219 protein-coding genes, 3 tRNA genes, 1 pseudogene and 1 riboswitch (2 of these 224 running past the window's edge) are annotated in these 227,961 nt (G+C 69.0%); of the genes and pseudogenes, 61 read left to right on the top strand and 162 right to left on the bottom strand.

Features of this window, described 5'->3' with window-relative positions:
- The 4 genes from IFR14_RS07530 to galU form a co-directional block, all read right to left on the bottom strand.
- On the bottom strand, positions 1-260 hold the 5' portion of the coding sequence (locus IFR14_RS07530) for a hypothetical protein (RefSeq protein ID WP_191940706.1). It extends 403 nt beyond the left edge of the window; 260 of the gene's 663 nt are visible here — the first part of the coding sequence; its start codon is at positions 258-260; its stop codon lies beyond the left edge, outside the window.
- A 98-nt stretch (positions 261-358) separates the two neighbouring features.
- On the bottom strand, positions 359-1,384 hold the full coding sequence (locus IFR14_RS07525) for a hypothetical protein (protein ID WP_191940705.1): 1,026 nt from the start codon (positions 1,382-1,384) through the stop codon (positions 359-361).
- Between the two features lie 84 nt (positions 1,385-1,468).
- Positions 1,469-2,122 carry a GNAT family N-acetyltransferase gene (locus IFR14_RS07520; RefSeq protein WP_191940704.1) on the bottom strand — a complete coding sequence of 218 codons (654 nt, stop codon included), beginning with the start codon at positions 2,120-2,122 and terminating at the stop codon, positions 1,469-1,471.
- Positions 2,123-2,257: 135 nt separating this feature from the next.
- Positions 2,258-3,151 (bottom strand): UTP--glucose-1-phosphate uridylyltransferase GalU, encoded by an 894-nt coding sequence (gene galU, locus IFR14_RS07515; protein ID WP_191940703.1) that lies wholly within the window; start codon positions 3,149-3,151, stop codon positions 2,258-2,260.
- A gap of 153 nt (positions 3,152-3,304) precedes the next feature.
- Here galU and IFR14_RS07510 point away from each other — a divergent pair, with 153 nt between their 5' ends.
- From IFR14_RS07510 to mscL, 3 genes are read left to right on the top strand one after another with little or no spacing between them, the layout of a single operon-like run.
- Positions 3,305-3,904 (top strand): 5-formyltetrahydrofolate cyclo-ligase, encoded by a 600-nt coding sequence (locus tag IFR14_RS07510; protein WP_191940702.1) that lies wholly within the window; start codon positions 3,305-3,307, stop codon positions 3,902-3,904.
- A 32-nt stretch (positions 3,905-3,936) separates the two neighbouring features.
- On the top strand, positions 3,937-4,278 hold the full coding sequence (locus IFR14_RS07505; RefSeq protein ID WP_124768910.1) for an FmdB family zinc ribbon protein: 342 nt from the start codon (positions 3,937-3,939) through the stop codon (positions 4,276-4,278).
- Positions 4,279-4,329: 51 nt separating this feature from the next.
- Entirely contained in the window at positions 4,330-4,776 is a 447-nt protein-coding gene (gene mscL / locus IFR14_RS07500) for a large conductance mechanosensitive channel protein MscL (protein WP_175116206.1), read from the top strand.
- Between the two features lie 36 nt (positions 4,777-4,812).
- On the opposite strand, the gene IFR14_RS07495 is transcribed toward mscL, so the two are convergent.
- The 3 genes from IFR14_RS07495 to IFR14_RS07485 all read right to left on the bottom strand — a co-directional run bounded on the left by IFR14_RS07495 (position 4,813) and on the right by IFR14_RS07485 (position 10,096).
- Positions 4,813-5,028 carry a hypothetical protein gene (locus IFR14_RS07495; protein WP_191940701.1) on the bottom strand — a complete coding sequence of 72 codons (216 nt, stop codon included), beginning with the start codon at positions 5,026-5,028 and terminating at the stop codon, positions 4,813-4,815.
- 16 nt (positions 5,029-5,044) lie between these two features.
- Positions 5,045-8,782, bottom strand: coding sequence for an AAA family ATPase (locus IFR14_RS07490; RefSeq protein WP_191940700.1), 3,738 nt, complete (start codon positions 8,780-8,782; stop codon positions 5,045-5,047).
- 99 nt (positions 8,783-8,881) lie between these two features.
- Positions 8,882-10,096, bottom strand: a complete 1,215-nt coding sequence (locus IFR14_RS07485; protein ID WP_191940699.1) for an ROK family transcriptional regulator — start codon at positions 10,094-10,096, stop codon at positions 8,882-8,884.
- A gap of 116 nt (positions 10,097-10,212) precedes the next feature.
- Here IFR14_RS07485 and IFR14_RS07480 point away from each other — a divergent pair, with 116 nt between their 5' ends.
- The gene (locus tag IFR14_RS07480; RefSeq protein WP_124768905.1) at positions 10,213-11,415 is read left to right on the top strand and encodes a glycosyltransferase family 4 protein; all 1,203 of its coding nucleotides are present in this window, start codon (positions 10,213-10,215) and stop codon (positions 11,413-11,415) included.
- Here IFR14_RS07480 and IFR14_RS07475 read toward each other — a convergent pair.
- A complete protein-coding gene (locus IFR14_RS07475) occupies positions 11,378-12,412 on the bottom strand; it encodes a Gfo/Idh/MocA family protein (protein WP_124768904.1) in 1,035 nt (344 codons plus the stop codon). The genes IFR14_RS07480 and IFR14_RS07475 overlap by 38 nt on opposite strands.
- A 164-nt stretch (positions 12,413-12,576) precedes the next feature.
- Between IFR14_RS07475 and IFR14_RS21370 the strand changes: the two genes are divergently transcribed.
- Entirely contained in the window at positions 12,577-13,074 is a 498-nt protein-coding gene (locus IFR14_RS21370) for a LysM peptidoglycan-binding domain-containing protein (protein WP_159878082.1), read from the top strand.
- A gap of 19 nt (positions 13,075-13,093) precedes the next feature.
- On the opposite strand, the gene IFR14_RS07465 is transcribed toward IFR14_RS21370, so the two are convergent.
- Entirely contained in the window at positions 13,094-14,518 is a 1,425-nt protein-coding gene (locus tag IFR14_RS07465; protein ID WP_124768902.1) for a CitMHS family transporter, read from the bottom strand.
- Positions 14,519-14,746: 228 nt separating this feature from the next.
- On the opposite strand from IFR14_RS07465, the gene IFR14_RS07460 reads away from it, so the two are divergent.
- Both IFR14_RS07460 and IFR14_RS07455 read left to right on the top strand, forming a co-directional pair.
- Positions 14,747-16,486 carry a sensor histidine kinase gene (locus IFR14_RS07460; protein WP_124768901.1) on the top strand — a complete coding sequence of 580 codons (1,740 nt, stop codon included), beginning with the start codon at positions 14,747-14,749 and terminating at the stop codon, positions 16,484-16,486.
- On the top strand, positions 16,486-17,157 hold the full coding sequence (locus tag IFR14_RS07455; protein WP_191940698.1) for a response regulator: 672 nt from the start codon (positions 16,486-16,488) through the stop codon (positions 17,155-17,157). Before IFR14_RS07460 ends, IFR14_RS07455 begins: the two co-directional genes overlap by 1 nt.
- Before the next feature lie 216 nt (positions 17,158-17,373).
- On the opposite strand, the gene IFR14_RS07450 is transcribed toward IFR14_RS07455, so the two are convergent.
- The 6 genes from IFR14_RS07450 to IFR14_RS07425 all read right to left on the bottom strand — a co-directional run bounded on the left by IFR14_RS07450 (position 17,374) and on the right by IFR14_RS07425 (position 22,274).
- A complete protein-coding gene (locus IFR14_RS07450) occupies positions 17,374-18,027 on the bottom strand; it encodes a ScbR family autoregulator-binding transcription factor (RefSeq protein WP_079705384.1) in 654 nt (217 codons plus the stop codon).
- A 182-nt stretch (positions 18,028-18,209) separates the two neighbouring features.
- Complete coding sequence (locus tag IFR14_RS07445; protein WP_079705383.1) at positions 18,210-19,052, bottom strand: LysR family transcriptional regulator; 843 nt, start codon at positions 19,050-19,052, stop codon at positions 18,210-18,212.
- Between the two features lie 78 nt (positions 19,053-19,130).
- Positions 19,131-19,202 (bottom strand) — tRNA-Arg (locus tag IFR14_RS07440).
- 25 nt (positions 19,203-19,227) lie between these two features.
- Entirely contained in the window at positions 19,228-19,725 is a 498-nt protein-coding gene (locus IFR14_RS07435; RefSeq protein WP_079001921.1) for an HNH endonuclease, read from the bottom strand.
- A 428-nt stretch (positions 19,726-20,153) separates the two neighbouring features.
- Positions 20,154-21,323, bottom strand: coding sequence for a CHAP domain-containing protein (locus IFR14_RS07430; protein WP_191940697.1), 1,170 nt, complete (start codon positions 21,321-21,323; stop codon positions 20,154-20,156).
- A 249-nt stretch (positions 21,324-21,572) separates the two neighbouring features.
- Positions 21,573-22,274, bottom strand: a complete 702-nt coding sequence (locus IFR14_RS07425) for a metal-dependent transcriptional regulator (protein ID WP_191940696.1) — start codon at positions 22,272-22,274, stop codon at positions 21,573-21,575.
- Between the two features lie 144 nt (positions 22,275-22,418).
- On the opposite strand from IFR14_RS07425, the gene serC reads away from it, so the two are divergent.
- A complete protein-coding gene (gene serC / locus IFR14_RS07420) occupies positions 22,419-23,531 on the top strand; it encodes a phosphoserine transaminase (protein WP_191940695.1) in 1,113 nt (370 codons plus the stop codon).
- Positions 23,532-23,617: 86 nt separating this feature from the next.
- Here serC and IFR14_RS07415 read toward each other — a convergent pair whose 3' ends face one another.
- Both IFR14_RS07415 and IFR14_RS07410 read right to left on the bottom strand, forming a co-directional pair.
- Positions 23,618-24,304, bottom strand: coding sequence for a DUF3027 domain-containing protein (locus IFR14_RS07415; RefSeq protein WP_124768897.1), 687 nt, complete (start codon positions 24,302-24,304; stop codon positions 23,618-23,620).
- Positions 24,297-24,680: a cold-shock protein gene (locus IFR14_RS07410; protein ID WP_079705376.1), complete on the bottom strand. Its 384-nt coding sequence runs from the start codon at positions 24,678-24,680 to the stop codon at positions 24,297-24,299. The genes IFR14_RS07415 and IFR14_RS07410 overlap by 8 nt, the downstream gene beginning before the upstream one ends.
- A 136-nt stretch (positions 24,681-24,816) precedes the next feature.
- Between IFR14_RS07410 and IFR14_RS07405 the strand changes: the two genes are divergently transcribed.
- The 6 genes from IFR14_RS07405 (at position 24,817) to IFR14_RS07380 (ending at position 31,482) form a co-directional block, all read left to right on the top strand.
- A complete protein-coding gene (locus tag IFR14_RS07405; RefSeq protein ID WP_124768896.1) occupies positions 24,817-25,092 on the top strand; it encodes a multidrug ABC transporter ATPase in 276 nt (91 codons plus the stop codon).
- A gap of 5 nt (positions 25,093-25,097) precedes the next feature.
- On the top strand, positions 25,098-26,933 hold the full coding sequence (locus IFR14_RS07400; RefSeq protein WP_124768895.1) for a helicase-associated domain-containing protein: 1,836 nt from the start codon (positions 25,098-25,100) through the stop codon (positions 26,931-26,933).
- A 50-nt stretch (positions 26,934-26,983) separates the two neighbouring features.
- Positions 26,984-28,627 carry a DNA repair helicase XPB gene (locus IFR14_RS07395; protein ID WP_085510338.1) on the top strand — a complete coding sequence of 548 codons (1,644 nt, stop codon included), beginning with the start codon at positions 26,984-26,986 and terminating at the stop codon, positions 28,625-28,627.
- A gap of 46 nt (positions 28,628-28,673) precedes the next feature.
- A complete protein-coding gene (locus IFR14_RS07390) occupies positions 28,674-29,363 on the top strand; it encodes a response regulator transcription factor (protein ID WP_056007716.1) in 690 nt (229 codons plus the stop codon).
- A 10-nt stretch (positions 29,364-29,373) separates the two neighbouring features.
- Entirely contained in the window at positions 29,374-31,038 is a 1,665-nt protein-coding gene (locus tag IFR14_RS07385; protein ID WP_124768893.1) for a sensor histidine kinase, read from the top strand.
- Positions 31,039-31,191: 153 nt separating this feature from the next.
- The gene (locus tag IFR14_RS07380) at positions 31,192-31,482 is read left to right on the top strand and encodes a WXG100 family type VII secretion target (RefSeq protein WP_064296564.1); all 291 of its coding nucleotides are present in this window, start codon (positions 31,192-31,194) and stop codon (positions 31,480-31,482) included.
- A gap of 34 nt (positions 31,483-31,516) precedes the next feature.
- Here the strand turns inward: IFR14_RS07380 and IFR14_RS07375 are convergent, their stop codons facing one another.
- The 5 genes from IFR14_RS07375 to IFR14_RS07355 all read right to left on the bottom strand — a co-directional run bounded on the left by IFR14_RS07375 (position 31,517) and on the right by IFR14_RS07355 (position 35,399).
- Positions 31,517-31,678, bottom strand: a complete 162-nt coding sequence (locus IFR14_RS07375) for a hypothetical protein (RefSeq protein WP_161578545.1) — start codon at positions 31,676-31,678, stop codon at positions 31,517-31,519.
- Between the two features lie 511 nt (positions 31,679-32,189).
- Positions 32,190-33,809: a chaperonin GroEL gene (gene groL, locus IFR14_RS07370; protein ID WP_064296567.1), complete on the bottom strand. Its 1,620-nt coding sequence runs from the start codon at positions 33,807-33,809 to the stop codon at positions 32,190-32,192.
- A 204-nt stretch (positions 33,810-34,013) separates the two neighbouring features.
- Complete coding sequence (locus IFR14_RS07365) at positions 34,014-34,217, bottom strand: cold-shock protein (RefSeq protein WP_079705369.1); 204 nt, start codon at positions 34,215-34,217, stop codon at positions 34,014-34,016.
- Positions 34,218-34,502: 285 nt separating this feature from the next.
- Positions 34,503-35,075, bottom strand: coding sequence for a LytR C-terminal domain-containing protein (locus tag IFR14_RS07360; RefSeq protein WP_191940694.1), 573 nt, complete (start codon positions 35,073-35,075; stop codon positions 34,503-34,505).
- A gap of 21 nt (positions 35,076-35,096) precedes the next feature.
- Positions 35,097-35,399, bottom strand: coding sequence for a DUF3263 domain-containing protein (locus tag IFR14_RS07355; protein ID WP_086474690.1), 303 nt, complete (start codon positions 35,397-35,399; stop codon positions 35,097-35,099).
- A gap of 223 nt (positions 35,400-35,622) precedes the next feature.
- Between IFR14_RS07355 and msrB the strand changes: the two genes are divergently transcribed.
- On the top strand, positions 35,623-36,042 hold the full coding sequence (gene msrB / locus IFR14_RS07350; protein WP_085510334.1) for a peptide-methionine (R)-S-oxide reductase MsrB: 420 nt from the start codon (positions 35,623-35,625) through the stop codon (positions 36,040-36,042).
- Complete coding sequence (locus IFR14_RS07345; RefSeq protein WP_085510333.1) at positions 36,039-36,587, top strand: nitroreductase family protein; 549 nt, start codon at positions 36,039-36,041, stop codon at positions 36,585-36,587. The genes msrB and IFR14_RS07345 overlap by 4 nt, the downstream gene beginning before the upstream one ends.
- A 34-nt stretch (positions 36,588-36,621) precedes the next feature.
- Here the strand turns inward: IFR14_RS07345 and IFR14_RS07340 are convergent, their stop codons facing one another.
- The 3 genes from IFR14_RS07340 to IFR14_RS07330 form a co-directional block, all read right to left on the bottom strand.
- Entirely contained in the window at positions 36,622-37,578 is a 957-nt protein-coding gene (locus IFR14_RS07340) for a DMT family transporter (RefSeq protein WP_342365661.1), read from the bottom strand.
- Between the two features lie 60 nt (positions 37,579-37,638).
- Positions 37,639-37,714 (bottom strand) — tRNA-Thr (locus tag IFR14_RS07335).
- Positions 37,715-37,760: 46 nt separating this feature from the next.
- Positions 37,761-38,729 carry a DsbA family protein gene (locus IFR14_RS07330; RefSeq protein WP_191940693.1) on the bottom strand — a complete coding sequence of 323 codons (969 nt, stop codon included), beginning with the start codon at positions 38,727-38,729 and terminating at the stop codon, positions 37,761-37,763.
- Between the two features lie 256 nt (positions 38,730-38,985).
- Between IFR14_RS07330 and IFR14_RS07325 the strand changes: the two genes are divergently transcribed.
- Positions 38,986-40,095: an ABC transporter ATP-binding protein gene (locus tag IFR14_RS07325; protein WP_079705359.1), complete on the top strand. Its 1,110-nt coding sequence runs from the start codon at positions 38,986-38,988 to the stop codon at positions 40,093-40,095.
- A 104-nt stretch (positions 40,096-40,199) separates the two neighbouring features.
- On the top strand, positions 40,200-41,480 hold the full coding sequence (locus IFR14_RS07320; RefSeq protein ID WP_064296363.1) for a DUF4032 domain-containing protein: 1,281 nt from the start codon (positions 40,200-40,202) through the stop codon (positions 41,478-41,480).
- A 95-nt stretch (positions 41,481-41,575) separates the two neighbouring features.
- Here the strand turns inward: IFR14_RS07320 and rlmB are convergent, their stop codons facing one another.
- Positions 41,576-42,586: a 23S rRNA (guanosine(2251)-2'-O)-methyltransferase RlmB gene (gene rlmB / locus IFR14_RS07315; protein WP_064296364.1), complete on the bottom strand. Its 1,011-nt coding sequence runs from the start codon at positions 42,584-42,586 to the stop codon at positions 41,576-41,578.
- A complete protein-coding gene (gene cysS, locus IFR14_RS07310) occupies positions 42,576-44,030 on the bottom strand; it encodes a cysteine--tRNA ligase (protein WP_191940692.1) in 1,455 nt (484 codons plus the stop codon). Before cysS ends, rlmB begins: the two co-directional genes overlap by 11 nt.
- A gap of 40 nt (positions 44,031-44,070) precedes the next feature.
- Between cysS and IFR14_RS07305 the strand changes: the two genes are divergently transcribed.
- Positions 44,071-45,183 (top strand): winged helix DNA-binding domain-containing protein, encoded by a 1,113-nt coding sequence (locus IFR14_RS07305; RefSeq protein ID WP_191940691.1) that lies wholly within the window; start codon positions 44,071-44,073, stop codon positions 45,181-45,183.
- 11 nt (positions 45,184-45,194) lie between these two features.
- On the opposite strand, the gene ispD is transcribed toward IFR14_RS07305, so the two are convergent.
- A complete protein-coding gene (gene ispD / locus IFR14_RS07300) occupies positions 45,195-46,445 on the bottom strand; it encodes a 2-C-methyl-D-erythritol 4-phosphate cytidylyltransferase (protein ID WP_191940690.1) in 1,251 nt (416 codons plus the stop codon).
- Between the two features lie 46 nt (positions 46,446-46,491).
- Complete coding sequence (locus IFR14_RS07295; protein WP_137242096.1) at positions 46,492-46,974, bottom strand: CarD family transcriptional regulator; 483 nt, start codon at positions 46,972-46,974, stop codon at positions 46,492-46,494.
- 211 nt (positions 46,975-47,185) lie between these two features.
- Here IFR14_RS07295 and IFR14_RS07290 point away from each other — a divergent pair, with 211 nt between their 5' ends.
- Complete coding sequence (locus IFR14_RS07290; protein WP_191940689.1) at positions 47,186-47,719, top strand: hypothetical protein; 534 nt, start codon at positions 47,186-47,188, stop codon at positions 47,717-47,719.
- 75 nt (positions 47,720-47,794) lie between these two features.
- On the opposite strand, the gene IFR14_RS07285 is transcribed toward IFR14_RS07290, so the two are convergent.
- Positions 47,795-48,478 carry a response regulator gene (locus tag IFR14_RS07285; RefSeq protein ID WP_191940688.1) on the bottom strand — a complete coding sequence of 228 codons (684 nt, stop codon included), beginning with the start codon at positions 48,476-48,478 and terminating at the stop codon, positions 47,795-47,797.
- Positions 48,475-49,641: a sensor histidine kinase gene (locus IFR14_RS07280; RefSeq protein WP_137242097.1), complete on the bottom strand. Its 1,167-nt coding sequence runs from the start codon at positions 49,639-49,641 to the stop codon at positions 48,475-48,477. Before IFR14_RS07280 ends, IFR14_RS07285 begins: the two co-directional genes overlap by 4 nt.
- A 166-nt stretch (positions 49,642-49,807) precedes the next feature.
- Here IFR14_RS07280 and phoU point away from each other — a divergent pair, with 166 nt between their 5' ends.
- Entirely contained in the window at positions 49,808-50,476 is a 669-nt protein-coding gene (gene phoU / locus IFR14_RS07275) for a phosphate signaling complex protein PhoU (RefSeq protein WP_064296372.1), read from the top strand.
- A 76-nt stretch (positions 50,477-50,552) separates the two neighbouring features.
- Here phoU and IFR14_RS07270 read toward each other — a convergent pair whose 3' ends face one another.
- The 3 genes from IFR14_RS07270 to IFR14_RS07260 form a co-directional block, all read right to left on the bottom strand.
- Complete coding sequence (locus tag IFR14_RS07270) at positions 50,553-51,983, bottom strand: chaplin family protein (protein ID WP_191940687.1); 1,431 nt, start codon at positions 51,981-51,983, stop codon at positions 50,553-50,555.
- Positions 51,984-52,093: 110 nt separating this feature from the next.
- Entirely contained in the window at positions 52,094-52,960 is an 867-nt protein-coding gene (locus tag IFR14_RS07265) for a hypothetical protein (protein ID WP_191940686.1), read from the bottom strand.
- Between the two features lie 162 nt (positions 52,961-53,122).
- Complete coding sequence (locus IFR14_RS07260) at positions 53,123-53,872, bottom strand: phosphoglyceromutase (protein ID WP_121289753.1); 750 nt, start codon at positions 53,870-53,872, stop codon at positions 53,123-53,125.
- A gap of 71 nt (positions 53,873-53,943) precedes the next feature.
- On the opposite strand from IFR14_RS07260, the gene IFR14_RS07255 reads away from it, so the two are divergent.
- Positions 53,944-54,768, top strand: coding sequence for a class I SAM-dependent methyltransferase (locus tag IFR14_RS07255; protein ID WP_191940685.1), 825 nt, complete (start codon positions 53,944-53,946; stop codon positions 54,766-54,768).
- A 19-nt stretch (positions 54,769-54,787) separates the two neighbouring features.
- On the opposite strand, the gene IFR14_RS07250 is transcribed toward IFR14_RS07255, so the two are convergent.
- The 4 genes from IFR14_RS07250 to IFR14_RS07235 all read right to left on the bottom strand — a co-directional run bounded on the left by IFR14_RS07250 (position 54,788) and on the right by IFR14_RS07235 (position 58,214).
- Positions 54,788-55,912, bottom strand: a complete 1,125-nt coding sequence (locus tag IFR14_RS07250; protein ID WP_191940684.1) for an FUSC family protein — start codon at positions 55,910-55,912, stop codon at positions 54,788-54,790.
- 5 nt (positions 55,913-55,917) lie between these two features.
- Positions 55,918-57,060, bottom strand: coding sequence for a CAF17-like 4Fe-4S cluster assembly/insertion protein YgfZ (ygfZ, locus tag IFR14_RS07245; protein WP_191941269.1), 1,143 nt, complete (start codon positions 57,058-57,060; stop codon positions 55,918-55,920).
- Positions 57,061-57,085: 25 nt separating this feature from the next.
- Positions 57,086-57,790: an FABP family protein gene (locus IFR14_RS07240; RefSeq protein ID WP_191940683.1), complete on the bottom strand. Its 705-nt coding sequence runs from the start codon at positions 57,788-57,790 to the stop codon at positions 57,086-57,088.
- A 133-nt stretch (positions 57,791-57,923) separates the two neighbouring features.
- Positions 57,924-58,214: a hypothetical protein gene (locus tag IFR14_RS07235; RefSeq protein ID WP_064296602.1), complete on the bottom strand. Its 291-nt coding sequence runs from the start codon at positions 58,212-58,214 to the stop codon at positions 57,924-57,926.
- Between the two features lie 110 nt (positions 58,215-58,324).
- Here IFR14_RS07235 and IFR14_RS07230 point away from each other — a divergent pair, with 110 nt between their 5' ends.
- The 8 genes from IFR14_RS07230 to pstB all read left to right on the top strand — a co-directional run bounded on the left by IFR14_RS07230 (position 58,325) and on the right by pstB (position 67,435).
- Positions 58,325-59,014 carry a response regulator transcription factor gene (locus IFR14_RS07230; RefSeq protein WP_175116223.1) on the top strand — a complete coding sequence of 230 codons (690 nt, stop codon included), beginning with the start codon at positions 58,325-58,327 and terminating at the stop codon, positions 59,012-59,014.
- Entirely contained in the window at positions 58,986-59,891 is a 906-nt protein-coding gene (gene mshD, locus IFR14_RS07225; protein ID WP_191940682.1) for a mycothiol synthase, read from the top strand. The genes IFR14_RS07230 and mshD overlap by 29 nt, the downstream gene beginning before the upstream one ends.
- Positions 59,892-59,981: 90 nt before the next feature.
- A complete protein-coding gene (locus IFR14_RS07220; RefSeq protein WP_079705346.1) occupies positions 59,982-62,177 on the top strand; it encodes an RNA degradosome polyphosphate kinase in 2,196 nt (731 codons plus the stop codon).
- A gap of 52 nt (positions 62,178-62,229) precedes the next feature.
- Entirely contained in the window at positions 62,230-63,168 is a 939-nt protein-coding gene (locus tag IFR14_RS07215; protein WP_191940681.1) for an NUDIX hydrolase, read from the top strand.
- A 200-nt stretch (positions 63,169-63,368) separates the two neighbouring features.
- Positions 63,369-64,460 (top strand): phosphate ABC transporter substrate-binding protein PstS, encoded by a 1,092-nt coding sequence (gene pstS / locus IFR14_RS07210; RefSeq protein WP_342365660.1) that lies wholly within the window; start codon positions 63,369-63,371, stop codon positions 64,458-64,460.
- A gap of 130 nt (positions 64,461-64,590) precedes the next feature.
- Entirely contained in the window at positions 64,591-65,535 is a 945-nt protein-coding gene (gene pstC / locus IFR14_RS07205; protein WP_064296608.1) for a phosphate ABC transporter permease subunit PstC, read from the top strand.
- Positions 65,535-66,635, top strand: coding sequence for a phosphate ABC transporter permease PstA (gene pstA / locus IFR14_RS07200; protein ID WP_137242105.1), 1,101 nt, complete (start codon positions 65,535-65,537; stop codon positions 66,633-66,635). The genes pstC and pstA overlap by 1 nt, the downstream gene beginning before the upstream one ends.
- 20 nt (positions 66,636-66,655) lie before the next feature.
- On the top strand, positions 66,656-67,435 hold the full coding sequence (pstB, locus tag IFR14_RS07195) for a phosphate ABC transporter ATP-binding protein PstB (protein ID WP_056007815.1): 780 nt from the start codon (positions 66,656-66,658) through the stop codon (positions 67,433-67,435).
- Between the two features lie 121 nt (positions 67,436-67,556).
- Here the strand turns inward: pstB and IFR14_RS07190 are convergent, their stop codons facing one another.
- The 3 genes from IFR14_RS07190 to IFR14_RS07180 all read right to left on the bottom strand — a co-directional run bounded on the left by IFR14_RS07190 (position 67,557) and on the right by IFR14_RS07180 (position 69,970).
- On the bottom strand, positions 67,557-68,405 hold the full coding sequence (locus IFR14_RS07190; RefSeq protein WP_191940679.1) for an anti-sigma factor: 849 nt from the start codon (positions 68,403-68,405) through the stop codon (positions 67,557-67,559).
- Entirely contained in the window at positions 68,402-68,992 is a 591-nt protein-coding gene (gene sigK, locus IFR14_RS07185) for an ECF RNA polymerase sigma factor SigK (RefSeq protein WP_229940357.1), read from the bottom strand. The genes IFR14_RS07190 and sigK overlap by 4 nt, the downstream gene beginning before the upstream one ends.
- Positions 68,993-69,340: 348 nt before the next feature.
- On the bottom strand, positions 69,341-69,970 hold the full coding sequence (locus IFR14_RS07180) for a DNA-directed RNA polymerase subunit beta (RefSeq protein ID WP_191940678.1): 630 nt from the start codon (positions 69,968-69,970) through the stop codon (positions 69,341-69,343).
- A 130-nt stretch (positions 69,971-70,100) separates the two neighbouring features.
- On the opposite strand from IFR14_RS07180, the gene IFR14_RS07175 reads away from it, so the two are divergent.
- Positions 70,101-70,176 (top strand) — tRNA-Lys (locus IFR14_RS07175).
- A 70-nt stretch (positions 70,177-70,246) separates the two neighbouring features.
- Here IFR14_RS07175 and IFR14_RS07170 read toward each other — a convergent pair.
- From IFR14_RS07170 to IFR14_RS07160, 3 genes are all read right to left on the bottom strand, one after another.
- Entirely contained in the window at positions 70,247-70,939 is a 693-nt protein-coding gene (locus IFR14_RS07170; protein WP_137242107.1) for a ScbR family autoregulator-binding transcription factor, read from the bottom strand.
- A 301-nt stretch (positions 70,940-71,240) separates the two neighbouring features.
- A complete protein-coding gene (locus tag IFR14_RS07165) occupies positions 71,241-72,044 on the bottom strand; it encodes a hypothetical protein (RefSeq protein WP_191940677.1) in 804 nt (267 codons plus the stop codon).
- A 4-nt stretch (positions 72,045-72,048) separates the two neighbouring features.
- The gene (locus tag IFR14_RS07160) at positions 72,049-72,660 is read right to left on the bottom strand and encodes a TetR/AcrR family transcriptional regulator (protein WP_137242109.1); all 612 of its coding nucleotides are present in this window, start codon (positions 72,658-72,660) and stop codon (positions 72,049-72,051) included.
- A 106-nt stretch (positions 72,661-72,766) separates the two neighbouring features.
- Here IFR14_RS07160 and IFR14_RS07155 point away from each other — a divergent pair, with 106 nt between their 5' ends.
- A complete protein-coding gene (locus IFR14_RS07155; protein WP_249406898.1) occupies positions 72,767-74,263 on the top strand; it encodes an MFS transporter in 1,497 nt (498 codons plus the stop codon).
- Positions 74,264-74,344: 81 nt separating this feature from the next.
- Here IFR14_RS07155 and IFR14_RS07150 read toward each other — a convergent pair whose 3' ends face one another.
- A complete protein-coding gene (locus IFR14_RS07150; RefSeq protein ID WP_137242111.1) occupies positions 74,345-74,701 on the bottom strand; it encodes a DUF2200 domain-containing protein in 357 nt (118 codons plus the stop codon).
- 117 nt (positions 74,702-74,818) lie between these two features.
- On the opposite strand from IFR14_RS07150, the gene IFR14_RS07145 reads away from it, so the two are divergent.
- On the top strand, positions 74,819-74,959 hold the full coding sequence (locus IFR14_RS07145; RefSeq protein ID WP_191940675.1) for a hypothetical protein: 141 nt from the start codon (positions 74,819-74,821) through the stop codon (positions 74,957-74,959).
- 30 nt (positions 74,960-74,989) lie between these two features.
- Entirely contained in the window at positions 74,990-75,910 is a 921-nt protein-coding gene (locus IFR14_RS07140; protein WP_191940674.1) for a CPBP family glutamic-type intramembrane protease, read from the top strand.
- Here the strand turns inward: IFR14_RS07140 and IFR14_RS07135 are convergent.
- Both IFR14_RS07135 and IFR14_RS07130 read right to left on the bottom strand, forming a co-directional pair.
- Positions 75,852-76,367: a YbaK/EbsC family protein gene (locus IFR14_RS07135; RefSeq protein WP_191940673.1), complete on the bottom strand. Its 516-nt coding sequence runs from the start codon at positions 76,365-76,367 to the stop codon at positions 75,852-75,854. The two genes, IFR14_RS07140 and IFR14_RS07135, sit on opposite strands and share 59 nt — an antisense overlap.
- Before the next feature lie 67 nt (positions 76,368-76,434).
- Positions 76,435-77,247, bottom strand: a complete 813-nt coding sequence (locus IFR14_RS07130; RefSeq protein ID WP_191940672.1) for a DeoR/GlpR family DNA-binding transcription regulator — start codon at positions 77,245-77,247, stop codon at positions 76,435-76,437.
- 83 nt (positions 77,248-77,330) lie between these two features.
- Between IFR14_RS07130 and galT the strand changes: the two genes are divergently transcribed.
- The 3 genes from galT to IFR14_RS07115 all read left to right on the top strand — a co-directional run bounded on the left by galT (position 77,331) and on the right by IFR14_RS07115 (position 80,682).
- Positions 77,331-78,482 carry a galactose-1-phosphate uridylyltransferase gene (galT, locus tag IFR14_RS07125; protein ID WP_191940671.1) on the top strand — a complete coding sequence of 384 codons (1,152 nt, stop codon included), beginning with the start codon at positions 77,331-77,333 and terminating at the stop codon, positions 78,480-78,482.
- Positions 78,479-79,639, top strand: coding sequence for a galactokinase (gene galK / locus IFR14_RS07120; RefSeq protein WP_191940670.1), 1,161 nt, complete (start codon positions 78,479-78,481; stop codon positions 79,637-79,639). The genes galT and galK overlap by 4 nt, the downstream gene beginning before the upstream one ends.
- 302 nt (positions 79,640-79,941) lie before the next feature.
- A complete protein-coding gene (locus IFR14_RS07115; protein ID WP_191940669.1) occupies positions 79,942-80,682 on the top strand; it encodes an endonuclease domain-containing protein in 741 nt (246 codons plus the stop codon).
- 46 nt (positions 80,683-80,728) lie between these two features.
- Here IFR14_RS07115 and IFR14_RS07110 read toward each other — a convergent pair whose 3' ends face one another.
- Positions 80,729-81,601 (bottom strand): bifunctional methylenetetrahydrofolate dehydrogenase/methenyltetrahydrofolate cyclohydrolase, encoded by an 873-nt coding sequence (locus IFR14_RS07110; RefSeq protein WP_071259424.1) that lies wholly within the window; start codon positions 81,599-81,601, stop codon positions 80,729-80,731.
- 11 nt (positions 81,602-81,612) lie between these two features.
- A complete protein-coding gene (gene glyA / locus IFR14_RS07105; protein WP_064296623.1) occupies positions 81,613-82,884 on the bottom strand; it encodes a serine hydroxymethyltransferase in 1,272 nt (423 codons plus the stop codon).
- Between the two features lie 42 nt (positions 82,885-82,926).
- Positions 82,927-83,045, bottom strand: a riboswitch (ZMP/ZTP riboswitch).
- Between the two features lie 158 nt (positions 83,046-83,203).
- Here glyA and IFR14_RS07100 point away from each other — a divergent pair.
- Together IFR14_RS07100 and IFR14_RS07095 are read left to right on the top strand one after the other, a co-directional pair.
- Positions 83,204-84,706 (top strand): family 20 glycosylhydrolase, encoded by a 1,503-nt coding sequence (locus IFR14_RS07100; protein WP_191940668.1) that lies wholly within the window; start codon positions 83,204-83,206, stop codon positions 84,704-84,706.
- Positions 84,707-85,110: 404 nt separating this feature from the next.
- Positions 85,111-87,339, top strand: a complete 2,229-nt coding sequence (locus tag IFR14_RS07095) for a sigma-70 family RNA polymerase sigma factor (RefSeq protein ID WP_191940667.1) — start codon at positions 85,111-85,113, stop codon at positions 87,337-87,339.
- A 39-nt stretch (positions 87,340-87,378) separates the two neighbouring features.
- On the opposite strand, the gene IFR14_RS07090 is transcribed toward IFR14_RS07095, so the two are convergent.
- Entirely contained in the window at positions 87,379-88,605 is a 1,227-nt protein-coding gene (locus tag IFR14_RS07090; protein ID WP_191940666.1) for an MFS transporter, read from the bottom strand.
- Positions 88,606-88,789: 184 nt separating this feature from the next.
- Here IFR14_RS07090 and IFR14_RS07085 point away from each other — a divergent pair, with 184 nt between their 5' ends.
- From IFR14_RS07085 to IFR14_RS07065, 5 genes are read left to right on the top strand one after another with little or no spacing between them, the layout of a single operon-like run.
- The gene (locus IFR14_RS07085) at positions 88,790-89,182 is read left to right on the top strand and encodes a MerR family transcriptional regulator (protein ID WP_191940665.1); all 393 of its coding nucleotides are present in this window, start codon (positions 88,790-88,792) and stop codon (positions 89,180-89,182) included.
- A 27-nt stretch (positions 89,183-89,209) separates the two neighbouring features.
- Entirely contained in the window at positions 89,210-90,106 is an 897-nt protein-coding gene (gene purU, locus IFR14_RS07080; RefSeq protein WP_370582583.1) for a formyltetrahydrofolate deformylase, read from the top strand.
- 40 nt (positions 90,107-90,146) lie between these two features.
- Positions 90,147-90,503 (top strand): YrdB family protein, encoded by a 357-nt coding sequence (locus tag IFR14_RS07075; protein WP_342365659.1) that lies wholly within the window; start codon positions 90,147-90,149, stop codon positions 90,501-90,503.
- On the top strand, positions 90,500-91,654 hold the full coding sequence (gene nagA / locus IFR14_RS07070) for an N-acetylglucosamine-6-phosphate deacetylase (protein ID WP_191940663.1): 1,155 nt from the start codon (positions 90,500-90,502) through the stop codon (positions 91,652-91,654). Before IFR14_RS07075 ends, nagA begins: the two co-directional genes overlap by 4 nt.
- Entirely contained in the window at positions 91,651-93,012 is a 1,362-nt protein-coding gene (locus IFR14_RS07065) for an FAD-binding oxidoreductase (protein ID WP_191940662.1), read from the top strand. The genes nagA and IFR14_RS07065 overlap by 4 nt, the downstream gene beginning before the upstream one ends.
- 132 nt (positions 93,013-93,144) lie before the next feature.
- On the opposite strand, the gene IFR14_RS07060 is transcribed toward IFR14_RS07065, so the two are convergent.
- The 6 genes from IFR14_RS07060 to IFR14_RS07035 form a co-directional block, all read right to left on the bottom strand.
- Positions 93,145-94,299 carry a mannitol-1-phosphate 5-dehydrogenase gene (locus IFR14_RS07060; RefSeq protein WP_191940661.1) on the bottom strand — a complete coding sequence of 385 codons (1,155 nt, stop codon included), beginning with the start codon at positions 94,297-94,299 and terminating at the stop codon, positions 93,145-93,147.
- Entirely contained in the window at positions 94,299-94,733 is a 435-nt protein-coding gene (locus tag IFR14_RS07055) for a PTS sugar transporter subunit IIA (RefSeq protein ID WP_064296632.1), read from the bottom strand. Before IFR14_RS07055 ends, IFR14_RS07060 begins: the two co-directional genes overlap by 1 nt.
- A gap of 118 nt (positions 94,734-94,851) precedes the next feature.
- Entirely contained in the window at positions 94,852-96,438 is a 1,587-nt protein-coding gene (locus IFR14_RS07050; RefSeq protein WP_079705307.1) for a PTS mannitol transporter subunit IICB, read from the bottom strand.
- Complete coding sequence (gene ptsP, locus IFR14_RS07045) at positions 96,435-98,114, bottom strand: phosphoenolpyruvate--protein phosphotransferase (protein ID WP_191940660.1); 1,680 nt, start codon at positions 98,112-98,114, stop codon at positions 96,435-96,437. The genes IFR14_RS07050 and ptsP overlap by 4 nt, the downstream gene beginning before the upstream one ends.
- 4 nt (positions 98,115-98,118) lie before the next feature.
- Entirely contained in the window at positions 98,119-98,394 is a 276-nt protein-coding gene (locus tag IFR14_RS07040) for an HPr family phosphocarrier protein (RefSeq protein WP_064296634.1), read from the bottom strand.
- Positions 98,395-98,398: 4 nt separating this feature from the next.
- Complete coding sequence (locus IFR14_RS07035) at positions 98,399-98,722, bottom strand: PTS sugar transporter subunit IIB (protein ID WP_124768857.1); 324 nt, start codon at positions 98,720-98,722, stop codon at positions 98,399-98,401.
- Between the two features lie 187 nt (positions 98,723-98,909).
- Here IFR14_RS07035 and IFR14_RS07030 point away from each other — a divergent pair, with 187 nt between their 5' ends.
- On the top strand, positions 98,910-100,832 hold the full coding sequence (locus IFR14_RS07030) for a BglG family transcription antiterminator (protein ID WP_342365658.1): 1,923 nt from the start codon (positions 98,910-98,912) through the stop codon (positions 100,830-100,832).
- Positions 100,833-100,891: 59 nt separating this feature from the next.
- Here the strand turns inward: IFR14_RS07030 and IFR14_RS07025 are convergent, their stop codons facing one another.
- Positions 100,892-101,464, bottom strand: coding sequence for a helix-turn-helix domain-containing protein (locus IFR14_RS07025; protein WP_191940659.1), 573 nt, complete (start codon positions 101,462-101,464; stop codon positions 100,892-100,894).
- Between the two features lie 66 nt (positions 101,465-101,530).
- On the opposite strand from IFR14_RS07025, the gene IFR14_RS07020 reads away from it, so the two are divergent.
- Positions 101,531-102,220 (top strand): AzlC family ABC transporter permease, encoded by a 690-nt coding sequence (locus tag IFR14_RS07020; protein ID WP_191940658.1) that lies wholly within the window; start codon positions 101,531-101,533, stop codon positions 102,218-102,220.
- Complete coding sequence (locus IFR14_RS07015; protein WP_191940657.1) at positions 102,217-102,540, top strand: AzlD domain-containing protein; 324 nt, start codon at positions 102,217-102,219, stop codon at positions 102,538-102,540. The genes IFR14_RS07020 and IFR14_RS07015 overlap by 4 nt, the downstream gene beginning before the upstream one ends.
- A gap of 4 nt (positions 102,541-102,544) precedes the next feature.
- Here the strand turns inward: IFR14_RS07015 and IFR14_RS07010 are convergent, their stop codons facing one another.
- Complete coding sequence (locus tag IFR14_RS07010) at positions 102,545-103,324, bottom strand: glucosamine-6-phosphate deaminase (protein ID WP_191940656.1); 780 nt, start codon at positions 103,322-103,324, stop codon at positions 102,545-102,547.
- Positions 103,317-104,228, bottom strand: coding sequence for an ROK family protein (locus tag IFR14_RS07005; RefSeq protein ID WP_191940655.1), 912 nt, complete (start codon positions 104,226-104,228; stop codon positions 103,317-103,319). The genes IFR14_RS07010 and IFR14_RS07005 overlap by 8 nt, the downstream gene beginning before the upstream one ends.
- A 259-nt stretch (positions 104,229-104,487) precedes the next feature.
- Here IFR14_RS07005 and IFR14_RS07000 point away from each other — a divergent pair, with 259 nt between their 5' ends.
- A complete protein-coding gene (locus IFR14_RS07000) occupies positions 104,488-104,901 on the top strand; it encodes a hypothetical protein (protein ID WP_191940654.1) in 414 nt (137 codons plus the stop codon).
- A 68-nt stretch (positions 104,902-104,969) separates the two neighbouring features.
- On the opposite strand, the gene IFR14_RS06995 is transcribed toward IFR14_RS07000, so the two are convergent.
- The 4 genes from IFR14_RS06995 to IFR14_RS06980 form a co-directional block, all read right to left on the bottom strand.
- Positions 104,970-105,794: a carbohydrate ABC transporter permease gene (locus tag IFR14_RS06995; protein ID WP_228498429.1), complete on the bottom strand. Its 825-nt coding sequence runs from the start codon at positions 105,792-105,794 to the stop codon at positions 104,970-104,972.
- 89 nt (positions 105,795-105,883) lie between these two features.
- Entirely contained in the window at positions 105,884-106,837 is a 954-nt protein-coding gene (locus IFR14_RS06990; protein WP_369821904.1) for a carbohydrate ABC transporter permease, read from the bottom strand.
- Positions 106,834-108,171, bottom strand: coding sequence for an ABC transporter substrate-binding protein (locus IFR14_RS06985; RefSeq protein WP_191940652.1), 1,338 nt, complete (start codon positions 108,169-108,171; stop codon positions 106,834-106,836). The genes IFR14_RS06990 and IFR14_RS06985 overlap by 4 nt, the downstream gene beginning before the upstream one ends.
- 149 nt (positions 108,172-108,320) lie before the next feature.
- Entirely contained in the window at positions 108,321-109,535 is a 1,215-nt protein-coding gene (locus tag IFR14_RS06980; RefSeq protein ID WP_191940651.1) for an NADP-dependent isocitrate dehydrogenase, read from the bottom strand.
- Between the two features lie 281 nt (positions 109,536-109,816).
- Here IFR14_RS06980 and IFR14_RS06975 point away from each other — a divergent pair, with 281 nt between their 5' ends.
- Positions 109,817-110,269: a GNAT family N-acetyltransferase gene (locus tag IFR14_RS06975; RefSeq protein WP_191940650.1), complete on the top strand. Its 453-nt coding sequence runs from the start codon at positions 109,817-109,819 to the stop codon at positions 110,267-110,269.
- 4 nt (positions 110,270-110,273) lie between these two features.
- Positions 110,274-110,594, top strand: a complete 321-nt coding sequence (locus IFR14_RS06970) for an MGMT family protein (protein WP_194644151.1) — start codon at positions 110,274-110,276, stop codon at positions 110,592-110,594.
- A gap of 16 nt (positions 110,595-110,610) precedes the next feature.
- Here IFR14_RS06970 and IFR14_RS06965 read toward each other — a convergent pair whose 3' ends face one another.
- From IFR14_RS06965 to sucC, 12 genes are all read right to left on the bottom strand, one after another.
- Positions 110,611-112,389 carry a sensor histidine kinase gene (locus IFR14_RS06965; protein ID WP_191940648.1) on the bottom strand — a complete coding sequence of 593 codons (1,779 nt, stop codon included), beginning with the start codon at positions 112,387-112,389 and terminating at the stop codon, positions 110,611-110,613.
- The gene (locus tag IFR14_RS06960; protein WP_123539688.1) at positions 112,382-113,059 is read right to left on the bottom strand and encodes a LuxR C-terminal-related transcriptional regulator; all 678 of its coding nucleotides are present in this window, start codon (positions 113,057-113,059) and stop codon (positions 112,382-112,384) included. Before IFR14_RS06960 ends, IFR14_RS06965 begins: the two co-directional genes overlap by 8 nt.
- Before the next feature lie 94 nt (positions 113,060-113,153).
- A complete protein-coding gene (locus IFR14_RS06955; RefSeq protein ID WP_191940647.1) occupies positions 113,154-114,974 on the bottom strand; it encodes an ABC transporter transmembrane domain-containing protein in 1,821 nt (606 codons plus the stop codon).
- Positions 114,971-116,803 carry an ABC transporter ATP-binding protein gene (locus IFR14_RS06950; protein ID WP_137242134.1) on the bottom strand — a complete coding sequence of 611 codons (1,833 nt, stop codon included), beginning with the start codon at positions 116,801-116,803 and terminating at the stop codon, positions 114,971-114,973. The genes IFR14_RS06955 and IFR14_RS06950 overlap by 4 nt, the downstream gene beginning before the upstream one ends.
- 159 nt (positions 116,804-116,962) lie before the next feature.
- Positions 116,963-117,088 carry a hypothetical protein gene (locus IFR14_RS21170; RefSeq protein ID WP_274598597.1) on the bottom strand — a complete coding sequence of 42 codons (126 nt, stop codon included), beginning with the start codon at positions 117,086-117,088 and terminating at the stop codon, positions 116,963-116,965.
- Positions 117,089-117,268: 180 nt separating this feature from the next.
- On the bottom strand, positions 117,269-117,583 hold the full coding sequence (locus IFR14_RS06945; RefSeq protein WP_124770137.1) for a hypothetical protein: 315 nt from the start codon (positions 117,581-117,583) through the stop codon (positions 117,269-117,271).
- A gap of 88 nt (positions 117,584-117,671) precedes the next feature.
- Positions 117,672-118,883, bottom strand: a complete 1,212-nt coding sequence (ddaH, locus tag IFR14_RS06940; protein ID WP_191940646.1) for a dimethylargininase — start codon at positions 118,881-118,883, stop codon at positions 117,672-117,674.
- A gap of 108 nt (positions 118,884-118,991) precedes the next feature.
- On the bottom strand, positions 118,992-120,599 hold the full coding sequence (purH, locus tag IFR14_RS06935) for a bifunctional phosphoribosylaminoimidazolecarboxamide formyltransferase/IMP cyclohydrolase (RefSeq protein ID WP_191940645.1): 1,608 nt from the start codon (positions 120,597-120,599) through the stop codon (positions 118,992-118,994).
- Entirely contained in the window at positions 120,596-121,222 is a 627-nt protein-coding gene (gene purN, locus IFR14_RS06930; RefSeq protein WP_191940644.1) for a phosphoribosylglycinamide formyltransferase, read from the bottom strand. The genes purH and purN overlap by 4 nt, the downstream gene beginning before the upstream one ends.
- A 9-nt stretch (positions 121,223-121,231) precedes the next feature.
- Positions 121,232-122,509: a cell division protein PerM gene (locus IFR14_RS06925; RefSeq protein WP_137242138.1), complete on the bottom strand. Its 1,278-nt coding sequence runs from the start codon at positions 122,507-122,509 to the stop codon at positions 121,232-121,234.
- Positions 122,510-122,634: 125 nt separating this feature from the next.
- Positions 122,635-123,525: a succinate--CoA ligase subunit alpha gene (gene sucD / locus IFR14_RS06920; protein WP_064296653.1), complete on the bottom strand. Its 891-nt coding sequence runs from the start codon at positions 123,523-123,525 to the stop codon at positions 122,635-122,637.
- A 14-nt stretch (positions 123,526-123,539) separates the two neighbouring features.
- Positions 123,540-124,703: an ADP-forming succinate--CoA ligase subunit beta gene (gene sucC / locus IFR14_RS06915; protein ID WP_124768842.1), complete on the bottom strand. Its 1,164-nt coding sequence runs from the start codon at positions 124,701-124,703 to the stop codon at positions 123,540-123,542.
- A gap of 160 nt (positions 124,704-124,863) precedes the next feature.
- Between sucC and IFR14_RS06910 the strand changes: the two genes are divergently transcribed.
- Both IFR14_RS06910 and IFR14_RS06905 read left to right on the top strand, forming a co-directional pair.
- Positions 124,864-125,664, top strand: a complete 801-nt coding sequence (locus IFR14_RS06910) for an oxygenase MpaB family protein (RefSeq protein ID WP_137242139.1) — start codon at positions 124,864-124,866, stop codon at positions 125,662-125,664.
- Positions 125,665-125,768: 104 nt separating this feature from the next.
- Positions 125,769-127,343 (top strand): hypothetical protein, encoded by a 1,575-nt coding sequence (locus IFR14_RS06905; protein WP_191940643.1) that lies wholly within the window; start codon positions 125,769-125,771, stop codon positions 127,341-127,343.
- Here IFR14_RS06905 and IFR14_RS06900 read toward each other — a convergent pair.
- The 3 genes from IFR14_RS06900 to IFR14_RS06890 form a co-directional block, all read right to left on the bottom strand.
- Positions 127,270-128,259 (bottom strand): SseB family protein, encoded by a 990-nt coding sequence (locus IFR14_RS06900; protein ID WP_191940642.1) that lies wholly within the window; start codon positions 128,257-128,259, stop codon positions 127,270-127,272. The two genes, IFR14_RS06905 and IFR14_RS06900, sit on opposite strands and share 74 nt — an antisense overlap.
- A gap of 73 nt (positions 128,260-128,332) precedes the next feature.
- On the bottom strand, positions 128,333-130,801 hold the full coding sequence (locus IFR14_RS06895; protein ID WP_191940641.1) for an ATP-dependent helicase: 2,469 nt from the start codon (positions 130,799-130,801) through the stop codon (positions 128,333-128,335).
- Positions 130,802-130,814: 13 nt separating this feature from the next.
- Positions 130,815-131,894: a glycerophosphodiester phosphodiesterase family protein gene (locus IFR14_RS06890; protein WP_191941268.1), complete on the bottom strand. Its 1,080-nt coding sequence runs from the start codon at positions 131,892-131,894 to the stop codon at positions 130,815-130,817.
- Between the two features lie 193 nt (positions 131,895-132,087).
- Between IFR14_RS06890 and IFR14_RS06885 the strand changes: the two genes are divergently transcribed.
- Positions 132,088-132,945: a Bax inhibitor-1/YccA family protein gene (locus IFR14_RS06885; RefSeq protein ID WP_064296659.1), complete on the top strand. Its 858-nt coding sequence runs from the start codon at positions 132,088-132,090 to the stop codon at positions 132,943-132,945.
- Positions 132,946-133,126: 181 nt separating this feature from the next.
- Here the strand turns inward: IFR14_RS06885 and guaA are convergent, their stop codons facing one another.
- The 7 genes from guaA to IFR14_RS06850 form a co-directional block, all read right to left on the bottom strand.
- Positions 133,127-134,731: a glutamine-hydrolyzing GMP synthase gene (guaA, locus tag IFR14_RS06880; RefSeq protein ID WP_137242143.1), complete on the bottom strand. Its 1,605-nt coding sequence runs from the start codon at positions 134,729-134,731 to the stop codon at positions 133,127-133,129.
- Complete coding sequence (locus IFR14_RS06875) at positions 134,728-135,171, bottom strand: DUF3817 domain-containing protein (protein WP_056778703.1); 444 nt, start codon at positions 135,169-135,171, stop codon at positions 134,728-134,730. The genes guaA and IFR14_RS06875 overlap by 4 nt, the downstream gene beginning before the upstream one ends.
- Positions 135,172-135,208: 37 nt before the next feature.
- Positions 135,209-135,985: an SURF1 family protein gene (locus IFR14_RS06870; protein ID WP_137242144.1), complete on the bottom strand. Its 777-nt coding sequence runs from the start codon at positions 135,983-135,985 to the stop codon at positions 135,209-135,211.
- A gap of 64 nt (positions 135,986-136,049) precedes the next feature.
- Positions 136,050-137,426, bottom strand: coding sequence for a cation:proton antiporter (locus tag IFR14_RS06865; RefSeq protein ID WP_191940640.1), 1,377 nt, complete (start codon positions 137,424-137,426; stop codon positions 136,050-136,052).
- A gap of 2 nt (positions 137,427-137,428) precedes the next feature.
- Positions 137,429-137,956 carry a cation:proton antiporter regulatory subunit gene (locus tag IFR14_RS06860; protein WP_056008027.1) on the bottom strand — a complete coding sequence of 176 codons (528 nt, stop codon included), beginning with the start codon at positions 137,954-137,956 and terminating at the stop codon, positions 137,429-137,431.
- A gap of 109 nt (positions 137,957-138,065) precedes the next feature.
- The gene (locus IFR14_RS06855) at positions 138,066-139,799 is read right to left on the bottom strand and encodes a glycerol-3-phosphate dehydrogenase/oxidase (RefSeq protein WP_191940639.1); all 1,734 of its coding nucleotides are present in this window, start codon (positions 139,797-139,799) and stop codon (positions 138,066-138,068) included.
- A gap of 140 nt (positions 139,800-139,939) precedes the next feature.
- Positions 139,940-141,058, bottom strand: coding sequence for a GuaB3 family IMP dehydrogenase-related protein (locus IFR14_RS06850; protein WP_064296664.1), 1,119 nt, complete (start codon positions 141,056-141,058; stop codon positions 139,940-139,942).
- Positions 141,059-141,273: 215 nt separating this feature from the next.
- Here IFR14_RS06850 and IFR14_RS06845 point away from each other — a divergent pair, with 215 nt between their 5' ends.
- Entirely contained in the window at positions 141,274-141,435 is a 162-nt protein-coding gene (locus IFR14_RS06845) for a hypothetical protein (protein WP_161578548.1), read from the top strand.
- Between the two features lie 62 nt (positions 141,436-141,497).
- Here the strand turns inward: IFR14_RS06845 and guaB are convergent, their stop codons facing one another.
- A complete protein-coding gene (guaB, locus tag IFR14_RS06840) occupies positions 141,498-143,000 on the bottom strand; it encodes an IMP dehydrogenase (protein ID WP_079705279.1) in 1,503 nt (500 codons plus the stop codon).
- Positions 143,001-143,315: 315 nt separating this feature from the next.
- On the opposite strand from guaB, the gene IFR14_RS06835 reads away from it, so the two are divergent.
- From IFR14_RS06835 to IFR14_RS06815, 5 genes are all read left to right on the top strand, one after another.
- The gene (locus IFR14_RS06835) at positions 143,316-144,533 is read left to right on the top strand and encodes a branched-chain amino acid ABC transporter permease (protein WP_191941267.1); all 1,218 of its coding nucleotides are present in this window, start codon (positions 143,316-143,318) and stop codon (positions 144,531-144,533) included.
- Positions 144,534-144,543: 10 nt separating this feature from the next.
- Positions 144,544-145,524 (top strand): branched-chain amino acid ABC transporter permease, encoded by a 981-nt coding sequence (locus IFR14_RS06830; protein WP_086474449.1) that lies wholly within the window; start codon positions 144,544-144,546, stop codon positions 145,522-145,524.
- The gene (locus IFR14_RS06825; RefSeq protein WP_064296668.1) at positions 145,514-146,485 is read left to right on the top strand and encodes an ABC transporter ATP-binding protein; all 972 of its coding nucleotides are present in this window, start codon (positions 145,514-145,516) and stop codon (positions 146,483-146,485) included. The genes IFR14_RS06830 and IFR14_RS06825 overlap by 11 nt, the downstream gene beginning before the upstream one ends.
- Positions 146,482-147,258 carry an ABC transporter ATP-binding protein gene (locus tag IFR14_RS06820; RefSeq protein ID WP_064296669.1) on the top strand — a complete coding sequence of 259 codons (777 nt, stop codon included), beginning with the start codon at positions 146,482-146,484 and terminating at the stop codon, positions 147,256-147,258. The genes IFR14_RS06825 and IFR14_RS06820 overlap by 4 nt, the downstream gene beginning before the upstream one ends.
- A 477-nt stretch (positions 147,259-147,735) precedes the next feature.
- On the top strand, positions 147,736-148,680 hold the full coding sequence (locus tag IFR14_RS06815) for a hypothetical protein (protein ID WP_191940638.1): 945 nt from the start codon (positions 147,736-147,738) through the stop codon (positions 148,678-148,680).
- 234 nt (positions 148,681-148,914) lie between these two features.
- Here the strand turns inward: IFR14_RS06815 and IFR14_RS06810 are convergent, their stop codons facing one another.
- The 3 genes from IFR14_RS06810 to groES all read right to left on the bottom strand — a co-directional run bounded on the left by IFR14_RS06810 (position 148,915) and on the right by groES (position 151,810).
- On the bottom strand, positions 148,915-150,192 hold the full coding sequence (locus tag IFR14_RS06810; RefSeq protein WP_079001731.1) for an ABC transporter substrate-binding protein: 1,278 nt from the start codon (positions 150,190-150,192) through the stop codon (positions 148,915-148,917).
- Between the two features lie 187 nt (positions 150,193-150,379).
- Positions 150,380-151,318, bottom strand: coding sequence for an EamA family transporter RarD (gene rarD, locus IFR14_RS06805; protein WP_191941266.1), 939 nt, complete (start codon positions 151,316-151,318; stop codon positions 150,380-150,382).
- A gap of 195 nt (positions 151,319-151,513) precedes the next feature.
- Positions 151,514-151,810: a co-chaperone GroES gene (gene groES / locus IFR14_RS06800; protein ID WP_056008047.1), complete on the bottom strand. Its 297-nt coding sequence runs from the start codon at positions 151,808-151,810 to the stop codon at positions 151,514-151,516.
- Positions 151,811-151,968: 158 nt separating this feature from the next.
- Between groES and IFR14_RS06795 the strand changes: the two genes are divergently transcribed.
- Positions 151,969-153,174 (top strand): class I SAM-dependent methyltransferase, encoded by a 1,206-nt coding sequence (locus IFR14_RS06795; RefSeq protein ID WP_191940637.1) that lies wholly within the window; start codon positions 151,969-151,971, stop codon positions 153,172-153,174.
- Positions 153,175-153,212: 38 nt separating this feature from the next.
- Here IFR14_RS06795 and IFR14_RS06790 read toward each other — a convergent pair whose 3' ends face one another.
- The 71 genes and pseudogenes from IFR14_RS06790 to IFR14_RS06440 form a co-directional block, all read right to left on the bottom strand.
- Complete coding sequence (locus tag IFR14_RS06790; RefSeq protein WP_191940636.1) at positions 153,213-153,962, bottom strand: DUF4190 domain-containing protein; 750 nt, start codon at positions 153,960-153,962, stop codon at positions 153,213-153,215.
- A 94-nt stretch (positions 153,963-154,056) separates the two neighbouring features.
- Positions 154,057-155,115, bottom strand: coding sequence for a tRNA (adenosine(37)-N6)-threonylcarbamoyltransferase complex transferase subunit TsaD (tsaD, locus tag IFR14_RS06785; protein ID WP_191940635.1), 1,059 nt, complete (start codon positions 155,113-155,115; stop codon positions 154,057-154,059).
- On the bottom strand, positions 155,112-155,648 hold the full coding sequence (rimI, locus tag IFR14_RS20830) for a ribosomal protein S18-alanine N-acetyltransferase (protein WP_342365657.1): 537 nt from the start codon (positions 155,646-155,648) through the stop codon (positions 155,112-155,114). Before rimI ends, tsaD begins: the two co-directional genes overlap by 4 nt.
- Positions 155,645-156,274: a tRNA (adenosine(37)-N6)-threonylcarbamoyltransferase complex dimerization subunit type 1 TsaB gene (gene tsaB, locus IFR14_RS06775; protein ID WP_191940634.1), complete on the bottom strand. Its 630-nt coding sequence runs from the start codon at positions 156,272-156,274 to the stop codon at positions 155,645-155,647. The genes rimI and tsaB overlap by 4 nt, the downstream gene beginning before the upstream one ends.
- A 10-nt stretch (positions 156,275-156,284) precedes the next feature.
- Positions 156,285-156,785, bottom strand: coding sequence for a tRNA (adenosine(37)-N6)-threonylcarbamoyltransferase complex ATPase subunit type 1 TsaE (gene tsaE, locus IFR14_RS06770; protein WP_124768828.1), 501 nt, complete (start codon positions 156,783-156,785; stop codon positions 156,285-156,287).
- Entirely contained in the window at positions 156,782-157,942 is a 1,161-nt protein-coding gene (gene alr / locus IFR14_RS06765; RefSeq protein ID WP_191940633.1) for an alanine racemase, read from the bottom strand. Before alr ends, tsaE begins: the two co-directional genes overlap by 4 nt.
- Positions 157,939-158,295: a holo-ACP synthase gene (locus tag IFR14_RS06760; RefSeq protein ID WP_064296680.1), complete on the bottom strand. Its 357-nt coding sequence runs from the start codon at positions 158,293-158,295 to the stop codon at positions 157,939-157,941. Before IFR14_RS06760 ends, alr begins: the two co-directional genes overlap by 4 nt.
- Before the next feature lie 74 nt (positions 158,296-158,369).
- On the bottom strand, positions 158,370-160,217 hold the full coding sequence (gene glmS / locus IFR14_RS06755) for a glutamine--fructose-6-phosphate transaminase (isomerizing) (protein ID WP_191940632.1): 1,848 nt from the start codon (positions 160,215-160,217) through the stop codon (positions 158,370-158,372).
- A 126-nt stretch (positions 160,218-160,343) separates the two neighbouring features.
- The gene (coaA, locus tag IFR14_RS06750) at positions 160,344-161,297 is read right to left on the bottom strand and encodes a type I pantothenate kinase (RefSeq protein WP_064296681.1); all 954 of its coding nucleotides are present in this window, start codon (positions 161,295-161,297) and stop codon (positions 160,344-160,346) included.
- Between the two features lie 46 nt (positions 161,298-161,343).
- Positions 161,344-162,705, bottom strand: coding sequence for a phosphoglucosamine mutase (gene glmM / locus IFR14_RS06745; protein ID WP_191940631.1), 1,362 nt, complete (start codon positions 162,703-162,705; stop codon positions 161,344-161,346).
- 25 nt (positions 162,706-162,730) lie between these two features.
- Positions 162,731-163,216: a 30S ribosomal protein S9 gene (gene rpsI, locus IFR14_RS06740; protein WP_064296683.1), complete on the bottom strand. Its 486-nt coding sequence runs from the start codon at positions 163,214-163,216 to the stop codon at positions 162,731-162,733.
- A 28-nt stretch (positions 163,217-163,244) separates the two neighbouring features.
- On the bottom strand, positions 163,245-163,691 hold the full coding sequence (gene rplM, locus IFR14_RS06735; protein WP_071259493.1) for a 50S ribosomal protein L13: 447 nt from the start codon (positions 163,689-163,691) through the stop codon (positions 163,245-163,247).
- A 176-nt stretch (positions 163,692-163,867) separates the two neighbouring features.
- Complete coding sequence (gene truA / locus IFR14_RS06730; RefSeq protein WP_342365655.1) at positions 163,868-164,812, bottom strand: tRNA pseudouridine(38-40) synthase TruA; 945 nt, start codon at positions 164,810-164,812, stop codon at positions 163,868-163,870.
- Positions 164,802-165,815, bottom strand: coding sequence for a GNAT family N-acetyltransferase (locus IFR14_RS06725; RefSeq protein WP_191940630.1), 1,014 nt, complete (start codon positions 165,813-165,815; stop codon positions 164,802-164,804). The genes truA and IFR14_RS06725 overlap by 11 nt, the downstream gene beginning before the upstream one ends.
- A 94-nt stretch (positions 165,816-165,909) precedes the next feature.
- Positions 165,910-166,467 carry a 50S ribosomal protein L17 gene (rplQ, locus tag IFR14_RS06720; RefSeq protein WP_191940629.1) on the bottom strand — a complete coding sequence of 186 codons (558 nt, stop codon included), beginning with the start codon at positions 166,465-166,467 and terminating at the stop codon, positions 165,910-165,912.
- Between the two features lie 44 nt (positions 166,468-166,511).
- A complete protein-coding gene (locus tag IFR14_RS06715; RefSeq protein ID WP_056008091.1) occupies positions 166,512-167,504 on the bottom strand; it encodes a DNA-directed RNA polymerase subunit alpha in 993 nt (330 codons plus the stop codon).
- Between the two features lie 157 nt (positions 167,505-167,661).
- Positions 167,662-168,060, bottom strand: a complete 399-nt coding sequence (gene rpsK, locus IFR14_RS06710; protein ID WP_056008094.1) for a 30S ribosomal protein S11 — start codon at positions 168,058-168,060, stop codon at positions 167,662-167,664.
- Between the two features lie 41 nt (positions 168,061-168,101).
- A complete protein-coding gene (gene rpsM, locus IFR14_RS06705) occupies positions 168,102-168,476 on the bottom strand; it encodes a 30S ribosomal protein S13 (protein ID WP_064296688.1) in 375 nt (124 codons plus the stop codon).
- A gap of 162 nt (positions 168,477-168,638) precedes the next feature.
- Positions 168,639-168,752: a 50S ribosomal protein L36 gene (gene rpmJ, locus IFR14_RS06700; RefSeq protein WP_021759549.1), complete on the bottom strand. Its 114-nt coding sequence runs from the start codon at positions 168,750-168,752 to the stop codon at positions 168,639-168,641.
- Between the two features lie 80 nt (positions 168,753-168,832).
- Positions 168,833-169,054 carry a translation initiation factor IF-1 gene (infA, locus tag IFR14_RS06695; protein ID WP_017885304.1) on the bottom strand — a complete coding sequence of 74 codons (222 nt, stop codon included), beginning with the start codon at positions 169,052-169,054 and terminating at the stop codon, positions 168,833-168,835.
- Between the two features lie 149 nt (positions 169,055-169,203).
- Positions 169,204-170,088 carry an aminodeoxychorismate lyase gene (locus IFR14_RS06690; protein WP_194718750.1) on the bottom strand — a complete coding sequence of 295 codons (885 nt, stop codon included), beginning with the start codon at positions 170,086-170,088 and terminating at the stop codon, positions 169,204-169,206.
- A gap of 57 nt (positions 170,089-170,145) precedes the next feature.
- A complete protein-coding gene (gene map / locus IFR14_RS06685; protein WP_191940628.1) occupies positions 170,146-170,985 on the bottom strand; it encodes a type I methionyl aminopeptidase in 840 nt (279 codons plus the stop codon).
- A gap of 21 nt (positions 170,986-171,006) precedes the next feature.
- Complete coding sequence (locus IFR14_RS06680; protein ID WP_086474464.1) at positions 171,007-171,615, bottom strand: adenylate kinase; 609 nt, start codon at positions 171,613-171,615, stop codon at positions 171,007-171,009.
- Positions 171,612-172,940, bottom strand: coding sequence for a preprotein translocase subunit SecY (gene secY / locus IFR14_RS06675; RefSeq protein ID WP_085510249.1), 1,329 nt, complete (start codon positions 172,938-172,940; stop codon positions 171,612-171,614). Before secY ends, IFR14_RS06680 begins: the two co-directional genes overlap by 4 nt.
- A gap of 93 nt (positions 172,941-173,033) precedes the next feature.
- Positions 173,034-173,630, bottom strand: coding sequence for a 50S ribosomal protein L15 (rplO, locus tag IFR14_RS06670; protein WP_079705265.1), 597 nt, complete (start codon positions 173,628-173,630; stop codon positions 173,034-173,036).
- On the bottom strand, positions 173,630-173,812 hold the full coding sequence (gene rpmD / locus IFR14_RS06665) for a 50S ribosomal protein L30 (RefSeq protein ID WP_079001710.1): 183 nt from the start codon (positions 173,810-173,812) through the stop codon (positions 173,630-173,632). Before rpmD ends, rplO begins: the two co-directional genes overlap by 1 nt.
- Positions 173,812-174,480, bottom strand: a complete 669-nt coding sequence (gene rpsE / locus IFR14_RS21165; RefSeq protein WP_229939737.1) for a 30S ribosomal protein S5 — start codon at positions 174,478-174,480, stop codon at positions 173,812-173,814. The genes rpmD and rpsE overlap by 1 nt, the downstream gene beginning before the upstream one ends.
- A gap of 38 nt (positions 174,481-174,518) precedes the next feature.
- Positions 174,519-174,878 (bottom strand): 50S ribosomal protein L18, encoded by a 360-nt coding sequence (gene rplR / locus IFR14_RS06655; protein ID WP_064296693.1) that lies wholly within the window; start codon positions 174,876-174,878, stop codon positions 174,519-174,521.
- A gap of 2 nt (positions 174,879-174,880) precedes the next feature.
- A complete protein-coding gene (gene rplF, locus IFR14_RS06650; RefSeq protein ID WP_064296694.1) occupies positions 174,881-175,417 on the bottom strand; it encodes a 50S ribosomal protein L6 in 537 nt (178 codons plus the stop codon).
- Positions 175,418-175,423: 6 nt separating this feature from the next.
- Positions 175,424-175,822: a 30S ribosomal protein S8 gene (gene rpsH / locus IFR14_RS06645; RefSeq protein WP_064296695.1), complete on the bottom strand. Its 399-nt coding sequence runs from the start codon at positions 175,820-175,822 to the stop codon at positions 175,424-175,426.
- A 145-nt stretch (positions 175,823-175,967) separates the two neighbouring features.
- Entirely contained in the window at positions 175,968-176,552 is a 585-nt protein-coding gene (gene rplE, locus IFR14_RS06640; RefSeq protein ID WP_056008119.1) for a 50S ribosomal protein L5, read from the bottom strand.
- Positions 176,552-176,911 carry a 50S ribosomal protein L24 gene (rplX, locus tag IFR14_RS06635; protein ID WP_056008121.1) on the bottom strand — a complete coding sequence of 120 codons (360 nt, stop codon included), beginning with the start codon at positions 176,909-176,911 and terminating at the stop codon, positions 176,552-176,554. Before rplX ends, rplE begins: the two co-directional genes overlap by 1 nt.
- A gap of 3 nt (positions 176,912-176,914) precedes the next feature.
- Complete coding sequence (gene rplN, locus IFR14_RS06630) at positions 176,915-177,283, bottom strand: 50S ribosomal protein L14 (RefSeq protein ID WP_064296696.1); 369 nt, start codon at positions 177,281-177,283, stop codon at positions 176,915-176,917.
- Positions 177,284-177,314: 31 nt separating this feature from the next.
- Positions 177,315-177,635 (bottom strand): 30S ribosomal protein S17, encoded by a 321-nt coding sequence (gene rpsQ / locus IFR14_RS06625; RefSeq protein WP_056008125.1) that lies wholly within the window; start codon positions 177,633-177,635, stop codon positions 177,315-177,317.
- Between the two features lie 2 nt (positions 177,636-177,637).
- The gene (rpmC, locus tag IFR14_RS21160; RefSeq protein WP_079705264.1) at positions 177,638-177,973 is read right to left on the bottom strand and encodes a 50S ribosomal protein L29; all 336 of its coding nucleotides are present in this window, start codon (positions 177,971-177,973) and stop codon (positions 177,638-177,640) included.
- Entirely contained in the window at positions 177,973-178,392 is a 420-nt protein-coding gene (gene rplP, locus IFR14_RS06615) for a 50S ribosomal protein L16 (RefSeq protein WP_056008131.1), read from the bottom strand. The genes rpmC and rplP overlap by 1 nt, the downstream gene beginning before the upstream one ends.
- 2 nt (positions 178,393-178,394) lie before the next feature.
- Positions 178,395-179,183, bottom strand: coding sequence for a 30S ribosomal protein S3 (rpsC, locus tag IFR14_RS06610; RefSeq protein WP_064296699.1), 789 nt, complete (start codon positions 179,181-179,183; stop codon positions 178,395-178,397).
- A complete protein-coding gene (gene rplV / locus IFR14_RS06605; protein ID WP_056008137.1) occupies positions 179,183-179,575 on the bottom strand; it encodes a 50S ribosomal protein L22 in 393 nt (130 codons plus the stop codon). The genes rpsC and rplV overlap by 1 nt, the downstream gene beginning before the upstream one ends.
- Before the next feature lie 26 nt (positions 179,576-179,601).
- On the bottom strand, positions 179,602-179,883 hold the full coding sequence (rpsS, locus tag IFR14_RS06600; RefSeq protein WP_064296700.1) for a 30S ribosomal protein S19: 282 nt from the start codon (positions 179,881-179,883) through the stop codon (positions 179,602-179,604).
- A gap of 12 nt (positions 179,884-179,895) precedes the next feature.
- Complete coding sequence (gene rplB, locus IFR14_RS06595; protein ID WP_064296701.1) at positions 179,896-180,735, bottom strand: 50S ribosomal protein L2; 840 nt, start codon at positions 180,733-180,735, stop codon at positions 179,896-179,898.
- Between the two features lie 28 nt (positions 180,736-180,763).
- Complete coding sequence (rplW, locus tag IFR14_RS06590) at positions 180,764-181,063, bottom strand: 50S ribosomal protein L23 (protein WP_056008147.1); 300 nt, start codon at positions 181,061-181,063, stop codon at positions 180,764-180,766.
- Positions 181,060-181,725 carry a 50S ribosomal protein L4 gene (gene rplD, locus IFR14_RS06585; RefSeq protein ID WP_079705263.1) on the bottom strand — a complete coding sequence of 222 codons (666 nt, stop codon included), beginning with the start codon at positions 181,723-181,725 and terminating at the stop codon, positions 181,060-181,062. The genes rplW and rplD overlap by 4 nt, the downstream gene beginning before the upstream one ends.
- Before the next feature lie 4 nt (positions 181,726-181,729).
- Positions 181,730-182,383 carry a 50S ribosomal protein L3 gene (gene rplC, locus IFR14_RS06580; protein WP_056008154.1) on the bottom strand — a complete coding sequence of 218 codons (654 nt, stop codon included), beginning with the start codon at positions 182,381-182,383 and terminating at the stop codon, positions 181,730-181,732.
- Between the two features lie 24 nt (positions 182,384-182,407).
- Positions 182,408-182,716: a 30S ribosomal protein S10 gene (rpsJ, locus tag IFR14_RS06575; RefSeq protein WP_005050520.1), complete on the bottom strand. Its 309-nt coding sequence runs from the start codon at positions 182,714-182,716 to the stop codon at positions 182,408-182,410.
- 469 nt (positions 182,717-183,185) lie between these two features.
- A complete protein-coding gene (locus tag IFR14_RS06570; protein WP_191940627.1) occupies positions 183,186-185,000 on the bottom strand; it encodes a DUF4012 domain-containing protein in 1,815 nt (604 codons plus the stop codon).
- A gap of 175 nt (positions 185,001-185,175) precedes the next feature.
- Positions 185,176-186,366 carry an elongation factor Tu gene (gene tuf / locus IFR14_RS06565; RefSeq protein WP_064296705.1) on the bottom strand — a complete coding sequence of 397 codons (1,191 nt, stop codon included), beginning with the start codon at positions 186,364-186,366 and terminating at the stop codon, positions 185,176-185,178.
- 141 nt (positions 186,367-186,507) lie between these two features.
- Complete coding sequence (fusA, locus tag IFR14_RS06560; protein ID WP_064296706.1) at positions 186,508-188,622, bottom strand: elongation factor G; 2,115 nt, start codon at positions 188,620-188,622, stop codon at positions 186,508-186,510.
- Positions 188,623-188,709: 87 nt separating this feature from the next.
- Positions 188,710-189,180: a 30S ribosomal protein S7 gene (gene rpsG, locus IFR14_RS06555; RefSeq protein WP_064296707.1), complete on the bottom strand. Its 471-nt coding sequence runs from the start codon at positions 189,178-189,180 to the stop codon at positions 188,710-188,712.
- Positions 189,180-189,554, bottom strand: a complete 375-nt coding sequence (gene rpsL / locus IFR14_RS06550; protein ID WP_056008169.1) for a 30S ribosomal protein S12 — start codon at positions 189,552-189,554, stop codon at positions 189,180-189,182. Before rpsL ends, rpsG begins: the two co-directional genes overlap by 1 nt.
- A 347-nt stretch (positions 189,555-189,901) precedes the next feature.
- On the bottom strand, positions 189,902-191,347 hold the full coding sequence (locus IFR14_RS06545; protein WP_137242160.1) for a hypothetical protein: 1,446 nt from the start codon (positions 191,345-191,347) through the stop codon (positions 189,902-189,904).
- Between the two features lie 120 nt (positions 191,348-191,467).
- Positions 191,468-192,109 (bottom strand): spermidine/putrescine ABC transporter substrate-binding protein, encoded by a 642-nt coding sequence (locus tag IFR14_RS06540; RefSeq protein ID WP_137242161.1) that lies wholly within the window; start codon positions 192,107-192,109, stop codon positions 191,468-191,470.
- A 37-nt stretch (positions 192,110-192,146) separates the two neighbouring features.
- Entirely contained in the window at positions 192,147-194,600 is a 2,454-nt protein-coding gene (locus IFR14_RS21365; RefSeq protein ID WP_191940626.1) for a transglutaminase domain-containing protein, read from the bottom strand.
- On the bottom strand, positions 194,597-195,976 hold the full coding sequence (locus IFR14_RS06530) for a DUF58 domain-containing protein (RefSeq protein WP_191940625.1): 1,380 nt from the start codon (positions 195,974-195,976) through the stop codon (positions 194,597-194,599). The genes IFR14_RS21365 and IFR14_RS06530 overlap by 4 nt, the downstream gene beginning before the upstream one ends.
- Positions 195,973-196,941, bottom strand: coding sequence for an AAA family ATPase (locus IFR14_RS06525; protein ID WP_191940624.1), 969 nt, complete (start codon positions 196,939-196,941; stop codon positions 195,973-195,975). The genes IFR14_RS06530 and IFR14_RS06525 overlap by 4 nt, the downstream gene beginning before the upstream one ends.
- Positions 196,942-196,991: 50 nt before the next feature.
- Entirely contained in the window at positions 196,992-202,250 is a 5,259-nt protein-coding gene (locus IFR14_RS06520; RefSeq protein ID WP_191940623.1) for an Ig-like domain-containing protein, read from the bottom strand.
- Between the two features lie 120 nt (positions 202,251-202,370).
- Complete coding sequence (locus IFR14_RS06515) at positions 202,371-203,129, bottom strand: hypothetical protein (RefSeq protein ID WP_191940622.1); 759 nt, start codon at positions 203,127-203,129, stop codon at positions 202,371-202,373.
- 39 nt (positions 203,130-203,168) lie between these two features.
- Complete coding sequence (locus IFR14_RS06510; protein ID WP_191940621.1) at positions 203,169-204,812, bottom strand: protein kinase domain-containing protein; 1,644 nt, start codon at positions 204,810-204,812, stop codon at positions 203,169-203,171.
- A 1-nt stretch (position 204,813) separates the two neighbouring features.
- On the bottom strand, positions 204,814-206,172 hold the full coding sequence (locus IFR14_RS06505) for an FHA domain-containing protein (RefSeq protein ID WP_191940620.1): 1,359 nt from the start codon (positions 206,170-206,172) through the stop codon (positions 204,814-204,816).
- 10 nt (positions 206,173-206,182) lie between these two features.
- Positions 206,183-207,004 (bottom strand): PP2C family protein-serine/threonine phosphatase, encoded by an 822-nt coding sequence (locus IFR14_RS06500; RefSeq protein WP_137242168.1) that lies wholly within the window; start codon positions 207,002-207,004, stop codon positions 206,183-206,185.
- A complete protein-coding gene (locus IFR14_RS06495; RefSeq protein WP_191940619.1) occupies positions 207,001-207,513 on the bottom strand; it encodes a hypothetical protein in 513 nt (170 codons plus the stop codon). The genes IFR14_RS06500 and IFR14_RS06495 overlap by 4 nt, the downstream gene beginning before the upstream one ends.
- A gap of 61 nt (positions 207,514-207,574) precedes the next feature.
- On the bottom strand, positions 207,575-209,224 hold the full coding sequence (locus tag IFR14_RS06490; RefSeq protein ID WP_191940618.1) for a hypothetical protein: 1,650 nt from the start codon (positions 209,222-209,224) through the stop codon (positions 207,575-207,577).
- Positions 209,221-210,165 carry a hypothetical protein gene (locus tag IFR14_RS06485; protein ID WP_191940617.1) on the bottom strand — a complete coding sequence of 315 codons (945 nt, stop codon included), beginning with the start codon at positions 210,163-210,165 and terminating at the stop codon, positions 209,221-209,223. Before IFR14_RS06485 ends, IFR14_RS06490 begins: the two co-directional genes overlap by 4 nt.
- A pseudogene (locus tag IFR14_RS06480) lies at positions 210,165-210,662 on the bottom strand (hypothetical protein); the annotation flags it as partial. The pseudogene IFR14_RS06480 and the gene IFR14_RS06485, both read right to left, overlap by 1 nt.
- Before the next feature lie 119 nt (positions 210,663-210,781).
- Positions 210,782-211,078 (bottom strand): WXG100 family type VII secretion target, encoded by a 297-nt coding sequence (locus IFR14_RS06475; protein ID WP_056008215.1) that lies wholly within the window; start codon positions 211,076-211,078, stop codon positions 210,782-210,784.
- 121 nt (positions 211,079-211,199) lie between these two features.
- Positions 211,200-215,720, bottom strand: coding sequence for an FtsK/SpoIIIE domain-containing protein (locus IFR14_RS06470; RefSeq protein ID WP_191940616.1), 4,521 nt, complete (start codon positions 215,718-215,720; stop codon positions 211,200-211,202).
- Positions 215,721-215,826: 106 nt separating this feature from the next.
- On the bottom strand, positions 215,827-216,261 hold the full coding sequence (locus tag IFR14_RS06465; RefSeq protein WP_137242174.1) for a hypothetical protein: 435 nt from the start codon (positions 216,259-216,261) through the stop codon (positions 215,827-215,829).
- Between the two features lie 194 nt (positions 216,262-216,455).
- Positions 216,456-218,720, bottom strand: a complete 2,265-nt coding sequence (locus IFR14_RS06460; protein WP_191940615.1) for a hypothetical protein — start codon at positions 218,718-218,720, stop codon at positions 216,456-216,458.
- Positions 218,720-218,995, bottom strand: a complete 276-nt coding sequence (locus IFR14_RS06455; protein WP_191940614.1) for a hypothetical protein — start codon at positions 218,993-218,995, stop codon at positions 218,720-218,722. Before IFR14_RS06455 ends, IFR14_RS06460 begins: the two co-directional genes overlap by 1 nt.
- Before the next feature lie 135 nt (positions 218,996-219,130).
- Positions 219,131-220,453: an FHA domain-containing protein gene (locus tag IFR14_RS06450; protein ID WP_191940613.1), complete on the bottom strand. Its 1,323-nt coding sequence runs from the start codon at positions 220,451-220,453 to the stop codon at positions 219,131-219,133.
- A gap of 126 nt (positions 220,454-220,579) precedes the next feature.
- Complete coding sequence (locus IFR14_RS06445) at positions 220,580-221,068, bottom strand: DUF6121 family protein (RefSeq protein ID WP_191940612.1); 489 nt, start codon at positions 221,066-221,068, stop codon at positions 220,580-220,582.
- Positions 221,069-221,070: 2 nt separating this feature from the next.
- Positions 221,071-222,105, bottom strand: a complete 1,035-nt coding sequence (locus IFR14_RS06440; protein WP_191940611.1) for a hypothetical protein — start codon at positions 222,103-222,105, stop codon at positions 221,071-221,073.
- 262 nt (positions 222,106-222,367) lie between these two features.
- On the opposite strand from IFR14_RS06440, the gene IFR14_RS06435 reads away from it, so the two are divergent.
- Complete coding sequence (locus IFR14_RS06435; RefSeq protein WP_191940610.1) at positions 222,368-223,363, top strand: amidase domain-containing protein; 996 nt, start codon at positions 222,368-222,370, stop codon at positions 223,361-223,363.
- Between the two features lie 110 nt (positions 223,364-223,473).
- Here IFR14_RS06435 and IFR14_RS06430 read toward each other — a convergent pair whose 3' ends face one another.
- Together IFR14_RS06430 and IFR14_RS06425 are read right to left on the bottom strand one after the other, a co-directional pair.
- Positions 223,474-224,244, bottom strand: a complete 771-nt coding sequence (locus IFR14_RS06430) for a hypothetical protein (protein ID WP_191940609.1) — start codon at positions 224,242-224,244, stop codon at positions 223,474-223,476.
- 171 nt (positions 224,245-224,415) lie between these two features.
- On the bottom strand, positions 224,416-227,961 hold the 3' portion of the coding sequence (locus IFR14_RS06425; protein ID WP_079001673.1) for a DNA-directed RNA polymerase subunit beta'. The gene runs 336 nt beyond the window's last position; only the last 3,546 of its 3,882 coding nucleotides appear in the window; the start codon falls outside the window, past its right edge — the gene reads right to left on this strand; its stop codon occupies positions 224,416-224,418.

The following is a 227,961-nucleotide window of genomic DNA, read 5'->3' as shown; positions in this document are numbered from 1 at the left end:
TCCTCCTGCTCGTCAGCCATGCGACCCAGCTCGCGCCGGACCGCCGCCTGCGTCGCCTCGGCGTCGTAGGACGCGCCGTCGCGGAGTGCTCGCTCGATGATCCAGTTCGTGACCTCGACCACGGTCCAGGACCGCGCGATGAGGAGGCCCTCCTCGACCGCGTGCTCGACCGGCGGCGGAGCCACCTCAGGGGGCGCGACGTAGGGCTTCATCGGCTTCCGCCGGCTCTTCCGCCACACGCCCATGGTCACCTTTCGCATTCCAGGGCGTCGACGAGAACCGAGCGACGAACCCCCTCGACGAGTCTATCCGTCGCCGGTGACCGGTTCATGAACGACCGGACGGGCGCGGTCGGGGCTCAGCCCGCGGCGCGGCGACGCTGCAGCAGGGTCGAGCCGCCGGCGGCGATCTCGCCCTCGTCGATGACGCCCATCGAGGCGAAACGACTCGGCGCCGGCTGCGCCTCGACGCGCTCGGGCTGCGGAGCGGCGACGGGCTCCGGACGACGGACGATCGTCGGCACGACCGGCGCGAGACGCTCGGCGCGAGAGGCGATGGCCTCCTGCATGGCCGCCTGGCGCAGGCGATCGTAGGCGTCGGCCTTCGCCAGCTCGGCGGCAGCCGAGGAGCCCTCGGAGAGGTGGAGCGGCTTCGGGATGGACGTCGGGGTCCACGTCTGCGCCTGCGATGCCGCCTTGACGGGCTCGTTGTACTCGAAGAGCGCCGACTCGACGCGCCTGGTCGTGACCGCGACCGCCGGTACCGGCGCGACGGCGCGGTGGGCGATGCGCGACATGCGGGAGAGCGCAGAGAGCGCGAGCAGCCCGACGACCGTGGACGAGATACCGAGGACGAGACCGCCACCCGCGAGGAACGCGGTCACGCCGGAGCAGAACCCGATGATGGAGGCGACCAACACGGTGGTCGCGAGCAGCCTGGAGCGACGACGGCTCCGCGCGAGCTTCGCCGCTCGGGCGTTGCGCTGCACGGCACGGGCGGCGGCAGCGGCAGCACGACGAGCGTCCTCCGCGGCACGGGCGGCGGCTTCGGCCTGCACAGCCCTGGCCTCCTCCTCGCGGCGGATGCGATCAGCTTCGGCGAGTTCGACGCGGGCCGCAGCCTCAGCCGTCGCCTTCGTCCTGGCCTCGAGCTGCTTGAGGAGCTTGCGCTGCGCGGCGACCTCACGCGACGTCGCCTCGAGCCGCACGGCCTCCGGGACCTCAGCCGTCTCGGCGAGCACACGGAGCGTCTGCTGCAACCGGATCGCGTTGCGCTCGCTGGCGGAGAACTGGCTGTCGCGCACCCACGACGGCACCAGGTACACCAGCCACAGCATCGCTGCGACCAGAATGATCACCCCACCGCTCAGGAATCCGCCGTCCATGTCCCTGACCGTAGCGGGTGCAACGACCGGAGACGGGCAGTCGTCGGGTGTGTCCCCGGATAGAGGGGGAAAACGGCTACCGGGTCAGCGGGTGGGGAAGGGTGCCGCGGCCGCGAGACGGTCGGCCTCGGGGATCACGCACGCGTCCTTCGGGACCTGTCCATCCAACCACCGGTTCAGGACGCCGCCCGGGACCTCTTCACGGACGAGGCCGAAACAGAAGTGGTCGCGCCAGTCGCCGTCGATGTGGATGAAGCGGCGTCGCAGTCCCTCGTACCGGAACCCGAGCTTCTCGACGACCCGCAGGCTCGGAGCGTTCTCGGGCCGGATGCAGATCTCCAGACGATGGAGCTGCAGGGCGGTGAAGCAGTGGTCGGTGGCCAGGGCAGTCGCGATCGGTGTGGCACCGAGACCCGCGAACCGCTGGGAGACCCAGTAGCCGATCGACGCCGAGGCCAACGAACCGTAGGTGATGCCGGAGACGTTGAGCTGGCCGGCGAACTCACCATCGACCTCGACGACGAACGGGAGGCCGGCACCCGAGCGCGCGTGGTTCTGCAACGACCGGATCGCCGCACGGCTGTCGGCCGGGACCGGGCCGTAGGGGCTCGTCGCCTCCCAGCGGCGCAACCAGGCACGGTTCTCCGCGAGCTCGCGCTCGAGCGGCCTCGCGTCACGGACCTTGATCGGCCGGATGCTCACTCGCCCACTGCTCAGAACGGGTACGACCTGCGCCACCGTGCCACCCCTCTCGCGTTCTGTGGTGAGCCTAATGGAGCGCTCACCGATGCACCGACACCGTGGTGCCGACAGCACCGCGCCCCGAGATCCGCTGCTGCGGACCCGGGGCGCGTCGTGTGTCGTCCGATGGACTCAGTCGAGGTCCCCGGCGAAGCCCTTGAGCCACGGACGGAGCTCGGGACCGAGGTCCTCGCGGTCGACCGCGAGCTGCACGATCGCCTTGATGTAGTCGAGGCGGTCGCCCGTGTCGTAGCGACGGCCACGGAAGATGACGCCGTAGACGCCGCCCGTGCCTTCGACGTCTGCGGCCATCTCCTGGAGTGCGTCGGTCAGCTGGATCTCGCCACCCTTGCCCGGCTCGGTGCGCTCGAGGATCTCGAACACCTCGGGCTTCAGCACGTAGCGGCCGATGATGGCGAGGTTGGACGGGGCGTCCTCCTTCGCAGGCTTCTCGACGAGGCCGGTCACCCGCACGACGTCGGCGTCGTCGGTGGCCTCGACGGCTGCTGCACCGTACATGTGGATCGAATCGGGGTCGACCTCCATGAGAGCGATGATCGTCGCGTTCCGCTTGTCCTGCTCGTCGAGCATGCGCTCGAGGAGGACGTCGCGGGCGTCGATCAGGTCGTCGCCGAGGAGCACGGCGAAGGGCTCGTGGCCGACGTGGCGCTTGGCCCGCAGGACGGCGTGGCCGAGGCCCTTCGGGTCTCCCTGGCGCAGGAAGTGGATGTCGGCGAGCTCACTCGACTCGTTGACCTTCTCGAGGCGCTGGGTGTCGCCCTTCTTCGCGAGGTTGAGCTCGAGCTCGGTCACGCGGTCGAAGTGGTTGGCGAGGGCGTTCTTGTTGCGGCCGATGATCATGAGCACATCGGCGAGCCCGGCGCTGACGGCCTCCTCGACGACGTACTGGATGGCCGGCTTGTCGACGACAGGGAGCATCTCCTTCGGCAGGGCCTTCGTCGCCGGAAGGAACCGGGTGCCGAGACCTGCTGCGGGGATGACTGCTTTGGTAACACGAGTGGTCATGAGGGAAAACCTATCGTGTGGAGTCGGGGAAGTCGCCGAATACCCCCTCGAACGAGGGTGAAATCCCCTGAACCCCTGGACGAGGCGGCGGATGTCGGGTAAGACGTCGGGCAACGAGCCGGGCGCGACGACGAGCCGTTTAGAATGGGTCGCATGACGAGCCCCGCCGAACACGAGAAACGAGCGCTGCGCGCCGAGCTCCGTGAGCGGCGGGAGCTGCTCACCTCCCTGGAGAAGGAGCGCTCGACCACCGGCCTGACGGACAACCTCCGAGCCCTCGTCTCCCGCTTCGGCGCGAGCTCCATCGCCTGCTACCTCTCCTCCCCGAGCGAGCCCGACACCCGTCCCTTCCTCCAGTGGGCGCAGGAGGCGGGCATCCGCATCCTGTTCCCCATCACCCGCACCGACGGGCTCCTCGACTGGACGATCGGCGAAGCGGGCATCGAGACGGTGGGATTCGCCGGTACCCCCGAGGTCGTGGGTACCACCCTCGGTCCCATCGCGATCAACGACGTCGACCTCATCCTCGTCCCCGCGGCCGCCGTCGACGCCCACGGCATGCGCATGGGCTGGGGTCGCGGGTACTTCGACAAGACGCTCGGCTCGATGGAGCGCTGCCCACCCGTCTACGCCGTGCTGTACGACACCGAGATCCTCGACGAGGTCCCGAGCGAGATCCACGACGAACCCGTCGGCGGTGCCGTGACCCCGAGCCGCATCCTCGACTTCGACCAGGTCAGACTGCGCCGCTGAGCGCGCCGACCCACCACATCCCAGGAGACCCCGTGCCCACCTACGCCTACCGCTGCACCGAGTGCGGCAACGCTTTCGACGTCCAGCAGTCCTTCACCGACGACTCCCTCACCGAGTGCCCGGCGTGCTCCGGCAAGCTGCGCAAGCTGTTCAGCGCGGTCGGTGTCACGTTCAACGGCTCCGGCTTCTACCGCACGGACTCCCGCGCCGGTGCCGGCAAGGGCTCGAGCTCCATCCCGGCCTCCTCGAAGTCCTCGGAGGGGTCGTCGAGCTCGTCCTCCTCGGACACCAAGGGCGGATCCTCCTCCTCGGGCGGCTCCTCCAGCTCCGGCTCCAGCGCCACACCGGCCTCCGCCGGGAGCGCCACGTCCTGAGCCGGTAGCGTAGCCAGGGTCCTGCCCATCCCCGATCCTCAGGGAGACCCCATGCTCAAAGGCTTCAAGGAGTTCATCCTCCGCGGCAACGTGATCGACCTGGCCGTGGCCGTCGTGATCGGGGCCGCGTTCACCGCCATCGTCAACTCGCTCGTCGAGAACATCTTCAACCCGCTGCTCGGAGCACTCTTCAAGGCGGAGAGCCTGAAGGAAGCCTTCGTCGTCTCCATCCCGACCCTCGATGGGAAGACGGCCGATCTGCAGTTCGGTGCGTTCCTCGGCGCGGCGATCCAGTTCGTGCTCGTCGCCGCCGTCGTCTACTTCGTCATCGTCCTGCCGATGAACCACTTCAAGCGCATCACGACGAAGCCGACCGTCGCCGACGAGCCGGCAGCACCGAGCGAGCTGTCGCTCCTCACCGAGATCCGCGACGTCCTGAAGACGGGCACGAGCGCTCCGCTGCCGCCCGCACGCGACGACACGACCGACGGCCGCTAGTCCGGCTCGTCCAGCAGCACCGACGTCCCGTCCCGCTCACCAGTGGGGCGGGACGTTGCGTTGCAGCTCGTCGTCGTTGCCACCGCCGCCCGCGGGCTTGGCGGTGCCACCCCAGGCGGCGTCAGTGTCCTCCGCCGCCTTGACGGGATCGGCCGGCAGCCGCGGCGCGGGATCCGTCCCGGGAGCACCGGGCCGGATCGCCCGCCTCGATCCTCGGGGACGGACGATCCGTGGCTCCTGATCGTCCTGCATGATCAGTGTCCGACCATCAGTGGCGTGGGACCTGCACGGCGATCGGCGCGGTGTCGAGGTGCTCGGTCGTGTTCAGCCCGAGCACACCGGCCACGCGCTGCGCGACCGCCTCGGCGTCGGCGAAGAGGTCGAAGCTGTGCACGCGGACGTAGTGCCAGCCGAGGCGGCGCAGGACGTCGGGACGGAGCCGCAGCGACTCCCGGAGGCTCGCGTCACCCAGTTCCTCGTCGCACTCGACGACGACGGCTCGGCCACCCCACGAGGCGACCAGGGCGAGCTTGCCGCGGTAGCCCATGTCGACCCGCATCCCGAGCGTCTCCAGGCGCGTCGCGAGGTCGACGAGCATCGGCTCGGCCTCGTGCGTCGCCTGATCCTCGGAGGCGCGTCGCGACGTGTCCGTGAGGATGCGTGCGAGCGCGAGGATGCCGTGCTGGATCCGGTTCTGGTCGAGGTCCTCGGGGCGGACACACGAGACGATCACCATGGACCGCCGTGCGCGCGTCATGCCGACCGCGAGCAGCCGGTCGCCGCCGGGCTGACCCAGCGCGCCGAAGTCGGACAGGACCCGTCCGTGCGGCGTGAGGCCGTACCCGATCGAGAAGATGACGCGGTCGCGGCTCTCGGCCACGGACTGCTCGAGCGTCAGGACGGTGAACGGTTCCGCCCGCTCGCGCAGGAGGAAGTCGGAGAGGTCGGCACGACGGGAGAACGCTGCGAGGACCGCCTGCTGGACCCGGACCGCGTGCTTGTCGCTCGCGGTCACGACCATCAGGGATTCCTTCGGACGGTTCGAGGCGTGCTCGAGGACGAGTTCCACCACTCGTTCGACCTCGACGTCGACACTCTCCACCGCTCCGGTGACCGGGTCGGGCATGCCGAGCCCGCCGGGCACGTAATCGAGGCTCAGGCTGCCGTGGCCCAGGAACGAACCCGCCCACGGCAGGGAGTCGATCTGGCCACCGTAGAACCGCTCGTTGACGAGTTCTGCGAGGTCTTCGCCTCCCGCGCGGTAGGAGCGCGTGAGCATGAGGGTCGGCAGGACGGAGCTCAGCTGTTCGAGCGCCGACTCACGGTGCAGTTCGGCGATGTCGGCGTGCTGCTCGGGGGTCGCCTCCTGATCCGTCAGACGGATCTCGAAGGGCGACGGACTCTGCGTGACGGGGTCACCGAAGGCGACGACCTGACGCGCACGACGGATGGCGTCCACGTTCTCGGCGAGGAGCGTCGCCCCCGCGTCGACGAGGAAGACGGCGTCGAAGGACGCGCTCTCGGGGATGCGCGGCACCTCGTACGGCGAGACGAGCCATACCGGCGCGAGGACACGGGACAACGTGGGGGCCGCCTGCTCGAGCTCGGCCGCTCGGAGCGGTCGATCGCGCTTGAGGAGCGAACGGAGCGCCATGCCCTCGGTGGCGTGGTCGACGAGACCGATCTTCCAGGTGTCGGCCAGCAGCGAGGCGAGGAGCTGCCCGGAGGCGGAGGCGTGCGCCTCGTCCACCAGCCGGAAGTCGGACTCCAGACGTTCGACGACGCTCGTGTTCGCGCCGAGCAGACCGCGGTCCTCGGTGAGCACGAGTTCGAGCATCGACTGCCACCAGGCGAGTTCGAGCTCGTCGGCGAGGCGCGTCCGCGGCACGTGTCGCTGTGAGAGGTCGATGATGAGCTCGCCGAGACCCTGCTCGCGCAGGCCGGCGAGGATCGCGGTGCGCTCCTGGAGGTTGTGGAGGACCTCGGACTCGGCGGCGAGCTCGGAGATCGTGCGGACGAGACTCGGGATCGCGAGGCGTCCGAGGCGGTCGGGAGTGTCGGCGATACCGAGCGGCTGGTCGACCAGCTCGAGCTTCGCGGCGACCGTCTGGTACGCCTGCTCGACGTCCGCGATGCCGAGCGGCACCTCGGGCGGCGCGCCGGTCGTCACGTAGCGCTGCCACAGGGTGCGCTGCTGCTGGATCCGACGGAGGGCGGCGTTCATGTCGGGCACGTGTGCGCCGGGCCGCAGGTACTCCTTGGCCAGGGCCTTGAGTCGCCGGCGGCTCGCCGACGACATCGCGGCGGAGTCCTTCCGCGGGCTCGTCGCGACGATGAGGTCGGCAAGCGACCGGTCGAAGACGTCGGGCTGGAAGCGGTCGAGCGTCTCGCGGATGTCCGCGAGGAGTCGCAGGTAGATGCCCAGCTCGTCGATGGACTCGAACGGCCGCATCTGCGTCTGCCCGATGAGCCCGTACGCGCGCTCCAGGAGCTGCGGCAGGTCCTTACGGTGCAGGCGCTTGGCGAGGTCGTGGGTCTCCTGGGCTTCCGCGGTCGTGTCGAACGACGCGCCGTACCAGGGCGAGTCGCCCGGACCGTAGCGGAACTCGCCGAGGGCGGCCGCGCCTTCGAGCGCCTCCGCCGCGCGGGAGCGGCCTGCGGCGAGCCCGACGAGCGTCTGGCGGTCGAGCCGGACCAGGGTTCCCGGAGGGTGCGGCAGCTTGGAGAGCTTCGAGAGTGCTTCGAGCGCTTCGATGACCGAGACCCGCAGGTCCGGGTCCTTCGCCTGCAGCGAGGTGCGGTAGTCGATGAGGACCCGACGCAGCCGGACGAGTGCGTCGTCGACCTCGCCGACCTGCGGCGGGATCGCGCGCTCGTTGCGTGTGATCGCCTGGATGAGGTCGCGGCGGAGGGTCGACGGCGACGCGCACAGACCGGGCAGACCGACCTTGGTCAGGCGGTGGCGGATGCCCTCGAGCGTGGAGCGGCGGGGGCTGACGACGAGGACGCGCTTGTGCTGCGACGCGAGCACGCCGATCGCGTTCACGATGGTCTGCGTGCCGCCCGTGCCCGGAAGCGTCGTGACGACGAGCGAGTTGCCGGCACCGATCTGCGCGATGACGTTCTCCTGCTCGACGTCCGCGTCGAGCAGGAGGGTGTCGGTCGACGGCGGGCGGTCATCCTGGCCCGGCGCGTCGACGGGCGTGAAGCTGCTGCGCACGAGGCCGACCGCACCGTCGTCGCCGGCGACGGCGTCGAGGATCGGGTGGTCGAGCTTGGCAGCGTCGTCGAGCAGGGAGTGACCGACGGCGGCGAACGAGGAGACGAGCAGACGCGGCTGGACGGTGAACCACTCGAGCCCGGCGGCGAGCGAGCGGAGGCGGTCGATGACGGGCTGCGGCTTGAAGACCCCGCCCGATTCACTCAGCGCGACGAACTCGTCGGGATCGAGGACGATGCCGAACTGCTCGCGGAGGGCGCGGACGAGCTCCGGGTTCGCGGTCGTGGCGCCGCGCAGCTTGACCTCGTAGTCGCGACCGTACCGGCGGATGGCCAGCGGCCGGAGCAGGACCGGCGCGCTGAAGTCCTCACCCTGATGCGTCCACTGGGCGAGGCCGACGGCGAGGTGGACGGCGTCGATGCCACGGACGGTGGAGAGCTCGATGCCCTTCGTCGTGATGCGGTCGGCGGCGCGCTTCGCACCGCGGAGCGCGATCTCGTCGCGGATGAGGTTCGACAGCAGCGTCGATTTGCCCGAGATGAACTGCGGCAGACCACCGGGATGCGTCGAGCTGAGCTCCACCCGGGTCGTCGGGGCGTCCACGAAGTGGAGCAGCGGCGATGGGCCGCCGACCGTGCTGAGCTGCTGACGCCAGGCGTGCAGCGCCGTGTCGACCACGCCTGCCGATGCCGCCACGGGACCCTCGCGGAGTTGCGCCTCCGCTGCTTCCCGTTCGACTCCGGACGTCACGTCGCCGTCATCCCGTCTCTTCTCTAGCCGCCACACACTTGCACCATACGTGCCCGGTAGTGGAAACACCGGGAAGCGGTGCGGTTTTTCGCCGAGTCCGCCGAGGAAATGTGCGACGCGCGCGTCGTCCGAGGGTCAGGAGACGCCGAGGAGGCCGGAGAGCACCATCACCGCGGTGCCGCGCAGGACGATGTCGGCGCCCTGCTCGCTCATCCGGATCTGCACGCCGCCGTGGAACTCGGTCATCGTGCGCGCCCGCACGGTCTCGATCGCCGCGTCGAGGAGCACGCCGGCGAGCAACTCCTCCGGGCCGCTCACCACGATCTCCGACAGGTTCAGCGCACCGACGATCGCGGCGAGCGAGACACCGAGGCGCTCCCCTGCCGCGCGCAGGATCTCCTCGCGACACTGCTCGACCTCCGCGGCGGGAAGATCGCTCGCCTCGGCCGCCGCGAGGAGCTCGCGCAGGTGCGGCACGGCCAGCCAGGCCTCGAGACACCCCCGCTTCCCGCAGGCGCACAGCGGCCCGCCGTCGGTGCCGACGACCACGTGGCCGATCTCACCGGCGGCGAACCGGCTCCCGAAGAGCGGATGGCCGCCCACGAGCAGCCCTGCCCCGACGCCGTTCCCGACGCTCACGAGCATGAGGTCGCCGTCCGCCCCGCCGAAGCTGTACTCCGCGAGCACCGCGGCGTTGGCGTCGTTCGCGACGAGGACCGGCACCTGGGCGACCTGCTCGATCGCCCCCTGGAGGTCGACGTCGGTCCAGCCGAGGTTCGGGGCGCTGCGGACCGTGCCGGTCATGTCGACGACGCCGGGCGAACCGACCCCGATGCCCAGCACCTCGACCGTCGCCTCCTCGACGAGGTCTGCGGCGAGCGCGACGGCCTTCGCGATCGCGTCCGTCCCCGTGGCGCCGTCGAGCGGTACCTCGAGCATCGTCACGACCTCGCCGTCGAGGGTCAGCACAGCACCTCTGAACACCTCGGTGTCGGAGAGGTCGAGGCCGACGATCTGGAACTCGTCGCGGTTGATGTCGATGAGCGTGGCGGGCTTGCCCGGGCGAGAGGTCTCGCGGAGGCCGACCTCGACGATGAGGTTGTCCGCGATGAGCGAGGCGACGAGGTCGGAGATGCTCACCCGGGTCAGGCCGGTGGCGCGGGCGATGTCGGCCCGACTCATGGCACCGCTGGCGAAGAGGGTCTGGAGGACGAGCGCCCGGTTGTGACCACGGGCGTGCTCCGGCAGGACCTTCGCGTTCGGCCGCAGCCGCCGCGCCGGGGTGTACGAGAAGGATTCGATCCGCTCCGACGCGATCCCGCCGCCGCTTCCGAATCCACCAGCACTCATGCGATAAGTAAAGCAGGCTGCGCCTCATCGTGCGGCACCGCGATGTCACCCGATGGTCACCGACACGTCGCCCGCCGGGCACCGCTGCGACCCGTACGACGCGGAGCATCATGGGTGTGAGGATCGCAATCGTGACCGAGTCGTTCCTGCCGCAGATGAACGGCGTCACCCACTCCCTGCTCCGCATCATGGAGCACTTCGCGGACCGAGGGGACGAGGTGCTCGTCATCGCCCCCGGCGCCGGAGCCTTGACGCCACGGCTCCACGAGGGCTTCCGGGTGGACGGCGTCCCGTCGATCCCGCTCCCCCGCTACCGGAACGTGCGGGTCGCCGCCGGCGGAGTCGGCCGGATCACCGAGCTCCTCCGCGGCTTCCGCCCCGACGTGGTGCACCTGGCCTCGCCGTTCGTCCTCGGCTGGCGCGGTGTCCAGGCCGCCGAGCGCCTAGGCGTCCCGACCGTCGCCGTGTACCAGACCGACATCCCGGCCTACGCCGGACGGTACGGGTTCCCAGTCGCCGAAGCGTTGCTGTGGCAGCACGTCGAGCGCCTCCACGGCCGGTCGACGCTCACGCTCGCGCCGTCACGGCAGTCGATCGCTCAGCTGGAGGCGCACGCCATCCCGCGGGTCCGCCTGTGGGTGCGCGGCGTCGACGCCGTGCGGTTCTCCCCGGAGCGGCGCAGCGAAGCCTGGCGTCGTTCCGTCGCTCCCGGCGGCGAACGGATCGTGGGCTACGTCGGTCGGCTCGCGGCCGAGAAGCAGGTCGAGGACCTCGCGGTGCTCGGTGGGCTCCCGGGCGTCAAGCTCGTCATCGTCGGCGAGGGGCCACTGCGTGCCTCACTCGAACAGCGGCTGCCGAACGCGGTCTTCACCGGATTCCTGGGCGGCGAGGACCTGGCGGTCGCGATGGCGGGACTGGACGTGTTCGTCCACCCCGGCGAGTCGGAGACCTTCTGCCAGACCATCCAGGAGGCGATGGCCTCTGGCGTACCCGTCGTCGCGACCGGTCGAGGTGGGCCGGTCGACCTCGTGGACTCCAGCCGCACCGGGTGGCTCTACGAACCCGGCAGGCTCGACCAGCTGCGCGGGTTCGTGCAGGACCTCGTGGGCGACGAGGTGAAGCGGGCGGCGTTCGGTGCCGCGGCTCGGGCAGGCGTCCTGCCGCGCAGCTGGAAGAGCGTCAGCAGCGCGCTGATCGGGCACTACAGTGACGCCATCGAGATGCACGAGGGCGCTCGGGCACGACGGAGCGGTCTCGACCCGCGTGTTCAGATGCCTCGGGTCACTCGCCCGGGTACCGGACGCCGATCTGGCGCCTGACCTCATCGAGGGTCTCCATGATCGCGACCGTCTCGGCGAGCGGCATGATGTCACCGGAGAGGCGGCCCTCGGAGGCGAGCCGTTCGAGCTCCCACGCCTGGAAGTGCATGCCGCGGCCGTCCACCTCGGAACGGTAGGTCTCGACGACCTCGCCGTCGGTGCCGAACACTCGGAAGGTCGTCGCCGTGTACCAGACGCGGTCGAACTCGATCCAGCCGTCGGTCCCGACGATGGCCGCGCGGTTCGGGCCGACGGTGTTGCTCGCCGACAGGGTGTTCGCCACCTGGCCGTCCGCGTAGCCGAAGAGGGTCGCGACCTGCATGTCCGCCCCCGTGTCGCGGAGCGCGGCCGTGGCCTGGATCGTCGTCGGGGTCCCGAAGACGGACGACGCGAAGGAGACCGGGTACACGCCGAGGTCGAGCAGCGCGCCGCCGCCCAGCTCGAGGTTGTTCATGCGGTGCTCCGGGTCGTCCGAGAGCAGCTGAGTGTGATCGGCGACGAGGCTGCGCGGCTGCCCGATGACGCCGTCGGCAAGCAGCTCGCGGAGCCGGACCATGTGCGGGAGGAACCGGGTCCACATCGCCTCGAGGACGACCAGACCGCGCTCCGCGGCGAGCGCCACGACCGCCTGCGCCTCGGCGGCGTTGAGGGTGAAGGGCTTCTCGATGAGGACATGCTTCCCGGCGTCGAGCGCCAGCACCGCCTGCTCAGCGTGGAACGGGTGCGGGGTCGCGATGTAGATCACGTCGACCTCGGGGTCGGCGGCGAGCGCCTCGTACCCCACGTGGACGTTCGGGATGTCGAACTCGGCGGCGAACGCGGCTGCGGTCTCGGCGGATCGCGAGGCGACGGCCCGGACGTCGAAGCCGTGCCGTCGGAGGTCGGCGGTGAAGCTCTTCGCGACGCCGGCGGGGCCGAGGATGCCCCATCGCAAGCCGGTGGACGGGCCTGCCGTTGGGGTTCCCGTTCCGGTCCGGTCGATGTCCTGCTCCGTCATGGCTCTCCTTCGATGCGCGTTCCAGCAGCCTACTGGAGGGCCTCCGGCGCTCGGGATTTCGGGGGTAGCCCTGCTCGGACTCGCGGCGCCTCGCCGTAGGCTGAGGGTTCGACCGAGCCCCGCCGACCGCGCTGAGGGCCCGGTCCATCCTGGGGGGATGCGTTGTGGGGCCGAAGGAATCGACCGGACGTCGACGTGCGCTGTCGCACGTCCGGACCCTCGCGATCGGTGTCGTCGGTCTCCTCGCCCTCAGCGGCTGCGTCTCGGAGCCGGCCCCGCCTCCGGTGACGGTCGTCGTCACCCAGCAGCCGGACCCGTCGCCCTCGGTCGCCCCGGTGCCCACCTCCACTGCGCGCGACGCGCTGCCTCCTGAACCGGCGCCGATCGTGCCGAACGCGCCGGCGGAACCGGCGGAACCGATTCCGGAGGGCCCCGCGTTCGACCTCGGGCCGAGGGACGGTGCGCTCGGCCCGGTCGTCTCGGACGCCGATGGCAATCCGATCAGTTACACGGTGGTCGCCGGCGACGTGTTCTTCGACATCGCGCAGCGCTTCGACCTGCCGCAGCAGCAGTTGCTCCGCATGAACCCGTCGATCCCCGGCTTCGGACTCGACATCTACATCGGCGACATCGTCAACCTCGACTGGACGACCACGCGTTGAGCCTCGGCGCCCGCCGGTGTCAGCCGAACGGGATGGTGCCTACGAGCACGCCGACGACGAGCATCACGAGCGAGACGATCGCGGCGCGCCACAGGACCTTCTTGTGGTGGTCGCCGAGGTTCACGCTGGCGAGCGAGACGAGCAGGAGGATGGCCGGCACGAGCGGGCTCTGCAGGTGGACCGGCTGACCGGTGATCGACGCCCGCGCCATCTCGACCGGCTCGATGCCGAAGGTCGAGGCGCTCTCGGCCAGCACCGGCAGGATGCCGAAGTAGAACGCGTCGTTGCTCATGAAGAACGTCATCGGGATGCTGAGCACCCCGGTGATGACCGCGAGGAACGGACCGAGCTCCGTCGGGATGATGTCGACGATCCAATCGGCCATCGCGGTGACCATGCCGGTCCCGTTGAGGACGCCGATCAGCACACCGGCCGCGAGCACCATCGAGACGACGCCGACGATGCTCGGGGCGTGGGCGACGATCTCCTTGGACTGCTGCGCGAGCCGCGGGAAGTTCACCAGGAGGGCGATGGCGGTGCCGACCATGAACACGTAGGGCAACGGCACGAGGTCGAGCACGAGCAGCGTCATGACCGCGACCGTGAGCACGAGGTTGACCCAGATGAGTCGCGGGCGCAGGGTGTCGCGCTCGGGGTCGAGCATCGTGTCGGCCATGGCCGTGTCGTCAGGGCGGACGAGGGTCGCGAGGCGCCCACGGGCACTGGTCGAGAAGGTCGTCGACATGCCGCCGGTGAGCGGGTGGTCGGCGGGCCCGGAACCCGAACCCGGTGCGGCGACGCCGGAGGCGCCGTCGCCGAGGAGGTCGACGCCCGCGAGGCGCTTGCGCTCCCCCAGTCCCAGGAACCAGGCGAAGGCGAACACGAGGACGAGGCCGGCGGCGAGCGACGGCAGCATCGGGACGAAGATCTCGGTCGGCGAGACGCCCAGGGCCGAGGCGGCTCGAACGGTCGGCCCACCCCACGGGACGATGTTGAGCGTGCCGTTCGCGAGCCCGGCGACGCAGGTGAGGACGACCGGGTTCATGCCGAGCCGCAGGTAGATCGGCAGCATCGCGGCGGTCGTCACGATGAAGGTCGTCGACCCGTCGCCGTCGAGTGACACCGCGCCCGCCAGGAGCGCCGTACCGACGACGATCTTCGCCGGGTCATTGCCCAGCGCACGGACGATGAACCGGACGAGCGGGTCGAAGAGCCCGACGTCGATCATGATCCCGAAGTACATGATCGCGAACATCAACAGGGCGGCGGTCGGAGCGAGGCTGCCGATCGCCTCGATGACCATGTCGCCGAGCCCGAGTCCGGCCCCGGCGAACAGCCCGAAGACCGTGGGGACGATGATGAGCGCCACCATCGGGGTGAGGCGCTTCGTCATGATCAGCACCATGAAGGTGAGGATCATCGCGAATCCGAGAATGACCAGCATGTCGACTCCTTCGTCTGCGTGCACCGCGGTGTGCACGACGGGACGCGGCGCGGCGACACGGGCGATGGACCGAGCGCGGCGGGCGTTCCCGGAACCGTACGGGAGCGGCACGGAGCTGTCTCGCTTGTGGGCGTTCGGCTCGGATCTGCGGGTTACACCACCTTCTGCGCATTCTGCTCATCACGCGGTCGACGCCGCCCATCGCCCCGGCGACGTACGATCGGAGCCATGATCGGCGACGAAGCGGAGCGGCCAGGTCGACGACGGGGCGGGCGCTCCAGCTTCGCGGCGCAGGTGCTCGTGCTGCAGCTGGTCGTCGTCATCGCGGTCGTCGCCGTGTGCACGGGCGTGTTCGCCTGGATGAGCAGCGAGCGCCTCGTGCAGGAGGCCCAGTCCACCGCCCTCGCGATCGCCCAGAGTGTCGCGAGCGATCCCGACGTCCGCACCGCCGTGACGCTCGAGGCACGTACCCCGGGGACGCCGACGGCGGCCGACCTCCGGACCGGCCCCCTGCAGGAGCTCGGCCGTGAGGTCGGCGCACGGACCGGGGCGCTCTTCGTGGTCATCACCGACGAGCGCGGGATCCGTCTGGCGCACCCCGACCCCGACCAGCTCGGGCTCCGGGTGAGCACCAGCGCGGAAGCGGCCTTGGCCGGTACGGAGTCGGTCTCGTGGGAGACCGGCACCCTCGGCCCGTCTGCGCGCGCCAAGGTGCCCGTCTTCGCCGCCGAGTCCTCCGACACCGGTGGGGCCGTGGTCTCGTCCGGCGCCGGCGAGGTCGTCGGCGAGATCAGCGTCGGGTTCGCCCCGCAGCGCGTGTTCGCCGACGTCGTGGGCGAGACCATGCTGGTCGCGGGCGCAGCGCTCCTCGCGCTGACGATCGGTCTGGTCGCTTCGATGCTCATCCGGCGCCGGCTGCGGCGGCTGACCCTCGGCCTCGGACCGGAGGAACTCGCCGCGCTCGTGCAGAACCAGGCTGCGGTCCTCGGCGGGGTCGGCGAAGGCGTCCTCGGTGTCTCGCCGGACGGCGTCGTGACGGTGTGCACCGATCAGGCGGCCAGGCTCCTCGACATCGGGTCGGTCGTCGGGCGCCGGTTCGACGACCTCGACCTGCCCGATCCACTGGTGGACCTCGTCGTGGACGACGCCGCATCGCCGACCTCGGCCCAGCTCGTCGTCGGGTCCCGCGTCCTGTTCGTCGACGTCCGGCCCGTGTCCCGGGACGGCGTCGACCTCGGGCGGGTGGTCGTCGTCCGCGACCGTACCGACGTCGAGGCGCTCACCCGGCGGCTCGACGCGGTCGCGACGATGACGACCGCCCTCCGCGCGCAGCGGCACGAGTTCGCGAACCGGTTGCACGCGATCTCCGGACTCCTCGAGACCGGGCAGGACGCCGAGGCCCGCGACTATCTCGCCAACGTGCTCGACCATGGACCGCTGAAGTACCCGGTGCAACACGCGGACCGACTCACCGAGCCCTACCTCCAGGCCTTCCTCGGCGCGAAGGGCGTCGAAGCTGCGGAACGCGGGGTGCTCGTGACCATCGGCTCCGAGACCCTCGTCACCGGCTCCCTGTGCGATCCTGAGGACGTGACCACCGTCCTCGGCAACCTGCTCGACAATGCGGTGAACGCGGCCGTCGCGGGCCGGGTCCGACCGGCCTGGGTGGAGGTCGAGGTCCTCGACCACGGCACCGAGCTGCACTGCTCCGTGATGGACTCGGGCGACGGCGTCGTGGCGACCGGCCAGGACGACGCTCCACCCGCCTCCCCGACCAGCGACCACGGCGATCTGGACGACGTCCACGGCCACGGGTTCGGTCTGCCCCTCTCACGCGACATCGCCCGTCGTCGAGGAGGGGACGTCTGGTTGGCGTCTCCCGGCGTCCGCGGCGAACACGGAGCGGTCTTCTGCGCGCGGCTCCCCGGGACGGTCGTACCGGCGCCGTCCATGGCGGGAGACGGATGATGGCGGCCGATCTCACCGTGCTGGTCGTCGACGACGACTTCCACGTCGCCCGCCTGCACTGCCGGATCGTCGACGAGGTCGACGGGTTCCGGGCGCTCAGTCCTGTCGGGTCTGCTGCCGAGGCCGCACGGAGCATCGCCGCCGAGCCGCCCGACCTCGTGCTCCTCGACGGCTACCTTCCCGATCGGAACGGGCTCGAGCTCCTCGTGGACCTCCCGATCGACACCATCGTCGTCTCCGCAGCGTCGGACGGTGCGTCCGTGCGCAGAGCGCTTCGTGCGGGAGCCCTCGGGTATCTGGTGAAGCCGTTCGCGCCGCAGGTGCTCCAGGACCGGCTCGCCGCCTACGCCCGCTTCCGCAACGTCCTCGACGAGGCGGTGAACGCCGACCAGGAGAGGATCGAGCGCGCCCTGCGCATCCTGCACTCCGGCGACGCCGGGGCGACGACCCGGTCGAGATCCGCGACGGAGACAGCAGTCCTCGAAGCGGTGTCGGAGGCGGACGGAGAGCGCTCGGCCGCCGAAGTGGCCGAGCTGGTCGGCGTCTCACGCGCGACGGCGCAACGGTATCTCTCCGCGCTGGCCGCCCGAGGGCTCCTGACGACGCAGCTGCGGTACGGGACCGCCGGGCGTCCAGAGCACCGGTACGCGCCGCCAGGCGTCGGCCGCTGAGGCGTCCACACGCCGTCGGCTGGGCGATCCCCCCACGACATCGCCCAGCCCGGCACGTGAACCAACTCTTCACCGATGGAACGCGGAATGCCCCCGCACGCCGTGATCCATCCGTCGTCGCACGACGATCAGCAAAGTGAGTTAATCACCCGATTCAGTTTAGGGTGACCTCACGGCGCATGCGTCAGGGCTACCCCCTAACGTGCACCCGACCGCTCAGGCGTCCTGCGCGTCGAAGGCGGCGTCGAGGACGGCGAGCACCTCGGCCTGGCGATCCGCGACGATGACCGCTGCGATGAGGATCCGCCACATGGTGTCGACCGCGTTGAGGAGGTCGGTCCGGCCGGCCAGCAGGTTCGAGATGAGCTGCGTCCCGGTGAAGAACGCGACGAAGGACCTCGCCAGTTCCGCCGGCTCGAGCGGAGACTGCAGCTCACCGAGCTCGATCGAGGCCTGCACCCGCTCCTCGACGCTCGCTATCCACTGCTCGTGGAACGCGGTCGTCGGAGCCTGGATGACGCCCTGCTCGAGGGACAGCCGCAGGCCGGCGCGCGTGATGGGGTCGGTGAGCAGTTGCTCGGTGATGAGGCGGGAGGCCTGGACCAGCCCACCGAACGGCGAGGGCGCGGTGGTCGGCGCGGTCAACGCAGCGATCGAGCGCGTGCTCTGCTCGTTGATGACGGCGATCGCCAGTTCCTCTTTCGAGGGGAAGTAGAAGTAGAGCGAGCCCTGCGTCGTCCCCGCCTCGCGGGCGATGTCCGACAGGCTCGCCTGTCCGTAGCCGACCCGGTCGAACATGCGGGCGGCACCTTCGACGACGGTCTGGCGTCGTTCATGACCTCGTTGCTGCTGTGGTCGTCGTTCGGGCATGTGCGTTTCCTGCTTCTGTCATCCCCCGATTCAGGGATAAGCGTACCCACTCCGAGCTGAGAAGACGGTGTCGAACGCGGCAGAAATTCGGAACAAGTCGACCGACTTGATCGCGAGAAGATCCCGGTCGGGTCGCAAAAGGGCGCATCGAGGGTGTCATCACCGACCGCGACCGAGCGGACTCACTCGCGTCGGGTGACCAGGGCGAACCGTTCGCGGAGCTCAGGTGCGTCGGCGAACGGTCGCCAGCACAGGCCGTCGTCCTCCCGCATCGCAGCTACCGGACGGAGGGCGACGAGTCGCTCACCGAAGCGCAGGGCGTCGAGGAACAGGGTGTCGTTCCCCGCGTCGATCGTCAGCGAGCGCGGGTACCAGCCGCGCGCCGCGAGCGCGCCGGCCAACCAGGCCGAGTACGCCGGGTCCTTGCCGGGCTCGGGACGGAGCAGCTCCTGGTCGGCGAGATCGGACCACTCGATGACGTCCTTCGCCGACAGCGGGTGCGCGGCGCGCATGACGACGCCGAGCGGCAGCGCAGCGATCTCCTCTGCGGCGAGCTCGTCCGGCAGCTCCATCGGCAGACGCACGATGGTGGCGTCGAGACGACCGGTGGTGACGAGGTGCAGCTGCTCGACCGGTTCGATCGCGACGGCGACCGCCGGGACGTCGATGCGGCGACCGGCCTCGGAGACGACCGCGTCCCACGTCGTCGGCGGACGGCCGACCCGGATGTGCCGAGCCGGTGACGCGGGATCCATGTCGGCGACGACGTCGATGAAGGTGCGGACCTTCAACAGGAAGCGCTGCCCCTCACGCGTCGGGCGGTACTCCTCCCCCAGGACGCTGAACAGCTCGACCCCGAGCGCGGCCTCGAGCCGCCGCAGCTGCTGCGCGAGACTCGGCTGTGCGACCCCGAGCAGGTTCGCCGCGGCACCGAGCGTCCGAGCATCCGCGACGACCACGGCCGACCGCAGCTGACGAAGGGTGATGGCGTCGCGTTCGAGTTGGCGGTGGAGGTCGTGCGTCATGCTTCGAGCCTACGGCGTGCTCGCAGCCCTACCCGACAGGCGAAGCCGTGCTCGCCTGGACGACCGTACCTCCGACAGTGCCCCTGGAGGGACTCGAACCCCCAACCCTTTCCTTAGGACGGAACTGCTCTTCCATTGAGCTACAGAGGCTGACCCGACGAGTTTAGCCGGTCGCTCAGGCGGCGGGCGCCAGGTACTGCTCCCAGTCGGGCTCCGAGCGCTCGACGCCCCGCACCATCCACTGCGAGCCGTGCGGCGTCCCCGGTGAGACCCGGAGGCTCCAGTTCATCTCCATCGGCGTACGGTCGCCCTTCACGTTGTTGCAGCGCAGGCAGCAGGCCACGAGGTTCTCCCAGCTGTCCACACCCCCGCGCGAGCGCGGCTGCACGTGGTCGATCGTCGTCGCCGCCTTCCCGCAGTAGGCGCAGCGGTGGCCGTCGCGGCGCAGCACCCCGCGGCGGGTCACGGGCACCCGGCGGGCGTTCGGGATCCGGACGTATCTGGTGAGCAGGATGACCGACGGCCGATCGAACGATCCGCTCGTCGCCACCACGGGATGCGAGGAGTCGATCTCGACGACGGTCGCCTTGTGATGCATCACGAGCACGAGGGCCCGCTTGAACGAGACGATCGCGAGCGGCTCGTAGCCCGCGTTCAACACCAGTGTGCGCATGCACGTTCCCTTCCGAAGGGCCACGACGGCTGCCGTGACCGGTCGACGATCACCACCTGCAGCGTCCGTGACGCGCCGGATCGAGTCGTCTCCGGGGAACAAAAAAGGGCACTGTCATGACGACAGCACCCTCTTGACCCACGGCGGAGCCGCGGCACGCTTGGCTGGAATGCCGCAGCACGTAGAGGCCGCGACCATTCGCGACCACGTGGCGACGTATAGCGTGCATCAGCTCCTGAACCTCTCCGAGTTGCAGAGCACCAGATTAACCCACACCGACCGGATTTCCGCACGTTGCAGGAGAATTCCCCTCCGCGCCACCTCGGCTTCGACCGGCGGACACCGCATGGTCGCGAACGGTGACCCCGCATCGACGACGAATCGCGTCCCTCCGACGGAGGGACGCGATCCAGGTCGAGCGGGTCGGATCAGCCGACGCCCGGCGGGTAGAGGTAGAGCGCCACGGCACTCGCGGCGATGGTGCGCGTGTTGTAGCTGTGACGCGCGGACCCCCAGTTGTACTCCTCCAGGGTGACCGTCCCGTCGGCGTTGACCGACTGCACGTAGGCGACGTGGTTGTAGTTGAACCAGGCGACGGAGCCGGCGATGGCGTTGGTCCCCTTGTTGTACTGCCACGAGTCCGCCCAGCCGTAGGCACTGCTCGGCGGCAGGCCGTTGCCCCAGGTGAAGGCCCAGTTCCCGCTCGGCGTGCCCGCGTCGCGGTTGAGTCGCCAGGCGACGAAGTCCACGCACTCACGGTAGTAGTAGCGCAGTGGCGAGAGCCCGCCGCCCTCGTCGTCGGTCGCCTGGTCGAACCAGGGGTAGTCGTCGCCGGCCTGGCGTGCGCCGACGGTGATCGAGTAGGTGGCGTTGCTGGCAGCTGCCGCGGCGTCGAGCTGCCGCTGGCGCTCGGCGAGCTCGTCCGGCGTCGTCGCACTGTAGAGATCGCGAGAGATCGGCGCGTCGGCCACCTTGTCGGAAGCGACGACGCTCTGGGCGCCGGAGGTCTTCAACTGCTCCGAGGCGGACGTCCCGTACGTGGTCTGCGCGCTGCTGCTCGCCGCATACGCCGGGAGGGCGACGGTGGCGACCAGTGCCGGCACGAGGAAGGCCATGGTGGCGACGCCGCGGACGGATCCGGGTCGGGCTCCGGACGGCTTCGGCTTGCGCACGGCGACCGTCGACGCGGTCGGCTTGACCGGGGGCTTGCTGCGGGCGACGTGGTCCGCGCCGGTGCGGAGCGGAGCGACGGTCGCGAACGAGGTGTCGGTGGCGGACGTCACGGTGAAGGATTGGGGGGTCGTCGGCTCCGGCGCGGCGGGCTTCGTCAGCGGCCGCTCGTCGAGACGGACCTCGCCGGTCGTGACGGCGGCGTCGGCCTCCTCGACCACGGCATCGTCGAGGATGATCTCGGGGTGCTCGACGGGTGCGTCCGGAGCGACGTCGGCGACGAGCGCGTCGTCGGTTGCCGACTGGGACGGGGTGGTCGGCTCCGCCTGCTTCGCGGCCTGCTCCTGGATTCGGAGCTGCTTCCGGGTGAGGGGGACGTTCGGGGTCGTCTCGGCCTGTTCGGGGCCGCTCTCGCCAGCTGCAGTCAAGTGGATTCCTCCGGCACCCCGCATGAGCGACGACGATCGCGGTGTGGCGATCGGCATGGCGCAGCCCCATCCGACGATTGATGTCGGTTCGTGTGGCCGAGGGACGGGCTAGGGGGTGCCTCGGTCGTCTTCCTGGGGCCAGATCATGGCCTTCAGGACGAGTGACAGCCTACGGGTTACCCCTCAGAAAGTCACGTTTCGATCACGGGAAAACGGGCACATGAGGGAATCCTCATACACGTCTCATGCTCACGCGGCAGGGGTCTCCACGAAGATGTGCGTCGCGAGCTCGTTGGGCAGCTCGAGGCCGCCCTCGACACCGTCGATGGTGACGAGCACGTAGCCGCCCGCTGCCGCGAAGGTTCCCGAGCGACCCGGCATGACGCCGGCCAGCTTCAGCTGCAGGAGGAGTTCGGGGTCGACCTGCGCCGGTTCGCCGAGACGTCGGACCGTCGCCGTGACCGGCTCGGAGCGTCCTTCGACGAGGCCGACGATGTTGATGACGCCCTGCGAGAAGGCGACGGCGGGGCTGTCGCCGAACTCGTCGAGTCCGGGGATCGGGGTGCCATACGGCGACTCGGTGGGGTGGTTGAGCATGTCGAGCAGCTTGCGCTCGACCTGCTCACTCATGACGTGTTCCCAGCGACAGGCTTCCTCGTGGACGAACTCCCACTCGAGCCCGATGACGTCGCTCAGGAGGCGCTCAGCCAGGCGGTGCTTCCGCATGACGTGGACCGCCTTGCGTCGGCCCGGTTCGGTGAGCTCGAGGTGCCGGTCGCCCGACACGACGACGAGTCCGTCGCGCTCCATCCGACCGACCGTCTGCGAGACCGTCGGTCCGGAGTGCCCGAGGCGCTCGGAGATCCGCGCACGAAGCGGGATGATGTTCTCCTCCTCGAGCTCCAGAATGGTGCGGAGATACATCTCTGTGGTGTCAATCAAATCGGTCATCGACGCCCTCCCTGCCCGATTGCACGTTCCCGGTAAGCCTAGTGCGCGGCGGCGACGTTCCCGCGCCAAGCCACTCCGCCCCGCGTGGACGCATCCGGGCGCCGTGGCACGACGCCATCAGGCCCTCGCCTCTAGAATCGCCGTATGCCGGAGATCACGATTCCCACGTCCCTTCTGCCCGCCGATGGTCGATTCGGCTGCGGCCCCTCCAAGATCCGACCTGAGCAGATCGCAGCGCTCTCCGAGGCCGGCCTGTCCCTCCTCGGCACCTCCCACCGTCAGGCTCCCGTCAAGCAGCTCGTCGGCCGCGTGCGCGCCGGCCTGGCCGACTTGTTCCGCGCCCCCGAGGGCTACGAGATCATCGTCGGCAACGGCGGCTCGACCGCGTTCTGGGACGCGGCCGCCTTCGGCCTCATCGAGCAGCGCAGCCAGCACCTCGTCTTCGGCGAGTTCGGCGGCAAGTTCGCCAAGGCGGCGGGCGCCCCGTGGCTCACCGCTCCGGACGTCCGTGAGGTGCCGGGTGGATCCCGCATCGATCCCGAGCTGGTCGAGGGCGTCGACGTGTACGCCTGGCCGCACAACGAGACCTCGACCGGCGTCATGGCCCCGGTGCGACGCGTGTCCGGCGACACCGGCGCCCTCACGGTGATCGACGCGACGAGCGCCGCCGGTGGTGTGGACTTCGACGCGAGCCAGGCGGACGTCTACTACTTCGCACCGCAGAAGAACTTCGCATCCGACGGCGGCCTGTGGTTCGCGCTCTGCTCCCCCGCGGCGATCGAGCGCATCGAACGGATCGCGGCGAGCGGCCGCTACATCCCGGAGTTCCTGAGCCTGAAGAACGCGGTCGACAACTCCCGACTCGAGCAGACGCTCAACACTCCCGCGTTGTCGACGCTCGTGCTCCTCGAGGAGCAGATCTCGTGGATCAACGGCAACGGCGGCCTCGCCTGGGCATCGGCACGGACCGCCGAGTCCTCCGGCGCCCTGTACGAGTGGGCCGAGCGCACCTCCTACACGACGCCGTTCGTGACGAACCCCGACCACCGCTCGCAGGTCGTCGTCACGATCGACTTCGACGACGCCATCGACGCCGCGCTGGTCGCGAAGACCCTGCGGGCGAACGGCATCGTCGACACCGAGCCCTACCGCAAGCTCGGCCGCAACCAGCTGCGCGTCGCGACCTTCACGGCGATCGACCCCGCAGACGTCCGTCAGCTCATCGCGAGCATCGAACACGTCGTCGGGGCGCTCTGATCCGTCTCCCCCGCTGAACGCCGAACGGGCGGTCGAACCTTCTCGAGGTTCGGCCGCCCGTTCGTCTGTCTCGCGGTGTGCGAGTGCTACTCGTCCTCGAACCGGTCGTCGTCCTCGTCGGAGTCCTCGTCCTCGTCCGAGTCGTCCTCGTCCTCGTCCGAGTCGTCGTCATCCGAGTCGTCCGACGCCGCATCGACGTCGTCCTCGTCGTACTCGAGTTCGATGCCGTCGCGGTCGCGGTCGCGGGGGTCCCCGGACAGCGCGACATCGTCGTCGTCGAACTCGTCGGAGTCGTCCGCGTCGTCGAGCGCGTCGTCAGCCGCAGCCGCAGCCGCTGCCTCCTGCGCGGCGCGGTAGTCCGCGAGGCGTTCCGACCACGGCACCCACTGCGGAGCCAGCAACGCGCCGTCGCCGGGCATCAGCTCCGTCTCGAGCACGTTCGGCGCAGCGTCGTCTGCGGTCCGCGAGAGCGTCACCGTCCAGAACCATCCGGGGTAGCCCGCCATGGTGTTCGCGAACAGCAGCGAGACGACGTGATCATCGACCACGACGTGCCCGGCCGGCTCACCGACCGTGCTCGCGGGCGTGATCTCCTGCAGCGCTTCGCGCGCGAGCTCCACGGCGGCGATCAGGGTCTCGTCCGGCACGGGTGCCGGGGTCGACTCGCCATCGGTGCCGTCGTCCGAGCGATGCTCGTCCGACTCGGCTCGTGTGTCCGTCTCGGCCGTGACGTCGCGATCCTCGACGGGCGTCTCCTGATCGGCGTCAGGCATCCAGCTCGTCCGCGACCTTGCGCAGCACGGCAGCGATCTTCGTGCTGTGACTGCTGTTCGGGTACTTGCCGCGGCGCAGGTCGCCGCCGATGCCGTCGAGGAGCTTCACGAGGTCCTCGACGATGATCGCCATGTCGTCGGCCGGCTTGCGCTTCAGCTTGACGAGGCTGGGCGGAGCCTCGAGGACGCGCACGGACAGCGCCTGGGCGCCGCGCTTGCCGTCGGCGATGCCGAACTCGAGCCGCGTCCCCGGCTTCACGCCGGCCGTGCCCGCAGGCAGTGCGGAAGCGTGCAGGAAGACCTCCTGGCCGTCATCAGAGCTGATGAAGCCGAAGCCCTTCTCCTCGTCGTAGAACTTGACCTTGCCGGTGGGCATGGGAACCTCGCTGTGTGTCGTGCGCAGAAAATGCAGCGCCGTGCGGTGATCGCGCAGGAAGCGCGATCGAGAGGACCATCGGTCCTCGGCCCCCAGCCTATTCGGTGCAGCAGCCGCGTGCCTCTATCCTGGGAGCGTGACTGATGAGCAGACGCCGAGCATCTCGCGGCCCGAACGGATCCTGGCCTACATGGTCGTGACGATCGTCGCCGTGTCGATCGCCGCATTCGTCGCGGTGATGGTCGGCACCGCCACCGGCCTCGAGCAGGGCGACTTCGCCGTCGGCGTCTGGCCGGTCGTGACGATCCTGCCGCTCGTCGGACTCCCGATCGCCTTCCTGATGCTGATCACGCTCATCATCGTGGGTGCCGTACGACGGTCCCGCGAGTCCCGCGGTCAGTCGCCGCGCTGACGACCATGGGCGAGGCCTTCGCGATCGCGCGCCGCCTCCGGGAGCTCCCGGACGACGCGCTCCGCCGGCTGACTCCCGACCGCAGGGCCTCCTCAGCCCGCATCGCGGACTTCTTCGACTTCGCCGAGGCCCTGTTGGACGATGCGAGCGTCGCCCGCCGGATGGCACTGCTCGACCGGGACACCCTTGCAGTGCTCGCCGCCGCGCTGGACGGGACCGAGCGCCACTCGCTCGCGACCGCGCTCGGACGCGAGCAGTCGGAGGTGGATGCCGCCCTGGAGCGGCTGGAGCGGGACATCCTCGTGCTGGACGACGGAGCCGGTCCGATCAGGCCGGTGAGCGCGGTGGCCGCGGTGTTCGAGGAGTGGACGGCGAGCGGCAGACCAGGCCGAGCAGAACTCCGACTTCCGGCGGCGGCGCCGACGTCCCACGCGACCCGCCCCTCGCCCGACACGGACGCCCTCGCGAGCGAGCGAGCGGCCGGCGCGGTCGGCATCGTCGGCGAGAGCCTCCATGAACTCGACCGCGAGCCCGCACGCCTGCTCGGCCGTGGAGCCCCGTCCATGCCGGACCTCAAACGGCTCGCAGCCGCGGCGGCGAGCACGCCCGACCAGATCGAGCTCGCCCTGTCCGTGGCGTCGGCTGCCGGGCTCACGGACGCGATCGGCTCCGCCATCCGCCTGAGCGAGGTCGGCGAGGCCTGGCTGGCGTCGGCCACCGCGGAACGCTGGCTCCGTCTCGCGACAGCCTGGCGCGACGCGATCCCGGCCACGATCCGCGATCGCATCCTGACGGCGTACCGGCGCGGTTCCGTCGACCTGGTCGAAGAGCTCAGCTGGTGGTACCCGTTGGCGGAGGATGCCGTCGTGGCGCCGACGCGGGCGGTCGACGCGGTCGCCGAGCTGCTCGGGATCACCGTCGACGGCGCGACCAGCGGATTCGGACGACTCCTCGTCGACGACCACGCGGCCGACGCGGCCTCGACGCTCGCGTCCATGCTCCCCGCCGAGGTGTCGCAGGTCGTCCTCCAGGACGACCTGACGGTCATTGCGCTCGGTCCCCCGACGGCGGAACTCGACGTGCGACTCCGGGCCCTCGCGGAGCCGGAGGGGCGCGCTCAGGCGTCGAGGTACCGCATCACGACCGCGAGCGTCACCCGGGCCCTCGCCGACGGAGACACGGCCGAGGACCTGCTCGCGTACCTCGAGTCGATCTCCCTGACCGGCGTCCCTCAACCCCTGCGGTACCTCGTGTCCGAGGCCGCTTCCCGATTCGGCCTCGTCCGCGTCGGGACGATCCGCGCGTCGGCCGACGCCTCGGCCGACCCTGGACGCAGCAGCTACATCCGCTCCGAGGACGCCGGCCTGATCGCGGCGATCTCGGTCGACCAGAGCCTCGTGGCCCTCGGTCTCCGTCCGAGCGACGAGCACCGGCTCACCAGCCGGATCGAGGCGGCGACGGTCTACTGGGCGCTCCACGACGCGCGCTACCCGGTGGTCGCGGAGGACGACGGCGGCGCACCGCTCCGGATCCGCCGGCAGCCGGTCATGCGCACCAACCTCTCCGCTCCGGCCGCCTCGACGGAACCGGATCTGGTGTCGCGGCTCCGCGCCGACGACAGCGGCGACACGAGCAGCGCATGGTTGGCCAAGCAACTGGAGATCGCCGTCCGCGACCACACGCCGGTCACCGTGCAGCTGCAGCACGGCGAGCGCCGATCCACGTTCACGATCGAACCGGTGAGCCTTGCCGGCGGTCGCCTGCGCGGTCTGGACCGGTCGGCCGACGTCGAACGCACCCTGCCGCTCGCGATGATCACCGAGGTCCGGATCGCCGGCTGAGCGCTCGCTCAGGGGGTTGCGCACCGGATCCGCCGGTAGACTCGACCGTTATGTCTGATGGACCACTGATCGTCCAAAGCGACCGCACCGTGCTGCTCGAGGTCGCCCACCCGCTCGCCGAGGACGCCCGCCACGATCTCTCGGTGTTCGCCGAGCTCGAACGCGCGCCGGAGCACATCCACACCTACCGGATCACCCGTCTCGGACTCTGGAACGCACGGGCCGCCGGGCACGATGCCGACCAGATGATCGAGACGCTGGAGCGGTACTCGAAGTTCTCCATCCCCGCGTCCGTGACGATCGACATGCGCGAGACCGTCAACCGCTACGGCCGGCTCGTGATCGAACGCTCCGAGGAGGGCGAGCTCGTCCTCCGCTCCACGGACCTCCCGATCCTGACCGAGGTGGCCGGCGCCAAGCGGATCGCGCCCCTCCTCATCGGGCACCCGACGCCGGACACCTTCCTCGTCGAGCCGTGGGCACGCGGTGCGCTCAAGCAGGAACTCGTGAAGCTGGGCTGGCCCGCCGAGGACCTCGCCGGGTACACCGCCGGCACGCCGCACCAGATCGACCTGGTCGAGGACGGCTGGCACCTCCGCGACTATCAGCAGCAGGCGGTCGACAACTTCTTCTCCGGCGGTTCCGGCGTCGTGGTGCTCCCCTGTGGTGCGGGCAAGACCCTGGTCGGCGCCGGGGCGATGGCGACGGCGTCCACCAACACCCTGATCCTCGTCACGAACACGGTGTCGGCACGGCAGTGGCGCGACGAGCTGTTGAAGCGCACCTCCCTCACCGCCGAGGAGATCGGCGAGTACTCGGGGCAGGTGAAGGAGGTCAAGCCGGTCACGATCGCGACCTACCAGATCCTCACGGCCAAGCGGAAGGGCGAGTACGCCCACCTCGCGCTGCTCGACGCCATGGACTGGGGCCTCGTGGTCTACGACGAGGTGCACCTGCTCCCGGCACCCGTCTTCAAGCTCACCGCCGAGCTGCAGGCGCGGCGTCGCCTCGGCCTGACGGCGACGCTCATCCGGGAGGACGGCCGCGAGGGCGACGTCTTCTCGCTCATCGGCCCGAAGCGGTTCGACGCCCCGTGGAAGGAGATCGAGGCGCAGGGCTTCATCTCCCCCGCCGCGTGCTTCGAGGTGCGCGTCGACCTGCCCCAGGCGGACCGACTCACCTACGCCGCATCCGCCGACGACGAGCGATACCGCCTCGCGGCGACCGCCCCGGCGAAGCTCGACGTCGTCCGGCAGCTCGTCGAACGGCACCGTGGCGAGCAGATCCTCGTCATCGGGCAGTACCTCGATCAGATCGAGGAGCTGGCAGAGACGCTCGGTGCCCCGCAGTTGACGGGCGCAACGCCGGTCGACGAGCGCGAACGGCTCTATCAGGCCTTCCGCGACGGCACCGAGCAGGTGCTCGTCGTCTCGAAGGTCGCGAACTTCTCGGTCGACCTGCCCGAAGCGACCGTCGCCATCCAGGTGTCGGGATCGTTCGGTTCACGACAGGAGGAGGCGCAGCGTCTCGGCCGCCTGTTGCGCCCGAAGTCCACGGGACTCACCGCGAGCTTCTACACGCTGGTGTCGCGCGACACGGTCGATCAGGAGTTCGCGCAGAACCGCCAACGCTTCCTCGCCGAACAGGGCTACAGCTACACGATCCTCGACGCCCACGCCCTGCAGACCGCGTGAAACAGGCTCTCAGAAAAGTCTCAAGAAACGTGCAGATAATGGTGTCATGACCGGACCCCGCATCCTCATCGTCGACGACGAACCGAACATCCGCGACCTCCTCACCACCAGCCTGCGATTCGCCGGCTTCGCCGTCCGTGCCGTGGGCAACGGCGCAGCCGCCATCTCAGCGGTCCTCGAGGAGGAGCCCGACCTCATCATCCTCGACGTGATGCTGCCGGACATGAACGGCTTCGGCGTCACCAAGCGCCTCCGCAGCGCCGGCTACACGGCGCCCATCCTCTTCCTCACCGCGAAGGACGACACCGAGGACAAGATCACGGGCCTCACGGTCGGCGGCGACGACTACGTCACCAAGCCGTTCAGCCTCGACGAGATCGTGGCACGCATCAAGGCCATCCTTCGCCGGACCATGCAGGCCGACGAGGATGCAGTGATCCGCACCGGCGAGCTGACGATGGACCAGGACACCCACGAGGTCCTCGTCGGCGACACCCCGATCGACCTCAGCCCGACCGAGTTCAAGCTCCTCCGCTACCTCATGCTCAACCCGAACCGTGTCCTGTCGAAGGCCCAGATCCTCGACCACGTCTGGGAGTACGACTTCAACGGCGACGCCGGCATCGTCGAGAGCTACATCTCCTACCTGCGCAGGAAGCTCGACCAGTTCTCCAGCGAGCCGCTCATCCAGACCAAGCGCGGATTCGGCTACATGCTCAAGGCCGGAAAGGCGTAGCCCCCACCCGATGGCCGATTCCCTGTCCACCTGGTGGAGCAGCGTCTCACTCCGGACGAAGATCACCGGGGTGACGGTGCTCGTCCTCGCCTTCGGCCTGCTCGTCGCGGGCATGGGGACGACCCCGCTCCTCAAAGAGGTCCTCACCCAGCAGGCGAACGACAGTCTGGTCACTGCCGCCAAGGGCAAGATCGTCGGTGAGATCTCCGAGGACGGACAACTCCAGCTCGACGCCCCCTCGACGCTGTTCGTCGCCGTGTACGACACGAACGGCGAACTCCGCGCCTCGTCCGGGTGGGACGACAGCATCGCTCCCGAACACCCGGCGCACCTCAGCGCGAACGACGTCGCCGCGAGCGGGACCCAGATCTACACGACCACCAACGCGAGTGGCACGATCGTGTACCACGCGGTCTCCGTCCCGGTCACCCTCGACGGGTTCCGCACGGGAGCGGCATGGGTCGCCATCTCGATGCAGGGCACCGACAACACCATCGCGACCTACCTCACGATCTTCTTCGTCCTCGGCGTGCTCATCATCGTGGTCGGAGCGCTCCTCACCCGGTGGCTGGTGACCGGCACGTTCGAACCGCTCCGCCAGGTGGAACGGACGGCCGCCGCATTCGCCGACGGTGACTTCAGCCAGCGACTCGCCGGCTCGACACCGAACACCGAGGTGGGGCGACTCAGCCGATCACTCAACACGATGCTGGCTCGCATCGACCGCGCGTACTCGGATCGCGGGAAGACCATCGAGCAGATGCGGAACTTCGTCGGGGATGCGAGCCACGAGCTCCGCACCCCGCTCGTCTCCGTGCGCGGCTACGCCGAGCTCTACCGGATGGGTGCCCTCCAGACGCCGCAGGACGTGGCACAGGCCATGGAGCGCATCGAGAAGGAGGCCATCCGCATGGGTGCGCTCGTCGAGGACCTCCTCCAGCTCGCCCGCCTCGATGAGACGCGACCACTGAATGTCGCCCCCGTCGACCTGCTCCCGATCGCGCGCGACGCCGCGCTCGACACCACCGCCCAGGCCCCCGGGCGCACGGTCCAGGTGGTCCGCGACGAACGCATGGCGCGAGCCGTCGACGACGATGCCTCCGAGACCACCGGCGAGTCCCCGGCCACTGCCGACGCACCAGCCCAGACGAACTCGACCGGGCCGATCTTCGGCGCGACGTTCAACCGCTTCCGGCGTCGGCCGAAGCCGTCCGGCGACGCCACCACGCCCGACACGAAGCCCATCGCCGAACCACTGACCCTGGCCGTGCCGCCGATCGTCCTCGGCGAGGAGAACAAGATCCGGCAGGTCGTCACGAACCTCATCGGAAACGCCCTGCGCTTCACGCCCGCCGACAGCCCGATCGAGCTCGCGGTCGGCACGGACGCCCGTGCCGGGACCGCCAGTATCGCCATCGTCGACCACGGCGAGGGTATCCCGCCACAGATCCGCGAGAAGATCTTCCAGCGCTTCTGGCGTGCCGACAGTTCGCGGACCCGCGAGACGGGCGGCAGCGGCCTCGGACTAGCCATCGTCGCCTCCATCGTCGCGGCGCACGGTGGCACGGTCGACGTGACCGAGACCCCCGGCGGCGGCGCGACGTTCCGCGTCATCCTGCCGCTCGCACCGTCAGCGGCCACGAGCCCCATCGTCATCGCGGGCCCTCCGGCCTGACCCGCCGGCGGGCTGGCTCGACCCTCCTCCACAGGCTCCGGTCTGCTCCGGAGTGCGCGCCCGAGTCCTTCCTGGCCGGTTCCGGCCGGTGGCGAGCACCTACCGTCTCGGTAGCGGCGATGACAGGCATCGCCCGGACGAACGGAGTTCCCGATGGCCACTTTCCAGGTCGACAGCGACGCGGTCGAGCGCGCTTCCACGGCGGCACGCGTCACGATCGAGCAGATCCAGAACGAGGTAGCCCGCCTGCACACGCAGCTGGCGGCACTCGACGGCCAATGGACCGGCGCTGCAGCGGCCGCGTTCCACGGTGTCGTCGAGCGCTGGAGGGGCACCCAGCGTCAGGTCGAGGAGAACCTCGGCGAGATCAGCCGAGCGCTCGCCGTCGCGGGCACGCAGTACGCCGAGATCGAGCGGGCGAACGCGAGCATGTTCAGCGGGTGACGCTCCGGCGGCGGCTGGAACGACTCGATCGACGTCAGGCCGCCGCCATGGCCGTCGCCAGCGCGATGACCCGCTCCGTGGCCGTGAGCGACCCGTCTCCCAGCATCGACGCTCCACCGACCGTGATCGTGACCCAGGTTCCGCGGAGGTTCATCTCGAGCTCAGCCCGATCGGTGATCGTCGGACTGACGCGCACGAACGCGCTATCGCCCGTCGATCTCGACGACCGAGACGCCGGGGGCAGTTCGCGCGAGCGTCAGCGAGTCCGCAAACGCGGGTCCAGCGCCGCGGAGCGTGTCGATCGATCCGGTTCGTCCGGACTCCGCGCCGGCGAAGCCGCACGTCTGGCCCCCAGCGACGAGCACCGCACCGTAGGAGACGTTGCTGGACCGATAGCTGAAGCCCGGTTCCCAGCTGGGCGAAGTGAGATCAAGGGTGGACTCGAGCGTTTCGGCGGATACGACTTCGGCACACGTACTCGGCCAGTCAGAACGTTCCGGCGAGAGCGAGTCGTGTCATGGTTCGGGCTGAGAGACGCACTGGCCCCGTCCTGCGGGCGTCCAGTCACGGCTTCACAACGTTTCGTCCGAACATGCCGCGAGGCACATACACGCTCCAGAGCCCCCCCCCCCCCCCCCCAGCGATGCAGGCGAAACGACGCAGGGCGCCTCCCGAAGGAGACGCCCTGCGCAGGTGTTGCTGCGGACTTAGAAGTCCATGCCACCGGTCGGGTCGCCGGCCGGAGCCGGGTTCTTCTCCGGCTTGTCGGCGACGACGGCCTCGGTGGTGAGGAACAGACCGGCGATCGACGCTGCGTTGAGCAGCGCGGAGCGCGTGACCTTCACCGGGTCGTTGATGCCCGCAGCGAGCATGTCGACGTACTCACCGGTCGCGGCGTTGAGGCCGTGTCCGACGGGCAGGTTGCGGACCTTGTCGGCGACGACGCCAGGCTCGAGGCCCGCGTTGAGCGCGATCTGCTTGAGCGGAGCGTCGATGGCGACCTTGACGATGTTCGCACCGGTCGCCTCGTCACCGACGAGCTCGAGCTTCTCGAACGCGGTCTTGCCAGCCTGGATCAGGGCGACGCCACCACCGGCGACGATGCCCTCTTCGACGGCAGCCTTCGCGTTGCGAACGGCGTCCTCGATGCGGTGCTTGCGCTCCTTGAGCTCGACCTCGGTCGCTGCACCGGCCTTGATGACCGCAACACCGCCCGCGAGCTTGGCGAGACGCTCCTGGAGCTTCTCGCGGTCGTAGTCGCTGTCGGTGTTGTCGATCTCCTTGCGGATCTGCGAGACACGACCGGCGATGGCGTCGGCGTCGCCGGCACCCTCGACGATGGTGGTCTCATCCTTGGTGATGACGACCTTGCGAGCACGGCCGAGCAGGTCGAGGGTAACGGTCTCGAGCTTGAGGCCGACCTCCTCGGAGATGACCTGGCCACCGGTGAGGATGGCGATGTCCTGCAGCTGAGCCTTGCGGCGGTCGCCGAAGCCCGGAGCCTTGACGGCGACGGACTTGAAGATGCCACGGATCTTGTTGACGACGAGCGTCGCGAGAGCTTCGCCGTCGACGTCCTCAGCGATGATGAGGAGCTGCTTGCCCGACTGGATGACCTGGTCGACGATCGGCAGGAGGTCCTTGATCGCGGAGATCTTCTGGTTGGCGATGAGGATGTAGGGGTCCTCGAACACCGCTTCCTGGCGGTCGGGGTCTGTCACGAAGTACTGCGACAGGTAGCCCTTGTCGAAGCGCATGCCCTCGGTGAGCTCGAGCTCGGTGCCGAAGGTGTTCGACTCCTCAACGGTGACGACGCCCTCCTTGCCGACCTTGTCGATCGCCTCGGCGATGATCTCGCCGATGGTGGTGTCGCCGGCGGAGATGGAAGCGGTCGCAGCGATCTCCTCCTTGGTCTCCACCTCCTTGGCGTTGGCGATGAGCTCGACCGTGACGGCCTCGACGGCCTTCTCGATGCCGCGCTTGAGGCTGATGGGGTCGGCGCCTGCGGCGACGTTGCGGAGGCCCTCGCGGACGAGCGCCTGTGCCAGCACGGTCGCCGTGGTGGTGCCGTCGCCGGCGACGTCGTCGGTCTTCTTGGCGACCTCCTTGACGAGCTCCGCGCCGATCTTCTCGTACGGGTCGTCGAGTTCGATCTCCTTGGCGATGGACACGCCGTCGTTGGTGATCGTGGGGGCGCCCCACTTCTTCTCGAGGACAACGTTGCGACCGCGCGGCCCAAGGGTGACCTTGACCGTGTCAGCAAGAATGTTCAGTCCACGCTCGAGGCCGCGACGGGCCTCCTCGTCGAAAGCAATGATCTTAGCCATGTGTGTTTTTCGTCCCTCCCGGACGTCATGAACGTTGTTAGCACTCAATGAGTACGAGTGCTAAGTCGATTCTGGCACTCAGGGGGTGGGAGTGCAAGTGAGCACCGGCGCCCTGAGCGAACTCCCGGGAACAGCCCCGGAACGACGAACGACGCCGCCCACCGAAGTGGACGGCGTCGCAGGAATCGCGTACCTGATCAGCGGCTACGCCAGGCGCACACCCTCGGCCTGAGGCCCCTTTGCTCCAGTGCCGACCTCGAAGACGACCGCCTGGCCCTCTTCCAAGGACTTGTAGCCGCTCATGTCGATCGCCGAGTAGTGGACGAAGACATCCTGTCCACCGTCGTCGACCGTGATGAAGCCGAAGCCCTTCTCAGCGTTGAACCACTTGACGGTTCCGTTCGCCATTTCATACTCCCATTGCTGCGTGCTCGCAGGCATCGACTGTTGCCGAACCCGGACCTGCCATCCGGGATCGGGACCCCGGTGACCACCCTGCGCCGAAGTGGACCCGGGGGCGAGTCGAGACGGGACGGGATGAGCGGCCAGTTCCAGATACTAATCCGGAGCACCGCGCGGATTCACCCCGAAATCGACAAACGGGGCGGAGTGATACGACAACTCAACATGGAGGAAACACTCCGGAAACACGGCGTGCCGGCGACCCGAGCGATCGACCCGCTCCAGCCGCGCTCAGGCGGCAGGCTGGTAGTCCGCGCCGACCACGACGACGATGCGGAGGACCGGCGCCTCGCCCTCCTCGACGGGGATCGCGTACGTGTCCGTGATCTGGATCGGGATGCCGCCGAGCGCGTTCGCGATGGCGCGGGCGACGCCCTCCTGCGACGGATCCTGGTAGTAGACGCCGCTCGTCGTGACGTCCTCCGTGCTGGCGTCGCTCGTCCCGATCTGCTGCGTGAAGCCGGCAGCCGCGATCGCTGCCGCCGCCGATGCGGCGAGGCCGGCGGTGGGTGTGCCGTTCAGGACGAGGATGCTGGCCGCGGGGTCGACGACGGGGGCAGCCTCGGTCGGGGTGGGGGTCGGCGTGAGCGTGGCGCTCGGGCTCTGCGAGCCGCCGAAGAAGTCGATCCGGTCGTTCAACCCGAACAGGGCGAAGGTGCCGACCCCCACGAGTACGAGCGTGGCGACCACGGCGACGAGGAAGGCGATCCAGCCGCGTCCCTTGGGAGCAGGGGCACGGTGCGCGCCGACGCGCTTGAGGTCGGGGACCTCGTCGAAGCGGTCGGGCGGGAAGGATTCAGCCATGGTGTGGTCTCCGAGAGCTGCTCAGCCGTCGGTGCGGGGAGCCGAGGCTCCTCGCGCCGAGAGTCGGGCGTCGCGGGTGCGCTGCAGCCGCTTGATCAGCATGGGGTCGTGGGCGAGGGCGGACGGCGAGTCGATGAGCGCGCCGAGCAGTTGGTAGTACCGGGCCGGGGACAGGGCGAAGCGGTCGCGGATGGCGGCCTCCTTGGCCCCGACGTGCTGCATCCAGTGGGACTCGAACTCGAGGATCTCGAGCTCGCGCTGGTCGAGGCCTCCCGTCGGCGTCGACGCGTCGTCATCGGCAGGCGTGCGCGACGCTGGCTGCATGCTCATCTCCTGCCGATCGGTGCCGATGCGGCGACCGTGGAGTCATGCTCCGGTCCGCCGTCGTCCAAGTCTATTCAGCCGATGCCCGCCGGGCCGCATCCACCCCGGCGAGGGCCGACGTTCACCGGGAAGGATCAGGCTCGGTGCAGTGTTATGGAATACGTCGGGAGCCGCATGCACGAGGCAGCCCCGCACGTAGGATGACCGAGACGAATGGAGCAGCATGACGTACGACGTGTCGAAGACCGATGAGCAGTGGCGCGAGGAACTCACGCCGGAGCAGTATCAGGTCCTCCGCGGAGCGGCGACCGAGCGGGCCTGGACCGGTGAGCTCCTCGACGAGTCGCGCGCGGGCCTCTACACCTGTGCCGCCTGCAACGCCGAACTCTTCAAGAGTGGTACCAAGTTCGATTCCGGCTGTGGATGGCCGAGCTTCTACGAGTCCGTGAACCCCGAGGCGGTGCAGCTCATCGAGGACCGCACCCTCGGCATGGTGCGTACCGAGGTCCGGTGCGCCAACTGCGGCTCGCACCTCGGCCACGTGTTCGACGACGGCTTCGGGACGCCCACCGGCGACCGCTACTGCATGAACTCGATCGCGCTCAACTTCGCCGCGGCCGACACCGCCGAGCCGACGGAGTGACCGAACCGGTCGAGCGTCCAGTCCTCGCCGCCGTCGCCGGGCGCCGTTCGTGGTCCAAGGTCACCGACGTCGCTCCGAGTGACGCGGAACTCCTCGAGGTCCTCGGGGCGGCCGGTCGAGTGGCCGACCACAGTGCCCTGCGTCCGTGGCGGGTCATCACCCTCCGCGGCGACGACCGGGTGAAGCTCGGCCGGGCGCTCGCGAAGGCGGAGGGCGACTCGAAGCCCTCGACGAAGCCGCTCCGCGCGCCCCTGTTGCTCGCGGTCGTCGTCAGCGTGAAGAAGTCGAAGGTGCCCGCCTGGGAGCAGGAGGCGGTCGCGGCCGGAGTGGCCCACATGGTCAGCCTCCTGCTCGACGACGCCGGGTGGGGCGTGTTCTGGCGCACGGGCGGCGCCACTCGCGCCAAAGCGGTCCGGAAGGCACACGGTCTGAAGAAGGGCGAGGAGCTCCTCGGCTGGTTGTACGTCGGAGGGAAGCCGGGTAACGCTCGCACAGGGCGCCGCAAGACGATCAACGCGAAGGCGCACCTCAGCTCCATGCCCTGAGGACGGAGTCGCTCACGGCATCCGACGGCTCGACTCAGTCGGCGGTTGACGATGCCGTGGGGCGACGCCTGAACCGCGCCGATGCGATCGCCACGGCGGCGAACGCGAGGAGTGTCCCGATGACCGTCGCGACATGCACGCCGCCGTCGTCGGTGGGCAGGAGCAGGTCGAGGGCGAGCGCACTCAGGGTCTGACCGGCCACCGTGCCGAGGCCGAGGATGAGCACGCCCGTGTGCTGCACGAGGAACGCCGCCACGGCGATGAACACGCATCCGATCGGGCCGCCGAGGTAGAGCCACCACTCCCCCGGGAGCGGTCCGGGCGGCGCCACGATGACCGCGTGGAGCACGGCGGCGATGACCAGCACGACCGTTCCCACGATGAAGTTGATGAACGTGGCGGCGAGCGTGCTCTGCGCCCGCATCTTGACCCGTCCGTTGACCGCCTGCTGCCAGCCGATCCCGATGCCGGCGAGGAGCGGGAGGACGAGCAGTCCGAGTGGGATGCTCCCGCCGAGCTCGCCCGAGACCGCGACGCCGACTGCGACGAGGGCGACGACCGCCCCGAGGACGCGCTGGACGCTGAACCCGACGACACCTCCCGGGCCGAAACCGATCCGGTCGAGCACGAGTCCGCTCGCCGTCTGGCCGGCGACGACCGCGACCGTGAAGAGGGCGACGCCGAGCGTGGCGGCGGTGAGCCCCTGCGAGAGCACGAGGAACGCGCCGGCACACCCACCGAGCACCGTCCACCAGGGCATCTCCCTGCGTCGGACGGCACCGGCCACCGTGGAGAGACCGCGACGACCGGTACGGGACAGCGCCAGTCCGACGGTGAGGATGATCAACCCGCCGCCGAACGAGATCGCAGCTGCGGTGAACCCATCGCCGAGTCGCGCGCCGAGCTCGCCGTTCAACCGGGCCTGCACCGCGATGAAGGCACCGCTGACGACGGCGATGAGGAGCGCGAGCGGCGCTGGGACACGGGTCACGGGAGGGTTCCTTCCAATGAGGAACCGCCCACTCAGCAGGCTGAGCGGGCGGTTCTCGGCTGGAGCCGACGACGGGACTTGAACCCGTAACCTACGCTTTACAAGAGCGTTGCGCTACCAATTGCGCCACGTCGGCCGACAGGGGCTGGCCCCGGTCCCGTCCATCCTACGATGACGGCGGATCAGCCGTTGGTCACGGGCGACTCGCTGGCACCCGGCGTCGGCGTTCCGGTGGAGTAGCTCTCGCTCGAGACGGCGAGGACGAAGGCCGCGAACTGCTCGGCATCGGTGAGCGAACCCGTGTACTGCTTGCCGTTCACCAGGATGGTCGGCGTCCCCTCGACCTTGGCGACGTCGGTGCCGGGCAGCGGGCCGCTGCGCGCACGGTCGGTCGAGTCCTTCACCCACGACTTGTAGGTGCCGTCGTCGATGCAGGCGTTGATCTTCTTCTCGCCGCCGGAGATGACGCCCTTGGCGATCGACTTCAGCTCGGCGTCGGTCAGGCCCTCGGTGTTCTCCTTGGGCTGGTTCTCGAACAGTGCGGTGTTGAAGGAGAAGAAGTCGTTCGGCGAGTACTCCGCGACGCAGGCGGCCGCGTTCGAAGCGCGCAGCGAGTACTGCGTCCCGAGCGACAAGTTGCTCAGCGTTGCGAGGGGGTGCACCGTGTACGTCGCGGCGCCGGCCTCGAGCCAGCCCTTGACCTGCTCCGCGTTCGTGGTCTCGAACTGACCGCAGTAGGGGCAGAGGAAGTCCTGGTAGACGGAGATCTCGACGCCGTCGGCGGCGGGGGTCTCGGTGGCTGCCGGCGTCTCAGCCGGGGCGGGCTCCGCGGGGGCGGCCGGATCGGTCGCGCTCGGCGTCGGCGTGGACGCACTGGCCGGGGCTCCGACCAGCTGCAAGCCGGCGGAGACGGTGAAGCCGTCGTTCTTCGCCGCGGTCGGGACCGGTCCGGCGGGCTTGATCGACGTCACGATGATGACCGCCACCACCGCCACGATCGCGAGCGCACCGAGCACGATGCCGCCCTGAAGCAGCACCCGGTTGCGGCGGTCGCGGCGCTTCTGCTGCTCGCGCAGCACCCGCGCCTTCTCGCGTGCCGCGTCGCGTCGTTCGTTCTTGGTCGGTCGGTTCTGCGATCCAGCGCCAGACATTGATCCTCGTTTCGGGGGGCTCGCGCTGCGGAGACGAGGCAGCGCCAAACAGAGTAATCGTAGACCTGCCGCCTGAGAGAGGCCCAAACCAGGCCGGGAGCCGGCTGTGCGTCCACCGAGAGATCCGCTGGTCGCTGGACCTTCCATTCACAGGTGGTCGTGGCATACTGGAACGGCGAACCGGCCATCGATGACGGGTTCGCGTCCATTCACAACGGATCGTCCGGCACGTACCTGCCGGTGAAGGAGAACAACCATGGCGTCTGTGACGTTCGACAACGCAACCCGTTTCTACCCGGGTGGCACCCGCCCCGCGGTCGACAAGCTGAACCTCGAGGTCGCCGACGGCGAATTCCTCGTCCTCGTCGGCCCGTCCGGCTGCGGCAAGTCCACCTCCCTCCGCATGCTCGCGGGCCTCGAAGAGGTCAACGACGGCCACATCTTCATCGGCGACCGCGACGTCACCGACGTGCCGCCGAAGGACCGCGACATCGCGATGGTGTTCCAGAACTACGCGCTCTACCCGCACATGACCGTCGCCGAGAACATGGGCTTCGCGCTCAAGATCGCCGGTGTCGGCAAGGAAGAGCGTGCCACCCGCGTGCTCGAAGCCGCCAAGCTCCTCGACCTCGAGGACTACCTGACCCGCAAGCCGAAGGCGCTCTCCGGTGGTCAGCGTCAGCGCGTCGCGATGGGTCGAGCCATCGTCCGTCAGCCCCAGGTCTTCCTCATGGACGAGCCGCTGTCGAACCTCGACGCCAAGCTCCGCGTCCAGACCCGCACCCAGATCGCGTCGCTGCAGCGTCGTCTCGGCGTCACCACCGTCTACGTCACCCACGACCAGACCGAGGCGCTCACCATGGGCGACCGCATCGCGGTCCTCAAGGACGGCATCCTGCAGCAGGTCGGCACCCCGCGCGACCTCTACGAGAAGCCGAACAACGTCTTCGTCGCCGGCTTCATCGGCAGCCCGGCCATGAACCTGTTCGAGGGTGAGATCGCCGACGGCGGCATCAAGCTCGGCGGCTTCATCATCCCGGTCGAGCGCGAGATCACCGATGCCGCACCGTCGAAGAACGTCACGGTCGGCGTGCGCCCCGAGGACATCACCGTGTCCAGCAACTCGGGCTCCGGCATCGAGGTGACCGTCGACCTCGTCGAGGAGCTCGGCGCCGACGGCTACCTGTACGGCCACACCGACGTCTCCGGCAAGCGCACCGACATCGTCGCCCGCGTCGACGGTCGCAACCACGCACACATCGGCGACACGGTGTTCCTCGCGCCGACGCCGCACCACGTGCACGCGTTCGACTCGGCATCGGGTGAGCGTCTGGGCAACAAGCCGGTCGTGTCCTCCTCGATCTAGTTTCCCGCCGACGATGGTCGAGCGGTCGGTCTCCGATCGCTCGGCCATCGTCGTTTTCGCATGTCCAGTCTCAGCACGACGATCCCCGAGGAGCGCTCCGCACCATGTCCGGCGCATTGAACATCACCGCTGCCACCGTCGACCCGGCGCTGCTCGACCTCCCCTGGGAGCTCCCCCTCGAGAACTGGCCGAATGAGGCCATCGCCTCGCTCCCGAAGGGCATCTCGCGCCACCTGGTCCGGTTCGCGAACCTGTCCGGCTACGTCATCGCCGTCAAGGAGACGACCGCGGAGATGGCGAAGGGCGAGTACGACATGCTGCGCACGCTGCAGCGCCTCGACATCCCCTGCGTCGACCCGCTCGCGGTCATCACGAACCGGAGCGACCGCAAGGGCCGCGAGCTGCCGAGCGTGCTCGTGACGCGGCACCTGAAGTTCTCACTCCCCTACCGTGCACTCTTCCAGGGCACCCTCCGGCCCGACACCGCGACCCGCCTCGTCGACGCGCTTGCCGTCCTCCTCGTCCGTCTGCACATCGTCGGCTTCTTCTGGGGCGACGTGTCGCTGTCGAACACGCTCTTCCGGCGCGACGCGGGCGCCTTCGCGGCCTATCTCGTCGACGCCGAGACGGGCAAGCTCTACGAGGGCGGCCTGTCGAACGGGCAGCGTGAGAACGACCTCGAGATCGCCCGGGTGAACATCGCCGGCGAGCTCCTCGATCTCGAGGCCGGCGGACGCGCGGACGCCGAACTCGACCCCGTCACCGTGAGCAACGGCATCGTCGCCGCCTACCGGTCCCTCTGGAAGGAGCTCACGGGCTCCGAGTCGTTCGACGCGTCCGAGCGCTGGCGCATCACCGAGCGCGTCCACCGCCTGAACGAACTCGGCTTCGACATCGAGGAACTCGCGATCAAGACGACCGACGAGGGCTCGACCGTGCGGATCCAGCCGAAGGTCGTCGACGCCGGGCATCACCAACGCCGACTCCTGCGGCTCACCGGCCTCGACGCCGGCGAGAACCAGGCGAGGCGACTGCTCAACGACCTCGACGCCTACTCGGCCTCGTTCGGGAAGGACGGGTTCGACGAGGAGATGGCGGCGCACGAATGGCTCATCCGCGTGTTCGAGCCGGTGGTGAAGGCGATCCCGCGCGAACTCCGCGGCAAGCTCGAGCCCGCCGAGATCTTCCACCAGCTCCTGGAACATCGCTGGTTCCTCGCGCAGAACGAGGGTCGCGACATCCCTCTGGCGGAAGCCGTGGGTTCCTACGTGAACACCGTCCTGCGGCACCGCCGCGACGAGGCGACCATGATCGTGCCGCCGACCGAGGCGATCAGCATCCCCGCCGCCATGACCGGACCGGTCGACTGGCGAGACCTGGTCTGATCGGGTCCGTCACTTCGGCTGACGACAGACAGGCCCTCGGAACGGAGATCCGTTCCGAGGGCCTGTCTCGTTCGTGCGGCGCGTCCGCCGGTCGCCTACTCGGCGTTACGGCGGCGCGCGATCTCGTACAGCGTCACGCTGGCCGCGATCCCGGCGTTGAGCGATTCAGTCGAGGCCGAGATCGGGATCGACACGACCGCGTCGCAGGTCTCGGTGACGAGGCGCGACAGGCCCTTGCCCTCGCTGCCGACGACCACGAGGATCGGCTGGTCGGCGAGTTCGAGCCCGGGAAGGGAGACGTCGCCGTCGCCATCGAGACCGATGACGAAGACGCCGCGCTCCTTGAACGCCTTGAGCGTCTGGGTGAGGTTGGCTGCCATCGCGACCGGCGTCCGAGCCGCCGCTCCTGCCGAAGTCTTCCACGCGGAGGCGGTGAGGCCCACGCTCCGGCGCTGCGGCAGGATCACTCCGTGACCGCCGAAGGCTGCGGTCGACCGGATGATCGCGCCCAGGTTCCGGGGGTCGGTGATGCCGTCGAGGGCGATGAACAACGGGTTCTCGCCACGGGCGATGACCTGGTCGAGCAACTCCATGGGGTGCGCGTACTCGTAGGGCGGCACCTTGATGGCGAGGCCCTGGTGCACACCGTCGAACCCGGCCATGCGGTCGAGCTCCGGACGCATGACCTCGAGCACCGGGATCCCGCGTCGGGTGGCGATGCTGAGCGCCTCCTTCACCCGGTCGTCCATCTCGATGCGGGTCGCGACGTACAGCGTGGTGGCCGGGATCTTCGCGCGGAGCGCTTCGAGGACGGAGTTGCGGCCGGTGACGACCTCGGACTCGTCGCTCGACTTCTGCTTGGTCCGGCCGTTCGTGGACGGGCGTCCGTTCTGGCCGGCCGCCTGCCTTGGCTTGCCGGTGCCGCCGGAAGCCGCGTAGCGCTCCTGCGCGGCCTTCCGCTTGCCGGCGGGGTGCCAGGCGCGGTCCTCGGCCTTGGGCGTCGGTCCACGACCCTCGAGCGCCTTGCGGCCGAGGCCACCGGTGCCCTTGGTGGGACCCTTCTTCGCTTTCTTCGGCCCGGTCGGGCGGGAAGGCTTACTTGCCACTGATACTCCAATGTGCTCCGGACGGGGTGTCTTCGATGGTGATCCCAGCCGCTGTGAGTTCGTCGCGGATCCGGTCGGCCGCTGCGAAGTCCTTGGCGACCCTGGCGTCCGCGCGATCGACGAGCAGACGCTCGACGAGTGCGGACAGGGATCGGTGAGTGACGGGGTCGGTGCCCGACGACCACGAGGGGTCGGTCGGGTCGATGCCGAGCACCCGGGTCATGTCGAGGACGGCGACCGCACGCTCGCGGGCTGTCGCCAGGTCGTCGCCGCCATCGAGGGCGGCGTTGCCGACGCGCACGGCGTCATGCAACACGGCGAGCGCGCGGGGGATGTTCAGGTCGTCGTCCATCGCCTCGACGAAGGCGGCCGGAAGCGTCGCTCGACTGGCGGCCGTGCCCGTCTCGGTGAGCAGGTCGGCGCGGGCGGCGCGATCGAGGAAGCCCTCGATTCGTCCGAGTGCGGCTTCGGCCTCGGCGAGTGCGCCCGGATGGAATTCAAGCGTCGATCGGTACTGCGCTGCACCGAGGTAGTACCGGACGACGAGCGGCCGGGCTGCTGCCAGGAGGTCGGCGGCGTAGACGGAGTTGCCGAGGGACTTCGACATCTTCTGCCCGCCCGTGACGGCGACCAGCCCGTTGTGCAGCCAGTACCGCGCGAAGGGGTCGCCGGCTGCGCTCGACTGGGCGAGCTCGTTCTCGTGGTGGGGGAACCGGAGGTCGAGTCCGCCGCCGTGGATGTCGAACTCCTCACCGAGGTACTTGGTCGACATCGCCGAGCACTCGATGTGCCAGCCGGGCCGTCCCTCGCCCCACGGAGACATCCAACTCGCCGAGCGCGGCTCCCCAGGCTTGGTGCCCTTCCAGAGCGCGAAATCGCGGGGATCCCGCTTGCCGCGCGGGTCGGCGTCGGTCGCGGCCTCCATGTGCTCGGCGCTCTGCCGGGTGAGTTCGCCGTAGCGGCTCCATGAGGCGGTGTCGAAGTAGACGTCGCCGGAGTCGTCGGGAGCCGGGTACGCGTGCCCGGCGTCGATGAGCCGCTCGATGAGCTCTTGCATCTCGGGGATGCTCGCCGTCGCGCGGGGCTCGTAGCTCGGGGGCAGGATACCCAGGGCACCGTAGGCGGCGGTGAACTCGAGTTCGTACCGGTAGGCGAGCGCCCACCACTCCTCGCCGGGCTGGGCGAACCCGCCCTCGACGCCGGCGGCGGCATTCGCGAGGATCTTGTCGTCGATGTCGGTGACATTGCGGACGAGTGTGACGCGGACCCCGGAGGCCGTCAGCCAGCGACGCAGCTGGTCGTAGACGAGCGCGCTGCGCAGGTGTCCGATGTGCGGAGAGGACTGCACGGTCGGTCCGCAGACGTACAGCCCCGCCTCGGCTTCGCGGAGCGGCACGAAGTCCCGGAGGGACTGCGTTTTCGAATCGTAGAGTCGGAGGGCCACGAGACCAGACTAGCCGCCGTCGTCCGGGCATGATGGTCCCATGACCACGGGACGCGACGACCAGCAGGTTCTCCGCGCGCGACTCGCGGCCCAGCTCCTCGACGGAGCCGATCACCGCTCCCCCACGGGTGTCGTCTCGCGGCTGCTCGCGATCCAGGCCCAAGACCTCGCTTCGTCGCTGTGGGCGGTCGGCGTCAGGTCGACCGGCACCACGATGGACGAGGTGCTCGCGGCGCTCGAGGACGGCTCGATAGTCCGGTCCTGGCCGATGCGCGGCACCCTGCATCTCGTCGCCGCAGAGGACCTCGGGTGGCTGCTCGGACTCGGTGTCCCGCGGGTCCGCTCGACGATCGCGGCCAGACACCGTCAACTCGAGCTCGACGCTGAGACCTTCTCGCGCTCCCGCGCGCTCACCGAGGGACTGCTCAGCGGGCATCGGCGCGTGACGAGGGATGAGCTGTTGACGGCCCACACCGACGCCGGGATCCCGATCGACGGTCAACGAGGCTCACACCTCATCATGGAACTCGCGATGTCGGGTGTGGTCTGCTGGGGACCTCCCGCCGGGAGACAGCAGGCACTCGTCCTGACTGAGGAGTGGATCCGTGCACCGCGGGTGCTCGAGGCGGACGAGGCGCTCGGCGAGTTCATCGTCCGCTATCTCACCGGCCACGGCCCGTCGACGATCGCCGACCTCACGTGGTGGTCGAAGCTCACCGTCGCCCAGGCGAAACGCGGCGTCGAGGTGGCCGCCGGTCGGCTGTTCTCCGAATCGCGCGACGGGGTCACCCGCTGGTCGACCGCCGAGGGCATCGAACCGCCATCTGCTCCACGACCACCGCGGGTGCTCGCGCTTCCCGGATTCGACGAGCTGCTCCTCGGCTACCGCGACCGCGAGCTGACGCTCCCGGCGGCGTTCGCGGACCGCATCGTGCCCGGCGCGAACGGCATCTTCCTCCCGATGATCGCCGTCGACGGGCGCGTCGTCGGCACCTGGCGCCGACGGACGAGTGCGACCGGCGTCGTCGTCACCCCGACGCCGTTCCAACCGCTGTCGCAGCGGGTGCAGGCCGGGTTCCGACGAGCCGCTGGTGAATACGGCCGGTTCCTCGGACTCAGTGCGTCGGTCGACGAGGCGACGTCCACCGACTGAGGGTCGAACCGTCAGCGGCGCTCGATGAGGGCGGTGGCGATGGCTGCGACACCCTCGCCACGGCCGGTGAACCCGAGCGCATCGGTGGTCGTCGCCGCGATACTGACCGGCCCGTGGACCAGCGCGCTCAGCACGCCCTCGGCCTCCGTCCGACGTGGCGCGAACCGAGGGCGGTTGCCGACGAGCTGCACCGCGACGTTGACGACGACGAAGCCCGCGGCGTGCAGCCGTTCGACAGCTGCTCGCAGGAAGACCTCGCCGCTCGCCCCGGCGAAGCGGGGGTCGTCGGTTCCGAACATGGAGCCGATGTCGCCGAGGCCGGCAGCGGACAGCAGGGCGTCGACGATGGCATGGGCGACCGCATCCCCGTCGCTGTGTCCGGCCAGCGGCCGTTCCCCCGGCCACCTGAGGCCGGCGAGGCTCAGCTCGCCGTCGTCGGCGAAGGCGTGGACGTCGATGCCGATGCCGGTCCTGATCGAGGAGGTCGGCCGTGCGCCCACCTCCTGCTGCTGATCCCGGTCCCGGTCCGCCAGGAGTCGCTCCGCACGCTGGGCGTCCCACGGGGTCGTGATCTTGAATGCCGCCTCCGACCCGTCGACGGTGAGGACGGGGTGTCCGGCGTCCGCGTAGAGTGCCGCGTCGTCGGTGGCCGCCGCGAGGCGGTCCTCGGCGACGCGAAAGGCCGCGACGAGGGCATCACGCGGGAACGCCTGCGGTGTCTGGACGGCTCTGAGGGCGGCCCGATCCACGGTCTGCTCGACGAGGGCGCTCGCATCGACCCGTTTGATCGTGTCGGTCACCGGAAGCCCCGGTACGACCCCCCACCCCGTCCGCGCGGCGGCGTCGATCACCCGTTCGAACTGTTCGGTCGGGGTGAGTGCCCGTGCGGCGTCGTGGACGAGTACCGTCCGCACTCCCGGCCACAGGGCGGCGAGTCCGGCGAGGACGGAGGACTGTCTCGTGTCGCCTCCGACGACGACGCGGAGGTGGTCGGCCGCCTTCCCCGCGGCGCGACGACCGATCGTCTCCGCCTCACCGACGCGATCGGCGGGGACGACGACGACGACCTGGACCGCGTCCCGCAGGCGGAAGACCGGGGCGAGCGCGTGTTCGAGCACGGTACTGCCGGCGAGCGACACGAACGCCTTGGGGATCCCGGCACCGAGGCGCGTCCCACTACCCGCCGCCACGATGATCACGCCGACCGCCGGGCCGTCCAGGGATGGATCGGCGATAGCACCCGGTTCGTCGATGGCAGTCATGCCACGAGCCTACTTCTCGGGCGACACGTCCGAACGAACGCTCGGCTCAGGAGGCGAGGACCTCGTCGAGGACCGACGACGCCCGCTCCTCGTCGGTCTGCTCCGCCAGCGCCAGTTCGGAGACCAGGATCTGGCGAGCCTTCGCGAGCATCCGCTTCTCTCCAGCGGAGAGGCCTCGGTCCTGGTCGCGACGCCACAGGTCGCGGACCACCTCGGAGACCTTGATGACGTCGCCCGAGGCCAGCTTCTCGAGGTTCGCCTTGTAGCGGCGGGACCAGTTCGTCGGCTCCTCGGTGAACGGCGCACGGAGCACGTCGAACACGCGGTCGACGCCCTCGCGCCCGATGACGTCGCGTACCCCGACCAGGTCGACGTTCTCAGCCGGGACCTCGATCACGAGGTCGCCCTGGGTGACGCGGAGCTTCAGGTAGAGCTTCTCCTCGCCCTTGATGATCCGGGTCTTCACCTCGGTGATGGTCGCGGCGCCATGGTGCGGGTAGACGACGGTCTCGCCAACTTCGAAGATCATGGGTCTCGGTCCCTTCAGCGTCTCCCAGAATACCACGGCACCCCTGATCAGAGCCGGGTACCGGGTGCCCAGCGAACCGGGTGGTGCACCGACCGATCACGGGTCCACGACCCGGCCACACCCCTTCGCAGCCGTGGGCTAGACTCGAATCCAGATCCCGGGACACCTGTCACTCGTCTGCGCCCGGGGCCACCACATCTTGGAGGGTTCTGTGAAGGCGCGTCTCATCGCTTCCATCGTCGTCGCGGGTGCTGTCGCACTCGGCATGAGCGGTTGCAACCTCATCGCGCCGCAGGCGACCCTGAAGCAGTACGACGCCTCGGACGGCGTCGGTGTCACCGTCGGCTCGGTGGCTGTCCGGAACGCCATCGTCGTCTCCGACGACGGCGAGACCGGCAACCTCGTCTTCAGCGTCGCGAACCGCGACGACCGCGCCCACACGGTGCTGATCGAGATCGAGGGCAAGGACGAGCAGTTCCAGGTCCTCGCGGAGCCCGGCCTGACGACGTTCGACGGCTCGGGAGCGAACGACCCGCTGCGCATCGAGTCCCTCGGTGTCCAGCCTGGAGCCATCCTGGACGTCTTCTTCCAGTACGGCGACGAGACGGGCGCCACGGCGAGCGTCCCGGTCCTCACCGGCCAGCTGCTCGAGTACTCCACGCTCGTCCCGACGCCGCTGCCGACGGATGAGCCCACCGAGACGCCGACGCCGCTCGCGACGCCCACCACGGAGCCGACCGAATAACGCTCCGTCGCCCCACACGACCGAACGCCCCGCACCTCTTCGGAGGTGCGGGGCGTTCGTCCGTCTGGACCTGCGTCAGGCCTCGAAGCGGTAGCCGAGCCCACGCACGGTGACGAGCATCACCGGTTCCGAGGGGTTCGCCTCGATCCGGGAACGGATGCGTTTGATGTGGACGTCGAGCGTCTTGGTGTCGCCGTAGTAGTCGCTCCCCCACACCCGGTCGATCAGCTGACCACGGGTCAGAACCCGTCCGGCGTTCCGCAGGAGCAGCTCGAGCAGCTCGTACTCCTTGAGCGGCATCGGGATCGGCGCCCCGTTGACCTCGACGACATGGCGCTCGGTGTCCATCAGGACCGTGCCGGCCTCGAGCAGCACCTCCTCCTGCGCCTGGTCCGCCTCGACACGGCGTCGCAGCACCGCCCTGATCCGCGCGAGGAGCTCGCGGGTCGAGTAGGGCTTCGTGACGTAGTCGTCGGCGCCCAGCTCGAGCCCGACGACGATGTCGACCTCGGAGTCCTTCGCGGTGAGCATGATGATCGGTGTGCTCGAGACCGCGCGGATCTGACGGCAGACCTCCGTCCCGGGGATGCCGGGGAGCATGAGGTCGAGCAACACGAGGTCCGCGCCGCGAGCCGTGAAGGCCTGAACCGCCGAGGGACCGTCCTCCGCCACCTCGACCTCGTACCCCTCCCGTTCGAGCAGATAGCTCAATGGTTCGCTGAGGGACGCTTCGTCTTCGACGAGCAGGATGCGGGTCACGGGGTACTCCTTGCCGTGCCGGTGGAGAGGTCCTCCGGCGGGGTCGTTGCTCTGGGGAGGCGGATGGTGAACGTCGAGCCACGGCCCAGCTGCGACCAGACCTTCACTTCGCCGCCGTGGTTCTGGACGGTGTGCTTGACGATGCTGAGGCCGAGTCCGGTGCCGCCCGTGTGGCGGGACCGCGCCTGGTCGACGCGGAAGAACCGTTCGAAGACCCGGTCGCGGTCCTCTTCGGCGATCCCGACGCCCTGATCGGTGACGGCGATCTCGACGACGTCGTCGACCGCCCGGACGCCGACACCCACGTGCGCGCCGGTGGGCGAGTAGTGGATGGCGTTCGAGATGAGGTTGTGCACGGCGACGACGAGCATCGCCTCGTCACCGTACACCTCGAGGTTCTTGCCGCCTTTGAGGGAGAGCCCCACCCCGGTCGCCTCGGCCGGCACGCGGTTCTGATCCACCGCCGCGGCGATGACCCGATCGAGGCGGACGAGTTCCGGCTGGTGGAGGGCGTCGGCCGCCTGCAACCGCGAGAGGTCGATGATCTCGGCGGTCATCCGGGTGAGTCGCTGTGACTCGGTCGCGAGCCGGCTGGCGAACCGCTTCACCCGTTCCGGGTCGTCGGCCGCCGTGTCGAGTGCTTCCGAGAGGAGCCCGATGGCGCCGATCGGCGTCTTCAACTCGTGGCTGATGTTCGCGATGAAGTCCCTGCGGACCTCGTCGAGGCGACGCGCCTCGGTGTGGTCCTCGGCCAGGAGGAGGATGAAGCGAGAGCCGAGCGGCGCTGCCCGCACGCGCAGATGCCGGGTGGCCTCACCGAAGCGCCCGAGCGCGAGTTCCAGATCGCTCGTGACGGCCTCGCCGGTGCGTCGGACCTCGAGCGCGAGGTCGATGAACTCCTGGTTGTCGAGCACGCGGTCGCGCACCAGCCCGAGCGCGAACGCCCCCGGGGAGGCCTTCAGCACGTTGTTGGACGGGTCGACGACGATGCCCGCGCTGTCGAGGGCTTCGAGCACCTGGTCGACCCCGTCGGGCACGACCGGGTTGACGACCGTCGCGGCGCGCTCTCCGCGGCGGAAGGCGAGCGAGGTGAGGGCGACGAAACCGCCCCCGACGATGAGGCCGAGTGCCAGGGCGATCAGCACCAACCACATGGTGTCCATGGGTACTACGTTACTCAGTCCGCCGAACGCCGAACTCGCGAATACCCCGCCACTTCGACGACTGTTCACGCTTGGGGCCCCAACTGTTAACCTTGGTTCGGCATCATCGGCGGAGCGGGCATCTGCCTGCCCACCGCCAGGTCACGGAAGGACGGCACCCAGAGCCATGCGCGAGGTATTCCAGCAGTCACTGCGAGAGGTCCAGGATCGCCTGGTCGAGATCGCCGAACTCGTCACGATCTCCATCGAGAAGGCGACGCAGTCCTTCGGCAACTCGGACGTCGCGGTCGCTGAAGAGGTCATCGCCAACGACAACCGCATCGACCAGCTCGCGATCGAACTCGACGAGCTCGCCATCGACATCCTCGCCCGTCAGCAGCCGGTCGCGCGCGACCTGCGCATCGTCGTGAGCGCGCTGCGGATCAGCGCGTCGCTCGAGCGCATGGGCGACATGGCCGAGCACATCGCCCAGCTGTCGCGGTACCGCTTCCCCGACAAGGCCGTGCCGAAGGGCCTGCGGACCACCTTCGCCGAGATGGGTCGACTCGACGTCTCGATCGCCCGCAAACTGACGGAACTGCTGCGCACCCAGGACCCGCGCATCGCCGACGAGATCCGCAACGACGACGACGACGTCGACGAGCTGCACGCCAGCGTCTTCGAGAAGGTCCTCGGCGACACCTGGAAGGGTGAGCCCGTCGCGACCGTCGACGCCACCCTCGCTTCCCGGTACCACGAGCGCTTCGCCGACCACGCCGTCTCGATCGCCAAGAAGGTCCAGTACCTCGCGACCGGCGACTGGATCCCCGAGGCGACCACGCCGGTGCACCACTGACCAGCTGATCCCGGACACCCCGACGAGCGGTGTCGACCCGAGACCGGGTCGGCACCGCTCGTCCGTTCGTGCGGGACTAGCTCATCCGACGACGGGTGATCGCGCCGCCTGCCAGGAGCAGGAGGCCGAGGACCGTTGCGAGGCCGGCGAGCGGCAGGAGCTGACCCGCGACGCTGCCGGTGTCGGCGAGCGTCGGCTCAGCTGAACGCGCGGCCGAGGCCGTCGTGTTCGAGCCGGTCGAGGACGCCGCCGTCGCGGTGGTGATCACCGTGGCGGGGACCGTCGGCACGACGGGGGTCACCGGGGTGGTGGGGTCCGTCGGGTCGGTCGGGTCGGTCGGGTCGGTCGGGTCCGTCGGGTCGACCGGGGTGGTGGGATCGGTCGTCCCGGGACCACCGGTCTCGCTATCCCCGATCACGGAGATCGCGTTGCCGCCGATCGTGACCGGCAGCTCCAGGCCGAGGTCGATCTGGTTCCCACCGCCGAGGCTGTCGTCACCGCCGGTGGTCGACGTGCCGCCGCCGGACGATGCCGGAGCCGAGGCCGAGGTGCCCGTCGACTCGGAGTCGCCGATCACGCTGACGGCGTTGCCGACCACGGAGATCGGGAGCCCGACGTCGCCGAGGACCTGGTTGCCACCGGCGACACTGTCGTCACCGGTCGTCGTCGACGGCGCTGCCGGAACAGCCGCACCACCCGACGTGGCAGGTGCACTCGCCTGCTCACTGCTCGAATCACCGAACAGCGAGATGGCGTTCCCACCGACCGTGACCGGAACGGTCACCACCGGCGACACCTGGTTCCCACCGGCGACACTGTCGTCACCGGTCGTCGTCGCCGACGCCGCCGGAACAGCCGCACCACCCGACGTGGCAGACGCACCCGCCTGCTCACTGCTCGAATCACCGAACAGCGAGATGGCGTTCCCACCGACCGTGACCGGAACGGTCACCACCGGCGACACCTGGTTCCCACCGGCGACACTGTCGTCACCGGACGTCGTCGCCTCGTCGGCGACCGGCGAGGCGGACTCCCCCGCCACCGGTCCGGACGTCGAACCCGACTGCTCGGCATCGCCGATGATCGAGATCGCGTTGTCCTCGACCGTCACCGGGATGGAGACGGGCAACTGGACCTGGTTCCCACCCGCGACACTGTCGTCACCACTGGTGGTGGCGGCCGGCGCGGGCTCGGGTACCGGTGCGGGCTCCGGCGCAGGTGCCGGCTCCGGTGCTGGTGCCGGCTCAGGCGCGGGTGCCGGCTCAGGTGCGGGTGCCGGCTCAGGCGCCGGTACCGCCTCCGGTGCGGACGTCGCCGTTGAATCGCCGACGACGCTCACCGCGGTGTCGACGATCTCGACGGGGGCCTCGAGGACCACGTCGACGAGGGTTCCGCCGAGGATGCTGTCGTCCCCGGACGTGTCGGCGTTGGCCGCCGTAGCGCCGAGGAACGTGAGTCCCGCGACGAACAGGCCACAGTAGAGGCCTTTCTTGACATACGAATTCATGATTCCTGCTCCTTGCAGAGTGACTGATGTGCTCCCGTGGTCGGGAGGCTTCGGACCGTTGAACCGCCCAGGGGGCGGGTCTCCGCCGCGAACGGCAGAGTGGTCCGGGGTCAGTCAGGAGAGGTATCGGAGGGGAACGTGGGTGAAGCCGGGAGGTCTTCGTCTCGCGCGGGTCCGCGACGGTCGTCACCGGGCGCAGGGAGGATGACGGAGATCGACTGTTCGGCCGCTGCGGGACCGCCGACGGCACCACCGGAGCCGGAGGACCCGGAGCCGCTCGGCGTGACGGCCCAGCGACCGTCGGCGTCCGGCAGCAGCGGAAGGTTCGCAGGGGTGGCGGGGAGGCTGGACGATCCGACGACGGCGGCGGGCACGGCCGTGGTGAACGACGTGTCCTCGCGATCCTGGCCGCCCGACACGATCGTCGAGTCATCCTGCTGGACGGACGGCGGTCCGAGGACCGTCGTCGGGAGAATCGCGCCGACGGCGGTCGGGTCAGTGGCCGACACGTCCTCTGCCGGGCCCTGCGGAAGCGCTGGGACGACCGGATCGATGATCGGCGTACTGGGGACCGGGACCGCGGCGACGACGTCGGCGACGCCGGTCAACGTCTGGTCGACCGTTTGCACGACCGGATCGACGATCGCGGCGACGGGTGCTGCGCCGACGGTCTCCTCGACCACGTCGTTCACCACCGGTACCGCAGCGACGGTCTCGTCGACGACGTCGACCACCGGTTCGAGCACGGTGGTGTCGACGACGTCGACGACCTCGGCGACAGCATTGACGGGCTGTTCGAGCGAGCCGACGACCTCGGTCACCGCGCCCAAGAGCGACGGATCGGTGGCACCGTCGTCAGCATGCGCGGAGGAAGGCGACCCGAAGAGGGCTATCGCCGTGAACGCCGCGGCGGCGAAGCCACCGAGCGCCAGGGCGCGCCACAGGGGGAAACGGGTGCCGTCGGTCGACTGCTCCATGCGTATCCCCCCAATCGGGTTACAGTGCAGTCACTGTACGCCCAACCCCGAGGCGGTTCAACCCCTTTTTTGCAACATGGAAAACCCCGGCCAGGAGCACTTTCGGCGACGATGTCGCCAAGCCGCACTCCCGACCGGGGTGGTGGTTTGGTGGGGTTTCCGCTACTTCTTCCCCTGCGCCGCAACGGCGGCGGCGCCTGCTGCTGCGGCCTCGGGATCGAGGTACCGAGCCGGTGCGATCGGGCGGAAGTCCGCGTCGAGCTCGTAGACGAGCGGGATGCCGGTGGGGATGTTCAGCTCGGCGATCTCGTCGTCCGAGATGTCGTCGAGGTGCTTCACGAGTGCGCGGAGCGAGTTGCCGTGCGCCGTCACGAGGACGGTCTTGCCGGCAGCCAGGTCGACCGTGATGTCGGACTCCCAGTAGGGCAGCATCCGGTCGATGACGTCCTTCAGGCACTCGGTGCGGGGCAGTTCGCCGTCGATCCCGACATACCGGGGGTCATCGGCCTGCGACCACTCGTCGTCATCGGCGATCGGCGGCGGCGGCACGTCGAAGGAACGACGCCAGGTCTGGAACTGCTCCGGACCGTACTCGGCGAGCGTCTGCGCCTTGTCCTTGCCCTGCAGCGCGCCGTAGTGACGCTCGTTGAGGCGCCAGCTGCGCTTGACCGGGATCCACATGCGGTCGGCGGTCTCGAGGGCGAGGTTCGCCGTCTGGATCGCGCGGGAGAGCACCGAAGTGTACAGCACGTCCGGGGTGATGCCGGAGTCGGCGAGCAGCTCGCCCGCACGCTTGGCCTCGGTGACGCCGAGTTCGCTGAGTCGGACGTCGACCCAACCGGTGAACAGGTTCTTCTGATTCCAGTCGCTGTTGCCGTGGCGCAGCAGGACGAGGGTGTAAGTCTCAGGCATGTCCCCAGCATACCGACGGCGCATGACCGCGAGGTGGACGATGACCCCGCACCGTGAGGGAGAATGGGTCCATGCCCGTCGGATCGATCACCCGCGGGACGACGGGTACGAACCGGCTCCGGCGGGTGGACCGCTGGATCGCGACCCACCCCTCGCTCAGACGGACGACGAACCCGCTGGTGGTGGACCTCGGCTACGGCGCGAGCGGCGTCACAGCGTTGGAACTGCACGACCGGCTGCTCGCCGTCCGACCCGACGTACGGGTCATCGGATTCGAGATCGAGCCGGGGCGCGTCCGCACCGCTCACGCGCAGCTGCAGCAGGTGCGAGCGGGCACGACCCAGTTCACGCCGACGGCCGCCGTCTCCTTCGCGCGCGGCGGGTTCGAGGTGCCGACCGGTGACGACCGTCCCGCGGTGATCCGGGCGTTCAACGTGCTCCGGCAGTACGACGAAGCCGAGGTCACGGGGGCCTGGCGTCTCATGGCGTCGCGGCTGCAGCCCGGCGGTGTGCTCGTCGAAGGGACGTGCGACGAGATCGGACGGGTGTCCAGCTGGATCGCCGTCGACGACCAGGGGCGTGCGGAGTCGTTCTCGATCAGTCTGCGGCTCGCCGACCTCGAGCTGCCGTCCATCGTGGCCGAACGACTGCCGAAGGCGCTGATCCACCACAACGTGCCGGGCGAACGTGTCCACGCGCTCATGACGGACCTCGACCGCGCGTGGCGGGTGCATGCACCCCTGGCGGTCTACAGCCCGGTCCAGCGCTGGTCGGCGACCGTCCGGACACTTCGCGACAACGGGTGGCCTGTGCTGGCCGGTCGCAGCCGCTGGCGCCTCGGCGAGCTGACGCTGCCGTGGTCGGCTGTCGCCCCAAATCCCTCCTCGACGGACTGAGTGTCGGGGATCGCTCCCGTCAGAGCGAGGGCAGCGCCGCCTGCGCCTCCGGCGTCGGCAGACCCGTGGCCGTGAGCAGGTCGACGAGGTACGGCCGGAGCACGAGCACGAGCGCCTGCTCGGAGACCGAGGCGTCGGGGAGGACGGCCACCGGCTCGAGGTGCTTCGCGATCTCCAGCAGGGACTGCCTCGCGACCGGCTGCTGGGCGATGTCGCCGATCGACTGCGACAGGATGCCGAGTGCGACGGAGGTCCGCGCGAGCAGGTCCGCGAGCTCGGGGCGGCTCGTGGCATCGCGCGACACGTAGTCGATGCGCCGGGCGATCACCCGGAGGTTGCGGGTCGCGAGGTCCATGCCGTCGAGCATGGTCCGCTGCCGTTCGAGGTCGAACACCGCCTTGCGGAGGAACGGCGAGATGCGCGCGATGGCGAGCCCTGAGTCGAGGGTTCCGCGCCACGCGTCCAGGGCCGGCTGGGTGGCCCTCGCCCGTGCGAGCGCGCGGTCCGCCTCCTCGAGGTCGCCGAGACGGAGGGCGGCGACGAGCGAGGCGAGGGTCCGGACGTGTTCGTCGATGAGCCGCTGGCCGTCCCGGCGAGCGCTCCGGCGCGGGTCGCGCGGGATGAGCGCGGTCGCGAGCAGGGCGAAGACCCCGCCGATCAGTCCGTCGAACGTACGCACGAACGGGCCGCCGTCAGGCACCGGCAGGAGCATGACGAGGACGGACTGCACCGCCGCCGCGATCGCGAACGACGCCGCCGGCGACAGGAACCGGGCGACGAGCAATGTGAGCACGAGCGCGACCGCGAGTTGCCACGTCCCCTGACCGAAGCCGAGGAGCAGGATCTCGGCCAGCGCGATTCCGACGCTCATCCCGACGGCCGTCTCGAGGACCCGGATCGGGCGGGCGTCGCGAACGAACCCGAGACTCGAGATCGTCACGGTCAAGGCGAGGAGTGGCACGGCGTGCCCGAGCACGTAGTGGGAGAACGCGTACGCGCCGATCGCCGTGGCGCTGACCTGCAGCACCGCCGGCACGGATCCGACGAGACGATGCCAGGCGTCGCCGAGTGCGATGCGGCGACGAACCGCGGCGGTCCATCGGTCGACCCGTACGCCCGGGTCCGAGGCGTCGTCCTTCCCCACCGGGGTCAGCGCCGGACGGCGCCGAGTCGCGGCAGCCGCGGCACGTTCGCCGTGGCCCCGGCATCCGCCGGCACGACGATCTCCTGCGACGCCGCGACATCGATGCCGTCGGCCTCCACCGTCAGCACGGCCGCCGGATCCGCGGAGCGCTTGACGATCGCCAACGCCACCGGGCCCAACTCGTGGTGGATCGCGCTCGAGGTGATGCGTCCGACGGGTTTCCGGGTCGTGTCGTCGCCGTCGCCGACGAGCACCACGTTCGAACCGGCCGGCGGCAGGACCGCGTCGGAGCCGTCGAGGAGGAGCATGACGAGGCGACGCGGCGGGTGCCCGAGGTTGTGCACCTTGGCGACCGTCTCCTGACCGCGATAGCAGCCCTTGTTCAAGTGGACTGCCGAGCGCAGCCAGTCGAGCTCGTGCGGGATGCTCCGCTCGTCGACCTCGGACTGCAACCGCGGGCGCCAGGCGGCGATCCGCAGGGCCTCGGCGGCCAGCGAACCCGCGGCGGAGAATGTGCCCGCACGGACCTGCTGCACGAGCGACTCGAGCTGCTCGCGCACGACGATCGTCTCGGTCCATGTCCACGCTGCACCCGGGTGCTCACCCGTCGCGTATTGATGCCCGCCGACCGCGACCTCGGACCACGGATCGTGCCAGACGAGCGGCACGCCGTTCGGCTCGGCGGCCTCGACCGCGAGACCCGCCGCCGCACCGATCACGGCGTACTGCTCGGTCGCGATGGCCACCTCGACGCGCAGCATGAACCGCATCCGGTCGAGCCAGGCGTGGAGGGGCTCAGCATCGTCGGCCTCGGTGACGAGCCACGTGGTCGTGCCGTCGTCGAGCAGCTTGACCGCGTGCTCGATTCGGCCGCTCTGGTCGAGGAAGAGGGTCTCCGTCGAGGTGCCGGCGGACAGCGAGCGCAGCTCCTGGCTCGTGATGGAGTTGAGCCAGCTCAGCCGATCGGGGCCGGTGACCGTCACGATGCCACGGTTCGACAGGTCGACGATCGCCTTGCCGCTGGCGATGAGGCGCTGCTCGATGTTCGGGCTGCCGTAATGGGAGGGGACGCCGTGGTCGACGGCGTCCGCCTGTTCGACGGCACCCGGCAGCGTGAGGAAGGGCGAGCCCGGAATCGCGTCCGGCATGACCGCTCCGTTGGGAATGGTCACGTCAGTCGGCTTTGGCCAGGCGCGCCGAGGCGTGCGTCCGGAGGTCCTGTCCCAGGGCGGCGATGTCCCAGGCCCAGAGCAGGTGGTTCTCGACGAGACCGTACAGGCGGGTCGCGGCGGCGTACTCCTTGGCTCCAGCGGTCCGGACGACGGCGTCGGTCGCGAGGTCGATCCGCGGGCCGTCGATCTGGCCGAGGTAGAGCTCGCTCACACCGTTCGGGTGGACGATCGAGACCTGCAGGGGGAAGGCGCCGGTCGACGTACGCAGGGCCTCGACCGACTGCGCGGTGCCGAACGGGCGGGGGCCCTGCCCTGGGAGCATGCCCGGGCCGGGGTCGCCCTCGATCAGCGGGCGTTCGAGGCGCCAGTAGCCCGTCTCGGTGACGAGCGGCTCGGGCACACCGGACTCGTCCGCCGAGGCTCCGTCAGGCGCGACGTCCGCAGCGGCGTCGTCCGACAGTGCGTCCTCGTCCGTTGACAAGGCCCCCTCGGCCTCGCGCGGGGGCTGCTCGGGCAGGAGCCAGGTGTAGGAGTTGTAGTTCAAGTACGGCAGGCCGTCGTGGCTGAAGCTCACGCGCTGACCGAACTCGCGGGTCACGGTCTCGTCGCCGACCTGGTAGTCGATGACGCCGGTGCCCTCCCAGACGCCGATGAGCCACGACAGCGGGACCAGTTCGCTCGGCAGGCCGCTCGGGATCTCGATCATCGAGGGACCCGGACTAGCGCTGACCGCGGTACAGGTTCTTCAGCACGACCACCGCGGTGAACGCGATGGCGAGGCTGGCGAGGACGAGCAAGCCGATGAAGAAGATTTCGAGAGCGAGCAGCATGGGGAAAGTCTACCCCGAGGCCAGGGCGATGAGGCCATACACGGCACCGCCGATGGCGAGGATGAGGACGGCGCCGGTGACGCTCGTCGACATCCGATCGACGAATCCCACCTTCTGTCGCGTCAACAGCTGTGCCGAGAACGCGGCCAGCGTGCAGAGGCCGAGCGTGGCCGACAGCCCGAAGAAGGTCTCCCCCGGGCTCCAGAGCAGGCCGGACACGACGACGCCGACGAGCGCGAGCGCCCAGATGGAGACGACGCTGATCCAGCGCAGCCGGGGGGAGAGAGTGGTTTCGCTCACGGACCCATTGTCACAGAGCGGACGCCATCGGACCACCAGGCGGAGCCCGGTGCGACGTGGGGTGCGGTCGTTCGCCTAATATGGTTCCAAACTCAGTCGGGAGGATGCGCGTGGCGCAAATTTTGGTCTTGACCTCCATGGTCGGCACCGAGGTCCTCCCATCCCTCGGGCTCTTGAGCCACCGCACCCGGCAGATCCCCGCCGACCCCGCACAACTCGTGAACGCTCCGAGTTCGGACCTCGTCCTCGTCGACGCCCGCCAGGATCTCGCGAGTGCCAAGTCGCTCTGCAAGATCCTCGGTGCGTCCGGGCTGTCGGTCCCGCTCCTCCTCATCCTGACCGAGGGCGGCCTCACGGCCGTCAGCGCCGACTGGGGCGTGAACGACGTCATCCTCGAATCCGCCGGGCCGGCCGAGGTCGACGCGCGGATCCGGCTCGCCATCGGTCGCGCCTCGCAGGAGCACTCGGCGAGCAAGATCCAGGCGTCGGGCGTCGTCATCGACGAGGCCAGCTACTCCGCGAAGGTCCACGGCAAGCCGCTCGACCTCACCTTCAAGGAGTTCGAACTGCTCCGCTTCTTCGCGACCCACCCCTCCCGGGTGTTCACGCGCGAGCAGTTGCTGAGCGAGGTGTGGGGCTACGACTACTTCGGTGGCACGCGAACCGTCGACGTCCACGTCCGCCGGTTGCGCGCCAAGCTCGGCGACCTCGAGCAGCTCATCGGCACCGTGCGCAACGTCGGCTACCGCTTCAACGTCTACGAGGACGATCATGCCCCGGCTGACGCTGTCGGTTCGTAACGTCGACGACGCCCGCACCCGGGATGCGCTCGAGCGCGTCGTGCGCACGGCGTTGCTCGTCGACGGCCAGCCGCCGTTCAGCGACCAGTCGCTCATCGACGTCGCCTCCGGCGCCCGGACGCTGATCCTCGCCGTCGAACCACAGGACCCGCCGGTCGACCCCGACGACTTCGCCGTCGTGGGTGCGGCCATCCTCGGCCATGGCGAGCTCGAGTTCGTCGTCGAGCCCGAGTGGCGGGGTCACGGCTACGGTCGCGCCGCACTGCGCGGCGTCCTCGCCAACTGTCCCCCACAGGTGCGCATCTGGGCACACGGCGACCACCCCGCCTCCCGGGTGCTCGCACAGGAGTTCGGCTTCTCGCCGATCAGGACGCTGCTGCAGCTCCGCCTGACCAAGGCACCGGCGAGCCGCACGCGACCGGCCACCGCCGGGCACGCTGATGTCACGGTCGGCACGTTCCGGCCGGGAGTCGACGAGCAGGAGTGGCTCGAGGTCAACGCGCTCGCCTTCGCCGACCACCCCGAGCAGGGACGCATGACCCTCGACGATCTCCGCGCTCGAGAGGCCGAGTCCTGGTTCGACGCCGACGACTTCCTGCTCGCACGAGGCTCCGACGGCGACCTCCTCGGGTTCATCTGGTTGAAGGTCGAGGACACGGTCGGCGAGGTGTACGCGGTCGGCGTGCACCCTGCGGCCAGCGGCCGAGGGCTCGGGCGACTCCTGATGGAGGCCGGCCTGGCCCGCCTGCGGGATCGACGGGTGGAGGCGGTCACGCTCTACGTCGAAGCCGACAACCTCCCCGCGGTGTCGCTGTACCGCTCGCTCGGATTCACCGACCACACCATCGACGTGCAGTACGCGAGAACCGACGCCTGATCCCCTCCACGGCGGTGTGGCGCTGCGGCATTTACACAGTGTTCACCGCAGTCGTCGCGACCACCCCCGCCACGGTGTCATGATGAAGGCATGCCAGCAGACCCAACCGTGCTCGATGTCGGCCTCGATGGAGACGAAGAGGACTTCGACCCCGCGTTCGAACGGAACGATCCCGCGCTGCCCGAACACCGCTACCTCGACCGCGAACTCAGCTGGCTCGCCTTCAACCAGCGTGTGCTCGAGCTCGCCGAAGACCCGGCGCTGCCCGTCCTCGAACGCGCCAACTTCCTCGCGATCTTCGCCTCGAACCTCGACGAGTTCTTCATGGTGCGGGTCGCCGGCCTGAAGCGCCGCATCCTCACGGGCCTGGCGGTCCCGACGAACGTCGGCAACGCGCCGGCCGACGTCCTGTCCGAGATCTCGCAGCAGGCGCACGTCCTGCAGGAACGGCACGCCCGCGCCTGGCACGACCTCGTCCGTCCCGACCTCGCCGAACGCGGCGTCACGGTCGTCACCTGGGATTCACTCGACGCAGCCGACCGCGAGTACCTCAGCGAGTACTTCAGCAACCAGGTCTTCCCGGTGCTCATGCCGCTCGCGGTGGACCCAGCCCACCCGTTCCCCTACATCTCCGGCCTGTCGTTGAACCTCGCGGTCCGAGTGCGGAACACCCGCACCGGGCGCGAGGAGTTCGCCCGGCTCAAGGTCCCGCAGATGATGCCGCGCTTCGTCCGCGTCGGTCCGGCGGAGCGCCGTTCCGCGTCGCTGGACACCGCTCCAAGCGTGCGCTACATCGCCCTCGAGGAGGTCATCGCCAACCACCTCGGCCACCTCTTCCCCGGCATGGAGATCGTCGACCACCACGTCTTCCGCGTCACGCGCAACGAGGACATGGTGATCGAGGAGGACGAGACCGAGAACCTCATCCAGGCCCTCGAGAAGGAGCTGCTGCGTCGTCGGTTCGGGCCGCCCATCCGGCTCGAGATCACCGACGACATGGACGATGTCACCCTCGGACTCCTCGTCCGCGAACTCGACATCACCGAGCAGGAGGTCTACCGTCTGCCCTCGCCGCTCGACCTCGGCGGACTCTTCAGCCTCGCCGGTATCGACCGCCCGGACCTCCAGTACCCGAAGCGCGTCCCGACCACGGCGCTGCAGTTCCAGCCGGACGAGCCCAACGGCAAGCCCGACCTCTTCCGGTCGATCGCCCGTGAGGACGTCCTGGTCCACCACCCGTACGAGTCCTTCGCCACGAGCGTGCAGGCGTTCATCGAGCAGGCCGCCGCCGACCCGCACGTGCTCGCGATCAAGCAGACCCTGTACCGGACCTCGGGCGACAGCCCCATCGTCGAAGCACTCATCGACGCGGCGGAGGCCGGCAAGCAGGTCCTCGCGCTGGTCGAGATCAAGGCCCGGTTCGACGAGCAGAACAACATCTCCTGGGCCAGGAAGCTCGAGAAGGCCGGCGTCCACGTCGTCTACGGGCTCGTCGGGCTGAAGACGCACTGCAAGCTCGCGCTCGTCGTACGGCAGGAACGCGGCGTCCTGCGCCACTACAGCCACATCGGCACGGGCAACTACAACCCGAAGACGAGCCGCATCTACGAGGACCTCGGTCTGTTCACGGCCGACGACCAGGTCGGCAAAGACCTCACCCGCCTCTTCAACGAGCTGTCCGGGTACGCGATCGAGAAGAAGTTCAAGCGACTCCTGGTCGCGCCGCGACACCTGCGCAAGGGCCTCCTCAAGCACATCGAGCAGGAGCGCACGAACGCCGAGGAGGGCAAGCCCTCGGGGATCCGCATCAAGGTCAACTCGATGGTGGACGAGTCGATCATCGACGCGCTCTACCGGGCCAGCCAGGCGGGGGTCCCGGTCGACCTGTGGGTTCGCGGGATCTGCGCGCTGAAGCCCGGCCAGCCGGGGATGAGCGAGACGATCCGCGTGCGCTCCATCCTCGGGCGGTACCTCGAGCACTCGCGCATCTTCTCGTTCCACAACGACGGCGACCCGCACGTGTTCATCGGCAGCGCCGACATGATGCACCGCAACCTCGACCGCCGCGTCGAGGCGCTCGTCAGGCTCACCGACCCGAAGCACCTCGAGGCGACCGCCGCGATGTTCGAGCAGGCCCTCGACGAGCAGACGTCGTCGTGGTGGCTCGACGCCGACGGTGTCTGGACGCGCCACGCGGTCGACGCTGACGGACGACCGCTCACGGATCTGCAAGACTCCCTCATGCTCGAGACCGCGGCCCGCCGCCGGCCGAGGAACCGTCGCTGACGACTTCGCACCGCGACCCACCCGAGCACCACGACACGACGAGGCAGTGACTATGACGACGACGGCAATCTACGCAGCCGGTGCCGTGTGCTGGCGTCTCATCGACGGCAAGGTCCACCTCCTCGTCATCCACCGCACGGTGTACGGCGACGTCACGATCCCCAAGGGCAAGGTCGATCCCGGAGAGACGCTCGCGCAGACGGCCGTGCGGGAGATCAAGGAGGAAACCGGCCTGAGTGTCCACCTCGGTGTGCCGCTCGGTGTCTCCACGTACCCCTTGTCGAGCGGTCGCGAGAAGATCGTCCACTACTGGTCGGCCGAGGTCACCGACCAGGCCGTCCGCGAGAGCACGTTCATCCCGAACGGCGAGGTCGCAGCGCTGGAGTGGGTCACCATCAAACGGGCACGGAGCTACCTCAGCTACGAGCGCGACGTGGAGATCCTCGACGCCTTCGCCGCGCTGGTCGACGAAGGCGTCACAGCCACCTTCGCCCTCATCGCGATGCGCCACGGGAAAGCCATGTCCCCCTCCGAATGGTCGGGCGAGGACGCGACCAGGCCGCTGGCGCCGCGCGGCGTCAAGCAGGCCGCGGGGAACGTCCCGACCCTGCTGGCCTTCGGCCCTCGCAAGATCGTGACGAGCACGGCCGTGCGCTGCGTCAGCACCGTCAGTCCGATCGCCGCGGCCGCGGGCATCGAGCCGAAACGCTCCGACCTCATCAGCCAGGACGCCTACGAGCGGGGCGAATCGGATGTCCGCCGGGTCGTCGGCCGCCGCGTCCGGGCGCTCAAGACGGCGATCCTCTGCAGCCACGGGCCGGTCCTCCCCGAGATCCTGCACGAGATCGCGCTCGCCACCGGGTCCACCCGAGGCTCCTACCTCGGCAGCGCCGCCGCACTCGAGACCGGGGCGTTCTCCATCGTGCACCTCTCCCGGACGAATCCGAGCTCCGGCATCATCGCGATCGAGACGCACGAACCCCGCGTCTGACCCGTCCGTGCGCCCCCCCCCCCCCCTGAACAGGGGCCGTTCGTGGTGCATTCGCGGCGTCGCCACGTCGGCCGCCATGAAGCCGTCGATATCCGTTCACCCGTTGTTTACCATCACGGGGGATGCTCGTCATGCCGCGTGGTTAGCGTCACTGACGAGCCAGCACCGGCTCGCACCCACACCAATGAATGGACACCCCTGTGAAGTTCTCACGTTTCGGCCGCGTCGCGGTCGTAGCAGCAGTCGCAGCCGTCGCACTGACCTCCTGCGCGGCCAACGAAGGCGGCGCCACCGCCACGAGCGCAGCCGCCAGCGACCTCAAGGGCAGCCTCGCCGGTAGCGGCGCGTCGTCGCAGGGCAGCGCCCAGGAAGCCTGGGTCGCCGCCTTCCAGACGTCGAACCCGGACGTCACCATCAACTACTCCCCCGACGGCTCCGGCGCCGGCCGCAAGGCGTTCATCGCCGGCGGTGTGCAGTTCGCCGGTTCCGACTCGGCGCTGTCCGACGAGGAACTCACGAGCACCTTCGCCGCATGCGCAGCGGACACCAAGGCGATCGACCTCCCGGTCTACATCTCCCCCATCGCGGTCATCTTCAACATCGAGGGCGTCGACGAGCTCAACCTCGACGCCTCGACCATCGCGAAGATCTTCGCGGGTCAGATCACCAGCTGGGACGACCCGGCGATCGTCGCACTGAACCCCGACGCGAAGCTCCCCTCCACGGCCATCACCGCCGTCCACCGCTCCGACGACTCGGGTACGACGAAGAACTTCGCCGACTACCTGGGCAAGAACGCACCCGACGTGTGGACCGCTGAGCCGGCCGACACCTTCCCGTTCCAGTCGGGTGAGGGCGCCAAGGGCACCTCCGGTGTCGTCGACACCGTCAAGGGAGGCACCGGCACCATCGGCTACGCCGACGCATCGAAGGCCGGCGACCTCGGTGTCGCGAAGATCAAGGTCGGCGAGGAGTTCGTCGAGTACAGCGCCGAGGGTGCTGCCGCCGTCGTCGAGGGCTCGCCGCTCGTCGAAGGCCGCGAGGCGAACGACATCGCCATCAAGCTCGACCGCGAGACCACGGACGCGACCCACTACCCGATCGTGCTCGTGAGCTACCTCATCGCCTGCCAGGAGTACGCCGACCCGAAGGTCGCCGACCTCGTCAAGGCCTACGCCGGCTACATCGCCAGCGACGCCGGCCAGGAAGAGGCTGCGAAGTCGGCCGGTGCTGCGCCGCTCTCCGCCGACCTCGCCAAGAAGGTCCAGGACGCGATCGCGACCATCAAGTAGTCCAACGGTCGAGCGTGCCGGGTCCTGCCCGGCACGCTCGACCTGCGTCACCAGCATCCGCAGTACCCGCAGTACCCGCTCCCCGAGCCTGTCGAGGGGCACCACCATCGCATCGAGAGAACGGGAACCAATGGCTGTCGAGGCCCTAGCTGCGAGACCCAAAGCCAAGCAACGAGTCGGCGACCGCGTCTTCTCGACGCTCTCCCTCGTCTCGGGATCACTCATCCTCGTCATTCTGGCGGCGGTCGCGATCTTCCTCATCGTCCAGGCGTTCCCCGCCCTCACGGCCGACTCGTCGTCGTTCACGGGTGCCCCGACGAGCTTCTGGGCCTACGTCGGCCCCTTCGTCTTCGGAACCATCTGGGCGGCCATCCTCGCCCTCGCGATCGCCGTGCCGCTCTCGCTCGGGATCGCCCTCTTCATCACGCACTACGCGCCGCGTCGCCTCGCGGTCGCCCTCGGCTACGTCATCGACCTCCTGGCCGCCGTGCCGTCGGTGGTCTACGGCCTCTGGGGCGCGCTCGTGCTCGCGCCGTTCGTCCAGCCCTTCTTCGCCTGGCTGTCCGAGAACCTCGGATGGATCCCGCTCTTCGGTGGCACGGTGTCCGGCACCGGTCGCACGATCCTCACTGTCGCCCTCGTGCTCGCGGTCATGATCATCCCGATCATCACCGCCATCTCCCGGGAGATCTTCCTCCAGACCCCGAAGCTCCACGAGGAGGCCGCACTCGCGCTCGGCGCGACGCGCTGGGAGATGATCCAGATGGCGGTCCTGCCGTTCGGCCGTCCCGGCATCGTGTCCGCCTCCATGCTGGGCCTCGGACGAGCACTCGGCGAGACGATGGCTGTGGCCCTCGTCCTCTCCCCCGCCGCCGTCTACTCGTTCTTCCTGCTCACCTCGAGCAACCCGAACACCATCGCGGCGAACATCGCCCTGAACTTCCCCGAGTCCTTCGGCATCGACGTGAACAAGCTCATCGCCACCGGCCTGATCCTGTTCATCATCACCTTCGTGGTGAACTTCATCGCCAGACTCATCGTCAACCGTCGTAAAGAATTCTCGGGAGCGAACTGATGACCGCCACGACCGACCGCCGTCAGGCGTCCATCGCCACGCCGTTCTCCAACTCGCTCACCGCGGGCAAGCTGCCGAAGTTCGCACCGCTCACGATCCTCGCGGGCAGCCTCATCGTCAGCGGTGTCATCTTCCTGCTGCTGCAGCAGTCGACCGCCGACAAGAGCTACAACGTCCCCGGGGCCGTCGTGCTCGGCGCCGCACTTTACGCGGTCACCGTGTACGTCGCGTCACTCATGGTCGAGGGTCGCCGGAAGGCCAAGGACCGCCTGCTCACCACCCTGGTGACCGCGGCCTTCGTCATCGCGCTCCTGCCGCTCGTCTCGGTCGCCATCACGGTGATCTCGGCCGGCGCCGCCCGGTTCGACCTCAACTACTTCTCGCTGTCGATGCGGAACGTCGTCGGTGAGGGCGGTGGCGCACTGCACGCCATCACCGGCACGCTGCTCATCACACTGGCCACGTCGGTCATCTCGATCCCGATCGGCATCCTGACCGCCATCTACCTCGTCGAGTACGGCCGTGGACGGCTGGCACAGGGCATCACCTTCCTGGTCGACGTCATGACCGGCATCCCGTCGATCGTCGCCGGCCTGTTCGCGTTCGCCCTCCTCGCGATCTTCTTCGGCCCGGGCGTCCGGCTCGGCATCGGCGGTGCCATCGCGCTGTCGCTGCTCATGATCCCCGTCGTCGTGCGGTCGAGCGAGGAGATGCTGAAGCTCGTTCCGAACGAACTGCGCGAGGCCTCGTACGCGCTCGGTGTGCCGAAGTGGCTGACCATCCTCAAGATCGTCCTCCCGACCTCGATCGCCGGCATCATCACCGGCGTGACGCTCGCCGTCGCCCGCGTCATCGGTGAGACCGCGCCCCTCCTGATCATCGCCGGCTTCACCCAGAGCATGAACTACAACCTCTTCGACGGCCCGATGATGACCCTCCCGGTCTTCGTGTACACCCAGTACGCGAACCAGGGCACCGACGGGGCCTCCTACGTGGACCGCGCCTGGACCGGCGCGCTCGTCCTCATCCTCATCGTCATGGCGCTGAACCTCATCGCCCGACTCATCGCCAAGATCTTCGCCCCCAAGTTCGGCCGCTAGGCCGCGAGCAAAGGAACCCCGTGTCCAAGAGCATCGAAGTCAACGACCTCAACGTCTTCTACGGCAGCTTCATGGCTGTCGAGGGCGTCTCCCTCCAGATCCAGCCCCGCACGGTCACCGCGTTCATCGGCCCCTCCGGCTGCGGGAAGTCGACCTTCCTCCGCACCCTGAACCGCATGCACGAGGTCATCCCCGGCGCACGAGTCGAGGGCGAGGTCCTGATCGACGGCAACAACCTCTACGGCCCGGGCGTCGACCCGGTCCTCGTCCGCCGTCAGGTCGGCATGGTCTTCCAGCGCCCGAACCCGTTCCCGACGATGAGCATCAAGGAGAACGTCCTCGCGGGCGTCAAGCTCAACAACCGGAAGATGTCGAAGTCCGACCAGGACGCGCTCGTCGAGCGTTCGCTCCAGGGCGCCAACCTCTGGAACGAGGTGAAGGACCGCCTCGACAAGCCGGGCTCCGGTCTCTCCGGTGGTCAGCAGCAGCGTCTCTGCATCGCCCGCGCCATCGCCGTCTCCCCCGACGTCGTGCTGATGGACGAGCCGTGCTCGGCCCTCGACCCGATCTCCACGCTCGCCATCGAAGACCTCATCGAGGAACTCAAGCAGGAGTACACGATCGTGATCGTGACGCACAACATGCAGCAGGCGAGCCGCGTCAGCGACAAGACCGCGTTCTTCAACATCGCGGGCACCGGCAAGCCGGGCAAGCTCATCGAGTACGACGACACCACGACGATGTTCTCGAAGCCGTCCGTCCAGGCGACCGAGGACTACGTCTCGGGTCGCTTCGGTTGATCTGACGCCGGCATCACGACAGCCCCACCCGGGATTCCCGGGCGGGGCTGTCGTCGTCTGCAGCAGGTCGGTGAGTCTGTCGAAGTCCGCGCTTCGACAGGCTCAGGACGGAGGGAACGGACTACGCCGTCTCGATGACCATGATCGGGTCGGTGGTGGGCTGCTTGGAGCCGCCCTGCGGCTCGACCGTCACGCCGACCTTGTCGCCTGCGCTCATGGCGCCGTCGAGGACCCGCCAGGTGGTGCCGTTCGCTGCGGAGAAGGTGCCGGCCGAGACCGGGCCTCCCTCGCCGATGTACCAGAGTTCGTAGACCTTGTCTGACGGCAGTGAGCCGAGTCCGTCGACGAGCAGGGCGGACTTGCCGAGCTCGCCCGACCAGACGAGGGTCGCCGTCGCATCGTCCATGGACACCTTGGCGCGCTGGACGTCGGATGCCGCGTTGATCTCCGCGAGCGCGACCGTCTGCGTGAGGGATCCGCCACCGAAGGTGTTCGCGAGTCCGACACCGCCGAAGATGAGGCCGACCGCTGCTGCGGCGCCGACGACCATGCCGACGGCACTGCGACGCCACCGTGAGGCGGCCTTGCGCTCCGCCGCACCGACCACCGGGGTGGTGGCTGCTGCGGGGGCCGGCGTGGCGATCGGTGTCGACACCGGCGCCTCATCGACGTCTGGAACCGCGGTCGGAAGCGCCTGCACCTCGGCGACAGGAGCGTCGACGGGGGCGTCAGCGGGCAGCTGCGGCAAGTTCTGGATCGCAGCCATGAGCGAGTTCTTGAGCGCTGCCGACGGCTGCACGGGAGGTGCTGCGAGGTCGAGCATGGCGACGGTCTCCTCGAATTCCGCCGCTTCCTCGCGGACGGACTCGTGTTCGGCGCGCAGGCGGTTGAACCGCTCCTGCTCGCGCGGGGTCAGGGTGTGCAGCGCGTTTCCGGCTGCCAGGTCTGTTGCATCGTCTCGCTCGGTCATGTACGCACCCCCAACTCGTCTCGAAGTCTGATCATTCCGTCTCGCAACCTGGTCTTCACCGTACCGATGGGCACGCCGAGCAGGTTCGAGATCTCGCTGTGACTGTAGCCGCCGTAGTAAGCGAGCGAAACAGCTTCGCGTTGCAGCTCGCTCAACCGGACGAAGGCCCGCTTGACGCGTTCGTGCTCGATCCGGATCTCGACCGTCTCCTGCACGTTGTCGACACGCTCGTCGAAGTCGCGGATGCCGATCTTGAGATCGCGGTCACGTCCGGCCTGTGAGGCCCGCACGCGGTCGATCGCACGACGGTGGGCCATGGTGAGCACCCAGGTCGTGGCCGTACCCTTGCCCGCCTCGAACTTCTGGGCGTTCTGCCAGACCTCGAGGAACACCTCCTGGGTGACCTCTTCGGACTGCGCGTGGTCGACGAGCACCCGCTTAACGAGTCCGAGGACCCGCGGCGCGATGTGGTCGTACAGCTCGCTGAATGCGACCTGGTCGCCGCCGGCCACGCGGATGAGGAGCGCGTCGAGCACGTTCGCCAAAGATACCTGCGGTGCAGCGTCGGCTTCCGGTCCCGTGGTCACAAGTCTTAGCTTCTCACGGACACCGGCCGTTTGCGCGACGCCCACCCGAGGTCGGGTCTGCGTGTACAGTGCGGCGGTCATACACGGAGTTCGGTGCCGACCCGGGATCCGATTGGAGGAATCGACCGGATTCGCCACCCCAGTTCCGGTGTCATCACGGAACAGGCGGCAGGAGGGCGAAGACCTCCGGAGAAAATAAGTGCCAGGCCGCAGAAACGCCTCTCGGCGCAAGGCCGCTCGAAGCGGCGATTTTTGGAGCCCGGGGTTACTGCGGCCCGGCTTGAACAGTGTAGCAAGGGAACACCTGTGGACATTCCCAGGTCGAGGGCCTTGACCAGCGCGCCCGGATCAGTCGAGGGAGTCGGTGCGCCACAATCGGGCGCAGCCGGCGAGCTCCTCGGCGATGGTGCTGAACCGTGCGGCCTTCGTGGTGAGTCTCGCGGCGTCTGCGGGGTCGACCGCATCCCGGTCGTCCGCGAGGGAGGTGCAGCCGACCGCGTTGATCCGGCAGAAGGACGCCGCCCGCTCGAGGGCGATCGCGAAGTCGCCGGTGTACAGCCCACGGAGGATCTGGTCGGCGAGGACGATGATCTCCTCCGGCCCGGTCGGCTCGGCCGCGCCGGCGATCACGGGGTCGACGGTGGTGATGAGCTCGGTGCCCCGCTGGAAGCTGAAGCTCGTCCCCACCGGGTCCTGCCGGATGAGCAGGCGCAGCAGGTAGATGCGCCAGAGGGCTCCTGGGAGACTCCGCGGGCTGGCGTGCGACCAGAGTTCGGCGATGGCGTCGATCCCGTGCTCGTCCGTGTACGTCACGAGGCGGTCGACCACGGCAGGGTCCGGGTCCGCCCGCACCCGGGTGAGGAGTGCGACGGCCGTCTCGTGCGTGATCCTCGACACGGCCTCGGGGTCGAGACCGCCCTGGATCGCTTCGAGCATCGACGGCGGCAGCTTCGTCGGACGATGGAATCCCTCGGTCATGCCTGCTCCTCCCTGCGACGCGCTTCGCGCACCCGACAACGGTACTCGCCCCGTTGGGCGATACTCCCCCTGTGGCCCCGACCTGCGCGTCAACGGGTGCCGTCGAAATCTCGTAGAGTAGAGCGCGTATGGGCCTGTAGCTCAGTTGGCAGAGCATCGGACTTTTAATCCGCGGGTCGTGGGTTCGAGCCCCACCGGGCCCACCACAGACGCGGTACTCGAACGCGTCACATCGGGATAGACGGTCGTCGCCCGCCCATCCCCCGGCGTGGGTCGCTACATCGACGTGGCAGGTCGTGTCGGGCGCACATCGCCCGCAGCGCCGAATGCGTCCTCCCGGACCCGCGTCGCCTCGGCCCACTGCGCCGCGGGGACGATGGCGTCGATCGCGAGCCGCCACATGCGGTCCACCGACGCTCCGATGTCCGAGCGCCCGACCGTCGCCTGGGCGGTGAGCTGGACACCGGTGAAGAATCCGATCAGCGTGCGGGCCAGCTCCGGTGCCGACATCGAACTCTCCAGGTCCCCGGCCTGCAGCGCCACGTCGAGCTGAGCGGCCGTCCCCGAGATCCAGTCCTCGTAGAACGCGCCGGCCGGTTGGCTCAGCGAACCCTCATCGAGCGTGAGTCTGATCCCGGCACGGACCACCGGGTCGTTCTCGAGTTGATCGACGATGGCGCGCGAAACCCGGATGAGCCGCTCGAGGACCCCGTCATACTGTTCCGACACCCGTTCCATCAGGGGCATCGACCGGTCGTGCTGCTCGTGGATGACCGCGAGGGCGATCTGCTCCTTCGACTTGAAGTGGAAGTACATGGACCCCTGCGAGATCCCAGACGCTTCCGCGATCATCGACAGACTCGCGTTCCCGTAGCCGATGCGGTCGAAGACGGTCGCGGCACCCTCGACGATCGCGTCCTGCGTCACCTGTCCGCGTTCCTGCGTGGGCGTTCGTCGCGTCCCCGGCATCCTGGCCTCCTCGGGCAGCCTGTGTTCCGGCTCCGATCCATCGGCGCCGTATCCGTCGACCGTGGCCGGTCGGGGCCTCAGCCTAGAGGCTCGGAGCTCGCACAGCCGACCTCTTTTTGATAACTGGTACGAACGACTTATTCGTGACACACTGGTGGAGGTGATGCCGCCGCAGTCCACGCCTCAGTGGACTGTGTATTCGCGACGGGGGTTTGCGACGCTCACCGCCTCGACCGGTGGGTCACGCAGGGATCGGGGGATCCAGCACTGCGTGATCCACCCGGTCACACACGCGCCGTGATCAGCGCGCGAGCAGCTCCGGGAGGCCGGCCACCGTCGCTTCGTCCGCAAGGCTCGCGTCGACCGAGACGAACGACAGGACCGTGACGGGGACGCCGAGACGCGCGGCTGCCTCCAGTTTGTGGTGGCCGTCGAGCACGAAGTGCACGAGACCCGTGTGGGCGTCAGCGCTGTCGAACGGCTGCGTCCGGTCCAGCACGGAGACCGCGAGCACGGTCGCCGCTCCCCCGGCCCGAAGCCGCTCCTCGTACGAGGCCACGCGCTCGCGGTCGTTCCAACCGGGCGGCACCATCGGCACCAGGAACTCGAAGAGGGTCTCGTGATCGCCGGTCGTCCGGGTCGGGCCGCGGTAGTAGCCGGTCGCCGGGTCCTCCGGCGCACCCAGCGTGGGGTCGATGCCGCGGTGCGCGACCTGTTCCCGCGAGAAGTAGTCGTGATCGTCACCCGGAGCGACCAGAACGGGCTCGATGGACATCAGGAGCGGCAGATAGGTCCCCTCGGGCAGGATCGTCGACACGAGGTCGCGTAACGAAGGATCGTCGATCGCGGGCACGCCCTCGTCCAGGTGATCGTGCAGTGCGTCTGCGGCGAGCGCCCGAGCACCCTCGTCCAGACGACGGAACAGCAGCGCGCAGCTTCCGCACGGGAAGCTCAACTCGAACGCCTCCGCGCCATCGACGATGAGGTGGCGCCCACCGGGCTCGCGGAAACCAGTGAAGCGCAGTGGGGCGTCCGGTGTCCCGAGGTGGACCGGTGCCGCGCGATCGAGCAGCCCGGTTCGAGATCGGGCGGGTCCGTCGGTCATCGAGCTACTTCCGGACGGCCGGGATGATGACGCCGTCGATCACCGAGATGAGGAAGTCACGTGTCACCGGCTCCCGCAGCATGAGGACGCGATAGCTCACCATCGCCTGGCTGATCAGCGCAAGGGTCTCCACATCGGCGTCCGCGCGGATCTCTCCGCGGTCGATCGCGCGCTGCAACAGGAAGCGGTTGACGGCCATGCGCGGCTCCACGATCGCCGCATGGATGGACTCGGTGAGCTCCGGGGCATCCGAGATCATCGACATCACGCCGGCGAACACGCGCATCTTGCGCTCGCCCTCGGCGATGGACGGCGCCTTGATCATCGCCACGAGGTCGCCGCGGAGTGAGCCGGTGTCGGGCAGCTTCGAGAAGTCGGGATCGATCTGCTTCATGCAGGCGACCGCGTCGATCACGAGTTCGGACTTCGACGCCCATCGGCGGTAGAGCGTCGCCTTGCCGGCCTTCGCCCGCGCGGCGACCATGTCGACCGTCATCCCGGCGTAGCCCGTGTCAGCGAGGACGTCGAGCGCCGCCTCCAGAATCTCCGCGTCGCGGGAGTGGTCACGCTTGCGTCCGAGCTTCGGGGCGTCGATCGGAGTCTCGAGCTGCGTCATCGCGGCCCACCTCCCTTTCGTCTCCCGGAACAGCATAGTTCAGGAACTTCATAGTTCTGGAACTGTTTGGTTTCGAAACTCTTCGGTTCCGTATATGCTCCTGCTCATGACTTCGAACAGTACTGCCGGAACCCCGGCCGTCTCCTCACGCCGCTGGTGGACGCTCGTCACCGTCGGCCTCGCCCAGCTCATGGTCGTGCTCGACGCCACCGTCGTGAACATCGCGATGCCCGCCGCCCAGGCAGACCTCGGATTCTCCGACGGCGACCGCCAGTGGATCGTCACCGCCTACTCGCTCGCCTTCGGCAGCCTGCTGCTCCTCGGCGGACGCCTGTCCGACCTCATGGGCCGGAAGCGGGCCTTCATCATCGGGCTCGTCGGGTTCGCGATCGCCTCGGCCCTCGGAGGCGCCGCGGACTCGTTCGGCACCCTCGTCGCCGCGCGGGCACTCCAGGGCGTCTTCGCCGCCCTCCTCGCACCGACCGCGCTCGCGATGCTCACGACCACCTTCACGATCCCGAAGGAGCGCGCCCGCGCGTTCGGCGTCTTCGGCGCGATCGCCGGCGCAGGTGGCGCGGTCGGTCTCCTCCTCGGTGGATTCCTCACCGAGCAGTTCGACTGGCGCTGGAACCTGTACATCAACGTCGTGATCGCCGTGGTCGCCATCGTCGGGGCGGTCCTCTTCATCACCACCCCGAAGACGACCAGCCCCCGCCCCAAGCTCGACGTTCCGGGCACCATCCTCGTCTCGGGTGCGTTGTTCAGCCTCGTCTACGGCTTCGCCAATGCCGAGACCGACGGCTGGGACTCACCGCTCAGCTGGGCCTTCCTGGCCGCGGCAGCCGTGCTCCTCGTCGTGTTCGTCCTCTGGCAGCGTCGGGCGGCACATCCGCTCCTCCCGTTGTCGATCGTCCTCGACCGCAACCGCGGTGCCGCGTTCATCTCGGTCATGATCGCCGGAGCCGGGATGTTCGGCATCTTCCTCTTCGTCACGTACTACCTGCAGGCCTCGCTCGGCTACTCACCGCAGCAGACGGGCTTCGCCTTCCTCCCGATGATCGCGATGCTCGTACTCGCCGCACAGCTGGGGACCAACCTCCTCGTCCCGCGGTTCGGGCCGAAGGTCATGGTGCCGTTCGGCATGACGCTCGGGGCGATCGGCATGCTCCTCCTCACCCGACTCGACCTCGACAGTTCCTATGTCGGCAACGTCATGCCGGCGCTCATGGTGCTCGGCTTCGCGATGGGATCGATCATGCCCGCCTCGATGCAGACCGCGACGCTCGGTGTCGACCGGGCGTTCGCCGGGGTCGCCTCGGCGACGGTCAACACGAGCCAGCAGGTCGGCGGGTCGATCGGTGTGGCGCTGCTCAACACCCTCGCGGCGAGCGCCGCCACGGCCTACGTGACCGACAACGCGCCGCCCACCCCCGAGGTGCTGGCGCAGGCTGCGATCCAGAGCTACCAGACCGCCTACTTCTGGGGTGCCGGGTTCTTCGCGGTCGGCGCCGTGACGGCGGCACTGCTGTTCCGCCGACGCAACCAGGGACTCGCTCTGCACCACGCCCCGGAGGCGTCAGCGGAACCGGTGCTCGCGCACTGATCCCACCGGGTTCCGAGCACACGGCCGTCGCGCACTCGCGCGGCGGCCGTCTGCGTCAACGGAGGGCCACGCGGTCGGCGGTCAGGCGGAGGCGCGGAGGATCGAGGTCATCTTCTTCCCCTTCGCGACCTCGTCCACGAGCTTGTCGAGCTGACGGACGCGCTGCATGAGGGGATCCTCGATCTCCTCGACGCGGATGCCGCAGATGAGGCCCGTGATGAGCGACGCGTTGGGGTGCATCGCCGGCGCTTCGGCGAAGAAGGTCTCGAAGTCGGTACCGTCGGCGAGCACCCGTTCGATCGCTGCGTCGTCGTATCCCGTGAGCCAGGTGATGACCTGGTCCACCTCGTCCTTCGTGTGGCCCTTCCGCTCCGCCTTCGCGACGTAGAGCGGGTACACGCTGGCGAAGCTCGTCGTGAAGATGCGATGTCCGGCCATACCGGTCAGTCTCCCACCGTCGAGCGCTCGGGACCAGGCCGATCACGGGCCATCCGTCGCTCGTCGTCCATCGCTCGGGGGACGCGTCCTGCCGCGACGGCTGCCTACCCTGGCAGCATGACGAATCCTGGACAGCACCCGCAGACGCCTTCGCCATCACCCTCGACGATGCCGGCCTCGACGCCCGTCGATCCGGCCGTGCCCCAGCCGCAGCTCGCGACGTACGACCACGCCCTCCGCGCCGCACCGGCCTGGTAGCGTGGCGCACTCGCGCTCCTCCTGCTCGTCGTGGGGTTCCTGATCCTCTCGATCGCGCTCGGCGGCATCGCGCTCATCGTGGACGTGGCCACCGGGGCGCACACGCTCGACTACGTCGCGAACGGCCTCATGACCCTGACGCCGGTGACGATGCTCGCGAACAACCTGTCGCTCGCCGCGCTCATCCCGGTGTCGATGCTCATCCAGTGGGCGATCTTCGGCGTCCGTCCACGGTGGCTGTCCTCGGTGGAGGGGCGCTTCCGTTGGTGCTGGCTCGGGCGCCTTGCGCTCATCATCGTCCCGGTGTGGATCGTGTACGTCGGCGCGTCCGTCCTGCTCTCCCCGCTCGAGCCCATCGTCGTCGACGGCACCATGATCGCGATGCTCGCCGTCGTGATCCTCACGACGCCACTGCAGTCGGCCGGTGAGGAGTACGGGGCGCGCGGCCTCATCCAGCGTTCTGTCGGATCCTGGTTCAGTCGACCGATGACCGCGTTCCTCGTCGGCACGGTCGTCTCCGGCGCGGTCTTCGCCTCGGTGCACTTCGCCGGCGACCCCTGGCTCATCGCCTACTACTTCGTGTTCGGCGCCTCGATGTCCTTCGCCGCCCGCGGGACCGGTGGTCTCGAGGCGCCGGTGCTCATCCATGCGACGAACAACGTCCTGCTCCTCGTCCCCACGGCCCTCATGTCGCAGACCGACCAGGTCTTCGAGCGAGGCGAGGGCGCCGGCGGACCGTTCATGCTCATCCCGATGGCGCTCTGCGTCGCCGCAGCCGTCGTGAGCACCTGGTGGGGGCGCAGGAACGGCGTGACCGCGACGGCTCCGCTGCCGCCGAGCCGGGTGACGAAGCAGCAGGGGACGCCGCCGGCCGCCATGGCCGCTCCGGTGGCTACGCCGACGCAGCTGCCGGCGACCCCGCAGGATCCGTCGGCGGCTCCACCGCGATGACCTGCCCGCCGGTCACTCGCACGAGCTCCTCGAAGGTCGTCGGGAACACCGTGTGCGCATGGCCGGCTGCGGCCCAGACCTCCGGGTAGGCAGCGAGCGCCTCGTCCACATAGGTGCGGATCGGTTCCGGGTGACCGACGGGCGCGACGCCACCGATCACCTGTCCAGTCGCCGCCTTGACGACCTCGGCGTCAGCACGCTTCAGCCGTCCACCGAGCCGCTCGCCGACCCAGGCTGTGTCGACACGGTGGGCGCCGCTCGTGAGGATCAGCGTCGGCTCGCCGTCGAGCGTGAACACGAGGGAGTTCGCGATCGCCCCGACCTCGATCCCCAAGGCCTCCGCTGCGAGCGCTGCCGTTCGTGCAGCATCGTCGAGCCAGGTGACCTCGCCCTGAGCCCCGCGATCGCGCAGCGTCTGCTCGACGATGGACACGGCAGGATGCGCTCGATCACTCATGCGACCATGCTGCCGCATCGGGCCGTCGGCGCGCGAGTGCCGGGACGCCGCGGGACGCGGCGCGAGGTCAGTCGCCGAGTGGGACCAGCGTCACCGCGAGTCCCGCTTCCCGGAGGAGTGCGATGGTCTCGGGCGCGGCCCCGTCGTCGGTCAGGAGGGCGTCGAAGGCCTCGAGCCCGGCGATCCGGCCGAGCTGCCGCACACCGAGCTTCGAGGCATCGGCGACCACGACCACCCGCTCGGCCGCGCGAACCATCCTGGCTTTCACCTCGGCCTCGGGCAGGTTGACGTTGGTCACGCCATGGCCTGCGTCGACACCGTTGCACCCGATGAAGGCGAGATCGGCGTGGACCTGGCCGAGTAGCGAACCGGCGAGCGGATCGACGAGCGAATGCTGGAGCGGCCGAAGCGATCCACCAGTGACGATCACCGAGAACCTCGGGATCTCCGACTCGAGCTCGAGCGCGATGGTCAGGCCGTTCGTGATGACCACGACGTCGGCGAGGTCGCGGCGAGCCTTGAGCGCGCGGGCGAGGGCGAGGCCGGTGCTGCCGACGTCGACGATCACGCTCTGACCGGAGCGCACCATCGCGGCCGCCGCCTCACCGATCCGCTGCTTCGCGTGGGCCGAGGTCGCGGTCGCGAGTTCGATCGGCGACTCCACGGCGCCGCGTCCCTGCACGGGCATCGCACCTCCGTGCACGCGGACGGCCTCGCCCTGGTCGACGAGGGTGTCGAGGTCCGTCCGGGCGGTCACCCGGGAGACGCCGAAGTCGTCGGAGATGTCGGCGACGCGCACGAAGCCGCGCGCATCGAGGAGCTCGCGGATGCGGTCGCGTCGCAGTGGGGCGGGCAACTGCATCGGCTCGTCGTCGGACATGCTTGAATCTTCGCTGACTTGCCTATACTTTTCAAGGCGAAACGTTGTACGTTTCCTTTCGACAACCCATTCTGAGGATCCCCATGCCCCCACTCGACGACACCTTCGTCATCGACCCGGCGATCGCGAGCTCGACCCAGCGCCTCGCCGACGGTCGCGAACTCATCTACTTCGACGACGTCGACACGACGCTGCCTGCGGAGCGCCTGCCCGACGCACGCGAACTCGCCCCACGACCGCCGACCGCATCCATGCGCCAGGACCCGCTCACAGGTGAGTGGATCTCGATCGCCGCCGCCCGCCAGAACCGCGTGATGCTGCCACCCGCGAACCTCGACCCGCTCGCGCCCGCGAGCCCCTCGAACCCCTCCGAGATCCCCGACCAGTACGACGTCGCGGTCTTCGAGAACAAGTCGCCGTCCTTCGGACCGCTGCTCGAAGACGAGAACGCACCGGTCGACCTCGCCGACCTCGAGACGGTCGGAATCGGCCGGACGCGCACCTCGGTCGGCCGATGCGAGGTCGTGAGCTTCAGCCCGTCGAGCACCGGTTCCTTCGGCTCGCTGTCCCGCACCCGGGCGCGCACGGTGATCGAAGCGTGGGCCCGCCGGACGCACGCACTGTCGCAGATCGACTCGATCCAGCAGGTGTTCCCCTTCGAGAACCGTGGCGAGCAGATCGGTGTCACCCTCCACCACCCGCACGGACAGATCTACTCCTACCCCTACGTGACCCCGCGCACGCAGCGGCTCATCGCCGCGAGCGAGGCCTACGGTCCCGGACTCTTCGCCGACATCCTCGCCGCGGAGCAGGCTGACGAGCGCGTCGTCCTCGCCGGCGAGCACTGGACGGCGTTCGTCCCGTTCGCCGCGCGCTGGCCCATCGAGGTACACCTGCTCCCCCACCGGCACGTGCCCGACTTCGCCGCGACCGCGCTCGAAGAACGGGACGAACTCGCCGGTCTCTACCTGCGGTTGCTGCGGGGAGTCGACGCCCTGTACGACACCCCGACCCCGTACATCGCCGCCTGGCACCAGGCGCCGACCCGCGTCCACCGCGACGAGCTCCGACTCCACCTGCAGCTCACCTCCCCACGTCGTGGAGCCGACCGCCTGAAGTACCTGGCCGGCTCCGAGGCCGCCATGGGCGCCTGGATCGGCGACGTCCCGCCCGAGACCACCGCCACCGCCCTGCGCGCCGCGATCGCCGCAGCCGACGAGGAGAACCCCGTATGACCGACCTGCAGCGCACCGCCACGAGCGGATTCGAGAACGCCTTCGGCAGCGAACCGCACGGCCTCTGGACCGCGCCCGGCCGCGTGAACATCATCGGCGAGCACACCGACTACAACGACGGCTTCGTGTTCCCGATGGCGATCGACCGCCGCACCGTCGCAGCCGTCCGGCGTCGCGACGACGACCGCATCCGAGTGTCGAGCAGCTTCTCGCCCGAGATCGTCGAGGTCTCGGTGCGCGCGCTCGATCCCGACGCACTGCACGGCTGGTCCGCCTACCCGCTCGGCGTCGCGTGGGCGCTCGGCCAGTTCGGCGCACCCTTGCAGGAGGTGCCCGGGGTCGACATCTACATCGACTCCGACGTCCCGGTCGGGGCCGGCCTCTCCTCCTCCGCGGCCATCGAGGCCTCGGTCGCCGTCGCACTCACCGAGATCTGGCACCTCGACCACGACCGCCGGACGCTCGCGAAGATCTGCCAGCTCGCCGAGAACCGGGCGGTCGGTGCTCCGACCGGCATCATGGACCAGTCGGCGTCGCTCCTCGGCCGGCGTGACTGCGGCGTCTTCCTCGACTGCCGCTCGCTCGAGACCGACGTCATCCCCCTCGGCTTCGAGGAGCACGACCTCGAGCTGCTCGTCATCGACACGCGCGTCGAGCACGCCCACGTCTCCGGCGGGTACGCCGCACGTCGGGCGTCCTGCGAGGCGGGGGCCGCAGCACTCGGCGCCGACTCGCTCCGTGACGTCACGGTCGGCGACCTCGAGCGCGCTCGTGAGCTGCTCGACGACGAGACCTTCCGTCGCGTCCGTCACGTCGTGACCGAGAACCAGCGGGTCCTCGACACCGTCCGGACCCTGCGCGAGCACGGCCCGACGTCGATCGGCGAGCTGCTCGTGGCCTCGCATGCGTCGATGCGTGACGATTTCGAGATCTCGGTGCCGGAACTCGACCTGGCCGTCGAGACGTCGATGGCCGCCGGTGCGATCGGTTCGCGCATGACCGGTGGTGGCTTCGGGGGTGCGGCGATCGCCCTGGTCCCCGTCGCCCTGGCGTCGGCCGTGGCGGAGGCGGTCACGGCGGCGTTCGCCGAGGCGTCCTTCACCGCCCCGACCATCTTCCCCGTCCGCCCCGCCGCCGGAGCCACCCGAGAATCCTGACCTTCCCCTCCCCTGCCCGCGAGGGGTCCCGAATGGCTGGTCGAACAGCCTGACCACCAGCCATTCGGGACCCCTCGCGGGCAGCTTGTGAGGAACTTCGGCGGCGGGGTCCTTTCAGTGGTCAGGCTGAGGGGATGGCTGTCCGCGACTCGTTGCCCGAACCCCTTGCCCAGCGAGCCTTCACGGCTCACGAAGCCCGCACCCTGGGCGTGACCAGGGCCCGTCTGCGAGCTGGCGATCTCCGACATCCGCATCACGGCGTTCACGTCGCTCATGATGCGAAATCGGCGCACGAACGGGCATTGACGTACGCCCCGCTCTTGTTACCTGGTCAGTTCTTCAGCCACACGTTCGCGGCCTCGCTCTGGGAACTCCCGCTGCCGCTGCCGCTGGAGAACGGTCCCATCCATGTTTCGGCAGCGGCTCCACAGCGAGCGCCGAAGGGAGCGGCGGTCGTCGGGCACAAGCTCGACGGGTCACACTGGGAGACCGCGATACTGGGCGGGGTTCCGGTTTCCACCGCTGTCGATGTCTGGTGTCAGCTCGGCAACACGCTGTCGCTCGGTCAACTCATCATGATCGGCGATGCACTGGTCGGGCGCCAGGACCCGCTCGCGACGATGCCGCAACTCATCCGTGGGCTCGCACGCATGAACGGGCGACGCGGCGCGAAGCGGCTCAGGGAGGCGCTCCTGTCGATCCGTCCGGGAACGGACTCACCGCAAGAGACCAAGCTCCGGCTGTCGCTCGTTCAAGCTGGTCTTCCCGAACCGCACGTGAATCGCGTCATCGTCGATGACGACGGCGCCTTCCTGGCGCTCGGAGACCTGGTGTATCCCGAGCACCGAGTGCTCGTCGAGTACGACGGAGCCGTCCACTTCGCGACGGAAAGCCAGGCGTTCCGGGACATCGACCGGCTGGACCGCCTGATGGCCGCCGGTTGGCGAGTCATCCGCGTGAACCGATCGCACCTCGGCACTCCGTCGCTCATCGCCGACCGTGTGGCCCAGGCCCTGCGCTCACGAGGGGTCCCGAATGGCTAGCGGCACGCCGCGCACACCAACCAAACGGGACCCCTCGCGGGCTGGGTTAGGGGGTGGCCATGCGGACGACGTTGGCGAGGAGACCGACGCGGGTCATGGGGCCGACACCACCGGGGTTCGGGCTGATCCACGAGGCGACCTCGGCCACGTCAGGGGCGACGTCGCCGACGACCCGGGACTTGCCGGTCTCGGGGTCGGTCTCGCGGCTCACACCGACGTCGAGGACGATCACGCCGGGCTTCACGGCATCGCGCGTGACGATCCCGGGGACGCCCGCCGCGGCGACGATCACGTCGGCGGTGCGGAGGATGTCGTCGAGTCCGACCGTTCCGGTGTGCGTCAGCGTGACCGTCGCGTTGTATTCACGACGGGTGAGCAGCGGGCCGATCGCGCGACCGACGGTGACCCCGCGGCCCACGACGACGACGTGCTTGCCCGCCCAGCTGATCCCATGGCGTTCCACCAGCTCGATGACGCCCTTCGGCGTGCACGGCAGCGGCGTGTGGATCGGGCGGTTCACGTTGAGCACGAGACGACCGAGGTTGGTCGGGTGGAGCCCGTCGGCGTCCTTCTCGGGATCGATGCGCTCGAGGATCGCGTCGGTGTCGATGTGCTTCGGCAACGGCAGCTGCACGATGTAGCCGGTGCAGCTCTCGTCGGCGTTGAGCTCGTCGAGGACGGCCTCGAGCTCCTCCTGCGAGACCGTCTCGGGCAGGTCGCGTCGGATCGACTCCATGCCGACCTCGGCACAGTCGCGGTGCTTCCCGGCGACGTACCACTGCGAACCCGGGTCGGACCCGACGAGGACAGTGCCCAGCCCGACCGAGATGCCGCGCTCCTTGAGCGCGGCCACCTCGATCGCGAGTTCGGACTTGATGGCGGCGGCGGTGGCCTTGCCGTCGAGGATCTGTGCGGTCATGCGCCCGCGCCCTACTGCTGGAGGCCGGGGTAGAGCGGGAAGCGCTCGGCGAGCGCGGTGACGCGCTCCCGGAGGGCTCCGGCCTCGGCACCGTTGCGCAGCGCGAGGGCGATGATGTCGGCGACCTCGGCGAACTCGGTGTCGCCGAAGCCACGCGTCGCGAGCGCCGGCGTACCGATCCGCAGACCGGAGGTGACCATCGGCGGGCGCGGGTCGAACGGCACCGAGTTGCGGTTGACCGTGATGCCGACCTCGTGGAGGAGGTCTTCGGCCTGCTGGCCGTCGAGCTCGGAGGTGCGGAGGTCGGCGAGCACGAGGTGCACGTCGGTGCCGCCGGTGAGGACGTCGATGCCGGCGGCCTTCGACGCCTCGGAGGTGAGCGCCTCGGCGAGGAGCTTGGCACCGCGGAGCGTCCGCTCCTGACGGTCCTTGAACTCAGCCGTGGCGGCGAGCTTGAACGCCGTCGCTTTGGCGGCGATGACGTGCATGAGTGGTCCGCCCTGCTGGCCGGGGAACACGTTCGAGTTGAGCTTCTTGGCGAGCTCCATGTCGCGGCTCACGATGAAGCCGGAGCGCGGGCCGCCGATGGTCTTGTGCACGGTGGAGGACACGACGTCGGCGAACGGCACGGGCGACGGGTGGACACCTGCGGCGACGAGGCCGGCGAAGTGCGCCATGTCGACCCAGAGCTTCGCGCCGACCTCGTCGGCGATCGCGCGGAACGCGGCGAAGTCGAGCTGGCGCGGGTAGGCGGACCAACCGGCGATGATGACCTGCGGCTTGTGCTCGAGTGCCTTGTCGCGGACGACGTCCATGTCGACGAGGAAGGTCTCGGGGTCGACGCCGTAGGAGACGGCGTTGTAGAGCTTGCCGGAGAAGTTGAGCTTCATGCCGTGGGTGAGGTGACCGCCGTGGGCGAGCTCGAGACCGAGGATGGTGTCGCCGGGGGTGGCGATCGCCGACAGGACCGCGGCGTTGGCCGTGGCGCCCGAGTGCGGCTGGACGTTCGCGTACGCGGCGCCGAAGAGGCTCTTGGCCCGCTCGATCGCGAGGGACTCGGCGATGTCGACGAACTCGCAGCCGCCGTAGTAGCGACGACCCGGGTAGCCCTCGGCGTACTTGTTGGTGAGGACACTGCCCTGCGACTGCAGGACGGAGACGGGCACGAAGTTCTCGCTCGCGATCATCTCGAGGGTGTTGCGCTGGCGACCGAGCTCCTGCTCGAGGACCGCTGCGATCTCGGGATCGACCTCGGAGAGTGGCGCGTTGAAGGTGTCGGACAAGACTGGCTCCCTTTTGTGACAGAACGGATGTCGGTGATGTGCCGTTTCGGCCCAGGCGTGCGGCCGAATCCGCCCTTGTCTTCAAGGTGCAGGGTCGCTCCCCGATGGTGAACCATCTGAGGCGGAGCGGAACTCCGTCTATACGCCAGTTGCGACTGCTAGCAGCATAGCAACGGGACGCCCGACGCGCACCGTCCTGTGGAGAGGCCGGGCAGCGGTGGAGGCCGGTGTGTCAGGATGGCCCGACGCTTGTTCATCATCCGAACAAACCCCGTTCCAGCCCCACGATCCCGCGTCGCCGACGCCGAAGGAACCGCCCATGAGCCTGCTGCCCCGCCCCGTCTCGCAGACCACCGACGCCTCCGCTCCCCCGTTCCGGTTGTCGGCGGAGTCGGTGATCCGTACCGACCCGTCGGTTGCGACCACAGCTCGGATCCTCGCCCACGCCTTGCGCACCTCGACGGGGTTCGCCCTCCCGGTCGAGACCACCGGCACGGAGGAGGTCGTGGCCTCCGCGGGTACGGACATCACGCTGTCGATCGACCCCAGCCTGTCGACGACGAGCGGGGCCTATCGATTGACCGCCGCGGCCTCCGGTGTCGAGATCGTCGGCGCGGACGCCGACGGGGTCCACCACGGCACGCAGACGCTCAGGCAGCTCCTCCCGCCGGCCAACTGGGCACCGACGGCCGGCGCACAGGACTGGATCGTCTCTGCGACCTTCATCGACGACGCTCCGCGCTTCGCCTACCGCGGCGCGATGCTCGACGTCGCGAGGCACTTCTTCACGGTCGCGCAGGTGCAGCGGTTCATCGACCAGATCGCCGCACTCAAGCTCAACCACCTGCATCTGCATCTCACCGACGACCAGGGGTGGCGCCTCGAGATCGCCGGGTGGCCGGAGCTCACCGGGATCGGTGCGGCGACCGCCGTCGGTGGTGGTACGGGCGGCTCGTACAGCGCCGACGACTACCGGGCGATCATCGAGTACGCCGCCGACCGCCGCATCACGATCGTCCCCGAGATCGACGTCCCCGGACACACGAACGCGGTCCTCTCGGCGTATCCCGAACTCAACCCGGACGGCGTCGCCCGCGAGCCGTACACCGGCACGGAGGTCGGCTTCTCGAGCCTCGACATCCATGCCGAGTCCACCTACACGTTCCTCGAGGACGTGTTCACCCAGCTCGCTGCGATGACCCCGGGCCCCTATCTCCACCTGGGCGGCGATGAAGCGCTCGCCACCACTGAGGAGGACTTCCTCCACTTCGCCCGTCGGGTCTCCGAGTTGGTCGCCACGACGGGGAAGACCGCCATCGCCTGGCACGAGTTCGGCGCGTCACGCGACCTCGACCCCGGCACCATCGGCCAGTACTGGAACTACGTCTCCCCCGAGGACGGTCACGCCGACAAGCTGCGCTCGTTCGTGGATCAGGGCGGGCAGGTCATCATGTCTCCGGCGGACGCCGCCTACCTCGACATGCAGTACCCCGACGTCGCGACGGCAGGCCTCACCTGGGCGGACGGCCCCACGAGTGTCGAACGCTCCGCCGTCTGGGAGCCGACCGAGATCGTCGAAGGCGTCGGTGAGCAGGACATCCTCGGCGTCGAGGCCCCGCTCTGGACGGAGACCGTGGCCGACGTGCAGACGCTCGATTTCCTCGTCTTCCCCCGGGTCGCGTCCATCGCGGAGATCGGCTGGTCGGAGCGACGCGCGCCGGACTGGAGCGACTTCCGAGTCCGGCTGGCCGAACTTGCTCAGGGATGGTCGGCAGCGGGCATCGCCTTCCACCGCTCCCCCGAGGTCAGCTGGCTCGACTGATCCGAGCGACGGTCGGAAAGGCGGCCGGGAGCGATGCTCGCCCCCGAGCACCACTCCCGGCCTGTCGACGGGTACGCACGAAGGCGCCCCCTCCCGTCGAGATCTGCAACGTTTCGGGTCCGTTGCCCGATGCACACCGGCCGTGGCGCGCATCGTGGCCGTCCGAGGACGACCCAGCCGGGTCCCCGTCGCCGGGAATCCTGCTGTTCATCCTGAGAGAGTGCATCCCGAGCAGGTCATGACGCGGTTTCCCAGAACAATCGAAACGGATCTTCCTCGGCGCCAGCGGCTGTCCGCGAGACACCTCGTGCCAAGATGAGGAATCGGCGTCATGATCCCGCTTCACCCGACTCTCTTGAGCGGGCACGGTGCCCGGTAATGCGCAGCTCGCAGACGGAGGCATCATGAGCCTGGACACATCCCCGGCTTCATCGCTCGCCGAGCGATCGGATGCCGAGCTCATCGAGCACACCCGCACGGGCTCGCAGGACGCCTACGCGGAGCTGTGGCGACGGCACTCGAACGCCGGACGGACCGTCGCCCGGTCCGTCACCTCGAGCCTCGATCCCGACGACCTCGTCTCGGAATCCTTCGCCCGCATCTATCAGGCGGTCCGCCGCGGGAAGGGACCCACCGGCGCCTTCCGCCCGTACCTGTTCACCACCATCCGGAACACGGCGGCCGCATGGGGCCGGTCGCGTCGGGAGACCTCACTCGACACCCTGGACTCCTTCGAGGACCCGGACACGAACGAGGCGTCCTCGATCGAGGCCCTCGACCGCAGCCTGAGTGCCCGAGCGTTCCGAAGCCTGCCGACCCGGTGGCAGGAGGTGCTCTGGTACACGGAGATCGAGGCGATGACACCTGCGGAGGTCGCGCCGCTCCTCGGGATGAAGGCCAACTCGGTGGCCGCGCTCGCCTACCGAGCACGCGAGGGGCTGCGCGAAGCGTGGATCCAGGCGCACCTGCAGGCCGTCGACGACGACTCGGAGCACGCCTTCACGATCAGCAGGCTCGGGTCGTACGCGCGCGGGAACCTCTCCGCCCGGGACACGGCCAAGGTCGAGTCGCACCTGGATGCCTGTCAGCGGTGCACCATCGTGGCCGCTGAGGCGAAGGAGGTCGGCTCGCGCATGGCGCTCGTCCTCCTCCCCCTCGTCGCAGGCGCCGCCGGTGCGGCCGGCTACACCGCGTGGTTGCAGACGAACGGTGCGTCGACGACCGCGGTCGCCGCGATGCCGGCCGGCGTCACCGGCGGGGTCGCACTGACGGCGCACCTGAGCACCTCGGTGGCGGCCTCCGGCGGAGCAGCGGCTTCCGGAGCAGCCGGTTCCAGCGGTGCCGCGTCGGGTGCCGGCGTCGCGTCGGGTGCGGGCGTCGCGGGTGCTGCGACGGCAGCTCTCTCCGGTGGGATCATCGCCGCGATCGGCGTCGGCGTCGTCGCGGTGGTGACCGCCGCCGCGCTCGTCCTGGGTCCGGTGGTGTTCCCGCCCGGAGCAGACTCGGCGACCTCCGTCTCCGCCGACGAGACCAGCGACCCCGTCGCCGTGCCGACGCCGGGCGCGACTCCGACCACGGGTCCGACGACGTCGCCGTCCGCGCCGACGACCCCGACACCCTCGGCACCGGTGCCCACTCCCCGGCCGACGCCCGGCCCGGGTGCGACGCCGCCTCCGGTCGCCGAGCCGCAGGTCCCGTCGCCGACGGCTCCGCCCATCGCCCCTCCCGTCGATCCGGTGGACCCCGTCGATCCGACGGACCCCGAGGAGCTCCCGGCGCCGACGATGGCCGCCGACACCGGTGGCGGCTTCCTGTGGCCTGCCTTCAGCGGTACCGCAGCGGCCGGCGCCACCGTCGACATCCTCGACGGAGAGGTGGTCGTCGCGTCGACGGTCGTGCCGGCCTCCGCTCGGCGGGCGTCCGCCACAGCCCCTCCCGAGACCGGGACCTGGTCGACCGGCCCGGTCGACCTCGGCCGCACGGGCACCTTCGTCCTGACCGTCCGCCAGACCCTGGGCGACGAGGTCTCCGTGTCCGCCGAACCGGCCACCATGTCGATCAGCGGGCCGGCCGTCACCGGGCTCCGGACGGTCCTGTCGGTGCAGTTCCTCGATCCGACCGGCCCGCTCGTGGTCGTCGGTGCTCCGAACGGCGCGGTCGGATACACGGTCGACGGTGGTGACGAGCAACGCGTCGCGCTCGACGCCGACGGTCGAGCGACGCTCACCGGCGCCGCCGTTGCCGTCGGGTTCCACGAGCTCAGCGTCTGGAGCGTCGACCCGTCCGACCCATCGCGCGTGGGACCTGCGACCTCCGTCGAGTACCTCTCGCTGACCGGACTCCTGAGTACCGACGCCGCCGTCGATCCGGCGACGGCCCCGCTCCCGGAAGCGGTTCTGGACACCGCACCGGAGGCGGTTCCCGCTCCGGTCCCGGTTCAGGCCATCGTCGACCCGATCGCGGATCAGACCCCGGTGGAAGCGGCTCCCGCGACGGAGCCGGACGTGCCGAGTACGACCGAGCCGGATCCCGCGACGGAGACGCCGGTGGCGACCGCGCCCGACGTCACCGCGCCGACCGATGGTGCAGACGCCTCACCGGCGCCGACGACGGACGAACCGGTTGTACCGTAAGCGGTCCCGCTCAGCGCGTCCGCAACGGCTCGTGCTCGATCAGACGGACTCGCGCTTGCGGGTGCGCAGCACGTCCGCCGCGAGGAGTGAGGTCGCGACCACGGCGAGGCACACGTACACCCACGGCAGCACGCCGAGACCGATCTCGGCGAGGAGCAACGCGCCGAGCGCCGAGCCGCCACCGATACCCGTGTTGAACGCCGTCGTGTAGAACGCGTTCGCGGTGTCGCGGATGCGCGGGCTCGCCGCGTGCAGGAGGCGCGTCTGCATGAGCGGCGGCAGCATGCCGAAGGCCGTCCCCCAGAGGAAGAACGCGACGAGCGCGCCCGGAAGCCAGCCTGCCGAGAGGGCGAGCGCGCTCACCATGGCGGCAGACACGGTCAGGGCGACGAACAGCCCCGTGGTCGCACGCCTCGCGAAGACGCTGCCGGTGAGGATGAGGCCGATCGCGCCCGCGACGCCGTAGACGAGGAGGAGGATGCTGAGCTGGCCGGCCGGGACACCGACCTCGCCGATGAGGAACGGTGCGATGTAGGTGTAGAACGCGTAATGGCCCGCCATGATGACGCCGACCGCGATGCAGACGATCGCGACCGGGACGATGCTCGGATCACGGCCCGTGGCACCCGAGGCTGCCGCGTGCGACTCCTCCCGACCGACGGGCGGCAGCTTCCACCACACGACGACGGCGCCGAGGAGCATCGCCGCGGCGAGGACGCCGAACGCGAGTCGCCAGCCGAGCGCGTGCCCGAGCGCGGTGCTGAGCGGGACGCCGAGGACGAAGGCGAGCGTGCCTCCCGCGATCGTCACGGACACGGCGCGCGCGAGCTGCTCCTTCGGGACCAGGTGACCGGCGTACGCGCCGACGACCGCCCAGAAGACGCCATGGGCGAGCCCGCCGAGCACCCGGGTGGCGACGAGGAGCTCGTAGTTCGGGGCGAGCGCGCCGAGACCGGTGCTCACGCCGAGGACCACGATGACGGCCACGAGCAACGCGTGTCGCGGGACACGCCTGGTGAGGTGGATGAGCGCGGTGCTCGACAGCACCACCGTGAACGCGAACACGCTGACAAGGAGCCCGATCTGCGACTCGGTGACGCCGAGCGAGGTGCTCATCTCCGGGAGGAGGCCGGTCGGGATCATCTCGCCGGTGACGGAGAGGAAGGTGCCCGCCGCGAGCGCGATCAGGCCGACCCAGGGGAACGGCGGTGACGTCGGCTTGGAGGGTTCGGCGGCGCGCGCCGAGGAGGGCGAAGAGGAGGTCATCGGATTGCTCCAACGATGGCGTTCACTCGTCGGCTGACGTGGCGGACGAGTTCGTCTACGCGCTGATGTGCGCGCCCAGGGTCAACCGACATCCGGCGACCGCGGACGAGTCTACCCGAGGGCGGGAATGCGGAGGGCTCGATCCGACGTTGCAGCTGACGTGAAGGTGACAGAGAGGCCGCTCATGCGCATTGCAGAACTCGCTGAACGAACGGGTGTCCCGGCCACCCGGCTCCGCTCCTACGAGGAGGAGGGACTCCTGGCGCCCGTGCGCGCGTCGCACGCGCCCGAGGAGTACGAACCGTCCGCGATCGACCACGTCGTCACGGTCGACAACCTGTTCGACGCGGGGCTCACGACCCGTCTCGTGCGCGTGGTCCTCGATCTCGACGACGCACGCACCTCGCGTGCCGTGCCCGACTGCTCCCGCGCGACGGCCGAGTCGCTCCACGCGCAGATCGCCTCGATCGACGCCCGCATCGACTGCCTGCGACAGAGCCGCGAGACGGTGCGGTCGTACCTGCGGCAGTCCTCCCACGCCGACCTCGTCGACGAGCGGTCCGTCCCTGCGGCTTGAGCCGTCGGGTCCCGGTAACCTGAGTCGGTGACGAACTCGACCGATCCCTCCGCTGTGCCATCGACCACGCACGAGCGCTCCGTCCACTGGGTGCTCTCGATCATCTGCGAGGACCGGCCCGGCATCGTGCACGCGATCAGCGGTGCGATCGTCGAGGCCGACGGCAACATCACCGAGAGCCAGCAGTTCTCGAGCGATGACACCGGGCGGTTCTTCATGCGGCTCCAGGTCGAGGCGGCGGTCTCGCGCGAGCGCTTCGAGGCGGCCATCGCACCGGTCGTCGAGCGGTACGCCCTCCAGTGGCGGCTCGACGTCGTCGGTCGTCCGCTCCGGACGCTCGTCCTGGCCTCGACGGCGGCACACTGCGTCAACGACCTCCTCTTCCGTCAACGGGCCGGCCAGCTCCCGGTCGAGATCCCCCTCGTGCTCAGCAACCACGGTTCACTCCGCGATCTCGCCTCCTTCTACGGCGTGCCCTTCGAGGCGCTGCCCGTGACGGACGCCGCCTCGAAGGCGGCGTTCGAGGCCAGGGTCGTCGAGGCCGTCGAGGAGCACGACATCGAGCTCGTCGTCCTCGCCAGGTACATGCAGATCCTCTCCCCCGAGCTCTGCGAGCGCCTCGCCGGTCGCGCCATCAACATCCACCACTCCTTCCTGCCCGGTTTCAAGGGCGCGAACCCCTACAAGCAGGCGCATGCGCGCGGCGTCAAGCTCATCGGTGCGACGGCGCACTTCGTGACGAGCGACCTCGACGAGGGACCGATCATCGAGCAGAACGTCGTCCGCGTGGACCACTCCCGCTCCCCCGCGGAGCTCGTCGCCATCGGCCAGGACGAGGAGAGCCGCACCCTCACCCAGGCGGTGAAGTGGTTCGCCGAGGACCGCGTCCTCCTCGACGGTGCGCGCACGATCATCTTCCGCTGACCCGGAGCGGGCTCGCTGCCACGCGCCGTAGAATCGTGTGGTGTCTGAACGAACTCCCGCCGACGTGAAGATCGGCCCCAACGAGATCCTGCGGTTCTTCCTCGAACTCTTCGCCTTCTTCTCGCTCGGCTTCTGGGGCGTCGCGGTGTGGCCGTTCCCGCTGAACGTGGTCGTCGGGATCGCCGCGCCGGTCGTCGCGATCATCCTCTGGGCGCTGTTCCTCTCACCGCGCGCCGTGATCCGCATCGACCTCTACGGCCAGGCGGTCGTCGAGCTCCTCATCTTCGCGGCGGCGGCGCTCGCCTGGTTGCACCTCGGGCAACCGATCATCGCGACCGTCTACGCCGTGGTCGCCGTCGCCAGTGGTGTCGTCCGCGGACGGAAGCAGCTCGCATGACCGAGCTCCTGATCCACTCCGCCACCAAGGTCGACGTCGACGGCCACCAGGACGCCTTCTGGCTGCACGCGGTCGACGGCGTCATCCGCTCCACCGGTACCGGCGACGACTGGCGGTCCATCCCCGTGGGCGACGGCGCATCCGTCCACGACGCACACGGCGGCCACCTCACGCCGGGGTTCATCGACCTCCACGTCCACGGTGGCGGCGGGTCGTCCTTCGACGACGGACGCGACGCCATCGGACGCGCACTCGCGGTGCACCGGGCACACGGGACCACGAGGACACTCATCAGCCTCGTGTCGAACCCGGTCGACGCCCTCGTCGCGAGCCTCGAGGGGATCGCCGACCTCGTCGCCGAGGATCCGCTGGTCCTCGGAGCCCACCTCGAAGGTCCGTTCCTCTCACCGGTCAAGAAGGGCGCGCACGACCCCGGTGCGCTCATCGACCCGAGCCCGGCGGTCGTCGAACGCCTCATCGACGCGAGCCGAGGCACGCTGCGGCAGATCACGATCGCCCCTGAGCTGCCGAACGCCCTCGAGGCGATCCAGGTCCTCGTCGAGGCCGGCGTCATCGTCGCCGTGGGTCACACCGACGCCGACGAGGCACTGACGAAGACGGCGTTCGATCTCGGCGCCCGGCTCGTCACCCACGTGTTCAACGCGATGAACGGGATCCACCACCGCGCGCCCGGACCGATCATCGCCTCCTTCGCCGACGAGCGGGTCACGGTCGAGCTCATCCTCGACGGCGAACACGTGCACCCCGACGTCGCCAAGCTCGCCTTCGAGCAGGCACCGGGCCGTGTCGCACTCATCACCGACGCGATGGCCGCAGCAGGCTCCTCCGACGGCCGGTACCTCCTGGGAGCCCTCGAGGTCCAGGTGACGGACGGTCTGGCGCGGCTCGTGGAAGGCGACTCGATCGCCGGCTCCACGCTGACGCTCGACCGGGCGCTCCGACTCGCCGTCGCGAGCGGTGTCGCGGCGGACGCGGCGGTCGGTGCCCTCACGAGCACCCCGGCCCGCGTCCTCGGCCTGGCCGAACGCTTCGGTCGGCTGGCCCCGGGATACGCCGCGGACGCCGTCCTCCTCGACCACCAGTGGAACGTCCAGGCGGTCTGGGCCGACGGATCACCCCTGCCGCGATGACGACGCCTCCCGTCCTCGACGCCCTCCGTGACGCCCTCGGCGACGCGGTCTCGACGACGGACGCCGTCCTCGCGGACGCACGGTCCGACAAGTCCGGACACGTGTCGGACGCCCCGCCCCTCGCCGTGGTCTCCGCGCGTTCCATCGAGGATGTCCAGACGGTGATGCGTATCGCCACCGCGACCGGGACGCCGGTCGTGACACGCGGTGCCGGTACCGGACTGGCCGGCGGCGCGCTCGGCGGCGCGGGCGAGATCGTCCTGTCGACGCTCGAGATGCAGCGCGTCCTGGAGATCAACGAACCCGACCTCCTCGCGGTCGTCGAACCAGGCATCATCAACGGTGCCTTCAACGACCTCCTGCTCGCCCGAGGACTCTGGTTCGCTCCCGACCCGGCGAGCCGCGCGATCTCGACCGTCGGCGGGAACATCGCGACCGGTGCCGGCGGCCTGCTCTGCGCCAAGTACGGGGTGACGCGCGACGCCGTCCTCGCCCTCAAGGTGGTCCTGGCCGACGGACGACTCATCAGCGTCGGGCACCGGAGCGTGAAGGGGGTCACCGGCCTCGACCTCACGAGTCTCATGGTCGGCTCCGAGGGCGTCCTCGGCGTCATCGTCGAGGCGACCGTCAGCATCCGGCGCGTGACGCCGGGCACCGTCGCGACCATCGCCGGCTACTTCCCGAGCGTGGTCTCGGCAGCGGAGGCCACCGCCGCCGTCACCGCGTCCGGTATCCAGCCGTCGATCATGGAACTGCTCGACCCCGTCGCGCTCGTCGCCGTGCACCGCTACCTGCAGCTGCCGACTCCGACCAGCGGCGAGGCGCACGTCGTGATCCAGACCGACGGCCCGAACGCCGAGGCGGAGGCCGCCGCGATCCTCGATGTACTCCACGCCGGCGGCGGGCGTGCCGAGATGTCCACCGACCACGCGACGGGTGAGCATCTGTTGGCCGTCCGCCGTGCCCTGCACCCCTCGCTCGAGCAGTTCGGCACCCCGCTCATCGAGGACGTGTCGGTCCCCCGCAGCCAGTTGGCGGCGATGTTCACGGCGATCGGCGAGATCGAGCGCCGGTACGGCATCTCCATCCCGACGGTCGCGCACGCGGGCGATGGCAACCTCCACCCGAACTTCGTCTTCGAGGGTGTCGAGGTACCAGACCTCATCTGGCAGGCCGCCGACGACCTCTTCACCACCGCGCTACGGCTCGGCGGTACCCTCACCGGCGAGCACGGCATCGGCCTGCTCAAGAAGCGCTGGCTCGGCGACGAGCTCGGCGAGGATCAGCTCGCGCTCCAGCACGGGATCAAGCGGCTCTTCGACCCCGAGAACCTCCTCAACCCGGGCAAGATGTTCTGAGGCCCTTCGACAGGCTCAGGGACCGGAGGCTGGCTCAGGGACCGGAACGGGCTCCGGGACCGGAACGGGCTCCGGGAACGGCGACAGGCTCAGGGTCCGGACGGATCCGGTCCCTGAGCCTGTCGACGGGCGTTACGCGAGCGATGCCTGTCGGGCGACGACCTGCGCGAGCACCGCGGGAGCCAGCGGGTGCTCGGGAGCGAGGCCGGTGACCTCCTCGACGAAGGTGCCCGGCGCGAGCTCGTGGAGCTTCGCCTGCAGATGGACACTCTGCTCGTCGTCGGCGACGTCGAACTCGAGCGCGGCACCGATGGCCGAGACGAGTGCGTCGTGGGCCATGCCGCGCTCCGCCAGCTCTGCGGCGGGTCCGATGAACCGCTCGGTCCGGCTCAGCTTGCGCAGCGGCTGCCGACCGACGCGCTCCACGGTGTCGGGCAGGTGCACGTTGGCGAAGCGACGGAGGATCGTCTCGCGGTACTCGCGTTGCGCGTCGACGTCGAGCCCGTGCTTGGCGACGAGCAGCGCGGAGGTCTCCTCCAGCACCGCGCCGACGGCCGCGGTGATCGACGGCTCGGCGAGCGCTTCGGCGATCGTCCCGATACCGGCGCGCGCACCGAAGTAAGCGACGGAGGCGTGGCCGGTGTTCACGGTGAAGAGCTTCCGCTCGATGTACGGCGCGAGCTCCTCGACGAAGTGGGCACCGGGGATCGACGGCAGCGAGCCGTTGAACGCCGGGGTCTCGATCGCCCACTCGTAGAAGGTCTCGACGGTCACGTCGATGCCCTGCCCGGCGGGCTGGCCCGGGACGATGCGGTCCACGGCCGTGTTCGCGAACACGGCCCGGGTCGACAGCGACGCCCAGGCCTCATCGCCGACCGCCTGGCGCACCTCGGTGGCGAGGAGGTCGGTGGCGTTGATCGCGTTCTCGCAGGCCATGACGGCGAGCGGAGCGGCGTCGGCCGGACGGGCGGCGATCCCCCGAGCGATGACCGGAGCGACGAAGCGCAGGATGGTCGGCCCGACAGCGGTGGTCACCACGTCGGCGGTGGCGATCTCCTGGACCAGGGCCTCCTCGTCGGTGGCACTGTTGATCGCGCGGAACCCGGTGACGACCGTGTCCTTCGCGCCGTCGCCCACCTCGTGCACCGTGTAGCTGTCGGCCGCGGCGATCGCATCGATGAGCTCGGCGTTGACGTCCGCGAAGACGACCTCGTAGCCGCCCTCGTGGAGGAGCAGGCCGACGAAGCCGCGCCCGATGTTGCCGGCGCCGAAGTGGACGGCTCGCATCACTCGTTGACCTCGCTCAGGAGCGCGTAGAGCTCCTCAGGCGTCTCGGCTGCGAGCAGCTTGGCGACCTCGTCGTCCTCGGAGAAGATGATGGCGATCTTGGAGAGGATCTCCATGTGCCCGCCGTCCTTGCCGGCGATGCCGACGACGAACCGGACCTCGTCGCCGTCCCAGTCGATGGGGGTCTCGTAGCGGGTGAACGACAGGGCGGAATCCCGGACCGCCTCCTTCGCGTCGTTCGTCCCGTGCGGGATGGCGAGGAGGTTGCCCATGTAGGTCGACACGGACTGCTCGCGGGCGAGCATGGCCTCGAAGTACTCGTCGGTCACGGCTCCGGCTGCTTCGAGGGCGTCGGCAGCGCGGCGGATGGCCTCCTCCTGCGTCACCGTCCCGGTGACGATGGTGATCCGATCCTGGGTCAGTACCTGCGACATGTCTTCCTCTGCATTCGTCGTGCGGGGCTCCGCCGGTGCGGTCCGGAGCCGGATGAAGGGCGGTGGATGGAGCCCCGGGGCGCACGCCCTTCGCGTGCGCCCCGGGATCGTTCCGTTGCTAGTGTGCTCCCTCTCCGCGGAGCAACTCCACCACTTCGTCGTACTTCGGAGAGTTCATGAAGTTGTCGACCGACATGTGCACGGCACTCGGGGTCTTCTCCTTCGCGCGCTCCGTCAGCTCGCGCTGGGTGATGACGAGGTCGACGTCGTCGGCGAGGTTCGCGATCGCCTTGTTGGTGACGGTGATCTCGTCGATGCCGGCCTTCTTGATCTTGTTGCGGAGCACCGAGGCGCCCATCGCACTCGAACCCATACCGGCGTCGCAGGCGAAGACGATGTTGCGGATCGGGCCGCGCTCGAGCGTCGTGACGACGCCCTCGTCGACGACGTCCGCACCGGCTGCGGCGCTTCCGGCGGAGAGGTTGCCGAGCACGCTCGACTTCTTGCCCTTGGCGGCTTCGGTCGCGGCGACGGCGGCCGAGAGGTCACCGGCGTTCTCGTTCTCGAGGTCGCGCTTCCGGCTGGCCCGCAGGATGATCGCGGAGATCCCGAACGAGACGGCTGCTGCGACGATGACCGACAGGATCACGCCGAAGTAGCTGTCGGGTGCGGTCTGGATGAGCACGGCGATGATGCTGCCGGGCGAGGCCGGGGCGCGGAGACCCGTGTTGAACGCGACGTTCGTCGCCACACCGGCCATGCCGCCACCGATCGCGGCCAGGACCAGCATCGGCTTCATGAGCACGTACGGGAAGTAGATCTCGTGGATGCCACCGAAGAACTGGATGATGACCGCGCCGGGGGCCGACGCCTTCGCGAGACCGATTCCGAAGAAGCAGAACGCGAGCAGGATGCCGAGGCCCGGGCCGGGGTTCGCCTCGAGGAGGAACAGGATCGACTTGCCGGTCTCCTCGGACTGCTGGACACCGAGCGGGGTCAGCACACCGTGGTTGATGGCGTTGTTGAGGAAGAGGATCTTGCCGGGCTCGATGAAGATGCTCGCGATCGGCAGGAGCGAGTTGGCGACGAGCCAGTCGACGATACCCTCGAGGAAGCTGCTGAGCGCGGTGACGATCGGTGCGATACCGAAGAAGCCGCCGATGGCGAGGATGGCTCCGAGGATACCCGCGGAGAAGTTGTTGACCAGCATCTCGAAGCCGGCCTTGATCTTGCCGTCCCAGATCCGGTCCACCTGCTTCATGAGCCACGCGGCGAGCGGGCCCATGATCATCGCACCGATGAACATCGGGATCGCGCTGCCGACGATGACACCCATGGTCGCGATGGACGCGACGACGCCGCCACGCTCACCGTAGATCATGCGGCCACCGGTGTTCGCGATGAGCAGCGGGAGCAGGTACGTGATCATCGGGCCGACGAGGCCGACGTACTGCGGGAAGGTCGTGCCGTCGTCGGCCTGCGCGAGCGCCGTCGCGGCACCCTGCCAACCGATGAGGTCGGCGTTGCCGAAGCCGCCGAGGATCCCGTTCGGGAACCAGCCGGTCGCGATGAAGAACGCGGTGATGAGGCCCCAGGCGATGAAGGCCGCGATGTTCGGCATGACCATGCCGGAGAGGAAGGTGCCGAATCGCTGAACGCCGACTCGTGCACCTCCCGGCTTCTTGGGAGTAGACGTCGTTGTCATGATGATGTTGCCTCTTTCATTTCGGGAGTCGTTGCAGCGGTGGCCGCTGCCCTGGCTTCGGCCGCACCGTCGGCGGCCAGTGCTGCTGCCGCGATGCGCCGGGCATCGTCGAGCGTGTACTGCTGGAGGGAGTGACGGACGTCGGCGAGCGCCGACGGAGACATGGACAGGGTGGTGGCGCCGAGTCCGACGAGGACGACGGCGAGGAGCGGGTCGGCGGCTGCTTCGCCGCAGATGCCGACCGGCTTGCCGTGGTGCTGGCCGGCTTCGCCGACGAGCTGCACGAGGCGGAGGACCGCCGGGTGCCACGGGTCCTGGAACGCGCCGACGGAACCGAGCAGGCGGTCCGCGGCGAGCGTGTACTGCGTGAGGTCGTTGGTGCCGATCGACGCGAATCCGGCGTGGGCGAGGACGCGGTCGGCGAGGAGCGCGCTCGACGGCACCTCCACCATGACGCCGGGCGTCTTCAGGCCGTACTCGGCGGCGATCGCCATGAAGTACTTCGTCTCCTCGACGGTCGACACCATCGGGGCCATGACCCACAGGTCGGCGTTCGTCGCCGCGTCGGCCTGGGCGAGCGCCGTGAGCTGCTCGCGCAGGATGTCCTCGCTCGCCCGCAACGCACGGAGGCCGCGGAGTCCGAGCGCCGGGTTGTCCTCGTGCGCATCGTTCAGGAACGCCAACGGCTTGTCGGCACCGGCGTCGAGGACGCGCACGACGACCTTCTGGCCGGGGAAGGCGTTCAGGAGCTTCTCGTAGTGCGCCCGCTGCTGCTCGACCGTCGGTGCGAGCGCCTGGTCGAGGAAGAGGAACTCGGTGCGGAAGAGGCCGACACCCTCGGCGCCGAGCTCCGCGGCGGCGTCGGCGTGCTCGGCCGAGCCCAGGTTCGCGAGCAGCGGCACGGGGGTGCCGTCGGCCAGTGCACCGGGGACGACCGGTGCGTTCACGAGCGCGAGTCGGTCGGCGATGCGCTGCTCCGTGGCGGCGACGAGCTCGGGGGTCGGATCGACCGTGACCTCACCGGTTGCCGCGTCGACGACGAGCGTCGTGCCGTCGGTCAGTTCGGCTGCTCCGACGACGCCGACGATCGCGACGATCGACTTCTCGCGGGCGAGGATCGCCGTGTGCGAGGTCGGGCCGCCGTCGCTCGTGACGAGGCCCAGGACCAGGTCGAGGTCGAGGAGAGCGGTGTCGGCCGGCGCGAGGTCGCGGGCGACGAGGATGAACGGGTGGCCGGGCGAGGGGACGCCGGGGGCCGGCACGCCCATGAGGTCGGCGATGACCCGCTGCGACACGTCGTCGAGGTCGGCGGCGCGCTCCCCGAGGTAGCCGCCCATCGCGGCGAGCTGGTCGCGGAACGAGGCGAAGGCCGCGTGGACGGCCCACTCGGCGGTCTTGCCGTCCGCGAGCCGCGTGGCGATCTCCTCGGCGAGGGTCGGGTCCTCCGCCATCATCGCCTGGGCCTCGAGGACGTCACGAGCGGCACCACCGGCGGCGGCGCCTCGGGCCTCGAGCTCGCGGGCGACCGCGGCGAGGGAGGTGTTCGCGCGCTCGGTCTCGGTCGCGAGGTCGAGGGTGCTGGCGACGTCGGCGGGCGCGGGGAGCGGGTCGGCCATGCGGGCCACCGGGCCGACGGCGACGCCCTGGCCGATACCGATGCCCTGGAACGCGGTCATCGGACTACTGCTCGTCATGGTCGGTCACCAGGAGCTCGGAGAGCGTGTCGAGGGTGCCCTCGGCTGCGGCGCCCTCGCCGTCGACGGACAGGGTCACGTAGTCGCCGTGCTCGACGGCGAGCGCGATCACGCCGAGGATGCTCGCCGCGTTGACGGGCTTGCCGCTGCCCTTCGCGATCGTCACCGGGACCCCGGCGTCCTTCGCAGCCTGCGTGAACAGCTTCGCGGGCCTGGCATGCAGGCCGTGCGACGAGCCGATGCGGACGGTTCGAGTTGCCATGGGGTTACCTCCTGGTTGGTGATTGGATCGAGAGGACGAGTTCGAGGGCTCGCGCGCCGCCCTCGACGCCGAAGACGTCGCCAGGCAGGACGGCGACCGCGGTGCCGGTGGGCTCGGCCGCTGCGCGCAGCGCAGCCTCGTGGTCGGCGAGGTGGGCGCCGACGAGCAGGACGTCGACACCGTCGAGGGCGATCGTGCCGCTGAGGACCTGCGATTCGGCACCGGCCGCGACGGAGACGTCGACCGATCGGTCGGCTGCTGCGCGACGCAGGCGTTGGGCCATGAACGTGCTCGACGCACCCGCGCCGCAAATCACCAGGATCTTCATCGAACCTTCTCCAGAACCGCCGATTGCCTACCAACCCATCATTCCGTCGCGCCACTCGCTGCTCCACCAGAAGCTCTTCCGCCGGGGCGGAAAGGTCGTCGAACGCGCGGAAGCAGCCGGGAAGGTGGTTGACTCGGTGGAGCGGTTCGCCCGGACCGCGCGACGGCCGACCGACGGAGAGGGCATCGTGGCACGCGAGAAACACGACCGCATGCTCGGCTACCTCGCGGGACGGGACGGCTGGACGACGGCCACGGAGGTCGCGGAGGTGCTCGGCGTCACACCGCGCAGCGTCCGCAGCTACGTCACGGCGGTCAACACCCGCACGGCACCGCACGACGTCGTCGAGTCCGGGCCGAACGGGTATCGGCTGAACGCCGACGGCTATGCGGTCTACCGGCGACGAGCCGCATCGGCGTTCGAATCGGAGACACCCCGGGATCGGCTGTACGGGCTCGTCCGGCTGCTCATCAGCGCCCCCTCGGGAATCGACGTGCACGAGACGGCACAGCGGCTCCACGTCAGCGAGTCGACCGTCGAGGGCGACCTGGGCCGGGTCCGCGCCATGCTCGCCGACACCGCCCTCACGCTCGACCGTTCCGGATCGACGGTGACGATGGCGGGCGGTGAGACCGAGCGGAGACGGCTCCTCAGCCGGATGTTCCGCGACGAGACCGATCGCGGCATCGTCGAACTCGAGGCGCTCCAACGCGCGTTCGCGCCGAACGAGTTCAGCCCGTTCAAGGGCGAGCTGCTCGAGGCGTTGACCGCGCGCGGGTACTACGTCAACGAGTACGGCATCGCGAACGTCCTGCTGCACATCGCGATCGCCATCGACCGGGTCACGAAGGACCGTCCGGCGGAGCCCGCAGACCATGCACCGCGCACCCCGGAGGTCGAGGCGGTCGCGGAGGATCTGGCGCGGCTCGTCGACGCCCACTTCCACGTCGCACTCGGCGAGGGCGACCTCGTGTACCTCAGCTACCTGCTCGTGACACGGGTGGTGACGCCGGGCAGTGGGGCTCCCGTCGAAGTCCTCGTCGACGACTACGTCAACCAGGACGACCTCGCCGCCGTCCGTCAGGCCGTCGACCGTGCCGGCCGCGAGTACCTCGTCGACCTCTCCGACGAGGACTTCATCGTCCGGCTCACCCTCCACGTCCAGAACCTCATCCGTCGTGCACAGGACCAGTCCTACTCCCGCAATCCGCTGACCCGCTCGATCAAGACCTCGTACCCGATGATCTACGAGCTCGCGGTCTTCATCGCCAGCCAGCTGCAGCGGCACGGCTCCATCATCATCAACGACGACGAGATCGCCTACATCGCGATGCACGTCGGCGCCCAGCTCGAGCAGAAGGCCCGTAAGGAGGCCCTGCTCGGCTCCACGATCGTGTCCGCCGGCTACTACGACATGCACGAGGTGCTGCGCCGACGCGTCGAATCGCAGCTGGGCGACGTCCTCGACGTCCGATCCGTCATCACCCGCACCGATGTCGACTGGGCCGCCATCGACACCGACCTCGTGCTCACGACGATCGAGCCACCGGCCCCTGCCGACGGCATCGTCGTCATCCAACCGTTCCTCACCGCGGCCGACGTGGAGCGAGTCCGCACCGCGGTCAGCCGCGTCCGTCGTTCGTCCCGCTTGTCGGAGATCACCGACGAACTGCTGCAGTACTTCCACCCGGACCTCTTCCTCCGGAACGCGCATGCCGAGGACGAGGAGGGCATGATCCGCCTGCTCGGCGAGCGTATGATCGCCCGGGGGATCATCGACGAGAGCTACCTCACCGCGGCGATCGAGCGGGAGCGCATGTCATCGACGGCGTTCACCGACACCCTGGCCGTGCCGCACGCCATGGCGATGACCGCGCACTCGACGGCCATCGCGATCGCCGTGAACGAGACGCCGATGGAGTGGGGCGGCGCCCGCGTGAGCGTCGTCGCACTCGTGGCGTTCAGTGAATCGGGTCGTGCCGCGTTCCAGACGGTGTTCGACCAGTTCGTCGAGGTGTTCTCGGAGCGCTCGAGCGTCGCTCGGATCATCCGCCGTTCCGAGGACTTCGCCGGCTTCATCGACGAGCTCGTGCACGTCATCGACGGCTGAGCACCCGTCGCGCGGTCCCGGTCACCGAGCGGTCCCGGTCACCGAGCTTGTCGAGGTGCTCAGACGTGCTCGGTGACCACCACCGCGGTCGTACCCGGCTCGAGTGCCTCGAAGACGTGCGGCACGTCCCCGGCGTGGGCGAGGTAGTCCCCCGGTCCGAGCTCGACCTCCTCGCCGACGGGTCCGACGGACGCGCGACCGGTGCTGAGGATCCAGTGCTCGACGACGCCCGGCATGTGCGGCTCCGAACGCCTCGGCTCCCCCGGTTCGACGACGATGCGGTAGATGTCGCGTCGGGCGTTCGGCGGGCACGCGGACAGCACCGTCGCGACGTAATCCGCCCCGGACGCGGCGAGGGTCGGCCCCTCACCGGCACGGATCACCTGGACCGGTCGCCGCACCGGCTCGACCAGGCGGGCGAACGGGACGTCGAGGGTGACGCTGAGCGCCCAGAGGGTCTCGAGACTCGGGTTCCCGAGCCCCGCCTCCAGCTGCGAGAGGGTCGACTTCGCGATCCCGGCTCGACGGGCCACCTCCGCGAGTGACAGGCCGGTGCGCTGCCGCTCGCGGGTCAGCGCCGCCGCGACCGCAGCGTGCGGTGCTCCGTCGTCGGATGGTTCGAGCTGCGTCATGCGTTCGCTCCAGAGTGTTACGCGTTCGATTTGACGAACGCTTGATCGACGTTCAATATAGTGTACGTGCGTTCGATATGGGGTCACCTCGGCCGGCCGACCAGGCGGGCCATCGCGCTGGTCTGCATCGCCGACGGGCTGGTCGGCATCTCCTACGGAGCCGTCGCCGTGCACTCGGGCATCCAGCCCTGGGTCGCGCTGGCGCTCGCCTTGCTCGTCCTCGCCGGCGCATCGGAGATCCTGTTCGTCGGAATCGTCGCGGCCGGCGGGAGTCCGCTCACCGCGGCCCTGGCAGGGTTGCTCGTGAACGCCCGTCACCTGCCGTTCGGCCTCGCGATCCACGAGGTCGTCGGTACGGGCTGGCGTCGCGTGCTCGGGACGCACCTCCTCAACGACGAGTCCGTCGTCTTCGCGCTCGACCAGGACACCCTGGAGCGAAAGCGCGCCGCGTTCTGGGCGTGTGGCCTCGGCATCCTCCTCTGCTGGCCGGCGGGCGCGGCACTCGGAGCCTTCGCCGGCACGGTGATCGAGGACACGGACACCTTCGGACTCGACGTCATGTTCCCCGCCGTCCTGCTCGCCCTCATCTTCCCCGCCCTCCGCGAGCGCCGGACGCGCCGAGCCGCACTCGTCGGCGCGGTCGTCGCCGTCGCCGCGACGCCGTTCCTCCCTGCGGGGATTCCCGTCCTGTTGTCGCTCGTCGGTCTCCTCTTCGGCTTCGGCCGGAAGCAGCCCAAGCCGGAGGTCACCGCATGAACCAGTCGATGCTCGTGCTGGTCGGGATCGTGATCCTCGCGGTGGGCACCTACACGTTCCGTCTGGCCGGACCACTCCTGCGGACCCGCACCGAGGTCTCGGAACGGGTCGAGACACTGCTCGCGGCCGCCGCCATCGTCCTGCTCATGGCGGTGCTCACGACCACGGCGCTGACCCAGGACCAGCAGTTCGCGGGATTCGCGCGATTCTCGGGCGTCCTGGTGGCCGGCGTCCTCGCCTGGAGGAACGCGCCGTTCGTCGTCATCGTCCTCGCGGCAGCCCTCACCACGGCGCTCCTCCGCCTGGCGGGCGTCGCCTGAGACGTCAGATGCCCTGCCAGGCGGGCTTGTTGGCGTACGCGTAGCGGTAGTAGTCGGCGTGCTGCAGCTCGGACGCCGCCGCTTCGTCGAGGACCACCGTGGCGCGCGGGTGCAGCTGCACCGCCGAACCGGGGAGGTTCGCGGAGAGCGGCCCCTCGAGCGCGGCGGCGATCGCAGCGGCCTTCCCCGCACCGAAGGCGAGGAGGACGAGGTGCCTCGCGCGGAGGATGGTGCCGAGCCCCTGGGTGATGCAGTGCATGGGTACGTCGTCGATCGAGTCGAAGAACCGTGCGTTGTCCCGGCGGGTCTGCTCTGTCAGGGTCTTCACGCGGGTGAGCGAGGCGAACGACGAGCCCGGCTCGTTGAACCCGATGTGGCCGTCGGTGCCGATGCCGAGGATCTGCAGGTCGACGCCGCCGGCGGCCTGGATCGCCGCTTCGTAGTCGGCGCCGGCGTGCTGGATGGTCTCGGCCGCACCGTTCGGCACCTGGATGCGCTCGGGCGCGAGGCCGAGCGGCTCGACGACCTCACGCGTGATGACGGAACGGTACGACTCGGGATGCCCGGCCGGCAGGCCGACGTACTCGTCGAGGGCGAACCCGCGCACCTGCGAGAGGTCGAGGCCCTGCGAGCGTGCGGCGAGCGCCTCATAGACGGGGAGCGGTGTCGAACCCGTCGCCAGTCCGAGGACGGCGTCTGGACGCTCCTCGATCAGGGCGACGATCGCCTCCGCGACGAGGGCGCCTGCGGCACCGCTGTCCCCCACGATCACGACTTCAGCCATGCGACGATTCTCCTCTTCCCACGAGTGCTGCGCCGATCGCCGCGACGGGGGATCCCGTCGGCACGAGGCGCACGCGCTGTTCCAGTTGCAATGATGCGACGAATCGAGACCCGGCGGCGGATTCGGCCAGAGCCTCGCGGATGACGGCGAGTAGTCGCTCGCCGAGAGCGGTGAGTCCTCCTCCGAGGACGATGTCGTCGGCGTCGACGGTGAGGGTCAGGATGCGGACGGCCGCGGCCGCTCCGTGACCGAGGCGTGCGCGGAGCGCGATGGCCCGCGGGTCACCGGCGTCGGCATGGTCGAAGAGGTCGAGCACCGGCAGCGCCACGTCGGCTCCCCAGGCGGCGGAGACAGCACCACCGGCGGCCATGGTCTCGACGCACCCGCGCTGTCCGCACCCGCAGCGGTCACCGAGCGGATCGACCGACAGATGCCCGACCTCGCCGGCGACCCCGCTCGAGCCCTGCCAGAGCCGGCCGTCCGTGACGATGCCGGCGGCGACGCCCGTGCCCAGATTGAGGTAGGCCATCGTGCCGGAACCGTCGAGCAGCTGCCAGGCGCCGAGGGCCGCCGCCTTCACATCGTTCTCCACGGCGACGGGGACCCCGAGGCGCTGGGCGAGGATCGCACCGAGCTCGAGTTCCTCCACGTCGAGGTTGACGGCGTGGGTCACGCGGCCGGTGCCCGGGACGATGAGGCCGGGGATACCGACGCCGACCGACGTGAACGCGTCGATCGGACGCGCGACGGCGTCGGAGAGCCGGCTGACGGCCTCGACGGCGGTTTCGACGACCGCTTCCGGACCGCGTCCGGTGACCAGTCTGAGCCGGTGCAGGAGCGCGCCGTCATCCGTCACGAGGACGGCATCGGTCTTCGTGCCGCCGATGTCGAGTCCCACCCTCACGCGGTTCGTCTCCGGAGGGCGTCGTGGCGCGTCTGCATGCTGTGGTTCCTTCGATCCGTGATGCGACCCGCTCGCACCACCGGTTTGTTCGCCAAGCTTACAAATAAACGGGGCTCGCGTCCATGCCGACGACGACCGCACACGACGATCGGGCCGCGCACGCCTGCGGGTGGCGGGCTCCACCGGGTAGCCTGGAGGCCGACCCGCAGCGCGCGGGCGGGCCCGCCACGGGCACCGAACACGGGGGAATCACACCACCATGAAGAAGAACGCAGCAGCATTCCTCGGCGCGATCGCCGTCTCGGGCCTGCTCCTCACCGGCTGTGCCGGCGGCGCCCAGAGCAAAGAGGATGCGTGCAAGCTCATCCAGTCCGAGGTGACGGAGTCGGCTTCGCAGCTGCAGTCGGGCCTGAGCTCGCTGTCCTCCGACCCCGAGGCGGCCGTCACCCAGCTCGACGACTTCTCCGGAACGTTCAAGGCGGCGGCCGACAAGGTCACGAACGAGGAGGTCAAGACCGCGGCGAACGACTCGGTGAAGGCGCTCAACGACTTCATCGACGTCGCGAAGACGGCTGTCGACGACCCGCAGAACGTCGACCAGACCGGGCTCACCGATTCGCTCACGAAGCTCCAGGACGAGTTCACCACGCTCGGCAACACCTGCAGCCTCTAGCTCGACACGACTGACGACGGGCCCCGGATCGACTGATCCGGGGCCCGTCGCCGTCTCCGGGCCGACGGCTACTTCACGGATCCCTCGGTGAGCCCGCCACGCCAGAAGCGTTGCAGCACGATCATCGCGATCGCCAACGGGATGATCGACAACAGCGCGCCGCCGGTCGTCAGCTCGTAGAACTCCGGCAGGCGGTCGACCTGGCTCCGCCAGTTGTTGAGGCCCAGGGTGATCGGGTACAGCGTGCTGTCGGACAGCATGACGAGCGGCAGGAAGTAGTTGTTCCAGATGCCGACCAGCTGGAAGAGGAAGACGGTCACGAGCGCGGGCGTGAGGATCTTCAGCCCCACGGTGTGGAAGATCCGCAGCTCGCTCGCGCCGTCGATCCGTGCCGCCTCGATGAGCGAGTCGTCGATCGTCGCGTCGGCGTAGATCCGGCAGAGGAACAACCCGAACGGCGAGACGAGCGACGGCAGGAGCACCGACCAGTACGTGTTCGCGAGCCCCATCTGGCTGAAGAGCAGGAACAGCGGGAGCGCGGTGGCCGTCCCCGGCACGAGGACCCCGCCGAGGATGGTGCCGAAGACGAGGTTGCGCCCGCGGAACCGGTACTTCGCGAGCGCGTACCCACCTGCGGCGGCGAGGTACGTCGCGATGAGTGCTCCCACGCCCGCGTAGAGCACCGAGTTGCCGAACCAGCGGACGAAGATGCCGCCGTCGTAGGTGAGCACCTCGTGGAGGTTCGACCACAACGAGAACTCGGAGCCGAGGAGGAAGCCGTTGCTGCCGAACAGATCCTCGGTGCTCTTGGTCGCAGCGATCACCACCCAGTACACCGGCACCAGGAAGTAGACCGCGACGACGACGAGGATGCCTGTCACGAGCACCCGCATCCCCCTGGACCCACCGGGTCGTCCCGGCTGATCGCTCAGCCGCCGGGCACGCTTCGACGAGGTCGCGGTCGTGATGCTCCGGGTCTCGCTCATGATGCCCTCCTCGACGTCAGGCGCAGGAAGATGAACGACAGCGCGAACGCGACCACGGCGATGAGCACCGCCTGCGCTGCGGCGACGTTGTAGTCGTTGTAGGCGAACGCGGTCGTGTAGGCGCTGAGGTTCGGCGTGTACTCGTTGTCGATCGCGGGCGACACGGTCTGCAGCACCTGGGGCTCGGCGAAGAGCTGGAGCGTGCCGATGATGGAGAACACGGTCGTGAGGATGAGCGCCGGCCGGATGAGCGGGAGCTGGATGCTCACCGCGACGCGGAACGGCCCGGCGCCGTCGACCTTCGCGGCTTCGTACACCTCGCCGGGGATGGCCTTCAACTGGGCGACGATGATCATCATGTTGTAGCCGGTGTAGGTCCACGTCACGATGTTGGCGATGGACCAGAGCACGGTGCCTGCGCCGAGGAAGTCGAGCTCGATTCCCATCGCCCCGGCGATGTCGATGATCGGGCTGAGTCCCGGGACGTAGAGGAACGACCAGAGGATCGTCGCGATCACGCCGGGGATGCCGTAGGGCAAGAAGTACACGGCCCGGAAGAACCCCGGCCATTTCGCGGAGGCGGACTCGAGGAGGAGCGCCAGCAGGGTGCACAGGGCGATCATGACCGTGACCTGCACGACCCCGAAGAGGAGCATCCGGCCGATCGAGGCGATGAAGTTGCCGTTCTCCAGGGCCTGGGCGTAGTTGGAGAACCACGCGAACTCGGTCGTGACACCCTCCTCGCCGAAGACGCCCTTCCGTGAGACCCGGAGGAAGCTGCTGCCGATCGCGACGATGATCGGCAGGATGAAGGTGAGGACGAAGAGCGCCAGGAACGGTCCGAGGAGCACCCACGGAGCCGCGACCGAGGTCCGGCGTCGGCGCTGCGCCCCCGACCGCGACGGGTCGTCCGCCACACCGCGCGCCGGGCGTTCCGTGACGGCGCTCACGACGCCGCCTCGATCCGGAGGCCCTTGTTGCGGAACGCGGTGATGACGTCGCGCTGACCCTGGACCACGGCGTCCACGAGGGTGCCGCCCGAGGCCTTGGCACGGAACCCGTCGGCGAGGATGTTGAAGGTCTGCTGGGTCAGTGGCCACCACTGCCACTCGTTGTTCTGTTCCTTGGCCGCCGGCACGAAGACCTCCTCGTTGTAGTTCTGGCCACCGAAGAACTCGCTCGGCTGTTGTCGGCGGGCACCGATGTAGGCGTCGTTCGGCGACCACCCGATGCCGGAGTGCTCGATCATGGCGTCGATGCCGGCGTCGCTCGTGGTCATCCACACGGCGAACTCGAGCGCCTCCCTCGGGTGGGCGCTGTTCGCCAGGACGGCAGCCGTAGACCCACCCTGGAAGGTCGAGCCGTACCCCTCGCTCCCCCACCGGGGCAACGGCGCGACCCGCCACTTGCCCTCGGCCCCCGAGACGCCCTGCAGGAGGGCGTCTCCCCAGCTGGCTCCGGCGAGCGACGCGATCGAGTCCTTCGCCGCAGCGGCGAACCAGGCCGGTGAGAACTGGCTGTAGGAGGTGGTCATGACGCCCTCGTCGATGGCCCGGTCGAAGAATCTGGCCGTCTCCAAGGTCGCATCGTCCGTCATGTCCACGATCCACCGGTCGCCGTCGACACGGAACCAGGACGCGCCGGCCTGGGTCGCCATGGCCGCGAACCACGACGCGTCGTCGAGGGCGAAGCAATCCAGGTACATGTCGGCCTCGCGCACCGCACCCGCAACCTGGAACCACTCGTCCCAGGTGGCCGGGGGCTTCGCGCCCACCCGGTCGAGCAGGTCCGGTCGGTAGTAGAGCGCCATCGGACCGGAGTCCTGCGGGATGCCGTAGACCCCGTCGACGTAGGAGACCTGGTTCCAGAGGGTCTCGTTGTACCGCGAAGCGACCTCGTCCGCGCCGTAGCGCCGGAGGTCGACCAAGCCGTTCACGAGCAGGAACTCGGGGAGCGTCCGCATCTCGACCTGCGCGAGGTCCGGACCACCACCCGCGGCGAGCGCCGAGTAGAGCTTCTGATACCCGCCGTCGTTGCCTCCGGGGATCCACACGGCCTCGACCTGCACGTTCGGGTGGTCGGCGTTCCAGACGTCCGCGACCTTCTGGAGGTCCTTCAACCAGGCCCAGTACGTGAGCGTGATCCGTTCGCCGGCGGCGGCCGGGGCGATCGTCGAACCGGTGTTCGGCGACACCGTCCCCGGGGTGGAACAGCCCGCCAGGAGCGCGGTCGCACCACCCGCTGCAGCCCAGGCGAGCAACTGTCTTCTCGTCATCGGTGACATCGATGGTCCTCACTTCGTCGTCGAGGTGGTCCATCGACGCTAACACGACCGTTCACACCGGCGTCGAGACCCGAACGACGGACGGGGCCCGGGAGCATGTGCTCCCGGACCCCGTCCGTGTGGTGCTGGTGTCGGTCAGGCCGACGTCATCAGGCCAGGCGTGCCTTGAGGTTCGCCGAGATGGTCTCGAGGAACTCCTCGGTCGTCTGATAGGCCTGGTCGGGGCCGACGAGGAGCGCGAGGTCCTTCGTCATGGCGCCGGACTCGACCGTCTTGATGACGACGTCCTCGAGGGTCGCCGCGAACTCGATGAGCTCCTGGTTGCCGTCGAGCACGCCTCGGTGCTGCAGGCCACGGGTCCACGCGAAGATCGAGGCGATCGGGTTCGTCGACGTGGGCTTGCCCTGCTGGTGCTGGCGGTAGTGGCGCGTGACGGTGCCGTGTGCGGCCTCAGCCTCGACGATCTTGCCGTCGGGCGTGGCCAGCACGCTCGTCATGAGGCCGAGCGAGCCGAAGCCCTGCGCCACGGTGTCGGACTGCACGTCGCCGTCGTAGTTCTTGCAGGCCCAGACGTAGCCGCCCTCCCACTTCATGGCCGAGGCGACCATGTCGTCGATGAGGCGGTGCTCGTAGGTGATGCCGGCAGCATCGAACCGCTCCTTGAACTCCGCGTCGAAGATCTCCTGGAAGATGTCCTTGAACCGGCCGTCGTAGGCCTTGAGGATGGTGTTCTTCGTGGAGAGGTACACCGGGTAGTTGCGGTTCAGGCCGTAGTTGAGGCTCGCCCGGGCGAAGTCGCGGATCGACGCGTCGAGGTTGTACTGCACCTGTGCAATGCCGTCGCCGGGCGACTGGAAGACCTCGAACTTCTGCGGCTCCGAGCCGTCGTCGGGCGTGAACTCGACTGTGAGCTTGCCCTCGCCCTTGAACAGGAAGTCGGTCGCGCGGTACTGGTCGCCGAAGGCGTGGCGGCCGATGATGATCGGCTTGTTCCATCCGGGCACGAGACGCGGGATGTTCGAGATGATGATGGGCTCGCGGAAGATGACGCCGCCGAGGATGTTGCGGATGGTGCCGTTCGGGCTCCGCCACATCTTCTTGAGACCGAACTCCTCGACACGTGCCTCGTCGGGGGTGATGGTCGCGCACTTGACGCCGACGCCGTGCTTCTGGATAGCGTGCGCGGCGTCGATCGTGATCTGGTCGTCCGTCTCGTCACGCTTCTCGATGCCGAGGTCGTAGTACTCGAGGTTCACATCGAGGTAGGGGTGGATGAGCGAGTCCTTGATGAACTGCCAGATGATGCGAGTCATCTCATCGCCGTCGAGTTCGACGACGGTGCCTTCGACCTTGATCTTCGACACTGGTTGTCCTTTCTGATGCCGCCCTGAGCCGAGCGGCCTACGGAGGTGCGCACGCGGTGGAGTGCTCCGCATGGCATGGAGGAGACCGCATCCGAAAGGTGGACGGCACGGCCACGCCCTAGCTTACAAGACCTGCCAGGTCTCTTGACATCGAGACAGTTGCGGATGGCCAGGTTCCGTCCCCGACTCCAGCTGTGGGTCGGCCGTGGAAGTCGGCGGTCACCGCGTGTCGCCCGGGGGCCGGACTATCCGCGGTCGGCTCGACCGGTTAGCCTAAGGACATGGCTGAGCTGCGTCTGGAAGAACTGTCCGCATCGACGATCGTGGCGGTCAACGCGCTCACCATGAAACCCGGGCAGGAGCAGTTCATCGCCCCGGTGTCCTACGCGGTGGCGGCTGCGGTCGTGAACCCCGCCACCTCCTGGCAGCGCGTCGTCCTCGACGGCGACGAGGTCGTCGGCTTCGTCTCCGCCAACTTCGACCACGAGTCGACGCAGGAGGAGTTCCGCTCCGCCCTGTGGCGCATCAACGTCGACGCAGACGACCAGGGTCGCGGCGTCGGCCGGTTCGCGGTCGCCTCGCTCATCGAAGAGGCCAAGCAGCGCGGCTTCGACCACGTCAACGTCATCTACGAGCCCGGCGACCTCGGTCCCGAGGCGTTCTTCCTCCGCGTCGGGTTCTCCCCGGTCGGCGAGACCCAGTATGGCGAGACCATCGGCAGCATCAGCCTCTGAGGCCGTGAGCGGGTCGTCACCGACGGACTCGGCTGAGGCGTTCGCCGAGGCCGTGCTGGCCGTGGTCGCCGACATCCCCGAGGGTTGCGCCCTGAGCTACGGCCAGGTCGCCTCGATCATCGGGTCGAAGTCCGCGCGTGGCGTCGGTCGCGTGATGGCGCAGTACGGGCACGCCGTACCCTGGTGGCGGGTCGTCCGGTCGGGCGGTCTCCCTCCGACGGGGCACGAGGATCGCGCGCTCGAGCACTACGAGGCCGAGGGCACACCGATCGTCCGGATGAGCGGCGGGCGGTACCGCCTGGGCCGCGAGGCGCTGCTGCACTGACCGGCTTCGCGCCGGATCAGCAGGGAAGGTGGATCGAGACGACCGTCCCGGCACCGACCGGGCTCTCGACGCGCATCGTCCCGCCGACGGCGTCCACCCGGTCCGCGAGACCGCGCAACCCGCTCCCCCGCGCAGGATCGGCGCCGCCGACCCCGTCGTCCGCAACGACGACCCGGAGCCCGCCGTCGGGGTCGTCGGAGACGACCACCTCGCAGCTGGACGCCCCGGAGTACTTCGTGACGTTGGCCAGGCACTCCGACACGACGTAGTAGACGGTCGCCTCGATGAGCTGCCCGGGCCGCTCGCGCAGCTCGACGGTGACCTTGGTGACGACGGTGCACCGGCGCCCGAGTTCGGCGATCGCCGGCACCAGTCCGCCCTCTGCCAGGAGCGCCGGATGCAGCCCTCGGGCGAGTTCGCGGAGCTCCTTGATGGCGCTCGCGAGTTGATCGATGGTGGTCTCGAGGCCGTCGGCCAGGGCGAGTTGACCGTCGGCGCGTGCCGCGTCGCTCGCCATCCGGAGCCGCAGCGCGACGGAGAACAGCTGCTGCTGCGAGCCGTCGTGCAGGTCTCGCTCCGCCCGCCGTCGCGCTTCGTCGGCCGCCTGCACGATGCGCAACCGCGACCGACTCACCTCGCGCAACGAGTGACGGAGTTCAGCGGTGAGTCGTTCGTTGTCGATCATGATGCGCAACGACGCCGACACCGACCGGAGCAACTGCGGATTGTCGAGCAGAGCCGCGTCGTGCTCGATGTACACGAGCGGCGCGTCCGCATCGCCGACGCTCGACATCGCCCGCCCGCGTGGGTCCCGGTCGGTGGTCCGCTGCGATCCCGGCCAGACGAGCCGGGCGGTGCGGTCCCCGAGGACGGTCTTCACCGCACCGTCCCAGCGGTCGTGGCCGGTCTCGCTCAGTTGTCCGGTCTGCACCAGGTCGACGGCCCTGGCGCGGATCGTCCGCATCCGGATGAGACCCGTCGCGTACGCCGCGGGAACGAGCACCACCGAGAACGCGTTGAGGTCCTCGACGACGAGCCGGAGGTGCTCCGGCCATCCCCCGAGGCGGACGAGGGACCACGCCACCCCGATGACGAGCCACAACACGAACGCGACCGGCATGATGAAGGCCACCTGTCTGGCCGCTCCGCTGCTCCGCGCCCATCGCAGGAGCACGACACCCGCGACCACGACCGCGAAGGCCCCCATGACACCCGCATGGACCCGACCGAGCACGTCGGCCACGTCTCCGGTGGCGAGGACGGCGTACCGACTCCGCTCGTGACTCGCATCGAGCACGTGGTTCGGCGTCACCAGGAGCGTCACGATCGCATAGGTGACGAGGTAGACCGAGGCGGTGATGACGAGCCGCCGATCGAAGCCCCGCCGCAGCCGTCCGGCGGGGAAGGCCAACGCGAGCCACACCAGCGCGACCCCCGGGAGCACGGAGATCGACATGAGGAGCGGCCAGAGCCAGCCTGCGTCGACGCCGTACGCCCACATGTAGGCCGTCTCGGCCAGCGCGTACCCGACGATCACCCAGCCCGGAGTGGCCGTCGGAGCCAGCCACCAGATCAGCCCCGCCGCCACCAGCGCCGCGAGGTGGCCCACCAACCAGGGCAGACCGTTGCCGTCGGCGACGCCCGGCTGGACGACGCCGAACACGACCGACAGGACGCACACGAGCGCGGCGGCGAGCAGGATGCCGAGTCGCAGCGGCCACGGCAGTCGACCGCGGCCGGCCGGTGCCGGGATCGGCAGCGATGTCGCCCGTCCGTGTGGGCGACCGTCAGCCATCCGTGTGTTCCAGCCATCGCACGACCGCGAGGACGCGGCGGTGGTCCGCCGGAGAGTCCTCGAGTCCGAGCTTGGCCAGGATGCGGCTGATGTGCGCTTCGACGGTCTTCAGACTGACGACCAGCGCCTTCGCGATGCCGGAGTTCGACCGCCCCTCGGCCATGAGGGTGAGGACTTCACGTTCCCGCTCCGTGAGGTGGTCGAGTCCGTCGGATCGGGTCCGCTCCGCGACGAGGAGGGAGACGACCTCCGGATCCACGACGGACTCACCTGCCGCCACGCGCTCCACGGCGTCGACGAGCGTCCCGGAGTCGGCGACGCGATCCTTCAGCAGGTACCCGGTGCCACCACCGGAGCCTAGCGCGCGGACCGCGTAGGACGGCACGGCGTAGGTGCTCAGCAGGAGCACCCCGGCGGCGAAGCCCGACGCCCGCAACTGCTCGAGGGCGACGATGCCCTCGTCGGTGTGGGTGGGCGGCATCCGGATGTCGAGCACGACGGCGTCGAGCTGCAGCCCCGCGTCGATGCGATCGACCAGGTCGACCGCCGAGCCGAACGAGCCGACCACGTCGTGACCGCCCGCCTTGAGGATCTGCGCGACACCCTCACGGAGGAGCACCGCGTCGTCCGCGACGGCGACACGCAGCGAACGCGGTTCCAGACTGGTCATCCGCTCATTGTGGCAGGTCGACGAGACGAGGTGTAGTGCCCACTGGGTCACTCCGTCACCGGAGGACCCCGTGGACACGCCTGCGCGGTCCGGGTCAGCCGACCGAGGACCGCCAGGCGGCGTGCATCGCGGCGAACCGACCCGTCCCGCCGATGAGCTCCGCGGGCGCGCCGTCCTCGATGACCCGGCCGTGCTCCATCACGAGCACCCGGTCGGCGATCGCGACGGTCGACAGCCGGTGCGCGATGATGATCGCGGTGCGGTCCGCGAGGAGGGTCTGCAGCGCCTCCTGGACGAGTCGCTCGCTCGGGATGTCGAGCGAGGCGGTCGCCTCGTCGAGGATCAGCACTGCCGGATCCGCGAGGAACGCCCGCGCGAACGACAGGAGTTGCCGCTGGCCGGCCGAGACCCGACCACCGCGCTTGTTCACATCGGTGTCGTAGCCGTTCGGCAACGCCTCGATGAAGGTGTGTGCGCCGACGGCCTTCGCGGCGGCGGTGATCTCCTCGATCGTCGCGTCGGGCTTGCCCAACGCGATGTTGTCGGCGACCGAGCCGGAGAACAGGTAGGCCTCCTGCGTCACCATGACGATCGCCCGACGGAGGTCCTTCGGGTGCAGGTCGCGCAGGTCGATGCCGTCGAGGCGCACCGCACCGTCGGTCGGGTCGTAGAACCGACTGATGAGCTTCGCGAGCGTCGACTTGCCCGCACCGGTCGTGCCGACGAGTGCGATGGTCTGCCCTGCCGGGATCTCGAGGTCGAACTTCGGGAGCACCACCCGGTCGGCGGCGTAAGCGAACGTCACGTCGTCGAAGGTGATCCGTCCCTGCGACGTCCACAGGTCGACCGGCGCGACCGGGTCGGGCACGCCGGGACGCTCCTCGAGCACGCCGGAGATCTTCTCGAGCGCCGCAGCGGCCGACTGGTAGGAGTTGTAGAACATCGCCATCTCCTCCATCGGGTCGAAGAACCGACGCGTGTAGAGGAGCGCCGCGAGCAGCGCTCCGATCGCGAGCTGTCCGTCCGCGACCCGGAACCCGCCGACGAGCAGCACCACGGCGACGGAGACGTTGCCGATGAACACCAGTCCGGGATCGAACACCCCGAACAGCTGGATGACCCGGGCGTTGGTGTCGCGGTACTGCTCCACGAGCTCGCCGAACGCGCGCTCGTTCCGCCGCTCCTTCCGGAACGCCTTCACGGCACGGATGCCGGTCATCGCCTCCACGAAGAACACGATGAGCTTCGCCGACCGGACCCGCGACTCGCGGAACATCCGTTGCGAGCGGAGCTGGAACCAGCGGGTGAGCACGAACAGCGGGATGAGTGATCCGAGGAGCACCAGACCGCTGACCCAGTCGACGAGGACGAGGGCCGCCGCGGTGAACCCCATGTACAGCACGCCGGATACGAGCTGGTTGATGCCGGAGTCGAGCAGCTCGCGGATGGAGTCGAGGTCGCTCGTCTGCCGGGAGATGATGCGACCCGAGGTGTAGCTCTCGTGGAAGTCGAGGCTGAGCCGCTGCGTCTGCAGGAACACGCGCTTCCGGAGGTCGATCAGGATCGCCTGGCTGATCCGTGCGGCGAGCACGGTGTACCAGGAGATGAGCGTCGCTCCGGCTGCGCCGGTCAGCAGGTACGCGCCGACCACGAGGAAGGCCGGCATCCAGTCGGCGCGTTCCAGGACGGCCGGGAGGGCGCGGTCGATGCCGAGGGCGATCAGCGCGGGCCCGGCGACCTGGGCGGCGGTCGACACCACGACGATGGTCATGGCGGCGATCACGCGCAGGCGCAGGGGCGCGAGCAGCGATCCGAGCAGTCGCAGCGAACGTCGCCGGATGTGCGCGGACTCGTCACGGGTGAGGTCGTCGCGCTCCTCACCCTCCACTCCGTGGACGGTCGTCGGCGGGGTCACAGGTTCACCTCCTGGCGGTTGGACTCTCGTTCGTCGTCTTCCAGACTCGAGATCACGTAGCGGTAATGGGCGTTGTGCTGCAGCAGCTCGGTGTGGCGGCCCACTGCGGTGATGCGGCCGTCCTCCAGGAGGGCGACGCGGTCGGCGAGGGTGACGGTGCTCGGTCGGTGGGCGACGATGAGGGCCGTGGTCGAGGCGAGCACTCGGCGGAGCGCCGCCTCGACGAGCGCCTCGGTGTCGACGTCGAGCGCCGACAACGGGTCGTCCAGCACGAGCACCTCCGGCCGCGCGGCCACCGCGCGGGCGAGTGCGAGCCGCTGACGCTGCCCACCGGACAGGCTGAGCCCCTCCTCACCGACCATCGTCTCGACGCCGTTCGGCAGTTCGTCGACGAACCCGGCCTGGGCGATGTCGAGCGCCTCGCGCAGGATCCGATCGGCCTCCGCGGAGTCGAGGTCGATGTCGTCCCGTCCGAGGAGGACGTTCTCCTTGACGCTCGCCGAGAAGAGGGTCGCATCCTCGAACGCCATCGCGATGTGCCGGCGCAGATCCTCACGCGTGAGCGCCCGGATGTCGACCCCGTCGAGCAGGATCCGCCCGCCCGTGACGTCGTACAGGCGGGTGGTCAGCGCCGTGATGGTCGACTTCCCGGAGCCCGTCAGACCGACGAGTGCCATGGTCTCCCCCGGCTCGAGCCGGAGGTCGACGCCGTTCACCACGTCCGCGTAGCGGTCGGGTGCGTCCTGGTAGCGGAAGTGCACGTCCTCGAACACGAGCTCACCACGCGGTTCACGGATGCGCTCGGGATGCTCGGGGTCGGTGATCGTGTTGACCGAGTCGATGACCTCGAAATACCGGTCGGTCGCCGTACGGGTGTCGAAGGTCATCGCGAGCAGGAAGCCGATCGACTCGATCGGGAACCGCAGGATCGTGGCCGTCGCGAAGAAGGCGAACAGCTGGCCGACGGTGAGTTCGCCGATCGACGCGAGCCAGACCCCCGCCAACAGGCAGAGCGCGAAGGCGACGTCGGGCAACAGGACCAGCCAGAACCAGATCCCCGCGATGGCCTTCGCCTTCTCGATCTCGGTCCCCCGCAGGTCCTCGGCGCGCGACGCGAAGCTCCGTAGGGCGTGCTTGCCGCGACCGAACGCCTTGAGCACCCGGATGCCGTGGACGGACTCCTCGACGGCGGTCGCCAGGTCACCGGCCTGGTCCTGGCTGCGCCGGGCGATCACCGAATACCGCCCCTCGAAGGTGAACCCGAACACCCACACGGGGATGGCGAGCGCGATGAAGATGAGTCCGAGCAGCCAGTTCCAGGTGAACAGGATGACCGCACCGATGACGATCGTGACACCGTTGACGATCAGGAGCACGAAGCCGAACGAGATCCACCGGCGGATGAGTCCGAGGTCGCTGACGGCGCGGGAGAGCAGCTGCCCGCTCTGCCAGCGGTCGTGGAAGGTCACGGGCAGGTCCTGCAGCTTGGCGAACAGCGCATTGCGCATCCGCGCCTCGACGTGCGTCCCGGGGGTCAGGACGAACCAGCGGCGCAGCGCGATCATGACCGCCTCAAGGACACCGAGGGCGAGGACCACGAGCACCGCCGGCCAGATCTGCGAGGAGTCGCCGGTCGAGAGCGGACCGTCGACGAGGGCTTGCAGCACGAGCGGGATCGCGAGGGCCACGAGGCCGGCGACGAGCGCGGCGACCATGCCGAGCACGATGCGCGGCATGGCCGTCTTCGCGAACGGGTAGATCCGCATCAGGGCACGGAAGGTGCTCTGACGCGGTTGGACAGGACGGCGTTCATCGCCGAGCGGAGTCATTGCGGGGATTCCTTGCGAGAGCGTCGGTGACGTCGATCACCGACGGGATGATGGTCGTGGAACGGCCGGACGGCGAGGTCGCTGTGCGAGGTCGCAGCATCCGGTGACGGGCCCGGACGAGGCCGGACGGATGGTGAGGTGGACTGCCTGGCGCTCGTGCTAAGCGTCGGCGTCCGCTGCGGCGGCGCGTCCGGCCGGCGCCGGGACGGCCGCAGGGCGGCGGCTCGAGGCGGAGCGGGCACGATCGACCGTCGGCGCGAGCGCGGTGTGGTTCGAGAGCGTCATGGCATCCTCCTCATCCTGTGGGGCGAGAGCCGCGGGCCGGGTGCACAGGTCGCACTCGAACGCGGACGGCGACCGATCACGGTGAACGAGGTTCGGCGCAGCAGACCAGACTATGGGAGTCGGCCGTCAAGCTGCAAGGGATCCATGCGGTTGCACGCACCGCACCGGGTGGGCTCGTCCTCAGGAGGTCGGTTCGTCGACGATGCCGACGAAGGCTCCGATGCCATCGACCTCGCGCCGACGCGCTCCCTCGGGCACTGGAGGCAGCTCGTCGGCGCCGTGCCAGGAGCAGCTCACCATCGAGAATTCCGGCCACCACTTCTTCGGGCGGAGCGTCTCGCTCGTGCCACAGATGGTGCAGCGCAGCTCGACCCAGACCGGCCGCTTCCCGGTCCGGTTCGCGCGGGACTGCACGTACCAGGCCGGCGGATCGGCAAGGAACGCCGCCAACTGGTCCGCCGACCAGAACGGCGGGATCCCGTGGTGTCTGGCCATCTCGAGCGGGATGTCCAATCGCTGCGCGACGGTCCTCCGGCTCAGATCCCGACCGCCGCGCGCTCCAGCCTGCTGCTCCACGATCGGCTCAGCTGACCCGCACGGACAGGCAGGTCACGCAGCCCTCGAGCTTCTCGAACTCGCTGATGTCCACCTGGACCACGGTGTAGCCGCGGTCCTCGAGCAGCGCAGCCGTCTTGGGAGCGGCTGCGGAGATGAGCACGGTGTCCTCCGCGAGTTCGACCACAGCGACGCCCTCGCGCTCGGGCACGACGAGGTGGCGGCCGAAGAAGGCCGGGTCCTCGACGAGGTCGGGGTGGACGAGCACGGTCCCGTCGGGGAGCGCGGTGACCGTCGACTTCAAGTGGAGGGCGGTCGTGACGGGGACCGCCACGACGTCGAACCCGAGCGGCGCGAGGATGGCTCGGAGCTGCCGGACGCCTTCCGCGTTGGTGCGGCCGCTGCGACCGACGTAGACGGTCGTGCCGACCCGGAGGACGTCGCCGCCCTCGAGGGTGCCTTCGCCCTCGATCCGGTGGATCCGGAGGCCCAGCTCACGGGCGGTGGTCTCGGCTGCGACGACCTCGGGGCGACGGCTCTCGGCGCCCGGTCGGGTCACCACGGCGACGTCGCCGATCACGACGACGGCGTCCTCGATGAAGACGGAGTCGGCGAGCTGGTCGGCCCAGGAGACCTCGGTGGTGTCCCAGCCGGCGGCGTCGAACGCTGCGACGTACGCGTCCCACTGCTTGTCGGCGAGCTCGGTGTCGATCGGCGTACGCTCCAGGTGCGTCACGAGGCCTTCAGCGAGGTTGGAGGCGGGCATCCGCACGAGTGCGATGCGGCGTCCGGCGTCGAGCACGGCGTCCTGCGTGCGGACGACCATCCAGTACACGGGGTATCCGATGAAGGCCGCGGAGAGCGCGACGACGACCACGAAGACGAGGTTGAGGCTGATGAGCGTCGCGACGATGCTGCCGAGCACGGTGCTGTCGATGGGCTGCCCCGTCGTCGCCACCTGGACGATGAGTCCGAGGAGCGCTCCGATGACGGCGAGGGCGGCGCCGCCCAGCAGGGCGAGGAGTCGGTACCGGTAGAGGCCGACGACGCCCACGATCAGCAGCAGCACGAAGGTGATGATCGTGCTCTCGAAGAAGTACGGGCTCGCCTGGGCGAAGATCGTCCCGGCGAACTGGTAGCCGACGAACGTGACGAACATGACCCCCAGGAAGCCCACGACGATGGTCGCGACGGCGGCGGCGGCGGATGCGATGAGCTTGCGGCTCCAGGTGGCAGTCATCCGACAACCGTAGCCCAACGACACAGCGGCGTCGGGCCACGAGGGCCCGACGCCGCTGGGAGATCACCACGAGCCTGCCCAGAACCCCCGCAGGGCGGGCGACGCGGCCTAGTGGAAGAAGTGACGCTCCCCCGTGAAGTACATGGTCACGCCGGCGGCTTCAGCCGCAGCGATGACCTCTTCGTCGCGGACGGAACCACCGGGCTGCACGACCGCACGCACACCGGCGTCGAGCAGGACCTGCAGGCCGTCGGCGAACGGGAAGAAGGCATCCGAGGCCGCCACGGAACCTGCGGCGCGGTCACCGGCTCGGCTCACGGCGAGGTGGCAGGAGTCGACGCGGTTGACCTGGCCCATGCCGACGCCCACGCTCGCGCTGCCCTTGGCGAGCAGGATGCCGTTGGACTTCACCGAGCGGCACGCCTTCCACGCGAAGATGAGGTCGAGCAGGGTGTCGTCGTCGGCCGGTTCGCCCGTGACGAGCGTCCAGCCCTTGGCGGTGTCCTGCGGGTCGTCGGCGAAGCGGTCCGCGTCCTGGTAGAGCAGGCCGCCGGAGATCTGCCGGACCTCGCGGTCCTCGCGCACGAAGTCCTCCGGCAGCTGCAGGAGCCGCAGGTTCTTCTTCGTCTTGAGCACCTCGAGCGCGGCGTCCTCGAAGCCCGGGGCGACGAGCACCTCGGTGAAGATCTCCTTGACCGTCTCGGCCATGCCGAGGGTCACGACGCGGTTGGCGGCGATCACCCCGCCGAAGGCGGAGACCGGGTCGCACTCGTGCGCGCGACGGTGGGCCGAGGCGATCGGGTCGGGTGCCTTCGGGTTCGCGAAGGCGATGCCGCACGGGTTCGCGTGCTTGATGATCGCGACGGCGGGGTTGGCGAAGTCGTAGGCCGCGCGGACTGCCGCGTCGGCGTCGACGTAGTTGTTGTACGACATCTCCTTGCCGTGCAACTGCGTCGCCTGGGCGATCCCGGCACCGCCAGGACGGACGTACAGCGCCGCGGCCTGGTGCGAGTTCTCGCCGTAGCGCAGCACCGCCTCGCGACGACCGGTGACGGTCAGCGTGCTGGGGAAGGCCTCCGCCTCGGTCGCCTCCGTGCTCGCGAACCACGCGGACACCGCGGCGTCGTACGAAGCGGTGTGGTCGAAGGCCTGCGCGGCGAGCGAGCGGCGCTGAGCGAGCGTGGTGCCGCCGGCGGCGACGGCCTCGGTGATCAGCCCGTAGCGTTCCGGAGAGACGACGATCGCGACGTTGGCGTGGTTCTTCGCCGAGGCGCGCACCATCGCCGGTCCACCGATGTCGATCTGCTCGACGACGTCGTCACCGGCGGCGCCGCTCGCGACCGTCTCGACGAAGGGGTACAGGTTCACGACGACGAGCTGGAACGGCTCGATACCGAGCTCGGCGAGCTGGGCTTCGTGGGACTCGAGCCGCAGGTCGGCGAGGAGCCCCGCGTGCACCGAGGGGTGCAGGGTCTTGACCCGACCGTCGAGCGACTCGGGGAATCCGGTGACCTCGGACACGTCGGTCACCGTGTGGCCCGCACCGCGGATGGTCGCGGCGGTGGACCCGGTGGAGACGATCTCGACGCCCGCTGCGGCGAGCGAACCCGCGAGCTCGAGCAGCCCGGTCTTGTCGCTGACCGAGATCAGCGCGCGGCGGACGGGGACGAGGTCGCGTTCGCGGTAGAGGCTGTGGTCGTGGCTGGGACCGCTCATGACTGGGGTGCTCCTTCTGCTGGCGGGCGGGACGCCGTGGAGAGCGCCTCGAGGTCGATGGTTCCGGTGGCGAGGTCGCGGACGGCCTGGACGAGGAGCCGACGCTCCACGGGCTTGATCCGCTCATGGAGGCTGTGCTCCGTGTCGTCGGGCAGCACGGGGACGCGCTCCTGCGAGATGATCGGGCCCGCGTCGACGCCGTTGTCGACGACGATGATCGATGCCCCGGTCTGCGAGGCTCCTGCCGCCAGGGCGTCCCGGACGCCATGCGCACCCGGGAACTCGGGGAGGTACGCGGGGTGCGTGTTGATGATGCGCGGCGAGAGGGCGTCGACGACCACGGGTGGCAGGAGGCGCATGAGGCCGCTGAGGACGAGGACGTCCGGGCTCCAGACCCGGATCTGCTCGAGGAGGGCTGCGCCCCACTCCGCCCGTGAGTCGAAGGACGAGTAGGGGACGGTGAACGACGGGATGCCGAACTCCTCGGCGTGAGCGAGACCGTCAGCCTCCCGATCGGCACCGACGGCGATGACGCGAGCGGGGAAATCCGCGTCGCGTGAGGCTTCGAGGAGGGCGCGGAGATTGGATCCGCCACCGGAGATCAGCACGACGAGTGACAGCACCAGAGCATCCTATCGGTCGCGGGCACCCCGGCCGCTCGGCTGGGCGTGCAGCTCCGGGAGGCGGTCCTCCTCGGCGAGATGCGTCGGACCGGCCGCCATGCCGACCACGGCTGCGATCCCGACCGTCAGGGTGGTCCACAGGCCCGTCGCCCAACCGTTCGGGCCGACCTCGATGAGGCGACCTGGGCCTGCCGCGCCCGCCGAGAGGGCGGCGAGGACACCGACGATGATGCCCGCGGTGACCCCGACGCCGAGACCGACGACTGCCAGTCGTCCGAGCCCGCCACGCCCGTCGAGGTCGACGAGCAGACGGCGGCGCAGCACCACGGCAGCGGCGAATCCGATGACGACCGGAACCACGAGGACCGCGAACCCGAGCGGGCTCTCCCCCGTCGGGATGGCGCCGAGGACCGGCACGGCCGGCATCGGCCCGACGAGCGTGCCGATCGGCGAGATCGCCGTGCCACTCCCGATGGCGAAGCCCGCGCCGGTGATCCAGCTCATGGCCCAGATCACGAGGTTCGGGAGGTACAGGAGTTCGGCGCCGGTGACGATGGCACCGCCCAGGACGCCGAACTGCGCGCTCTCGTGCAGGGAGATGATGGCACCGTAGCCGACGGCGATGAGGATGGCGGTCAGGACCGCGGAGACCGCCACGAGTCCGGTGGCGGCGAGTGCTCCACCGCGCAGCGCCGCGACGACCATCGACCAGGTCCCGTCCGGCATCCGGTCTCGCATCGCGCGGAGTCCGTCGAGGATCGGATCGGCCGCGTCCTGCTCACGGAACCGGACCCACAGCGCGGCGACCACGACCCCGCCTGCGAAGCGCACGGTCGGCGCGAGGGTCCCCTGGACGATCGAGGGACGCACCGCCGGGTGGAGGGCGGTGAGGGTCACGAGGAACGACAGCAGGGCGAACACGAGTACCGACAGCACGACGGCACCCTGCCACCAGGTGCTGCGCGCCGCGCGGGCTCCGGTACGCAGGCCGAACAGGACCGTGCCGATCGTGAAGGCGAGGGGCGCCAGGGAGACGAGGAACGGCTCCATCCCGGCCGGCAGTCCGAGCTGGGTGACGAGGGCCGTGTCGAGGGTGATGCGCATGCTCGAGCCGTTACCGAGCGCCCAGATGTCGACGGCCCCCCTCCAGAGCGCGGCCGGGTCGACGTCCAACTGGAAGTGCAGAGCCCACAGGGCGAGGAGTGGGACGAGTGCGACACCGATGCCGATGGCCACGGCGAGGGTGGCATCGAGGGCGGCGAGGAGGGCGACGGTCAGACGGTTCATGCGTCTTCGACCCTACCTGGAGCCGCGCGTGCGGACGGTCAGGCGCACGGCGTGCGTGGGCCGAAACGCGACGACGCGACGCCCGAACCGGGCGCCGCGTCGCGGTCGCAGTCGAGCTGCGGGTGTTACAGCGAGGCGATGATCTCGCGCATGAGGTCGGCGGTCTCGCTCGGCGTCTTGCCGACCTTGACGCCGGCGGCCTCGAGGGCCTCCTTCTTGGCCTGCGCGGTGCCTGCGGAGCCCGAGACGATCGCGCCGGCGTGGCCCATCGTCTTGCCCTCGGGCGCGGTGAAGCCCGCGACGTAGCCGACGACCGGCTTCGTGACGTTCGCCTTGATGAAGTCGGCCGCGCGCTCCTCGGCGTCGCCACCGATCTCACCGATCATGACGATGGCCTTGGTCTCGGGGTCGGCCTCGAACGCGGCGAGCGCGTCGATGTGCGTCGTGCCGATGATCGGGTCGCCGCCGATGCCGATCGCCGTCGAGAAACCGATCTCGCGCAGCTCGTACATCATCTGGTAGGTGAGGGTGCCCGACTTCGACACGAGGCCGATCGGTCCCTTGCCGGCGATGTTCGCGGGCGTGATGCCCACGAGCGACTCCCCCGGCGTGATGATGCCGGGGCAGTTCGGGCCGATGATGCGGGTCTTCGAGCCCTTCGACTGGGCGTACGCCCAGAACTCGGCGGAGTCGCCGACCGGCACACCCTCGGTGATGATGACGAGCAGCGGGATCTCGGCGTCGATGGCCTCGATGACCGCGTCCTTGGTGAACGCCGGGGGCACGAAGGCGATCGACACGTCTGCGCCGGTCTCCTTGATGGCCTCGGCGACCGTGCCGAACACGGGCAGCTCGACGCCGCCGTCGTGGGTCACGGTCGTGCCGGCCTTGCGGGCGTTGACGCCACCGACGACCTGGGTGCCGGCCTTCAGCATGAGCGCCGTGTGCTTGGTGCCCTCGCCGCCGGTGATGCCCTGGACGATGACCTTGGAGTCCTTGTTGAGGAAGATTGACATGCTTGTGCGATCCCTTACTTCGAAGCCAGCTCGGCGGCCTTGTCGGCGCCTTCGTCCATGGTTGCGGCGAGCGTGATGAGCGGGTGCGCGGCGGCGGCGAGGATCTCGCGGCCCTCCGCGACCTTGTTGCCGTCGAGGCGGACCACGAGCGGCTTCGTCGCTGCGTCACCGAGGATCTCGAGCGCCTTCACGATGCCGTTCGCGACGGCGTCGCAGGCAGTGATGCCACCGAAGACGTTGACGAACACGCTCTTCACCTGGGCGTCGCCGAGGATGACGTCGAGGCCTGCGGCCATGACCTCGGCCGAGGCGCCGCCGCCGATGTCGAGGAAGTTGGCCGGCTTCACGCCGCCGTGCTGCTCGCCCGCGTAGGCGACGACGTCGAGTGTGGACATGACGAGCCCAGCGCCGTTGCCGATGATCCCGACCTCGCCGTCGAGCTTGACGTAGTTGAGGTCGTTCTCCTTGGCCTTGAGCTCCAGGGGGTCCTCGGCTGCGGTGTCTTCGAGTTCGGCGTGGTTCGGGTGACGGAAGGCGGCGTTCTCGTCGAGCGAGACCTTGCCGTCGAGGGCGACGATGCGCCCTTCCTCCGTGAGGACGAGCGGGTTGACCTCGACGAGCGTCGCGTCCTCGCCCTTGTAGACGTCGTAGAGCTTCACGAAGACGTCGGAGACCTGGTCGACGAGCTCCTCGGGGAAGTTCGCAGCCTTCGCGATCTCGACCGCGGCCGCCTTGTCGACACCGGTGAGCGGGTTCACCTCGATGCGCGCGAGCGCCTCGGGCTTCTCGACCGCGAGCTGCTCGATCTCCATGCCGCCCTCGACGCTCGTGAGCGACAGGTAGGACCGGTTGGCGCGGTCGAGCAGCACCGAGAAGTAGAACTCCTGGGCGATGCGTGCGCCGGCCGCGACCATCACGCGCTTGACGACGTGACCCTTGATGTCGAGTCCGAGGATGGCCTTCGCCGCCTCGTAGGCCTCGTCGGGGGTCTTGGCGACCTTGACGCCGCCGGCCTTGCCGCGGCCTCCGACCTTCACCTGGGCCTTGACGACGACCACGCCGCCGAGACGCTCGGCCGCGGCACGCACCTCGTCCGGGGTGTCGGCGATGATGCCGGCGAGGACCGGCACCTCGTACTGCTCGAACAGGTCTCGTGCCTGATACTCGTAAAGATCCACGTGTCATTCCCATCCGCGCTTCGCGCGTTCTGCTGTGATTGTCGTGGCGATTTTCGGCCGCGCGTTATCTCGGCGGCGAGAGAAAAAGGGCCAGTGACGACTCTACCCCCAGCGCTGCGCCGCAACCGGACGTTCACAGTGAACGACTAAGGTCGGGTCCATGACCGGCATGGCGGACCTCGCTCGCGAGGGCATCCTCGTCGCCGGCGCCGGACGGGCCATCCTGCTGCAGATCGCGGACCCTTCGGTCGCCGCCGGCGTGGCGCGGCACAGCGACTTCGGATCCCGTCCGCTCGACCGGCTGCACGCCACCCTCACCTTCGTCTACGCGCTCGCCCTCGGCGCGCCGGACGAGCAACGCAGTGCGGCCCGACGGGTGAACCACGCCCACGCGCCGGTCCGTGCCCGGCCGGGCGAAGCCGCTCCGGGGTACTCGGCCTTCGACCACGACGCGCAGCTCTGGGTCGCGGCCACACTGTACGACACCGCCGTCCAGGTCTACGAGCTCGTGTTCGGCGCGCTCGACGAGGAGTCCCGGGAGCGCTTGCACCGTGAGTACGCGATCGTGGGGACGAGCCTGCAGCTCCCGCCCGATCGTTGGCCTCCGACCCGGGCCGCGTTCGACGAGTACTTCGCAGGCCGGGTCGCGGGACTCCACGTCACCGAGGAGGCGCGTGCCGTCTCGATCGAGCTCCTGACCGCTCGCGCGGCGCCGCTCCCCGTCCGGTGCCTGCTCCCGCTCGTCCGGCTCGTGACGGCGGGACTGCTGCCCGACGACCTACGGAGCGCCTACGGGTTCCGTTGGACGCCGCGGCAGCAGCGTCGCTTCGCGCGGCGGGTCGCCGTCGCGCGGGCCGTCTGGCCGCGTCTTCCGCAGCGACTCCGTGCGGCACCCTCCGCCTGGTACCTCCGGGCGATGCGAGAGCGGGATCGCACGGAGGCGGCCCGCCACCTCGGCTGACGACGTTCCAGCACCGCCCTCCACAGCCCACTGACGGAGCCGTCCCGTCCACATTCGGATCCTCGCCCCGCTGACCGAGGCACCGCGGTTCGCACGATGGGGGCATGACAACACACCACCTCCCCCAGACCGGCCGCCTCCTCGGCGGCAGACCACGGGTCCTCCGTCTCCTCGCCGCCGTCCCGATCCTGCTGACGCTCATCCTCGGCATCGTCCTCGGCGGCGCCACCGCGTCCTCCGCACTGACCGCCACCGGTGCGGCCTACGGCCACCGCGACGCCTCGAACGGCCGCTGGCTCGGCTCCTGGGCATTCGACGACGGGACGGTCGGGTTCTGCATCAACCTCGACCTCCCGATCCCGCCGGGTCACGCCTACGAACACGTCGACGGAGACTCGCTCGGGTGGTTCACCCCGGAGGATGCCGCACGCCTGGCCTACCTCTCGCGTCATTGGGGTGCCAGCCAGGACGCCGACGAAGCGGCCGCCGGTCAGCTCGCCACTTGGATGATCACCGGCCTGAACGGGTGGACGCCGGCGCAGATCGCCGCTCGGGCAGGAGCGAGTGCCGACCGCGTGCTCTCCCTGGCCCATCAGATGCTCGCCGAGGCCGACGGGCCCGGCGGCGCGAGTCGGGGAGCGAGCGCCACCATGTCCATCGAACGCGGCGAGGACGGATTCGACCTCGTCCGAACGGAACTCGCCGTCGACTTCATCTCATCCGGCGTCACCACCCTGCCACCGGGCACCCACACCGGCACGGTCACCCTCGACGGCGCGACCTTCGAGGACGGCACGTCCGAACGAGCCGTCGGGAACGGTGAGAGCCTGCGGATCCTGCCGAGCACCGATGCCGCCGTCGTGGCGTTCTCAGCGAACGCCACCTTCGGTGAGCTGCCCTACGGGGCCGGCCTCACGATCGCTCGAAGCGCCGCCAACGTGCAGAGTGTCCTCATCGCGCGCCCCATCACGGTCTCGGCCGGGGCGAGTGCCGACCGGGAACGGCCGACGCCACTCCCGTTCCAGCCGATCGTCGCCACCACGACCTCGCACGCGACGTCGACTCCGGGAGCGGAGATCACCGACCGGCTGTCGGTCGGGATCGCGACCGGCGCCGGCCTGGCCTCGGAGTGGGGCCTCTTCGGCCCGGAGGGCGGACCGTACACGCCGATCCCGGTGACCGTCCGAAGCCAGCTGCTCGGTCCCTTCGCGGAGCGCCCGGTCGAATCGCCGGACGTCCCGCTCGGAGCTCCGGTGGTCTGCGAGGTCGAGACGCTCGTGGATGCGGGCCCCGGCGAGTACACGACGCCGTCCTGCGTCCTCCCCGAGGACGGCTACTACGTCTGGGTCGAGCGCATCGAGCCGAGCGACACCCTGCCGGAGAACGGCGGCACGATGATCCGACCCTGGCGATCCGCCTTCGGGGTCGCCTCGGAGATCACGCTCGCCTCCACGCCGACCGTGCCCGAAGCGCGCCTCGCCGAGACCGGCGCCGACGACCGCTCCCTGCTCCTGGCCGGCTCTGCGGCGATCGGAGCGCTCGCGCTCGGCGGCATCCTGCTCGCTCTCCGTCGGCGGATCACGCCGAGTGGAGCGGGAGCGGCGCTCAGCGCACGTCGAGGAGGGGTGCGAGCTGGGCGCGGTCGACGTCCAGCCACGGCGCCGCAGGGTTCACGATGATCCCGGTGATGCCTTCGTCGCTGCGGAGCGCGGCCGCGAGTTCCGCGGCGGTCACGGGATATGCGTCGTCGCCGCGGCCGAGCGCCGCGATCTCGATGGGCGAGGTGAAGACCTCGAGTAGGCGGCGGTCGCCGAGTCGGGTCTCCGCGATGCCGACGGTCTTGCGGTTGCCGTCCTCGTCGACCTCGGCGCGACCGGCTACGAACCCACCGTGTGCGGCGAGTGCCGCCACCAGCTGCTGGAGGGCGTCGGCGTCGCGTGGCTGGGCGAGCGCCTGCTTGGCGAGATCGTTGTTCCGGCCGTCGCCGAAGAGCCGGGCGATGAGCGTCTTCGGGACGACGGCACTCGCCTTCCCGTCGGCGGGGTTCAGCACGATACCGGCGTATCCTTCACCGGCCGCCTGACGCAGTGCCCACACCGCGTCCACCGCGACCCCGGAGACGGGCCCCTCGGCAGTCCGCGTCTTCTCGAGCTCTCGCGGCGAGGTGAAGGCGAGGAGGTAGACGGCGCCCTCCGGGTCGCGGTGGACACCGAGCGGGACGCGTCCCGCGGCTTTGTCCTCCTCCGAGACGCCGTCGAGGCTCGTGGACAGCAGGAGCTTGCCCTGGATGCTCTGGCGCAGGACGTGCATCATCGCGCGCTCGTCGCCTCCTTCAGCCAGGGCGGTGAGCGCCTGGGCGAGGTCGACGTTGGTGTCGGGCTCCCCGGCCGCGGGCGCCGGAGCGGCCGCCGGCACCGACACGGGGGCCTCAGGTGTCCGTGCCGCGGAACTGACCGTCGTGACCGAGATGGGCACGTGCGGAACCGATTCGGCGACCGCGGGGGTCGTGTCCTCCTCGGTTTCCCGGGCGGAGGTCGCTGCCTCCGCCGCTGCGGATCGGGCATCGGACGCGTTGCGCTTGGAGAACAGAGCCATGATGCCTCAGCCTAGAGGCTTCGCCCGGACTGGGGAACCTGATCCCGCCGGGGACGGCCGACGGGACCGGGGTTCACTCCACCTTCTCGATCGGGGCGATCTTGATCAGCAGCTTCTTGGCTCCCGCCGACTCGAACTGCACGTGGGCGATGCGTTTCGCGCCCTCGCCGGTGACGGCGTTCACCCGCCCCACACCGAAGTCCGCGTGGGAGATGCGGTCGCCGGGTGCGAGCTCGAGATCGCCGTTGTCGCGGACCTTCGCCGTGATGCGGTTGGCCCAGGCCGTCTCCGGCTTGGTCGAACCGCCGGAGAACCGGGTGTCGCCCGCGGAGGCGCCCTCGGGGAGCGAGCGGACCGACCAGCGGTCGCTCGAGGGGGCACGGCGGGCGTTCAGGGCACGCGACTGCGTGCCACCACGACCGTTGACGTTGCCGGGCGACTGACGCCACTCGATCAGTTCGGCCGGGATCTCCTGCAGGTAGCGGCTGGGCATGGCGACGGCCGTCTCGCCGTACTGGGCACGCGTCATCGCCAACGAGAGGTACAGGCGCTTGCGGGCGCGGGTGATGCCGACGTAGAACAGGCGTCGCTCCTCAGCTGGGCCGCCAGGCTCGTTCGCCGACATACGATGCGGGAGGAGGTCCTCCTCGATGCCCGTCAGGAAGACCGCGTCGTACTCGAGGCCCTTCGCCGTGTGCAGGGTCATGAGCGACACGCTGCCCGTCGCGTCGTCGAGGTCGTCGGCCGCGGCGACGAGCGAGACCTCGGTCAGGAAGTCGACGATGCCGCCGTCGGGGTTGTTCTTGGCGAACTCCTTGGTGACGGCGATGAGCTCGTCGACGTTCTCGGCTCGCGCCTCATCCTGCGGGTCGCGACTGTTGCGCAGCGAGTCGAGGTATCCGCTCTTCGTCATGAGGAGCGACAGGACGTCGCCGACCGCGGTCGCGGACGCCGTCGGGCGGTCGGCCGCAGCGGCGTCGTCGAGCGCGGCCTGCGCTTCGTCGAGGAGCGCCGACAGCTGCAGGATCGCGCTCGTGACCTTCGGCCCGAGCCCGAGCGCGTCGGCGCGCCGCATGGCCTCGCGGAAAGTGACGCCGTTGTTCTCGGCGAAGCTCGCGAGTGCCGTCTCCGTCGCCGGCCCGATGCCACGCTTGGGCGTGTTCAGGATGCGCCGCAGCGCCATGATGTCGGCCGGGTTCGCGACCGACACGAGGTAGGCGAGGGCGTCCTTGATCTCGGCGCGTTCGTAGAACTTGGTGCCGCCCATGATCCGGTACGGGAGGGCCGCACGGATGAAGATCTCCTCGAGCGCACGGGTCTGGGCGTTCGTGCGGTAGAACACCGCGATGTCGCTGTAGGCCGTACCGGCGTTCCGGAGCTTCTCGATCTCGTCGGCGATGAACTGCGCCTCGTCGTGGCCGGAGTACCCCGTGAAGCCGACGATCTTCTCCCCGTCGCCGACGGCCGTCCAGAGCTTCTTGTCCTTGCGGTCGAAGTTGTTGGAGATGACCGCGTTCGCCGCCGAGAGGATGTTCTGCGTGGAGCGGTAGTTCTGCTCGAGCAGCACCACCTTGGCGCCCGGGAAGTCGCGCTCGAACTCGGTGATGTTCCGGATGTCGGCCCCGCGGAACGCGTAGATCGACTGGTCCGAGTCGCCGACGACGGTGAGCGAGGCACCCTCGGTGCGTGTGGTGGCGAGCTGATCCGTGCCGGCCTCGGGCGCGCGGGTGAGCTCCCGGATGAGCGAGTACTGGGCGTGATTGGTGTCCTGGTACTCGTCGACGAGGATGTGGCGGAACCGCTGCTGGTACTGCGCGGCGACGTGCGGGAACGCCCGGAAGAGGAACACCGTCTGGCTGATGAGGTCGTCGAAGTCGAAGGCGTTCGCGTCGGCCAGCGCACGCGTGTACTTCCGGAAGACCTGCAGGAACACGAGTTCCTGCGGGTCGTTCGTGTTGATCGTGCGGGAGTACGACTCGACGTCCGACAGCTCGTTCTTGAGCTTCGAGATCTTCGCCGAGGTGTTCGACGGCGTGAAGCCGTATGCGTCGGCCTCGAGCTCCTTGATGATGCGCTTCAACAGGGCACGTTGGTCGCCGCTGTCGTAGATCGTGAAGTTCTTGGTGAAGCCGAAGTGCTCGGCCTCGCGGCGGAGGATGCGGACGCAGGCGGAGTGGAAGGTGGAGATCCACATGCCCTGAGCGGCCTGGCCGACGAGCGCCTGCACCCGCTCGCGCATCTCGGCGGCGGCCTTGTTGGTGAACGTGATCGCCAGGATCTGGCTCGGCCAGGCCTCCCGCTGCTCGAGCAGCAGCGCAACGCGGCGGGTGAGCACACTCGTCTTGCCGGACCCGGCACCGGCGACGATGAGCAGGGCCTGGCCCCGGTACTCCACCGCGATCCGTTGCTGCGGGTTGAGCCCCTCCAGCAGCCGACTCCCGCCGGCACGCTCGTCGGAGGACGACTCGGAGACGGTTGCCGTGGGCCAGCCGACGATCACCGGTTGCACGGCGTCGGCGTTCGAAGAAGGAGAGCTCGCCATATCGCCTGCAAGTCTAGGCGCTGCCCCCGACATCGCTCGGCCGAGCACCGCCGTCGCGGTGATCCGCACGGTCGCCGGCCGCCGACCGCGCGGCGACGCCGAGGTCGGCCTGGTCGACGAAGCAGCCGTCGACCCCCGTGGAGAGCACCAGGACGAACTCCTCGAGCCAGCGGCCGACCGCCGCCGGATCGACCCCGTCCCGGAAGGGCGGCGCGAGGAACCGGTTCTCGGGGCGGAGGGTCCAGGTGTAGACGCGCAGGCCAGCCGCGTGGGCGCGCTCCACGAGGTCCGTCGGGCGGGCGCCGTCGTCGTCGCCCAGGTCGATGAGCATCGCCTTGTCCACGCTGATGGCGTCGACCTCGAGGGCGAGCGCCGCGAGTCCGGCGTCGGTCATCGCGTCGGCGTAGGTCGGGGCCGCATCACCCAGCCGGGCGACGAGGTCGGTCGGCCTGCCGGACCGCTCGATGAGGTACACGAACTCCGCCTGCACCCGACGGGCCTGCAACGCCATGAGGACCGACTGCTCGAACGACTCGATGATGAGCGGCTCGGCACCGGGATCGGCGCCGAAGCCCAGGGCGGCGAGCTCTTCGGCCAGGAGTCGATCGAGCGGGAGGCCGATGGACGCGAAATAGTCGGCGTGCTTCACCTCGGCCACGATGCCGACGGGTCGTCGGTGCGATCCGGCGGCACTGCGCACGACCGCGACGAGGTCGGCGAACCGCAGGATGCCCTCGGTGCCGTCGAATCCCGCGCTCACCGTCCGCACCTCGGGGATCCGCTCACGCGCGGTCAGGGTCGACAGCTCGGCCCAGGTGAAGTCCTCGGTGAACCACCCGGTCAGCTCGTGGCCGTCGACGCGCTTCGTCGTCCGCCGGTCGGCGAACTCCGCTCGGGCGGCGACGTCGGTCGTCCCGGAGATCTCGTTCTCGTGTCGGACCACGAGGACGCCGTCCTTCGACGCGACGAGATCGGGCTCGACGGCGTCCGCGCCGAGCGCCACGGCCAAGCGGTAGGAGGACTCGGTGTGCTCCGGGCGGTAACCGGGAGCCCCGCGGTGTCCGATGACGAGCGGGTTGGGCAGGGAGTCGATGCGCACGCCATCAGCCTAGGACGACGCTCCGGCGTGCGCGCAGGGTGCCGGCTGTCAGCCCGCCGCGAACATCGGCGTCCGTTCCGGCTTTTCCACGCGCGACCGGCTGATTCAAAGGGAACTCGGATACTCTGGGTGTCAGCAGCGCCGCTTGGCGCGACACAGCCTCCACGACTGAGAGTAGGAATCAGCCATGGCCCTCGACAATCCCGCGTTCTCGAAGAACCCGGCATTCGCGAAGCAGGGAGGCGGGACGCTGCAGGCAGCTCAAGCAGCGAACCCCTCGCTGACCGCCGAACAGCTCCGCAAGATGTACGAGCAGCCCACCGCACCGGCGGGCGTCGGCACCGCCGACCGCATGACGATCGAGAACACGCTCGTCAAGACGCTCGGCTCGTTCGCCGTCCTCGTCGTGTTCGCCGTCATCTCCTGGATGTGGACGACCTCCCTCCTGCAGGCAGGTAGCGGCTACGCCCTCCCCATGATCATCGGCATGATCGGCGGCCTCGGCCTCGGTCTCGTCAACTCCTTCAAGAAGGAGCCGGTCCCGGCGCTCATCCTCGGGTACGCCGTCTTCCAGGGACTCTTCGTCGGCGGCATCTCGCGCGTCTTCGAGGCGAACCCGGCCTGGTCCGGCGTCGTCGTCCAGGCGGTCCTCGCGACCCTCGCCGTCGTCGGCGTGACCCTCGCCCTCTTCGCGAGCGGTAAGGTCCGCGCCTCGAAGAAGCTGACGAAGGTCTTCCTCGTCGCCATCATCGGCTACGGCGTCTTCCAGCTCCTCAACCTCGTGCTCATGTTCACGGGCGTGCTGAACAACCCGTTCGGCCTCTACGGCGCGACGATCTTCGGCATCCCGCTCGGGATCGTCATCGGCATCTTCGCGGTGCTGATGGGCGCGTACTCGCTGGTGCTCGACTTCGACTTCATCCAGCGCGGCGTGCAGAACCGCGCACCCGCCAAGTACGGCTGGACCGGCGCCTTCGGCATCATGGTCACGGTCATCTGGATCTACGTCGAGATCCTGCGTCTGCTGGCCATCTCCCGCAACTAGGAGCGCACGCATTGCGAGGCCCGTCCCGTTCGCGGGGCGGGCCTTCGTCGTTCCCCGGGCCGGTCGCCGAGCTTTCCCCGGTCCCTGAGCCACCCACCGCGGTCCCTGAGCCTGTCGAAGGGCGCGGACGACGGAAGGCCGCCCCGCGAACGGGACGGCCTTCCGATGACTCAGGGAGCGATCACTCCCACTCGATGGTCCCCGGTGGCTTCGACGTGACGTCGAGCACGACGCGGTTGACGTCCTTCACCTCATTGGTGATGCGGTTGCTGATGCGCGCGAGGACGTCGTACGGCAGGCGGGTCCAGTCGGCGGTCATGGCGTCTTCAGACGAGACCGGTCGCAGCACGATCGGGTGGCCGTAGGTGCGGCCGTCGCCCTGCACGCCCACGGAACGGACGTCCGCCAGCAGGACCACGGGGCACTGCCAGATCTCCTGGTCGAGCCCGGCCGCGGTCAGTTCCTCGCGGACGATCGCGTCGGCGTCGCGGAGGAGGTCGAGACGCTCGGCCGTGACCTCACCGACGATGCGGATACCGAGTCCGGGACCGGGGAACGGCTGACGGCCGACGATCTCCTCCGGGAGGCCCAGCTCGCGACCGATCGCCCGGACCTCGTCCTTGAACAGGGTGCGCAGGGGCTCGACGAGTTCGAACTGGAGGTCTTCCGGCAGGCCGCCGACGTTGTGGTGGCTCTTGATGTTGGCCGTACCGGATCCGCCGCCGGACTCGACGACGTCCGGGTACAGCGTGCCCTGGACGAGGAAGCGGATGGGCTCCCCCTCGCTCTGGGCCTCCTTCACGAGGTCGATCTCGGCCTGTTCGAAGGACCGGATGAACTCGCGGCCGATGATCTTGCGCTTCTGCTCCGGGTCGCTGACGCCGGCGAGCGCCGACAGGAACTGCTCGCGGGCGTCGACCGTGACCAGCCGGACACCGGTCGAGGCGACGAAGTCCTCCTCGACCTGGCGTCGCTCGTCCTTCCGGAGCAGGCCGTGGTCGACGAAGATGCAGACGAGCTGGTCGCCGACGGCCTTGTGCACGAGCGCCGCGGCGACGGCCGAGTCGACACCGCCGGAGAGTCCGCAGATGACCTTCGCGTCGCCCACCTGGGCGCGGATGCGGTCGACCTGTTCGGCGATGACGTTGCCGCTGTTCCAGTCGGCCGGGATGCCGGCCGCCCGGTGGAGGAAGTTCTCGAGCACCTGCTGGCCGTAGGCGGTGTGCTTGACCTCGGGGTGCCACTGGACGCCGTAGAGGCCGCGTTCCGCGTTCGCGAAGGCGGCGACCGGGGTCGAGGCGGTCGAGGCGAGGACCTCGAAGCCCTCGGGGGCCTTGGAGACGGAGTCGCCGTGGCTCATCCACACGTTCTGCTCGGTCGGGACGCCGTGCAGGAGCGTGCCAGGGACGTCGACGACGCTGGTCGCGTCGGTCGAGCCGTACTCCCGGAGACCGGTGTGTGCGACCTCGCCACCGAGCTGCTTGGCCATGACCTGGAAGCCGTAGCAGATGCCGAACGTCGGGACGCCGAGCTCGAGGATGCCCTCGTCGAGCGAGGGTGCGCCCGGCTCGTACACGCTGGACGGGCCACCGGACAGGACGATCCCGACCGGGTTCTTGGCGGCGACCTCGGCGGCGGACACGGTGTGCGGCACGATCTCGGAGTACACGCCGGCCTCGCGGACGCGACGCGCGATCAGCTGTGCGTACTGCGCACCGAAGTCGACGACGAGGACCGGTCGGGCGGCGGTCTGCTCCGCTGCGGCTGCGGGGGTGGTTTCACTCACTGCATGGACTCCACGGGTTCGGCGGCCGCTGCTGCTTCGCGGCCGGAGAGGTAGCCCTTCACTTCCCGCGGGATGCGGCTCTCGAAGAAGAAGGACAGGAACGGGATGATGCCGCCGAGCGCGAGCCAGAGCAGACGCAGGACGTTCCACCGCATGAGGCTCCAGAGCCGGAACGCGGCGAACAGGTACACGACGTAGAACCAGCCGTGGATGATGAGGATGCCCGTGCTGAGGTTGACCGCGGTGGCGGTGCCGGAGGGCACGAAGGCGAGGAAGCCGTAAGCACCGCCGAGCTCGAGCTCGAGGCCGAACGCGTACTTCATGAGCATCTCGGCGCAGAGCGACAGGAGCAGCACACCGGTGATGGGGGCGGCCACCTGGTAGAACTTCAGCGCGCCTCGGATCGCGGGAAACGTCGACGGTTTCGGCTGGAGGGGCATGCCCCCATCTTACCCGCGGCCGCCAGGCGGCCGGACATCACTGACGGAGCGCTGCGGCCTCCTCCTCGGCGTCCTCGAGCTCCTCGATCTCGCGCTCCCAGGCGTCCTTGGCGAGCCGGAACCAGAGGAACACGGCGAAGCACGCGAAGACGACCCACTCGGCCGCGTAGAAGATGTTCAACCAGTTGAGCTGGATCTCCTGACTGGGCGCAGGCGAGGAGATGGGCTCGAGTCCGTCGACGGCGACGTCGTCCACGACGAACGCACTGAACACCCGCAGACCGTCGGCGTCGTTCCAGCGGTTCAGCAGGGCGGCGACCGACATGTTGTCGAGGTCGGTCGGTGCGGCGTCCGCTGCCGGCTCCTCCGGGCCCTCCGGCGGGTTCAGCCGCCCTTCGAGCTCGACGGCGCCGGTGGGGGCGTCCGCGTTCAACGCCTCTGCGACGCGGTCGGCGGTCTCGCGGTCCTTCGTCCAGCCGAGCGCGACCGCGAGACCGGCCTGGTCAGGGCGGTCCGTCGCGAGGTGGCCCGTCACCCAGTACCCGAGCGTGCCGTCGTTCACCCGGTTGCCCACCACGAGGTAGTCCTCCGGCACCCAGGTTCCCGACACGCTCACCCGCTGACCGGCGTCGGCCTCTCGGATGCCGACGCTCGGCTCGAGGACGTCTGCGAGCGGCCGGACCGACTCGGTCTCGGTCGGCACCACCTGCCCGGATTCGATGGCGCGTGCGAGCTGCCACTGCCCGAGCGCGGCGAACGCGCCCGCGACGGCGAGACAGAGCACGAGGACGCCGATCCACCGGGGACGCAGCATGACGGAGCGGAGCGTCGGACGGACCTGTCCGTGGTTGTCGGGGCCTGGTGCCGACGGGGCGGTGCTAGTAATCGGGCTCTCGCTTTCGTGCTGGTGGTTCCTGGTCGTTCATCGCCTGTTCGACGAGTCGGTCGATGGCCGCCTGATCGGTGTCGGCGGGCGTCGTGTCCTGGTCGTCGCCCGCACCCTCGACGAGCGCGATGGCCTCCTCCGCCGTCGTGTCGACCTGCTCCGCTCGGCGCGCTTTCCGGCGACGCGGACGCAGGATGACGGCGCCGATCTGCTCGGACCGACCGGCGACGATCGGACCCATCACGGCCATGATGAGCACATAGAGCCCGGCGAACGGCTGGATGAGCGGATTGAGACCGGCGCTCAGCGAGAGCGTCGCGAGGATGAGGGCGAACTCGCCGCGGTTCTGCAGGATGACCGCGGCGTTGATCCCAGCTTGCGGCCCGAGTCCGTTGAGCCAGGCGACGAACTGACCGGCCAGGACGTTGAGGACCACCGTCATGAGGACGGCGAGGAGGACCGGGACGAGGACGCTGCCGAACTTCGTCGCGTCGAGCGCCAGTCCGAAGTTCAGGAAGAAGAACGCACCGAACACGTCGCGCAGCGGGATCGCGATCTGCTCGATCTTGTTGCGGAACCGGGTGGCACCGAGGACCAGGCCGATGAGGAACGCGCCGATCGCGTCGGTGACTCCGAGGAGCTCGCCGATGCCGCCGAACGCGACCGCGAGGCCGAAGAACAGGATCGTGAAGAGCTCGTCGTCCTTGGTGCGGAACAGCCGCGACACGAATCGCCCGCCGAACCGCGCGATCGCGAACATCACGAGGATGAACGTGAAGGCGATCGCGAGCTTGCCGATGACGGGCCACACCTCGGTCTCGCCGCTCAGGACGACACCGACGATGGCGAGATAGATCGCGATGAAGATGTCCTCCACCACGGTGACGCCCAGGATCATCGGCGTCTCGTCGTTCGTCAGTCGTTTGAGCTCGATGAGGAGCTTCGTGACGATCGCACTCGAGCTCGTCGCCGTGATGCCGGCGATGATGAGCGCCTCCCGCGTGCCCCACCCGACCAGGAACCCGAACATCAGCCCGGCGGCCATGTTGACGAGGATGTAGGAGCCGCCGGAGACGATGAGTTTCCCGGCGTTGCCGAAGAACTCGTCCTGATCGAACTCCAGGCCGAGGTTGAACAGCAGGAGCACCAGGCCGAAGACGGCGATGAGTTCGATCTGCGCGCTGGCGAAGTCGAGCGGGAACCAGCCCGTGTACGGACTCGCGAGCAGGCCAACGAGCATGTAGACGGGGATCGACGGGAGGCCGATCAGCTTGCCGAGGCGGCCGAGGATGTAGGCGATGACGAACAGGACGCCGAGGATGAGCAGATCCTGGCCGAGGTGGGGGTTGTCGGTCGCGGCGTGCAGCATGCCTACCCTCCGGGCGGAGCGTCGACGGCGACCTTCTTGACGGCGCCCGAACGGAAGTAGGCGAAGGCCTTGGCGACCTTCTCGGGGCTGCCCGCGACGACGAGGGTGTCTCCCGGGAAGACGCGGAAGTCCGCCGCGGGGGCCGGGTTGGCGGAGTCGCCGCGCACGACGGCGACGACGGTCAGCCCGACCATGCCCTTCTCGGCGGGGTTGCCGAGCGGCTGCCCGGCGATGTGGTCTTCGTAGTCGACGGTGAACCAGTCGATGCTGAGGCCGGGGATCTGGTCGAGCGCGCTGAGCGACTCGGTGATCTGCGTGCCACCGAGGAGTTCGGCCAGCGTGTGCGCCTCGTCCTCGTTGAGCCGGAGCGACACCTTGCCGGCATCGGCACCGTCCTCGTGGTCGGCGAAGGTGATGAGGTCGCTGTGGCCGGACCGGTGGGCGATGACGCCGACCTTGCCGCCGTCGTCCGTGACGAAGGTGTGGAGCACACCGACCCCGGGAAGTTTGACCCGCCGAACATCCACCATGGCTGTACTCCTCAGGCTTGTTGTGGCAGTCCTCCTAGTCTATCCGCCACACCTGGCCCGCTCGCCCGAGGCGCCCGCAGCCGTTCCGCTGCGGGCGATCACCGCCGGTTCAGGCCCCTGGGACGATGTCCGGTGCCTCCAGGCGCACGCGGTCGGCGGCCTCGTCGTTCGGCTGCTCCTGCGAGGCCCGCTCCGCCGCGACGCGCGTGAGGTAGTACGAGACCTCCTTCTCGATGCGCTCCTCGTCCCACCCCAGGACCCCACCCATGAGCTTCGCCGCGACCGGAGCCGCCGAGACACCGCGGTCCCAGGCCTCGATGGAGATGCGGGTGCGACGGGCGAGGACGTCGTCGAGGTGGAGGGCACCCTCGTGGGAGGCCGCGTAGACGACCTCCGCCCCGATGTAGTCGTCCGCGCCCGGCAGCGCTTCGGCGAGCGTCGGGTCCTCCTTGATGAGGTCGAGCAGTTCGTCCGTCAGCACGCCGTAGCGGTTCAGCAGGTGCTCGATGCGAGCCGTGTGCACCCCGAAGGCCCGCGCGATCTTGCCACGCTTGTTCCAGGCCGCCTGGTACCCCTCGGCTCCGAGGAGGGCGATGTTCTCCGTCGCACTGGCCGGGATCTTGCCGTCGAGTGCATCCACCGCGGCGTCGATCGCGTCCTTCGCCATGACCCGGTAGGTGGTCCACTTGCCGCCGGCGATGACCACGAGACCGGGCACGGAGTGCGCGACGAGGTGCTCACGCGACAGCTTCGACGTCTGCTCCGATTCGCCGGCCAGCAGCGGACGGAGACCGGCGTAGACGCCCTCGACGTCCTCTCGGGTCAGCGGCACGGCGAGGATCGTGTTGACGTGGTCGAGCAGGTAGTCGATGTCGGCCGCGGTCGCGGCCGGGTGCGCCTTGTCGAGGTGCCAGTCCGTGTCGGTCGTGCCGATGAGCCAGTGCCGGCCCCACGGGATGACGAAGAGGACGCTCTTCTCCGTGCGCAGCAGGAGACCCATGTTCGACTGGAAGCGATCGCGCGGGACGACGAGGTGGATGCCCTTCGACGCGCGGACCTTGAACTGGCCCCGCTCCCCCACCATCGACTGCGTGTCGTCGGTCCACACCCCGGTCGCGTTGACGACCTGCTTGGCGCGGATCTCGAAGCGCTCGTCGGTCTGCAGGTCGTGCGCCTTGACGCCCACGACGCGCTGTCCGACCTTGACGAACCCCTCGACCCGTACGCGGCTCGCGACGTGCGCGCCATAGGCCGACGCCGTCCGCGCGAGTGACGAGACGTATCGGGCGTCGTCGACCTGGGCGTCGTAGTAGGTGAGTCCGCCGACGAACGCGTCCGACTTGAGGCTCGGGATCGAGGTCAGGACCTGACGCTTGGACAGGTGCCGGTGGTGCGGGACGCCTGGTGGACGGCCACCGCTCCAGCTGAAGAGGTCGTAGAGCAGCATGCCGGCGCCGATGTAGAGGCGCTCGAAGACCGGCTTGTTGAGCGGGTACAGGAAACGGACCGGCTTCACCAGGTGCGGCGCGATGCGCTGCAGCAGCAACCCGCGCTCGATGAGCGCTTCTCGGACGAGTCGGAAGTCGAGCTGTTCGAGGTAGCGGATACCACCGTGCACGAGCTTCGAGGACCGGCTCGAGGTGCCGCTCGCCCAGTCGCGTGCCTCGAGCAGACCGGTGCTCAGACCGCGCGTGACGGCGTCGAGCGCGGCACCGGTACCCACGATGCCACCACCGACGACGAGGATGTCGAGCTCTTTCGACTTCAACGCTTCGATCGCGGCGTCGCGCTCCTCCATCCCCAGCTTGGTGGAACGTGACACGTTGTTGTGGGTGGTGGCCATCGTCGAACTCCGCTCGCTGGAACCGCCCTCGCGATGATCCTGCCGGAGGCAGGTGCTCGTCCACGAGGCTCTGCCTCAGAGGCTAGTCGGCGCGATGCGACCCGACAACCGCTTGCGGAAGCGACTCGCTTCCGGCAGGGCTAGGCGCCCTGGTACGGCGCGACGACGACCTCGACCCGCTGGAACTCCTTGAGGTCGGAGTAGCCGGTGGTGGCCATCGAGCGACGGAGCGCGCCGATGAGGTTGGCCGTGCCGTCCGACTTCGGCGACGGGCCGTAGAGGATCTCCTCGAGGGTGGCGACGGTGCCGACCTCGACACGGCGTCCGCGCGGCAGGTGCAGGTGGTGCGCCTCGGCACCCCAGTGCCAGCCACCGCCGGGTGCGTCCGTGGCACGGGCCAATGCGGTCCCGAGCATGACGGCGTCGGCACCCATCGCGACGGCCTTGACGATATCGCCCGAGGTCCCGAGACCGCCGTCGGCGATGACGTGCACGTAGCGGCCGCCGGACTCGTCGAGGTAGTCGCGACGCGCACCGGCGACGTCGGCCACGGCGGTCGCCATCGGGGCGTGGATGCCGAGCGAGGCCCGCGTGGTGGAGGCGGCACCGCCACCGAAGCCGACGAGCACACCGGCCGCGCCGGTCCGCATGAGGTGCAGGGCCGCGGTGTACGTTGCCGCGCCACCGACGATCACGGGGACGTCGAGTTCGTAGATGAACTTCTTGAGGTTGAGCGGCTCCTGGTTCTTGGAGACGTGCTCGGCGGACACGGTGGTGCCGCGGATGACGAAGAGGTCGACTCCTGCGGCGACGACCGTCTCGTAGAGCTCCTGCGTGCGCTGCGGCGAGAGGGCGGCGGCGACGGTGACTCCGGCCGCGCGGATCTCGGCGAGCCGGGCGGTGACGAGTTCGGGCTTGATGGGCTCCGAGTAGATCTCCTGCATGCGCGCGGTCGCACGGCCGACCGGCAACGACCGGATCTCGGCGAGCAGCGGCTCGGGGTCTTCGTACCGCGTCCAGAGGCCCTCGAGGTCGAGGACGCCGACGCCGCCGAGCTGGCCCATCATGATCGCGGTCGTCGGCGAGACGACGGAGTCCATCGGTGCTGCGAGCACCGGGATCTCGAACTGGTAGGCGTCGATCGACCAGGATACTGAGACGTCCTGTGGGTCGCGGGTCCGCCGCGACGGGACGACGGCGATGTCGTCGAACGCGTAGGCGCGCCGTGCGCGCTTTGACCGGCCGATCTCAATATCCATGCTCACCGCACCAGCCTACCGGTCAGGTCGCACGTGGACCGTGTCCAGGGCTCACACCCAGTGGCCTGAGTGATATATATGAGGATTACTCCGCTGTCTGGGGCGGATGAGAACGGTGAAGCGAGGATCACATGGATGGTCGGTCTGGAAGCGTTCGGCGGCCCCTTCCTCGGCGGGAGGGACGTCGGAAGAGACGCTCTCGCATTCCTCAAATCATGCGGACGAGCATCTTCTTCGGCGCTGCGACGTTCGCGATCATCGCCGTGATCAACCGTTTCGATGTCGCGGCCGCTGTCCTGGGCGCGATCGTCTTGGCGCTGGTCGCCATCGCGGCGTGGGCCGTGCTGAGACGTGTCGATCACCGACTGGGGCGCTGACCTGATACGCCGACGGTCCGGCAGGCGGAAGCCTGCCGGACCGTCGGTGTTCGTGCGGGTGCCTACTTGCGGTAGTTGGGCGCCTCGACGACGATCTGCACGTCGTGCGGGTGCGACTCCTTGAGGCCCGCCGAGGTGATGCGGACGAACTTGCCCTTGGCCTTCAGCTCGCCGATGTTGCGCGCGCCGACGTAGAACATGGACTGACGCAGCCCACCGATGAGCTGGTACGCGACGGCCGACACCGGGCCGCGGTAGGGCACCTGGCCCTCGATGCCCTCGGGGATCAGCTTGTCGTCGCTCGGCACGTCGGCCTGGAAGTAGCGGTCCTTCGAGTACGAGGTCTTCTCGCCACGCGTCTGCATGGCTCCGAGCGATCCCATGCCGCGGTAGTTCTTGAACTGCTTGCCACCCACGAACACGAGGTCGCCGGGGCTCTCGTCGGTGCCGGCCAGGAGCGAGCCGAGCATGACAGTGTCGGCACCCGCGACGAGAGCCTTGGCGATGTCGCCCGAGTACTGCAGACCGCCGTCGGCGATGACCGGGACGTTCGCCTCGCGGGCCGCGAGCGACGCCTCGTAGACGGCGGTGACCTGCGGGACACCGACACCGGCGACGACGCGCGTGGTGCAGATGGAACCCGGACCGACGCCGACCTTGATCGCGTCCGCGCCGGCCTCGATGAGGGCCTGCGCGCCGGAGCGGGTCGCGACGTTGCCGCCGATGACGTCGACACCGGCGAACGCCGGGTCGGCCTTGAGCTTGCGGATGATGTCGAGCACACCGGCGCTCTCACCGTTGGCCGTGTCGACCACGATGACGTCGACGCCGGCGTCGAGCAGCTGGCCCGCACGGGACCAGGCGTCGCCGAAGAAGCCGATGGCCGCACCGACCCGCAGACGACCGGTGTCGTCCTTCGTGGCCAGCGGGTACTTCTCGCTCTTGTCGAAGTCCTTGACGGTGATGAGGCCCTTGAGTTTGCCCGCCTCGTCGACGAGGGGCAGCTTCTCGATGCGGTGCTGCGCGAGGAGCGCCATCACCGCGTTGCGGTCGGTCCCGACGGGGGCGGTCACGAGACCGGTGCTCGTCATGACCTCGCTGACGCGGGTCGTGGCCTTCTCGAACGGCGACACGAAGCGCATGTCGCGGTTCGTGATGATGCCGACGAGCACACCCTTGTCGTCGACGACAGGGAGGCCCGAGATGCGGAACTGGCCGCACAGCTCGTCGACCTCGGCGACGGTGGCGTCGGCCGTGGTGGTGATCGGGTTCGTGATCATGCCCGATTCGCTCCGCTTCACGCGGTCGACCTGTTCGGCCTGGTCGGAGATCGACAGGTTGCGGTGCAGGATGCCGATGCCGCCCTCGCGAGCCATCGCGATCGCCATGCGGGCCTCGGTCACGGTGTCCATCGCGCTCGACAGCAGCGGCGTGTTCACGGTGATCCGCTTCGTCAGGCGGGACGACGTCTCCGCCTCGCTCGGGATGACGTCGGTGTGCCCTGGCAGCAGCAGCACATCGTCATACGTGAGTCCTACGAATCCGAACGGATCAGGCTGGTCCATTTATCCCTCTCATAGCCACGAACACACCGGAGAAACGCAGACCTGCCGGTATCACCATCGTAACCGAGCAGGGCCTACCCCTATTCCACGATCCCGACAAATCGATGCGGAGAAATACGCACGGGCGAAACATGTAGGCAATAATCAGGTTCTATCGTCGAACAGCGTTGTCCGACGCAGGAGAACGGTTCACGGAAGTGGCCCGGCACTGGAGGTGCAGTGAAGTTCGCTGGAACGACCCGAAACCCGAGACTGGCACGGAGATTCGTGCTCCTCATCGCCCTGTTGTTCGGGGCCATCACCCTCACGTCCGTCATGAGCGCCGTCCCGGCTCATGCTGACGAGGTGGGCGAGGAGTACGACTTCTACTTCGCTGGGAACGTCAAGTACGACGACAAACCACTCGAAGGCGTGAACATCACGGTCGACGGCAACGGCTACAAGGCCGATGTCGACACCGACGCCGACGGCAAGTGGAAGATCGGCGTCCCCGAGAAAGGTACGTACAAGGTAACGCTCGACGAGGAGACCCTCCCGAAGGGCGTCATCGTCGCCGAGGGCGGCTCGACCATCGAGGCGAAGTTCGGCCTCACCCAATCGAAGTCCGTGAACTTCTTCCTCGGCGAGGGCGTCCGCGTCACCGTCAGCTTCTGGGATCAACTCGCAGAACGACTCGTCAACGGCTTGAACTTCGGGCTCATGCTGGCCCTGGCAGCCATCGGAGCCTCCCTGGTGTTCGGCACCACCGGACTCAGCAACTTCGCCCACGCGGAGATGGTGACCTTCGGCGCGATCATGGCGCTCGTGTTCGGGGTGTTCCTGCAATGGCCGATCTGGTTGGCCGTCATCATCGCCCTCGCTCTGAGTGCCGCGTTCGGCTTCGCGCTCGACGCCGGCATCTGGAGACCCTTGAGACGCAAGGGCGTCGGCATCGTGCAGGTGATGATCGTCTCGATCGGCCTGTCGCTGGCGCTCCGCTACGTCTTCCTCTACTTCATCGGCGGCGGGACGTTCCAGCTGCCCGGTTCGGGAGAGGAGAACATCAAGCTGTTCGGTACGGTCTCGCTCAGCGTCACCGACATGATCAGCATGGCGGTCAGCGTCGTGGTGCTCCTCGGCGTGGCCTGGTGGCTCATTAAGACGAAGACCGGCAAGGCGACGCGAGCCATCTCGGACAACCCGAGCCTGGCAGCGGCCAGCGGTATCGACGTCGACCGCGTGGTCCGCATCGTCTGGATCCTCGCAGCGACGCTCGCCGGCCTCTCCGGCATCCTGTGGGCGTACTTCCGACCGGGCATCAAGTGGGACATGGGAGCGCAGCTGCTCCTCCTCATCTTCGCGGCCATCACCCTCGGCGGGCTCGGAACCGCCTTCGGCGCCATGGTCGGCGCCCTCATCATCGGCATCCTCGTCGAGGTCTCGACGCTCTGGATCCCGTCTGACATCAAGTACGTCGGCGCCCTCGTGGTGCTCATCGCGGTGCTCCTCGTGAGACCGCAGGGCATCCTCGGACGTCGCGAGAGAATCGGTTAGGGGCACGCGCATGGACTGGGGAAGCATTCTCTCGAACACGCTCGCTTGGGTCATCAGCCCGGAGACGATCGCGTACGCGCTCGCAGCACTCGGCTTGGCCGTGCACTTCGGCTACGGCGGTCTGTTGAACTTCGGTATGGCGGGGTTCATGGCGCTCGGCGCCTATGGCTACGCCATCTCGATCCTGAGCTTCAACCTCCCGTGGTGGGCGGGCATCATCGTCGGCTGTCTGGCCTCGGTGGTCTTCGCCTTCATCCTCGGCATCCCGACCCTGCGGCTGCGGGCGGACTATCTGGCCATCGTCACCATCGCGGCGGCCGAGATCGTCCGACTCCTCTTCACGACGCAGGTCTTCGACGAGTTCACCAACTCGGCCGACGGACTCGGCAACTACCACGAGGGCTTCCGCGCGGCGAACCCGATCCCGGAGGGCATCTACGGCTTCGGCCCGTGGGAGCTCAACGCGAACCAGTGGTGGGTCCGCATCTTCGGCATCCTGCTGCTCGCCGTCGCCGCGCTCCTCGTGTTCCTCCTCATGCGCAGCCCCTGGGGCCGCGTGCTGAAGGGCATCCGTGAGGACGAGGACGCCGTGCGCGCCCTCGGCAAGAACGTGTTCGCCTACAAGATGCAGGCGCTCGTCGTCGGTGGTGTCTTCGGCGCACTCGGCGGGGTGGTGCTGGCACTCCCCTCCGCGGTCGTGCCGAGCGTGTACGTCACGAGTCTCACCTTCTTCATCTGGACGATCCTCCTCCTCGGTGGAGCCGCGACGGTCTTCGGGCCGCTACTCGGCTCGGTGATCTTCTGGGTGATCATGGCGTTCCTCTCGAACGTCCTCCCGGCGCTCGTGAAGGCGGACGTCCTGCCGTTCATGAGCTCGACGCAGGCGTCGACGCTCCGCTACGTGCTGGTCGGTGTCGCGCTCATGCTGATCGTCATCTTCAGGCCGCAAGGCATCCTCGGAAACAAGAAGGAGCTGACCTTTGTCAAGTAACAGCTCACCCACCTCGCGACCGGTCAAGACCACCGGCCTCCACGTCGGCGAGATCGTCCCGGGCGTCAAGAAGGTCGACCCGATCCTCATCGCGGACCAGGTCACCCGGACCTTCGGCGGCCTGCAGGCGGTGAACGTGGAGCACCTGGAGGTGCCCCGCAACGCGATCACCGCCCTCATCGGCCCGAACGGTGCCGGTAAGACCACGCTGTTCAACCTGCTGACCGGCTTCGACAAGCCGAACACCGGGACGTGGAACTTCGACGGCAAGAGCCTCGGGGGCGTCCCGGCGTTCAAGGTCGCCCGCATGGGTCAGGTCCGGACCTTCCAGCTGACGAAGGCGCTCGGGCTGCTCACGGTGCTCGAGAACATGAAGCTCGGCGCGACCGGCCAGACCGGTGAGGGCATCTTCTCCAGCCTGGTGAAGCCGCTCTGGCGGAAGCAGGAGGAGGACCTCGAGGTCAAGGCGATGGACCTCCTGCGTCGCTTCAAGCTCGACACGAAGCGTGACGACTACGCCGCCAGCCTCTCCGGTGGGCAGCGGAAGCTCCTCGAGATGGCGCGGGCGCTCATGAGCGACCCGAAGCTCGTCATGCTCGACGAGCCGATGGCCGGCGTCAACCCGGCGCTCACGCAGTCCCTGCTCGACCACATCCTGGCATTGAAAGACGAGGGCATGACCGTGCTGTTCGTCGAGCACGACATGCAGATGGTCCGGCACATCGCCGACTGGGTGGTCGTCATGGCCGAGGGTCGCGTCGTCGCCGAGGGTCCGCCCGACACCGTCATGGAGGATCCCGCCGTCATCGACGCCTACCTCGGGAGCCACCAGGACGTCGACCTCGGGGTCGTGACCGGCAGGATCGCCGGAGAGGACAGCGCTGCGGCCGAGGAGCTGCTCGCCGAGATCGAGGACGAACGGCTCGCGGCTGGTGCCGAGCCCGAGGAGGAGCGGAAATGAGCGACGTGAAGGGTGCGCCGGTCGGCGGCACCGCGGTCAAGACCGCCGAGATGGTCGTGGAGGTCACCGATCTGACCGCCGGGTACCTCCCCGGCGTGAACATCCTGAACAGTGCCAACCTGACCGCCCGGAAGGGCGAGCTCATCGGCATCATCGGACCGAACGGTGCGGGGAAGTCGACGCTGTTGAAGGCGATCTTCGGACAGGTGAAGGTGCGCAGCGGACAGGTGCTGCTGAACGGCGAGGACATCACGGGGCTCCGGGCGAACAAGCTCGTGGCCCGCGGCGTCGGGTTCGTCCCGCAGACGAACAACGTGTTCCCGAGCCTCACCATCGAGGACAACCTCAAGATGGGGCTGTTCCAGAAGCCGAAGCAGTACAACGAGCGCCTCGAGTTCGTCACCGGGATCTTCAGCGAACTCGGCAAGCGGCTCAAGCAGCGCGCCGGTTCACTGTCGGGTGGTGAGCGCCAGATGGTCGCGATGTCGCGGGCCCTCATGATGGATCCGCACGTGCTGCTCCTCGACGAGCCGTCCGCGGGATTGTCGCCGGTGCGCCAGGACGACGCGTTCATCCGGGTCTCGGACATCAACAAGGCCGGCGTCACCACGATCATGGTGGAGCAGAACGCACGTCGCTGTCTGCAGATCTGCGACCGCGGGTACGTGCTCGACCAGGGTCGTGACGCCTACACCGGGACGGGCCGCGAGCTCCTCTCGGATGACAAGGTGATCGGCCTCTACCTGGGCACGCTCGGCCAGGACGAGGACTGATCAGGGCGATCCCCACTCGCGGGTCGGCGGGTACTTCGGTACCCTCGAACATGCTCGTCCCGGCCGCGTGCCGAGCGACGGGCCAGAAGCCACCGGATCCCGACCGGTGAACGAACCACAACTCCTCCCTCCCCCGAGGGGCACCGTCGTACCAAGACGGCCTCCTGAGACGGGGACGGAGGAGTTGTGCATTCTCCCTCCTCCTTTCGCCAGCGCGGTGCGCTGACGCGAGCGCGGTCCTGGCGCGTGAGCGCGGGTCTCCGGAGGCGCGCGCTCACGCGCTGGACCCGCGCTCACGCCGAGTCATCACCACTGCGGCACAGCGACCCGCGCTGAGGCCGACGACCAGCGCCGGCGTCAGCGCACCGCGCTGGGCACCACTCCACCCTCGCTCCACCGCAGGCTGGATGGGAGCAGTTCTCCACATCGCTTCCACGACACGAGGTGCCGGCGGACGCGAACGGGCACGGTGAGGCGATGGAATCCTTCGATCTCAACCTGCTCCTCCGCCCGAACGGACTCCTCCTCGTCCGCGACGCACGTCGGGTCGGTGCCGAGCGCCTGGTGAGCGCCGCCCACCGCGACGGCGACCTGGTGCGTCTTCGGAAGGGCATCTACGTCCCTGAACCGATATGGAGTTCCCTGTCCCCCGATGACCGCTACCGTGTCCGGATCGATGCGGCGGCCGTCGCGCTCCGCAAGGACGCTCTGTTCAGCCACTACTCGGCAGCGCGGTTGTGGGGACTTCCGATCGTGGGTCCGTGGCCTCCCGAGGTGCACACGCTGACGACCGGTGATCGCGGAGGGCGTTCGGCACCCGGCATCATCCGTCACACGACGCAGGGCTCCGTCGCCCGACGGATGCGGTACGGGCTCGCGGTCACGGACCCGGCTCGGACCGTCGTCGATCTCGCTCGGATCGCCCGCCTCGAGGACGCCGTCGCCGTCGCCGACGCTGCCCTCCGGCTCAAGCTCACCGACGAGACGGCGCTCCGCTCGCTCGCACGAGACCTGCCGGGCCGTCGGGGAGGACGGCAGGTGCGCTTTGCGATCGAATTCGCGGACCCCCTCGCCGCGAACGGTGGCGAATCGAAGATGCGGGTCGTGATCGCGCAGCTCGGTTTCGCCCTGCCGGTGCTGCAGCAGGCCTTCTCCGACGCGGACGGACCAGTCGGCGTGGTCGATGCGGTCTGGCCGGACGAGCGCATCATCCTCGAACTCGACGGCCGGCAGAAGTATGTGCGGGAGGAGTTCACGCAAGGACGGGACGTGGCCGACATCGTCCTGGCGGAGAAGCATCGGGAGGACCGGCTGCGCGCGCTCGGCTACACCGTCGTCCGCGCCACCTGGGAGGACCTCGTCCATCCGAGCCGGCTCGCCGCGAAACTCGAGCGCGCGGGACTGCAACGCGCGTTCCGTTGACTGACCCGGGCGCCCAACTGGTCGCTGTCAGCGCGGTGCGCCGACGTGACCGCGCCGCAGGCGCGTGGGCGCGGGTCTCTGGAGACCCGCGCTCACGCGCTGGACCCGCGCTCGCGTCAGCGCACCGCGCTGGCGCCACACACGGCACACCACACGCGGGGCAGCGGGCAGAGATAGGGCCGGGCACGACGAAGGCCCCGGATCACTCCGGGGCCTCGTCAGTCGCGAGGGCGACTAGTTGGTGCGGGTGTACTTGTTGTCGTCACCGTACTGGTAGATACCGATGGTCGCCTCGGTCGGGTCACCGTTCTCGTCGAACGTGATCGGACCGGAGTTGCCGTCGTAGTCGATCTTCTTGCCGTCGGCGATGGCCTTCGCACCCTCTTCGAAGGTGGTCACCTTCTCGCCCTTGTCCTTGCCACCGGACACGGACTGGAGCTCGGCCGCCATGTCGGCACCCTCGGTCGAACCGGCCTGCAGCGCCGCGAGGGCGAGCAGGATGACGGCGTCGTAGGATTCAGCCGCGTAGCTGTAGTCCTTGAGCGGCTCGCCACCCTCGTCCTTCACGAACGCCTGGAGGCGGTCGGTGAAGTCACCGAGCTTCGCGGTGTCGAGACCGGGCAGCGTGCCCTTGGCGCCCGTCAGGGTGCCCGGAGCGAAGTCCGCGCTGTAGTCGGCGAGGTTGCCGTCGACGAAGTAGAGCTTGTCCGACGGGAAGCCGGCGAGACCGGGGACGATCGTCTTGGTCTCCTCGAACGCGATGATCGCGATCGCGTCGGGGTTCTCCGCCTTGACCGCGCTGATCTGCGCGTCGAACGAGGTGTCACCGGTGTTGTACGACTGCTCGGCGACCACTTCACCGCCGGCACTCTCGAACGCCTCCTTGGTGAACTTCGCGAGGCCGGTGCCGTACGAGTCGTTCAGGTAGATGATGCCGAGGGTGGCGTTGCCGTCCTCCGCGATCAGGTTCCCGAGGACCTCGCCCTGCAGCACGTCGGACGGCGCCGTCCGCCAGTAGAGACCGTTGTCGTCCCACGTCGTGAAGTCCGCGGAGGTGTTCGCCGGGGAGAACTGGATGACGCCTGCGCCGGTGACTTCGTCGATGAAGAGCTTCGACACACCCGAGGACGCTGCACCGATGATGGCCGTGACGCCCTCGGAGAGCAGACGGGGGACCTCGGTCGCGTACGCCTTGTTGTCGGAGTCACCCGAGTCGCCGAGCGTCAGGTCGATCTTGATGCCGAGGTCGGCGTCGTTGACCTCCTTGACCGCGAGACCGACACCGGCCTCCTCGGGCGGGCCGAGGAACGCGAGGTTACCGGTCTGCGGCAACGCCGTGCCGAGCTTCAGGGTCAGGTCGCCAGCAGGCTTGCTGCTGCTGCCGCTGTCGCCGCTACCACTCGAGGCGCAACCGCTCAGAACCAGCGCGCTGGCTCCGATCAGTGCGATGCCACCGAGAACGATGGAACGTGGGCGGGAGCGAGCGGCCGTGGCCTTCGAAAAGACGCTCATGGTACTCCTTGCTTGTCAGAAGAGTGGCAGCTCCAGGGGCTGCCGTTGAGTCAAGTTATCCGCTGCACGTGCGCTGGACAATGTCGTTGACGTTACAAGCGTGTAACACGACCAAATCGTTACCTCAGGACGGCCTGTTTCGCGCTTTTCCTGCAGTGGTCGCGCGATCAGCGCTGGAATCCGCTGTTCAGACCCGCGTCGAGCGGCGCCGTTCGGCCCCGGCGGCCCGACGACCCCGCGTTGAGGCGACGAGCATGTCGACGGTGAGGATCGCGAGCGCCAGCCACACGAGACCGAAGCCCAACCAGCGCTCCGGCGGCATCGCCTCGTGCAGGACGGCGACACCGACGACGAACTGGATGATCGGTGCGAAGTACTGGATGAAACCCATCCAGGTGAGCGGGAGGCGGCGGGCCGCCGCCGCGAACAGCAGGAGCGGGACGGCGGTGATGACGCCGGCGCCGACGAGCAGCAGGGCGTGCCCGACTCCCGCGGTGCCGATGGTCAGCCCACCGGTCACGCCGACAGCGATGAGCTGGGCGATCGCGACCGGCATCAGCCACACGGCCTCGAGCGTCAACCCGGACACGGCGTCGACCGAGCCGCCCACCAATTTCTTGATGTAGCCGTAGAGGCCGAATGAGAAGGCCAGGATGAGGGCGATCCAGGGGACGCTGCCGTGCCCGATCGCGAGGACGAGGACCGCGATCACGCTCACGACCACCGCGGCCCACTGGGCCGGACGCAGCCGCTCACGGAGGAAGAAGACGCCGAGGAAGACGGTCACGATCGGGTTGATGAAGTACCCGAGCGACGCCTCGACCACTTGGCCGTTGAGCGCACCGTACACGTAGGTCTGCCAGTTGACGTAGATGAGCGCTCCGGCGAGACCCATCGTCAGGACGATGCGGCGCTGGCGGAGGATGCCGAACAGTCGACGCCAGGAACGGGTCGCCAGGATGAGGACGGCGCAGAAGACGAGGGAGAAGAGGATCCGCCACGCCACGACCTCGAAGGCTCCGGCCGGTGCGAGGGCGATGAAGTAGAGCGGGAGCGCTCCCCAGAGGCAGTAGGCGGCGACCGCCGAGAGCAGTCCGGACCGGCTCCCCTGCTGGGGTACGGCCACACTCGCACGTCGGTCGTCTCCCCCGTCGACGGTGACGGGGTGGATGTCGACGTCGGCTGGATCGCTGGGGTTCTGCACTGGTCCAGGCTAGACCCGCGACTCCCCGCGACACCCTCCGGAAACGGACACAGCCCGAACGGCGAATGCCATTCGGGCTGTTGAGCGGCCTGGGCCGCCGGATCCGTGCGCTGGTGACTAGCGGACGACGACTGCGAGGACGTCGCGCGCGGACAGGACGAGGTAGTCCTCACCGGCGTACTTGACCTCGGTGCCACCGTACTTGGAGTAGATCACCTTGTCGCCGACGGCGACGTCGAGCGGGACGCGGTTGCCGTTGTCGTCGATGCGACCGGGTCCGACCGCCACGACCTCGCCCTCCTGGGGCTTCTCCTTGGCGGTGTCGGGGATGACCAGACCGGAAGCGGTGGTCTGCTCTGCCTCGACCTGCTTGATGACGATGCGATCCTCGAGCGGCTTGATGGAGACCGACACGGTTGACCTCTTTCTTGAAACGAAGACGTGGTTAGCACTCACACTGCGAGAGTGCTGATTCCAGTGTAGGCATCTTCTGGCACTCATGCAATGCGAGTGCCAATCAGCGACTGCTACCGTTGCCGGATGCATCCAGCTCCGCCCGAGGCCCGCTGACCATGGACCGTTCGGAACTCGTCGAACTCCTCACGGCCGACGGCCTCAGGCTCCTCGACGCCCTCCCTCCCTACCCGACGAAGGACGAGGCCGTCCGCCTGGTCGGGCGCCTGCGCAAGGAGGGCCACTCCCCCGAGCTGGTCGCGGCGGTCCTCACGCAGTCGCGGCTCAGGCAGAAGGCCGTCGGGAAGTTCGGACCGTTCGCCGGCCGCATGCTGTTCACCGAGGCCGGGCTCGAACAGGCCACGCGCCTTCCCGTCGCCGCATTGCACGCCGGGCGGTTCGCCCGGGCCGGCCTCACGCGGATCGCCGACCTCGGCAGCGGCATCGGCGCCGACTCGATGGCCATGGCCTCGCTCGACCTGGAGGTCACGGCGGTCGACATCGACGAGGTCACCGCGGCCATCGCCAGCTACAACCTCGCTCCGTTCCCCACGGCGACCGTGCGGAACGCCGCCGCCGAGGACGTCTCCCTCGACGACTTCGACGCGGTCTGGTTCGATCCCGCGCGGCGCACCGCAGGACACGCCGACACCGCGCGGCTGTCGAGTGCCGCCGACTACACCCCGTCCCTCGACCTGGTCTTCGGTGCGGCGACCCGCCTTCCCACAGGCGTCAAGCTCGGGCCCGGATTCGACCGCTCCCTCATCCCCGACGACGCCGAGGCGCAGTGGGTGTCGGTCGACGGACAGCTCGTCGAGATGGCGCTCTGGTTCGGCCCGCTGGCCCGTCCGGATGTCCGACGGTCCGCGCTCCTCCTCGCGGACGGCGTCCACCACGAGTTGCACGCCGAGGCCGACGCCGACGACGCCCCAGTGCGGGAGCTCGGCGACTACGTGCACGAACCCGACGGATCCGTGATCCGGGCCCGACTCATCGGCGACCTCGCCATCCGGTTGGAGGCCGGCATGCTCGGCCAGGGCATCGCCTACCTGACCTCCGACACCGCGACGAGCTCGCCGTTCGCCACGACCTTCCGAGTCCTCGAACGGCTGCCGATGGACGAGAAGGTCCTCAAGCGCACCATGCGTGATCGCGGGATCGGCGTCCTCGAGATCAAGAAACGCGGCGTCGACGTCGACCCCGCGGCGTTCCGGAAGCGTCTCGCGCTCAAGGGCGACGGCTCGGCCACGATCATCCTCACGAGGATCACCGGCAAACACAGTGCGCTGCTCGTCGAACGGGTGACGCCGGCCGCCGACGCCTGACCCGACGGCGTCCGCCGGGCCGCAGCGCCTGTGGAGGATCAGGTCGAGACGTAGCCGATGATCACGACGACGCTGTAGACGAGCCAGCCGACCGAGCAGGCGAGGCCGACGAACCCGGTCACGAGGCCGGTGAGGGCGCGACCTCGGCCCTGCGGCTCGCGACGCCTGGCTCCGAACCCGAGCACGATCGCGGCGATCGACAGGGGGAAGCCCCAACCGACGAAGACCGACACGACGAGCCCGACGACACCGGTGATGAGCGACCAGGTGCTCCGCGAGGTCCCGGTCGACGCGGCAGGGGTCTGCGTCTGCGACTGCTGGTACGCGGCGTAGCCACCCTGGCTCGGCGCCTGGTAGACCGCCGTCGGCACCGTCTGGAGATAGGTCGCGTGATCGCCCTGCCAACCCGCCGGAGGCGCCGAGGGGGACGCCCCCTGCTGGGCAGGGTGCGTCGGCGGCGTGACGGGCGCGCCGGCGCCGCGCTGCCAGTCCGTGGGTGGCGGGGAGGCCTGACCCTGAGGCTGGTGCGGCTGCTGGGGCTGAGGCTGGTACGGCTGCTGCTGGCCCTGGGGCTGATACGGCTGCTGCTGGCCCTGCGGCGCGACGCCGGCCTGCTGGGAGGGCTGTGGCGGCTGGTACGGCGACCAGGGCTGCTGGGCCTGGGGCTGCTGCGCCCACGGCTGCTGCGGCTGCCCGTTCGGCTGCTCGGCTTGCGGCGGGCGCGACTGCCCGTCCACCGCACCGTCCTGGTGCTGAGGTCGTCCGTCGGGGTGCTCGTGCTGATCCATCGCCGCTCCTTCGATCCGTGACCGGGTACCGGCCCATCCTATGCGCCGACGTCTGCGCACCCGGTCGACGGCCGCGAGACGGCTCGTCGAGCGGTCAGAGCACCTGGATCTCGGTGACCGGCAGGGTCGAGTCGGCGCCGAAGTCGAGCGACGACGGCTCGTGTCCGGCGGAGATGAGCTGCGCTGCGAGCGCGGCGATCATCGCGCCGTTGTCGGTGCACAGCTGCAACGGCGGGATGCGGAGTTCGATCCCGGCCAAGGCGGTGCGTTCGGCTGCCACCTCGCGGAGCCGTGCGTTCGCGATGACACCGCCCCCCAGCAGCAGGCGGGGCACGCCGAGCTCGGTGCACGCCTTGACCGCCTTCGAGACGAGCACGTCGACGACGGCCTCGCGGAAGCTGGCGGCGACGTCCGCGACGGGGACCGGCTCCCCCGCGTCCTGCTTCGCCTCGACCCAGCGTGCCACGGCCGTCTTCAGGCCGGAGAAGGAGAAGTCGTAGCGATGCCGCTCCATGTCCTTCGGCAGGCTGAGTCCGCGGGGGAAGCGGATCGCCTTCGGGTCGCCGCCGACGGCCGCCCGGTCGATCTGCGGACCGCCCGGGTACGGCAGACCCAGGATGCGCGCGACCTTGTCGAAGGCCTCGCCCGCCGCGTCGTCGATGGTCTCGCCGAGCAGTTCGACGTCCGACACAAGGTCCCGCACGAGGAGCAGCGAGGTGTGCCCGCCGGACACGAGCAGGGCGATCGTCGGGTACTCGATCGTCCCGTCCTCGGAGTCGAGGACGTCCGCGCCGACGTGACCGACGAGGTGGTTCACGGCGTACAGCGGTTTGCCGAGGGACACGGCGAGCGCCTTCGCTGCGCCCACGCCGACCATGAGTGCGCCGGAGAGACCGGGGCCGCTCGTCACCGCGACGGCGTCGAGGTCGGCCAGTGCGATGCCGGCCTCGGCGAGCGCCGCCGTGAGCGTGGGCTCGAGGGCCTCGAGGTGGGCGCGTGCGGCGACCTCCGGGACGACGCCGCCGTACCGTGCGTGTTCGTCCATGCTCGAGGCGATGGTGTTCGCCAGCAGGTGGTGTCCGCGGACGATGCCGATCCCGGTCTCGTCGCAGCTCGTCTCGATGCCGAGGACGAGCGGTTCTGCACGGTTCACGCGATGCTCCCGGGGTGCTGGTCGGTCTGGTCGAGCGGGGACTGGCCGTGGGCGGGCATGGGCGGCCTCGGCTGGACCGTGAGTCGCATGACGATGGCGTCGACGTCGTCCGGCTGGTAGTAGCCGGGGCGGACGCCGAGTGCCTCGAAGCCGAGACTGCGGTACAGCGTGATCGCCACGGGGTTGTCGGCCCTGACTTCGAGGAAGACCTGGGCGACGTCCTGCTGCCGGGCCTGCTCGATGAGCGCCTGCATGAGGAGCCGTCCGAGCCCTCGTCCTCTGGCGTGCCCGGCGACGGCGATGGTCTGGATGTCGGCGTCGTCGGACCGGGACGGTGCGAAGAGCCCACCGTAGCCGGCGAGTGTCGCGTCGCCGGCATCGACCTCCGTCGCGACGAGGTAGTACCCGTGCGGCGACGACAGTTCGGCGCGCATCATGTCCGCCGACCAGGCGTCGTTCACGAAGACGGTGTGCTCGAGCTCCATGATCGCGTCGAGGTCGGCGACACCGGCGCGGCGCAGCGACCAGCTCACGCCGTCACCCGCTTGGCGCCCGCGGACATCGTGACGTCGGGCGAGCGGAGGTACAACGGCTCCTCCCCCGCGAACGCGCCATCGGTGGCGAGGAGTGCGGCGGCGACCTGTCCCAACGCCCCGGCGGGGACGACCAGCGCGTCGAGGCGCACGGACTCGGAGGTCGGGAGGTCGTCGGGTTTCGCGAGGACCGGCCCCTGGACGCGGACCGGGAGGCCGGCTGCGTCGAGTCCGGCGTAGCTCGTCCAGTAGCGTTCGCGACGGCGGGCGTCGGTGACGACGAGGAGCGTGGCGTCGGGTGCGGCGGAACCGGAACGGTAGGCATCGAGCGCTATCGCATCGTGGCTCACCACGGGGTGCACCGGGAGGCCTGCGCCGATCCCGAAGCTGCGGGCCGCGGCGATCCCGATCCGGAGTCCGGTGAACGGCCCTGGTCCCATACCCGCGACCAGCCCGGTGAGCGCGGCGACCTCGATCCCGGCGTCGTCGAGGCATCCGGCGATGAGCGTCCCGATGACCTCGGCGTGCCGCATCGGGTCGTCGGAGGACCGTTCGGCCAACACCTCGCCACCCAGGGTGACGACGGCGACGCTCGAACCCGCGGATGTATCGATCGCCAACAGCACGTCGTCCAGCCTACCCGGCGTCGATGGCGGGGTGCCGCGAGAGCGTGAGGGTCCGGCGCTCGATCGGCTCCTCGCCGGCGTCGTCCGTGGCGGGCTCGTCGCCGGCTCCGGTCGGACGTTCGATGACGAGCTCGAACCAGGTGGGGACCACGCCGTCGAGCAATCCGGCTCCCCACTCCACGACGACGACGGACCGGGCGAAGTCGATGTCGAGGTCGTCGAGTTCGAGCGCCGAACCGAGCCGGTAGGCGTCCACGTGGACGAGCGGCGGACCGCCGACGAGGCTCGGGTGCGTCCTGGCGAGCACGAAGGTGGGGCTGGTGACGGGGCCGCGGACCCCGAGGCCCTCGCCGATCCCTCGCGTGAGGGTCGTCTTGCCTGCTCCGAGCGGCCCGGTCAGGACCAGGAGCTGCCCTGCACGCAGTTCCGTGCCGAGTCGGACGCCGTACGCGTGCATCTCCTCGGGCGTCGCCACCTCGACGGTGCCCGGGGTGAGGACGTGATCGGTCATGACCGCTCCCTGGTCGTCCGGACCACGCGCGGCCCGATGCGGGTGACGAGTTCGTAGTTGATGGTGCCGGCGGCCTCCGCCCAATCCTCGACACGCGGCGCGCCGGACGCCGGATCGCCGAAGAGCACGGCGTCGTCACCCACCGCGACCGCGTCGTCGCCGACGTCGACGACGAACTGGTCCATCGCGATCCGCCCGCACACCCGGTAGCGGCGTCCGTTGATCACGACCGGACCGGCGTTCGAGGCGCTCCGCGGCACACCGTCGGCGTATCCGAGCGGGATGAGGGCGAGCGTCGTCGCCGTGCTGGTCCGGTAGCTGTAGTCGTAGGACACCCCGGCGCCCGGCTCGACCCGACGCACGGCGGCGACCGTCGCCCGGAGGGTCATGACGGGCCGGAGGCCGAAGGCGTCGGCCGAGCGGTCGGCGTCCTCGGTGGGCTCGAAGGGTGACAGGCCGTACACGGCGAGTCCGAGGCGGACGGCGTCGTACCGGAGGGACGGCTCGCCGAGTGCTGCCGCCGACGCGGCGAGGTGCAAACTCCGCGGTGCGAGACCGGCCTCCCTGGCGAGGGCGACCCCGCGTTCGAATCGGACGGCGGCGGCCCGGTCGTCGGCGGTGGAGGTGTTGGAGACGTGCGAGAACAGCCCGTCGACCCGGACGAGCCCGGCGGCCTCGGCGGCTGCGGCGGTCTCGAAGAGCGCCGGCCAGTCGGCTTCGGCCGCGCCGTTCCGGCTGAGCCCGGTCTCGAGTTTGAACTGGACGACCGGCACGACGGACGGCCGATCCCGAGCGGCCTCGATCACGCGGTCGAGCTGCGCCACCGACGACAGACCGAGGTCGAGCCCGGCGTCGAGTGCGGCGCCGAACGCCGCCTGTGGGCCGTGCAGCCAGGCGAGGATCGGTGCCGTGATCCCGGCGGCACGCAGCGCGACGCCCTCCGTGATGTCGGCGACGCCCAGGCGATCGGCCCCGGCCTCGACCGCCGCGCGGGCGATCGCCTCGGCACCGTGCCCGTAGGCGTCGGCCTTGACGACGACGATGAGTTCACCGACGTCGGTCAGTTCGCGCAGACGACGGACGTTGTGGCGCAGGGCGTCGAGGTCGATGATCGCCTCGCGGGTCGGTCGCTCGTCGCGCTCGGACACGGGCGTCATCCCTCCCGCTCCGCGACGACGAACGCGACGGCGACCCCGGCGTCGTGCGTCATGGTCAGGTGCATGCTGGTGATCCCCCGTTCAGCCACGACACCCGCCGTGACGCCGGACAGGGCGAAGTCAGGCTTCCCCTCGGGGCCGTTCACGATCGCCATCTCCTGCCACCGGATGCCGTCCGAGGAACCCAGTGCTTTGATGAGCGCCTCCTTGGCGGCGAACCGCCCGGCGAGGGACCGCAGCGGGAGGTCGCGCTCCGACGGGACGAAGAGCCTGGCCAGCAGGTTCGGGGTGCGCGTGATCGCCCGTTCGAACCGTGCGAGGTCGACCAGGTCCACCCCGATGCCGATGATCATCCCTCTACTCTACGGCCGTCGTGTGCGGCCCGGAGGCCCGCTCGACAGGCCACCTCGGACCGCGCGGACCGTCCCTACTCGACCGTGACCGACTTCGCGAGGTTACGCGGCTGGTCGACGTCGAGGCCCTTCGCCGTCGCGAGCTCCATCGCGAAGATGTGCAGCGGGATGACGGCGAGCAGGGGCTCGAACAGCGGACCGGCGAGCGGGATCGGGATGACCTCGTCGGCCGAGGGCAGGACGGCGGCGTCGCCCTGCTCCGCGATCGCGATGACCCGGGCACCACGTGCGCGGATCTCCTCGATGGTCGAGATGACCTTCGGGTGAAGGATCGCCGAGCCACGCGGGCTCGGGACGACGACGAAGACGGGCTGACCCGGCTCGATCAGGGCGATCGGGCCGTGCTTGAGCTCGCCACCGGCGAAGCCTTCAGCGTGGATGTACGCGAGCTCCTTGAGCTTCAGCGCACCCTCGAGCGCGATCGGGTAGCCGACGTGGCGACCGAGGAAGAGCACCGCGCGGGAGTCGGCCATCCAGTGGGCGAGCTGCGCGATCTTCTCGGAGGCCCCGAGGATGCTGGCGATCTTGTCGGGCACGGCCTGCAGCTCTTCGACCTGCGACGCCAGGAACTCCGGAGTCTGGGTGCCGCGGACCCGCGCGAGGTGCAGCCCGAACAGGTACAGCGCCGTGATCTGAGCGGTGAACGCCTTCGTGGACGCGACCGCGACCTCGGGCCCCGCGTGGGTGTACACCACGGCGTCCGACTCGCGCGCAATCGTGGCGCCCTGGGTGTTGCAGATCGACAGGGTCTTCGCGCCGGACTCGCTCGCGAAACGCACCGCCATGAGCGTGTCCATGGTCTCGCCCGACTGGCTCACCGAGATGACGAGCGTGCGCGCGTCGATGACCGGGTCGCGGTAGCGGAACTCGTGGCTCAGCTCGACGGTGACCGGGATCCCGGCCCAGCGCTCGATCGCGTAGGTGCCGACCGTGCCCGCGTAGGCGGCGGTGCCACACGCGATGATCACGATGCGGTTGATGTCGAGGAAGAGCTCGTCGAGACCGGCGAGTTCGGGGATGACGACCTGGCCGCCCTCGACCCGCCCGCGGATCGTGTTCGCGACCGCGTCGGGCTCCTCGCTGATCTCCTTCGCCATGAAGCTCGACCAGCCGCCCTTGTCGGCCGCCGAAGCGTCCCACTGGATCTCGAACGGCTCGGTCACGACGTGGTTGCCGGAGAAGTCGGTGACCGTCACGTCGTCGGGCGTGATGACGACCATCTGGTCCTGGCCGATCGCGACCGCGCGCTGGGTGTACTGCACGAACGCGGCGACGTCCGACCCGAGGAAGTTCTCGCCGTCGCCGAGCCCGATGACGAGCGGCGAGTTCCGACGCGCACCGATGACGACGCCGGGCAGGTCCTGGTGCATGGCGAGCAGCGTGAAGGCGCCGTCCAGGCGAGCGACGACGCGACGGAAGGCTTCGGTGAGGTCGCCGGTGGAACGGTACTCGCGGCCGATCAGCACGGCGGCGATCTCGGTGTCGGTGTCGCTCTCGAAGGTGAAGCCGTCCGCGAGGAGCTCCGCGCGCAGTTCGGCGAAGTTCTCGATGATGCCGTTGTGGATGAGCGCGAGGCGTCCTTCGTCACCGAGGTGCGGGTGCGCGTTGCGGTCCGTCGGTCCACCGTGGGTCGCCCAACGGGTGTGACCGATACCGGTCGACCCCGGCGCGATGGGGTTCGCGGCGAGGTCCTCGGTGAGGACGGCCAGCTTCCCGGCGCGCTTCCGGGTGTTCAGCGAACCCGTCGCGTCGAGCACGGCGATCCCGGCGGAGTCGTACCCCCGGTACTCGAGCCGCTTGAGTCCGCCCATGAGGACGTCCACCGTCTTGTCGTTCCCGACGTACCCTACGATTCCACACATGTAGAGCAGCATAATCGTGCGATTTTGCGAGGATCCTGCACCAACCTCGAGGCGCCGGCGCTCAGCCTCGGAGCAGGACAGTCTCGCCGAGATCGACCGGTTCCCGGGCCCTTCCTCTGCCGCGGGTCAGAGCTTGCGGAGCAGCACCGAGGACACCGTGTGATCGGAGTCCTTCCGCAGCACGAGCTTGGCGCGCGAGCGGGTCGGGCGGATGTTGTCGATGAGGTTCGGTTCGTTGATCGAGCGCCAGAACCCACGCGCCTGATCGGCCGCCTCCTCATCGGAGAGCTCGGCGAACACGTTGAAGAAGGAGTTCGGGTTCGAGAACGCGCCCCGCTTGAGCGCCATGAAGCGGTCGACGTACCAGGACTCGATGTCGCGCGTCCGTGCGTCGACGTAGATGCTGAAGTCGAACAGGTCGCTGATCGCGAGTCCGCTCGCCGTCGCAGCCGGCTGCAGCACGTTCAAGCCCTCGACGATCAGGACGTCGGGGCGCCGGACGACGACCTGCGCCGTCGGGATGATGTCGTAGCGCAGGTGCGAGTAGAACGGTGCCCGCACCTCGGCGGCACCGCTCTTCACCGCGGTGATGAACCGCAGGAGCGCGCGCCGGTCGTAGGACTCGGGGAAGCCCTTGCGATCCATGATGCCGCGCCGCTGGAGCTCCTCGTTCGGATAGAGGAAGCCGTCGGTCGTCACGAGTTCGACGTGCGGGGTGTCCGGCCAGCGTGACAGCAGCTCGCGCAGGAGCCGCGCGATCGTCGACTTGCCGACGGCCACGGAACCCGCCACGCCGATCACGAACGGCGTCCGGAGCGCCTGGTCGCCGAGGAACCGGCTCGTCGCTCGCCCGAGGTCCTGGGTGCCCTTCGCGTAGAGGCTCAACAGCCGGCTGAGCGGCACGTAGACCTCCTCGACCTCACGCATGTCGAGACGGTCGCCGAGGCCACGGATCTGCACGACCTCGGTCTCGCTGAGCGGTGTGGCCGTCTCCGGAGCGAGTCGCGCCCATTCGGCACGGTCGATCTCCACGTAGGGCGTCGGCTGCCCGGAGGCACCGCCCGTCGTCGTCGAAGTCATGCGATCACTCTTCCACAGCTGAGGTGCCGACCCGCCGCCGGACGACTCAGATGGCGAGTCGCTCGCGGACGACGTCGGCGAGGCGGTGCGCCAGACGATCGGCGGTCGGCTGGTCGGCCGCCTCGACCATGACGCGGACGAGCTGCTCGGTGCCGGACGGCCGCAACAGCACGCGTCCGTCGTCTCCGAGCTCGACTTCGGCAGCCTGTACGGCAGCGTCGACGACCTCGTCGCCGACGAGGCGCGTGCGGTCGACACCCGTGACGTTGACGAGGATCTGCGGGTACACCTGCATCACCGCAGCGAGCTCCGCGAGCGTCTTCCCGGTGCGCGCCATCTCGGCCACGATGTGCAGACCGGTGAGGATGCCGTCGCCGGTGGTCGCGTAGTCGGCCATGATGACGTGACCCGACTGCTCACCGCCGAGCGAATAGGCGTTCGCGTTCATCGCTTCGAGGACGTAGCGGTCGCCGACCCCGGTCTGGACGACGTCGATGCCGTGCTCGCGCATCGCGACGTGCAGGCCGAGGTTGCTCATCACCGTGGCGACGAGCGTGTCGTCCTTGAGCTTGCCGCGCTCCTGCATCGAGACCGCGAGGATGGCCATGATCTGGTCGCCGTCGACGATCTTGCCCGCGGCGTCGACCGCGAGGCAGCGGTCGGCGTCGCCGTCGTGTGCGATGCCGAGGTCGGCACCGTGCTCGAGGACCGCCTTGGACAGGAGGTCGAGGTGCGTGGAGCCGACGCCGTCGTTGATGTTCATGCCGTCGGGGTCGTTGCCGATGATCGTGACCTTGGCCCCGGCGTCGCGGAAGGTCTCCGGCGACACACCCGCGGCCGCGCCGTGCGCGCAGTCGAGGACGACATGGATGCCGTCAAGGCGGTTCGGGAGGCTGCCGAGCAGATGGAGGACGTAGCGGTCCTCCGCGTCGGCGAAGCGGATGATCCGGCCGACGTCGGCGCCGGTCGGGCTGAGCTTGGGTCGGTCGAGGTATTCCTCGATGCGGCGTTCCACCGCGTCGGGCAGCTTCGTCCCGCCGCGGGCGAAGATCTTGATGCCGTTGTCGGGCGCGGGGTTGTGCGAGGCGGAGATCATCACGCCGAAATCGGCGTCGATGTCGGCGATGAGGAACGCCGTCGCTGGCGTCGGCAGCACGCCGGCCTCGAGCACGTCGACGCCCGAGGACGCCAGGCCCGCCGCGACGGCGGCGGACAGGAACTCGCCGGAGATACGCGGGTCGCGTGCGAGCACGGCGACCGGGCGCTTCCCGGCGGCACGGCGGGCCTCAGCACTACGGCCTTGCCCAAGCACCACTGCGGTGGCTTGGGCAAGGCCGAGAGCGAGGTCTGCCGTCAGGTCGGCGTTCGCGAGTCCGCGTACGCCGTCGGTACCAAACAGCTGAGGCATCGAGCTTCGCTTGTCTTGAGAGCGCTTAGCGCTTCGAGAACTGCGGAGCCTTACGGGCCTTCTTGAGTCCGGCCTTCTTGCGCTCCTTGACGCGAGCGTCACGGGAGAGGAAGCCGGCCTTCTTCAGGGTGGCGCGGTTGTTCTCCTCGTCGATCTGGTTCAGCGAGCGAGCGATGCCGAGGCGCAGCGCACCGGCCTGGCCCGAGGGGCCACCACCGGAGATGCGTGCGATGACGTCGTAGCCGCCGGCCAGGTCGAGGACGGTGAACGGGTCGTTGATGAGCTGCTGGTGCAGCTTGTTCGGGAAGTAGTCCTCGAGCGTGCGGCCGTTGACCGTGATGGTGCCGCTGCCGGGGACGAGACGCACGCGGGCGATGGCCTGCTTGCGACGGCCGACGGCTGCGCCGGGGACGCTCAGCACGGCGCGAGGCGCGGTGACTGCTGCTTCAGGAGCCGACTCGGTGGAGTAGCTCTGCGGGGTCTCTTCGATGGAATCTGCGATGTTCGCCACTGTGTAATCCTTTTTTCTTGTCCGGTGCTTACTGGGCGACCTGGTCGAGCGTGAACGGCTTGGGCTGCTGAGCGGCGTGCGGGTGCTCGCTGCCCGTGTAGACCTTGAGCTTCTTCAGCTGGTCGCGGCCGAGCGTGTTCTTCGGCAGCATGCCGCGGATCGCCTTCTCGACGGCGCGGATCGGGTTCTTCTCGAGGAGCTCGGCGTAGGTGACGGCCGAGAGCCCGCCCGGGTAACCGGAGTGGCGGTAGGCCTTCTTCTGCAGGAGCTTGGCGCCGGTGAGGGCCACCTTGTCGGCGTTGATGATGATGACGAAGTCGCCACCGTCCATGTGAGGGGAGAAGGTCGCCTTGTGCTTGCCGCGCAGGAGCGCTGCAGCGTGGCTGGCCAGGCGGCCGAGGACCACGTCGGTGGCGTCGATGACGACCCAGTCGTGCGTGATCTCACTGGCCTTCGGGGAATACGTGCGCGTCACAATAGTGCTGCTTTCTGGTCGGAGTTGGTCGTTCGTGAATCCCGCTCCTGTTGGGTGTTCCGAACGGAACGCCCGAGGTGGAGGGCTCAACTTCGGGTACCGCGCCGCAGAAGGCGCAGGCACCAACGGGAGAGTCTACGCGACGACACCCCGGCGGTCAATTCCCACCGGGAACCTCACTCGGCGCTCGCTTCCACGTGCTCATGGCTGCGCCGCTGACGGGTCTCGGCGGCCCGCGCATGCAGCAGCCCCGGCTCGGGGTAACCGACCTCGACGAGGGTGAGTCCGCGCGCCGGCATCACCCGGAAGTCGATCTCCCGCCGCCCACCGTCCCGGAGCCGGACGACCTCCTCGAGCGACATGCGCCCCTCCCCCACGGCGGCGCAGGCGCCGACGAGCGCCCGCACCATGCTGTGGCAGAACGCGTCGGCCGTGAGGCTCGCGACGAGCACGCCCGCTTCATCCCGCTCCCAGCTGAAGGACTGCAGGGTGCGGATGGTCGTCGCGCGTGGTCTCGGTTTGCAGTACGCCTGGAAGTCGTGGAGCCCGACGAGCGAGGTGGCCGCCTGGTGGAGCAGCTCGACGTCGAGCGACGTCGTCGTCCAGCTCGTCGTCCGCCGGAGGATCGGGTCCTTGCGGACGTCGGCGTCCGCGAGGCGGTAGCGGTAGTGACGCCAGACCGCCGAGAAGCGCGCGTCGAAGCCCTCTGGCGCCGGCTCCGCCGTGTGGATCACGACGTCGCGGTCCATCCCGAGCACACCGTTCAGTCGACGTACCAGGAGGGAGCTCGCGGTCTCGTTCCGCGGCGTCCCGTCGTGGAACTCGGCGTGGCGCCCCTGCAATCGCGTGATCTTCGCGAGCTGCGGCTCGGTGAGGTCGAGGTGGGCCACCTGACCGGCCGCGTGCACCCCGGCATCCGTCCGTCCGGCCACCACGAACCGCGGCATGGGCGGGACGGTCTTCCCGAGTACGCGGTAGAGCGCTTCCTCCAGGACCCCCTCGACCGTGCGGAGCCCCGGTTGCTTCGCCCATCCGGCGAAGTCCGTGCCGTCGTACGCGATGGCGAGCCGGAACCGCTGGGTCGGGAGGACGTCCGCTGCCGCGACCTGCTCAGCGATCACGGACGTACGCCAGATCACGCGTCGTCGCGACGAAGCCCTGTCGTTCGTACAGCCCGAGTGCACCCGTTGGACTGGCCGTGTCGACCTCGAGGGTCGCCCGCTCGAGGCCGGCTGCCTGGATCCGACGAAGCGCGGTGGCCAGCAGAGCCGGTGCGAGTCGTCGGCCACGCCAGTCGCGGACGGTCCCGACGAGGGCGATGTACGCGCTGGTGAACCCCTGCGCGGACCAGCTGTCCTCGTCCACCTCGGCCAGCGTGAAGCCGACGACCCGTCCGTCGTCGTCGATCGCGACCACCGAGAGGTCGTCGCGGAAGTGGGATCCGCCGACGAACTGCGCCCACATCGCCGGGACCGTCTCGAGGCTGCCCCAGTGGTCCCGGAACGAGTCGTTCCGGGCCTCCCTCGTGCGTTCGGCCACGTCCGGGTGGTACGCCTCGAGTCGGACACCGTCGGGCACGTCGATCTCGTCGACGGGCGCGGAGAGATCGCGCTCCATGATGGTGAAGTACCGCGCCACGGCGAAGCCGAACCGCTCCAACAAGCGCGCCGCCCCCGGGTTCCGTTCGTCGACGTAGGCACGGGAGGAAGCCGGGGCACCCGTCTCGACGGAGGCCAGCTGCTGCTCGGACCGTTCCAGCGACCACGCGAGCAGCGCTCGGCCGATCCCCCGCTCACGCCATGCGGGATGCACGCCGCCGAAGACGTACGAATACACGGACACGTCTCGTGAGGGCGACAGGATCACCATCGCATAGGCGACCAGCGTGCCGTCGGCCGCGATCGCGAGCAGGCTGTCCGCAGCCATGTCGATCCACGCGTGGTCGAACTGGTCCGCGATCTCGTCGCGGCTCGTCACCCGGTGGGGGTTGTCGAACGGATCCATGGCGCGGCACAGCGCCACGATGTCGTCGATGTCCGCGCGGACCGCCGGACGCCACTGGTCGACGTCGGGGTGCTGTGGCAGGGCTGGCTGGCCGGCCGGAACGGCGGGAGTGGTACTCATGCCTCCAGCCTAGGACACCGTCGCAGCGCCGCCAGGAACGACGGAACCCCGCCCTCCAGGTGGAGAGCGGGGTTCCGTTCGTGTGTCGCTGAACCTACTTGGCGTCCTTCGCGGGAGCCTCGTCCGTGGTCTCGCCGGCGTCGACGGACTCGCCGTCGGTCTCGGTCGCCTCGACGGCTTCCGTCGCCTCGGCGTCGGCCTCGGTCTCGGCGGGGGTCTCCTCCGCCGGAGCCTCGTCGACCGGAGCTGCGGCGTGCTTCGCGGACTGCTTGGCCGGCTTCGCCTTCGGCGTGACGGGCTCGAGGACGAGCTCGATCACGGCCATCGGAGCGTTGTCGCCCTTGCGGTAACCGGTCTTGATGATGCGCGTGTAGCCACCCTGACGGTCGGCGACGAGGGGCGCGATCTCCGTGAAGAGCTCGTGCACGACGCTCTTGTCGGTGATGGTCGCGAGCACCCGACGGCGGGCGTGCAGGTCGCCGCGCTTCGCGAAGGTGATCAGGCGCTCAGCGAGCGGACGCAGGCGCTTCGCCTTGGTCTCGGTGGTCTGGATGCGCTTGTGGGTGAACAGCGCAGCAGCGAGGTTGGCGAGCAGGAGACGCTCGTGGGCAGGTCCGCCTCCGAGGCGGGGTCCCTTGGTGGGAGTAGGCATTCTTGTCTCTCTTCAGGTTGGAAAGTCGTCAGGTGGATCGCGTGCTAGGAGACGGTCTCGTCGTCGTAGCCGCTGTAGAAGTGGGCGCCGTCGAACCCGGGAACCGAGTCCTTCAGGGAGAGGCCCATTTCGGTGAGCTTGTCGCGAACTTCATCCACCGACTTCTGTCCGAAGTTGCGGATGTTCATGAGCTGCGTCTCCGACAGCGCGACGAGCTCGCTGACGTTGTTGATGCCCTCGCGCTTGAGGCAGTTGTACGAACGCACGGAGAGGTCGAGGTCCTCGATCGGGATCGAGAGCTCGCCCGGCAGCACGGCGTCGACCGGCGCGGGGCCGATCTCGATGCCCTCTGCAGCGGTGTTGAGCTCGCGAGCCAGGCCGAACAGCTCGGTCAGCGTGCGACCGGCCGACGCGATGGCGTCGCGCGGCGTGATGGCCGGCTTCGACTCGACGTCGACGACCAGGCGGTCGAAGTCGGTGCGCTCACCGGCACGAGTCGCCTCGACGCGGTAGGTCACCTTGAGGACGGGCGAGTAGATCGAGTCGACGGGGATCTGACCGGCTTCGCTGAACTCGTTGCGGTTCTGCGTGGCCGACACGTAGCCGCGGCCACGCTCGATCGTGAGCTCGAGCTCGAACTTCGCCTTGTCGTTGAGGGTCGCGATGACGAGGTCCGGGTTGTGGACCTCGACCCCGGCCGGAGCCGAGATGTCGGCTGCGGTGACCTGGCCTGCGCCGGTCTTGCGGAGGTACGCCGTGATCGGCTCGTCGTGCTCGCTGGAGACGACGAGGCCCTTGATGTTCAGGATGATCTCGGTGACGTCTTCCTTGACACCGGGGATCGTGCTGAACTCGTGCAGCACGCCGTCGATGCGGATGCTGGTGACGGCTGCACCGGGGATGGACGACAGCAGGGTGCGACGGAGCGAGTTCCCGAGGGTGTACCCGAAGCCTGGCTCGAGCGGCTCGATGATGAACCGGCTGCGGAACTCCGAGATGGATTCTTCGGTGAGCGTAGGGCGCTGTGCGATGAGCACTATGGATTCCTTTCGGCTAAGTGTCCGCTATATGACACTTGCGTTGGCGAGGTAGTGAATGGTGTTCGCTGGCCCTGGTCACCAGGACCATGCCGTGATCCGTCCGCGGCGATCAGACGATCGCTACGGACGGATCACGGCCGGTGAACCGAAGGAATTAGACGCGGCGACGCTTCGGGGGGCGGCAGCCGTTGTGTGCCTGAGGCGTGACGTCGTTGATCGAACCGACCTCGAGGCCTGCGGCCTGGAGGGAGCGGATCGCGGTCTCGCGGCCGGAGCCGGGTCCCTTGACGAAGACGTCGACCTTCTTCATGCCGTGCTCCTGCGCCTGACGCGCAGCCGACTCGGCGGCGAGCTGTGCGGCGAACGGGGTCGACTTACGCGAACCCTTGAAGCCGACGCCACCGGACGAAGCCCAGCTGATGACCGCGCCCGAGGGGTCGGTGATCGAGACGATCGTGTTGTTGAACGTCGACTTGATGTGGGCCTGGCCCACGGCGATGTTCTTCTTTTCCTTCTTACGCGGCTTCCGAACGGCCGACTTTGGTGCTGCCATGAATATCTCCTGAGTCCTATGACGAGGCGACTAGGCGGGGCCTAGCGAGCCTTCTTCTTGCCGGCGACGGTGCGCTTCGGGCCCTTGCGGGTGCGCGCGTTGGTCTTGGTGCGCTGGCCGCGGACCGGAAGTCCACGACGGTGACGGATGCCCTGGTAGGACCCGATCTCCACCTTGCGGCGGATGTCGGCGGCGACCTCACGGCGGAGGTCACCCTCGACCTTGAAGGTGCCCTCGATGTAATCGCGCAGGGCGATCAGCTGGTCATCGGTGAGATCCTTCACGCGGATGTCTCCGCTGATGCCGGTGTCGGCGAGGGTCTTGAGTGACCGCGTGCGGCCAACACCGTAGATGTACGTCAGTGCAACTTCCACGCGCTTGTCGCGTGGGATGTCTACGCCGGCGAGACGTGCCATGGTGGCTTCTCCTAGGAGTTGTGGAGGTGTGGAGCAGTTCCGGTGCTCGGGCCTCCGACCCGAGGTGTCACCCGCGGCGCACGATGTGCTGCGGGATCTGGAACTGCCGTTAGAGGGGTGGTGCTGTGTTGCTCAGGGCTGCGTGCTGCAGATCCTCTGAGATCAACCCTGGCGCTGCTTGTGGCGCGGGTTCTCGCAGATGACCATGACGCGGCCGTTGCGACGGATGACCTTGCACTTGTCGCAGATCTTCTTGACGCTGGGCTTGACCTTCATAGTTCTCTCTTTTCGCTGTCATCGTGCCGGGCCCACCACCGGATGGTGGCGGCGCGTCCGGCCGTTACTTACAGCGCGACCTACTTGTAGCGGTAGACGATCCGACCACGGGTCAGGTCGTAGGGGGTCAGTTCCACGATCACGCGGTCCTCTGGGAGGATGCGGATGTAGTGCTGACGCATTTTGCCCGAAATGTGGGCAAGTACCTTGTGTCCGTTGGTCAGCTCAACGCGGAACATCGCGTTGGGCAGAGCCTCGACCACTTGGCCCTCGATCTCGATGACGCCGTCTTTTTTGGCCATAGCCTCACTGTCGCTCAGGTTGAGTCGCACTGGTCGTGCGGATGGATTGCGGTGCGGATGTCGGCTCGCCGAAGGCATGTAGAAAGCACCAAAGATCGATTCTATGCTATGTTTCCGGGTTTCGCCAACTCAACGTCGGCCACGGCCCGTCAGTCGGTGCGGGAGAGCAGCGCGTCGTTGATCTGTGCCGTGAGACCGGCGTCCATCGCCAGCGGACGTCCGTCCACGGCACGCACCGGCGCGGCCAGTCGGACGCTGGAGAGCAACCACGCCGCTTCCGCGCCGTGCACGTCCTCCGGTGTCAGCATCCGGTACTCGTGCGGGAGCCCCTGCTCCTCGAGATGGGCCCAGAGCGCGAGCTGCGTGGTCCCGGGCAGGATGCCACTCGACGGAGGCGGTGTCACGAACGTTCCGCCGATCCGGACGACCACGGTGGAGGTGGGGCCCTCGAGGACGAAGCCGTCGCTGCTGAGGAAGAGCACGTCGTCCGCTCCACGTCGGTGCGCCTCACGGAGCGCGGCCATGTTGACCGCGTACGACAGCGTCTTGGCACCGGCGAGCAGCCACGGCGAACGCTCCTGCACGTCGCTCGGGAGGCCTCGGTCGAGCAGGACGACCTCGATGCCGTTCTCACGCTCGGGGAACCCGTCAGCCGGCGTCGCCGAGATCCACGCGGTCGGGCGTCCGCCACTCCCCCGCGTCACGACGAGTCTGACGGCGCTCTGATCGACGTCGGGGAGCTCCGCGATCGCGCGCGCGATGGCGAACCGCCACTGTGCGTGGTTCGGCGCGGGCAGATCGAGGATCGCCGCCGACTCGGTCAGTCGATCGAGGTGCGCCTCGACCGACTGCGGGTGCCGGCCGACGACACCGATCGTCTCGAAGATCCCGTCCCCCCGCGAGGGGCCCAGATCGAAGACGCTCAACACACCGGACCCGTCGCCGGCAGGCGTGATCGTGGCCGCGAAGTCGGCGTCGTCGATGACGGTGTCCGCTGGGAGGACGTCGAGAAGGAACACGATCGGCACGCTCATGCCGAGCAACTCTACCGGGACGGACGAGGTCCGGACGGCGACCTGGCTGACGCTCGGTCAGGCGGGACGGACGGGGGTGACGCCGAACGCGGAGAGAGCCTCGGCGCCGCCGTCGTGAGCGGTCAGGACCCAGATGCCGTCGCGGTGCACGGCGACGCTGTGCTCCCAGTGCGCAGCCGAACCACCGTCGAGCGTGGCGACGGTCCATTCGTCGTCGCGGACGAGGGTGTCGGGGCTCCCGGCGACCACCATCGGTTCGATGGCCACCACGAGTCCGGGCTTCACTTCGGGGCCACGCTGGCGGACACGGTAGTTGAACACCGGTGGCGCCTCGTGCATCGTGCGTCCGATGCCGTGCCCGACGTAGTCGGTGAGGATCCCGTAGGGCTTCCCCTCGGGTGAGTGGTCCTCGACGTACTCCTCGATCGCGGCACCGACCTGGTTGAGGTGTCGGGCGGTCGCGAGCTCGGCGATCCCGGCCCACAGTGAACCCTCCGTCACCGCCGAGAGCCGCTCGCGCTCGGTGACGAGCTCCGGGCGCGTGGGATCGGGCAGCACGATGGTCATCGCGGAGTCGCCGTTCCAGCCGTCGATCTCGGCGCCGCTGTCGATGGACACGATGTCGCCCGCCTGCAGCACGCGTGACCCGGGGATGCCGTGGACCACGTCCTCGTTGACCGAGGTGCAGACCGTGTGGCGATAACCGGGGACGAGCTTGAAGTTGGAGTGCCCGCCGGCCGCGACGATGGCCGCCTCGGCAGCCGCGTCGAGTTGCAGCGTCGTCACCCCGGGGGCGACGAGCGCGCGAACCGCATCGAGCGATGCCGCTGTGGCCAGCCCCGGCGCGATCATGGCGCGGATCTGGTCAGGGGTCTTGTAGATCGACTTCCGGAACACCGTGGTGGACGTGACGGTGTGTCAGACGGCCGGGACGATGATGCCGCGGGCGGCGAGGGCCGCGTCGATCCGCGCGGTGACCTCGTCGACCTCACCGAGACCGTCGACGGCCACGACGAGCCCCCGGGCGGTGAAGACCTCGATCAGCGGAGCCGTCTCGTGCGCGTAGAGGTCGAGCCGGTGACGGATGACCTCCTCCGTGTCGTCGGTGCGGCCCTGCTCGGCGGCACGCTTGAGGAGTCGTGCGACGACCTCCTCGGTGTCGGCCTGCAGTTGCACGACGGCGTCGAGGCTTGCATCACTCTCGGCCAGCAGGGCGTCGAGCGCGACCACCTGGTCGGTGGTCCGCGGGTACCCGTCGAGCAGGAACCCCTCGATCGCGTCCGGCTGGTGGAGCCGGTCACGGACGATCTCGTTGGTCAGCGAGTCGGGGACGTATCCGCCCTCGCTCACGATCGCCTGGACCTGCTTGCCGAGGGCCGTGCCCTCCTTGATGTTCGCGCGGAAGATGTCGCCCGTCGAGATCGCGGGGATGTCGAAGCGATCCGCGAGGAAGGCCGCCTGCGTGCCCTTGCCGGATCCCGGAGGGCCGACGATGAGCAGACGGGGCTTGCCGGCCGCCGCGCTCAACGCAGGAGCCCTTCGTAGTGGCGCTGCTGGAGCTGCGAGTCGATCTGCTTGACCGTCTCGAGTCCGACACCCACGATGATGAGGATCGATGCGCCGCCGAACGGGAAGTTGGCGTTCGCACCCACCAGCGCCAGGGCGATGAGCGGCAGGAGGGCGATCAACCCCAGGTAGATCGATCCGGGCAGGGTCACGCGGGTCAGGACGTAGTCGAGGTACTCGGCCGTCGGGCGTCCGGCGCGGATGCCGGGGATGAACCCGCCGTACTTCTTCATGTTGTCGGCGACCTCTTCAGGGTTGAAGGTGATCGCGACGTAGAAGTAGGTGAAGCCGACGATGAGCAGGAAGTACATGAGCATGTACAGCGGGTGGTCACCCTTGGTGAGGTATTGCTGGATCCACAGGACCCAGGGCGCCGGGGTGCCGGTCGTCGGCTGGTTGAACTGCGCGATGAGGGCCGGCAGGTACAGGATCGACGACGCGAAGATGACGGGCACCACACCGGCCATGTTGACCTTGATGGGGATGTAGGTGTTGTTGCCGCCGTACGTCCGGCGTCCGACCATCCGCTTCGCGTACTGCACGGGGATGCGACGTTGCGACTGCTCGACGAAGACGACGAGTCCGACGATCACGAGGCCGACGGCGAGCACGAGGAGGAAGACCTCGGGGCCCTTCGCGGTCCAGATGGCGGCCAGCGAGCCCGGGAAGGTGGCTGCGATCGAGGTGAAGATGAGGAGCGACATGCCGTTGCCGACGCCGCGCTCGGTGACGAGCTCGGCCATCCACATGACGAGGCCGGTGCCCGCGGTCATGGTGACGACCATGAGGAGCATGCCGTACCAGGTGCCGCCCTGGGCGGTGATGAGGTCGGCGCAGACGCCGCCCTGGTTGCCGAACAGTGCGCCGCTCTTGGCGACGGTGATGAGTGTCGTCGACTGGAGGATGCCGAGGAAGATCGTGAGGTACCGCGTGTACTGCGTCAGCTTGCCCTGGCCGGACTGGCCTTCCTTGTGCAGGGTCTCGAAGTGCGGGATGACCACGCGGAGGAGCTGGACGATGATCGACGCGGTGATGTAGGGCATGATGCCCAGCGCGAAGATGGAGAGTTGGAGGAGCGCGCCACCACTGAAGAGGTTGACGAGCTCGTAGAGGCCTGATGCGCCGGCGGCCTGCTGGTTCGCGAGGCACTGCTGCACGTTCGGGAAGTTCACGAACGGAGCGGGGATGAAGGACCCCAGCCGGTAGATGGCGATGATCCCGAGCGTGAACCCGATCTTGCGACGAAGATCCGGGGTCCGGAAGATCCGGCCGATGGCGCTGAACAAAAGGGGCCTCCTGTGAGATGTTGCGGGGTCGGCCCGGGTGACCGGCATGATGCCGGCCACCCGAGTGAGCTCCTGTGCGGAGCCGGCCGAGGGCTACTTGACGCTGCCCCCGGCTGCCACGATCTTCTGCTCAGCTGAGCCGGAGACCTTGTCAACCGCGACATTCAGCTTAACCGAGATGTCACCGTTTCCGAGAACCTTGACCTTCTCGTTCTTCCGGACGGCACCCTTGGCGACGAGGTCCACCGTGGTGACGTCGCCACCCTTCGGGTACAGCTCGGCGAGCTTCTCCAGGTTCACGACCTGGTACTCGACGCGGAAGGGGTTCTTGAAGCCACGGAGCTTCGGGGTGCGCATGTGCAGCGGCATCTGCCCACCCTCGAAGCCGACCTTGACGTTGTAACGCGCCTTCGTACCCTTGGTACCGCGACCGGCGGTCTTACCCTTGGACGCCTCACCACGGCCGACACGCATCCGGGACTTCTTGGCCCCGGCTGCCGGACGCAGGTGGTGCACCTTCAGGACCTGCTCGCGCTTCTCGGCGGGCTCGTCCTTCGCGGGCTTCTTGGCGGCAGCAGCCTTGGGGGCTGCCTTCGCCTTGGGCTCGGCCTTCGCGGCAGCCGTCTTCGGAGCTGCCTTCGCAGCGGCCTTGGGGGCCTTCTCCTCAGTGGTTTCGTTCTTCTCAGCCATTAGTCGATCTCCTCAACCTGTACGAGGTGAGCAACAGTGTTCACGTAGCCGCGGTTCTGCGCGTTGTCCGGGCGGACGACGACAGCACCGATGCGACGGAGACCCAGGCTGCGAAGCGTGTCGCGCTGGTTCTGCTTCTCACTAATTCTGCCCTTGATCTGGGTGATCCTCAGCTGGGCCATCAGGCACCTACCTTCGCAGCAGCGGCCGCCTGAACGGCCTCTGCCTCTGCACGGAGCAGGCGGGCCGGAGCGACCTGGTCGAACTCGAGACCACGACGGGCTGCGACGGCACGAGGTTCCTCGAGCTGCTTCAGCGCCGTGACGGTCGCGTGGACGATGTTGATCGTGTTGGACGAACCGAGCGACTTGCTCAGCACGTCGTGGATGCCGGCGCACTCGAGGACGGCGCGGACGGGACCGCCGGCGATGACACCGGTACCAGCGGCGGCGGGACGCAGGAGCACCACACCGGCTGCTGCCTCACCCTGGGTGGGGTGGGGGATGGTCGAGCCGACGCGCGGGACGCGGAAGAAGTTCTTCTTCGCCTCTTCGACGCCCTTCGCGATCGCGAGCGGGACTTCGCGAGCCTTGCCGTAGCCGACGCCGACCATGCCGTTGCCGTCACCGACGACCACGAGGGCGGTGAAGCTGAAGCGACGACCACCCTTCACGACCTTCGAGACACGGTTGATTGTCACGACACGCTCCAGGAACTGGCTCTTGTCGCTGTCGCGGCTACCGCGGTCGCGGTTGGGGTTGCGCTCGCGGCCTCCGCGGCGCGCCTCGCGCGGCTCGCGGTCGCCGGTGGGCGCCGTCGATGCCGCGGTCTCGACCGGGGCCTCGGCCACGGTCGCCACAGGCTCTTGCTGCTGCTTGTTGTCTTCGCTCACAGGTTCAATCCGCCCTCTCGAGCACCATCGGCAATTGCTGCCACGCGACCTGCGTAGCGGTTGCCTCCACGGTCAAATACGACATCGTCGATGCCGGCTGCCTTGGCACGCTCGGCGATGAGTTCGCCGACCTTGCGCGACTTGGCGGTCTTGTCGCCGTCGAACGTCCGGAGGGTGTCCTCCATGGTCGAGGCGGAGACGAGGGTGTGACCCTTCGTGTCATCGACAACCTGCACGAACACGTGACGGGCTGAACGGTTGACGACGAGGCGCGGACGGACCGCGGTGCCCTCGACCTTCTTGCGCAGACGCGTGTGGCGACGGCCACGTGCGGCAGTCTTCGTTGGACGAGCCATGGTTACTTACCAGCCTTTCCGGCCTTGCGACGCACGATCTCGCCGGCGTAGCGCACGCCCTTGCCCTTGTACGGCTCGGGCTTGCGGATCTTACGGATGTTGGCGGCGACCTCGCCGACGGCCTGCTTGTCGATACCGGCGACCGTGAGCTTGTTGTTGCCCTCGACGGTCAGCGTGATGCCGACCGGCGGCTCGACGGTGACGGGGTGCGAGAAGCCGAGCGCGAACTCGACGGCGCTGCCCTTCTGAGCGACGCGGTAACCGGTACCGACGACCTCGAGGCCCTTGGTGTAACCCTGGGTGACGCCGATGATCTGGTTCGCGATGAGCGTGCGGGTCAGGCCGTGGAGCGAGCGCGAGTTGCGCTCGTCGTCGGGACGCGTGACCAGCAGCTGTGCGTCTTCGAGCTTGACCTCGATGGGGCTCGCGACGGTGAGCTGGAGCTCACCCTTCGGGCCCTTGACGGTGACGTTCTGACCGGCGACGTCGATGGTGACGCCTGCCGGGATGTCGATGGGGAGTCTTCCAATACGAGACATGACTGGCTACCACACGTAGGCGAGGACTTCCCCACCCACGCCCTTCTTCTCGGCCTGGCGGTCCGTGAGGAGGCCGCTGGAGGTGGACAGGATGACGACGCCGAGGCCGCCGAGGACCTTGGGGATCTCGTTCGACTTCGCGTAGACGCGGAGGCCGGGCTTCGAGACGCGCTTGATGCCGGCGATGGAGCGCTCGCGGTTCGGGCCGAACTTGAGGCTCAGCGAGAGCGTCTGTCCGACGGCCGCGTCAGCGACCTCCCAGCCGGAGATGTAGCCCTCGGACTTGAGGATCTCGGCGATGTTCACCTTGAGCTTGGAGTGCGGCATCGACACGGTGTCGTGGTGCGCCGAGTTCGCATTGCGCAGTCTGGTCAGCATGTCTGCGACCGGATCTGTCATGGTCATATCGAGTGTTTCCTTTGTTCACCAGGTTTCGACATCCTGTGCAAGGGTGCCGACCTGTGGTGGTTGAACCGTTCTGGGCAGGAGTGCCCCGAACGGGCGGAAGCCCGGTCCTCGACATACACCGAGGACCGGGCAGAAGCTCAGCCTACTTGGACTCAGCCGCCTTGAACGGGAAGCCGAGCGCCTTGAGCAGCGCGCGACCCTCGTCGTCGTTCTTGGCCGTGGTCACGACAGTGATGTCGAAGCCGCGGACGCGATCGATCTTGTCCTGGTCGATCTCGTGGAACATGGACTGCTCCTGGAGACCGAAGGTGTAGTTGCCGTTGCCGTCGAACTGCTTGTCCGAGAGACCGCGGAAGTCGCGGATACGCGGAAGAGCGAGGCTCAGCAGGCGGTCGAGGAACTCCCAAGCGCGGTCGCCACGAAGCGTGACGTGGGCGCCGATGGGCTGACCCTCGCGCAGCTTGAACTGCGCGATGGACTTGCGTGCCTTGGTGACCTGCGGCTTCTGGCCGGTGATCTTGGTGAGGTCCGAAACAGCGCCGTCGATGACCTTGCTGTCGCGAGCGGCCTCGCCCACACCGGTGTTGACGACGACCTTCACGAGTCCGGGCACCTGGTGCACGTTCGTGAAGCCGAAGTCCTTCTGCAGCTGCGGAAGGATCTCAGCGCGGTACTTCTGCTTGAGACGGGGCTGGATTTTGCCAGTCGCCACTTCTGTGTCGGTCATTACAGGTCCTTACCTGACTTCTTGGCGTAACGAACGCGGACCGTCTTGGTGACGCCGTCCTTCGTGACTTCCTCGTTGCGGTGGCCGACCTTGGTCGGGCCCTTGGTCTCCGGGTCGACGAGCGCGACGTTGGAGATGTGGATCGAAGCCTCGACGGTCTCGATGCCGCCGGTCTTCGTTCCACGCTGGGTCTGGCCGACACGGGAGTGCTTCGTGACGTAGTTGACGCCCTCCACGATCACCCGGTTCTTGTCCGCCAGGACCTCGATGACGCGACCCTGCTTGCCGCGGTAACCACCGCGGTCCTGCTTCGGGCCGGAGACGACCTGAACCAGGTCGCCCTTCTTGATCTTTGCCATGACTTAGATAACCTCCGGCGCCAACGAGACGATCTTCATGAACTTCTTGTCACGAAGCTCGCGACCGACCGGTCCGAAGATGCGGGTACCACGGGGGTCCCCGTCAGCCTTCAGGATGACAGCGGCGTTCTCGTCGAACTTGATGTACGAACCGTCGGAACGACGGGTCTGCTTGCGGGTGCGGACGATGACCGCCTTGACGACGTCGCCCTTCTTGACGTTGCCACCGGGGATCGCGTCCTTGACGGTCGCGACGATGGTGTCACCGAGGCCCGCGTAGCGGCGGCCGGAGCCACCGAGCACGCGAATGGTCAGGAGCTCCTTGGCGCCGGTGTTGTCGGCGACCTTGACTCGTGATTCTTGCTGAAGCATTGTTCGCTTTCCTCTCAGTAAGCCGCGAGGCCTACTTGGCCTTCTCGAGAATCTCGACCAGACGCCAGCGCTTGGTTGCGCTGGTGGGGCGGGTCTCGCTGATCAGGACGAGGTCGCCGATGCCGGCGGAGTTCGCCTCGTCGTGAGCCTTGACCTTGGAGGTGCGGCGGATGACCTTGCCGTAGAGCGGGTGCTTCACGCGGTCCTCGACCTCGACGACGATGGTCTTCTCCATCTTGTCGCTGGTCACCAGACCACGGCGGGTCTTGCGGTAGCCACGAGCAGCGGCGTCCTTGACGTCGTGCTCGGCCGACTCGTGACCCTCGGGGGCCTTGTCAGTAGCGGTAGCCATGTCTAGGCCTCCTTCGTGGTCTCGGCGTCGGCTGCAGCGGTGTCCTCGGACTTCGGTGCGGCCTTGGCCTTCTTGGTCTTCTTCTCGGCCTTGGCCTCGACGACCTCGACGGTCGGCGTGGCACGGATGCCGAGCTCGCGCTCACGGATGACCGTGTAGATGCGAGCGATGTCGCGCTTCACGGCGCGCAGGCGGCCGTGGTTCTCGAGCTGCCCCGTGGCCGACTGGAAGCGCAGGTTGAACAGCTCCTCCTTGGCCTTGCGGAGCTCCTCGAGGAGGCGCTGGTCTTCAAAGGTGTCGAGCTCGACGGGGGTGAGCTCCTTGGATCCGATCGCCATTATGCGTCGCCCTCCTCGCGCTTGATGATGCGTGCCTTGAGGGGCAGCTTGTGGATTGCACGGGTCAGCGCCTCGCGGGCCAGGGTCTCATCGACTCCGGCGACCTCGAACAGCACACGACCCGGCTTGACGTTCGCGACCCACCACTCGGGCGAACCCTTACCGGAACCCATGCGGGTCTCGGCGGGCTTCTTGGTCAGCGGACGGTCGGGGTAGATGTTGATCCACACCTTTCCGCCACGCTTGATGTGACGCGTCATGGCGATACGAGCGGACTCGATCTGACGGTTGGTCACGTAAGCGGGCGTCAGGGCCTGGATACCGTACTCACCGAACGACACCTTGGTGCCACCGGTCGCCTGGCCGGAACGGCCGGGGTGGTGCTGCTTCCGGTGCTTGACTTTGCGTGGGATCAACATGGTTATGCCTCAACTCCTGCGGCGGCGGGCGCCTCAGCAGCTGCCTTGGGGGCGCTGCTCGGACCGGCGTTCCGACGGGGGCGGTCGCCACCGTCGCGACGTTCCGGACGCGTCGACTTCTGGTTGGCCTGCTCGCGAGCAAGCTCCTTGTTGGTGATGTCGCCCTTGTAGATCCAGACCTTCACGCCGATGCGGCCGAACGTGGTCTTCGCCTCGTAGAAGCCGTAGTCGATGTTCGCGCGGAGCGTGTGCAGCGGCACACGGCCTTCGCGGTAGAACTCGGAACGGCTCATCTCGGCGCCGCCGAGGCGGCCGGACACCTGGATGCGGACACCCTTGACGGTGGACGTGCGCTGAGCGCCCTGCAGGCCCTTACGCATCGCGCGGCGGAAGGCCACACGTGCGGAGAGCTGCTCGGCGATGCCCTGCGCGACGAGCTGAGCGTCGGCCTCGGGGTTCTTGACCTCGAGGATGTTCAGCTGGATCTGCTTCTTCGTGAGCTTCTCGAGGTCGGCGCGGATGCGCTCGGCCTCGGCGCCACGGCGACCGATCACGATGCCCGGACGGGCGGTGTGGATGTCGACGCGGACGCGGTCACGGGTGCGCTCGATCTCGATGCGGCTGACACCAGCGCGGTCGAGCGAGGTCGCCAGCAGACGGCGGATCTTGACGTCTTCCGCGACGAAGTCGCTGTAACGCTGACCCTTCTTCGTGCTGTCGGAGAACCAACGCGACACGTGGTCGGTCGTGATTCCCAGACGGAAGCCGTATGGATTGACTTTCTGACCCATTACTTGCTCACCTTCTTGGCCTTGGCAGCGCCGGCAGTCTCATCAGGCGTCGAGAGCTCGACGGTGATGTGGCTGGTGCGCTTGAGGATGCGGAACGCGCGGCCCTGTGCGCGGGGACGGAAACGCTTGAGGGTTGCACCCTCATCGACGTACGCCTTCGCGATGTACAGGTCCTGCTCGTCAAGGAACACGTTGTCCTTGTCGGCCGTGACGCGAGCGTTCGCGATGGCCGAGGCAACGAGCTTGTAGATGGGCTCGCTGGCGCTCTGTGGTGCGAACTTCAGGATGGCCAAGGCCTCCTGAGCCTGCTTGCCACGGATGAGCGCGACGACACGACGGGCCTTCTGGGGGGTGACGCGGATGTGTCGCACGCGGGCGATCGACTCCACCATTTCTCTTCCTCCTTCACGTCACCGCGTTAGCGGCGACGGCCCTTCTTGTCGTCCTTCACGTGTCCACGGAAGGTGCGGGTGGGCGCGAACTCGCCGAGCTTGTGCCCGACCATCGTCTCGGTGACGAACACCGGGATGTGCTTGCGACCGTCGTGGACGGCGATGGTGTGACCCAGCATCGCCGGGATGATCATCGATCGACGCGACCAGGTCTTGATCACGTTCTTGTTGTTGGCCTCGTTCGCCGTGACGACCTTGCGGAGCAGGTGGTCGTCGACGAAGGGGCCCTTCTTGAGACTGCGTGGCATCTTCTCTTACTCCTACTTACGCTTCTTGCCGGCGGTACGACGACGAACGATGAGCTTGTCGCTTTCCTTGTTGGGGTGGCGCGTGCGGCCTTCCTTCTGGCCCCACGGGCTGACCGGGTGACGTCCACCGGAGGTCTTGCCCTCACCACCACCGTGCGGGTGGTCGATCGGGTTCATCGCGACACCACGGACGGTCGGGCGGACGCCCAGCCAGCGCTTCCGGCCGGCCTTACCCCAGTTGATGTTCGACTGCTCGGCGTTGCCGACCTCACCGATGGTGGCGCGGCAGCGCAGGTCGACGTTACGGATCTCACCGGACGGCAGACGGAGCTGCGCGTACGGACCGTCCTTCGCGACGAGACGCACCGATGCACCCGCGGAGCGGGCCATCTTCGCGCCGCCGCCGGGACGGAGCTCGATCGCGTGGATGACCGTACCGGTGGGGATGTTCTTCAGCGGCAGGTTGTTACCGGGCTTGATGTCCGCGCCTGCACCCGACTCGACCACGTCGCCCTGGCTGAGCTTGTTCGGAGCCAGGATGTACCGCTTGGTGCCGTCCACGAAGTGGAGCAGCGCGATACGCGCGGTGCGGTTGGGGTCGTACTCGATGTGAGCGACCTTGGCGTTGACGCCGTCCTTGTCGTTGCGACGGAAGTCGATCAGACGGTACTGGCGCTTGTGGCCACCACCGATGTGACGCGTCGTGATGCGGCCCTGGTTGTTGCGACCACCGGTCTTCGACAACGGACGAAGCAGCGACTTCTCCGGCGTGGTGCGGGTGATCTCCGCGAAGTCCGCGACAGACGAACCGCGACGACCAGGAGTCGTGGGCTTGTACTTACGAATAGCCATTTCTTATTCCTCTTCGTTCCCGGCCGTCTTAGCCAACAGCCGTGAAGATGTCGATGGAACCCGACTTGAGCGACACGATGGCGCGCTTGGTGTCCTTGCGCTTGCCGGTGCCGAACTTGGTGCGACGGGTCTTGCCCTGACGGGTGAGGGTGTTGATCGAAGCGACCTCGACACCGAAGATCTTCTCGATGGCGAGCTTGATCTCGGTCTTGTTCGAGCGCGGGTCGACGAGGAAGGTGTACTTGCCCTCGTCGATCAGGCTGTAGCTCTTCTCGGAGACGACCGGCGCGAAGATGACGTCGCGGGGGTCCTTGTTGATCGCGGTCATGCCGAGACCTCCTCGGTTGCGGCCGTGTTGCCGGTCTTGCTGGCGACGAATGCCTCGAAGGCGGCCTTGGTGAAGACGATGTCGTCGGAGACGAGCACGTCGTATGCGTTCAGCTGGTCGTACGACAGCACGTGCACGTTCTGCAGGTTGCGGACGCTGCGGAGGCTGACCTCGTCGTCGCGCTGGAGGACGATCAGGACGTGCTTCGAGGAAGCGACGTTCGTCAGGTACTCGGACACGGCCTTCGTCGACGGCTTCTCACCGATCGAGAGGGAGTCGACGACGTGCAGGCGGCTGCCGCGTGCGCGGTCGGAGATGGCGCCGAGGAGAGCCGCGGCGATCATCTTCTTGGGGGTGCGCTGTGCGTAGTTGCGGGGCACTGGACCGTGGACGATGCCACCGCCGGTCATCTGAGGTGCACGGATGGAGCCCTGACGAGCGTTACCCGTACCCTTCTGCTTGAACGGCTTGCGGCCGGCACCGGACACTTCGCCGCGGCGCTTGGTCTTGTGCGTCCCCTGGCGGGCGGCAGCGAGCTGCGCGACGACCACCTGGTGGATGAGCGGGATGTTGGTCTGAACGTCGAACACCTCGGCAGGAAGGTCGACGGTGCCGGCCTTCTTGAGCTTGGTGTCGAGCACGTCGAGAGTAGCGATAGCCATGGAACTACGCTCCCTTCACTGCGGTGCGGACGAATACGATGCGGCCACGAGCGCCGGGAACGGCACCCTTGACGAGCAGCAGGCCCTTCTCGGCGTCGATGGCGTGAACCCGGAGGTTCAGCACGGTGACGCGCTCGCCACCCATACGACCGGCCATGCGCATGCCCTTGAAGACACGGCTCGGGGTCGAGGAGGCGCCGATGGAGCCCGGCTTGCGGTGGTTGCGGTGAGCACCGTGAGATGCGCCCGTTCCCTTGAAGTTGTGACGCTTCATGACACCGGCGAAACCCTTACCCTTCGAAGTGCCGACGACGTCGACCTTCTGGCCGGCCTCGAAGACACCGTCGACGGTGAGCTCCTGGCCGAGCGAGTACTCGGATGCGTCGGCGGTGCGGACCTCGGTGAGGTGACGACGCGGCGTCACGCCGGCCTTGTCGAAGTGACCCGCGTCAGGCTTGCTGACCTTGCGGGGATCGATCTGGCCGTACGCGATCTGCACGGCGTCGTAGCCGTCGACCTCGGGGGTGCGAACCTGCGTGACCACGTTGGGCGTGATCTCGATGACGGTGACGGGAACGAGCTTGTTGTTCTCGTCCCACACCTGGGTCATGCCGAGCTTGGTGCCGAGCAGACCCTTGCTGGTCTTCGTGTTAGACATGTCTTCCTTCCGTCTCTACCGAGCTCAGAGCTTGATCTCGATGTTGACGTCCGCCGGCAGGTCGAGACGCATGAGCGAGTCGACGGCCTTCGGGGTCGGGTCGATGATGTCGATCAGACGCTTGTGGGTGCGCATTTCGAAGTGCTCCCGGCTGTCCTTGTACTTGTGCGGCGAACGGATCACGCAGACCACGTTCTTCTCCGTCGGAAGCGGCACGGGGCCGACGACGGTTGCGCCTGCACGGGTGACCGTGTCGACGATCTTGCGCGCCGAAGTATCGATGACCTCGTGGTCATACGACTTCAGTCGGATGCGGATCTTCTGTCCCGCCATGTGTGACTCACTCTCTGTCTCGCGTCGTGCGGATCGCTCCGTATTGGACGCATATCGTGCGCTTTGCAACGTTCGGTTGCTCCGCGCCATTGGCACTACTGGTGTCGCACCACTGTTCTGCTGTCAACGACCACTCGTGTCTTGCGACCCTCGTGGTCATCCACCGGCTTCCACCCCGACTCGTGGTCGGCGCTGGGCGTAGCGCTGCTACGACCTGGATTGCGATGAAGTGATTGGTGTTCTGCTACCCGCGGCCTAGGCTCGATCCCTGTCGCGTTGCCGCGTCTGGGAGCTCCTATGCACTACCTGGCAGTGATCCGCCGGAGCGCGCGCAAGCACGCTCGTCCGAAATACTGAACTGGACTAGTTTGCCACGGATCGACCATGCGTGCAACCCGGGCGTGTCGCGGTCGGCGGATGGTCAGGATCCGCCCAGTCTCGGGCGTCGCGAGCACCGCTGCGCCGCCGCTCAGCAGGGCTCCACGACGTTGTCGACCTCGACCGGACGCACCCCCGGGGTGCCCGCGAACCGCACCGCGTCGACCGCCGAACCGGACACGTCCGCATCGACGTCGAGCGTCACCGTCGCGCCCGGCGCGATGGTCACCACCAGGTAGGCCACCGGGCGCCCGTCGTCCGACCCTGCCGTGTACGGGACTTCGGCGCCGTCGACACGGACCGAGCGGATGTCGGCACCGTCGGGCGCGTAGGCCATGACCCGTAAACGCATCCAACCGCGTGGGAGCCCCTCGCGCTCGTGGAACCCGGCGATGTAGTCGAACGCCTCCGAGTCGAGCTCCGGCTCCGTGTCGATCGTGTTGGACAGCTCCGACGCGACCGTCACCGTGCGCGTTCCGTCGACGTCGCACGATCCCGCACGGACGCGCACCTGCTGTCGGAGGTAGTACTCGAGCTTGGACCCGACCGCGTCCGCGAGGTACAGCCCGAAGGGCACCGAACGAGACGAACGCTCGGGCAGGGCGCCGCCGACCCCGGCGAGCTCCAGTGCCCGCTCCTCGACGCGGTCGGGACTCCAGGCGAGCAGACGCCGCTCGTCGACCGCCTGGACCCAGCCGCCGATCGCCCGGGGCACCACCAGGGAACCCGCCTGCAGCTGCGAGGTGAGCGCCTGCACGACGGCGGTGAAGGTCGCGTCCTGCGCCCGGTTCGCCTCGTCGCTGAGACCGGGGTGGTCTCGGTACACGCCGTTCAGGAGCTCGTCGACGACCGTGTCGCTCGACACCTCCGTACCGTCGGCCAGCACCACGGGTCCGGTCGCTCGCAGCAGGTGGGACAACGCGACCGGATCCACGGCCAGCACCAGGTCAGGCGTGACACCCTGGCTCTCCTGCCACAACCGCGATGCCACCTGCGCACCGTACGGGAAGTCCGGCCGCGCCGTCACCTCATGGATCGAGGTGCCTGCTGCAGCGTAGCCCTCGGTCCGGTAGAGCGCGTCTGCATCGGCCGGAAGGGGCACCACCGGATCAGCGTGCGATACGAAGTCAGCGCCGCCGAGGGTCCTGGTCACACTGAGCACGCCCTCCTCGACGTGCACGAGCACCGAAGCTCCCGCGATGCCGCCGAGGGCTCGGCTCTCCGCGGAGTTCTGGAACAGGACGACCACGTCTCGCGGCCCCGCCTCCCCCAGGAACCCGGGCAGCGCGCGAAGCACCGGCGCGAGCCGCTCGGCGAGCGATGCGGCCTCACGCAGCGGTCCGTCGAGTCCGCCCAACGCCGACGCCACCTGAGGCAGGAGCACCGACCGGTCGAGGCGGTCGAGGCGCGCGACCTGCTCCTCGAGTCGCTCGAGCGCGCGCGCCGAGGTGCGCGCCAACCGCCCCACCCGCTCCGTGTCCAGTCGCCCGTCGACCGCGAGTCCGTCGACGGACAGGTCGAGGACCGGCTCGACGACCTCGTCGACGACCACGTGGGCCGCCTCGACGGCCGTGCGCACCGCGACGAAGTTCACCCCGGAGACGGGCACGCGTTCGGCGAGCCACCAGTCAGGCCGCCGAGTCGACGTCAGGGCCCGCTCGACCGCGTCGCCGGCGCGCTGCACGACGGCAGGATCGATCGCGTCGGCGCCGTCACCGACGACGCCCGCACGGATCGCCTCGAGCTCAGGCAGGACCGACGTGAGCTCCTCCCGGACGGACATGGCCTCCACCGCCGCCGACACGGTGGCTCCAGCGATGCCGAGCAGAACGGACAGGGCGACGATGCTCGGGATCAGGACACGTGGGCGCGACAGGCGACGCGGACGGATGGACGAACGGGACACGGTCACCTCGGCGGCTCGATGCAGAATGGGTCGCCTGATATCTTACATATGAGGTACCGGAGTCCCGACCGTCCGACGGCACGCACGACGAAGGGCCCGGAGCGAAATGCTCCGGGCCCTTCGTGTGGAACCGTGTCGACCCTGCGGTCGATCAGGGGTTCGCGTCAGCGGATGCTTACGCGAGCACCTTGGTGACGGTGCCGGCGCCGACGGTGCGGCCACCCTCACGGATGGCGTAGCCGAGGCCGACCTCCATGGCGATGGGCTGGATCAGCTCAACGGTCATGTCGGTGGTGTCGCCGGGCATGACCATCTCGGTGCCCTCGGGCAGCGTGATGACGCCGGTGACGTCGGTGGTGCGGAAGTAGAACTGCGGACGGTAGTTCGCGTAGAACGGGTTGTGACGCCCACCCTCATCCTTGGACAGGATGTACGCGGTGCCCTCGAAGTTCGTGTGCGGCGTGACCGAACCCGGCTTCACGACGACCTGGCCGCGCTCGACGTCTTCACGCTTCGTGCCACGGAGCAGGAGACCACAGTTCTCGCCGGCCCATGCCTCGTCGAGCTGCTTGTGGAACATCTCGATACCCGTGACGATCGTCTTCTGCGTCGGGCGGATGCCGACGATCTCGACCTCGGAGTTGATCGCGAGCGTGCCACGCTCGGCGCGGCCCGTGACGACGGTTCCACGACCGGTGATCGTGAAGACGTCCTCGATCGGCATGAGGAAGGGCTTGTCCTTGTCGCGCACGGGGTCGGGGACGTTGGCGTCCACGGCGTCCATGAGGTCGAGGATGCTCTGCACCCACTTCTCGTCGCCCTCGAGCGCCTTGAGGCCCGAGACGCGGACGACCGGTGCGTCCTCAGCGAAGCCCTGCGAGGCGAGCAGCTCGGAGACCTCGAGCTCGACGAGCTCCAGGATCTCCTCGTCGTCGACCATGTCGGACTTGTTCAGCGCGACGAGCAGGTAGGGGACGCCGACCTGCTTGGCGAGCAGCACGTGCTCACGCGTCTGAGCCATCGGGCCGTCAGTGGCGGCGACGACCAGGATCGCGCCGTCCATCTGCGCAGCACCGGTGATCATGTTCTTGATGTAGTCAGCGTGACCGGGGGCGTCGACGTGCGCGTAGTGGCGCTTCGGGGTCTCGTACTCGACGTGCGAGATGTTGATCGTGATACCACGCTGACGCTCTTCCGGCGCGGAGTCGATCGACGCGAAGTCGCGCTGCACGTTGGTCGCGGACGGGAACTTGTCCGCCAGGACCTTCGAGATCGCCGCGGTGAGCGTGGTCTTGCCGTGGTCGACGTGACCGATCGTACCGATGTTGACGTGCGGCTTGGTCCGCTCGAACTTGGCCTTTGCCACTGTGAGTCCTCCTCAGGACGTTGTGCGGGACGCCGGGCACCATTCGATGCCCGACGCACTGCAGGGATGTGTATTCATGTTACGCGATCCGCCCGGGTGTTCGCACACCCGGCCGGACCGCGGTGAAGAGAGAGTGAGTGACTACTCGCCCTTGTTCTTCTGGATGATCTCGTCGGCGACAGCCTTCGGGACCTCCGCGTAGCTCTCGAACGTCATCGAGTACACGGCACGACCAGAGGTCTTCGACCGGAGGTCGCCGATGTAGCCGAACATCTCGGAGAGCGGCACGTTGGCACGGATGACCTTGACGCCGGTGGCGTCGTCCATGGACTGGATCTGTCCACGGCGCGAGTTGAGGTCTCCGATGACGTCGCCCATGTACTCCTCAGGAGTACGCACCTCGACCGCCATGAGCGGCTCGAGGAGGACGGGGTTGGCACGCGAGTAGGCCTCCTTGAGACCCATCGAGCCGGCGATCTTGAACGCCATCTCCGAGGAGTCGACGTCGTGCGCCGCACCATCGGTGATGATCGCCTTGACACCCACGACCGGGTAGCCGGCGAGGCCACCGACCTGCAGGGCATCCTGGAAACCGGCGTCGATCGACGGGATGTACTCGCGCGGGATGCGACCACCGGTCACGGCGTTCACGAACTCGTAGGTCGTCTCCGGAGTGACGTCCATCGGCTCCAGATCGAACTGGATCTTCGCGAACTGACCCGAACCACCGGTCTGCTTCTTGTGCGTGTAGCCGTACTTCTCGACCTTGCGCTTGATGGTCTCGCGGTACGCGACCTGCGGCTTGCCGACGTTGGCCTCGACGTTGAACTCGCGCTTCATGCGGTCGACGAGGATGTCGAGGTGGAGCTCGCCCATGCCCTTGATGACCGTCTGGCCGGTCTCGGTGTTCTGCTCGGTGCGGAACGTCGGGTCCTCTTCGGCCAGCTTCTGGATCGCGGTGCCCAGCTTCTCCTGGTCGGCCTTGGTCTTCGGCTCGATCGCGACCTCGATGACGGGCTCCGGGAAGCTCATCGACTCGAGGACGACCTGGTGCTGCGGGTCGGACAGGGTGTCACCGGTGGTGGTGTCCTTCAGGCCGATGACCGCGTAGATGTGACCGGCGGTGACGAAGTCGACCGGGTTCTCCTTGTTGGCGTGCATCTGGAAGATCTTCCCGATGCGCTCCTTCTTGCCCTTGGTCGAGTTGATGATCTGCGCACCGGAGTCGAGACGACCCGAGTAGACGCGGACGTACGTCAGGCGACCGAAGAACGGGTGCACCGCGACCTTGAACGCGAGCGCGGTGAAGGGCTCGGTCGAGTCGGGGTGACGCTCCACGACCTTCTCCTCGTCGCGCGCGTCGTGGGCCTCGATGGCCGGGACGTCGAGCGGGGAGGGGAGGTAGTCGATGACGGCGTCGAGCATCGGCTGGACGCCGCGGTTCTTGAACGCGGAGCCACAGAGGACCGGGTACATGGTGCTCGTGATGGTGAGGTGACGGATCGCGGCCTTGATCTCCGCGACGGTCAGCTCTTCGCCACCGAAGTACTTCTCCATGAGTGCGTCGTCGGTCTCGGCGACGGCCTCGAGGAGCGCGGTGCGGTACTCGGCCGCCTTCTCCTTGAGGTCTTCCGGGATCTCCTCGATGGCGTACTTGGCGCCCATCTCGACGTCACCCTTGGCGTCTCCGCGCCAGGTGAGCGCACGCATCTCGACGAGGTCGACGACGCCCTCGAAGTTGGACTCGGCACCGATCGGCAGCTGGATGACCAGCGGCTTCGCGCCGAGGCGGCTGATGATCGTGTCGACGGTGAAGTAGAAGTCGGCGCCGAGCTTGTCCATCTTGTTGACGAAGCAGATGCGCGGCACGTCGTACTTGTCGGCCTGACGCCAGACGGTCTCGGACTGGGGCTCGACGCCCTCCTTGCCGTCGAACACCGCGACCGCGCCGTCGAGGACGCGGAGCGAACGCTCGACCTCGACCGTGAAGTCGACGTGGCCGGGGGTGTCGATGATGTTGATCTGGTTCTTGTTCCAGAAGCAGGTCGTCGCGGCGGACGTGATGGTGATGCCGCGCTCCTGCTCCTGCGCCATCCAGTCCATCGTCGACGCACCGTCGTGGGTCTCGCCGATCTTGTGGTTGACGCCCGTGTAGAACAGGATGCGCTCGGTGGTGGTGGTCTTGCCGGCATCGATGTGGGCCATGATGCCGATGTTGCGGACCTTGTTCAGGTCGGTGAGCACGTCTTGTGCCACGGGGTCCTCCGGGGATAGGTAGGGGTGAGCTGATTCACTCGGTGACGCGAGGGCGGGCGGATCGCCCGCCCTCGCATCGGGCGGCGACTACCAGCGGTAGTGCGCGAACGCCTTGTTCGACTCGGCCATCTTGTGCGTGTCTTCACGACGCTTGACGGCTGCACCGAGACCGTTCGATGCGTCGAGGATCTCGTTCTGGAGACGCTCGGTCATCGTCTTCTCGCGGCGGCCCTTCGCGTAGCTCACGAGCCAGCGCAGGGCGAGGGTGTTGGCGCGGTGAGGCTTGACCTCGACCGGCACCTGGTAGGTGGAACCACCGACGCGGCGCGAACGCACCTCGAGGGTCGGGCGTACGTTGTCGAGCGCCTTCTTGAGCGTGACGACGGCGTCGCCCTGGTTCTTGGCGGTGACGCCTTCGAGTGCGTCGTAGACGATGCGCTCAGCGAGGCCCTTCTTGCCGTCCAGCAGGATCTTGTTGACGAGCTGGCTGACGATGGGGGCGCCGTAGACGGGATCGGCGACGACGGGACGCTTCGGAGCTGGACCCTTGCGAGGCATTACTTCTTCTCCATCTTCGCGCCGTAGCGGCTGCGAGCCTGCTTGCGGTTCTTGACGGCCTGCGTGTCGAGGGCGCCACGGACGATCTTGTAACGGACACCCGGGAGGTCCTTCACACGACCACCACGGACCAGGACCAGCGAGTGCTCCTGGAGGTTGTGGCCCTCACCGGGGATGTACGCGGTGACCTCGGTGCCGTTGCGCAGCTTCACGCGGGCGACCTTGCGCATCGCCGAGTTCGGCTTCTTCGGGGTGGTGGTGTATACGCGGGTGCACACGCCGGCCTGCTGGGGGTTGCTCTTCAGGGCGGGCGCCTTGGTCTTGACGACCTTGGGGCTGCGGCCCTTCCGAACCAACTGCTGAATGGTTGGCACTACTTGCTCCTTGATGATGACTGCACGGTGACAGTGGTACTGCAGCATTCGTGGACCGGTCTCCCGGATCACGAGGTCGTATGGACCCACCGGCGCCGCGCGAGTGCGCGTCGCTTTCGTGGTGGGTATGCCGTGGGGGCGATCGGCAACCGGGACCAGCCCGGCGGGGATCAACCCGATGGTGCAAGACTGCTGTCCACTCCCCCGAGCCAGGCTCCGGAGAACGTGGACAGCACGAGAGCGCACGACAGCGCGCACACCCAACCAAGACTAGCCCGCCGACAGGCTGTGGTCAAACGACGACGGCCCCTGGGAGCATCGCTCCCAGGGGCCGTACAGCTCGGCGTCTACGGGGACGGGACGAAGGTCGCGCCCTCGTCGGTGAAGCCCTCGATCGTGCCACCGACGACGAAGTCGACCGGGTTGATGCTGTAGCCCGGGCCGGTCTGGCCGGTGGCCGGGTCGGTCAGCGTGCAGGTCATCGACATGCGTCCGACGGTCTCGGAGTCGACGGTCCAGCCGCCGCCCGCGAAGTCGCCGATCGTGAAGGTCGGGCGCGTGTCGAACTTCCAGGTCACGCCGGAGGGGGTGAAGCCGGTGTCGTTGCGGATCTCGAAGGGGCACCCCTCCGGGGCGAGCTCCGTCGCCGCACCGCAGCCGTCGATGTACGCGTTGACGGCCTCCTCGACGGCGGTCGTCCCGGCGTCGGTGAGGGCGACGGCGAGCGTCGCCGGTTCCGCGGCCTGACCGAAGCCCACGGCCGTCGTGGTCGTCGCCTCGGCGGTGTACCAGTCGCTCTCACTGAGGGCGACGTCGTAGGTGCCCGGGAGGGCACGCAGCTGGTACGAACCCTCGGCGATCGGTTCGACGTCGGTGAGGTCGACGCCGCCGACCGTCGCGACCGCGTCCTCAGGGGCGACCACGTCGACCTGGACCGTGCTGAGTTCGGGAGCCTCGAGCTTCCACTTGTCGAAGAGCACGGCGTCCTTGCCGACCTTGGTGAGCGTGAACTCCTGGTCGACGCTCTCGCCACCCTGAGTGAGACGGGCCTCGACGGTCGCGGTGTTCCCGCTGGTCGTCGTCTTCCCGATCGTGTAACCGGAGACCTTGCCGGACGCCGCCTTGTACGCGTCGTCGGTCAGCAGCACGTCGGCCGCCGACACCTCGGTACCGGAGAGCTTGAGCGCCTGTTCGGCGTCGCCCGACTTGAGGGCGTCGAGGTAGCTCTTGACCGTCACCTCCGGGGCGTGGAGGGCGTTACCGACGCTGACCCCGACGATGCCACCGACGATGATGAGGAGGAGGGCGCTTCCGCCGGCGATGATGCCGGTGAGCCCCTTCTTCGAGAGCTTCTTCTTGGGCGGCTGCTGGCCGCCGCCGTAGCCGCCCTGCGCGTACGGCGCCTGGCCGTACTGCTCGGTGGGCTGCTGGCCGTACTGACCGGTGCCCTGCTGACCGAACTGCTCGGTCGGCTGCTGGCCGTACTGCGCCGTCTGACCGTATTGACCGGTCTGCTGGCTGTACTGACCGGTCTGCTGGCCGTACTGACTCGTCTGCTGGCTGTGCTGGCCGGACGACTGCTCACCGTACTGGCCGGACTGCTGCCCGTACTGCCCTGACGGCTGGGTCGGCGACTGCCCGTACGGCGACTGCTGTCCGTACTGACCCGTCTGCTGCTGGCCTGAGCCCGACTGCTGTGGGCCGTTACCCTGCCATCCCTGCTGCGGGTCGGGCTGGGCGGGCGGTCGCTGCCACTGGGGCTGCTGCGGGTTCTGATCTCCGGGATCGGTCATGGTGTTGCGCCCCCAATGAGCATGGATCGTGCTGATGACAAGTGCTCGAAAGTATAGTGACGGGTGTCGGACAGCACGATGGGGAGATCTCCCCTCCTGCGTTCGGGTGTGCCCCGACGGCTACCAGGGCGAGGTGGGGGAATCGAGCTCGAGCGCGAGGTCGTCGAGGAGCGCGGTGACCTGCGGTTCGACGTACCGCTCGACGGCGTCGTGGATGGCGAGGCGGTGCCCGACGAGCAGTTCGCAGATGCGGCGCCCGGTCTCGTTCGCGCACTGGTCGGCGAGGGCGATCTCGGTGCGCAGCGCCTCCTTCGCGTCGTCGGACAACGGCGGGGGTGGTGGGACGGTCCTCGCCTGGGACTCGCCGAGCTCCGCGAGGGTGAAGAGGTAGGGCTGCTCGGGATCCGGGTCGGGGTCGAGCTGCAGGCCGTCGAACTCCGGGTCGAGCCCCTCCCCCGGACGGTAGGAGCGCTGCGCCTCGCGCAGGTCGGCGGCACGCAGTTCGGCACGGAGGACGGGGAGGTTCTGCTCGGTGTATTCCGCCACCGCGTGGTCGACGAGGGCCTTCATCCGGGTGGCGAGACCGTGCTGCACCTGGTGCGGGACGTCATCGACGAGGCCTGCTGCGCGCAGGATCGGGGAGCCGATGCACCGGCGGCAGATCCGGGTGCGTCCGCGGTGGGCGGCGGGGTGCCAGCGCGGCAGCCACCGGAGCCAGGCGTCGACGGCCTGGCTCACGCTGGTCTCGAGCGAGCGCTCCATACTCACCGAGGGTAGCGCCTCGGCGGCTGTATCGGCCTCAGCGACCTCCGGTGGCGCGCTGGTCGCGTGCTGCTCGCCGGGCGAGCGAACCGGACGGCTGCAGCCGACTCACGAGACTGCGTTTCGCGCGGTAGCGGAACCGGCTCCGCTGGCGGGCGAACCAGCCGAGCGCTCCCTGCGCCCGTGACGCCTCGGCCTCCGACCGCTGCCACAGCTCGTCGGCCGTCGTATCGTCCACGTCACGACCGGAGAAGACGACGTCGTCGGTCGTCCCCGCGAGCGCGGTGAGCGTGGTCGCGCCCTCCGGTTCCTGGGCTCCGAGCGCGGATGCCGTGGTCGACCGCGTGGCGGCCGCGGGCACCGTGTACCCGAGCTCGGCGTAGCGGTCGATCAGCTCGTCCCACGCACCGGCGGCACTGCGATCACCACCGCCCGCGCGGCGACGCTTCGTCCGCCGACGCTTCGCACCCGAGATGGCGAGGAGCGGGATGACGTACAGCGACACCGGGACTCCCACGATCAGCGCGAGCCACCACACCCATTCCGGGATCACGAGTCCGTCGTTCTTGTCCTTGTCGTCGCCGTCGTCGATCGAGGCCTCGGTGAGGAGGCTGTCGTCGAGGTTGTCGCTGCGCGGCGGCTGACGCACCTGCGGCTGCGGCTCGGTCTTGGGCTTCGGATCCTGGTCCTGCGGGATCTCGGTCTCATCGGGGGTCGGGGAGAACGCCACCCAGCCGTAGCCCTCGAAGGGCACCTCGACCCACGCCGTCACGTCGTCTCCGACGACCTGCACCGAACCCTGGCCCTCGGTCACCTCGGGCGCGAAGCCCATGACGACTCGCGCGGGGTAGCCGAGCGAGCGGGCCATGAGCGCGAACGCCGACGCGTACTGCTCCTCGTCGCCGACCATCGGTGTGCGGGTGAACAGCTCCGACATCCGGTCGGCACCGTGGCCGGCGCGTGACGGAGAGCTGTCCGAGGCGAGCCCGTGGCTGAGGAACCCGGTGGTGCGGAGGGTCTGCTCGATCGCGCGCAGTTGCCCCATGGGCGTCGTCTCGGTGCCGACGAACTCCGAGGCCTTCGCGACCACGATGTCCGGGATGTTCGTGACGGGCGGCAGCTCGACCGCTGCGGTCGGCGTCGTCGCGAGGGCCGTGTCGCTCGGGACCGCCTGCGTCGTGGTCCGCTCCTCGTAGTCGTCGCCCGTGCCGATGCCCGAGGTGATGACGGCCGCGCCACTCTCGGCGTTGTAGCGGATGTCCTCGGATCGCTCCGCCGCCTTGCCGTCGAGGGTGAGCGCGCTCGGGTACCCGACGCTGGGCACCCAGATGTCGTCGTAGCCGGTGATGTCGATCGACACCCGTCGGTCGCTGCCCGGTGTCATGAGCTGCGGTCCGGGAAGGTGATCGCCGACGAGCTCGAAGGCACCGGAACCGTCGGTCGCCGTGGAGGGCCCGGAGACGGTCCACAGACGGCCGTCGTAGCTGTCCATGGCCGCCAGACGGATCCGATCCCCCGGCTCGAGGCCGGTGGCGGTGAAGAGCTTCGTCTCGGCGAGGTCCTTCGTGTACTCGCGGAACCCGGCGAGCGGGCTCGGGTACTCCAGGGGGTCGAACGGCGGGGTGACGACCTCGCGGAGGACGAACCGGGAGTCCGCGGGTGGCGAGGCGACGACGGCCGCGCCGCCGCCGACGACGACCGCGACCGCGGCGAGGACCGCCGTACCGATGATCTTCTTGCGACGGAGGACGGCGGTGGTCGACGCTGCCGCGTTCTCGCCACGACCGGCACCCGGCCGCCACCCGAGCCAGAGGAGGGCGATGAGCGCGAACGCGATCCCGCGGACGGCCGCCAGGAAGGGCGTCTGCGTGCCGAGGAGGACGCCGAGAGCGTACAGCACGGTCGGGCCGACGAGCACGATGGCGCAGCGGACGGCGACCTGCGGACGCCGTGGCAGCCAGCGGACGGCGAGCACGGCGGAGACGACACCGACGAGCAGCCCAGCGACGTAGGGCAGGGTCATGATGTACGCGGGCGCGCTCAGCGGGGTCTGCAGGGTGACGAAGTCCTTCCACCCGAACACGGCGCCGATGCTGATGCCACCGAGGGTCCGCAGGTTCGGGAGGACCGCGAACGTCGCCACGGACGGCATCGCCAGGGCACTGCCGAAGACGTAGAAGACGAGGACGGTCGAGAGGCCGGTCAGGAGCGCGTTCAGCCGGAGGGCGTGGGAGGCGACGCCCACCGCCATGCCGAGCGCGAGGCCACCGAGACCGGCGAGGAGGAACCCGGTGCCGCTGAGCGCCGCACCGAAGCCGAGCAGGCCGAGGGCCGCGAGGACGAAGACGACCGCGAGGTCGATCCAGGAGCGGCCGGGCAACGGCCACGGCGCGACGAAGGTCGGGACGATGCCCTGGACGTCGACGTCCGCGGCGGACCCGGCGGCCGCGCGTGGCGGGCGCACCGTCGTGCGCTCGTCGACCCCGCTCACAGCGCCCTCGACATGACCTTGGCGAGGTCGCTCAAGGCTCCGACCGTCATGACGTTCATCCCGGCGACGTCCTTGATGCCGGCCCGTGCACCGCGTTCGACGCGGATGCCGAACACGTTGACGTCGGGACCGAAGAGGCGCTGGATCCCCCGGTACTCCTGTGCCTCGAGTCGCGAACCGGCGACGATGATGACGACGCTCGGTGCCGGGAGGCGCTTCGTGGTCTCCCGGGCGAAGGTGCGCGGGGTGTCGAAGGTGCCCTCGGCGAGCTGCAGACGGCAGCTGTCGTCGAGGAAGGAGGTCACGGTGTGGGTCCGCAGCGCGAGCCGGTCAGTCACGACGCTGATCGGGACCTGGTCGAGGATCACCTGGGTCGCGATCGACGCGGTGAGCGACACCGCCAACTCGAACTCGTCCTCGTCGTCGGCGTAATAGCGCGAGTCGGTCGTCATCACCATGGTGAGCTGCGACCGCCGCGTCTCCTCGAACTGCCGCACCATGAGCTGGCCCGTCTTCGCGGAGGACTTCCAGTGGATGTAGCGGCGGTCGTCGCCGGGGACGTACCCGCGGAGCGCATGGAAGGAGATGTCGTTGTTCGTGATGGTCTTCGTGACGAGGCCCTCGAGGTCGCGGATGAGACCGGCGGCCGTCGGGTGGAGGCGCGTGGTCTCGGGATGCACGAAGAGCTCGACCGGTTCCGTCCAGCGCACCTCGCGGCGCAACAGGCCGAGCTGGTCGCCACGGACCGACACGGCGGGCCCGGCTGGGATGACGGCTCGCCGGTTCGTCGGAACGGCGAACAGTTCCTCGTGTTCGCCGTCCTTCGGGATCGCCGGAATGGCGAACTCCGCGAGGCCGTAGCCCACGGGGACCTCGAGGCGCGTGGGCGTCGTGGCGCGGTTGCCGGGGTTGGCGATGAGGACCTGCCCGATCGCGCGCTCGCCGACGGTCACCCGGGTGGGGTTCAAGTGGATGGAGATACGGAAGGTCGACCGCCCGAAGAGGTAGGCGACGGAGGCCAGCAACGCGGCCAGCGGCACGAAGCCGAGGAAGACGAGTTCCGCCCACCCCAGGATGAAGCCGGCGACGGTCGCGATGACGCCGATCGCGAGCACGACCCAGCCGAGGCCGCTGACGACAGCGAGCACGGGTTGCGCTGCCGTCCAGGCGACCCTGGCCCAGGGCACGACGACGGCACCGACGCCGTCGAGCGCGCTGCGGAACGGGTTCGGCCGTCGGGCGGGAGCCGGCGCACCGTCGACGTGCGCATCGGGGCCGTCCTGGCCCGCCTCGGCAGGCGCACCGACCGACGCCGTGCGGACCGGATCGGATCCGTCCGGCGCGGCGGTGGCGCGCTGCTCGAGGGTCTCGCTCATGCTGCGCGGTACGCCGGCGGAGCGATGCTGACGAGGACCCGGGCGACGACGTCCTGCGCGGTCACGCCGGCGAAGTCGGACTCGGGGTCGATGATGATGCGGTGCGCGAGGACGGCCTGCGCGAGGTCGTTGACGTCGTCGGGGGTGACGTAGGTGCGTCCCTGCGAGATCGCCCAGGTCTTGACGGCGCGCACGAGCGCGAGAGCACCACGCATGCTCACGCCGAGGGCGACGTCCTGGTCATCGCGGGTGGCCGCAACGACGTCGGCGACGTACTCGAGGATGCTGCCGTCGACGTGCACCTCGGTCGCGAGCTGCGCCATGGTGACGACCGCGCTGGAGGCGATGATCGGTTGCACCTTCGTCGCGCGTGCCCGGTTGGAGGCGTCGAGCAGCAGGTTCACGGAGGTCTGGCGGTCGGGGTAGCCGAGCGTCGTCTTGATGAGGAAACGGTCGAGCTGCGCCTCGGGCAGCTTGTAGGTGCCCGCCTGTTCGATCGGGTTCTGCGTCGCGATGACCATGAAGGGCTGGCCGGCCTCGTAGCTCGTGCCGTCGATCGTGACGATGCCCTCCTCCATGACCTCGAGGAGTGCCGACTGCGTCTTCGGCGAGGCACGGTTGATCTCGTCCGCCAGCACGATGGAGGCGAAGATCGGCCCCTTGTGGAACTCGAAGATCCCCTTGCCCTGGTCGTAGATCGTCACACCGGTGACGTCGGACGGCAGGAGGTCGGGCGTGAACTGGATCCGCGAGCTCGTGCCGTCGAGCGTGTTCGCGAGGGCCTTCGCGAGCACGGTCTTGCCGGTGCCCGGGTAGTCCTCGAGGAGCACGTGGCCCTCCGAGAGCATGGCCGTGACGACGAGCTTGATGACGTGCTCCTTGCCGAGGATGGCCTGCTCGACGTTGCCGACGAGCTTGCCGAACGCGTCGGCGAACCAGGTGGCCTGTTCCTGCGTGACAGTCATGGAGGTGTTGGATGCTTTCGTGTAGGAGGGAGAGGTGGAAGGTCGAGCCGCTACATCGCGTTCCATGCGGCTGCTGAGGTGGCCCCGATGCTGAACGTCTCGCCCGTCGCCGTGTTCCGGAAGAACGCGGTGATCGTCTCACCGGCGGGGATGACGCCCAGGTGGTTGTTGTGGACGAAGCTGCCCGTCCCGCTGGCGTTGATGTTCGAGGTCGAACCCACCGCCGAGCCATTGCGCTGGATCCGCACGTCGTAGTTGCCGTTCGGGACGTCGGCGTAGCGGACTCCGACGTCGTAGCAACCGGTACCGCCGCTCTGACACGCGTGCGGTTGACCGGATTTGTAGAGCGAGCCGCTCGGCTTCGGCGGCGGCGGATTGTTCACCGTCACCTCGGCCGGCCCACCTTCAGGTCCGGTACCTCCGGGACCCTCCGCAGAGACGTAGACCTGGTAGGTACCGGCGCCGATGCCACCCACCGAGTCGCTGGTGCCACCCGTCGTCCCGGTCTGCACCGTGCTGGAGCCGCTCATGATCCGCCAGTGGTACTTGTCGACCTGTCCGCCGGTGTCGGCGGGGGCGTTCCACCGCATGGTCAACGTCGCCGGCGCATCCCCTGACGACTTCAGCGAGACGTTCTGTGGCGCACTCGGCACGCCGTAGGCGGTCGCCGAGATCTCGTTCGAACCTGCGCTCGGACCCACGGCGTTGTGGGCATAGGCGGTGAAGGTGTAGCTCTGCCCGTTCGTCACGTCGAAGGTGCAGTCGTTGCCGGGGGCGCACTGCTTCTCCCCGCCGCCGCTCCACTTCACCGCGTGGTAGTCGATGGGCGAGCCGTTGCTCGCCGGCGAACCGCCGACGACGACGGTGATCTTGCCGCTCTTCGCACTCTTCAGGCTGAGCGACGGTGGATCGGGCACGTCCTTCACGATGACCGTGATGCGACCCTGGACCTTCCGGTTGGGGTCGTTCGTCGCGTCTTGGACCGTGTAGATGACGCTCACGGTCCCGCTCTTCGACGAACCGGGGGTGACCGTTACCGTGCCACCGGAGAACGTGGCCGTCGCCCCACCGGCCGGCGCGCTCTCAACGGTGGCGTCGACGATCTTGAGCGGGGTGTCGGGGAACGGGTTGTAGTCGTTCGCGAGCACGCTGATCGACTCGGCCTTGTTCTTGCGGCCCTCTTCGACGCGGTCGTCGATGGCACGTGGGAGCGGCCTGGTCGAGGAGACGACGCGGACGTTGATCGACCCCGGGACGGAGTACTCCTTGTAGTTCACGGTGAACGTCAGCGTGGCCGAGGTACCGGGTTGCGTCCCCTGCGGGGCGGAGATCGACACCTGCGAACCGGAGAGGCTGCCCTGGACGCCCGCGGTCGTGCCACCGAAGCCCTGGTAGGTGAGCGCCGCGAGGATCTTCGGGTTCGGGTGGTCGCTCGACGCCCGCAGGTCGACGGTCACCGGAGCCTCGCCGGCCTCGATCGTCACCGTCGGCGGGGTGAACGTCGGCGGGACGTCTTCGAGGTTCGGGTCGCCCACCGTGATCGGCAGCGTGAGCAGTTTGCTCTCTCGGCCGTCCGTGGCCTCGAAGCTCACCGAGGCGGGTCCGCGGTAGTCCTTCGCCGGGGTGAAGGTGATCGTGGCGTCGTCGACGTAGCTCGACGTGCCGTTGCTCCGGAAGTTGACGACGCTGCCCTCGGAGGCGATCGTGACCGGCTTGCCCGAGGGCGCCTCGGTGATGTCGGAAAGCTTCCAGGTGCGCGTCTCGTTGACCTTGACGATCTGCTCCGGCAGCGGGCTCTTCATCCGCGGTGGCTCGCCGTCCGTCGCGGCCGGCACGATGATGAACGCGGCGCCACTCAGCTGCGTGACCGGGTCCGTCAACCGGTAGGCGATCGCCTGGCGTCGGTCGGTGAGGGTCACCCGGATGGTGCCACCGTCGCGGACCTCGCCGGAGGCGGCGTTCACACCTTCGAGGCTCGGCTTCAGGTCGTCGATCAGCCCGCCGGGGTTCTGCGCGCCGTCGAGCACGTCGATGTCGATGGTCTTCTTGCCGACGATGTCGGCGTCCTCGAGGACGTGGTCATCCGCCTCGGGGAACTGCGGCTTCGCGTCCTTCGTGACCTTGACCTGGATGTAGGCGCTGTCGATGCCACCCTTGCCGTTGGTGATCTGGTACCGGACGGTGAAGAACGCCTCCTCCTCCGGCACTTCGATGACGACGCGGCTCTTGCTGACCTCGGCGGTGAGGCCGTCGTCCACCGAGAGCAGCTTCGGTTCGAGTTTGAGCTTGTACCCGTTCGGATCGGAGTCGTTCGAGAGCACCGGTACGGAAGCGACCTTGCCCGGGAGGACCTCGATGTAGTCGTCGACCGCGTTCGGCTGGCCGTCGACCTCCGGGCGTCCGATGACCCCGATCTTGATCGTGCCGACGGCGACCGCGCCGTAGGTGTCCTTCACCCGGTACTGGAAGGTGTCGGTCCCGGAGGAGTCCGGAGCCGCCTCGTAGACGAACCACGTACTCCCCTGCTCGATGACCCGACCGAGCAACGGTGCCGAGGCGATGTCGTCGACGACGACGGAGTCACCGTTCGGGTCCAGCCCGTCGAGCGGGACGTCCACGCGGACCGTCGCACCCGCGAACACGCGCGAGGTGAGCAGCTGCGGCACGGGCGGCTGGTTGTTCTTCTTGTCCTCGCCGACCACGTTGAACGTGACCGTCGCCGTGTCGGCCTCACCGAAGGTGTCGTACACGCGGTACGTCGTCGTGTAGGTGCCCGGTTCGCTCGGCGCCTGGAAGCGGACCTCGTCGTCGTCGACGAACGCGAGGCCGGCGGTCGGATCCTCGACGAGCTCGCGATCGACGAGCATGACCGCCGCGTCCGGGTGGTAGTCGTTCTCGAGCACCGCGACGTTGGCGATGTCGCCCGCTCGGACGACGACCGCGTCATCGGTCGCGACCGGTGCCTGATGCTTCGGCAGCGGTGGCACCGGCACGACGGTCACGGCCGCCGTCGCCGACGAGGTGCCGTCGGACACGACGTAGGTGAACTGCAGCTGCTGTTCGATCGGCGCGGACGAGGAGACGCGGATGACCGCGCTGTCGAGGACCTCGACGGACAACGAGGTCGACTCGTCGGGAACGGAGACGGACTGCACGGCGAGCACCTGCCCGCCCGGTGACTCGTCGTTGGCGAGGACCGGGATCGTGATCGTCTCGTTCGGCCGGAGATATCCCTCGTCCTTCACAGCGACGGGGGGCCGCACGTCGGTGGGCTTCTCGAGGACGTCGACGCGGATGAGCCCGATGCTGGAGGCGATTCCGGCGCCGAGTGTGTACTTCAGGTAGTAGGTGCCGGGCTCGTTCGAGGACACGGTGACCGACTGCTTCTCGAGGCTCGGCGAGGACACGAGTCCGCCCTGCAGGGCCTCGACACCGATGAGGCCGAGCGGGGCCCCACTCGGGGACTGGTCGTTCGCCAGCGGTTGGACGAGCGCGGACTCGCCGACGAAGGTCGAGACGAAGTCGGGTGTCCCGATCGGGCTCAAGGCTCCGGCGGGCTGCACGTCGACCTTGAGGGTGCCCTCCGCCGAGGTGACCCCGTCGGACACGACGAACTTGACGTCGCGCGGACCCATCTCGGGCGAGGCGTGCGTGAACGTCACGAACCCGTCCGGGGTGAACCGGACGAGGTCGCTGGACGCCGGCGACGCCGACTGGAGGAAGATGTCGTCGCCGTCGGGATCACGCCAGTCGGCGAGCACATTGTAGGTGACCGTCTGCCCGGCCTCGACCGACACGGCGGCCTCGCGATGGGACGTCGGCGGCTCGTTGACCTCGGGCGGTTTGATGGCGATGCTCACGTTCGCTTCGGCCACGCCGCCTGGGCGGCCGTCGTTGACGGAGTAGCGGAACGACGTCGTCCCGGCCACGAACCCCTCGGCCGGGGTGAACTGGAGCGCACGCCCGCCGTCGATGTACTCCAGCTTGCCGGTCTCCGCCGCGACGTCGCTGGTGTTCTGGATCGTCAGGACGTCGCCGTCCGCATCGGAATCGTTGTCGAGCAGCGGCAGGACCGTCGCGCGACCCGGACGGACGCCGAACGCGTCGTCGCGGGCGATCGGCGGACGGTTCTCCTCGGTGCGCTCGGCGAGCGTGTCCTCGAAGGACTGCTCGGACGCCTTCTCGTCGCCGTCCTCGCCGTCCTCCTCCTGCGGGGGTGTCACCTCGTCCCAGTTGTCGACGAGGCGCATGTTCGCCTGGACGAGCCAGGAGTTGCCGGTCTGGACGTTGTTCAGGGCGATGACCGAGCGGTTCACCCGGAAGACGAGCTGCTGGCCGATGGTCTCCGGGTTGATGTCCTCGATGACCGGCTTCTTGTCGGCGCACTCGGCTGCGTACCGACTCGAGGAGGCCCAGGCTCCGTGCATGCAGCCGTCGAGGTTGACCGGTGCCGTGACCTCGGCCGCACTCGTCGCCGCTGTGGTGACGTCCGCGTCGAGCACCTCCGGGTCGCCGCCGCCGAGTGGGACGCGGACGAGCGAGTCACCGGTCGCGATGACGGCGGCGTCGTCCGATGCCGACGGCTCCTGGATCTTCAGCGGCTTGCCCGGCAGCTCGACGACGGAGCCGTCCTGCTTCACGAGGTCGCCGGACTTCAGGTCGAGGATGACCGCCTGCTCACCGGCAGCACTCAACTGGTAGTCGTCGAGCTTCGGGAGCTTCGACTCGGTCTTCGTGCCGTCGGGCAGGATGCGGTAGAGGCGCCCCTTCGCGGGTGCGACCGCGAGGATGGTGCCCGTCGAGGTGACGACCGCTTGACCGGCTTTGCCGATGGAGACGATCGGCTTCGTCTCCGTGGGGTCGAAGCGGAGCTCCCCCGCGGCATCGACGGACCAGAGCTTGCCGGTCTCCCCCGCCACGACCGAGAGTCGGTCGCCGCCGTAGTGCACCGTCGCGCCGGTCGGCAGCGAGACACGCTGGATGAGGCTCGTGAAGGCCGGATCGATGCGTTCGAGCGAGGAGAGCGCCTTGTCCTGGAGGAAGACGTCGTCGCCGTCCTGCAGCACGTCGGCGTTGTTCGACGCCGTCGACACCGCTCCGTCGAGTTCGGAGATCTGATCGTTGAGCCGCCCCGCGAGGAGCGACTCGCCGTTGGTGACCCAGACGTCGCGGGACTCGAGGTCGACCTCCGTGACCGGGAAGCCCTGGTGGATGAGCGCGGCGGTCACCGGCACGGCGACGAGGACCGACAGGGCCGTGATCGAGGCCGCGGTCTTGCGTTTGCGCAGCCAGGCACTCCAGTTGCTCACGATCCCCCAGGTGAAGTGTTCGGTCAGGCGGCCGCCATCATGCCACGGTCGCCGCTGAGTCTAGCAAAGTTGCGAGTCAGTCTCATCGACAAGAATGACATACATCAGATGTCGCGCTCGTTAACGGCCGGGGCCGACCTCGCCGGCATCCGCCTGATCGGCGTGGTCGAGGAGCGGGAGGTCGCTGGCGTCCACGAGACGGGTCGAGACCGCGTACTCGACGAGCCGTGCACGACGGCCGGTCGCGAGTTTCCCCGGCCCGCCGCGCAGCCCCTGGACACCGAACTTGTCGAGCTTGTCGCAGACGTTATCGAGCTTGCGGTTGAAGGTGGTCTGGCTCCAACCGAGGCGGGCGGCAGCGGCGGCGGACGCCGGGATCTCGCCGCGACCGGGCGACGCCTGGCGCAGGACGTCCTCTGCCAGGGCCACGATGAGGAGGCGCTGGCTGCTCGTCAGGTGGATCGGCCCGACCGTCGTGGTTCCGGCGGTGGTCGTCGAGAGCTGCGACGGACTGAAGTACTCGAGGTCCGAGGTGATCGTGAAGTCGTAGGTCGTCGTCCCGGCACTGAACAACACCTGCAGCTCGGGGAACACGATCGGGAGCCGGGCACCGGGCGCGAGCCACGCCTGCACGTTACCGGTCGTGTCCGTCACCGTCGCGGAGAGGGTGTTCCCGATGTTCGTGAGCCACCAGAGCCCGGCATCGAAGGTCACGCTGAGGAAGGTCCGGTGCAGGAAGGGGTTCTCGTCGACGACGAGGTCACCCTCGCGCCCGATCAGGAACGGCTTGCGTGCGTCCACGGCGTACTCCTCGCCGCAGAACTCGACGCGCACCGCCGTCTTCGTCGTCGCCGTGTCGGTCGCCTCGTCCGTGGTCATCGTCTGGTCCCCCTGTGGTCGGTCATCGTCTCGCTCCCGCTACTGCTGGGAGCACATCTCGAGTGGATCGGGTGAGGTGACGCCGCCTCGGACGATCACCACCTCGATGCACAGCTGCGCGCCCGGAGCGCTCGGCTTCAGGTCGACCGCGTAGGTCGAGGTCGGTACCTTCGGCGAATTCTTGCCGCTGCTCGTCACCTGGTAGATGTACGAGTCGCCGTCCTGCGGGTCCGGGTTGTCCCAGATGAAGGTGACGACGCTGCCGTCCTCGCTGATGTTCACGCCGAACGGCTTTGGCGAGGGGACGTCGCTCAGTTGGATCGGCGCCCCGGTCGCGGCGGCCGTGGGCTTCGGGTCGGCGGCCGCCCCCTGCCAGATGATCCCGGCCGCGATGCCGCCGACCGCCAGCACCGCGACGGCGCCCACGACGAGGAGGCGGGTCAGTCGGCGACGTCTGCCTCGTCCGGCCGCATCGGCATCGGGGTCCTCCGTGGGAACTGCAGCGGCGGTCTCGAGGCGGTCTCGGCGGATCGTCTCGGAGGGCAGCGAGGCCGCTCCGACGATGATCGGGGCCGAGGGCTGGATCGGCTGCACGAGCGGTCCCGCCGAGCGGACGACCGTCTCGTCGCCGACCGACGGCTGCACGCTCGGCACGCTGGGTCGGGGCTGGGCCTCGACCGTCGGGACCTGTCGGACCCGCGTCTCGTCCGACGCACTGCTGGACGTGTCCGGTCGGGGGGCCTGCGACTGCGGCTGCACGAGGTTCGGGATGTCGATGGGCGTCGGCGCGTAGGCCAGCTCCATCTCGACGCGCTGCAACGCCCGAGCGAAGTCGACGGCGCTCTCGAAGCGGTTGGCGCGATCCTTCGCGAGGCCCTTCTGCAGCGTCGCGACGAGGGAAGCCGGTGCGTCGTCGCGCCCGAGCGGGGTGACGGTCCCACGCTCGATCCGGCTGATGAGGTCGGCCGCACCGTTCGACTGCCCGGGGATCTCGAACGGCGTCCGTCCGGCGAGCAGCGTGTAGACCGTCGCGGCCAGGGAGAACACGTCGGACCGGACGTCCGGATGCGGCTCGTCCTCGAACATCTCGGGCGGCGACCAGGGGATGGAGAGACCGACCGTGTGCGTGCCCGAGGCACCGGTGGAACCGACGTCGCCAGGGCGCCCGGGGCCGGCGGTCGTCGGAACCTCGAGTTCGACGGCCTGCGAGATGCCGAAGTCGGTCAGCGCCGGCCAGCCGTACGCGTTGGTGAGCACGTTGGCCGGTTTGATGTCGCGGTGGAGGATGCCGGCCGCGTGGGCGGTCGCCACCGCACTGGCCAGGCGGACGCCGGTGCGCAGTGCATCGGCGACGGCGAACCGCCGCAGCTTCGCCTGCTCGGCGAGACTCGGCCCCGCGCAGTACTCCATCGCGAGGTACGGTCGTCCGTCCGGAGCGACGTCCGCCGTGTAGATCGTGACGATGTAGGGGTGCGCGGAGAGCTGCGCCATGAGGTTCGCCTCGGCGACGAAGGCCTCGCGGGTCTGCTCGCTGAGGTGCTCGGCGAGGAGTACCTTGACGGCGACTTGACGCCTCGGCAGCTGCTGCTCGTACAGGAAGACGTCGGAGAACCCACCGGCTCCGAGCTGTCGTTCGAACCGCAGCCCGGGGATGGCCGGCGGTTGCGAGGGTGAACGGCGCACGTCAGCCCTCTCGGACGCGCAGCGCGACGCCGCCGCCGAGGTCGATGACGGTCCCGACGATCACCGGCGTCGGCTCCCCTGGTCGCAAGGACTGCGGTGCCTGACCGGGCAGGACGACCTGCGTGCCGTTCCGCGAGTGGAGGTCGGTGACGACGACCGTGCCGCCCTCGACCGCGACACGCACGTGGCTCCGCGAGATGTCGTCACCCGTGAGCGTGACCAGCGTCGGGACGACGGACGCCGGGACCTGCGAGACGCTCGGCGCCCGGCCGAGCACGACGGGCGAGGCGAGCGACTGGCGAGTCCCGCCGGGGAGCTCGAGGTAGGTGAGCGGCGTGGCCGACGGGGTGGACGACCGTGCGGGCGGGGTCTCGGCCGCGCGACGCGCACGCAGCGCGGCGAGATCCTCGGCGAGGATCGTGTGGCCGTCGTGGTCGCCGAGGTCCGATGGTCCGGCTGCCGCGGGTTCCGGTGCGGCGACCGCGGTGGCTGCCGCCTGCTGGTGCGCCGACGCCTCGGCCGCCGCGCGTTCGGCGTCGCCCGCCTCGTCGACCGCCGCCGCACCGACCGGACGGAGCACGGTCTGGCCGAACAGGAAGTCGTAACCCTCGTCGACGGGCTCCTCCGGGGTCGACGGGGTCTCGTCCGGGTCGTCCTCGTCGTGGAAGAACTGGGTGTCGGAGACGGACGGCACGACGTGGAGCGGCTGAACGGGCTCGACGTGCGCAACCGGGGTCGCCTCGTCGCCGTCCGTCTCGTCGTCCGCATCGTCCGAGGTCGCCGCGGATGCAGCGGGCTCGGCGGGGGCCGGGACGGGCGGGGCCGCGAGCTGCTCCGCCGCGGTCGGCGTGCTCGTGGACGACTCGGTCGGCCGGCGCTCGTCGGTGGTCGGAGCGGCGAGGGAAGCCGTGGCCTCCTCGTCGAGGGTCGCCGTGATGGAGGTCGTCCAGACGGCTCCCGACCCGAGCGGGAGGCGCACGCCGGACGGGTTCGGCTGGTCGCTCCGGAGCGTGACGCTAACCGCGTCGGCGTGGTGTTCCTCGACCCAGGTGGTCGCGCGGGCGCCCAGGACCGTCTCGGTCCCGGCGGCGCTCGTCACGACGGCGGCCGCGAGCCCGCGCACGATGACCGTCGCGCCCGATCCGTCCCAGACGGCCGCGGCGAACGCGGGCGTGTTCGAGAGACCGCCGGCCGCGAGGCGGTCGACGATCAGCGACAGCGACGCGTCGCCCGGGAGGTCCGCGGCGAATGCGGCAGCGGCGGTGTCGTCTCCCTGGGCGTCGACCAGCACCAGTCTGCCGGGCCCCGCCACAGCGAGCCAACGGCGGACCTCGGCCGGTTCCATTTCGTACGAGTACACGGCCACTCCTCTAGCCTCGCGGCATCGTCTCTTCAAGATACCCGAGACCACCCGCGTCATCGTAGCCGGGGCCGCTGGACATCAGCGAGGTCGACACGACGTCGACGACGAGCGCGGTCACGTTGTCCCGTCCGCCGGCGGCCAGCGCGAGCTCCACGAGGCGGTCTGCGGCTCCCTCGAAGCCCTGCGACAGGACCTCGGCGATCCGTTCGTCGGACAGCTCACCGGTGAGCCCGTCCGAACACAGCAGGAAGCGCTGCCGCCCGGCGACGGGGAGGAGCCAGACGTCCGGGTCGATGCCGGCCTCGACGCCGATCGCCTTCGTCACGATGTTGCGGTCGGGGTGTTCGCGCGCCTCCGCCTCCGTGATGGAGCCGGCGTCGACGAGTTCCTGGACGGCCGAGTGGTCGACGGTGATCCGACGGAGTGCGCCGTCGGCCCAGGTGTAGACCCGGGAGTCCCCCACGTTGAACACCATCCAGTGGAGGTCGGTCTGCGGCGACAGCGCCACGAGCGCGAGGCCCGCGACGGTCGTGCCGATGACCCCGTTCGGCGTGGGGATGCTGCGGATGACCGCGTTGGCGGCGACGATCGTGGTCACGACCGCCTCGGTCGTCGTCGGCATACCGATCGGGATGCCGCGTTCGAGCGCCGCCGCGACCTCACGGCTCGCGACCTCGCCGCGTTCGTGCCCGCCCATGCCGTCGGCGACCACGAAGGCGGGCGCGCCGGCGTAGAACGCGTCCTCGTTCAGGCGTCGGACCAGCCCGGTGTCGGTCCGGCCCTCGCTGCGCAGGGTGTGCGTGGACCGCGCGGTCTCGATCGTCGTCATCCCGCACCGCCCAACGCGGCGGGAAGGGTCGGTACCTCGCCCGGCCAGCTTCCGTACCTCGCGTCGAGGTCGGAGCTCGAGAGCTCCACGGAATCGCCACCGGCGTACTGCTCGGAGGCGATGTCCAGCGTCGCGAGGATGGCGATCGTCGACTCGACGGTCTGCCCGGGGGCGTCGAAGGCGAATCGCACGAAGCGCCCGCGGTCGACCTCGTCCTGGGACGCGAGCTGCGCGAGGGAGTAGTCCACGAGGGCACCGGGGTCGCCGGTGAAGGCGTCGGTCGCCGAGAGCGTCGCGGTGACGTACGCCGTCGTGCCGTCCCAGGCGCGGGCGGCCGTGAAGTCGGCCCCGGGGATCTCGGCGACCGCTTCCTCGACGGCGGCCAGCGTCCGGTCCGAGGTGCGGGCCGGGGTGCGTTGCGCCGTCGGCGCTGCGGTCCCGCAGGCGGTGAGGAGCCCCAACAGGACGACCGACACGGCGCCGGATCGGACGATGGTGCTGATGCGCATGGAAGGCCTCACGGTCGGGAACGGGCTGTGGACGGGCGACCCGGTGTCGGGCCGCGGTCGATCATCTCCGCGTAGGACTGTAGTCGGTCACCTGTTGATCACCGCTGAAGAAGCCGCTCGCCGAGTCCAGGTAGGCGTCGACGCTCGGGTCTCCCGACGACGACGTCTCGTCCGCCATCATCTCGTACCGCTGCGCGTTGTGGGCACTCGCGATCCCCGGATCCTGCTGTTCCGGGTTGACGCCGCCCAGTCGCGGGGCGTCACCCTGGATCGTCGTCCAGTTGGCCGAGTCCGGGTTCCCCTGTCCGTCGAGCCGGGCGACCGGATCCTCGTTGAACTCCATCGAGAGGACCTGCACGTCGTCGGGGATGTCGAACCGTGCGATCGGCGAGCCCGCCGTGACGACGTGCGTGACGTTGTAGCCGAAGTCCGGGTCCGAGGCCAACGACCCGGCGGTGATCCCGCCGAGGCTGAAGCCCTCGAGCATCACCGGGTCCGTCGGAGGGATGCCGGCGGCGGCCATCGCGTCCTTCACCGCCTGTCCGAGCGCCGTCTGTTCACCCTGCATGGCGGCGATGTCCGAGGTGAGGTCGTTCGAGATCGCGCCACCGTGCGGATCCCAGACCTGCGTGCTCGGGATCTGCACGATCCAGCTCGGCGGCGGTCCGGCCGACTGGATCACGCGGATGTTGCTGAGCTCGTCCTCACCCTTGTCGATGTCCGCCGAACCCTGCAGGAGGTCGCCGAGGTCGGTGACGGTTCGGTCTCGAGGCACGGCGAGCGGCTGTGAGGGGTCGTCGGGATCCATGGCGAGGCCGCCCTGCCCGTCGTCGAAGAGGCCGAACCGGCCGCCACCGGTGGCGATGGCGTCGATCGCCTGCTCATAGGTGAGCGGCGGCCAGCCCTGGCCGGTGACGACCGACATGAGTCCGTTGAAGCCGGGCAACAGCCCGGGGAGGAAGGTGAGGCCGGCCAGCAGGCCTGGGGCGCCGTCCGTGAGGATGTCCTCGATCCACGCGTTGTCGCCCAACCATTCGTTGGCCGCCTGACCTGCGATCGGAGCGAGTTCCTGCAGTCTCGCGAGTGCGTCCGCATACGTCGCGGCGGTCCGGTCGATGACCTCCTGCGGTGAGTAGGCGGCGATCGAGTTGGCGGTGAACAGTCCCGCGACGCCGGCCGGCGAGAGCAGCAGCCAGGGGTTGTCGCCGATCTGGTCGAGCGTCTGCTGGGCGCCCTCGACGAGCGAGTCGACACCCTCGACGACGATGTTGACGCCTGCCACGGTGAGCATCCACGCCCCGCCCACCACCGCCACGCCCGCCGCTGCGACGAGGCCGACCGGCACCGCGAGGACGCCGATGACGAAGGCGACCCCGTTGTGGAGTGCGACGGTCGCTGCGGCGATCAGTTGGTCGGCGGTCTCGTAGGCGACGACGGCGCCCTCGAGGAAGACGGCGGAGACGCCGGTCTCGGTCGCGACGAGGAGGAGGGAACCGGAGGCGAGGACGATGGCGCCTTCCGCGGCCGCCCCCGTCACCGGGGACAGGATCGTGGACTCGAGCAGGTCGCCGTCGACCGCCTTCGCGGCGGCCGTGCCCGAACGCCCGATCAGCTCGGTCGACAACGTGGCGAGTTGCTGCGCCTGCAGCCGCATGTCGTCGAGCTTCGCGCCGACGCCGCCGGCTCCACCGGAGACCGTGATGCCGCTCATGCCCGGGCTCCCTGGATGGTCGCGGCGATCGCCAATACCTCGGCGACGATGTCCGCGCGACGGACGGCCCGGAGCGAGACCCGGGTCCCCTCGGCGACGGTGGACGGGTCCATACCCGCCGCTTCGACGTCCGGAGTGTCGACCGACACGGCGACCCAGCCGTCGGCACCACGGAGCCACGTGTCCGTCCACCGTCTCATGGGCTGCCCGCTCCGGGAGAGTGCGTCGAGCCGGAAGCCGCCGTCGATCCGCTGGGCGACGCCGCCGAGGAGCACCGCGGCCTGCGGGCTGTGGAGCTGTTCGACGACCGCGCCGACGACGTCAGGTCGGTCCTGGCGGAGCGCGAGGACGAGCGCCTCGGCGTCCGCGAGCGGGAGGACGACCACGTCGGTCGAACGACCCCGCGCGTCGGGGACGTCGTGGAGCGCGGAGAGGGGTCGCAGGAGTTGCTGCGCCAAGCCGGCGGTGTCGAAGGCGCAGATCTCGACGGCGTCCTCGTCGCGCGCGGCCGTGCCGTGCTCGGCGACGGACGCGTCCGAGTGGTCGACCCGCTGCGTCCGCAACAGCGCCAGAGCGTGCGCGCCGATCACGGAGACGGACTGGATCGCCGTCCGGTCGAGGGTCCAGCAGGAGGCGTCGACGGCCGCCGTCGCGAACTGCGGCATCGACAGGAAGGCGGCGAAATCGGGGTCGACGTCAGCGGTGAGGTCGTCCGGGAGGCTGTCGTCGCCGCGGGCGAGGAGTCGCCGCTCCCGGAGCCGCGCGACGGCTCGCTGCTCGCGCTCACGGACTTCGGCGGGCGACACGTCCGAACCCCATTCGGTGTGGAAGGCGGGTGGCAGCACGATGTGCGGGGTGCGGTGCTCCAGGACGTGGAGTTCGTCCGCGGTCAGCAGGAAGGCTGCCGCGGCGGGAGCCGGGCGGGTACGGGTCATGGGCATCAGGGGGTCCATCCTCGGCTGCGGTAGAGGTCTGCAAGGTCCAGCCAGCTGCGGTCACCGGGTGTCGGAAGCGATGGCGTGGAGGCGACGATGTCCTTGGCCTGGTGCACGAGGAAGTCCGGGACCTCCTGGCCGAAGAACTCGAACACCTTCGCGGCGCCGTCCTTGACGGTCTCGACCGCGCCGGAGACGAGGTTCACCGCGTCGTTCCAGCGGTCGCCCACCCAACGCGCGGCATCTTCGATGAGCTGCTTCACGTGTTCGACGGCGGTCGCGTGCGCGTCGAGCTTGTCGGCCGCGTCGTCGAGCTGCGTCGCCGAGTTCTCGAGCGAGACCGCCCGGGTGCCGAGCTGCTCGATGAAGGTCTCCGCCGCGGTGGAGGTCCACGCGAGCTCGGCGGCTGAGCGGAGGTCCCCGGCGCGGCTACGGACCTCGGTCGCGAGGGTTCGTAGCTCCGTCGCGCGGAGGCGGATCTGTTGGGTGTCGCCGTACACTGCTCGCTCCTCGTCGCGTGGTGCTGCGTCGCTGTCGCCGTGGGTCGCCTTCGCCGGAAAACCCGCGCGCCCTCACCGACACCTGGTCGGGAGGGCGCGCAGAGCGAAGCCGACGGTGGTGACTACTGGCCGGCGCCGGCAGCGAGGGCTGCGTCGGTCTGCTCGAGCGTGGTCACGGCGTTGTTGAGGTAGCCCGACAGCTTGTCGAGGTGCTGGATCGTGACCGTCGCGCTCTGCGTGAAGGCCGTGTAGGTCTCGTTGAAGGTGCCGGACGCGGTGTCGGTCTGGAACCCGGAGGACACGAGGTTGTTGATGAGGGTCTGGAGGCGGTTGAGCGTGGTCTCGACCTCGCCCTTACCCGTCGTCAGGTTGACGGCGGCCTGCTTGATCTCGCTGTAGTTGACGTTGATGTTGGCCATGAGTCTTGCTCCTTCGTTGTGGTCACCGGCACCGTCGGTGCCTTCATCATGTAACCACAACGCCTCGCGGGAGCACATGGGGAGCACTCCCCATGCAGTCCCCATCCGGGGACGACGCCGCTCAGGAGACGGGGAACTCGGGCGCGATCGGCAGCTGCACGCGCGACAGCGCACCGCGGTTCGCGTACATTCCGCGCCCCTGCGGGAAGTCCTTGCGTGCGAGCCGGGGGAAGGTCGTCCGGAGGACGAGGTCGCCCTCCATCTGCTCCGGCTGCAACAGGATGCCCCGCCTGGCGCTCTTGATCTCGCCCATGAGCGGCCAGGACGACGACCAGCCCGACACCTCGTTCTCGGCGATCACGAGATGGTCGCTGCGCTTGATGGCCTTGATGAGCTCCACGAGCGGTGGGTCGGCGATGCCGTTGAGGTAGTCCGACAGCGTCTCGATGACGACGACCGTCCGGCCGGTCACCGTCTCGGCCGCGATCGCCGCGGACAGCGCCTTCGCCTGCTCGGCGATCGTCTCGGGGGTGACGGCCGACTCGTCGAAGCGCAGCTCCCGCAGCAGCTCCGAGCGCTTGGAGCCGAAGTAGACGAAGCGCGTCACCGGATCGAAGCGTCGCATGGCGCCGACCAGGGATGCGACGGCGTTCGTCCGACCGCTGCCGGGAGGGCCGCCGACGAGGAACGCGCCGGACGGGTCGAACCCGATCGGTGCGAGGTCGGCGTCTCCGATGCCGAGTACGGGGCGGTCGCCGACCCGCTCGGGCAGTTCGCGCGCCTCGATCTCCTTCGGCAGTGCGCCGATCGGCGGGGCCGTGATCGTGGCTCCCGCGCGGGACATGGCCTCCGCGAGCCGGACCGTCGCGACCGACTGGTCCGAGAGCACCGGAGAACCGCCGAGGATCGCGACCTGGACCTCGAGACCGTCGACGATCGCCCGGCCGGCGGGCGACTCGGGGCCGAGGATGTCCTTCGGCACGCCGAGGAGCTGGTAGCCGGTCTCGTCCGCGAGGCGCAGCACCACGCGCCGCTGCACACCGGAGCTGATGTTCGTCGGGACGGAGCCCGGGCGGTCGGCCGAGAACGCGATGTTCACGCCGAGCTGCCGACCGTCGGTGATGAGCTGCTGGAACAGCGTGTACCAGGAGGACAGGCCGAGCGTCGTCTCGTACTCCTGCCGGAAGGACTGGAAGCCGTCGACGAGCAACAGGATGCGGCGCTCGTCGTTGCGACCCGAGACGCGGCGGTAGTCGGTGATGGAGGACGCGTTCGCCTCGGCGTACCGGACGCTGCGCTCGTCGACGATCTCCTTGATCCGGCGGAGCAGTCGGATGACGCGCTCCTGGTCGTCGCCGGGGATGATCGAGCCGACGTGCGGTAAGGCCTCCAGCATGCGGAGGCTGCCCGCGCCGAAGTCGAGGCCGTACACCTCGACCGGACCGCCACGCGGCGTGATGCCCGCCGCCGTGGCGAGGGTCCGCAGGACGGTGCTCTTGCCCGAGCCGCCCGTGCCGAACACGGCGATGTGGCCGTCGACGTCCGGCCGGAAGTAGACCGGACGCTGCTCCTGCGAGTCCGGGAGGTCGGCGACACCGATGAGCAGTTCGGCGTCGGACCGCTGACGGAGCTTACTGAGGTCGTAGACGGGCGCGAGCTCGTCGAGCCAGGGGCGTCGCGGCGCCGGGATCGACGCCCGGTCGGCTGCGGCGATGATGCTCGCGACGAGCCGCTGCTGGTCGGTGGGGCCGAGGTCGCGCTCCTCCTCGGCGTCGGCCGCGCGGGGCTCCTCCCAGCGCGTCTCGCCGCCGAACCGCAGCTCCCGGACCTCGATGTCGGAACGTTTGGGCTCGTCGCTCGTCCAGCCGCCCGCATAGCCGGACTGGAAGATGCTCAGGCGACCGGGACCGGTCTTCGCGATGCCGCGGCCGGGGACGCCCGGGTCGAAGTGCGCCGCGTCCTTGACGCCGACCACGTCCTGGCTGTCGGACTCGTCGGCCATGCGCAGCGCGACGCGGAGGTTGGTGTTCGCGCGCAGGTTGTCCTTGATGACGCCGGCAGGCCGCTGGGTCGCCATGATGAGGTGGATCCCGAGCGAGCGACCGCGCTGGGCGATGTCGACGACGCCGTCGACGAACTCCGGGACCTCGCCGACGAGCGCCGCGAACTCGTCGATGACGAGGACGAGGGCGGGCGGCGAGTCCGGGTCGCCCCGCTTCTCGAGCTCGAGGAGGTCCTTGGCCTTCTTCCGGTTGAGCAGGTGCTCGCGGAAGTGCAGCTCGGCGCGGAGGCTCGTGAGCGCCCGGCGGACGAGGTGCGGGCTGAGGTCGGTGACGAGTCCGACGCAGTGCGGGAGCGTCACGCAGTCCGCGAAGGCCGAACCGCCCTTGTAGTCGACGAAGAGGAACGAGACGCGGTCGGGGCTGTACTCGGCCGCCATCCCGAGCACCCAGGCCTGCAGGAACTCGCTCTTACCGGCACCCGTCGTCCCGCCGACGAGGGCATGGGGGCCCTGGGCACGGAGGTCGAGGTGCATGGCGTCGACACCGCCCGATCCGACGGTCGCGCGCAGCTGGCCGGCCCGGCGGGGCTTCGGCGGGAGCCCCGGCGTGCGGTCGTGGATCGAGGAGTTCTGCCGCCAGCGGTCGACCACGGCGTCGCTCGAGGTCGTGAGCTCCGGCCCGAGCAGCGTCACCATCGACACCGACCGCGGCAGGTCGCTCGAGTCCTCGACGAGGGCACCGGCGTCGATCACCGAGGCCATGCGTCGCGCGTAGTCGAGGGCCGTCACCGGGTCGACGAACTCCGGGCGGGCGTCGTCGACGGAGTAGCCGAGGCGGACCATGCCGACCGTCGCCGGTGCGTCGACGCCGGCCCCGGCCTCCGGCACCTGCAGGAAGGTGCGGCAGGCTGCGGGGAGTGAGACGACGTCGTCGGCGATCCAGATCGGGAAGACACCCGCGTCCGCCGCGATCTCGGCGAGCTGGACGAGGCGTGCGCGGTCGACGCCGACGTCGTCGGAGATGAGCAGGACGATCGCGGGGATCGGGGACTTCGTGCCGGTGTCGTTGGAGCTCTTGGTCCCGATCTCCGCGCCGCGCTCCTGGGCCGCCTGCTTCTCGGAGATGGCTCCGCGTCGGGCGTCGCCTGCCCGGGCCGCCTGCAGGCGGGTCTGGACGAGTTCCTCGATCGCGGCCAGCAGCAGGTTGCCGCTCGACACGCTGTCGGCGAGGTGACCGACGTCGAGCGGGCTGTTCGGCGAGGACGCGTGCGGGAGCCACTTGACCCACGAGAGGGCGTTCGACCACGCGGGCGAGACGATTGCCGAGACGACGACCTCGGCCGGCGAGTGGAGGGCGGTGAGCTGGACGAGGATGCCGTTCACGGCTCCACCGGCGGTCTGCGGTGAACCGGCGATGCCGAGCGCGCCGGCGTCGTAGAGGTTGTCGATGATCGGCACGTCGGCGACGGTGGCGTACTGGTCTTTGAGCTTCTCGAGTCGTTCCTGGAACTCCGGCAGGAAGCTGTCGCGGGCCTTCGCCGAGACCTCGTTGCGCGAGGGCATCGTGCCGACGCCGAGCCGGAGGTTCAGGAAGGACCAGTGCTCGGGGCGCCTGGTCCACAGCAGCGGCCCCCGCGTGAGCGCGTGCTTGAGCGCCTCCGAGGTGGACGGCGCCTCGCGCATGCGGACGTCGTGCTCGATCTCGCGTTCCGCCGCGAGCTGCTTGCCGAGGGACTCGAGCCGCTCGTCGAAGATCTTGATCTGCTGCTTGAGCTTGCGCTTGTTGCGCCCGCGACCGGTGAAGTAGTTGCCGATGAGCATGAGCGGCGTCATGGCGATGAAGATGAGCGACAGCGGGTTCTTCGTGAAGAAGTACATCGCGCCACCGAGGAGCATGGGCGTGAGCATGCCGAGGAGTGGGAACGGCTGGTTCTCGCGCTCGGTCGGCGGCTCGGGGGCGGGGAAGGTCTCCCCCGCGTAGCGCTGTTCGACGCGCGGCGAGCGGTTGAAGTACACCGGCCCGGCCTTCGGGACGACACCCGCACGGCCGACGGTCCCGGCGAACCCGATCTCGACCTCGGTGTCGCCGATGAGCACGCGCTCGGGTTCGATGACCTTGAGTCGAGGCACGATGCCACCGTCGACGACGATGCCGTTGGCGGCGCCGAGGTCGACGAGTTCGATCTCGCCGCCGACCTCGAGGCGTGCGTGACGCTTCGAGACGAGCGGGTCGTCGAGGACGATGTCGCAGCTCGCCTCACGTCCGATGGTCCAGCTGCCGGCCGGCAGGGTGAACTCACGGCCCGCGTCGTCGCCGGAGAGGACCCTGACCACGGCGACCGCGGGAGCCTGGCCCGTGCGCGCCGCGGAGTAGTAGACCCCCGCGTCGGCGAGCTCGATGACGGCACCCGAACCGACCCAGGCCTCGCCGATGGGGGCCTCCGGCGGGAGTGGGAGGGTCTCGGTCGACCCCGGCAAGCGCGCGTGCAGCGTGAAGTCGGCGTTCGCGGAATCGGGCCCCTGCGGGTCGACGCGCGCGATGGTCGACGCGACCTCGGCGATGCTCGCCGCCGCGTCCGTCGTCACGACGATGTCGGCGGACGACCCCGACGGCCTGGTCAACGTCAGCTTGATGCGCATGCAGGATCCCCTTGGAAGTGCGGGCCGCTCGACGCGACCTCGATCAGCCTAGCGACGACGGAGCGAGCCAGGATCCGGAGTGCGCCGTGTCCGACGTCCGACCAGATCAGTCGGTCTGTGGGCGGACGATCTGATCGACATCCGTCACAGAAGACTCCTTCGGGGCCGGATCGAACAGCCCGACGGCGGGATCAGCAGTCGCGCAGTCGAGGTTCGGCAAGCCGACGATGGCGTCGAGGACGGTCCGGCCGTCCTCGGTGCGCTCGAGGCGGTACTCCGCTCCGGCCGTGTCGAAGGATTCCGGAGGAGTGCCCTGGGGCGACGACCAGTCGAGCGCGACGCATGCCTGGACGCTCGCACTTCGACCGTCCGCCGACACCTCGACGCTCTGTGGTTCCAGCGGCTGCGGTCCGGGGTGCACGTCGGTCCGCTCTCCGGCCTCGACACGATCCCGCGCGCCGCGCCAGGCGGCCGACCGCACCTCGTACGTCGTGGATTCGACCAGCTCCGGCAATTCGAAGTCGTTGCGGTTCTGTGCCACAGCGAGGGCGGTCAGCGCCGACCGAGCCGCTTGAACCCAAGCATCCTGTTCGAATTCGCCCGAAGGCTCTCCGTCAGCCCAGACGACATCCGGGAACGGTTGTCCGGACGTCGATGGCGCGGTCGGTGTGCACCCGGTCAGCGCGATGAGGATGGCGGTGAGTCCTCCGACAGCAGTCAGGCGCAATCGAATCGTCACTCCGGATCCTCCGGTCTGCCGGCCCCGCGATAGGCGTCGCTGTAGCGGCTGGCGAAGCCGTCGATCTTGAACCCGCCGTCCTGCGAATCGAGCGCCGCATTGATCTTCGTCTCGTTCTCCTGGAACCAGTCCTCGAGCGCCTCCGTATCGAGTCCGGACGGGTCGGGCACGCCTTCCGGGCGCTGTGATTCCCACACGATCTGAGCGACCATGATCCGGATCGCCTGCCGGTTGTCGGCCGCCTCCCCACCGAGTTCCTCGGCCAGGGTCGCGTGGTTGTTCGCGAACGCGGCGACGTCATGTGCCTCGGCGGCACCGATCAGTTGTCCGAGCACATAGCCCTGTGCGATGTCCGCGGCACCGCCGAGTCCAGGCACGGGGATGAGACCGATGGCGTCGGAGAGCATCCCGAGTGCCGCCTCGATGGCCTCGTCCTGGCGGGTGGCCTCGCCGAGTGCAGCGCCGTCCGCCGCGCCGTCGAGCAAGCCTTGGAGGACGACGACACGCTGCGTGAGGCCGGGCACGGACGCGTTCTCCGCCGAAGCGGCCTCCGTGAGAGCGACCTGGTAGCTCGACACCACGTCCCGCAGCGCCTCCGCACCGGCGGGGTGGTCACCGACCGCTCCGAAGATTTCGGCGAGGACCGACTTCGAGACGCGGGCGTACTCTCTCGGATCTCCCGTGCCGAACACTTGCGACACCAGCGTCGAGCCGCCGTCATCGCCCTCCGCGTTCAGCGGATCCTCGACGAAGCCCGGGATCTGCGGTGTCAGGGCGGCGACCATCTTGATCGACGCGATCTCGCTGATGTTCTCAGTGAGGAACTGGTCGTTGCCGGCCAGCGCGTTCATCACGTCGTGAGTCAACGTCGCGGCACGCCCCCACACTTCCGGGGAGTAAGCACCACTCCCGTCCGCCGGCCCACCGGTGGCGTTCTGGGCGCCTGCCCAGAGGCCGGCCGGGCCCTCGAACTGGTCATACGTCGACCAGTCGCGCTCGCCGTACCAGTAATCGACCCGGTTCTCACCGAGCGTCCCTTCACCCGTGACGCCGTCCGCCTCAGTGCTCGTCAGCCAGTCGAGCGCCTCGTCCGGGTATTGACCCAGCGTGTCGAGCACACGGCCGGCGAGGTCGACGACCCGGAGACCGGAGAGACCGGTCTGCTCCTCCTCGAGCAACGCGAGCGTCGTGCCACCCGGCATGGGCGAGCCGTCCTGCCAAATGTGGTAGTTCCCGCGCTCCTCCTGATCGATCATGTCGGCGAGCGCGAGCGTGGTGGTGACACCGATCGGGGCGTTCGTCGGGTCGCCGAACAGGAAGCCGATCGCCGCGGGGTCACCGCCGACGGTCGTGCTGGCGTTCGCCATCATCTCTTCGGCGAAGGTCTGACCGGTCAGGGGCGACCAGCGTTCCGAGCCGACCGACAGGCCGCCACGCACGCTCTGCGCCAACGCGAGAGCTGCGGCGGCCGGGATGCTGCCGTCGAACGCGCCACGGCCCAGCTCGTCGACCAGGCTCACGACGTTCTCGCCACCCATGGCGAGGTTCATCTGCGCCATCACCTGCGGGTTCTTGCCGTACAGGTCGTAGAGCGTCTGCAGATTCGAGACGTCCGCCTCGGAATAGTCGCCGGAGGCGATCTGGTTCCCGAGCTCGGCCATCGCCTGTGCCACTGCGGTCGGCGTCAGCGAGCCGGAGTCGGTGATGCCGATGGCGGCGAGTGCCTGACGCTGTGCCTCCCAGGCGGTCGCGTTCGGTGGGGTCAATGCGAGCACCAGAGTGCTGTCAGCCAGGGTGCGCTCATCGGCCAACCCCTCGAGCGCGTTGCGGGCCAGCGTGAGGTCGCCCATCGCCGCCTGCTCCTGCAGCTGGCGGTGCTGCGCCTGCTCCGGCGTCGGGCCACCTGCGGGGTCCGCGTATTGGCGGTTGATGACCTGGTTCGACTCGAACATGGTCTGCTTCACCGACGTCGCACGTGTGGCGATTCCGGATACGGTCTCGGAGTACGCGCCGATGGCCGTTCGAGCTGCGCTCAGGGCGGTGGTGACCGCATCGATCGTCGCGGCCGGGGTGTCGAGCGAAGCGATCCACATGGTCGAAGCATCCCCGCCCCACACGTCGGGCGTCACACCCGCCTGCGCGTTGGTCGCGGCCGTCCGAGCCTCGCCGAGGGCCGTCTCCACGGTCTGCAGGCCAGTCGCGGCCGTTCCGAGCGATCCGGCGTCGAAGAGTCCCGGATCCTCCCTCGTCCAGTTCCCCATCAGTTGGCTCCTTCTGCCATCAGTGCCTCGGTCTCCTGCCACGTGGCCGCGGCGTCCCTGGCGACCTGCGCGGCGTTCGTGATCTGACCCGACGCGAGCATCGTCTGCACGGTCGCCCACATGGCGAAACTCTCGGCGGCGCCTGAGACGGTCGAGCTGGAGCTTCCACTCAGGTCGACGGCCACCTCGGTCGGGAGGGCGTAACCGCTCGTCTCCAGTCCGGACGCGATCGTCCGAATGGTGTCGACGTCGACTCTGAGCTGATCCCCGGCCATAGTTCCCCTTGGGTCGTCACGGAACCGGCGACCGTCTGAGAGTCACCGACAGCGGGTTTCGCCCCGCCGGCCACCAGCGTAACCGAGAGCACGGGACGCGACGATGGGGAGCACTCCCCATGCCCGACGGCGTTCTCAGCCGACGACGACGCGGATCGGGAACTCGCCGATCCCGATCGTCGAACCAGCTTCCGCGACGTAGGCCTCGCCTGGCTGGCAGACGGTGACCGCGCCGGACGCGTCCGTGATCGTCGTGCCGTTCGTGGAGTGCAGGTCCGTCACGCGGAGCGACCGTCGTCCGGGTACGACGACCGTGTGCGTCTTCGAGACGGACATCCGTGGGTCGACGAGTGAGCGAAGCTCGGCGTCGGGCTGTTCCGGCCGTGCCGAGGGGTTGCGTCCGAGCAGGAGCGGCCCGCGGAGCGGGATGCGCTCGCCGTCGGGCAGCTCGAGCGCGAAGTCCCCGGCTCGCAGCGACGCCGAGACGACGGTGGCACCGAGATCTGCTTCCGGCGTCGGGATCACGGCGTCCGCCACCGGCCGCGCCGGCGCCGGCGCGTTCGGCTCCGGCGCACCCGGGGATGCCGGTGCACCGGCGAACAGTCCCGGGGGAACGGTGATCTGCAGCTCCGGAGGGACCGAGGACGTCGATGCGGCCGGGGCGCGTGTCTGAGCGGGTGCGACCGGCGGCTCGCGGAACTGCGGCTCGGCAGCAGGTGGCTCGACGACGACCGGCGTCGGTTCAGGCGCGGAGCCCGCGGGAGCCCACGTCGGTTCGGGAGCCGGAGCTGCGGGAGCCGGGGCCCCAGGGACCGAAGTCTCGGGAACGGCACGCTCGGGAGCCGGCACCTGAGCAGCCGGAGCCTCGAAGACCGGAACCGGCTCGGCGGACGTCGGGGTCGAGACGGCAGGGGATGGTGTCGGCGCATCGGCGGTCATCGGACCCCATCCCGGGGAGACCGGTCCGTCCGTGACGGGGACGTATGTGGGCGCACCTGCAGGAGACGCTTCTGCGCTCGTCGGCGCCGCTGCGGGACGCGGAGCGAGGACGGTCCGAGCGCCGTGCACGCGCAGGGTGGCAGAGGCGCCGGGGTCGGACTCGGTCGCCAGCTCGGCGAGCGCACGCAGGAAGGTCAGGAACGGCTCCTGTCCGAGCAACGAGCGCTGACGCCGGCGCTTCTGGACGCCGTGCTGCATGATGAACGTCGCGGCGGCCGTTCCCCGTGCGGACGGGGCGGTCGTGATCGCGAAGGCGAGCAGTGGAGCCGGATCGTCGACCGAGACGACCCGCAGGCGGATGTCCGCGCTCGTCCCACCGTCGATCGCGACGTAGTGCCTGGTCTGCTGCGCATCCTCACCGGAGGCGGCGACCGCACGTTGGACGAGCGCGACGACGTCGTCGGCGGTCCCCGCGAGGTCGAGATCCAGACCGGTGTCGGTCAGGTCGGGTGATCTCATCGGTGGTTCCTCCCCAAGCGCCGTCGGCCGACGACGGCAACGGATCGATTATCGCCTACGCCGTCGCCCTCGTGGGGAGGGACGAGAGGCGCACCTCGCGCGAACCGGGGCGGACGTCGCATCGGCTCACTGTGCGTCGTGCTCCCACGGCCAGCGCGGGGTCGGACGTCGGCCGGTCGACGACGTCGCGACGGCGGCGGCAGCGAGGACGATGACGACCGCCAGCACCCCGACGGTGACCGAGAACGGCCCGGTCAGTGTCGTCACGGCGAAGGCGGCGGCGTCCGCTCCGTCCCGGCTCGCGATCGCGTCGAACACGCCGCCGCTCAGGCCGTACGCGAGCCAGGCGAGGAGCCCCGCGAGGACCGCGGAGCCGACCGAGACGCGCAGCGGTGTGCGGCGCGTCTCACGGATGATCGCCCAGAGGACCACGATCGTGGCGACCACGACCATGAGCGGACCGGTCAGCGGGCCGGCATCCCGGTCGGTCACGACGTCGAGGTCCGCCAGCAGGCTGATGAACCCGAACGCGCAGACGACGAGCGCCACGTAGGTGACCGCCGCGAACGGGGCGATCCACCAGGGACCGCGCGCTCCGTCCGCGTCACCGGTCATGCTCAGCGGGCGGTCGTCGGTCCGGCTTCGAGGACGCGCTCGTACTCGGCGCGGGCCTCGAGGTTCGCCTCGCGCACCTTGCGGCCGCGGGCGGCGATCCAGCCACCGAGCCAGACGGGGATCTCGCGGGCGACGACGAAGGCGAGGACCGGCCCGAAGGTGAAGGCGACACCCGTGACTTCGGCGAGGATCTCGTCGACGCTGAGGGTCCACGCGCGCTCCTGGATCAGGAACCCGCCGACCCACGCGAGGAAGACGACCAGGCCGATGATGAAGCCGCCGAGCACCCAGTGCACCCAGCCGGAACGGTTCACGATGGTCGCCGTGACGACCCAGGCCAGGAAGAAGCCTGCGGCGGCCATGAGGAACGGCCAGCTCGTGGCGATCTGGATGAGGTTCTCGACGAACGTGCCGTCGCCTTCCAGCACCAGCTGAAGGCCCGCGACGGCTGCTGCGTAGAGGGCGGCGAAGATGATGGTGCCGAGGAGACCGATGAGGATGCCGAAGCCGCGGTTGCCGCGGACCTCCGGCTCGGACGGCGCCTGGACGTACAGCGGGAAGGCCTGCTGCTGCTCGGTCTCCGCTGCGGTGGCGGTCTCGGTCGCGCCGGAGCGGGCGACCGGCTCGTATGCGGCGGCGGGGTACGGGTGGGCACCGGTGTCGGCCTGTCGGGTGGTCGCCGTCGACGTCGGGGTACCGGAGGTGTCGTCGTCGTCGAAGTCGATGTTCGAGTACGCGCGCTGCGGCGTGTGCGGCTGGTACGGGCGGGTCTCCCGCACGCCGGCATCCGACGCCGTGTCGTCGCGGTCGGCGACCCGACGGTCGTCGACGACCGGGTCCGCTCCGACGCCGTCCGCCGTGGTGATGATGTCCTGCTGCACGGTGTCCTCGGAGAGGATGTCCCGCTCAGCTCCGGGCCGCTCGGCCACGGACTGCTCGGACGCGGTCGCCGGACGCTCGGAGCCAGCCGCGGTCTGGGCAGCCGCCGGAGTGCTCGGGTCGGTCGGCGATCCGGGCTCGGGGTTCTGGGTGCTCATCGCGTACTCCTTCGGCGGAAGCCAGTTCAGGAGCGCCCTCACGGCGCTCCGCTCGCCACGGTAGCAAGCCGGGGCACCGATGCCCGGCAAGCTCGCCGGGACTCGCGCACTCCCGTCGACGCGATTCAGGTCTGATTCATATCCGGAGGAAACGGTCTCCTCAGCTCCGCGCGCTTGAGTGGGAGCGATAACAGACACCTGTCGGATCACTGCCGATCCCGCGACGCCGATCCCCCGACGGCGCATCCCCCGGAAAGGCCCCATGCCCGAGCAACTCCCCCACGACCGTCACGTCGAATCCCGCTCCCCCTTCAAGCGGCTCTCCTCCCGCTACCGCGCCCTCCCCCTGCGCGGGCGACGCGTGGTCGCCGGTACCGCTGCCGGAGCCGTCCTCCTCCTCGCCACCGCGGTGATCACCCCGGTCGCGCTGCAGCACTCCGACGCGACCGGATCCGAGCCGGCCGCGCAGGCTCTGGACGGGACGACGTCCACGGTCCCTGCCTCCACGGTCAACGCCACGGCGGTCACCGCGATCTCCGCCACGACCGGATCCGTCGCAGGCGGGAGCACCCTGACCGTGAGCGGTGTCGACGTGGACGGCGTGACCCGCGTCGTGTTCGGCGAGGAGGAAGCCCGGATCCTGTCGGCGACGAGCACCGAGGTGACCGTCGCCGTGCCGGCAGCCACCGGCTTCTCCCCCGCCGACGTCGGCATCGCCGTCTACGCGGACGATCTCCGGGTCGACGGTGATGCGCTGAGCTACAGCTACGACATCACGAGCCCCGTCGACGCGCAGATGGCCTACGTGTTCACGCACTGGAACGACTACAACCTGGCTGAATACGGCTCACTGGTCGACACCGACTGCGCGAACTTCGCCAGCCAGAGTCTGCTGGAACGCGGGTGGACGATGGACGAGGACTGGTGGGCCGAGGGGACCGGCGACGACTTCGACTTCTCGAAGGCCTGGGTCAGCTCGACGTTCTTCATGAACTACGTCGAGGAGCACCCCGAGCTCGCCACCGCTCTCGACGACACGCAGCGCAACCAGGTCAAGGTCGGTGACATCGTGCAGTTCGACTGGGACAACAGCGGCGACCGCGACCACACGGGCATCGTGTCGAAGGTCGAGACCACCGACGCCGGCACCCAGGTGTACTACGCGGGGCACACCGACGACACCGACTACCGCACCGTTGACGAGGCGATCACCGTCATCCACCCCGGCGCCTCCGTGTACTACTGGAGCATCGCCTAGCCCGCCCGCTCGGTTCACAACTCAGGACGTCATCGGCATGTCGGCCCCGCTCACACTCGTTCGAGCGGGACGCGCCGGACTCGTCCTGAATTGCGAACGGGACGCCGGGGTCAGGCGGGGAAGAGCGTCGAGACGATCGCCTGCGTCCAGCCGCTGATGTTCGTGTTCGACCAACGCGTGGCGATCCAGGTACCGTCCCGCACGAAGTGACGTTCGCCGTACGTACCGGCGTCCTCCGAGACCTCGGTGAAGCACATCGTTCCGCCGGTCTCCTCGGAGCAGGTGAATCCTGCCTCGTTCATCCGCGCGATCACCGACGCCTGGGTCGCTGCGTCGATGGAGAGGACGTTGGTGGTGATGCCGACGTCGCCGCCACCGCTCGCCTTCACCAGGGCACAGTTCAGACGGTCGGTGTTCGAGGAGATCACGGCCACGAGGGCGCTGTCGTTCGAACCGAAGAAGTCGGTGGCGAGTTCCGGCAGCGACCATTCCGGGTTCAGGGCGAGGAAGCCGTCTGCCGTGAGTGAGTCGATGTAGCCCGCCGGGAAGAGCTGGGTGCATTCGGTCGGACGCACCGGTGCAGCAGGGGTCTCGGCGGCGTCCGTCGTGGTCGGAGCAGGAGTGGAGCCGGCGGTCGCCGTCGCGCTCGGTGTGCGGGTCGAATCGGCTGCGGGAGTGCCGCCTGGGCCGACGACCAGGAGTCCGATGACCACGACGAGCGCGATCGCCAGCACGCCGGCGAGCACACTCAGGCCGATGACGACCGGATTGCGCTTCCGCTTGGGTGCCGGAGCACCGTAGCGGACGTCCGGCTGCGCCGGGGTCGTGTCCGGCTCCAGCGGCTGGAACTGGCCGGTGGGCTGCTCGGGCTGATCACTCATCGGACCAGCATGTCGTGCGGAGACCCGCCACACAACTCACCGGTGCCCATTCGTTCGCCCATTCCTGGGCGAACGGGCATTCGCTCGCCCAGGAATGGGCGAACGAACGACGGAGGGCCCGTCCCGATCGAGAAACGATCGGGACGGGCCCTCCGGGTGAGTCGTTCAGCCCTAGTTGTAGTTACCGGGGGTGAAGTCGTCGGAGCTGAAGCTGTCGAAGTCGACGAAGCTCAGGTCGGACTCGTTGAACGCGCCGTCCTCACCGAAGATGCGGTTCGGGTAACGCTCCGCCTTCGCCTCCTCGGTGGCCTCGACCGTCACGTTGCGGTAGCGCGCCAGGCCGGTACCGGCCGGGATGAGCTTACCGATGATGACGTTCTCCTTGAGGCCGACCAGCGGGTCGCTCTTGCCTTCCATGGCGGCCTGCGTGAGGACACGCGTGGTCTCCTGGAAGGAAGCGGCCGACAGCCACGACTCGGTCGCGAGGGACGCCTTGGTGATACCCATGACCTCCTGGCGAGCCGATGCGGTGCGACGACCCTCCGACACGGCCGAGCGGTTGAGCTCGGCGTAGCGCAGGCGGTCGACGAGCTCACCAGGCAGCAGGTCGGTGTCGCCGTGGTCGACGACGGTCACCTTCCGCAGCATCTGGCGCACGATGACCTCGATGTGCTTGTCGTGGATCGGGACACCCTGCGAGCGGTACACGCCCTGGACGCCACCGACGAGGTGCTTCTGGACCTCGCGGACGCCCTGCACGCGCAGAACCTCCTTGGGGTCGACCGCACCGACGTGGATCTTCTGACCGAGCTCGACGTGCTGTCCGTCCTCGACGAGGAGGACCGCACGCTTCAGCACCGGGTAGACGACCGGCTCGTCGCCGTTGTCGGGCGTCAGGATGACCTTACGAGCCTTGTCGTTCTCGTCGATCGTGATGCGACCGGCGGCCTCGGCGATCGGGGTCGCACCCTTGGGGGTACGAGCCTCGAACAGCTCCTGCACGCGGGGCAGACCCTGCGTGATGTCGTCCGCCGATGCCGAACCACCCGTGTGGAAGGTACGCATCGTCAGCTGGGTACCGGGCTCACCGATCGACTGGGCCGCGATGATGCCGACGGCCTCGCCGATGTCGACGAGCTTGCCCGTGGCGAGCGAGCGGCCGTAGCAGGCTGCACACACACCGACGGTCGACTCGCAGGTCAGGACCGAGCGCACCTTGATATTCTCGACACCCGCGGAGACGAGCTTGTCGATGAGCACGTCACCGACGTCCTCGCCGGCCTCGGCGACGACCTCGCCCTTCGGGTTGACCGCAGCAGCGGCCAGCGAACGGGCGAACACGGAGTTCTCCACGTTCGGGTCGCGCACGAGCTCACCGGAGCTGTCGACGTTCGCGATCGCGAGCTCGAGACCCTTGGTCGTGCCGCAGTCGTCTTCGCGGATGATGACATCCTGAGAGACGTCGACGAGACGACGCGTGAGGTATCCCGAGTCGGCGGTACGGAGCGCCGTGTCGGCCAGACCCTTACGAGCACCGTGGGTCGCGATGAAGTACTCCGCGACCGACAGGCCCTCACGGTAGGAGGAGATGATCGGGCGAGGGATGATCTCACCCTTCGGGTTGTTCACCAGGCCTCGCATACCCGCGATGTTGCGGATCTGCAGCCAGTTACCACGAGCACCCGACGACACCATGCGGTTGATGGTGTTGTCCGCCGGGAAGTTCGCGCGCATGGCCTCGGCGACCTTCTCGGTGGCCTCCGTCCAGATCTTGATGAGCTCCTGACGACGCTCGGCATCCGTGGTCAGACCCTTGTCGAACTGGCTCTGGACCTTGGCGGCCTGCTTCTCGTAGCCCTGCACGATCTCGCGCTTGTTCGGCGGGGTCAGGACGTCGCTGAGCGCAACGGTCACACCGGAACGCGTCGCCCAGTGGAAACCGGCGTCCTTGATGTTGTCGAGCGTGGCGGCGACGACCGTCTTCGGGTACCGCTCCGCGAGGTCGTTGACGATCGAGGACAGCTTGCCCTTGTCCGCCACGTCTTCCACGTAGGGGTAGTCCGCCGGCAGCGCCTCGTTGAAGAGTGCGCGACCGAGGGTCGTCTCGACGAGCGCGACACCCGAACCCTCGTAGCCCTCGGGACCCGTGCCCTCGGCGAACGTCACGTCGGTCAGACGGATGCGCACCTTGGCGTTGAGGTCGAGCGAGCCCTGGTCCTTCGCGAGGATGGCCTCGGCGACGGACGAGAAGGCACGGCCCTCACCCTCGACACCCTCCTTGAGGGTGGTCAGGTGGTGGAGACCGATGATCATGTCCTGCGTGGGCAGGGTGACCGGACGGCCGTCGGACGGCTTCAGGATGTTGTTCGACGCGAGCATCAGGATGCGCGCCTCGGCCTGGGCCTCGACGGAGAGCGGGAGGTGGACAGCCATCTGGTCGCCGTCGAAGTCCGCGTTGAACGCGGCACAGACGAGCGGGTGCAGCTGGATGGCCTTGCCCTCGACGAGCTGAGGCTCGAACGCCTGGATGCCGAGACGGTGCAGCGTTGGCGCACGGTTCAGCAGCACGGGACGCTCGCGGATGATCTCCTCCAGCACGTCCCAGACCTCGGGACGGCTGCGCTCGACCATGCGCTTCGCGGCCTTGATGTTCTGAGCGTGGCTCAGGTCGATCAGGCGCTTGATGACGAACGGCTTGAAGAGCTCCAGCGCCATCTGCTTGGGCAGACCACACTGGTGCAGCTTCAGCTGCGGGCCGACGATGATGACCGAACGGCCCGAGTAGTCGACGCGCTTACCGAGCAGGTTCTGACGGAATCGACCCTGCTTCCCCTTCAGCATGTCGCTGAGGGACTTCAGGGCACGGTTGCCGGTACCGGTGACGGGGCGACCACGACGACCGTTGTCGAACAGTGCGTCGACGGCCTCCTGCAGCATCCGCTTCTCGTTGTTGACGATGATCTCGGGAGCCCCGAGGTCGAGCAGACGACGCAGACGGTTGTTGCGGTTGATCACACGACGGTAGAGGTCGTTGAGGTCGGAGGTCGCGAAGCGGCCACCGTCGAGCTGCACCATCGGGCGGAGCTCCGGCGGGATGACCGGGACCACGTCGAGCACCATCGCGGCTGGCGAGTTGCCGGTGATGAGGAACGAGTTGACCACGCGCAGACGCTTGATGGCGCGGATCTTCTTCTGACCCTTGCCCTCCGCGATCTGGTGGTGGAGCAGCTCGGACTCGGCCGCAAGGTCGAAGGACAGCAGGCGCTTCTTGACCGCCTCGGCACCCATGTAGGCCTCGAAGTACAGGCCGAAGCGGTCCTGCAGCTCGTGGAACACGGAGTCCTCGGGCTTGAGGTCGCCGACCTTGAGGTTGCGGAAGTCCTCCCAGACGCGCTCGAGGTGAGCGATCTGCTCGTCGTAGGACTTGCGGGTCTGGCTCATCTCCTTCTCAGCGGCGTCCTTGGTGCGACGCTTCTGCTCGCTCTTGGCGCCTTCCTCCTCGAGGGCGACGAGGTCGTCCTCGAGCTTCTTCAGGCGGTCTGCGATGCGCGAGTCGCGCTGGTCGCCGAGCGTCTTGATCTCGAGACGGAGCTCGTTCTCAAGGCCGGGCATGTCCTGGTGACGTGCGTCCTCGTCCACATCGATGACCATGTAGGCCGCGAAGTAGATGACCTTCTCGAGGTCCTTGGGCGCCATGTCCAGCAGGTAGCCGAGGCG

Origin of the sequence: Plantibacter sp. CFBP 8775, assembly GCF_014839505.1 — a bacterium.
Taxonomy (GTDB): domain Bacteria; phylum Actinomycetota; class Actinomycetes; order Actinomycetales; family Microbacteriaceae; genus Plantibacter; species Plantibacter auratus.
Note: the sequence above shows the minus strand (reverse complement) of the source record. Positions and strands in the feature narration are given on the sequence as shown.

Excerpts from the sequence above, each read along its gene's own strand:
- IFR14_RS06830 (WP_086474449.1), top strand. The coding sequence starts at position 144,544 with ATGGACTGGGGAAGCATTCTCTCGAACACGCTCGCTTGGGTCATCAGC.
- IFR14_RS06895 (WP_191940641.1), bottom strand. The coding sequence starts at position 130,801 with ATGGCGAGCTCTCCTTCTTCGAACGCCGACGCCGTGCAACCGGTGATC.
- IFR14_RS07050 (WP_079705307.1), bottom strand. The coding sequence starts at position 96,438 with ATGACAACGACGTCTACTCCCAAGAAGCCGGGAGGTGCACGAGTCGGC.
- IFR14_RS07150 (WP_137242111.1), bottom strand. The coding sequence starts at position 74,701 with ATGGCCGGACATCGCATCTTCACGACGAGCTTCGCCAGCGTGTACCCG.
- galT (WP_191940671.1), top strand. The coding sequence starts at position 77,331 with ATGCCCCCACTCGACGACACCTTCGTCATCGACCCGGCGATCGCGAGC.
- IFR14_RS07445 (WP_079705383.1), bottom strand. The coding sequence starts at position 19,052 with ATGACGCACGACCTCCACCGCCAACTCGAACGCGACGCCATCACCCTT.
- rpsK (WP_056008094.1), bottom strand. The coding sequence starts at position 168,060 with ATGGCAGCACCAAAGTCGGCCGTTCGGAAGCCGCGTAAGAAGGAAAAG.
- IFR14_RS07435 (WP_079001921.1), bottom strand. The coding sequence starts at position 19,725 with ATGCGCACACTGGTGTTGAACGCGGGCTACGAGCCGCTCGCGATCGTC.
- groL (WP_064296567.1), bottom strand. The coding sequence starts at position 33,809 with ATGGCTAAGATCATTGCTTTCGACGAGGAGGCCCGTCGCGGCCTCGAG.
- IFR14_RS06810 (WP_079001731.1), bottom strand. The coding sequence starts at position 150,192 with ATGAGCGTCTTTTCGAAGGCCACGGCCGCTCGCTCCCGCCCACGTTCC.
- IFR14_RS07055 (WP_064296632.1), bottom strand. The coding sequence starts at position 94,733 with ATGTCGCAGGTACTGACCCAGGATCGGATCACCATCGTCACCGGGACG.
- IFR14_RS06835 (WP_191941267.1), top strand. The coding sequence starts at position 143,316 with ATGAGCGCCGTCCCGGCTCATGCTGACGAGGTGGGCGAGGAGTACGAC.
- rplD (WP_079705263.1), bottom strand. The coding sequence starts at position 181,725 with ATGGCTATCGCTACTCTCGACGTGCTCGACACCAAGCTCAAGAAGGCC.
- IFR14_RS06495 (WP_191940619.1), bottom strand. The coding sequence starts at position 207,513 with ATGCGCATCAGCACCATCGTCCGATCCGGCGCCGTGTCGGTCGTCCTG.
- IFR14_RS06975 (WP_191940650.1), top strand. The coding sequence starts at position 109,817 with ATGGCTGAGCTGCGTCTGGAAGAACTGTCCGCATCGACGATCGTGGCG.
- IFR14_RS06870 (WP_137242144.1), bottom strand. The coding sequence starts at position 135,985 with ATGCTGCGTCCCCGGTGGATCGGCGTCCTCGTGCTCTGTCTCGCCGTC.
- IFR14_RS07040 (WP_064296634.1), bottom strand. The coding sequence starts at position 98,394 with ATGGCAACTCGAACCGTCCGCATCGGCTCGTCGCACGGCCTGCATGCC.
- IFR14_RS07240 (WP_191940683.1), bottom strand. The coding sequence starts at position 57,790 with ATGATCGAGATCCCGAGCGGCCTGCCGAGCGAACTGGTCCCGCTGTCG.
- IFR14_RS07330 (WP_191940693.1), bottom strand. The coding sequence starts at position 38,729 with ATGTCTGGCGCTGGATCGCAGAACCGACCGACCAAGAACGAACGACGC.
- IFR14_RS07495 (WP_191940701.1), bottom strand. The coding sequence starts at position 5,028 with ATGCAGGACGATCAGGAGCCACGGATCGTCCGTCCCCGAGGATCGAGG.
- IFR14_RS07390 (WP_056007716.1), top strand. The coding sequence starts at position 28,674 with ATGACCGGACCCCGCATCCTCATCGTCGACGACGAACCGAACATCCGC.
- alr (WP_191940633.1), bottom strand. The coding sequence starts at position 157,942 with ATGACGCCCGTGTCCGAGCGCGACGAGCGACCGACCCGCGAGGCGATC.
- IFR14_RS07035 (WP_124768857.1), bottom strand. The coding sequence starts at position 98,722 with ATGAAGATCCTGGTGATTTGCGGCGCGGGTGCGTCGAGCACGTTCATG.
- IFR14_RS07060 (WP_191940661.1), bottom strand. The coding sequence starts at position 94,299 with ATGCGAGCCGTCCACTTCGGCGCCGGCAACATCGGGCGCGGCTTCGTC.
- rpmC (WP_079705264.1), bottom strand. The coding sequence starts at position 177,973 with ATGGCGATCGGATCCAAGGAGCTCACCCCCGTCGAGCTCGACACCTTT.
- IFR14_RS06865 (WP_191940640.1), bottom strand. The coding sequence starts at position 137,426 with ATGCTGCACGCCGCGACCGACAACCCCCACCTCGGCCAGGATCTGCTC.
- IFR14_RS07255 (WP_191940685.1), top strand. The coding sequence starts at position 53,944 with ATGCCCGTCGGATCGATCACCCGCGGGACGACGGGTACGAACCGGCTC.
- IFR14_RS06470 (WP_191940616.1), bottom strand. The coding sequence starts at position 215,720 with ATGCGCATCAAGCTGACGTTGACCAGGCCGTCGGGGTCGTCCGCCGAC.
- mscL (WP_175116206.1), top strand. The coding sequence starts at position 4,330 with ATGCTCAAAGGCTTCAAGGAGTTCATCCTCCGCGGCAACGTGATCGAC.
- IFR14_RS07025 (WP_191940659.1), bottom strand. The coding sequence starts at position 101,464 with ATGACGCAGCTCGAACCATCCGACGACGGAGCACCGCACGCTGCGGTC.
- IFR14_RS06845 (WP_161578548.1), top strand. The coding sequence starts at position 141,274 with ATGCGGACGAGCATCTTCTTCGGCGCTGCGACGTTCGCGATCATCGCC.
- IFR14_RS06875 (WP_056778703.1), bottom strand. The coding sequence starts at position 135,171 with ATGCCCCTCCAGCCGAAACCGTCGACGTTTCCCGCGATCCGAGGCGCG.
- guaB (WP_079705279.1), bottom strand. The coding sequence starts at position 143,000 with ATGGACCAGCCTGATCCGTTCGGATTCGTAGGACTCACGTATGACGAT.
- IFR14_RS07305 (WP_191940691.1), top strand. The coding sequence starts at position 44,071 with ATGACCACGGGACGCGACGACCAGCAGGTTCTCCGCGCGCGACTCGCG.
- IFR14_RS06795 (WP_191940637.1), top strand. The coding sequence starts at position 151,969 with ATGGACCGTTCGGAACTCGTCGAACTCCTCACGGCCGACGGCCTCAGG.
- IFR14_RS06815 (WP_191940638.1), top strand. The coding sequence starts at position 147,736 with ATGGAATCCTTCGATCTCAACCTGCTCCTCCGCCCGAACGGACTCCTC.
- IFR14_RS07090 (WP_191940666.1), bottom strand. The coding sequence starts at position 88,605 with ATGACCTCCTCTTCGCCCTCCTCGGCGCGCGCCGCCGAACCCTCCAAG.
- IFR14_RS07095 (WP_191940667.1), top strand. The coding sequence starts at position 85,111 with ATGAGCCTGGACACATCCCCGGCTTCATCGCTCGCCGAGCGATCGGAT.
- IFR14_RS07415 (WP_124768897.1), bottom strand. The coding sequence starts at position 24,304 with ATGCCTGACGCCGATCAGGAGACGCCCGTCGAGGATCGCGACGTCACG.
- IFR14_RS06910 (WP_137242139.1), top strand. The coding sequence starts at position 124,864 with ATGACCGGCATGGCGGACCTCGCTCGCGAGGGCATCCTCGTCGCCGGC.
- rplF (WP_064296694.1), bottom strand. The coding sequence starts at position 175,417 with ATGTCTCGTATTGGAAGACTCCCCATCGACATCCCGGCAGGCGTCACC.
- IFR14_RS06530 (WP_191940625.1), bottom strand. The coding sequence starts at position 195,976 with ATGAGCGAGACCCTCGAGCAGCGCGCCACCGCCGCGCCGGACGGATCC.
- IFR14_RS07260 (WP_121289753.1), bottom strand. The coding sequence starts at position 53,872 with ATGCCTGAGACTTACACCCTCGTCCTGCTGCGCCACGGCAACAGCGAC.
- IFR14_RS06460 (WP_191940615.1), bottom strand. The coding sequence starts at position 218,720 with ATGGGGAACTGGACGAGGGAGGATCCGGGACTCTTCGACGCCGGATCG.
- IFR14_RS06905 (WP_191940643.1), top strand. The coding sequence starts at position 125,769 with ATGACAACACACCACCTCCCCCAGACCGGCCGCCTCCTCGGCGGCAGA.
- IFR14_RS06820 (WP_064296669.1), top strand. The coding sequence starts at position 146,482 with ATGAGCGACGTGAAGGGTGCGCCGGTCGGCGGCACCGCGGTCAAGACC.
- IFR14_RS06440 (WP_191940611.1), bottom strand. The coding sequence starts at position 222,105 with ATGAGCACCCAGAACCCCGAGCCCGGATCGCCGACCGACCCGAGCACT.
- IFR14_RS07400 (WP_124768895.1), top strand. The coding sequence starts at position 25,098 with ATGGGCGAGGCCTTCGCGATCGCGCGCCGCCTCCGGGAGCTCCCGGAC.
- msrB (WP_085510334.1), top strand. The coding sequence starts at position 35,623 with ATGACGTACGACGTGTCGAAGACCGATGAGCAGTGGCGCGAGGAACTC.
- galK (WP_191940670.1), top strand. The coding sequence starts at position 78,479 with ATGACCGACCTGCAGCGCACCGCCACGAGCGGATTCGAGAACGCCTTC.
- rplN (WP_064296696.1), bottom strand. The coding sequence starts at position 177,283 with ATGCTTCAGCAAGAATCACGAGTCAAGGTCGCCGACAACACCGGCGCC.
- IFR14_RS06450 (WP_191940613.1), bottom strand. The coding sequence starts at position 220,453 with ATGAGATCACCCGACCTGACCGACACCGGTCTGGATCTCGACCTCGCG.
- IFR14_RS06925 (WP_137242138.1), bottom strand. The coding sequence starts at position 122,509 with ATGAACCGTCTGACCGTCGCCCTCCTCGCCGCCCTCGATGCCACCCTC.
- glmM (WP_191940631.1), bottom strand. The coding sequence starts at position 162,705 with ATGCCTCAGCTGTTTGGTACCGACGGCGTACGCGGACTCGCGAACGCC.
- IFR14_RS07455 (WP_191940698.1), top strand. The coding sequence starts at position 16,486 with ATGGCGGCCGATCTCACCGTGCTGGTCGTCGACGACGACTTCCACGTC.
- IFR14_RS07265 (WP_191940686.1), bottom strand. The coding sequence starts at position 52,960 with ATGGAGCAGTCGACCGACGGCACCCGTTTCCCCCTGTGGCGCGCCCTG.
- IFR14_RS07510 (WP_191940702.1), top strand. The coding sequence starts at position 3,305 with ATGACGAGCCCCGCCGAACACGAGAAACGAGCGCTGCGCGCCGAGCTC.
- rplW (WP_056008147.1), bottom strand. The coding sequence starts at position 181,063 with ATGACCGCGATCAACAAGGACCCCCGCGACGTCATCTTCGCGCCGGTC.
- IFR14_RS06435 (WP_191940610.1), top strand. The coding sequence starts at position 222,368 with ATGCCCGAGCAACTCCCCCACGACCGTCACGTCGAATCCCGCTCCCCC.
- pstA (WP_137242105.1), top strand. The coding sequence starts at position 65,535 with ATGACCGCCACGACCGACCGCCGTCAGGCGTCCATCGCCACGCCGTTC.
- IFR14_RS07385 (WP_124768893.1), top strand. The coding sequence starts at position 29,374 with ATGGCCGATTCCCTGTCCACCTGGTGGAGCAGCGTCTCACTCCGGACG.
- sucD (WP_064296653.1), bottom strand. The coding sequence starts at position 123,525 with ATGTCAATCTTCCTCAACAAGGACTCCAAGGTCATCGTCCAGGGCATC.
- IFR14_RS06490 (WP_191940618.1), bottom strand. The coding sequence starts at position 209,224 with ATGAGCGGCATCACGGTCTCCGGTGGAGCCGGCGGCGTCGGCGCGAAG.
- coaA (WP_064296681.1), bottom strand. The coding sequence starts at position 161,297 with ATGACTTCGACGACGACGGGCGGTGCCTCCGGGCAGCCGACGCCCTAC.
- IFR14_RS07145 (WP_191940675.1), top strand. The coding sequence starts at position 74,819 with ATGACGAATCCTGGACAGCACCCGCAGACGCCTTCGCCATCACCCTCG.
- purH (WP_191940645.1), bottom strand. The coding sequence starts at position 120,599 with ATGAGCGGTCCCAGCCACGACCACAGCCTCTACCGCGAACGCGACCTC.
- rplX (WP_056008121.1), bottom strand. The coding sequence starts at position 176,911 with ATGGCAAAGATCAAGAAGGGCGACCTGGTTCAGGTCGTCTCCGGCCCG.
- ygfZ (WP_191941269.1), bottom strand. The coding sequence starts at position 57,060 with ATGCCGGACGCGATTCCGGGCTCGCCCTTCCTCACGCTGCCGGGTGCC.
- IFR14_RS07110 (WP_071259424.1), bottom strand. The coding sequence starts at position 81,601 with ATGACCGCACAGATCCTCGACGGCAAGGCCACCGCCGCCGCCATCAAG.
- IFR14_RS06850 (WP_064296664.1), bottom strand. The coding sequence starts at position 141,058 with ATGGATATTGAGATCGGCCGGTCAAAGCGCGCACGGCGCGCCTACGCG.
- IFR14_RS07360 (WP_191940694.1), bottom strand. The coding sequence starts at position 35,075 with ATGGCTGAATCCTTCCCGCCCGACCGCTTCGACGAGGTCCCCGACCTC.
- rplQ (WP_191940629.1), bottom strand. The coding sequence starts at position 166,467 with ATGCCTACTCCCACCAAGGGACCCCGCCTCGGAGGCGGACCTGCCCAC.
- IFR14_RS06540 (WP_137242161.1), bottom strand. The coding sequence starts at position 192,109 with ATGGAGCGCTCGCTCGAGACCAGCGTGAGCCAGGCCGTCGACGCCTGG.
- IFR14_RS07365 (WP_079705369.1), bottom strand. The coding sequence starts at position 34,217 with ATGGCGAACGGAACCGTCAAGTGGTTCAACGCTGAGAAGGGCTTCGGC.
- IFR14_RS06455 (WP_191940614.1), bottom strand. The coding sequence starts at position 218,995 with ATGGCCGGGGATCAGCTCAGAGTCGACGTCGACACCATTCGGACGATC.
- rpsC (WP_064296699.1), bottom strand. The coding sequence starts at position 179,183 with ATGGGTCAGAAAGTCAATCCATACGGCTTCCGTCTGGGAATCACGACC.
- IFR14_RS07065 (WP_191940662.1), top strand. The coding sequence starts at position 91,651 with ATGACGACGCCTCCCGTCCTCGACGCCCTCCGTGACGCCCTCGGCGAC.
- IFR14_RS06995 (WP_228498429.1), bottom strand. The coding sequence starts at position 105,794 with ATGCGGGTGCTCGTGACAGGCATCCTCGTCGTCGTCGCGGTCTACTTC.
- serC (WP_191940695.1), top strand. The coding sequence starts at position 22,419 with ATGCCGGAGATCACGATTCCCACGTCCCTTCTGCCCGCCGATGGTCGA.
- IFR14_RS06430 (WP_191940609.1), bottom strand. The coding sequence starts at position 224,244 with ATGAGTGATCAGCCCGAGCAGCCCACCGGCCAGTTCCAGCCGCTGGAG.
- rpsM (WP_064296688.1), bottom strand. The coding sequence starts at position 168,476 with ATGGCACGTCTCGCCGGCGTAGACATCCCACGCGACAAGCGCGTGGAA.
- IFR14_RS07270 (WP_191940687.1), bottom strand. The coding sequence starts at position 51,983 with ATGAATTCGTATGTCAAGAAAGGCCTCTACTGTGGCCTGTTCGTCGCG.
- rpsS (WP_064296700.1), bottom strand. The coding sequence starts at position 179,883 with ATGCCACGCAGTCTCAAGAAGGGCCCCTTCGTCGACGACCACCTGCTC.
- IFR14_RS07355 (WP_086474690.1), bottom strand. The coding sequence starts at position 35,399 with ATGCAGCCAGCGTCGCGCACGCCTGCCGATGACGACGCGTCGACGCCG.
- IFR14_RS07475 (WP_124768904.1), bottom strand. The coding sequence starts at position 12,412 with ATGACGGAGCAGGACATCGACCGGACCGGAACGGGAACCCCAACGGCA.
- IFR14_RS07295 (WP_137242096.1), bottom strand. The coding sequence starts at position 46,974 with ATGATCTTCGAAGTTGGCGAGACCGTCGTCTACCCGCACCATGGCGCC.
- IFR14_RS07085 (WP_191940665.1), top strand. The coding sequence starts at position 88,790 with ATGCGCATTGCAGAACTCGCTGAACGAACGGGTGTCCCGGCCACCCGG.
- IFR14_RS07165 (WP_191940677.1), bottom strand. The coding sequence starts at position 72,044 with ATGACCGACGGACCCGCCCGATCTCGAACCGGGCTGCTCGATCGCGCG.
- rplE (WP_056008119.1), bottom strand. The coding sequence starts at position 176,552 with ATGACCGACACAGAAGTGGCGACTGGCAAAATCCAGCCCCGTCTCAAG.
- IFR14_RS07460 (WP_124768901.1), top strand. The coding sequence starts at position 14,747 with ATGATCGGCGACGAAGCGGAGCGGCCAGGTCGACGACGGGGCGGGCGC.
- rpsG (WP_064296707.1), bottom strand. The coding sequence starts at position 189,180 with ATGCCTCGCAAGGGTCCAGCTCCGAAGCGTCCCGTCGTCGCCGATCCC.
- IFR14_RS06885 (WP_064296659.1), top strand. The coding sequence starts at position 132,088 with ATGGCCCTCGACAATCCCGCGTTCTCGAAGAACCCGGCATTCGCGAAG.
- IFR14_RS07380 (WP_064296564.1), top strand. The coding sequence starts at position 31,192 with ATGGCCACTTTCCAGGTCGACAGCGACGCGGTCGAGCGCGCTTCCACG.
- IFR14_RS07325 (WP_079705359.1), top strand. The coding sequence starts at position 38,986 with ATGGCGTCTGTGACGTTCGACAACGCAACCCGTTTCTACCCGGGTGGC.
- IFR14_RS07320 (WP_064296363.1), top strand. The coding sequence starts at position 40,200 with ATGTCCGGCGCATTGAACATCACCGCTGCCACCGTCGACCCGGCGCTG.
- glmS (WP_191940632.1), bottom strand. The coding sequence starts at position 160,217 with ATGTGTGGAATCGTAGGGTACGTCGGGAACGACAAGACGGTGGACGTC.
- rplC (WP_056008154.1), bottom strand. The coding sequence starts at position 182,383 with ATGTCTAACACGAAGACCAGCAAGGGTCTGCTCGGCACCAAGCTCGGC.
- IFR14_RS06790 (WP_191940636.1), bottom strand. The coding sequence starts at position 153,962 with ATGGATCAGCACGAGCACCCCGACGGACGACCTCAGCACCAGGACGGT.
- IFR14_RS06860 (WP_056008027.1), bottom strand. The coding sequence starts at position 137,956 with ATGGTGGATGTTCGGCGGGTCAAACTTCCCGGGGTCGGTGTGCTCCAC.
- rpmD (WP_079001710.1), bottom strand. The coding sequence starts at position 173,812 with ATGGCCCAGCTGAGGATCACCCAGATCAAGGGCAGAATTAGTGAGAAG.
- nagA (WP_191940663.1), top strand. The coding sequence starts at position 90,500 with ATGACCGAGCTCCTGATCCACTCCGCCACCAAGGTCGACGTCGACGGC.
- IFR14_RS07395 (WP_085510338.1), top strand. The coding sequence starts at position 26,984 with ATGTCTGATGGACCACTGATCGTCCAAAGCGACCGCACCGTGCTGCTC.
- rplP (WP_056008131.1), bottom strand. The coding sequence starts at position 178,392 with ATGTTGATCCCACGCAAAGTCAAGCACCGGAAGCAGCACCACCCCGGC.
- IFR14_RS07010 (WP_191940656.1), bottom strand. The coding sequence starts at position 103,324 with ATGGCTGAAGTCGTGATCGTGGGGGACAGCGGTGCCGCAGGCGCCCTC.
- IFR14_RS07015 (WP_191940657.1), top strand. The coding sequence starts at position 102,217 with ATGAACCAGTCGATGCTCGTGCTGGTCGGGATCGTGATCCTCGCGGTG.
- infA (WP_017885304.1), bottom strand. The coding sequence starts at position 169,054 with ATGGCCAAAAAAGACGGCGTCATCGAGATCGAGGGCCAAGTGGTCGAG.
- phoU (WP_064296372.1), top strand. The coding sequence starts at position 49,808 with ATGCGCGAGGTATTCCAGCAGTCACTGCGAGAGGTCCAGGATCGCCTG.
- rpmJ (WP_021759549.1), bottom strand. The coding sequence starts at position 168,752 with ATGAAGGTCAAGCCCAGCGTCAAGAAGATCTGCGACAAGTGCAAGGTC.
- IFR14_RS07190 (WP_191940679.1), bottom strand. The coding sequence starts at position 68,405 with ATGACCGAGCGAGACGATGCAACAGACCTGGCAGCCGGAAACGCGCTG.
- IFR14_RS21170 (WP_274598597.1), bottom strand. The coding sequence starts at position 117,088 with ATGACGCTCTCGAACCACACCGCGCTCGCGCCGACGGTCGATCGTGCC.
- IFR14_RS06965 (WP_191940648.1), bottom strand. The coding sequence starts at position 112,389 with ATGGCTGACGGTCGCCCACACGGACGGGCGACATCGCTGCCGATCCCG.
- IFR14_RS07180 (WP_191940678.1), bottom strand. The coding sequence starts at position 69,970 with ATGACCGAGGGATTCCATCGTCCGACGAAGCTGCCGCCGTCGATGCTC.
- IFR14_RS06950 (WP_137242134.1), bottom strand. The coding sequence starts at position 116,803 with ATGACTCCGCTCGGCGATGAACGCCGTCCTGTCCAACCGCGTCAGAGC.
- IFR14_RS06500 (WP_137242168.1), bottom strand. The coding sequence starts at position 207,004 with ATGACGACGATCGAGACCGCGCGGTCCACGCACACCCTGCGCAGCGAG.
- IFR14_RS07000 (WP_191940654.1), top strand. The coding sequence starts at position 104,488 with ATGAAGAAGAACGCAGCAGCATTCCTCGGCGCGATCGCCGTCTCGGGC.
- IFR14_RS07280 (WP_137242097.1), bottom strand. The coding sequence starts at position 49,641 with ATGGACACCATGTGGTTGGTGCTGATCGCCCTGGCACTCGGCCTCATC.
- mshD (WP_191940682.1), top strand. The coding sequence starts at position 58,986 with ATGCCCCGGCTGACGCTGTCGGTTCGTAACGTCGACGACGCCCGCACC.
- IFR14_RS07525 (WP_191940705.1), bottom strand. The coding sequence starts at position 1,384 with ATGGACGGCGGATTCCTGAGCGGTGGGGTGATCATTCTGGTCGCAGCG.
- galU (WP_191940703.1), bottom strand. The coding sequence starts at position 3,151 with ATGACCACTCGTGTTACCAAAGCAGTCATCCCCGCAGCAGGTCTCGGC.
- IFR14_RS07100 (WP_191940668.1), top strand. The coding sequence starts at position 83,204 with ATGAGCCTGCTGCCCCGCCCCGTCTCGCAGACCACCGACGCCTCCGCT.
- IFR14_RS06475 (WP_056008215.1), bottom strand. The coding sequence starts at position 211,078 with ATGGCCAACATCAACGTCAACTACAGCGAGATCAAGCAGGCCGCCGTC.
- IFR14_RS06855 (WP_191940639.1), bottom strand. The coding sequence starts at position 139,799 with ATGGCCACCACCCACAACAACGTGTCACGTTCCACCAAGCTGGGGATG.
- IFR14_RS07155 (WP_249406898.1), top strand. The coding sequence starts at position 72,767 with ATGACTTCGAACAGTACTGCCGGAACCCCGGCCGTCTCCTCACGCCGC.
- ispD (WP_191940690.1), bottom strand. The coding sequence starts at position 46,445 with ATGACTGCCATCGACGAACCGGGTGCTATCGCCGATCCATCCCTGGAC.
- IFR14_RS07170 (WP_137242107.1), bottom strand. The coding sequence starts at position 70,939 with ATGCCGGGGACGCGACGAACGCCCACGCAGGAACGCGGACAGGTGACG.
- IFR14_RS07135 (WP_191940673.1), bottom strand. The coding sequence starts at position 76,367 with ATGAGTGATCGAGCGCATCCTGCCGTGTCCATCGTCGAGCAGACGCTG.
- IFR14_RS06725 (WP_191940630.1), bottom strand. The coding sequence starts at position 165,815 with ATGAGTACCACTCCCGCCGTTCCGGCCGGCCAGCCAGCCCTGCCACAG.
- IFR14_RS06445 (WP_191940612.1), bottom strand. The coding sequence starts at position 221,068 with ATGACCGGTGACGCGGACGGAGCGCGCGGTCCCTGGTGGATCGCCCCG.
- rpsH (WP_064296695.1), bottom strand. The coding sequence starts at position 175,822 with ATGACCATGACAGATCCGGTCGCAGACATGCTGACCAGACTGCGCAAT.
- IFR14_RS07450 (WP_079705384.1), bottom strand. The coding sequence starts at position 18,027 with ATGCCCGAACGACGACCACAGCAGCAACGAGGTCATGAACGACGCCAG.
- IFR14_RS06525 (WP_191940624.1), bottom strand. The coding sequence starts at position 196,941 with ATGACTGTCACGCAGGAACAGGCCACCTGGTTCGCCGACGCGTTCGGC.
- rplO (WP_079705265.1), bottom strand. The coding sequence starts at position 173,630 with ATGGCTGAGAAGAACGAAACCACTGAGGAGAAGGCCCCCAAGGCCGCT.
- IFR14_RS06960 (WP_123539688.1), bottom strand. The coding sequence starts at position 113,059 with ATGACCAGTCTGGAACCGCGTTCGCTGCGTGTCGCCGTCGCGGACGAC.
- ptsP (WP_191940660.1), bottom strand. The coding sequence starts at position 98,114 with ATGACCGCGTTCCAGGGCATCGGTATCGGCCAGGGCGTCGCCGTCGGC.
- IFR14_RS07425 (WP_191940696.1), bottom strand. The coding sequence starts at position 22,274 with ATGACCGATTTGATTGACACCACAGAGATGTATCTCCGCACCATTCTG.
- IFR14_RS07410 (WP_079705376.1), bottom strand. The coding sequence starts at position 24,680 with ATGCCCACCGGCAAGGTCAAGTTCTACGACGAGGAGAAGGGCTTCGGC.
- tsaE (WP_124768828.1), bottom strand. The coding sequence starts at position 156,785 with ATGACCGATCACGTCCTCACCCCGGGCACCGTCGAGGTGGCGACGCCC.
- IFR14_RS07465 (WP_124768902.1), bottom strand. The coding sequence starts at position 14,518 with ATGCTGGTCATTCTCGGATTCGCGATGATCCTCACCTTCATGGTGCTG.
- IFR14_RS06900 (WP_191940642.1), bottom strand. The coding sequence starts at position 128,259 with ATGGCTCTGTTCTCCAAGCGCAACGCGTCCGATGCCCGATCCGCAGCG.
- rpsJ (WP_005050520.1), bottom strand. The coding sequence starts at position 182,716 with ATGGCGGGACAGAAGATCCGCATCCGACTGAAGTCGTATGACCACGAG.
- IFR14_RS06985 (WP_191940652.1), bottom strand. The coding sequence starts at position 108,171 with ATGTCACCGATGACGAGAAGACAGTTGCTCGCCTGGGCTGCAGCGGGT.
- IFR14_RS06760 (WP_064296680.1), bottom strand. The coding sequence starts at position 158,295 with ATGATCATCGGCATCGGGGTGGACCTGGTCGACCTCGCACGGTTCGAA.
- IFR14_RS07485 (WP_191940699.1), bottom strand. The coding sequence starts at position 10,096 with ATGAGTGCTGGTGGATTCGGAAGCGGCGGCGGGATCGCGTCGGAGCGG.
- IFR14_RS06515 (WP_191940622.1), bottom strand. The coding sequence starts at position 203,129 with ATGACCACGGACGAGGCGACCGACACGGCGACGACGAAGACGGCGGTG.
- IFR14_RS07220 (WP_079705346.1), top strand. The coding sequence starts at position 59,982 with ATGCCAGCAGACCCAACCGTGCTCGATGTCGGCCTCGATGGAGACGAA.
- IFR14_RS07160 (WP_137242109.1), bottom strand. The coding sequence starts at position 72,660 with ATGACGCAGCTCGAGACTCCGATCGACGCCCCGAAGCTCGGACGCAAG.
- IFR14_RS06485 (WP_191940617.1), bottom strand. The coding sequence starts at position 210,165 with ATGCCCATGACCCGTACCCGCCCGGCTCCCGCCGCGGCAGCCTTCCTG.
- rpsQ (WP_056008125.1), bottom strand. The coding sequence starts at position 177,635 with ATGGCTACCGCTACTGACAAGGCCCCCGAGGGTCACGAGTCGGCCGAG.
- IFR14_RS07130 (WP_191940672.1), bottom strand. The coding sequence starts at position 77,247 with ATGTCCGACGACGAGCCGATGCAGTTGCCCGCCCCACTGCGACGCGAC.
- rplV (WP_056008137.1), bottom strand. The coding sequence starts at position 179,575 with ATGGTGGAGTCGATCGCCCGCGTGCGACACATCCGCGTCACCCCCCAG.
- IFR14_RS07215 (WP_191940681.1), top strand. The coding sequence starts at position 62,230 with ATGACGACGACGGCAATCTACGCAGCCGGTGCCGTGTGCTGGCGTCTC.
- IFR14_RS06690 (WP_194718750.1), bottom strand. The coding sequence starts at position 170,088 with ATGAGCGTGCCGATCGTGTTCCTTCTCGACGTCCTCCCAGCGGACACC.
- pstC (WP_064296608.1), top strand. The coding sequence starts at position 64,591 with ATGGCTGTCGAGGCCCTAGCTGCGAGACCCAAAGCCAAGCAACGAGTC.
- ddaH (WP_191940646.1), bottom strand. The coding sequence starts at position 118,883 with ATGACTGCCACCTGGAGCCGCAAGCTCATCGCATCCGCCGCCGCCGCC.
- rplB (WP_064296701.1), bottom strand. The coding sequence starts at position 180,735 with ATGGCTATTCGTAAGTACAAGCCCACGACTCCTGGTCGTCGCGGTTCG.
- rplR (WP_064296693.1), bottom strand. The coding sequence starts at position 174,878 with ATGGCTCGTCCAACGAAGACTGCCGCACGTGGCCGTCGCCACACGCGT.
- IFR14_RS06545 (WP_137242160.1), bottom strand. The coding sequence starts at position 191,347 with ATGACCGATCCCGGAGATCAGAACCCGCAGCAGCCCCAGTGGCAGCGA.
- IFR14_RS06945 (WP_124770137.1), bottom strand. The coding sequence starts at position 117,583 with ATGGCCAGACACCACGGGATCCCGCCGTTCTGGTCGGCGGACCAGTTG.